The organism is uncultured Planktomarina sp. (genome assembly GCA_943788425.1).
Lineage (GTDB): Bacteria > Pseudomonadota > Alphaproteobacteria > Rhodobacterales > Rhodobacteraceae > Planktomarina.
On the sequence record CALSQF010000004.1, the window covers coordinates 1 to 224,569 of the forward strand.

The 224,569-nt window shown below is 50.1% G+C and carries 240 protein-coding genes, 2 tRNA genes, 1 other RNA gene, 1 pseudogene and 1 riboswitch (1 of these 245 cut by a window edge); of the genes and pseudogenes, 164 read left to right on the top strand and 80 right to left on the bottom strand.

Annotation, left to right across the window (positions count from 1 at the left end):
* Together ABLW18_RS03150 and ABLW18_RS03155 are read right to left on the bottom strand one after the other, a co-directional pair.
* A partial coding sequence (locus tag ABLW18_RS03150; RefSeq protein ID WP_347823420.1) for a CbtA family protein occupies positions 1-530 on the bottom strand: 530 nt, incomplete at its 3' end.
* 9 nt (positions 531-539) lie between these two features.
* Positions 540-677 (bottom strand): CbtB domain-containing protein, encoded by a 138-nt coding sequence (locus tag ABLW18_RS03155; RefSeq protein ID WP_347823811.1) that lies wholly within the window; start codon positions 675-677, stop codon positions 540-542.
* Between the two features lie 65 nt (positions 678-742).
* Positions 743-953, bottom strand: a riboswitch (cobalamin riboswitch).
* 145 nt (positions 954-1,098) lie between these two features.
* Here ABLW18_RS03155 and ABLW18_RS03160 point away from each other — a divergent pair.
* A complete protein-coding gene (locus tag ABLW18_RS03160; protein ID WP_347823421.1) occupies positions 1,099-2,436 on the top strand; it encodes a cytochrome c peroxidase in 1,338 nt (445 codons plus the stop codon).
* 144 nt (positions 2,437-2,580) lie between these two features.
* Here the strand turns inward: ABLW18_RS03160 and ABLW18_RS03165 are convergent, their stop codons facing one another.
* On the bottom strand, positions 2,581-4,047 hold the full coding sequence (locus ABLW18_RS03165; protein ID WP_347823422.1) for a CRTAC1 family protein: 1,467 nt from the start codon (positions 4,045-4,047) through the stop codon (positions 2,581-2,583).
* Positions 4,044-5,318 carry an ROK family protein gene (locus tag ABLW18_RS03170; protein WP_347823423.1) on the bottom strand — a complete coding sequence of 425 codons (1,275 nt, stop codon included), beginning with the start codon at positions 5,316-5,318 and terminating at the stop codon, positions 4,044-4,046. Before ABLW18_RS03170 ends, ABLW18_RS03165 begins: the two co-directional genes overlap by 4 nt.
* A gap of 218 nt (positions 5,319-5,536) precedes the next feature.
* On the opposite strand from ABLW18_RS03170, the gene ABLW18_RS03175 reads away from it, so the two are divergent.
* The 5 genes from ABLW18_RS03175 to xylA all read left to right on the top strand — a co-directional run bounded on the left by ABLW18_RS03175 (position 5,537) and on the right by xylA (position 11,649).
* Positions 5,537-6,565, top strand: coding sequence for a substrate-binding domain-containing protein (locus ABLW18_RS03175; protein WP_347823424.1), 1,029 nt, complete (start codon positions 5,537-5,539; stop codon positions 6,563-6,565).
* Between the two features lie 159 nt (positions 6,566-6,724).
* Entirely contained in the window at positions 6,725-8,038 is a 1,314-nt protein-coding gene (locus tag ABLW18_RS03180) for a sugar ABC transporter permease (protein ID WP_347823425.1), read from the top strand.
* An 11-nt stretch (positions 8,039-8,049) separates the two neighbouring features.
* Entirely contained in the window at positions 8,050-8,808 is a 759-nt protein-coding gene (locus tag ABLW18_RS03185) for an ATP-binding cassette domain-containing protein (RefSeq protein ID WP_347823426.1), read from the top strand.
* 3 nt (positions 8,809-8,811) lie between these two features.
* Positions 8,812-10,266, top strand: coding sequence for a xylulokinase (xylB, locus tag ABLW18_RS03190; protein WP_347823427.1), 1,455 nt, complete (start codon positions 8,812-8,814; stop codon positions 10,264-10,266).
* Positions 10,267-10,347: 81 nt separating this feature from the next.
* Entirely contained in the window at positions 10,348-11,649 is a 1,302-nt protein-coding gene (gene xylA, locus ABLW18_RS03195; RefSeq protein WP_347823428.1) for a xylose isomerase, read from the top strand.
* 7 nt (positions 11,650-11,656) lie between these two features.
* Here xylA and ABLW18_RS03200 read toward each other — a convergent pair.
* The 4 genes and pseudogenes from ABLW18_RS03200 to ABLW18_RS03215 form a co-directional block, all read right to left on the bottom strand.
* Positions 11,657-13,137: pseudogene (locus ABLW18_RS03200) on the bottom strand (malonyl-CoA synthase).
* Positions 13,041-14,426 carry a malonyl-CoA decarboxylase gene (locus ABLW18_RS03205; protein ID WP_347823429.1) on the bottom strand — a complete coding sequence of 462 codons (1,386 nt, stop codon included), beginning with the start codon at positions 14,424-14,426 and terminating at the stop codon, positions 13,041-13,043. Before ABLW18_RS03205 ends, ABLW18_RS03200 begins: the two are co-directional and overlap by 97 nt.
* On the bottom strand, positions 14,423-14,794 hold the full coding sequence (locus ABLW18_RS03210) for a hypothetical protein (protein ID WP_347823430.1): 372 nt from the start codon (positions 14,792-14,794) through the stop codon (positions 14,423-14,425). Before ABLW18_RS03210 ends, ABLW18_RS03205 begins: the two co-directional genes overlap by 4 nt.
* Positions 14,795-14,928: 134 nt before the next feature.
* Entirely contained in the window at positions 14,929-16,587 is a 1,659-nt protein-coding gene (locus ABLW18_RS03215) for an acyl-CoA dehydrogenase family protein (RefSeq protein WP_347823431.1), read from the bottom strand.
* Between the two features lie 162 nt (positions 16,588-16,749).
* Here ABLW18_RS03215 and ABLW18_RS03220 point away from each other — a divergent pair, with 162 nt between their 5' ends.
* On the top strand, positions 16,750-17,511 hold the full coding sequence (locus tag ABLW18_RS03220) for a sulfite exporter TauE/SafE family protein (protein ID WP_347823432.1): 762 nt from the start codon (positions 16,750-16,752) through the stop codon (positions 17,509-17,511).
* Positions 17,512-17,540: 29 nt separating this feature from the next.
* On the opposite strand, the gene ABLW18_RS03225 is transcribed toward ABLW18_RS03220, so the two are convergent.
* Positions 17,541-19,142, bottom strand: a complete 1,602-nt coding sequence (locus ABLW18_RS03225) for a phosphoenolpyruvate carboxykinase (RefSeq protein ID WP_347823433.1) — start codon at positions 19,140-19,142, stop codon at positions 17,541-17,543.
* 277 nt (positions 19,143-19,419) lie between these two features.
* Here ABLW18_RS03225 and ABLW18_RS03230 point away from each other — a divergent pair, with 277 nt between their 5' ends.
* Genes ABLW18_RS03230 through ABLW18_RS03255 form a run of 6 tightly spaced genes read left to right on the top strand, consistent with a single transcriptional unit; the run spans position 19,420 to position 23,829 of the window.
* Positions 19,420-20,121 (top strand): response regulator transcription factor, encoded by a 702-nt coding sequence (locus tag ABLW18_RS03230; RefSeq protein ID WP_347823434.1) that lies wholly within the window; start codon positions 19,420-19,422, stop codon positions 20,119-20,121.
* 32 nt (positions 20,122-20,153) lie between these two features.
* Positions 20,154-21,797 carry an ATP-binding protein gene (locus ABLW18_RS03235; protein WP_347823435.1) on the top strand — a complete coding sequence of 548 codons (1,644 nt, stop codon included), beginning with the start codon at positions 20,154-20,156 and terminating at the stop codon, positions 21,795-21,797.
* Between the two features lie 4 nt (positions 21,798-21,801).
* Positions 21,802-22,263, top strand: coding sequence for a serine kinase (locus ABLW18_RS03240; RefSeq protein ID WP_347823436.1), 462 nt, complete (start codon positions 21,802-21,804; stop codon positions 22,261-22,263).
* Positions 22,256-23,167, top strand: coding sequence for an RNase adapter RapZ (gene rapZ / locus ABLW18_RS03245; RefSeq protein WP_347823437.1), 912 nt, complete (start codon positions 22,256-22,258; stop codon positions 23,165-23,167). Before ABLW18_RS03240 ends, rapZ begins: the two co-directional genes overlap by 8 nt.
* The gene (locus ABLW18_RS03250; protein ID WP_347823438.1) at positions 23,164-23,553 is read left to right on the top strand and encodes a PTS fructose transporter subunit IIA; all 390 of its coding nucleotides are present in this window, start codon (positions 23,164-23,166) and stop codon (positions 23,551-23,553) included. The genes rapZ and ABLW18_RS03250 overlap by 4 nt, the downstream gene beginning before the upstream one ends.
* 9 nt (positions 23,554-23,562) lie before the next feature.
* Positions 23,563-23,829, top strand: a complete 267-nt coding sequence (locus ABLW18_RS03255; RefSeq protein ID WP_347823439.1) for an HPr family phosphocarrier protein — start codon at positions 23,563-23,565, stop codon at positions 23,827-23,829.
* 81 nt (positions 23,830-23,910) lie between these two features.
* Here the strand turns inward: ABLW18_RS03255 and ABLW18_RS03260 are convergent, their stop codons facing one another.
* The 5 genes from ABLW18_RS03260 to ABLW18_RS03280 all read right to left on the bottom strand — a co-directional run bounded on the left by ABLW18_RS03260 (position 23,911) and on the right by ABLW18_RS03280 (position 27,444).
* Complete coding sequence (locus ABLW18_RS03260; protein WP_347823440.1) at positions 23,911-24,840, bottom strand: FAD-binding protein; 930 nt, start codon at positions 24,838-24,840, stop codon at positions 23,911-23,913.
* Entirely contained in the window at positions 24,840-25,598 is a 759-nt protein-coding gene (locus tag ABLW18_RS03265; RefSeq protein WP_347823441.1) for an electron transfer flavoprotein subunit beta/FixA family protein, read from the bottom strand. The genes ABLW18_RS03260 and ABLW18_RS03265 overlap by 1 nt, the downstream gene beginning before the upstream one ends.
* Positions 25,599-25,770: 172 nt before the next feature.
* A complete protein-coding gene (locus ABLW18_RS03270) occupies positions 25,771-26,343 on the bottom strand; it encodes a cob(I)yrinic acid a,c-diamide adenosyltransferase (protein ID WP_347823442.1) in 573 nt (190 codons plus the stop codon).
* A gap of 2 nt (positions 26,344-26,345) precedes the next feature.
* Positions 26,346-26,546: a twin transmembrane helix small protein gene (locus ABLW18_RS03275; protein ID WP_271856668.1), complete on the bottom strand. Its 201-nt coding sequence runs from the start codon at positions 26,544-26,546 to the stop codon at positions 26,346-26,348.
* Positions 26,547-26,613: 67 nt separating this feature from the next.
* On the bottom strand, positions 26,614-27,444 hold the full coding sequence (locus ABLW18_RS03280) for an SDR family NAD(P)-dependent oxidoreductase (RefSeq protein WP_347823443.1): 831 nt from the start codon (positions 27,442-27,444) through the stop codon (positions 26,614-26,616).
* Positions 27,445-27,617: 173 nt separating this feature from the next.
* Here ABLW18_RS03280 and ABLW18_RS03285 point away from each other — a divergent pair, with 173 nt between their 5' ends.
* From ABLW18_RS03285 to ABLW18_RS03310, 6 genes are all read left to right on the top strand, one after another.
* Entirely contained in the window at positions 27,618-29,948 is a 2,331-nt protein-coding gene (locus ABLW18_RS03285; protein WP_347823812.1) for a DNA topoisomerase IV subunit A, read from the top strand.
* Between the two features lie 42 nt (positions 29,949-29,990).
* Positions 29,991-31,262 (top strand): DUF898 family protein, encoded by a 1,272-nt coding sequence (locus ABLW18_RS03290; RefSeq protein ID WP_347823444.1) that lies wholly within the window; start codon positions 29,991-29,993, stop codon positions 31,260-31,262.
* The gene (locus ABLW18_RS03295) at positions 31,234-32,379 is read left to right on the top strand and encodes a M48 family metallopeptidase (protein WP_347823445.1); all 1,146 of its coding nucleotides are present in this window, start codon (positions 31,234-31,236) and stop codon (positions 32,377-32,379) included. The genes ABLW18_RS03290 and ABLW18_RS03295 overlap by 29 nt, the downstream gene beginning before the upstream one ends.
* A gap of 78 nt (positions 32,380-32,457) precedes the next feature.
* Complete coding sequence (locus ABLW18_RS03300) at positions 32,458-33,048, top strand: hypothetical protein (protein ID WP_347823446.1); 591 nt, start codon at positions 32,458-32,460, stop codon at positions 33,046-33,048.
* Between the two features lie 119 nt (positions 33,049-33,167).
* On the top strand, positions 33,168-34,343 hold the full coding sequence (gene tuf / locus ABLW18_RS03305) for an elongation factor Tu (protein ID WP_347823447.1): 1,176 nt from the start codon (positions 33,168-33,170) through the stop codon (positions 34,341-34,343).
* A 160-nt stretch (positions 34,344-34,503) separates the two neighbouring features.
* Positions 34,504-34,579, top strand: a tRNA-Trp gene (locus ABLW18_RS03310).
* Between the two features lie 789 nt (positions 34,580-35,368).
* Here ABLW18_RS03310 and ABLW18_RS03315 read toward each other — a convergent pair.
* From ABLW18_RS03315 to ABLW18_RS03325, 3 genes are all read right to left on the bottom strand, one after another.
* Entirely contained in the window at positions 35,369-35,899 is a 531-nt protein-coding gene (locus tag ABLW18_RS03315; RefSeq protein ID WP_347823448.1) for a hypothetical protein, read from the bottom strand.
* Between the two features lie 214 nt (positions 35,900-36,113).
* The gene (locus ABLW18_RS03320) at positions 36,114-37,280 is read right to left on the bottom strand and encodes a M20 aminoacylase family protein (RefSeq protein ID WP_347823449.1); all 1,167 of its coding nucleotides are present in this window, start codon (positions 37,278-37,280) and stop codon (positions 36,114-36,116) included.
* 14 nt (positions 37,281-37,294) lie between these two features.
* Positions 37,295-39,106: an ABC transporter ATP-binding protein gene (locus tag ABLW18_RS03325; RefSeq protein WP_347823450.1), complete on the bottom strand. Its 1,812-nt coding sequence runs from the start codon at positions 39,104-39,106 to the stop codon at positions 37,295-37,297.
* Positions 39,107-39,396: 290 nt separating this feature from the next.
* On the opposite strand from ABLW18_RS03325, the gene ABLW18_RS03330 reads away from it, so the two are divergent.
* The 12 genes from ABLW18_RS03330 to ABLW18_RS03385 all read left to right on the top strand — a co-directional run bounded on the left by ABLW18_RS03330 (position 39,397) and on the right by ABLW18_RS03385 (position 51,359).
* Positions 39,397-41,106, top strand: coding sequence for a peptide ABC transporter substrate-binding protein (locus ABLW18_RS03330; RefSeq protein ID WP_347823451.1), 1,710 nt, complete (start codon positions 39,397-39,399; stop codon positions 41,104-41,106).
* Positions 41,107-41,179: 73 nt separating this feature from the next.
* The gene (locus ABLW18_RS03335; RefSeq protein ID WP_347823452.1) at positions 41,180-42,187 is read left to right on the top strand and encodes an ABC transporter permease; all 1,008 of its coding nucleotides are present in this window, start codon (positions 41,180-41,182) and stop codon (positions 42,185-42,187) included.
* Positions 42,180-43,145: an ABC transporter permease gene (locus ABLW18_RS03340; protein WP_347823453.1), complete on the top strand. Its 966-nt coding sequence runs from the start codon at positions 42,180-42,182 to the stop codon at positions 43,143-43,145. Before ABLW18_RS03335 ends, ABLW18_RS03340 begins: the two co-directional genes overlap by 8 nt.
* Positions 43,146-43,245: 100 nt before the next feature.
* Positions 43,246-44,175, top strand: a complete 930-nt coding sequence (locus ABLW18_RS03345; protein ID WP_347823454.1) for an ABC transporter ATP-binding protein — start codon at positions 43,246-43,248, stop codon at positions 44,173-44,175.
* A complete protein-coding gene (locus ABLW18_RS03350; protein WP_347823455.1) occupies positions 44,172-44,933 on the top strand; it encodes an ABC transporter permease in 762 nt (253 codons plus the stop codon). The genes ABLW18_RS03345 and ABLW18_RS03350 overlap by 4 nt, the downstream gene beginning before the upstream one ends.
* A gap of 50 nt (positions 44,934-44,983) precedes the next feature.
* Positions 44,984-45,769 carry a S49 family peptidase gene (locus ABLW18_RS03355; RefSeq protein ID WP_347823813.1) on the top strand — a complete coding sequence of 262 codons (786 nt, stop codon included), beginning with the start codon at positions 44,984-44,986 and terminating at the stop codon, positions 45,767-45,769.
* Positions 45,770-45,952: 183 nt separating this feature from the next.
* Positions 45,953-46,912 (top strand): calcium/sodium antiporter, encoded by a 960-nt coding sequence (locus ABLW18_RS03360; protein WP_347823456.1) that lies wholly within the window; start codon positions 45,953-45,955, stop codon positions 46,910-46,912.
* 11 nt (positions 46,913-46,923) lie between these two features.
* A complete protein-coding gene (locus tag ABLW18_RS03365; protein WP_347823457.1) occupies positions 46,924-47,700 on the top strand; it encodes an SDR family oxidoreductase in 777 nt (258 codons plus the stop codon).
* Positions 47,701-47,992: 292 nt separating this feature from the next.
* Entirely contained in the window at positions 47,993-49,849 is a 1,857-nt protein-coding gene (gene uvrC, locus ABLW18_RS03370; protein WP_347823458.1) for an excinuclease ABC subunit UvrC, read from the top strand.
* A gap of 127 nt (positions 49,850-49,976) precedes the next feature.
* Entirely contained in the window at positions 49,977-50,633 is a 657-nt protein-coding gene (gene pgsA / locus ABLW18_RS03375) for a CDP-diacylglycerol--glycerol-3-phosphate 3-phosphatidyltransferase (RefSeq protein ID WP_347823459.1), read from the top strand.
* Between the two features lie 11 nt (positions 50,634-50,644).
* A complete protein-coding gene (gene moaD, locus ABLW18_RS03380; RefSeq protein ID WP_347823814.1) occupies positions 50,645-50,890 on the top strand; it encodes a molybdopterin converting factor subunit 1 in 246 nt (81 codons plus the stop codon).
* A gap of 1 nt (position 50,891) precedes the next feature.
* Positions 50,892-51,359, top strand: coding sequence for a molybdenum cofactor biosynthesis protein MoaE (locus ABLW18_RS03385; protein WP_347823460.1), 468 nt, complete (start codon positions 50,892-50,894; stop codon positions 51,357-51,359).
* Between the two features lie 9 nt (positions 51,360-51,368).
* Here the strand turns inward: ABLW18_RS03385 and ABLW18_RS03390 are convergent, their stop codons facing one another.
* From ABLW18_RS03390 to ubiA, 3 genes are read right to left on the bottom strand one after another with little or no spacing between them, the layout of a single operon-like run.
* Entirely contained in the window at positions 51,369-51,698 is a 330-nt protein-coding gene (locus ABLW18_RS03390; RefSeq protein ID WP_347823461.1) for a hypothetical protein, read from the bottom strand.
* Entirely contained in the window at positions 51,691-53,577 is a 1,887-nt protein-coding gene (locus ABLW18_RS03395; RefSeq protein ID WP_347823462.1) for an OmpA family protein, read from the bottom strand. Before ABLW18_RS03395 ends, ABLW18_RS03390 begins: the two co-directional genes overlap by 8 nt.
* Before the next feature lie 53 nt (positions 53,578-53,630).
* The gene (gene ubiA / locus ABLW18_RS03400; RefSeq protein WP_347823463.1) at positions 53,631-54,590 is read right to left on the bottom strand and encodes a 4-hydroxybenzoate octaprenyltransferase; all 960 of its coding nucleotides are present in this window, start codon (positions 54,588-54,590) and stop codon (positions 53,631-53,633) included.
* Between the two features lie 12 nt (positions 54,591-54,602).
* On the opposite strand from ubiA, the gene ABLW18_RS03405 reads away from it, so the two are divergent.
* The 3 genes from ABLW18_RS03405 (at position 54,603) to ABLW18_RS03415 (ending at position 57,274) form a co-directional block, all read left to right on the top strand.
* Positions 54,603-55,322: a 16S rRNA (uracil(1498)-N(3))-methyltransferase gene (locus tag ABLW18_RS03405; protein ID WP_347823464.1), complete on the top strand. Its 720-nt coding sequence runs from the start codon at positions 54,603-54,605 to the stop codon at positions 55,320-55,322.
* Positions 55,319-55,831, top strand: a complete 513-nt coding sequence (locus ABLW18_RS03410) for a hypothetical protein (protein ID WP_347823465.1) — start codon at positions 55,319-55,321, stop codon at positions 55,829-55,831. Before ABLW18_RS03405 ends, ABLW18_RS03410 begins: the two co-directional genes overlap by 4 nt.
* A 72-nt stretch (positions 55,832-55,903) precedes the next feature.
* Positions 55,904-57,274 carry a glutamate--cysteine ligase gene (locus ABLW18_RS03415; RefSeq protein ID WP_347823466.1) on the top strand — a complete coding sequence of 457 codons (1,371 nt, stop codon included), beginning with the start codon at positions 55,904-55,906 and terminating at the stop codon, positions 57,272-57,274.
* A 44-nt stretch (positions 57,275-57,318) separates the two neighbouring features.
* On the opposite strand, the gene ABLW18_RS03420 is transcribed toward ABLW18_RS03415, so the two are convergent.
* The 4 genes from ABLW18_RS03420 to ABLW18_RS03435 form a co-directional block, all read right to left on the bottom strand.
* Positions 57,319-57,672, bottom strand: coding sequence for a DUF805 domain-containing protein (locus tag ABLW18_RS03420; protein ID WP_347823467.1), 354 nt, complete (start codon positions 57,670-57,672; stop codon positions 57,319-57,321).
* Between the two features lie 109 nt (positions 57,673-57,781).
* Positions 57,782-58,390, bottom strand: a complete 609-nt coding sequence (gene plsY / locus ABLW18_RS03425) for a glycerol-3-phosphate 1-O-acyltransferase PlsY (protein WP_347823468.1) — start codon at positions 58,388-58,390, stop codon at positions 57,782-57,784.
* Positions 58,387-59,646 (bottom strand): dihydroorotase, encoded by a 1,260-nt coding sequence (gene pyrC, locus ABLW18_RS03430; protein ID WP_347823469.1) that lies wholly within the window; start codon positions 59,644-59,646, stop codon positions 58,387-58,389. The genes plsY and pyrC overlap by 4 nt, the downstream gene beginning before the upstream one ends.
* A gap of 141 nt (positions 59,647-59,787) precedes the next feature.
* A complete protein-coding gene (locus ABLW18_RS03435) occupies positions 59,788-60,732 on the bottom strand; it encodes an aspartate carbamoyltransferase catalytic subunit (RefSeq protein WP_347823470.1) in 945 nt (314 codons plus the stop codon).
* Between the two features lie 159 nt (positions 60,733-60,891).
* Here ABLW18_RS03435 and ABLW18_RS03440 point away from each other — a divergent pair, with 159 nt between their 5' ends.
* The 4 genes from ABLW18_RS03440 to ABLW18_RS03455 all read left to right on the top strand — a co-directional run bounded on the left by ABLW18_RS03440 (position 60,892) and on the right by ABLW18_RS03455 (position 67,174).
* Positions 60,892-61,704, top strand: a complete 813-nt coding sequence (locus ABLW18_RS03440; RefSeq protein WP_347823471.1) for a uracil-DNA glycosylase — start codon at positions 60,892-60,894, stop codon at positions 61,702-61,704.
* Entirely contained in the window at positions 61,701-62,243 is a 543-nt protein-coding gene (gene moaB, locus ABLW18_RS03445; RefSeq protein WP_347823472.1) for a molybdenum cofactor biosynthesis protein B, read from the top strand. The genes ABLW18_RS03440 and moaB overlap by 4 nt, the downstream gene beginning before the upstream one ends.
* 77 nt (positions 62,244-62,320) lie before the next feature.
* The gene (locus ABLW18_RS03450) at positions 62,321-63,778 is read left to right on the top strand and encodes an efflux transporter periplasmic adaptor subunit (RefSeq protein ID WP_347823473.1); all 1,458 of its coding nucleotides are present in this window, start codon (positions 62,321-62,323) and stop codon (positions 63,776-63,778) included.
* A 3-nt stretch (positions 63,779-63,781) separates the two neighbouring features.
* Positions 63,782-67,174: an efflux RND transporter permease subunit gene (locus tag ABLW18_RS03455; RefSeq protein ID WP_347823474.1), complete on the top strand. Its 3,393-nt coding sequence runs from the start codon at positions 63,782-63,784 to the stop codon at positions 67,172-67,174.
* On the opposite strand, the gene ABLW18_RS03460 is transcribed toward ABLW18_RS03455, so the two are convergent.
* Complete coding sequence (locus ABLW18_RS03460; RefSeq protein ID WP_347823475.1) at positions 67,171-67,827, bottom strand: protein-disulfide reductase DsbD domain-containing protein; 657 nt, start codon at positions 67,825-67,827, stop codon at positions 67,171-67,173. The genes ABLW18_RS03455 and ABLW18_RS03460 overlap by 4 nt on opposite strands.
* 314 nt (positions 67,828-68,141) lie before the next feature.
* Between ABLW18_RS03460 and ABLW18_RS03465 the strand changes: the two genes are divergently transcribed.
* The 5 genes from ABLW18_RS03465 to ABLW18_RS03485 all read left to right on the top strand — a co-directional run bounded on the left by ABLW18_RS03465 (position 68,142) and on the right by ABLW18_RS03485 (position 72,402).
* The gene (locus ABLW18_RS03465) at positions 68,142-68,711 is read left to right on the top strand and encodes a YqgE/AlgH family protein (RefSeq protein ID WP_347823476.1); all 570 of its coding nucleotides are present in this window, start codon (positions 68,142-68,144) and stop codon (positions 68,709-68,711) included.
* An 87-nt stretch (positions 68,712-68,798) separates the two neighbouring features.
* The gene (locus ABLW18_RS03470; protein ID WP_347823477.1) at positions 68,799-70,499 is read left to right on the top strand and encodes an acyl-CoA dehydrogenase; all 1,701 of its coding nucleotides are present in this window, start codon (positions 68,799-68,801) and stop codon (positions 70,497-70,499) included.
* A gap of 9 nt (positions 70,500-70,508) precedes the next feature.
* Positions 70,509-71,537: an MBL fold metallo-hydrolase gene (locus ABLW18_RS03475; protein ID WP_347823478.1), complete on the top strand. Its 1,029-nt coding sequence runs from the start codon at positions 70,509-70,511 to the stop codon at positions 71,535-71,537.
* 102 nt (positions 71,538-71,639) lie between these two features.
* The gene (locus ABLW18_RS03480; protein WP_347817671.1) at positions 71,640-71,780 is read left to right on the top strand and encodes an aa3-type cytochrome c oxidase subunit IV; all 141 of its coding nucleotides are present in this window, start codon (positions 71,640-71,642) and stop codon (positions 71,778-71,780) included.
* Between the two features lie 4 nt (positions 71,781-71,784).
* Complete coding sequence (locus ABLW18_RS03485; protein ID WP_347823479.1) at positions 71,785-72,402, top strand: hypothetical protein; 618 nt, start codon at positions 71,785-71,787, stop codon at positions 72,400-72,402.
* Here the strand turns inward: ABLW18_RS03485 and ABLW18_RS03490 are convergent.
* Positions 72,375-72,704, bottom strand: coding sequence for an AzlD domain-containing protein (locus ABLW18_RS03490; RefSeq protein WP_347823480.1), 330 nt, complete (start codon positions 72,702-72,704; stop codon positions 72,375-72,377). The two genes, ABLW18_RS03485 and ABLW18_RS03490, sit on opposite strands and share 28 nt — an antisense overlap.
* Positions 72,701-73,402 (bottom strand): AzlC family ABC transporter permease, encoded by a 702-nt coding sequence (locus tag ABLW18_RS03495; protein WP_347823481.1) that lies wholly within the window; start codon positions 73,400-73,402, stop codon positions 72,701-72,703. Before ABLW18_RS03495 ends, ABLW18_RS03490 begins: the two co-directional genes overlap by 4 nt.
* Positions 73,403-73,456: 54 nt before the next feature.
* Between ABLW18_RS03495 and ABLW18_RS03500 the strand changes: the two genes are divergently transcribed.
* The 4 genes from ABLW18_RS03500 to glp are packed head-to-tail and all read left to right on the top strand — an operon-like array spanning position 73,457 to position 76,675.
* On the top strand, positions 73,457-74,326 hold the full coding sequence (locus tag ABLW18_RS03500) for a formate dehydrogenase accessory sulfurtransferase FdhD (protein WP_347823482.1): 870 nt from the start codon (positions 73,457-73,459) through the stop codon (positions 74,324-74,326).
* Positions 74,323-74,928 (top strand): molybdenum cofactor guanylyltransferase MobA, encoded by a 606-nt coding sequence (gene mobA / locus ABLW18_RS03505; RefSeq protein ID WP_347823483.1) that lies wholly within the window; start codon positions 74,323-74,325, stop codon positions 74,926-74,928. Before ABLW18_RS03500 ends, mobA begins: the two co-directional genes overlap by 4 nt.
* The gene (gene mobB / locus ABLW18_RS03510; protein WP_347823484.1) at positions 74,925-75,422 is read left to right on the top strand and encodes a molybdopterin-guanine dinucleotide biosynthesis protein B; all 498 of its coding nucleotides are present in this window, start codon (positions 74,925-74,927) and stop codon (positions 75,420-75,422) included. The genes mobA and mobB overlap by 4 nt, the downstream gene beginning before the upstream one ends.
* A complete protein-coding gene (glp, locus tag ABLW18_RS03515) occupies positions 75,419-76,675 on the top strand; it encodes a gephyrin-like molybdotransferase Glp (RefSeq protein WP_347823485.1) in 1,257 nt (418 codons plus the stop codon). Before mobB ends, glp begins: the two co-directional genes overlap by 4 nt.
* 36 nt (positions 76,676-76,711) lie before the next feature.
* Here glp and greA read toward each other — a convergent pair whose 3' ends face one another.
* Positions 76,712-77,182, bottom strand: coding sequence for a transcription elongation factor GreA (greA, locus tag ABLW18_RS03520; RefSeq protein WP_347823486.1), 471 nt, complete (start codon positions 77,180-77,182; stop codon positions 76,712-76,714).
* Positions 77,183-77,490: 308 nt separating this feature from the next.
* On the opposite strand from greA, the gene ABLW18_RS03525 reads away from it, so the two are divergent.
* From ABLW18_RS03525 to ABLW18_RS03535, 3 genes are all read left to right on the top strand, one after another.
* The gene (locus ABLW18_RS03525; protein WP_347823487.1) at positions 77,491-79,143 is read left to right on the top strand and encodes an electron transfer flavoprotein-ubiquinone oxidoreductase; all 1,653 of its coding nucleotides are present in this window, start codon (positions 77,491-77,493) and stop codon (positions 79,141-79,143) included.
* A 104-nt stretch (positions 79,144-79,247) separates the two neighbouring features.
* A complete protein-coding gene (locus ABLW18_RS03530; protein WP_347823488.1) occupies positions 79,248-80,957 on the top strand; it encodes a tetratricopeptide repeat protein in 1,710 nt (569 codons plus the stop codon).
* The gene (locus ABLW18_RS03535; RefSeq protein ID WP_347823489.1) at positions 80,947-81,774 is read left to right on the top strand and encodes a 4-(cytidine 5'-diphospho)-2-C-methyl-D-erythritol kinase; all 828 of its coding nucleotides are present in this window, start codon (positions 80,947-80,949) and stop codon (positions 81,772-81,774) included. Before ABLW18_RS03530 ends, ABLW18_RS03535 begins: the two co-directional genes overlap by 11 nt.
* Positions 81,775-81,789: 15 nt before the next feature.
* Here the strand turns inward: ABLW18_RS03535 and ABLW18_RS03540 are convergent, their stop codons facing one another.
* A complete protein-coding gene (locus tag ABLW18_RS03540; RefSeq protein ID WP_347823490.1) occupies positions 81,790-82,788 on the bottom strand; it encodes a polyprenyl synthetase family protein in 999 nt (332 codons plus the stop codon).
* A gap of 58 nt (positions 82,789-82,846) precedes the next feature.
* Here ABLW18_RS03540 and ABLW18_RS03545 point away from each other — a divergent pair, with 58 nt between their 5' ends.
* The 3 genes from ABLW18_RS03545 (at position 82,847) to ABLW18_RS03555 (ending at position 84,105) form a co-directional block, all read left to right on the top strand.
* Positions 82,847-83,062 carry a DUF2007 domain-containing protein gene (locus tag ABLW18_RS03545; protein WP_347816469.1) on the top strand — a complete coding sequence of 72 codons (216 nt, stop codon included), beginning with the start codon at positions 82,847-82,849 and terminating at the stop codon, positions 83,060-83,062.
* Positions 83,062-83,811, top strand: a complete 750-nt coding sequence (locus tag ABLW18_RS03550) for a methyltransferase (protein ID WP_347823491.1) — start codon at positions 83,062-83,064, stop codon at positions 83,809-83,811. Before ABLW18_RS03545 ends, ABLW18_RS03550 begins: the two co-directional genes overlap by 1 nt.
* Positions 83,812-83,928: 117 nt before the next feature.
* Positions 83,929-84,105 carry a DUF465 domain-containing protein gene (locus ABLW18_RS03555; protein ID WP_347823492.1) on the top strand — a complete coding sequence of 59 codons (177 nt, stop codon included), beginning with the start codon at positions 83,929-83,931 and terminating at the stop codon, positions 84,103-84,105.
* 114 nt (positions 84,106-84,219) lie between these two features.
* On the opposite strand, the gene phbB is transcribed toward ABLW18_RS03555, so the two are convergent.
* From phbB to ABLW18_RS03575, 4 genes are all read right to left on the bottom strand, one after another.
* A complete protein-coding gene (gene phbB, locus ABLW18_RS03560; RefSeq protein ID WP_347823493.1) occupies positions 84,220-84,942 on the bottom strand; it encodes an acetoacetyl-CoA reductase in 723 nt (240 codons plus the stop codon).
* A 107-nt stretch (positions 84,943-85,049) separates the two neighbouring features.
* Positions 85,050-86,228 (bottom strand): acetyl-CoA C-acetyltransferase, encoded by a 1,179-nt coding sequence (locus tag ABLW18_RS03565; RefSeq protein WP_347823494.1) that lies wholly within the window; start codon positions 86,226-86,228, stop codon positions 85,050-85,052.
* A gap of 194 nt (positions 86,229-86,422) precedes the next feature.
* Entirely contained in the window at positions 86,423-86,668 is a 246-nt protein-coding gene (locus ABLW18_RS03570; protein ID WP_347823495.1) for an EAL domain-containing protein, read from the bottom strand.
* A gap of 70 nt (positions 86,669-86,738) precedes the next feature.
* Positions 86,739-87,062 (bottom strand): EAL domain-containing protein, encoded by a 324-nt coding sequence (locus tag ABLW18_RS03575; protein ID WP_347823496.1) that lies wholly within the window; start codon positions 87,060-87,062, stop codon positions 86,739-86,741.
* A gap of 18 nt (positions 87,063-87,080) precedes the next feature.
* On the opposite strand from ABLW18_RS03575, the gene ABLW18_RS03580 reads away from it, so the two are divergent.
* Both ABLW18_RS03580 and ABLW18_RS03585 read left to right on the top strand, forming a co-directional pair.
* A complete protein-coding gene (locus tag ABLW18_RS03580; protein WP_347823497.1) occupies positions 87,081-87,230 on the top strand; it encodes a hypothetical protein in 150 nt (49 codons plus the stop codon).
* A 66-nt stretch (positions 87,231-87,296) separates the two neighbouring features.
* Positions 87,297-87,866 (top strand): DNA-3-methyladenine glycosylase I, encoded by a 570-nt coding sequence (locus tag ABLW18_RS03585; protein WP_347823498.1) that lies wholly within the window; start codon positions 87,297-87,299, stop codon positions 87,864-87,866.
* On the opposite strand, the gene ABLW18_RS03590 is transcribed toward ABLW18_RS03585, so the two are convergent.
* Entirely contained in the window at positions 87,847-88,398 is a 552-nt protein-coding gene (locus ABLW18_RS03590) for a TlpA disulfide reductase family protein (protein WP_347823499.1), read from the bottom strand. The genes ABLW18_RS03585 and ABLW18_RS03590 overlap by 20 nt on opposite strands.
* Positions 88,399-88,422: 24 nt before the next feature.
* Here ABLW18_RS03590 and argH point away from each other — a divergent pair, with 24 nt between their 5' ends.
* The 4 genes from argH (at position 88,423) to ABLW18_RS03610 (ending at position 94,097) form a co-directional block, all read left to right on the top strand.
* Positions 88,423-89,811, top strand: a complete 1,389-nt coding sequence (gene argH, locus ABLW18_RS03595) for an argininosuccinate lyase (protein ID WP_347823500.1) — start codon at positions 88,423-88,425, stop codon at positions 89,809-89,811.
* Between the two features lie 124 nt (positions 89,812-89,935).
* The gene (locus ABLW18_RS03600; RefSeq protein ID WP_347823501.1) at positions 89,936-90,271 is read left to right on the top strand and encodes a DUF2834 domain-containing protein; all 336 of its coding nucleotides are present in this window, start codon (positions 89,936-89,938) and stop codon (positions 90,269-90,271) included.
* Positions 90,272-90,338: 67 nt separating this feature from the next.
* Positions 90,339-91,604 (top strand): diaminopimelate decarboxylase, encoded by a 1,266-nt coding sequence (gene lysA / locus ABLW18_RS03605; RefSeq protein ID WP_347823502.1) that lies wholly within the window; start codon positions 90,339-90,341, stop codon positions 91,602-91,604.
* A 24-nt stretch (positions 91,605-91,628) separates the two neighbouring features.
* A complete protein-coding gene (locus tag ABLW18_RS03610) occupies positions 91,629-94,097 on the top strand; it encodes a DUF4175 family protein (RefSeq protein ID WP_347823503.1) in 2,469 nt (822 codons plus the stop codon).
* A gap of 30 nt (positions 94,098-94,127) precedes the next feature.
* Here ABLW18_RS03610 and ABLW18_RS03615 read toward each other — a convergent pair whose 3' ends face one another.
* Positions 94,128-94,790 (bottom strand): zinc-ribbon domain-containing protein, encoded by a 663-nt coding sequence (locus tag ABLW18_RS03615; RefSeq protein ID WP_347823504.1) that lies wholly within the window; start codon positions 94,788-94,790, stop codon positions 94,128-94,130.
* A gap of 217 nt (positions 94,791-95,007) precedes the next feature.
* Here ABLW18_RS03615 and ABLW18_RS03620 point away from each other — a divergent pair, with 217 nt between their 5' ends.
* The 3 genes from ABLW18_RS03620 to ABLW18_RS03630 all read left to right on the top strand — a co-directional run bounded on the left by ABLW18_RS03620 (position 95,008) and on the right by ABLW18_RS03630 (position 97,027).
* A complete protein-coding gene (locus tag ABLW18_RS03620) occupies positions 95,008-95,736 on the top strand; it encodes a lysophospholipid acyltransferase family protein (protein ID WP_347823505.1) in 729 nt (242 codons plus the stop codon).
* Positions 95,737-95,996: 260 nt separating this feature from the next.
* On the top strand, positions 95,997-96,221 hold the full coding sequence (locus ABLW18_RS03625; protein WP_347823506.1) for a hypothetical protein: 225 nt from the start codon (positions 95,997-95,999) through the stop codon (positions 96,219-96,221).
* Between the two features lie 203 nt (positions 96,222-96,424).
* A complete protein-coding gene (locus ABLW18_RS03630) occupies positions 96,425-97,027 on the top strand; it encodes an MSMEG_1061 family FMN-dependent PPOX-type flavoprotein (protein ID WP_347823507.1) in 603 nt (200 codons plus the stop codon).
* Between the two features lie 35 nt (positions 97,028-97,062).
* On the opposite strand, the gene ABLW18_RS03635 is transcribed toward ABLW18_RS03630, so the two are convergent.
* Both ABLW18_RS03635 and ABLW18_RS03640 read right to left on the bottom strand, forming a co-directional pair.
* Positions 97,063-98,025 carry an acetyl-CoA carboxylase carboxyltransferase subunit alpha gene (locus ABLW18_RS03635; RefSeq protein WP_347823508.1) on the bottom strand — a complete coding sequence of 321 codons (963 nt, stop codon included), beginning with the start codon at positions 98,023-98,025 and terminating at the stop codon, positions 97,063-97,065.
* A 101-nt stretch (positions 98,026-98,126) separates the two neighbouring features.
* A complete protein-coding gene (locus ABLW18_RS03640) occupies positions 98,127-99,086 on the bottom strand; it encodes an L-malyl-CoA/beta-methylmalyl-CoA lyase (RefSeq protein WP_347823509.1) in 960 nt (319 codons plus the stop codon).
* Positions 99,087-99,372: 286 nt separating this feature from the next.
* Here ABLW18_RS03640 and dgcN point away from each other — a divergent pair, with 286 nt between their 5' ends.
* The 5 genes from dgcN to ABLW18_RS03665 all read left to right on the top strand — a co-directional run bounded on the left by dgcN (position 99,373) and on the right by ABLW18_RS03665 (position 105,025).
* Entirely contained in the window at positions 99,373-100,374 is a 1,002-nt protein-coding gene (dgcN, locus tag ABLW18_RS03645) for an N-acetyltransferase DgcN (RefSeq protein ID WP_347823510.1), read from the top strand.
* A gap of 116 nt (positions 100,375-100,490) precedes the next feature.
* A complete protein-coding gene (gene dgcA / locus ABLW18_RS03650) occupies positions 100,491-101,453 on the top strand; it encodes an N-acetyl-D-Glu racemase DgcA (RefSeq protein WP_347823815.1) in 963 nt (320 codons plus the stop codon).
* 4 nt (positions 101,454-101,457) lie between these two features.
* On the top strand, positions 101,458-102,318 hold the full coding sequence (locus ABLW18_RS03655) for a D-amino-acid transaminase (protein WP_347823511.1): 861 nt from the start codon (positions 101,458-101,460) through the stop codon (positions 102,316-102,318).
* Positions 102,319-102,409: 91 nt separating this feature from the next.
* On the top strand, positions 102,410-104,557 hold the full coding sequence (locus ABLW18_RS03660; protein WP_347823512.1) for a BON domain-containing protein: 2,148 nt from the start codon (positions 102,410-102,412) through the stop codon (positions 104,555-104,557).
* Positions 104,558-104,581: 24 nt separating this feature from the next.
* Complete coding sequence (locus ABLW18_RS03665; protein WP_347823513.1) at positions 104,582-105,025, top strand: hypothetical protein; 444 nt, start codon at positions 104,582-104,584, stop codon at positions 105,023-105,025.
* On the opposite strand, the gene ABLW18_RS03670 is transcribed toward ABLW18_RS03665, so the two are convergent.
* Both ABLW18_RS03670 and ABLW18_RS03675 read right to left on the bottom strand, forming a co-directional pair.
* A complete protein-coding gene (locus ABLW18_RS03670) occupies positions 105,022-105,315 on the bottom strand; it encodes a DUF1244 domain-containing protein (protein ID WP_347823514.1) in 294 nt (97 codons plus the stop codon). The two genes, ABLW18_RS03665 and ABLW18_RS03670, sit on opposite strands and share 4 nt — an antisense overlap.
* A gap of 5 nt (positions 105,316-105,320) precedes the next feature.
* Positions 105,321-106,076 (bottom strand): N-formylglutamate amidohydrolase, encoded by a 756-nt coding sequence (locus ABLW18_RS03675; RefSeq protein ID WP_347823515.1) that lies wholly within the window; start codon positions 106,074-106,076, stop codon positions 105,321-105,323.
* Between the two features lie 86 nt (positions 106,077-106,162).
* On the opposite strand from ABLW18_RS03675, the gene pyk reads away from it, so the two are divergent.
* The 11 genes from pyk to ABLW18_RS03730 all read left to right on the top strand — a co-directional run bounded on the left by pyk (position 106,163) and on the right by ABLW18_RS03730 (position 115,496).
* A complete protein-coding gene (gene pyk / locus ABLW18_RS03680; protein ID WP_347823516.1) occupies positions 106,163-107,611 on the top strand; it encodes a pyruvate kinase in 1,449 nt (482 codons plus the stop codon).
* An 11-nt stretch (positions 107,612-107,622) separates the two neighbouring features.
* On the top strand, positions 107,623-107,841 hold the full coding sequence (locus ABLW18_RS03685) for a hypothetical protein (RefSeq protein ID WP_347823517.1): 219 nt from the start codon (positions 107,623-107,625) through the stop codon (positions 107,839-107,841).
* A gap of 113 nt (positions 107,842-107,954) precedes the next feature.
* Entirely contained in the window at positions 107,955-108,155 is a 201-nt protein-coding gene (gene rpmI, locus ABLW18_RS03690; protein ID WP_044049050.1) for a 50S ribosomal protein L35, read from the top strand.
* 14 nt (positions 108,156-108,169) lie between these two features.
* Positions 108,170-108,532: a 50S ribosomal protein L20 gene (rplT, locus tag ABLW18_RS03695; RefSeq protein WP_044049052.1), complete on the top strand. Its 363-nt coding sequence runs from the start codon at positions 108,170-108,172 to the stop codon at positions 108,530-108,532.
* 204 nt (positions 108,533-108,736) lie between these two features.
* Positions 108,737-109,060, top strand: a complete 324-nt coding sequence (locus ABLW18_RS03700; RefSeq protein WP_347823518.1) for a hypothetical protein — start codon at positions 108,737-108,739, stop codon at positions 109,058-109,060.
* Positions 109,061-109,071: 11 nt separating this feature from the next.
* Entirely contained in the window at positions 109,072-109,464 is a 393-nt protein-coding gene (locus ABLW18_RS03705) for a hypothetical protein (RefSeq protein WP_347823519.1), read from the top strand.
* A 175-nt stretch (positions 109,465-109,639) separates the two neighbouring features.
* Positions 109,640-110,515: a lysophospholipid acyltransferase family protein gene (locus tag ABLW18_RS03710; protein ID WP_347823520.1), complete on the top strand. Its 876-nt coding sequence runs from the start codon at positions 109,640-109,642 to the stop codon at positions 110,513-110,515.
* A 112-nt stretch (positions 110,516-110,627) separates the two neighbouring features.
* Positions 110,628-111,701, top strand: a complete 1,074-nt coding sequence (gene pheS, locus ABLW18_RS03715; RefSeq protein ID WP_347823521.1) for a phenylalanine--tRNA ligase subunit alpha — start codon at positions 110,628-110,630, stop codon at positions 111,699-111,701.
* A 33-nt stretch (positions 111,702-111,734) separates the two neighbouring features.
* Positions 111,735-112,460 carry a type 1 glutamine amidotransferase gene (locus ABLW18_RS03720; RefSeq protein ID WP_347823522.1) on the top strand — a complete coding sequence of 242 codons (726 nt, stop codon included), beginning with the start codon at positions 111,735-111,737 and terminating at the stop codon, positions 112,458-112,460.
* Positions 112,460-114,853: a phenylalanine--tRNA ligase subunit beta gene (gene pheT, locus ABLW18_RS03725; protein WP_347823523.1), complete on the top strand. Its 2,394-nt coding sequence runs from the start codon at positions 112,460-112,462 to the stop codon at positions 114,851-114,853. The genes ABLW18_RS03720 and pheT overlap by 1 nt, the downstream gene beginning before the upstream one ends.
* 184 nt (positions 114,854-115,037) lie before the next feature.
* Positions 115,038-115,496, top strand: coding sequence for an Lrp/AsnC family transcriptional regulator (locus ABLW18_RS03730; RefSeq protein WP_347823524.1), 459 nt, complete (start codon positions 115,038-115,040; stop codon positions 115,494-115,496).
* A gap of 78 nt (positions 115,497-115,574) precedes the next feature.
* Here the strand turns inward: ABLW18_RS03730 and rpsU are convergent, their stop codons facing one another.
* Positions 115,575-115,775: a 30S ribosomal protein S21 gene (rpsU, locus tag ABLW18_RS03735; protein ID WP_044049067.1), complete on the bottom strand. Its 201-nt coding sequence runs from the start codon at positions 115,773-115,775 to the stop codon at positions 115,575-115,577.
* 102 nt (positions 115,776-115,877) lie between these two features.
* Here rpsU and ABLW18_RS03740 point away from each other — a divergent pair, with 102 nt between their 5' ends.
* From ABLW18_RS03740 to ABLW18_RS03750, 3 genes are all read left to right on the top strand, one after another.
* Positions 115,878-116,558 (top strand): COQ9 family protein, encoded by a 681-nt coding sequence (locus ABLW18_RS03740; RefSeq protein ID WP_347823525.1) that lies wholly within the window; start codon positions 115,878-115,880, stop codon positions 116,556-116,558.
* Between the two features lie 36 nt (positions 116,559-116,594).
* Complete coding sequence (locus ABLW18_RS03745; RefSeq protein ID WP_347823816.1) at positions 116,595-117,563, top strand: NAD(P)H-quinone oxidoreductase; 969 nt, start codon at positions 116,595-116,597, stop codon at positions 117,561-117,563.
* 182 nt (positions 117,564-117,745) lie between these two features.
* Positions 117,746-118,504: a DUF1013 domain-containing protein gene (locus ABLW18_RS03750; protein WP_347823526.1), complete on the top strand. Its 759-nt coding sequence runs from the start codon at positions 117,746-117,748 to the stop codon at positions 118,502-118,504.
* A 73-nt stretch (positions 118,505-118,577) separates the two neighbouring features.
* Here ABLW18_RS03750 and recR read toward each other — a convergent pair whose 3' ends face one another.
* The 4 genes from recR to ffs all read right to left on the bottom strand — a co-directional run bounded on the left by recR (position 118,578) and on the right by ffs (position 121,586).
* Positions 118,578-119,171 (bottom strand): recombination mediator RecR, encoded by a 594-nt coding sequence (recR, locus tag ABLW18_RS03755; protein ID WP_347823527.1) that lies wholly within the window; start codon positions 119,169-119,171, stop codon positions 118,578-118,580.
* A gap of 16 nt (positions 119,172-119,187) precedes the next feature.
* A complete protein-coding gene (locus ABLW18_RS03760) occupies positions 119,188-119,532 on the bottom strand; it encodes a YbaB/EbfC family nucleoid-associated protein (protein WP_044049076.1) in 345 nt (114 codons plus the stop codon).
* Positions 119,533-119,600: 68 nt separating this feature from the next.
* A complete protein-coding gene (locus tag ABLW18_RS03765; RefSeq protein ID WP_347823528.1) occupies positions 119,601-121,388 on the bottom strand; it encodes a DNA polymerase III subunit gamma/tau in 1,788 nt (595 codons plus the stop codon).
* A gap of 99 nt (positions 121,389-121,487) precedes the next feature.
* Positions 121,488-121,586, bottom strand: an RNA gene (gene ffs, locus ABLW18_RS03770) — signal recognition particle sRNA small type.
* Between the two features lie 88 nt (positions 121,587-121,674).
* On the opposite strand from ffs, the gene nudC reads away from it, so the two are divergent.
* Together nudC and ABLW18_RS03780 are read left to right on the top strand one after the other, a co-directional pair.
* Positions 121,675-122,646 carry an NAD(+) diphosphatase gene (gene nudC / locus ABLW18_RS03775; RefSeq protein WP_347823529.1) on the top strand — a complete coding sequence of 324 codons (972 nt, stop codon included), beginning with the start codon at positions 121,675-121,677 and terminating at the stop codon, positions 122,644-122,646.
* 170 nt (positions 122,647-122,816) lie between these two features.
* On the top strand, positions 122,817-123,038 hold the full coding sequence (locus tag ABLW18_RS03780; protein WP_347823530.1) for a hypothetical protein: 222 nt from the start codon (positions 122,817-122,819) through the stop codon (positions 123,036-123,038).
* A 137-nt stretch (positions 123,039-123,175) separates the two neighbouring features.
* On the opposite strand, the gene ABLW18_RS03785 is transcribed toward ABLW18_RS03780, so the two are convergent.
* Positions 123,176-124,006: a prephenate dehydratase gene (locus ABLW18_RS03785; protein WP_347823531.1), complete on the bottom strand. Its 831-nt coding sequence runs from the start codon at positions 124,004-124,006 to the stop codon at positions 123,176-123,178.
* A gap of 119 nt (positions 124,007-124,125) precedes the next feature.
* Here ABLW18_RS03785 and ABLW18_RS03790 point away from each other — a divergent pair, with 119 nt between their 5' ends.
* The 5 genes from ABLW18_RS03790 (at position 124,126) to ABLW18_RS03810 (ending at position 130,484) form a co-directional block, all read left to right on the top strand.
* Positions 124,126-124,644, top strand: coding sequence for a cytochrome c family protein (locus ABLW18_RS03790; RefSeq protein ID WP_347823532.1), 519 nt, complete (start codon positions 124,126-124,128; stop codon positions 124,642-124,644).
* 204 nt (positions 124,645-124,848) lie between these two features.
* Complete coding sequence (locus ABLW18_RS03795) at positions 124,849-126,714, top strand: extracellular solute-binding protein (RefSeq protein ID WP_347823533.1); 1,866 nt, start codon at positions 124,849-124,851, stop codon at positions 126,712-126,714.
* A gap of 1 nt (position 126,715) precedes the next feature.
* The gene (yejB, locus tag ABLW18_RS03800) at positions 126,716-127,795 is read left to right on the top strand and encodes a microcin C ABC transporter permease YejB (RefSeq protein WP_347823534.1); all 1,080 of its coding nucleotides are present in this window, start codon (positions 126,716-126,718) and stop codon (positions 127,793-127,795) included.
* Entirely contained in the window at positions 127,795-128,907 is a 1,113-nt protein-coding gene (locus ABLW18_RS03805) for an ABC transporter permease (protein ID WP_347823817.1), read from the top strand. Before yejB ends, ABLW18_RS03805 begins: the two co-directional genes overlap by 1 nt.
* Positions 128,904-130,484: an ABC transporter ATP-binding protein gene (locus ABLW18_RS03810; protein ID WP_347823535.1), complete on the top strand. Its 1,581-nt coding sequence runs from the start codon at positions 128,904-128,906 to the stop codon at positions 130,482-130,484. The genes ABLW18_RS03805 and ABLW18_RS03810 overlap by 4 nt, the downstream gene beginning before the upstream one ends.
* On the opposite strand, the gene ABLW18_RS03815 is transcribed toward ABLW18_RS03810, so the two are convergent.
* The 3 genes from ABLW18_RS03815 to ABLW18_RS03825 all read right to left on the bottom strand — a co-directional run bounded on the left by ABLW18_RS03815 (position 130,481) and on the right by ABLW18_RS03825 (position 133,527).
* A complete protein-coding gene (locus ABLW18_RS03815; protein WP_347823536.1) occupies positions 130,481-131,161 on the bottom strand; it encodes a fumarylacetoacetate hydrolase family protein in 681 nt (226 codons plus the stop codon). The two genes, ABLW18_RS03810 and ABLW18_RS03815, sit on opposite strands and share 4 nt — an antisense overlap.
* Positions 131,162-131,230: 69 nt before the next feature.
* Positions 131,231-132,649: a D-alanyl-D-alanine carboxypeptidase family protein gene (locus tag ABLW18_RS03820; protein ID WP_347823537.1), complete on the bottom strand. Its 1,419-nt coding sequence runs from the start codon at positions 132,647-132,649 to the stop codon at positions 131,231-131,233.
* A 188-nt stretch (positions 132,650-132,837) separates the two neighbouring features.
* Positions 132,838-133,527, bottom strand: a complete 690-nt coding sequence (locus ABLW18_RS03825) for an HAD family hydrolase (RefSeq protein WP_347823538.1) — start codon at positions 133,525-133,527, stop codon at positions 132,838-132,840.
* Positions 133,528-133,629: 102 nt separating this feature from the next.
* Here ABLW18_RS03825 and clpS point away from each other — a divergent pair, with 102 nt between their 5' ends.
* Genes clpS through ABLW18_RS03860 form a run of 7 tightly spaced genes read left to right on the top strand, consistent with a single transcriptional unit; the run spans position 133,630 to position 137,747 of the window.
* Positions 133,630-133,950 (top strand): ATP-dependent Clp protease adapter ClpS, encoded by a 321-nt coding sequence (clpS, locus tag ABLW18_RS03830; protein ID WP_347823539.1) that lies wholly within the window; start codon positions 133,630-133,632, stop codon positions 133,948-133,950.
* A gap of 3 nt (positions 133,951-133,953) precedes the next feature.
* On the top strand, positions 133,954-134,904 hold the full coding sequence (locus tag ABLW18_RS03835; RefSeq protein WP_347823540.1) for a class I SAM-dependent methyltransferase: 951 nt from the start codon (positions 133,954-133,956) through the stop codon (positions 134,902-134,904).
* Positions 134,905-134,943: 39 nt separating this feature from the next.
* Positions 134,944-135,747 (top strand): SDR family oxidoreductase, encoded by an 804-nt coding sequence (locus ABLW18_RS03840; protein WP_347823541.1) that lies wholly within the window; start codon positions 134,944-134,946, stop codon positions 135,745-135,747.
* Positions 135,748-135,755: 8 nt separating this feature from the next.
* Complete coding sequence (gene hemF / locus ABLW18_RS03845; RefSeq protein ID WP_347823542.1) at positions 135,756-136,637, top strand: oxygen-dependent coproporphyrinogen oxidase; 882 nt, start codon at positions 135,756-135,758, stop codon at positions 136,635-136,637.
* Between the two features lie 34 nt (positions 136,638-136,671).
* The gene (locus tag ABLW18_RS03850; RefSeq protein ID WP_347823543.1) at positions 136,672-137,052 is read left to right on the top strand and encodes a hypothetical protein; all 381 of its coding nucleotides are present in this window, start codon (positions 136,672-136,674) and stop codon (positions 137,050-137,052) included.
* Positions 137,052-137,345: a hypothetical protein gene (locus ABLW18_RS03855; protein ID WP_347823544.1), complete on the top strand. Its 294-nt coding sequence runs from the start codon at positions 137,052-137,054 to the stop codon at positions 137,343-137,345. Before ABLW18_RS03850 ends, ABLW18_RS03855 begins: the two co-directional genes overlap by 1 nt.
* Before the next feature lie 18 nt (positions 137,346-137,363).
* The gene (locus tag ABLW18_RS03860; RefSeq protein WP_347823545.1) at positions 137,364-137,747 is read left to right on the top strand and encodes a hypothetical protein; all 384 of its coding nucleotides are present in this window, start codon (positions 137,364-137,366) and stop codon (positions 137,745-137,747) included.
* 58 nt (positions 137,748-137,805) lie between these two features.
* Here ABLW18_RS03860 and ABLW18_RS03865 read toward each other — a convergent pair whose 3' ends face one another.
* Entirely contained in the window at positions 137,806-139,227 is a 1,422-nt protein-coding gene (locus ABLW18_RS03865) for an FAD-binding oxidoreductase (protein ID WP_347823546.1), read from the bottom strand.
* Between the two features lie 88 nt (positions 139,228-139,315).
* Between ABLW18_RS03865 and ABLW18_RS03870 the strand changes: the two genes are divergently transcribed.
* Positions 139,316-139,392 (top strand) — tRNA-Met (locus ABLW18_RS03870).
* Between the two features lie 61 nt (positions 139,393-139,453).
* On the opposite strand, the gene htpG is transcribed toward ABLW18_RS03870, so the two are convergent.
* Both htpG and ABLW18_RS03880 read right to left on the bottom strand, forming a co-directional pair.
* Positions 139,454-141,295 (bottom strand): molecular chaperone HtpG, encoded by a 1,842-nt coding sequence (htpG, locus tag ABLW18_RS03875; RefSeq protein ID WP_347823547.1) that lies wholly within the window; start codon positions 141,293-141,295, stop codon positions 139,454-139,456.
* A gap of 345 nt (positions 141,296-141,640) precedes the next feature.
* On the bottom strand, positions 141,641-142,282 hold the full coding sequence (locus tag ABLW18_RS03880; RefSeq protein ID WP_347823548.1) for a hypothetical protein: 642 nt from the start codon (positions 142,280-142,282) through the stop codon (positions 141,641-141,643).
* A 156-nt stretch (positions 142,283-142,438) separates the two neighbouring features.
* Here ABLW18_RS03880 and ABLW18_RS03885 point away from each other — a divergent pair, with 156 nt between their 5' ends.
* Positions 142,439-142,831 (top strand): hypothetical protein, encoded by a 393-nt coding sequence (locus ABLW18_RS03885; RefSeq protein ID WP_347823549.1) that lies wholly within the window; start codon positions 142,439-142,441, stop codon positions 142,829-142,831.
* 120 nt (positions 142,832-142,951) lie between these two features.
* Here the strand turns inward: ABLW18_RS03885 and ABLW18_RS03890 are convergent, their stop codons facing one another.
* The gene (locus ABLW18_RS03890) at positions 142,952-143,389 is read right to left on the bottom strand and encodes a hypothetical protein (RefSeq protein ID WP_347823550.1); all 438 of its coding nucleotides are present in this window, start codon (positions 143,387-143,389) and stop codon (positions 142,952-142,954) included.
* A 359-nt stretch (positions 143,390-143,748) separates the two neighbouring features.
* Here ABLW18_RS03890 and ABLW18_RS03895 point away from each other — a divergent pair, with 359 nt between their 5' ends.
* The 3 genes from ABLW18_RS03895 (at position 143,749) to ABLW18_RS03905 (ending at position 145,153) form a co-directional block, all read left to right on the top strand.
* Complete coding sequence (locus ABLW18_RS03895) at positions 143,749-144,054, top strand: helix-turn-helix transcriptional regulator (RefSeq protein ID WP_347823818.1); 306 nt, start codon at positions 143,749-143,751, stop codon at positions 144,052-144,054.
* A 723-nt stretch (positions 144,055-144,777) separates the two neighbouring features.
* Positions 144,778-144,990, top strand: coding sequence for a hypothetical protein (locus ABLW18_RS03900; RefSeq protein ID WP_347823551.1), 213 nt, complete (start codon positions 144,778-144,780; stop codon positions 144,988-144,990).
* Positions 144,977-145,153 carry a hypothetical protein gene (locus ABLW18_RS03905; RefSeq protein ID WP_347823552.1) on the top strand — a complete coding sequence of 59 codons (177 nt, stop codon included), beginning with the start codon at positions 144,977-144,979 and terminating at the stop codon, positions 145,151-145,153. Before ABLW18_RS03900 ends, ABLW18_RS03905 begins: the two co-directional genes overlap by 14 nt.
* A 146-nt stretch (positions 145,154-145,299) precedes the next feature.
* Here ABLW18_RS03905 and ABLW18_RS03910 read toward each other — a convergent pair whose 3' ends face one another.
* The 5 genes from ABLW18_RS03910 to ABLW18_RS03930 form a co-directional block, all read right to left on the bottom strand.
* Positions 145,300-145,986 (bottom strand): DUF882 domain-containing protein, encoded by a 687-nt coding sequence (locus ABLW18_RS03910; RefSeq protein ID WP_347823553.1) that lies wholly within the window; start codon positions 145,984-145,986, stop codon positions 145,300-145,302.
* A 64-nt stretch (positions 145,987-146,050) separates the two neighbouring features.
* Positions 146,051-147,730 carry a chloride channel protein gene (locus ABLW18_RS03915; protein ID WP_347823554.1) on the bottom strand — a complete coding sequence of 560 codons (1,680 nt, stop codon included), beginning with the start codon at positions 147,728-147,730 and terminating at the stop codon, positions 146,051-146,053.
* A gap of 34 nt (positions 147,731-147,764) precedes the next feature.
* Positions 147,765-147,980, bottom strand: coding sequence for a hypothetical protein (locus ABLW18_RS03920; protein ID WP_347823555.1), 216 nt, complete (start codon positions 147,978-147,980; stop codon positions 147,765-147,767).
* A 318-nt stretch (positions 147,981-148,298) separates the two neighbouring features.
* Positions 148,299-149,006, bottom strand: coding sequence for a hypothetical protein (locus ABLW18_RS03925; RefSeq protein ID WP_347823556.1), 708 nt, complete (start codon positions 149,004-149,006; stop codon positions 148,299-148,301).
* An 86-nt stretch (positions 149,007-149,092) separates the two neighbouring features.
* Entirely contained in the window at positions 149,093-149,701 is a 609-nt protein-coding gene (locus ABLW18_RS03930; RefSeq protein WP_347823557.1) for a peptidoglycan-binding domain-containing protein, read from the bottom strand.
* Positions 149,702-149,860: 159 nt separating this feature from the next.
* Here ABLW18_RS03930 and ABLW18_RS03935 point away from each other — a divergent pair, with 159 nt between their 5' ends.
* The gene (locus tag ABLW18_RS03935; protein WP_347823558.1) at positions 149,861-150,115 is read left to right on the top strand and encodes a hypothetical protein; all 255 of its coding nucleotides are present in this window, start codon (positions 149,861-149,863) and stop codon (positions 150,113-150,115) included.
* Between the two features lie 64 nt (positions 150,116-150,179).
* The gene (locus tag ABLW18_RS03940; RefSeq protein WP_347823559.1) at positions 150,180-150,713 is read left to right on the top strand and encodes a hypothetical protein; all 534 of its coding nucleotides are present in this window, start codon (positions 150,180-150,182) and stop codon (positions 150,711-150,713) included.
* Between the two features lie 800 nt (positions 150,714-151,513).
* On the opposite strand, the gene ABLW18_RS03945 is transcribed toward ABLW18_RS03940, so the two are convergent.
* Positions 151,514-152,008, bottom strand: coding sequence for a hypothetical protein (locus ABLW18_RS03945; RefSeq protein ID WP_347823560.1), 495 nt, complete (start codon positions 152,006-152,008; stop codon positions 151,514-151,516).
* A gap of 15 nt (positions 152,009-152,023) precedes the next feature.
* Positions 152,024-152,404: a flagellar protein FliS gene (locus ABLW18_RS03950; RefSeq protein ID WP_347823561.1), complete on the bottom strand. Its 381-nt coding sequence runs from the start codon at positions 152,402-152,404 to the stop codon at positions 152,024-152,026.
* 198 nt (positions 152,405-152,602) lie between these two features.
* On the opposite strand from ABLW18_RS03950, the gene ABLW18_RS03955 reads away from it, so the two are divergent.
* From ABLW18_RS03955 to ABLW18_RS04055, 21 genes are all read left to right on the top strand, one after another.
* Positions 152,603-153,787: a sigma-54 dependent transcriptional regulator gene (locus ABLW18_RS03955; protein WP_347823562.1), complete on the top strand. Its 1,185-nt coding sequence runs from the start codon at positions 152,603-152,605 to the stop codon at positions 153,785-153,787.
* A 10-nt stretch (positions 153,788-153,797) separates the two neighbouring features.
* On the top strand, positions 153,798-154,127 hold the full coding sequence (gene fliE, locus ABLW18_RS03960) for a flagellar hook-basal body complex protein FliE (protein WP_347823563.1): 330 nt from the start codon (positions 153,798-153,800) through the stop codon (positions 154,125-154,127).
* Positions 154,128-154,146: 19 nt separating this feature from the next.
* A complete protein-coding gene (gene fliF / locus ABLW18_RS03965) occupies positions 154,147-155,925 on the top strand; it encodes a flagellar basal-body MS-ring/collar protein FliF (RefSeq protein ID WP_347823564.1) in 1,779 nt (592 codons plus the stop codon).
* Positions 155,926-155,937: 12 nt separating this feature from the next.
* Entirely contained in the window at positions 155,938-156,966 is a 1,029-nt protein-coding gene (fliG, locus tag ABLW18_RS03970) for a flagellar motor switch protein FliG (protein ID WP_347823565.1), read from the top strand.
* Positions 156,966-157,382 carry a hypothetical protein gene (locus tag ABLW18_RS03975; RefSeq protein ID WP_347823566.1) on the top strand — a complete coding sequence of 139 codons (417 nt, stop codon included), beginning with the start codon at positions 156,966-156,968 and terminating at the stop codon, positions 157,380-157,382. The genes fliG and ABLW18_RS03975 overlap by 1 nt, the downstream gene beginning before the upstream one ends.
* A complete protein-coding gene (locus ABLW18_RS03980; RefSeq protein WP_347823567.1) occupies positions 157,315-157,941 on the top strand; it encodes a FliH/SctL family protein in 627 nt (208 codons plus the stop codon). The genes ABLW18_RS03975 and ABLW18_RS03980 overlap by 68 nt, the downstream gene beginning before the upstream one ends.
* A gap of 6 nt (positions 157,942-157,947) precedes the next feature.
* Positions 157,948-159,312: a FliI/YscN family ATPase gene (locus ABLW18_RS03985; RefSeq protein ID WP_347823568.1), complete on the top strand. Its 1,365-nt coding sequence runs from the start codon at positions 157,948-157,950 to the stop codon at positions 159,310-159,312.
* A 7-nt stretch (positions 159,313-159,319) separates the two neighbouring features.
* Positions 159,320-159,727, top strand: a complete 408-nt coding sequence (locus tag ABLW18_RS03990; protein WP_347823569.1) for a hypothetical protein — start codon at positions 159,320-159,322, stop codon at positions 159,725-159,727.
* A gap of 50 nt (positions 159,728-159,777) precedes the next feature.
* A complete protein-coding gene (locus tag ABLW18_RS03995; RefSeq protein WP_347823570.1) occupies positions 159,778-160,080 on the top strand; it encodes a hypothetical protein in 303 nt (100 codons plus the stop codon).
* A 115-nt stretch (positions 160,081-160,195) separates the two neighbouring features.
* Positions 160,196-161,272, top strand: coding sequence for a hypothetical protein (locus ABLW18_RS04000; protein WP_347823571.1), 1,077 nt, complete (start codon positions 160,196-160,198; stop codon positions 161,270-161,272).
* A complete protein-coding gene (locus ABLW18_RS04005) occupies positions 161,214-162,146 on the top strand; it encodes a flagellar hook-length control protein FliK (protein ID WP_347823572.1) in 933 nt (310 codons plus the stop codon). The genes ABLW18_RS04000 and ABLW18_RS04005 overlap by 59 nt, the downstream gene beginning before the upstream one ends.
* 9 nt (positions 162,147-162,155) lie before the next feature.
* Positions 162,156-162,731, top strand: coding sequence for a flagellar basal body-associated FliL family protein (locus ABLW18_RS04010; RefSeq protein ID WP_347823573.1), 576 nt, complete (start codon positions 162,156-162,158; stop codon positions 162,729-162,731).
* Positions 162,732-162,745: 14 nt separating this feature from the next.
* Positions 162,746-163,744, top strand: a complete 999-nt coding sequence (gene fliM / locus ABLW18_RS04015; protein ID WP_347823574.1) for a flagellar motor switch protein FliM — start codon at positions 162,746-162,748, stop codon at positions 163,742-163,744.
* A complete protein-coding gene (gene fliN / locus ABLW18_RS04020) occupies positions 163,737-164,042 on the top strand; it encodes a flagellar motor switch protein FliN (RefSeq protein ID WP_347823575.1) in 306 nt (101 codons plus the stop codon). The genes fliM and fliN overlap by 8 nt, the downstream gene beginning before the upstream one ends.
* Before the next feature lie 115 nt (positions 164,043-164,157).
* Positions 164,158-164,466, top strand: coding sequence for a hypothetical protein (locus tag ABLW18_RS04025; RefSeq protein ID WP_347823576.1), 309 nt, complete (start codon positions 164,158-164,160; stop codon positions 164,464-164,466).
* 44 nt (positions 164,467-164,510) lie between these two features.
* Positions 164,511-165,227, top strand: a complete 717-nt coding sequence (fliP, locus tag ABLW18_RS04030; RefSeq protein WP_271509362.1) for a flagellar type III secretion system pore protein FliP — start codon at positions 164,511-164,513, stop codon at positions 165,225-165,227.
* A gap of 4 nt (positions 165,228-165,231) precedes the next feature.
* Positions 165,232-165,501 (top strand): flagellar biosynthetic protein FliQ, encoded by a 270-nt coding sequence (locus ABLW18_RS04035; RefSeq protein WP_271500052.1) that lies wholly within the window; start codon positions 165,232-165,234, stop codon positions 165,499-165,501.
* Positions 165,473-166,321 carry a flagellar biosynthetic protein FliR gene (fliR, locus tag ABLW18_RS04040; protein ID WP_347823577.1) on the top strand — a complete coding sequence of 283 codons (849 nt, stop codon included), beginning with the start codon at positions 165,473-165,475 and terminating at the stop codon, positions 166,319-166,321. Before ABLW18_RS04035 ends, fliR begins: the two co-directional genes overlap by 29 nt.
* Positions 166,314-167,459, top strand: coding sequence for an EscU/YscU/HrcU family type III secretion system export apparatus switch protein (locus ABLW18_RS04045; protein ID WP_347823578.1), 1,146 nt, complete (start codon positions 166,314-166,316; stop codon positions 167,457-167,459). Before fliR ends, ABLW18_RS04045 begins: the two co-directional genes overlap by 8 nt.
* 417 nt (positions 167,460-167,876) lie before the next feature.
* Positions 167,877-168,686 carry a hypothetical protein gene (locus tag ABLW18_RS04050; protein WP_347823579.1) on the top strand — a complete coding sequence of 270 codons (810 nt, stop codon included), beginning with the start codon at positions 167,877-167,879 and terminating at the stop codon, positions 168,684-168,686.
* Positions 168,683-169,495: a hypothetical protein gene (locus tag ABLW18_RS04055; protein ID WP_347823580.1), complete on the top strand. Its 813-nt coding sequence runs from the start codon at positions 168,683-168,685 to the stop codon at positions 169,493-169,495. Before ABLW18_RS04050 ends, ABLW18_RS04055 begins: the two co-directional genes overlap by 4 nt.
* A gap of 212 nt (positions 169,496-169,707) precedes the next feature.
* Here ABLW18_RS04055 and rpoN read toward each other — a convergent pair whose 3' ends face one another.
* Together rpoN and ABLW18_RS04065 are read right to left on the bottom strand one after the other, a co-directional pair.
* Positions 169,708-170,979 carry an RNA polymerase factor sigma-54 gene (rpoN, locus tag ABLW18_RS04060; RefSeq protein WP_347823581.1) on the bottom strand — a complete coding sequence of 424 codons (1,272 nt, stop codon included), beginning with the start codon at positions 170,977-170,979 and terminating at the stop codon, positions 169,708-169,710.
* Positions 170,879-171,172, bottom strand: a complete 294-nt coding sequence (locus ABLW18_RS04065) for a hypothetical protein (protein WP_347823582.1) — start codon at positions 171,170-171,172, stop codon at positions 170,879-170,881. The genes rpoN and ABLW18_RS04065 overlap by 101 nt, the downstream gene beginning before the upstream one ends.
* Before the next feature lie 194 nt (positions 171,173-171,366).
* Between ABLW18_RS04065 and ABLW18_RS04070 the strand changes: the two genes are divergently transcribed.
* From ABLW18_RS04070 to ABLW18_RS04105, 8 genes are all read left to right on the top strand, one after another.
* The gene (locus ABLW18_RS04070) at positions 171,367-171,966 is read left to right on the top strand and encodes a hypothetical protein (protein ID WP_347823583.1); all 600 of its coding nucleotides are present in this window, start codon (positions 171,367-171,369) and stop codon (positions 171,964-171,966) included.
* Positions 171,967-172,036: 70 nt separating this feature from the next.
* Positions 172,037-172,171: a hypothetical protein gene (locus tag ABLW18_RS04075; protein WP_347823584.1), complete on the top strand. Its 135-nt coding sequence runs from the start codon at positions 172,037-172,039 to the stop codon at positions 172,169-172,171.
* Between the two features lie 252 nt (positions 172,172-172,423).
* On the top strand, positions 172,424-172,882 hold the full coding sequence (locus ABLW18_RS04080; RefSeq protein WP_347823585.1) for a hypothetical protein: 459 nt from the start codon (positions 172,424-172,426) through the stop codon (positions 172,880-172,882).
* 613 nt (positions 172,883-173,495) lie between these two features.
* Positions 173,496-174,260 carry a MotA/TolQ/ExbB proton channel family protein gene (locus tag ABLW18_RS04085; protein WP_347823586.1) on the top strand — a complete coding sequence of 255 codons (765 nt, stop codon included), beginning with the start codon at positions 173,496-173,498 and terminating at the stop codon, positions 174,258-174,260.
* Positions 174,261-174,281: 21 nt separating this feature from the next.
* Positions 174,282-175,481, top strand: coding sequence for an OmpA family protein (locus ABLW18_RS04090; protein ID WP_347823587.1), 1,200 nt, complete (start codon positions 174,282-174,284; stop codon positions 175,479-175,481).
* A 47-nt stretch (positions 175,482-175,528) separates the two neighbouring features.
* Positions 175,529-175,900, top strand: a complete 372-nt coding sequence (locus ABLW18_RS04095; protein ID WP_347823588.1) for a flagellar cap protein FliD N-terminal domain-containing protein — start codon at positions 175,529-175,531, stop codon at positions 175,898-175,900.
* Between the two features lie 294 nt (positions 175,901-176,194).
* Positions 176,195-176,806 (top strand): flagellar filament capping protein FliD, encoded by a 612-nt coding sequence (fliD, locus tag ABLW18_RS04100; RefSeq protein ID WP_347823589.1) that lies wholly within the window; start codon positions 176,195-176,197, stop codon positions 176,804-176,806.
* A gap of 59 nt (positions 176,807-176,865) precedes the next feature.
* Positions 176,866-177,171, top strand: coding sequence for a hypothetical protein (locus tag ABLW18_RS04105; protein ID WP_347823590.1), 306 nt, complete (start codon positions 176,866-176,868; stop codon positions 177,169-177,171).
* A gap of 5 nt (positions 177,172-177,176) precedes the next feature.
* Here the strand turns inward: ABLW18_RS04105 and ABLW18_RS04110 are convergent, their stop codons facing one another.
* Together ABLW18_RS04110 and ABLW18_RS04115 are read right to left on the bottom strand one after the other, a co-directional pair.
* Positions 177,177-177,869 (bottom strand): sigma 54-interacting transcriptional regulator, encoded by a 693-nt coding sequence (locus ABLW18_RS04110; RefSeq protein WP_347823819.1) that lies wholly within the window; start codon positions 177,867-177,869, stop codon positions 177,177-177,179.
* Between the two features lie 62 nt (positions 177,870-177,931).
* Entirely contained in the window at positions 177,932-178,105 is a 174-nt protein-coding gene (locus ABLW18_RS04115; RefSeq protein ID WP_347823591.1) for a sigma 54-interacting transcriptional regulator, read from the bottom strand.
* Between the two features lie 405 nt (positions 178,106-178,510).
* On the opposite strand from ABLW18_RS04115, the gene ABLW18_RS04120 reads away from it, so the two are divergent.
* Both ABLW18_RS04120 and ABLW18_RS04125 read left to right on the top strand, forming a co-directional pair.
* Positions 178,511-178,738, top strand: a complete 228-nt coding sequence (locus tag ABLW18_RS04120) for a hypothetical protein (protein WP_347823592.1) — start codon at positions 178,511-178,513, stop codon at positions 178,736-178,738.
* Between the two features lie 91 nt (positions 178,739-178,829).
* The gene (locus ABLW18_RS04125) at positions 178,830-179,432 is read left to right on the top strand and encodes a tetratricopeptide repeat protein (RefSeq protein WP_347823593.1); all 603 of its coding nucleotides are present in this window, start codon (positions 178,830-178,832) and stop codon (positions 179,430-179,432) included.
* A gap of 128 nt (positions 179,433-179,560) precedes the next feature.
* On the opposite strand, the gene ABLW18_RS04130 is transcribed toward ABLW18_RS04125, so the two are convergent.
* From ABLW18_RS04130 to ABLW18_RS04150, 5 genes are all read right to left on the bottom strand, one after another.
* A complete protein-coding gene (locus ABLW18_RS04130; RefSeq protein WP_347823594.1) occupies positions 179,561-179,746 on the bottom strand; it encodes a hypothetical protein in 186 nt (61 codons plus the stop codon).
* 4 nt (positions 179,747-179,750) lie between these two features.
* Complete coding sequence (locus ABLW18_RS04135) at positions 179,751-180,050, bottom strand: flagellar biosynthesis anti-sigma factor FlgM (RefSeq protein WP_347823595.1); 300 nt, start codon at positions 180,048-180,050, stop codon at positions 179,751-179,753.
* A gap of 37 nt (positions 180,051-180,087) precedes the next feature.
* Positions 180,088-180,807 carry a flagellar basal body P-ring formation chaperone FlgA gene (gene flgA, locus ABLW18_RS04140; protein WP_347823596.1) on the bottom strand — a complete coding sequence of 240 codons (720 nt, stop codon included), beginning with the start codon at positions 180,805-180,807 and terminating at the stop codon, positions 180,088-180,090.
* Complete coding sequence (locus ABLW18_RS04145) at positions 180,807-181,784, bottom strand: hypothetical protein (RefSeq protein WP_347823597.1); 978 nt, start codon at positions 181,782-181,784, stop codon at positions 180,807-180,809. Before ABLW18_RS04145 ends, flgA begins: the two co-directional genes overlap by 1 nt.
* Positions 181,785-181,923: 139 nt before the next feature.
* Positions 181,924-182,466 carry an LPP20 family lipoprotein gene (locus ABLW18_RS04150; RefSeq protein WP_347823598.1) on the bottom strand — a complete coding sequence of 181 codons (543 nt, stop codon included), beginning with the start codon at positions 182,464-182,466 and terminating at the stop codon, positions 181,924-181,926.
* A 245-nt stretch (positions 182,467-182,711) separates the two neighbouring features.
* Here ABLW18_RS04150 and ABLW18_RS04155 point away from each other — a divergent pair, with 245 nt between their 5' ends.
* The 7 genes from ABLW18_RS04155 to ABLW18_RS04185 are packed head-to-tail and all read left to right on the top strand — an operon-like array spanning position 182,712 to position 188,031.
* Complete coding sequence (locus ABLW18_RS04155) at positions 182,712-183,716, top strand: FHIPEP family type III secretion protein (RefSeq protein WP_347823599.1); 1,005 nt, start codon at positions 182,712-182,714, stop codon at positions 183,714-183,716.
* Positions 183,658-184,521, top strand: a complete 864-nt coding sequence (locus ABLW18_RS04160; protein WP_347823820.1) for an FHIPEP family type III secretion protein — start codon at positions 183,658-183,660, stop codon at positions 184,519-184,521. Before ABLW18_RS04155 ends, ABLW18_RS04160 begins: the two co-directional genes overlap by 59 nt.
* 10 nt (positions 184,522-184,531) lie before the next feature.
* On the top strand, positions 184,532-184,813 hold the full coding sequence (locus ABLW18_RS04165; protein WP_347823600.1) for an FHIPEP family type III secretion protein: 282 nt from the start codon (positions 184,532-184,534) through the stop codon (positions 184,811-184,813).
* A gap of 30 nt (positions 184,814-184,843) precedes the next feature.
* Positions 184,844-186,112, top strand: coding sequence for a hypothetical protein (locus ABLW18_RS04170; RefSeq protein ID WP_347823601.1), 1,269 nt, complete (start codon positions 184,844-184,846; stop codon positions 186,110-186,112).
* 4 nt (positions 186,113-186,116) lie between these two features.
* A complete protein-coding gene (locus ABLW18_RS04175; protein ID WP_347823602.1) occupies positions 186,117-186,908 on the top strand; it encodes a P-loop NTPase in 792 nt (263 codons plus the stop codon).
* Between the two features lie 2 nt (positions 186,909-186,910).
* The gene (locus tag ABLW18_RS04180; RefSeq protein ID WP_347823603.1) at positions 186,911-187,615 is read left to right on the top strand and encodes a sigma-70 family RNA polymerase sigma factor; all 705 of its coding nucleotides are present in this window, start codon (positions 186,911-186,913) and stop codon (positions 187,613-187,615) included.
* Positions 187,612-188,031, top strand: coding sequence for a hypothetical protein (locus ABLW18_RS04185; protein WP_347823604.1), 420 nt, complete (start codon positions 187,612-187,614; stop codon positions 188,029-188,031). Before ABLW18_RS04180 ends, ABLW18_RS04185 begins: the two co-directional genes overlap by 4 nt.
* Here ABLW18_RS04185 and ABLW18_RS04190 read toward each other — a convergent pair whose 3' ends face one another.
* On the bottom strand, positions 188,032-188,379 hold the full coding sequence (locus ABLW18_RS04190; protein WP_347823605.1) for a hypothetical protein: 348 nt from the start codon (positions 188,377-188,379) through the stop codon (positions 188,032-188,034).
* Positions 188,379-188,864 carry a hypothetical protein gene (locus ABLW18_RS04195; RefSeq protein ID WP_347823606.1) on the bottom strand — a complete coding sequence of 162 codons (486 nt, stop codon included), beginning with the start codon at positions 188,862-188,864 and terminating at the stop codon, positions 188,379-188,381. Before ABLW18_RS04195 ends, ABLW18_RS04190 begins: the two co-directional genes overlap by 1 nt.
* Positions 188,865-188,943: 79 nt before the next feature.
* Here ABLW18_RS04195 and flgB point away from each other — a divergent pair, with 79 nt between their 5' ends.
* The 14 genes from flgB to ABLW18_RS04265 all read left to right on the top strand — a co-directional run bounded on the left by flgB (position 188,944) and on the right by ABLW18_RS04265 (position 205,282).
* Positions 188,944-189,330: a flagellar basal body rod protein FlgB gene (flgB, locus tag ABLW18_RS04200; RefSeq protein WP_347823607.1), complete on the top strand. Its 387-nt coding sequence runs from the start codon at positions 188,944-188,946 to the stop codon at positions 189,328-189,330.
* A 59-nt stretch (positions 189,331-189,389) separates the two neighbouring features.
* Positions 189,390-189,488: a hypothetical protein gene (locus ABLW18_RS04205; RefSeq protein WP_347823821.1), complete on the top strand. Its 99-nt coding sequence runs from the start codon at positions 189,390-189,392 to the stop codon at positions 189,486-189,488.
* On the top strand, positions 189,451-189,753 hold the full coding sequence (locus ABLW18_RS04210; RefSeq protein WP_347823608.1) for a flagellar basal body rod C-terminal domain-containing protein: 303 nt from the start codon (positions 189,451-189,453) through the stop codon (positions 189,751-189,753). The genes ABLW18_RS04205 and ABLW18_RS04210 overlap by 38 nt, the downstream gene beginning before the upstream one ends.
* 13 nt (positions 189,754-189,766) lie before the next feature.
* Entirely contained in the window at positions 189,767-190,459 is a 693-nt protein-coding gene (locus tag ABLW18_RS04215; RefSeq protein WP_347823609.1) for a flagellar hook capping FlgD N-terminal domain-containing protein, read from the top strand.
* Positions 190,460-190,574: 115 nt separating this feature from the next.
* A complete protein-coding gene (locus ABLW18_RS04220; protein ID WP_347823822.1) occupies positions 190,575-194,360 on the top strand; it encodes a flagellar hook-basal body complex protein in 3,786 nt (1,261 codons plus the stop codon).
* A gap of 16 nt (positions 194,361-194,376) precedes the next feature.
* On the top strand, positions 194,377-195,132 hold the full coding sequence (locus ABLW18_RS04225) for a flagellar basal body rod C-terminal domain-containing protein (protein WP_347823610.1): 756 nt from the start codon (positions 194,377-194,379) through the stop codon (positions 195,130-195,132).
* 57 nt (positions 195,133-195,189) lie between these two features.
* Complete coding sequence (gene flgG, locus ABLW18_RS04230) at positions 195,190-195,978, top strand: flagellar basal-body rod protein FlgG (protein WP_347823611.1); 789 nt, start codon at positions 195,190-195,192, stop codon at positions 195,976-195,978.
* Positions 195,979-195,986: 8 nt separating this feature from the next.
* Positions 195,987-196,643 (top strand): flagellar basal body L-ring protein FlgH, encoded by a 657-nt coding sequence (locus ABLW18_RS04235; protein ID WP_108865027.1) that lies wholly within the window; start codon positions 195,987-195,989, stop codon positions 196,641-196,643.
* A gap of 11 nt (positions 196,644-196,654) precedes the next feature.
* Complete coding sequence (locus ABLW18_RS04240) at positions 196,655-197,779, top strand: flagellar basal body P-ring protein FlgI (protein WP_347823612.1); 1,125 nt, start codon at positions 196,655-196,657, stop codon at positions 197,777-197,779.
* Between the two features lie 12 nt (positions 197,780-197,791).
* Complete coding sequence (locus ABLW18_RS04245) at positions 197,792-198,112, top strand: rod-binding protein (RefSeq protein WP_347823613.1); 321 nt, start codon at positions 197,792-197,794, stop codon at positions 198,110-198,112.
* 9 nt (positions 198,113-198,121) lie between these two features.
* Positions 198,122-202,459 carry a flagellar hook-associated protein FlgK gene (gene flgK, locus ABLW18_RS04250; protein WP_347823614.1) on the top strand — a complete coding sequence of 1,446 codons (4,338 nt, stop codon included), beginning with the start codon at positions 198,122-198,124 and terminating at the stop codon, positions 202,457-202,459.
* A gap of 15 nt (positions 202,460-202,474) precedes the next feature.
* Positions 202,475-203,743, top strand: a complete 1,269-nt coding sequence (gene flgL / locus ABLW18_RS04255; protein WP_347823615.1) for a flagellar hook-associated protein FlgL — start codon at positions 202,475-202,477, stop codon at positions 203,741-203,743.
* A gap of 95 nt (positions 203,744-203,838) precedes the next feature.
* Positions 203,839-204,681 carry a flagellar hook basal-body protein gene (locus tag ABLW18_RS04260; protein WP_347823616.1) on the top strand — a complete coding sequence of 281 codons (843 nt, stop codon included), beginning with the start codon at positions 203,839-203,841 and terminating at the stop codon, positions 204,679-204,681.
* A 235-nt stretch (positions 204,682-204,916) separates the two neighbouring features.
* Positions 204,917-205,282, top strand: a complete 366-nt coding sequence (locus ABLW18_RS04265) for a heavy metal-binding domain-containing protein (RefSeq protein ID WP_347823617.1) — start codon at positions 204,917-204,919, stop codon at positions 205,280-205,282.
* Positions 205,283-205,989: 707 nt separating this feature from the next.
* On the opposite strand, the gene pseC is transcribed toward ABLW18_RS04265, so the two are convergent.
* Genes pseC through ABLW18_RS04305 form a run of 8 tightly spaced genes read right to left on the bottom strand, consistent with a single transcriptional unit; the run spans position 205,990 to position 214,658 of the window.
* The gene (gene pseC / locus ABLW18_RS04270) at positions 205,990-207,150 is read right to left on the bottom strand and encodes a UDP-4-amino-4,6-dideoxy-N-acetyl-beta-L-altrosamine transaminase (RefSeq protein WP_347823618.1); all 1,161 of its coding nucleotides are present in this window, start codon (positions 207,148-207,150) and stop codon (positions 205,990-205,992) included.
* Positions 207,151-208,632 (bottom strand): hypothetical protein, encoded by a 1,482-nt coding sequence (locus tag ABLW18_RS04275; protein WP_347823619.1) that lies wholly within the window; start codon positions 208,630-208,632, stop codon positions 207,151-207,153. It lies immediately after the preceding gene.
* Complete coding sequence (gene pseB / locus ABLW18_RS04280) at positions 208,632-209,630, bottom strand: UDP-N-acetylglucosamine 4,6-dehydratase (inverting) (RefSeq protein ID WP_347823620.1); 999 nt, start codon at positions 209,628-209,630, stop codon at positions 208,632-208,634. Before pseB ends, ABLW18_RS04275 begins: the two co-directional genes overlap by 1 nt.
* 18 nt (positions 209,631-209,648) lie before the next feature.
* Positions 209,649-210,746 (bottom strand): hypothetical protein, encoded by a 1,098-nt coding sequence (locus tag ABLW18_RS04285; RefSeq protein WP_347823621.1) that lies wholly within the window; start codon positions 210,744-210,746, stop codon positions 209,649-209,651.
* Positions 210,739-212,058: a glycosyltransferase N-terminal domain-containing protein gene (locus tag ABLW18_RS04290; RefSeq protein ID WP_347823622.1), complete on the bottom strand. Its 1,320-nt coding sequence runs from the start codon at positions 212,056-212,058 to the stop codon at positions 210,739-210,741. The genes ABLW18_RS04285 and ABLW18_RS04290 overlap by 8 nt, the downstream gene beginning before the upstream one ends.
* A 2-nt stretch (positions 212,059-212,060) precedes the next feature.
* Complete coding sequence (gene pseF / locus ABLW18_RS04295) at positions 212,061-212,738, bottom strand: pseudaminic acid cytidylyltransferase (protein ID WP_347823623.1); 678 nt, start codon at positions 212,736-212,738, stop codon at positions 212,061-212,063.
* On the bottom strand, positions 212,735-213,580 hold the full coding sequence (locus tag ABLW18_RS04300) for a GNAT family N-acetyltransferase (protein ID WP_347823624.1): 846 nt from the start codon (positions 213,578-213,580) through the stop codon (positions 212,735-212,737). Before ABLW18_RS04300 ends, pseF begins: the two co-directional genes overlap by 4 nt.
* A gap of 25 nt (positions 213,581-213,605) precedes the next feature.
* Positions 213,606-214,658 (bottom strand): N-acetylneuraminate synthase family protein, encoded by a 1,053-nt coding sequence (locus ABLW18_RS04305; protein ID WP_347823625.1) that lies wholly within the window; start codon positions 214,656-214,658, stop codon positions 213,606-213,608.
* 322 nt (positions 214,659-214,980) lie between these two features.
* Here ABLW18_RS04305 and ABLW18_RS04310 point away from each other — a divergent pair, with 322 nt between their 5' ends.
* Complete coding sequence (locus tag ABLW18_RS04310; protein ID WP_347823626.1) at positions 214,981-215,688, top strand: DsbA family protein; 708 nt, start codon at positions 214,981-214,983, stop codon at positions 215,686-215,688.
* An 89-nt stretch (positions 215,689-215,777) separates the two neighbouring features.
* Complete coding sequence (betC, locus tag ABLW18_RS04315; protein WP_347823627.1) at positions 215,778-217,283, top strand: choline-sulfatase; 1,506 nt, start codon at positions 215,778-215,780, stop codon at positions 217,281-217,283.
* A 76-nt stretch (positions 217,284-217,359) separates the two neighbouring features.
* Here betC and ABLW18_RS04320 read toward each other — a convergent pair whose 3' ends face one another.
* Positions 217,360-218,670: a nucleobase:cation symporter-2 family protein gene (locus ABLW18_RS04320; protein ID WP_347823628.1), complete on the bottom strand. Its 1,311-nt coding sequence runs from the start codon at positions 218,668-218,670 to the stop codon at positions 217,360-217,362.
* A 337-nt stretch (positions 218,671-219,007) separates the two neighbouring features.
* On the opposite strand from ABLW18_RS04320, the gene ABLW18_RS04325 reads away from it, so the two are divergent.
* The 5 genes from ABLW18_RS04325 (at position 219,008) to ABLW18_RS04345 (ending at position 222,749) form a co-directional block, all read left to right on the top strand.
* Entirely contained in the window at positions 219,008-219,220 is a 213-nt protein-coding gene (locus ABLW18_RS04325; RefSeq protein ID WP_347823629.1) for a hypothetical protein, read from the top strand.
* A 51-nt stretch (positions 219,221-219,271) separates the two neighbouring features.
* On the top strand, positions 219,272-219,556 hold the full coding sequence (locus ABLW18_RS04330) for a hypothetical protein (protein WP_347823630.1): 285 nt from the start codon (positions 219,272-219,274) through the stop codon (positions 219,554-219,556).
* A gap of 84 nt (positions 219,557-219,640) precedes the next feature.
* On the top strand, positions 219,641-220,591 hold the full coding sequence (locus ABLW18_RS04335; RefSeq protein ID WP_347823631.1) for a membrane dipeptidase: 951 nt from the start codon (positions 219,641-219,643) through the stop codon (positions 220,589-220,591).
* Between the two features lie 14 nt (positions 220,592-220,605).
* Positions 220,606-222,243, top strand: a complete 1,638-nt coding sequence (locus tag ABLW18_RS04340) for a hypothetical protein (protein WP_347823632.1) — start codon at positions 220,606-220,608, stop codon at positions 222,241-222,243.
* Positions 222,244-222,266: 23 nt separating this feature from the next.
* The gene (locus ABLW18_RS04345; RefSeq protein ID WP_347823633.1) at positions 222,267-222,749 is read left to right on the top strand and encodes a hypothetical protein; all 483 of its coding nucleotides are present in this window, start codon (positions 222,267-222,269) and stop codon (positions 222,747-222,749) included.
* Here the strand turns inward: ABLW18_RS04345 and truA are convergent.
* The gene (gene truA, locus ABLW18_RS04350; protein WP_347823634.1) at positions 222,746-223,519 is read right to left on the bottom strand and encodes a tRNA pseudouridine(38-40) synthase TruA; all 774 of its coding nucleotides are present in this window, start codon (positions 223,517-223,519) and stop codon (positions 222,746-222,748) included. The two genes, ABLW18_RS04345 and truA, sit on opposite strands and share 4 nt — an antisense overlap.
* Before the next feature lie 29 nt (positions 223,520-223,548).
* Here truA and ABLW18_RS04355 point away from each other — a divergent pair, with 29 nt between their 5' ends.
* From ABLW18_RS04355 to ileS, 3 genes are all read left to right on the top strand, one after another.
* Positions 223,549-223,716 carry a hypothetical protein gene (locus tag ABLW18_RS04355; RefSeq protein WP_347823635.1) on the top strand — a complete coding sequence of 56 codons (168 nt, stop codon included), beginning with the start codon at positions 223,549-223,551 and terminating at the stop codon, positions 223,714-223,716.
* Positions 223,717-224,121, top strand: a complete 405-nt coding sequence (locus ABLW18_RS04360; RefSeq protein WP_347823636.1) for a YcjF family protein — start codon at positions 223,717-223,719, stop codon at positions 224,119-224,121.
* 204 nt (positions 224,122-224,325) lie between these two features.
* Positions 224,326-224,569 carry the 5' portion of an isoleucine--tRNA ligase gene (gene ileS, locus ABLW18_RS04365; RefSeq protein ID WP_347823637.1) on the top strand. Its footprint extends 2,663 nt past the window's final position, so the window shows 244 of its 2,907 coding nt (coding positions 1-244); it begins with the start codon at positions 224,326-224,328; the stop codon falls past the right edge of the window.

Genomic DNA, 224,569 nt, shown 5'->3' on the forward strand with positions numbered 1-224,569 from the left:
AGGTGTGGAATCGCCATCAAAACAACGCCTGCCAGCGGCAGATAGCTGCGTCCAAAGGCAATCATGCCAAGTCCCGCAGCGCTCGCTAGAATTGTGCTGATCCACCACAACTGCCGTTGTCCCACCTCAGCTGCAATGGTGCCGGGCAGCTCAGGAGGCAGGCCGATCGCCGGCGCCAACTGCACTGCGATATAGCCGCATAGCCCCCAGATTAAACCCTGTCTGGCGGTGGTTGTGATGCCCTTGAGAGTCGCGAAGCTGATCATCGCAGCCAGTAAAAGCCCGTAGCCCGTGTAGGTCACAATGTTGAACGCCACTGTCATGGAGTGGCGCAGCCAATCCCCCGCCAAAGTTGGCGCACCGCGATCGCTCTGCGGGGATCCGTCCGTGCCAAAATGCACGCGCGCTCCGGTCTCATAAAGCTCGCCTTCCAAAAGCACCGGAATCACGAATGTGAACTGAAGTGCTGAGGCCAATAACCCAGCAGCGATGCCCGCAAAGATCGCGCTGACAAACAGGTTTTTTGTCATGAATTTAGCTTAGTGGCAGGGAAATGCCATGGCATGACGCCCGTCATGGGCTGCATCATGCAGCGCATTGGCCTGCGCATAGCCAGAAGCCATCAGCAGGGCGAGCCCTGTAATAAAGGCCAAAGTGATGCCCGCTGTGGCCGGCATGGAAGCTGCAATTGCTTTGCTTTGTGTTGTCATTTTGTCTCTCCTAATCCTGTCACACCCGACAGGAGGTTACTGATCATGTAGGCCGGTCTCCTGGCTGGCGGCATGATGATCTGTCTCCTTCCCGGTTTCCCAGTGGCATATGACAGACCCAAACCGCTTACAGTCGCGGGGGCGGCTTTGGTTTTGGGTCCCGATATGGGTCACCCGCACCAAATTCCCGTTTCAGTTCCGAATGCTTTGCATCCAACGAACACCTTACACAGCCATCTGTGGCTTGCTTGATGGGAGTCGTCAAGATCGTTTGCGACGTCACAGCGTAGAGTATCGGCATTTGTGATCTTGGCCGAACTATGAACCGATGGGTTTTCATTTTGCTTGGACTGCTCCATTGTCCGCAATAAGAGCGGAAGAGGTTGGAATGCGCGGATTGGTTTTCAGGTTTGCCATGAGTATGGCTATGGGCATTGTTGTGGTGTCTGGAGCTCGGGCTGCGGATTTACCGCCGCCCCTTACGGACGCGGATTTTCGCCCTGTGCGCTTTGAAGAGGCGCAGTTGGGACAGCTCCTGTTTTACGATCCTCTGCTGTCTGGCAATAAAGAGGTGGCTTGCGCAACCTGCCACCATCCCGCCTTTGGAACGGGTGATGGCTTGTCTTTGTCTTTGGGAGATGGCGGCATGGGGCTTGGTCTAAACCGTGTGGTGGACCCGAAAAACCCGCCCGAGCAACGGGTGCCGCGCAATGCGCAGCCCTTATTCAACCTTGGCGCCGAGCAAATGACCGTATTGTTCCACGATGGGCGGGTGGAGGTTGACGCAACCCGGCCGTCGGGTCTGCGCACACCGCTCGAAGAGGAAATGGTGGGCGGCTTTGCGTCGATTATTTCAGCGCAAACCATGTTCCCCGTGCTTTCAGGTGACGAAATGGCGGGGCATTACTCGGAAAATGAAATCTCTCAAGCTGTGCGGCGCGGCACGCTTACGGGCGAGGGCGGAGCGTGGGACTTGATCGCCCAACGCGTGGCCGCCGTGCCGGACTATGCAGCGCGCTTTGTGGCGGTCTATCCCGATGTGACAGCGCCGGACGATATTGGTTTTACCGATATATCCAATGCCATTGCAGCCTTTATGGAATTTGAATGGCGCTCAGATACCGCGCCCTTTGATGGGCTGTTGGCGGGTGAAGGCAGCTTTTCGGGCGCGCAAGTGCGCGGGCTTGAGTTGTTTTATGGCGCAGCGGGATGCGCGGCCTGTCACAGTGGACCCCTTTTGACTGATTTTGATTTTCATGCCATGGGCCAACCGCAGCTTGGTCCGGGCAAGGCGGCGCGTTTTGAGCGTCACGCACGCGATGAGGGGCGGTTCCGCGTGACTGGGCAGGAAGCCGATCGGTTTGCCTTTCGCACGCCTTCGTTGCGCAATGTCGCGCTGACGGGCCCTTGGGGGCATTCCGGAGCCTTTGGGGATCTTGCCCGCTTTGTGGCGGCCCATGCGGATCCGCGCGCGGCCCTGCGGAGCTATGATCGCAGCGGCGTCGTGTTGCCAGAATTTGAAGCGGCCGATTGGCGGATCATGGATGATCCGTCCGAGGTAGCGGCGATCTCAGCCGCGGTTGAAGTGGAGCCTGTGACGCTTGAGGCGCAAGATGTGTCTGATATCATAGCCTTTTTGCACAGCTTAACCGACCCTGCGATGGCTGCGGGCCGGCTCGGAGTGCCCAAAGCGGTGCCAAGCGGCTTGCCAGTGCCAAGCCCTTAGGAAATATTGCAGTATAGAGCGATTGTTTGCGCCAAAGTTCTGTTGCGCAGAGATTTTTTATGGAGATATTGGACGCTTCGTTGACTCTTGTGCTGATCAAATCTTCGGCACTGCCGCTCACGCATCGCTTGCAGTCATAAGTTGTTATGGGCTTAGCGTGACAATTTGATCGGCCGTGGCTGTGTGATGGGTGATTTGCCCGCTCGGCCATTCGACGGTGATCTCTGCCTGTGTCGCGTCGCCGAGGCCGAAATGCAGCGGACTGGCTTGACCGCCTACATGTCCCCCACCGATGATTGCGCGCTGCATGTCTCCGTTGACGGTGACACTGGCGCCGATCGCATGACGATTGCCCCCCGGTTGAATCAGTGAGACCGCCAGCCAATGACCGGCATCTGGGGTTTCGTTGCGGTAAATTTGCAAGGGCGCGCGGCGGTTAAGCACCAGCACATCAAGCCGACCATCACCGTCAAAATCCACCAGCGCAGCCCCGCGACCGCGTTCTGTACTGGCCAACCCGGCAGATTGGCCCATCTCTTGGAAGGTTCCATCCGCTTGCTGCATCAAAAGATTATTGGGATCCATGATCGCATTGGACGGCATTTGATCGACATTGCCTTTGGAGATGAATAAATCGGCGCGCCCGTCATTGTTCAGATCGCCAAATTGCGCATGCCAGCCGGTTGAAGGGCGGCCGTCATCGCCAAAATAGGGGCGATGCGCATAGGTTCCGATGGAAAAGGGCGCGTTGGTATAGGTACCATCGGGCTGGGCTATTTGCAGCAGCTGGTCGCCCATGGAGGTGAGCATGACCTCTTCGCGCTGATCGCCGGTGATGTCGCGGCTGGCAATGCCCATGCCCCAGATAGAGATTTTTTCCCACCCGTCTGACGCATCCAGAAACCGGCGCTCTGCGAGATCCCACATTTGCTCATATCCGCCACGCACATAGTATTGTCGGTCATTTGAGATGCGCAGGCGCAGCGCGCCGGTGGCATCTTTGGTCGCCAGCATCGACAGGCTGCAAAACCCTGGCCCCAGCGGGGTAGAGTGATACCCATCGGCGTGCGGCGCCAGAAGTTCATGGGTGTCACATGCGAAAAACGGACCCTCGGGGTTTTTCAAATCCACATAATTGCCCACGGCCATATGCGGGCGGGCGTCATCGGCCCACCAGGCGCTAAAGGCCGTCGACCATTGATCGGCAGGCGGGAGGGCGAATTCGGCTGTGGCCTGCGTGAAGCTGCAATCTGGTCCCCCCTTCAGGATCATATTTTGACCAATGCGCAGCACGAATAGATCCATAAAACCATCGGCATCGATGTCTATAGGATAGGCGCCTGTACTGGCGTGGATATCGGGTAAGGCTCCGGCAGCAAACGTAAAATTGGCTTGATTGATAAACAGGCCGGCTGGCCCCGTGCCGCCGGCCGCAAAGATATCGGGCAGCGCATCATCATTGCAGTCCATGACTGACAGGCCGCCGCCGACAAAATGGTTCCACCCCCCCAAATAGCGGTGCTCAGGCAAGCGGTGCGAGAGCTCGCGAAACAGCGGCTCGGCCTGTCCGACTCCGGCGAGTAGACATAGAATGATCCAAAGCGATTTCATGGCTTTTGGCGCCCTTCGACAATGACAGTTCGGGTCAATTCGGTCAAAGCAAGGGCTGTTGCGCCGCGGGCCCAAACCATATCGCCCCAAGTTTGCACCTCGACCCGTGTCTCGTGGCGGCTGTGATAGAGCGCCAGCGCGCGCATTTCCGCCTGCATCTCTTTGGCATTCAGAAAATCATAGCGCATCAATTGGCCCGACAAAATAATCAGTTCAGGGTCGAACAGATGGATAATATTGGACAAAGCGACTGCCAGATACCGGCCTGCGCGTTTGAAAATGGTGCGAATTTGCGGATCACTGCTGGCGGCCTTCTCGTAGAGCGATTTGAGCGCATCTGGCAGGTTATGTGGCGTTTCTGGCGACAATCCAAATACTGTAGAGGCTTCGCGGGCGAGCGCGTAGTCGGCCAAATAGGCCTCCAAACATCCGCGTTGACCGCATCGGCAGAGTGCGCCATCGAGCTGCACTTTCATATGGCCAAGTTCTAACCCCATTCCATGGGCGCCGCGAAACAATTGGTTGTCGCTGACAAAGCCCATTCCAACGCCATTTTCAACCGTGACCACCACGAAGTTGCTCAACGCGCGTCCCGCGCCGAACCATAATTCGGCAAGGGTCAAAACATTGGCGTCATTATCGATGCGGACCGGGGTTTCAAAATGATCGGCAAGGATCTGACCCAGCGGCACATCGGCGTTTTGCAGCAGCGGTGACCAGGCGACCATGCCGGATTCGAAATCGACGATCCCAGAAATTCCAACGCCAATGGCAGAAATCGTATCCATGGGGATCTCTGCCGCGGTGCAAAGCTGGGCCATAAGGTTTTCGGTATCTTTCAGGAGGTCTGTTGCCGTTTTTTTGTCTGTTGTGCTGCCGAGGGCGGCGCTGGCCAATAGATTTCCCGCCAGATCGGTTAAGACCGCGGTGTGGGTTTCGTCAGAGAGTTTCACTCCAACCACGCGCAGCGCTTCGGGCACCACTTCCAGCGCGACCGGGGGACGGCCCCGGCTGGTTTCGCGAGCGGCGCCTTCGACCTCTCTCAGGAAACCATCAGCGATCAATTCAGCGGTGAGTGCAGTAACAGAACCCGGGCTGACATTGAGGCTTCGGGCGATGGTGGCACGGGCGATTCGGCCACTGGCACGGACCTGTTCAAAGATTTGTTGGCGCAGTGAGAACGCTTCGCGCCCCGAGTTGCGAAGAATCGGCCCATAGCCGGTTGCCAACGCAGCTGATTCGATTTCTGAGTGAAACCCATCTTCAAACATAAATTCACCCTTTGAACTATAGGCTACCAAATTCTTTCAGCAATGCCGCAAAACCTGTATTTATTTGCGATTGACCTAGCTGATATTTGCCATTTTACACATTTCCTCCGGTAAAAACAGTAAATTTTAATTTGACAACTGAATTTAATCGCGCAGTATGCCCAAGTGGCCCGCATCTGGCGACCGCTCGGTCGGGCTAAATTTTTGGGAGGACGACAATGAATAAGCTAATCATCGCAGCCGCAGTTGCGGCAGCTGGTTTTACAGGGTCCGCTGCTTTGGCAGACGGAATGGCCATCGGCGTGTCTTGGGCAAGTTTCCAAGAAGAGCGTTGGAAAATCGACGAGGCAGCCATGGTTGCAGCCATTGAAGCGGCTGGCAACACATATGTCTCCGCAGATGCGGAATCATCATCTGCCAAACAGTTGACCGATATTGAAGCGCTGATCACACAGGGCGTCGACGCTTTGGTTATCAACGCTTGGGATAAAGACGCTATTGCACCTGCTATTGAAGCGGCTGCAAACGAAGGCATCCCTGTGATCGGTTATGACCGTTTGATCGAAGACGACCGCACTTTCTACCTGACATTCGACAATATCGGCGTTGGCCGCATCATCGCGAAGTCTGTGCAAGCTGTTCAGCCAACTGGCAACTATGCGATCATCAAGGGTGATCCAGGCGATCCAAACGCGTTGTTCTTGCTGCAAGGTATGATGGAAGTCATCGGCGCAGATGTTGACGCGGGCAAGATCAAAATCGTTGGTGAATCTTTCTCCGACGGGTGGAAGCCAGAAAATGCTCAGAAAAACATGGAGCAGATCCTGACAGCCAATGACAATAACGTCGACGCGGTTCTGTCAGAAAATGACGGTATGGCCGGCGGTGTTGTCGCAGCGCTTTCCGCGCAGGGTCTTGTGATCCCAGTGGGTGGTCAAGACGGTGACTTGGCAGCGATCAACCGCGTTGCACGCGGCACGCAAACTGTGTCCGTTTGGAAAGATGCCCGCGATCTGGGTAAAGCGGCCGGTGAGATTGCCTCTGCTTTGGCTGCTGGCGCATCCATGGATTCCATCGAAGGTGCAACCAAGTTTTCTGGTGGCGAAAAAGGTATTGCAATCAATGCAATCTTGCTCGACCCAACACCTTTGACACGCGATAACCTTAGCGTTGCGATCAATGGCGGTCACATCAGCAAAGAGCAGGCCTGTGCCGGTGCTTTGCCAGGTGTAGACGGCTGTAACTAAGCTCTAAGATCTGTGGCGCCGATCCATATCTGGGTCGGCGCCCCTCCTTTTATTCTTTGGCCAATTGATTTGGACATGTTCGAGTAGCCTTGTGAGACGTCGTCTGCGCGCTGGCTCCATGTTGATCAGACCTGCGCCTATAGCCATTTTGGATCCCCCATGACTGATACTTCGACATCAAAGGCCGCAACCAAAAGCCCGCAGGGTTTGATTGCGCGCTTTTTGAGCGACACTGAGATAGATACCCGCCTACTGGGCATGCTGGGCGCACTGGCGCTGATTTGGGGAGGATTTCACCTTTATGGTGTGATCTTCAATAATTTTGGAGCGTTTTTGACGCCGCGCAACCTTTGGAATTTGTCGGTGCAAACCTCTTCCATTGGCATCATGGCCACCGGCATGGTGCTGGTGATTGTAACGCGCAACATTGACCTCTCGGTGGGATCGATGATTGGGGTGATCGCGATGTCTATGGGTCTGCTGCAGGTGGAGGTTTTGCCGCATCTTGTGGGGCTGGGTCATTGGTCGATCTGGATTATCGCGGTGATCTGCGGCCTGATCGTTGGCACGTTAATCGGGGCGCTGCATGGGTGGTTGATCGCCTATCGCGAAATTCCTGCCTTTATCGTGACGCTGGGCGGCTTGATGGTCTGGCGTGGCATGGCGTTTTTATCGGCTGGTGGCCGGACGATCTCGCCGGTGGACAGCAAGTTTGCACTTCTGGGCGGTGGTCCCTACGGCGCTGTTGGCGCGACCGGCAGTTGGCTTGTTGGGATACTGGCCTGTATCGGCGTGGCCTATATTATCTATTCGGGCCGCAAGGCGCGGGTGCTTCACAATTTCCGCCTACGCCCGCTTTGGGCTGAAGCCTTCTTAACGCTTGTCGGATGGGCTACGATCATCGGTGCTGTGATGCTGGTCAATTCTTATCCCTGGCCCAAGGGTATTGTGCGCCAATATGGCGCCAAGATCGGGCAAGACCTCGAAGGCACCTTTATCTCTCACGGCTTTGCCATTCCGGTTTTGATCCTGATTGCCGTTGGTGTTGCTATGACAATTTTGGTCACGCGCACCCGGTTTGGTCGCTATGTTTTTGCCATCGGCGGCAACCCGGAGGCAGCGGCCTTGGCAGGGATTGATACCCGCTGGGTGACGCTCAAGGTTTTCGCCTTGATGGGCACATTGACCGCTATTGCAGCGATCATCGCTTCGGCGCGCCTCAATTCCGCAACCAACGCATTGGGCACGCTTGACGAGCTTTACGTGATTGCCGCCGCGGTGATTGGCGGGACTTCGCTGGCCGGTGGGGTTGGTAAAATCTATGGTGCAATTTTGGGGGCTTTGGTCATGCAAAGCTTGCAATCAGGAATGGTGCTCATCGGATTTGACAGCGCTATTCAACGGATCGTGGTGGGGATGGTGCTCGTGTTCGCTGTCTATCTCGATATTCTCTACAATAAACGCGTGAAGTGAGGAGACAAATAATGAGCAATTCAGGCACTCCTCTGGTCGAGTTGAAGGATATCTCGATCGCATTCGGCGGCATCAAAGCGGTAGATCGGGTCAGCGTTGATCTCTATCCCGGTGAGGTGGTTGGGCTTTTGGGCCACAATGGCGCCGGCAAATCCACTTTGATTAAATGCCTCTCCGGCGCCTATAAGGCCGACGCCGGCGATGTATATATCAATGGCAAGAAAGTGGTGATCAACAATCCCCGTGACGCGCGTGGGCACAATATTGAAACTATCTACCAAACGCTGGCTTTGGCCGATAACCTTGATGCGGCGTCTAATCTGTTTTTGGGGCGTGAGATTATCGGTCCGGGTGGGTTTTTGGACGACAGCAAGATGGAAGCTGAGACACGCAAAATCATGAGCCGTCTCAATCCGAATTTCACCAAATTCGCCGAACCTGTGTCCGCCCTATCTGGTGGACAGCGGCAATCGGTTGCGATTGCGCGCGCGGTATATTTTGACGCCAAAATCTTGATTATGGATGAGCCCACGGCGGCGCTTGGCCCGCAAGAGAGTGAAATGGTGGCGGAGCTTATTCAAGAGTTGAAAAAGCAAGGTCTGGGCATCTTCTTAATTGAGCATGACATTCACAACGTCATGAAGCTCTGCGACCGGGCCAGCGTGATGAAGAATGGACAATTGGTCGGCACGAAGCGCGTTGCAGATGTGACTGAAGATGACATTTTATCGATGATCATTCTCGGCAAGAATCCGAGAGAGTCCCATTAACTGATGTATATCGGGTTAGATCTTGGCACTTCAGGTTTAAAGGGCATCGTCATTGACGATGCCCAAACTATTTGTGCCGAAGCCACTTCGCCCTTGCGTGTTAACCGGCCCCAGGCGGGCTGGTCAGAGCAGGCGCCGCAAGACTGGCTTGCGGGCGCGGAGGCGGTTTTTTCGTCCTTGGCCGCGCAGACCGATCTGAGCGCCGTTCGTGCCATTGGCCTATCTGGGCAAATGCACGGCGCAACGCTTCTGGATGCGCAAGATAAAGTGTTACGCCCGTGCATCCTGTGGAACGATACCCGGGCTGCGGCTGAGGCTGAAGAGATGGATCGCAATCCAATATTTCGTCGCCGGACTGGCAATATCGTCTTCCCTGGCTTTACCGCGCCCAAGTTGGCCTGGGTGCGGCGGTGGGAACCTGAGATTTTTGCAAAAGTGGCCAAGGTGCTTTTGCCCAAAGATTACCTGCGGCTTTGGTTGTCGTCTGAGCATGTGGCGGAGATGTCCGATGCAGCTGGGACCTCTTGGCTAGACGTGGGCGCGCGGGCTTGGTCCGATGACCTGCTTGCGGCGACGGGATTGCAGCGCGCACAGATGCCGCATCTTGTGGAGGGTTCTGAGGCTTCTGGAATGCTGCGCCGGGATCTTGCCGCGCGCTTTGGCATGCGGGGCGATGTGGTCATTGCCGGCGGCGGTGGGGACAATGCGGCCAGCGCAATCGGCGTAGGTGTGGTGCGCGGTGGTGAGGCTTTTGTCAGCTTGGGCACCTCTGGTGTCTTATTCGCTGCCAGTGATGCCTATCAGCCAGATCCGGCCAGCGCGGTCCATAGCTTTTGCCATGCGGTGCCGAAGACTTGGCACCAAATGGGGGTGATCTTGGCGGCCTCTGATGCTTTGAGTTGGTTTGGCCGCGTGCTGGGTGCGGCGCCTGCGGATATGACCTCGGGGCTTGGCCCGCTCCAAGCGCCATCCTCAACGCTGTTCCTGCCCTATCTCGGGGGTGAGCGCACACCGCATAATGATGCGGTGATCCGTGCCAGTTTTCTAAACCTTGACCACAGCACGGATCACATCGCCATGACGCGGGCGGTGATGGAGGGGGTCACCTATGCGGTGCGAGACAGTTTTGACGCGCTGACCTCAACGGGAACAAAGATTGAGCGTTTGCTCGCCGTAGGGGGTGGCTCAAAATCTGACTATTGGGTGCAGGCGATTGCGACCATTCTGGGGTTGCCGATAGAGCTGCCAGTCGCGGGCGATTTTGGCGGCGCCTTTGGGGCGGCGCGGCTGGCGATGATGGCGACAGGCGCCAAAGTGAGCGATGTGGCCTATGCGCCCAAAATCGCACGGGTGATTGAACCCGTCCCAGGGCTAACCGATGAGTTTATGGCAGGTCTGAGCGCCTACCGCGCGGCCTATCAGGCTTTGAAGGGGCTTGGTGGATCTGCGGCTGGCTAAGGATTGGGGTCTTTGCGTCCACCTAAAGATATGCAACTGTTGCACAATCTTGGGTATTAACTTGTCTAAAAAAGGTGTTCGATGACTGATTTCTTCCAAGGAGTTCCTCAAATTCAATATGAAGGCTTGCAGACGGACAATGAGTTTGCCTTTCGCCATTACAACCCCGATGAAATGGTCATGGGCAAAAGCCTCAAAGAGCATTTGCGCTTCGCCGTGGCCTATTGGCATTCCTTCGCATGGGAGGGCGGTGATCCCTTTGGTGGACGCACCTTTGATCGGCCTTGGTTCGGATCGCAGATGGCGTTTGCCAAGCTCAAGGCAGATGTGGCCTTTGAGATGTTTGATATACTTGGTGTACCATATTTTTGCTTTCATGATGCTGATATGCGTCCTGAGGGCAGCAATTTTGCCGAAAACACTCGCAATCTAGAAGAGATGGTGGAGTATTTCGCCCTGAAAATAGAGACTTCGCAAACCCGTTTGCTATGGGGCACTGCGAATTTGTTTTCCCACAGGCGTTTTATGGCTGGGGCGGCGACGAACCCGGATCCTGATGTTTTTGCCTATAGCGCCGCAACGATTAAGAGCTGCATGGATGCCACTGCACGGCTTGGCGGTGAAAACTATGTGCTTTGGGGTGGCCGTGAGGGCTATGAGACTTTGCTGAACACGGATTTGGCGCGTGAGCGAGCACAGGCTGGGCGCATGCTACAGATGGCGGTCGAGTATAAACATAAAATTGGCTTCAAAGGCGCTATTTTGATAGAGCCCAAGCCGCAAGAGCCAACGAAGCACCAATATGATTATGATGTTGCTACGGTCTATGGGTTTTTGAAGGACTTTGGTCTGGAACACGAGGTTAAGGTAAATATTGAGCAGGGACATGCGATCCTGGCGGGGCATTCCTTTGAGCATGAACTGGCTCTGGCGCGCGCTTTGGGGATTTTTGGCTCCATTGACATGAACCGCAATGATTACCAATCGGGTTGGGATACGGATCAATTTCCGAACAATGTGCCAGAAACCGCTTTGGCTTATTATGAGGTGTTAAAGGCCGGCGGATTCACCACAGGTGGCACCAATTTTGATGCTAAATTGCGACGCCAATCTATTGATCCCAAAGATTTAATTTTGTCTCATGTGGGTGCGATGGATATTTGCGCGGCGGGGCTAAAGGCAGCAGCGGCCATGCTCGAGGACGGCCGGCTTGAGGCCGCGCGCACAGAGCGCTATGCCGGCTGGGACAGCACGGCAGGTCAGGCGCTTTTGCGCAGCGATTTGGAGCAAATTTCTGCACGGGTGGTGGCTGATGATATCAATCCAGAGCCAAAATCGGGCCGGCAGGAGCGTTTGGAAAATCTGGTGAACCGCTTTTTGTAGATGCCGATCAAGATTTGGCGAACAAATCGCGAAACTGATCCCTTAGGGCATTTTTTTGAACTTTTCCCATCGTGTTACGCGGCAGTTGCGGCAAGACGATCAGTTTCTTGGGAAGTTTAAAGCGGGCCAGTTGTTCTGAGCTATGGCTTTGGATAGCTTCCAGATCGGGCGTGCGTTCGGAACTCGGCACGAGGAGCGCCAGCACGGTTTCGCCAAAATCTGGATGAGGGACACCGATCACGGCGCTTTCCAGAACGCCCTCTTGCGCGTCCAGCACCGTCTCGATTTCTTTGGGGTAGATGTTAAATCCGCCTGAGATAATCAAATCTTTATTGCGTCCGACAATATGGACATAACCATCGGCATCAACCATGCCCAGATCCCCGGTAATGAAAAATCCATCGCCGCGCAGCTCCTCCGCGGTTTTCTCGGGCATGTTCCAATAGCCTTTGAACACATTCGGTCCGCGGACTTCGATCTCACCGATGTCCCCTTGCGCCAGTGTCTTGCCTGTGGTGCTGTCGGTGATTTTCAGCTCAATGCCCGGCAGCGGAAATCCGACTGTGCCCGCGCGGCGCTCGCCCTTATAGGGGTTCGAGGTGCTCATATTGGTTTCTGTCATGCCGTAGCGCTCAAGGATGCGATGACCGCTGCGTTGTTCAAACAGCTCATGGGTCTCTGCCAAAAGCGGTGCGCTGCCAGAGATGAAGAGCCGCATGTGCTGAGAGAGCGCCCTGTCGAACCGTGGATCATCAAGCAATCTGGTATAAAAAGTCGGCACCCCCATCATGCAGGTTGCTTGTGGCATTAAAGCGATCATCGCCTCTTGGTCAAATTTTGGCACAAAGAGGATTTTGCAGCCCGACAATAGGGCAATATTGGTCGCCACAAACAGCCCATGCGTGTGAAAAATCGGCAAAGCATGCAAAAGCACATCGCTGGCGCTAAAGGCCCAGTGGCGGGTCAGGACCTCAGCATTGGACAAAAGGTTGTTTTGTGTCAGCATGGCGCCCTTGGATCGGCCCGTTGTGCCGGAGGTATAGAGGAAGGCAGCCAGATCTTCGGCGTCACGCGGAACGGTTGCAAACTGTAGAGGGGTGTGGCGCCGCCTTCTGCGCAAAACTGCCCTGTCCTGCGGCATCCATGGTTTCCAGCCGCGCCCCAGTTGGCCTGCGCGATCATGGCCAGAGACTCTTGGGATTTGGGATCACAAATGATCACTCGCGCGCCGCTGTCTTCAATAAAATAGGACAGTTCGCTGGCGGTATAGGCGGTGTTCAGTGGCAAGAATATCAGGCCGGCTTGCACACAGGCGGCATAGATTGCCAAGGATTGTGGAGATTTTTTGATCTGCACCGCCACCCGGTCACCGGGGCGCAGTCCAAAATCAGTTAAAACATGGGCATATTGTGCCGCTTGCTGCAAAAATTGGCCATGGGTGAACGTCGTGCCATCTTGCATTTGTAAAAAGACAGTTTCCTGCCCCAAGTGGCGTCCGAATAAACCGTCATAAAGTGGATTGGCCATGTTATTTCCCTAGTTATTTTGGTCCTCATCGCGGCGCAAAGCGTGCGCACGGGTGCAGAGGCCACCACAGTTTTATCTTTAACAAACTGTTCGTGATTGTGAGAAATTTTTGACAGATCGTAAAGATAATTGACCATTGTTCCGTTGGACTGTGCCAAGCCATTGGCCGAGGTGTCGGCACCTGTATGCACCGCATGAACGCGCGCGCCATTGCCCAGATGAAACCGTGCTACAGGGTCATAGGGGCTGCCATCCGCGGTCTTAGCTTCCAGCAAAAAATAGGCTGCAAGCGAAGCGCTTTGATTTTCGATGTCCTCAGGCATGTCGGCCTGTTTCATCCAGCGGTTTAGGCTTGGGATCGGCGATAGGGTGACAAAAGTGGATAGCCCCGGCAAATCCTGTGCCAAGTCGGCGGCCACTTGTTTGATTAAGGAATTGCCAAAGGAAATGCCGGCCAACCCGGCCTGGCAATTGGAAATGGAATAAAAAACGGCCGTATCAGCGTCTCCGGCGCTGATGGCTTCGCGTTCATCTGCCAGCAGGTCTTGGATAGAATTGGGAATGCCTTTCGTCAACGCAACCTCCACAAAAATCAGTGGTTCATTCGGCATGGATGGGTGGAAAAATCCAAAGCAACGCCGATCTTCAGGTTTCAACCGGCGGCGCAGGTCATCCCAACTGTCGATGGCATGTACGGCCTCATAGGCAATGATTTTTTCCAAAATATCTGCGGGGCTGCTCCAATTTATCGGACGCAAGACCAAGAAACCGCGGTTGAACCAGGAGGCGAACAGGTGTTTGAGATCCACATCTAAGGGCCCCAGATCGGGCCGGTCCTTGATAACCTGTAGCAGGTCTTTGCGCAGTTGCACCAATTGCCCCGTCGCACCAGGCACTTGATTGAGCCGCCGGGCCAGTTCTTGGCGTTTTGGTTCGCTGGCGATAGCAAAGCTTCGATAGGTGTCTTTGTTCGAATTGGTCTTATAGGCTTTGAGGCTGGCAATGACCTCTTCCGGGTCAATTTCCAGCTCATGGGTCATGAACTCAAAAAAGGCCAATTTTTCATCTGCATTCATCGCCGCGTAACGATCGAGAACGGTGTGGGCCATGGCCATGCCAGAGACCTCGCCAATACTGCCCAAAAGCGCACGGGCCAGATCCTTGGTGCTACGCCCCTCAGCCTCTTTCGACAGGAATTTTTGATAGCGGCGCTCAAAAAGCGTCGAGACCAGTTCGCTGAAGAAACTCATTGTGCCGGCCCGTACAGATGGCGGCGGCGGTCGAGAACATCAATACGGCGCTTTGGTATTTGTCGAGCCGTGCGCACAGTGGTCATTGACAGAACATTTAAGATCACAGTTTTTCCCAGACGTAGCTCGCCACGCAGCACTCTCGCAGCATCAAAACTAGTCCCATGCTTTGCAGTCTTGGTCAATAAATTTATATTAGATTGGCTCTCGCGTTGGCTTGAAATTTTGACGGTTTCTATGTGGAAAAACGCCTGTCGGAGGCTGTGCTGACCCGTTTTCAGGTTGCCAATCCGCACGAGAGTGACGTTGCGTTGAAAAAAGCTGGGGTAGCTTATTGCGCCGCGCGCGCCTGTTTCATCAAAGGACATTCGCGCCGCCGGCTGCGCGGCCGGCGCCCAAACTGAAAGGGGCCCCAAACCCCAATCGACGGGCACCTGGCCGAGGTCTCATGCGCGCGTGAGACGATAATTGAGGGCCAGTGAAGCCGAGAGAGTGAGCCGCTTTACCCTAAGAGCCGCCGCGCGATGACCTGCGCTTGAATTTCCCCTGCGCCTTCAAAGATGTTCAATATTCGCGCATCGCACAGAACACGGCTGATTTTATATTCCAAGGCAAACCCATTGCCGCCATGGATTTGCAGCGCGTTATCTGCGGCCGCCCAGGCGACACGTGCCCCCAGAAGTTTGGCCATGCCCGCCTCTATGTCACAGCGTCGACCTTCATCTTTTTCGAAGGCACTGAAATAGGTCAATTGCCGCGCCACAGTCAGCTCTACTGCCATCATTGCTAATTTATTGGCCACGCGGGGAAAGGCGATGAGGGGTTTGCCAAACTGTTTGCGATCCATGGCGTAACGATAGGCCAGATCAAGCGCTGACTGCGCCACACCAACGGCGCGTGCAGCGGTTTGGATACGGGCGCTTTCGAACGTTTCCATCAACTGCTTAAACCCTTTACCAGTTTCCCCGCCCAAAAGGTTTTCCCCTTTCACCTGGAACCCATCAAAGGCCAGCTCATATTCCTTCATGCCGCGATAGCCCAGAACCTCAATCTCACCGCCGGTCATGCCTTCACTTGGAAAAGGCACCTCATCGGTGCCGGGCGTTTTTTCGGCCAAAAACATCGAAAGGCCCTTATAATCCGTGGTCTCTGGGTCCGTGCGGGCCAATAAGGTCATGACATGGGTACGCGTGGCATGGGTGATCCAAGTTTTATTGCCCGTCACGCTCCAATCGCCACCTGATTTGACGGCGCGGGTGCGTAGGGCGCCAAGGTCGGATCCGGTATTGGGTTCGGTGAACACCGCTGTCGGCAGTTTTTCTCCACTGGCCAATGCGGGCAACCATTTTTCTTTCTGTGCTTGCGTGCCGCCGGCGATAATCAGCTCCGCCGCAATCTCGCTGCGGGTGCCGAGTGAGCCAACACCAATATAACCGCGGGACAATTCTTCGCTGACCACGCACATTGAGGCTTTTGAAAGGCCAAAACCGCCATATTCCTCAGGGATCGTCAGACCAAAGACGCCCATTTCAGCCAGTTCATCAATCACTTCCATTGGGATCAACTCATCTTTGAGGTGCCACTCATGGGCGTAGGGTTCGACTTTTTCGATCGCATAGCGCCGGAACTGTTCGCGGATCATTTCAAGTTCTTCGTCCAAGCCAGAGGCCTCGAGGATCGTATTGGCTTCCAATTCCTGCATGAGGGTCACCAGACGCAGACGTACCGCCTGGGTGTTACCCTCCTGGGCCAGCCGGGCTGCAGCGCCGATGGTGAGCGGGGCCGCGGCGTCAGAGGTGAGGCTCATATCTTGTAAGCGAATGACTTCTGTCTGGTTCATCAGAATACCGCCGGACAATTGACATAGATATTCTCCAAAGGCGATTTGGTGAATCAGCTGTTCGGTCTCACCGAATTTTTGCTGCGCGTGCAAAGCCTCGGCCCAGCGCTGCATTTGCTGGAGACTTTGCACATAGGTGGCCAACCAAGCGAAGCCATGCGCCGCGGTCTGGTGATCTTCAATCAGCGAGTTTTGGATCCGGCCATCGGCACTGACCATATCTCGCAGGCGCATGCGCGCCGCCTCGCAGACCGCTTCAGCCGCAGGCAGTGCCTCGGCGGTGAGAGAGAGCAAATTTGGGAGAAGTACCGAAGCCGTCATATTCACATCCTATTTCTGCAGTCACGCGTTAGCATTTGTGGAGTTATCTAGGTTGTTTGCAACCGCAGCACAACTTTCATTCAAAAGAAAATGTTATTTTGAAGTATTATGTCGCAGTCGAATTTTAGTGTAGTGGCAATTGCGTGCCGCTATGCTGCGCCTATGACCCAGACTTTGAGCCTATATACTGCTGATTTACTTCTTTTGATTGCGGCGACAGCCGTGATTGCAGGGATGGTGAAGGGTATTGTTGGATTTGCCATGCCAATGATATTTATCACCGGCATGACCATTTTTGTCGGACCAGATTTGGCGCTGGGTATTTTGATTCTTCCCACGCTTGTCACCAATGGTTGGCAGGCGGGCCGACAGGGTTTTACGGCCGCGCTCCGCTCGCTTTATGACCATCGTTGGTTTTTGGGGCTGGGCTACGGGGTGCTTTTGGCAACCACCCAGCTTGTCCCGCTTCTATCACAGGAATTGTTCTTTCTCTGCCTTGGATTCTTGGTTGTGGGCTTCGCCAGTTTGATGCTGAGTGGCTGGAAACCTCAAGGGCGCAGCGGTGCGGGCTTGTCCTTTGTCTGTGCGGTTATTGCCGGTATTGGCGGCGGGATTTCGGGTGTTTGGGGTCCCCCGACTGTGATGTATCTGTCGGCCTATCAATTGGAAAAGCAGGCCCAAATGCGGGCGCAGGGGGCGATTTATGGCCTTGGGGCCGTGTTGCTGTTATTTGGGCACCTGGGTTCGGGTATCGCCACGCCGCAGGCGTTGGGCCTTGGCGGCTTTGCGATTGTTCCTGCCTGTTTGGGCATATGGATCGGGTTTCAAATACAAGATCGTATCAACCAAAATATGTTTCGCATCGCGACGTTGAGCGTTTTAATCTTGGCTGGCCTCAATTTGATCCGCCGCGGGGTGATGTGATCCTTAGTTCCGCGGCGGAATGAGCCGATTTATGCGCCCAATGCAATCGCGCGTACGTCATCATCAATATGCGGCAAATATTGCTTGAAATTTTCGCTGAACATCGTGACGAGCTTTTCGGCTTGCGCGTCATAGGCCTCTTTGTCTTCCCATGTGCGTCTAGGTTCGAGCAAGAGATCTGCCACACCCGGCACAGAGGTTGGCACTTCAAAACCAAAATTTGGATCGCCTCGGAATGTGCCATTGGCCAGGGTGCCATCGAGCGCAGCGCTGAGCAACAGGCGGGTGGCACGTATCGGCATGCGGCTGCCTTTTCCATAGGCGCCGCCTGTCCAGCCGGTATTCACCAACCAGCAGGTTGCACCATGTTTGGCGATTTTTTCGCGCAGAAGGTTGCCATAAACTTCAGGACGGCGCGGCATGAAGGGGGCGCCGAAGCAGGTTGAGAAGGTCGGCTGCGGCTCTGTCACGCCGCGCTCTGTACCGGCCACTTTGGCGGTGAAACCTGACAGAAAGTGATACATGGCCTGCGCTGGCGTCAAACGGGCAATTGGTGGCAGAACGCCAAAGCTGTCACAGGTCAACATGATGATATTTTTGGGATGCCCGCCAAGCGCTGTTGGCGAGGCGTTTGAGATGTATTCCAGAGGATAGGCGCAGCGCATATTGGCTGTCAGGCTGTCATCATCGAAATCTAACTCTTTGGTTTCGGGATCATAGACCATATTTTCAATAACCGTGCCGAACTTCGCGGTTGTTGCGAAAATTTCTGGTTCGGCCTCTGCACTGAGGTTGATGGTTTTGGCGTAGCACCCACCTTCAAAATTGAAGGTGCCGCGATCAGACCAGCCATGCTCGTCATCGCCGATCAAGACGCGGGAGGGGTCCGCTGAAAGTGTGGTTTTACCCGTTCCCGAAAGCCCAAAGAAAACGGCGGTGTCCACTGGGTTGCCTGGGGCATGATTGGCCGAGCAATGCATTGGCATAATGCCTTTTTCGGGCAGCAAATAGTTGAGCAATGAGAAGACAGATTTCTTATTTTCACCTGCATATTCAGTGCCGCCAATAAGGATGATCCGACGGTCAAAATTCATCGCTATCACAGTCTCAGAGCGGCAATTGTGGCGCTCGGGGCTCGCTTGGAAGGAGGGGCAATTTATCACAGTCCAATCTGCAGTGAATTCTTCCAGCTCGTCAGCGTCAGGCCGGCGCAACATATGGCGAATGAATAGCCCATGCCAAGCCAGCTCTGTCACTATGCGCACATCGAGGCGGTTGGCGGGATCGGCGCCGCCAAAGAGGTCCTGTACAAAATAATCACGTCCCTGCATATGAGCGATCATATCTTCATAGAGCGCTTCAAAACCCGCTTCAGACATTGCGGCATTATTTTCCCACCAAATGCTATCGGCCACAGAGGCGGTTTTGACCACATGTTTGTCTTTTGGAGATCGGCCAGTGAATTTTCCGGTAGAAACTAAGAATGCGCCGCCCTTTCCAAGTTGGCCCTCTTTTCGGGCCAAAGCCTGCTCGATGAGCGTGGGTTCCAGCAGGTTGTAATAGACAGTCCCCAGCCCAGTGATACCTTGATCATAGAGGGTGAATTGGGGATTTACGCGTCCATTGGTCATGCCATTGCTCCTAGGGCTTGCATCTTACAAACAGCCTTTAACATGGCACGGTAGACCATCAACAGTATCGGGTCCTGTCGTTAGCGCAATCAGTGGCAGTTTGGCGCAATAATTTTTTTGACCTTGGCAAAATTAACGTCATCGAAGCGAATTGCAGATCATAGTGCTGTGAATTGCAGGCTGATTCGTGGTTACGTATTGCACAGATCGGCAAAACTACAGAAAGTGGTGAGAGATATCACTGTTAAAACGTTCAGCCGATCAGAGGACGATACCCATGCCAAGAATAATTCTTGTCGATGATGATCGCAGTCACATGATGTCCCTCTCTTTGATGCTTAAAGCTGAAGGGTTTGAAGTTGAATGCTATGGCGATGGGTGCTCCGCATGGGAGGCTTTGTCAAAGTCTCTGCCTGATATTTTGGTACTGGAAACGAAGTTGCCGGGTCTGGATGGCATGGATGTGTTGCAACGTCTGAGGCATGTGTCGACCATCCCTGTGATGTTTTGCACCACGAAAGACGATGAGATTGACGAAGTTTTAGGTCTGCGTATGGGGGCCGATGATTATGTTAAAAAACCATGTTCGCCACGGGTCTTGCTCGAACGTATCCGCGCGCTGGTGCGACGATGGGAGGTGTTGGGGGAAGATCAAGCGCCGGAGGGAGACGATACGACCATTATGGTGCGTGGCCATTTGTCGATGGACCCGATGCGCCACGGGGTGACTTGGCGTGGACTGGCCGTTGCCTTGACTGTTACGGAATTTGCTTTGCTGAAGACGCTGGCTGTCAGACCGGGCTTTGTCAAAAGCCGCGATCAACTGATGGATGTGGCCTATGACGATCAGGTCTATGTCGATGACCGGACAATAGACAGCCATCTCAAGCGACTGCGCAAAAAGATGCGACGGGTGGACGGGAACTTTGATGCAATTGAGACACTCTATGGGATCGGTTACCGATATAATGAAGCTTAAGTCTCGATCGTCGCGAGGATTGGATGGTCGCAATGAATGACCTCATCGTATACCGCCGAAACCGATGGTTTATGGGGGTTCTGAGATCGCCGATGACCCGCCGGCTGACCTTGTCCCATCTGTTGGTGCTATTGCTGCCGGCTGCGGTTGCGTTTTGGTTGCTGCAGTTCCACCTCGACAACCGCGATGTCAAGCGCGCGCAGTTGACGGCTGAGGCTCTTTTGTTGGCCCATGTGGTTGAGGGGCGGTTGCCATATCGCGCCCTGTTGGATTTTGTGCAAGCGGATGGTGTGGATTTCGAGGGAATTTTCAAAATCATCACTTTGCGTGATGGCATTGAGGTGATCGCCTTTGGCCCGCAGGGCGAACAGCGCACACTGACGCCGGGACACAGCCTTAAGGCGCAATCTGCCTTCACGTCCCTTGGCGCCTGGCCCGTCTGGCTCGGGCCGCAGTCGCCGGTCGAATTGGATCATTTGGCAGAGATTCACCGAAAAATCTTTTTGCAGAAGATGACTTCGCAGGATCAAACAGAAGGGGTAGAGTCTGTGATCGCAGCGGTGATCGACGCTCCTGCCTTACCGCGCGCGCCTCCGAATCAGAGTATTGGCGAACAGATTTGGGTCGCCATACCAATCCAACATCGTCAGGAGATGGTGGGTGGCCTGGCTGTTGGATATCCAGTCAAGGCCCAAGATCTGCTGGCGGGGCGAATGATCTTGGAATTGGCCCTGCGCTTACTTTTTGCGGCTGCGGCTCTTGCGATCATACTGTTGGTGGTGAGCGCCCGTGTGATGTTTGGACCGATCAACCGCATGGCAGAGTCGCTTGAACGGTTTTCCAATCAACTGCGCCGCAGGGTCAGGGCCAAGGACCTCCCAGAGCTGAGTTTGCCGCAGCGCAGAGATAGTATTGGTCGTCTGGCTGCGGAGCTGCACAATACGATCAGCGGGCTTTTCTTAAGCATTCGAGAGGCGGAGGCAGCTGTCGCGGAGATGGCGGGTGAAATTATCAACCTGATGGCCTCGATGAAATCTGCGATCAAGGCTTTGCGACTTCAACAAGACCCTTCTGCTTCAGCAAAACTGCTGGATGTGATTGATAATGATTTGCTGCGTTTGGAGCGTGCGGCAGCGCCACTGACGCAAACAGTGGCGCCTTGGCCCTCCGCGATCAAACAGATGCCCGAGCCCAAGATCGGCAAAAAGGAGAGGTTTGAATTAATTTCACTGATTACGGGCCGAGTGGCGGCGCTGCGCCCGGCAGCGGCGACGCGGGGTCTCGGTTTGACCCAGCTGACGCCAAAAGTGCCGGTGATCATTGAAGGCCTACCGGCGGGTGTGGGGGATATCTTGTCTGCGTTTTTGTCAAATGCTATTCAAAGATGCGCCTGGGGAGATGAAATTCGGATCTGCACGCGGATTCAAGATCGCATGGTTCTGGTCGTTGTCGAAGACACAGGCCCGCCGTTGCCGGAAGGTGTGAACCAATCCCTGTTTGGGGATGGAGATCCGGCCGCATTGCGCGAGCAAGAGGTCGAGGGTTTCACGACCGGTCTTGCTGAGGCTGCGAAGATTGTTGCGGCCCATTCAGGTGTCATTCGCGCAAAGCTGGTTCAGACCCCGGGCGCGGGCCCGGCTTTTGGCGCGCGCTTTTTGTTTGGTCTGCCGGTCTGACGTCATGGGTTATGATGCTTGGAGAAATTACGGCGATGACGATGATGCGTTGTTGGTGCATGGCACAGCCGTAGCGGTCGATGTTTGCGGGCTGTTGATCCTTGGACCTTCAGGTGCCGGTAAATCCAGCCTTGCGATTGATATGCTGGCTCTCGGGGCGCAGTTGGTTTCAGATGATCGCGTCTGGCTTCGCGCTTCACCAACGGGTTTGCGCCTGCAGGCGCCTCAGGCCGTTGCAGGGCGTATTGAGGCGCGCGGTCTTGGACTTTTATCTTGTGCACATACGCCCGAGGCGTCGCTAAAGTTTTGCCTAGATCTGTCACAAACCTGTGATCGCCGCTTGCCTTTTGTTCAGGAAGTCACGAGATTAGGCCAAAGCGTTTCGGTTATTCCCGGTGGGCCGCAGGTGCCGCGGGCTGCGGCGCTCCTGCTTTTGCTTCAAAATGGATTTGCAGCCGATGACTGACACAATTCAACCGGTGCATGTTGTGCTTGTGACTGGCCCATCTGGCGCCGGGCGAACCACTGCGATCAATGCTTTGGAAGATGCTGGCTTTGAATCCATTGATAACATGCCTTTGAGCCTCGCACCGAGATTGTTCGAAACACCTGGCTTAAGTCGGCCGATTGCTCTGGGCCTTGATACGCGAAATCGAGATTTCTCTACCGCTCAAATCATGGACACAATTGCGATATTATCTGCTAACCCGTCCTTAATGCTTGAGGTTCTTTATTTGGATTGCTCGGTGGATGTGCTGATCCGCCGGTTCTCAGAAACTCGGCGTCGGCATCATTTATCGCCAGATGGTGCGGCGCTTGCCGGGATACAGCTCGATTTGGATTTGATGCAGCCGGCGCGCTTCAGAGCCCATGTTTTGATTGATACGACGCAACTGTCGCCTCATGATCTGCGCGCGGAGGTCACCCGCTATTTTGCCCCGGACACCGGCAATCCAATGGCGATTTCTGTGCAGTCCTTTTCGTATAAGCGTGGCACGCCGCGTGGCATTGATATGATGTTTGACTGTCGCTTTTTGCGTAACCCCTATTGGGATGAAAACCTCAGAACAGAAGATGGCCGTAATCCGAAGGTGCAGGCCTATGTGGCGGAAGATGAGAATTTCCCGGCGTTCAAACAAAAAGTGCTTGATTTGATAGGTCTTGTGATCCCAGCCCATGTGGCCGAGGGGCGCGCGCATTTGGCCATTGGCTTTGGCTGTACGGGCGGCAAACATCGATCCGTTACCATGGTTGAAATGTTACAGAAAGAATTGCAATTGCGCGGCTGGCATGTGAGCATACGCCACAGAGAGCTGTTGGAACAGGCGGCTCCGTCAGACACTTCAGACTCTAAGGTTTTGAGCAGTTGATAGGTATTGTTATCGTAGCGCATGGCGGGCTGGCCACCGAATATAAGGCGGCGGTGGAGCATGTTGTGGGCTCGCAATGGGGCATTGCGGCGGTTGCGATCAGTGCAGATTGCGACCGTGAAGCCAAACGGATCGAAATTTGCCAAGCGGCTGATGGGGTGGATATTGGCGGTGGGGTGGTGATTGTGACCGATATGTTTGGCGGTTCGCCCTCCAACCTATCACTTTCTGCCTGCAATTGCGCCAATCGTCGAGTGCTTTACGGCGCCAATCTGCCGCTGCTGGTCAAACTCGCCAAGTCTCGCAGTCAATCCGTGCCAGAAGCGATTTCGCGGGCCATCGACGCGGGCCGGAAATACATGGATTGCCTCCCTGAGACTCAATAGGACGAAAACTTGCTGCAAATATTGGATATTATTAACGAAAAAGGCCTCCATGCGCGAGCCTCTGCGAAATTTGTGGAAACGGTTGAGCAGTTTGATGCGGGCGCTGTTGTGCGCAAAGATGGGCTGTCTGCCGAAGGAGACAGCATTATGGGATTGTTGATGCTGGCCGCGGCCAATGGCACCTCTATAGAGGTTGAAACGCGCGGTGCACAGGCGGTGGCCTTGGCGGAGGCTTTGCGCGATTTGGTGGCCAGTCGTTTTGGCGAAGCCGCCTAGGCCAGATTTTCCCATCACCAAATCACAAAGGCCCGCCATTGAGACGGGCCCGTGTTGCGGTGCTAAAAATTGCGTTTCGGCTTAGGCCAGCTTTGTTGTCAGCTGTGGCACAACATCAAACAAATCCCCCACGAGGCCGAAATCGGCCACTTGGAATATTGGTGCCTCTTCATCCTTGTTGATCGCAACGATGACTTTGGAATCTTTCATGCCAGCCAAATGTTGGATAGCACCCGAAATGCCAACGGCAACATAGAGATCTGGTGCTACAACCTTACCGGTTTGCCCCACTTGCCAGTCATTCGGCGCATAGCCAGAATCAACCGCTGCTCGAGAGGCGCCCACTGCGGCGCCCAATGTGTCGGCCAAATCTTCGATGATTTTGAAATCATCTTGTGAGCCAACCCCGCGGCCGCCAGAGACCACAACTCCTGCAGATGTGAGTTCAGGGCGGTCGCTTTCGGCAACCTTATCTTCCACCCAAGAGGACAAGCCGGGATCGCCGGCGGCATCAATGCTGGTGACCGAGGCTGCGCCGCCTTCACCTGTTGCATCGAAGGTTGAGGTGCGGATCGTCGCGACTTTGGTCGCATCGGTGGATTTTACCGTTTGGATCGCATTGCCGGCATAGACGGGTCGCTCGAATGTGTCTGCATCAATGACCGCGGTCACTTCGGAAATGACCATCACATCCAAAAGTGCCGCAACACGCGGCAGGATGTTCTTGGAGGCCGAGGTGGAAGGCGCGACGATGTGGCTGTAATCGCTGGCGAGCGATACAATCAAAGCAGCAACAGGTTCGGCAAGATCATGGCCATAGGCGTCATCTTGTGCGCAAAGCACTTTGGAGACACCTTCGAGCTTCGCGGCCGCTTCAGCTGCGGATGAGCAGCCAGAACCGACGCAGAGCACAGTCACTTCGCCCATTTGTTTTGCGGCGGTGAGCGCTTTTGCAGTTGAGTCAACGGATAATTCGTCGCCGTTCACTTCAGCAATCAAGAGTACAGCCATTATACAGCCCCCACTTCTTTAAGTTTCTCGACCAGCTCATCCACGGAGCCCACTTTTATACCCGCTGCTCTTGCGTCAGGTTCTCCGGTAGAGACAATGGTTAGGCGCGGTGCGATATCGACGCCAAAATCCGTGGGTGTTTTCTCATCCATTGGCTTTTTCTTCGCCTTCATGATGTTCGGCAATGAGGCGTAACGCGGTTCATTGAGACGCAAATCCACGGTGACAATCGTCGGCATAGAGACTTTGATTGTTTGCAGGCCACCGTCCACTTCACGCGTTACCAAAGCATGGTCTCCTTGGATCTCAAGCTCGGACACGAAAGTAGCCTGTGACCACCCTGTCAGTGCCGCCAGCATTTGGCCTGTGGCGTTCATATCGTTGTCAATCGCCTGTTTTCCGGCCAACACAATGCCAGGCTGCTCTTCGTCAATCACAGCCTTGAGGATTTTTGCAACCGCCAGAGGCTCAATATCAGTGTGCACGTCTTCGGTGGCGACAACCAAGATTGCGCGATCCGCGCCCATGGCCAGCGCCGTGCGGAGGGTCTCTTGGTTTTGTTTGATACCAATAGATACCGCGACCACCTCATCGGCCTGGCCTGCCTCTTTTAGACGGATCGCTTGCTCGACAGCAATTTCGTCGAAAGGGTTCATCGACATTTTTACATTGGCCAAATCGACGCCGCTGCCGTCCGCTTTAACACGGACTTTCACGTTATAATCGATTACACGTTTGACCGGCACTAAGACCTTCATGGTGTATATCTCCGTACATGGGCGAGCCGTAGGCGACTCTCAGTTCACATTTGCTGAAGTGTTACCTGCGTTTTTCTTCGGGAAACAGGGGAAAATCGACATTTCGGCGCATTGCCGCGGCCAAATTGGGATTAGGTGCCGTCAAAGTGTTATATGCGATCACCTACTGGGCCTAACGATTGGCGCCGGGGACCCAAAGAATATCGGCGCGCCCATCGTCATTTGCGATACGCCCAGCGACGAAAAACCAATCAGAGAGGCGGTTGAGGTACTGCAAGGCGGCGGCATTGATCGCCTCTTGCCCGGCCAATTCCACGGTCATTCTTTCTGCGCGGCGTGAGACGGTTCGGCACAGGTGAAGCTGTGCTGCAAGCGCTGATCCGCCTGGCAGAATGAACGAGCGCAGCGGCTCTAAAGCGTCATTCATCGCGTCGATTTCTGCTTCTAGGCGGGCCACTTGCGCCACGGTCATGCGCAGCGGTTGGTATTCTGCGTCCGCGTCCTTTGCCATATCTGGCCGGCAAAGATCAGCGCCAAGATCGAAGAGGTCGTTTTGTATCGCGGCTAATTGCCCATCCATGTCACCAGTCGCATGCTGCCGTGCCAGGCCAACTGTGGCGTTGGTTTCGTCTACTGTGCCGTAGGCGTTTACACGCAAGGCATGTTTCTCAATTCGCGCGCCATTGCCAAGCGCGGTGGTGCCGGCGTCTCCGGTTTTTGTGTAAATTTTATTGAGCACAACCATGGTTAGCCCTTTCCAAAGAAGACAGCGAGGAGAATCAAAATAACGGCCACGAATTGGGCTGCAATTCGGTAGCGCATGAGGCGGTTGGAATGTTTGCGCGCAAATTCGCCGCCCTTCGCGAAACTTCCGATACCCAACGCTAAAATGGCTAGAACCACAACGCAGGCGAGCGTGGCTATGATAAAGAGTGGATCGTTGCCCATTGAGAACCTCCGAACTAATTAGGCTTCACTTAGGGGAATTTCAGACAAAGACCAATCCCATGCGACATTACATCCGCACCAAGAGCCAATCGAGTGCGCGGGTCGGTAAGATGCGGCGCAAGAATCCCATGACGTAGGTGGGTGTGGTGACGTAGTATCGCGGCTTTGGGTTGGCACTGTGCAAAGCCTTCATAACCTTTGCTGTGACAGCAGAGGCTGGCAGTTCAAAGGTATCAGGCCCGTTTGATGGGCTATAAAGCCGCTTAATCAACCCCCGCTCATACTGCGCTTTACGTGGAGAATTTTCCCAATCAATCCATTTCTCAAAATGCGGAATAGAGTTTTCACGAATCTTTGTACCAATGGGGCCAGGTTCAATCAAAATCACCTTGATCCCCGTGCCTCGCATCTCAATGCGCAGAGTGTCACTCAATCCTTCGAGGGCGAATTTGGTTGAGTTATATGCGCCGCGAAAACGTAGAGTAATAAAGCCCAGGATCGATGAGCAATTGAGAATGCGCCCATGGCCTTGCGCGCGCATAATCGGCAGGACCTGCCGAATGACCTCGTGATAGCCGAAAACATTGGTTTCATAGATGGACCGCAAGGCGTCGGTTGGTAAATCCTCTACGGCGCCGGGCACCGCAAACGCCCCATTGTTAAACACCGCATCAAGCGTGCCGCCGGTTGCCTTTGTCACTTGGTCGATCGTATCACGAATAGAGGCGGCATCCGCGTGATCTAGGCGAGGCGAGGTCAGACCCATGGCTTCAAGCCGGTCACAATCAGCTTGCTTGCGGCAACTGGCAAAGACTTTCCAGCCCATCGCATGCAGCGTTTCGGCGCAGTCTAAGCCGATGCCCGAGGAACACCCTGTGATCAGAATTGATTTTCGCATATTTGCCCCCGTGTGTTTCTACCCCACTTGCCGGGATTCCAATAGGCGCGTCAACGGTTGTTTTGGCCTGTGAGGAGCCGGGCGGGATGGTTTTGATCGAGCATAGAGATTTTCGCGTAGATCCCCGCGGAGTAGGGCTGGACCTGCAAGTTTTCGGCGGATACACCCAAGCCATGTCAGAACCGATAAACGATACCGCGCCAACTGCAATTGAAACCACAGAGCCGCTCCGCCGGGCCATTGGCGAGCGTTATCTCACCTATGCGCTTTCGACGATTATGCACCGTGCTTTGCCGGATGCGCGCGATGGGTTGAAACCGGTTCACCGCCGAATTCTCTACGCGATGCGCGAATTGAAGCTCAATGCCAGTGGAGGATTTCGGAAATCTGCCAAAATTTCTGGCGATGTTATGGGCAATTATCACCCGCATGGGGATGCGGCGATCTATGATGCCATGGCCCGCTTGGCACAGGATTTTAATGTGCGCTATCCGCTGGTGGATGGTCAGGGCAATTTTGGCAATATTGATGGTGATAACCCCGCCGCAAGCCGCTACACAGAGGCGCGAATGACCGTTGTGGCCGAGGCGCTTTTGGAGGGTCTTTCGGAAAATGCAGTGGATTTCCGGGAAAACTATGACGGTACGCTCACCGAGCCTGTGGTGCTGCCCGCAACTTTCCCCAATCTTTTGGCGAATGGCAGCAGCGGTATCGCCGTGGGCATGGCCACCAATATCCCGCCGCATAATATTTCGGAGCTGATCGATGCCTGTTTGCATTTGATCAAAAGCCCTGATGCCCGTGACGACACATTGTTGCAATATGTGCCCGGTCCCGATTTTCCGACCGGCGGTATCCTGGTCGAGCCGCCAGAAAATATCGCGCATGCCTATCGCACTGGACGCGGTTCTTTTCGCTTGCGGTGTAAATGGGAGGTTGAGGATCTGGGCCGCGGACTTTGGCAAATGGTGGTCACGGAAATTCCTTATCAGGTGCAAAAATCAAAGCTGATTGAGAAATTGGCAGAGGTCATCCAAACTAAAAAAGTACCAATCTTGGGCGATGTGCGCGATGAATCAGCGGAAGATTTGCGGATTGTGTTGGAGCCGCGCAGCAAGAACGTAGAACCGGAATTGCTGATGAATATGCTCTATCGTAACAGCGATCTTGAGCTGCGGTTCAGTTTGAATATGAACGTGCTTATTGATGGGCTCACCCCAAAGGTTTGTAGTATGAAAGAGGTGCTCCGCGCCTTTCTTGACCACAGGCAAGAGGTTCTGGTTCGGCGTTCTGAGCATCGTTTGGCGAAAATTGATCACCGTCTGGAGGTTCTGGAAGGCTTTATTTTGGCATTTCTTAATCTCGATCGGGTGATTGATATTATCCGCTATGATGAGGATCCAAAAACCGCATTGATGTTTGAAGATTGGAGCCGGGATCATCCGCGCGCCATGTCTGAAAGCGATTACATCGGCCCGTTGAGCTATCGCAAGGCGGTGGCGGGGCAAGAGGAGCTGTCAGAAGTTCAGGCTGAGGCTATCTTGAATATGCGCCTGCGCAGTTTGCGGCGTTTGGAAGAGATGGAGTTGCGCCGTGAGCGCGATGCTTTGCAACAAGAACGGGCCACTCTGGATGATTTGATTGCCGATGAAGGTCTGCAATGGGCGAAAATCAGTGAGCAATTGCGCGCCACGCGTAAAACCTTCGGAAAAGACTATGCTGGTGGCGCGCGCCGCACCGCTTTTGCCATTGCGGGTGAGGTGGAAGAGGTGCCGCTTGAGGCAATGATTGAGCGTGAACCAGTGACTATTGTTTGCTCGAAAATGGGATGGATTAGGGCCATGTCTGGTCATGTGGCCTTAGACAAGCCTCTGAAATACAAAGATGGCGACGAAGGCCGTTTTGTATTCCATGCGCAAACGACAGATAAATTGATCGTATTTGGCAGCAACGGTCGGTTCTACACGCTGTTGGTGGACAATCTGCCGGGCGGACGCGGTATGGGTGAGCCACTGCGGTTGATGGTGGATTTGCCAAATGATGTCGAAATTGTGGATTTCTTCATCCATGATCCGTCGGTGAAGCGCCTGGTGGCCTCAACGGCCGGCGATGGGTTTGTGGTGCCTGAAACCGAGATTGTCGCACAAACGCGCAGCGGCCGGCAGGTGTTGAACGTCAAGGGTGATGTGAAGGCGCTTTTGTCTTGCCCTGTGTTGGGAGATCATGTGGCTTGCGTCGGTGAAAATCGGAAGGTTTTGGTCTTTGCGATTGATGAGCTGCCAGAAATGGGCCGAGGCAAAGGCGTGCGCTTGCAAAAATATAAAGACGGTGGCCTATCTGATGCCACGACATTCTACCACGAAGCGGGGCTGTCGTGGAAAGATCCGGCCGGGCGCAATCGTGTGGTTGAGGCTGCGGAACTGGTCGAATGGATGGGCAAACGCGCCAGTGCTGGCCGCATGGCACCGCGCGGATTTCCCCGTGATAATTGCTTCACCAAGTGATTAAGCTGTAGTATACTAATACGTAATTGCAGGGTTAAACTCATGACCGATACTCTAGCTTCGCAGGGGGAGGGCGCAGCTTTGGCGCCGGTGCCTCTTGATGGCGCTTTTTTGACTGAAAAGTCCAAACTTTTTTGGCTTGCCTTTTGGACAGGGCTTTTGACAGTCCTGACTTTGGGGATCTACCGATTTTGGGCCCGAACGCGCCTACGCCGATATATCTGGTCGGCTATTGATGCAGGGGGAGATTCCTTTGAATATACGGGCATGGGGCTGGAAAAATTCCTAGGCTTTCTGATCGCCTTGGTCGTTCTCGCGGTTTATTTGGGCCTGTTGCAAGTCGGGTTAAGTTTCATCGGATTTAATCTTTGGGGCGCGGTGACCTTGGAGCCGAGCGGCCCGAGGGATGTGCTGATACAGGTGGGCGCAACCTATGTCACCGGCTTGGCTGTGCTGCCCTTAATTTTTTACGCGCAATACCGTTCGCGGCGCTATATGCTATCGCGCACCCGGTGGCGTGGTCTGCGATTTGGTCTGGATGCCGCGGCTTGGGGGTATGTTTGGCGAGCGCTGCTTTATTTTGCGTTGTCGCTTGTGACCCTCGGGCTGCTCATACCCCTGTCGACATTCCGTCTGGAAAAATACATGACTGATCGCATGTGGTATGGCGATGCGGTCTTTGAGCAGCAGGGGCAGTGGTGGGGGTTGTACCCGGCAATGAAGCATCTGCTTATTGCCTTAGGTGTACTGGTGCTGGGCGGCGCAGTCGGTTATTTTGGCTTGGCCAGGGGTTTGGGCGCTGTTATACTCATTGCTGGCTCTATTTGGTTCCTCTGTGGGCTTGTCTACTACCAAGTGGAAAGTTTCAAATACCTAAGCGCACATAAAGTCCTCGACGGCACGGTGCGCTTCACCTCCAATGCCTCCAGCCACCGGGTGATCGGCATATTTGTATTGGGGATCATTCTCATTGCGATTTTGACCTTTGTTTTGAGTGTTGTTTTGGGGGTGTTGATTGGCATTGTTTTTGCGTCCGGCGGATCTGTCATGAACGGCGACGGCGCTGGGATCGGCCTCTTCGCAGGTGCCGGCGTGGCTGTCGCTCTGGCTGCGGTCTTAGGCTATATAGCCTTCCTCGTGCTCATCGGCGCGCTTGTGACCGTGTTTATTTCCGCACCCATTCTTGGCCATTACATTGACACGCTACGGGTTGAGAATGCGCAGCCGCTGGAGCAAATAAACCAGCGCGCTGGGGATCGTATGGCTGATGCGGATGGTTTCGCCGATGCGCTGGATATCGGAGGAGCATTCTAAAGTGGGTTTCACTTGGGTGGATGCGCGATATTTTGATGGGCTCTCAGCACAGCGTCGGCAGGTTTTTGTCTCGCTTGATGTTGAGAGCCAGCGTTTGACCATCCATGACCACTTGGGCGCAGATCTGGATATTTGGCCTTTGGAGACGCTGCGACAGTTGCGCGATGATGCAGGGGCCGGGATGGTTCTGTGCTCAGGCGCGGTGGATCCGGGTGAGGCGCGTGTTATTTTGGCCAATGCGCGTGCCATTGCGGCGATCAAAGCTGCTTGCCCGAACCTCACCAAAGCGACAGTCACACCTCGAACCTGGGGAAAAATTATGGCTTGGGTCGGGGCCAGCACAGCCGCTGTTGCGCTCATGGTTTTTGTAATTGTACCGGCCTTGGCTGGACAATTGGCCGTTTTTATCCCACCGGAGCGGGAAGCCAGAGTTGGCAGTGCCGTCTTGCGACAAATCGAGCGCCTTTTGTCAGACAAAGACGCTGGCGATTGGCGCTGCACCAACCCCAAGGGGCAAATGGCTTTGGAGCAGATGGCGCAGGCATTGCAGCAAGGGCAAGAATTTCCCTATGCCATTCAAGTGGGCGTGGTGGATCATAAGATGATCAATGCCTTTGCCCTCCCCGGTGGACATATCATCGTGATGCGCGGTTTGATCGAAATGGCCGAGACACCCGAACAATTGGCTGCGGTTATGGCCCATGAGCTGGGCCATGTGGCGCAAAAGGATCCAATTGAGCAAGCATTACGGGCGGCGGGGACGGCGGGCTTGCTGTCTTTGGTCCTTGGCGATGCCACAGGCGGGACCGTGCTGGCCCTTGTTGGGGAGCGCTTGATAACGGCTAAAAATTCACGCGATGTTGAGGCTCGGGCGGATGACTTTGCCCTGGCGCAATTGGCCAAGGCGGGCGTATCCCCCGAAGCATTGGCGGAATTTTTCGAACTGTTGCTTCAGGAAATGGGGGATCCTGCCTTTGACATGGGGTGGATCAGCTCGCATCCACCCAGTGTGGCAAGAGCGGTCCATGCCCGAGCCGCCGTTCAGACGGCGCAGAATTATAATAAAAGTGTGTCATCTGAAGAGTGGCAAGCCATTCAACAGATTTGTGCCAAATAGGGTGGGCTGCCGTCTTTGTGTTGTCATGCGGGGGCAGGTTTGGTAGCAGATCCGGCGATATAAGGAGCTGATATGTTGATGCGTTTTGTTTCAGTTGTTGTGTTGCTCTTGTCTGCGGCCTGTGCGGCGCCGACGCGGGATTTGACCGAAGAAATTGTGCCCATTGGAAATTTTAGGCTGGGGCAGTTGGTGCCGCGTGCTGAGGTGCAATTGGCCAAAGGCCCGCTTTCACGCAGTGCCAGCCGTGAGGAATGGATGCAGGCCATAGATGAGGCCTTCACAGAGCGTTTCTCCAGATTTGAAGGCGGATCTTACTACCACTTGGGTATCACGGTGGGCGGATATGTCCTGGCTAAGCCGGGCATCCCATTTTTTGCGGCACCAAAGTCTATCCTGATTTTCACGGTTATCGTGGTCGAGGATCATACGGGCAAAGTCCTGACAGAAAAGCCCCATCAAATCACTGTGATTGAACGACTCACTGGTGGATCTATTTTGGGTTCGGGCTTAACCCGCAGCCGCGCGCAGCAAATGCGAGATCTCTCCGAACAAGCGGCAAGAAAAACCGAAGATTGGCTGTGCAAACAACCTTGGTTTGACGGTCCCGATACCATTGTTATTTTGCCCGATGATGCGGATGCAAATTCTGGCCGCGCGGGGTCACAGTGAACGCGGGCTTGACGGCTTTTCAACAAGGGTCTTGATTTTCGCCGCACTCTCCAATATTTGCCCGGCCATATCACAATCGCGGGCCGCGTGCCCCCTTTAACATATAAGGCTGCCCACCCATGGCTAAGGAAAAGTTTGAACGTTCGAAACCCCACGTTAACATCGGCACGATTGGTCACGTTGACCATGGCAAGACAACCTTGACAGCTGCGATCACCAAGCAATTTGGTGACTTTAAAGCCTATGACGAGATTGACGGTGCGCCGGAAGAAAAAGCCCGTGGTATCACGATTTCAACAGCGCATGTTGAGTATGAAACAGAGACACGCCACTACGCGCATGTTGATTGCCCCGGCCACGCTGACTATGTGAAGAACATGATCACCGGTGCGGCGCAGATGGATGGCGCGATTTTGGTTGTGAACGCGGCCGATGGCCCGATGCCACAGACCCGTGAGCACATCTTGCTCGGCCGTCAGGTTGGCATTCCTTACATGGTTGTTTACATGAACAAAGTAGACCAAGTTGACGACGAAGAGTTGCTCGAATTGGTTGAAATGGAAATCCGTGAGCTGCTGTCCAGCTACGAATATCCTGGCGATGATATCCCTGTGATTGCCGGCTCTGCTTTGGCCGCTTTGGAAGATCGCGACGCGGCGATTGGCTCTGAGTCCATCGCTAAATTGATGGCGGCTGTGGATGAGTATATCCCAACACCGGCCCGTGCGGTTGACCAGCCGTTCTTGTTGCCAATCGAGGATGTGTTCTCAATTTCTGGCCGCGGTACAGTTGTGACTGGCCGTGTTGAGCGTGGTGTGATCAACGTGGGCGAAGAGATTGAAATCGTCGGCATCCGTGACACATCTAAAACCGTCTGCACAGGCGTTGAAATGTTCCGCAAACTGCTTGATCGCGGTGAAGCTGGCGACAACGTAGGTGTTTTGCTGCGCGGTATCGACCGCAATGGCGTTGAGCGTGGTCAGATCCTGTGTAAGCCGGGTTCTGTGAAGCCTCACACGAAGTTTGAAGCCGAAGCCTATATTCTGACCAAAGAAGAAGGTGGCCGTCACACGCCATTCTTCGCCAACTACCGTCCACAGTTTTACTTCCGGACCACCGATGTGACCGGCACAGTTGTTCTGCCTTCGGGCACTGAAATGGTGATGCCAGGTGATAACCTCAAATTCGACGTTGAGCTGATCGCCCCAATCGCCATGGAAACCGGCCTGCGCTTCGCGATCCGCGAAGGTGGCCGTACCGTTGGCGCCGGCGTTGTGTCCAAAATTAACGACTAATCCAGCTTTGGATTGATGGTATCAGGGCGGTCTTCGGGCCGCCTTTTTTCGTGGCAGCTTGCGCAGGCGATCCATTGGAGAAATCGACATTTCACAGTCAGATCACGCAATCGGCCCCTTGCAATGACCCGCATTTATGCGTAATCACCGGCTCAGTTGCAGGGGTTTAGCTCAGTTGGTAGAGCATCGGTCTCCAAAACCGAGGGTCGTGGGTTCGAGTCCCTCAGCCCCTGCCAGTTTTCCAACAGGTTTGTAAATGCCGCCCCACCTGGGCATGGATGCGATATGCTCTAGAATGCATTGGTCAGCCCAATGAACATATTATGATTGCGGACACGAAACATTTTGATATTGGCGCCGCGATCGAGAAATGATTAGTGTGCCGAGGGGGTCAGGCCCAAATAACTCAAATTAGGGTTGCTTAAGTTCACTGAAATTTTGCCTTCACGCACGCGCCTCTTTTCTGGGAAAGTGATCTCCAGATCTTTCCATTTTGCCAGGGACAGTGAGAAATTGAAATTCAGGACATAAGGGGATGTTTGAAAAATTGGCCGCCATCTAAGATCGATTTTAATTTCCTGATTGCCCACATCCGCAGCGTCAAAAAATCGATTTGTGTAGCTAAGTCCAAGATTAAACTGATTCGATGAGCTGGTGGGCCAATAGTGGCGCAAGCTGGTTTTCAGTACCCGGCTGTCTTTGCCATCTGGGCGCGTGATGATATCTTTGCCAAGGGACTATTCACGCAGGGCAATTTGTCGGGGGTTTTGGGGATCGCGAAGCGCATAGCGGCGCGACCAGCTCGAAGAAAATATCCGTGATTCGAGGGCGTTGAATTGGTGAACGGCAGTGAAGGTTTGCGTCAAAGTGGTTTGGTGTTGCGCGGCTGGAGTTAATACGAGCTTATGATTGATGCTCACGGAGCTGCGATTGAAACGCGGCTAATTATATACATCTGTGGATAGATTGAGGCTTGCAAGCTGCGTGCCCAATTGTGTCTTGGGCAGGGCATAGCTCAACCCACTTCAGAGCCGTAGGCCGGACTCGCTGCGTTGTGGTTCATTGGCTGTCCAAGGAATGGTTTGCAAAGTGCCGGTGAGCGGATTGATCGATGTATGAGTGGTCGAATAGGAAATCTTGTTGATATTTCTTGAGGGGGTGATGCTGAGGCCGCCAGATATTTTTACCGTCAAGCCCGCTTGTATCTGTTGCAATAGGCGGGTGGCCGTGATCGACTCATTTCGCTCTGTACTTAGATCCAGGATGCGGCGCAGGTAAAACATGGCCCGCCGCGGTTTGCCCGGGCCTTGCTGCGCGAGGGCCTTTAGGATGCGAGGAGCCGCCAGCTTTGGCGCCAAGGCCTGCGCGTGCGTGGTGGATGTCTGGGCTTTTTCGAACTGCCCCAGCTCCACGTGAGCCCGCGCAGCGATCATGGCGCTGTCGAAGGGATGGGTCGCGGCAAGGTTTTCCGCCTGTGCCAAGGCCAGCTCAAATTGTCTGGATTGAAGGGCAATGCGCGCTGTGGTCAAATCCGCGCGCAAAGGGGATGACAGCATGAAAAACAGCGTTGCAAAAGAGGTCAGGACGCAGACGCGCCGCGGAAAAAGAACAGCATTAAATGGCCTAAAATAAATAAATAATTTAAAGTGTTAGTTTATATAAATGTCAAAAAACCGTAACGGCATTTTTTAGAATTTGAAATAAATTTCCGTGCAAAGGCTGGAGTTTGCAGCCAATGCAAATTTTTTCGGACGGTAGGCTAATGCCACGCTATTGCGCCGAGCCAAGTCGGGTTTCAGCCATTTCCACCCACCATGAGCAGCCAGCAGGAATGGCCTCATCATTGAAGTTATATTCCGGATGATGCACACTGGCGCCGTCGCCGTTGCCCATAAGGATGTACGCGCCAGGACGTTCTTCAAGCATATAGGAAAAATCTTCACCGCCCATGACCAGCGGTGCAAAATCGCAATCCCCCGAGACAGTCGCGGCGGCCTCGGCGGCGAATTTGGTTTCCGCTTCATGATTGACTGTGGCAGGGTAGCCCTCCGTATAGGTGATATGCGCCACGCCGCCGAAGACAGCTGCCGTATGGGTACAAATATCATTTATCCGGTCGCGTCCGAGCGCTCGCATTTCGGGGATCAATGTGCGCACGGTGCCGCGCAATGTGACGGACTGCGGGATGACATTAAAGGCTTTTGATGAGCTTTCAAATGAGGTCACTGAGACGACGATTTGTTCCACTGGATCAGCGTTTCGGGAGGCAATGGTTTGCAAGGCGGTGACGCATTGAGCGGCCATGACAATAGAATCGACTGTTTCATTGGGTTTGGCCGCATGGCCGCCCTTGCCCTCTATGACAATTTCAAACGTATCCGTTGCGGCAAAGAACGGACCGGGGCGAATGGCGAAAGTTCCGATGGGTCGGCCTGGCCAATTGTGCATGCCGTAGACTTCGTCGATGCCAAACCGTTCGATCATGCCGTCTTTGCACATTTCGAGTCCGCCACCGCCGCCTTCTTCGGCTGGCTGAAAGATCACCGCCACGCTTCCATCAAAATTGCGGGTTTCGGCGAGATATTTTGCAGCCCCCAGCAGCATTGCTGTGTGGCCATCATGGCCGCAGGCATGCATCACACCGGGGGTTTTGGAGGCATAGGGCAACCCGGTAGCCTCTTCTATTGGCAGCGCGTCCATATCGGCCCGCAGTCCCACGACTTTACCCTTGCTATCGGAGCGCCCTTTAATGAGCGCCACAACGCCCGTACGGCCGATGCCTGTTACGATCTCATCACAGCCAAATTCGGCAAGCCGATCGGCGACAAATTGTGATGTGCGGTGGGTCTCGAACAAAAGCTCAGGATTTTCGTGAATGTCACGCCGCCAAGCGGTAATCTCGGGCAGCAGTTCTGCAAAGCGATTGCGTATGGCCATAGGGCACCTCTGGTTTATGAGTTAAGAATATAATGCTGGCCGCCTAAATGCGTGTATTCAGTTGGGCCGGGGTCATAATCGAGCGGATGAATAGGGGAAGGGATCGGTTTACTTTCAAAGTCTGCCTTCAAGGTTCTTTGGCGCGGGTCTGCTACGGGTACCGCTGACATAAGCGTTTTGGTGTAATGATGTCTGGGGTCCTCGAAAACTTCTTGGCGCGTGCCGATCTCGACGATCCGTCCCAAATACATGACTGCAACGTGATGGCTGACGCGTTCAACCACCGCCATATCGTGGCTGATGAACAGCATGGAGATACCAAGCTCGGCCTGCAGCTCTAACATAAGATTCAAGACCTGCGCTTGAACGGAGACATCCAGCGCGCTGACGGCCTCATCGGCAATCAGAAGTTTGGGGTTTAATGCCAAAGCGCGGGCGATGGCGATGCGTTGGCGTTGGCCGCCGGACAGCTCATGGGGAAAGCGGCGCATGAAGGCGCGGGGCAATTCGACCCTATCGAACAACCCTGCCACGCGATCCATTAATTCGGAGCCCTGAGCCATATTGTAATTCTTCATAGGCTCAGCGACCTGGTCGGCGAGGGTCATTTGGGGGTTCAAGGATGCAAAAGGGTCCTGAAACACCATTTGCATATCACGCCTCGCTTCGCGCAGGCCGGCCGTATCTAGCGCCAAAACATCTGTTTCACCCAACTTAATGGAGCCTGATTGCGGCTTCTCCAAACGTAGAATTGAGCGGCCACAGGTCGATTTTCCGGACCCGGACTCGCCAACCAAGCTGAGGGTGGCACCTTTCTTGATAGAAAACGAAACATTCTCTAAAGCATGCACCCGTGCAACGGTGCGGCGAAAAAAGCCCCCTTTTACGCTAAAGCGCGTGGTTAGATTGCGCACATCGAGCAGGACTTCCTCTGTGGGGGGAACCGAGCCTATGAGCGACTTTTCTGGCTGCCCAATTAAGCTGAGAGGCTTGGGGGTGGGTTGGCCACGCATTTCACCCAGCTTGGGCACAGCGGCGAGTAAGTTTTGTGTATATGGGTGCTGCGGGTTCTCAAAGATATCTTCTACGGGGCCTTCTTCGACTTTCTCACCGCGAAACATCACCACAACGCGATCGGCCATCTGTGCCACCACGGCCATGTCATGGGTGATGAACATTACAGCTGTGCCAGTGTCCTTTTGGAGCTTATTCATCAGCCCGAGAATTTCAGCCTGAATAGTGACATCCAGAGCGGTGGTTGGCTCATCTGCAATCAAGAGCCGGGGCTTGCAGGCGAGCGCCATTGCGATGACCACCCTTTGGCGCATGCCGCCGGATAATTCATGTGGATATTGACCCAGCCGGCGCTCCGGTTCGGGAATTCGCACTTGTCGCAACAGTTCAATTGCGTGGCTGCGGGCGGCTGCCTTGCTCAGGCCCATATGCAGCCGCAGACCTTCCGTAAGCTGCCTCCCTATCGAAAAGACCGGGTTGAGGGAGGTCATAGGTTCTTGGAAAATCATGCCAATCTCGCGGCCACGAATGGCGCGTATGTCTTTGGGGTCCACCGTGCGCAGATCAATCTGTCCGGCAGCGCCACGGTCGAACAATAACCGTCCATCTGAAATTTTCCCACCGCCATATTCCACGAGGCGCATGAGGCTGAGAGATGATACAGATTTGCCTGAACCGCTTTCGCCAACGATGGCTACAGTCTCGCCGGCTGCGATGTCAAAGCTCACCCCTTTTACAGCTTCGACTGGCCCATCTTGGGTTTGAAACTCCACTTTCAAGTTTTCAAAGCGCGCGATCGGATGATCTAACATCAAAACCTCATTGGGTAATCGTTTATATTTTCAGAGCATTAAACACAAATTTCCAAGCTGTGTATTTGCTCCCATAGGGGTTATTCTGCGTTTGGCACTGGTACTTGTCTAGTTAAATCTAGTTAAAAAATACTTGATTTTTTCGGTCAAGCCGGTTGTTGATGAGTTCATGACGGGAATGCGGACGGTATTTTTCATTTTTCTGAACAAATTCGAAAAGAAATTTGATCAAAATTGAAAATACTTTTTGAAATAAATTTCCATCAAGAATATTAATCAGGGAGAGAAACATGAAACATATTGCACTCATGTTCGGATCAGCAGCGCTGGTCGGGATGAGCACAATGGCGGTGGCCGATGGCCATGAAGCCCGCGGAAGAGACGGCGAAGTCAAGATCATTTATTGGCAAGCGCCGTCGATTCTAAATCCATTTTTGTCTGGTGGCACAAAGGATGTGGAAGCAGCATCTTTGGTTATTGAGCCATTGGCGCGCTATAATGAAAAAGGTGAATTGGTGCCTTGGCTCGTGGACAATGTTCCGACCGTGGCCAATGGTGGCGTTAGCGCAGATCTAACCTCCATAACCTGGAACATTACGCCTGGTATCACGTGGTCTGATGGCACGCCCTTCACCTCTGCAGATGTGAAGTTCACCTATGAATATTGCACCGATCCCGAAGGTGGCTGTGCGCAGGTGACAAAATTCAATGGTGTAAGCTCTGTGGAAACCCCGGATGCTCAGACCGTTGTGGTGAATTTTGAACAGCAAACACCCTTCCCGTATGGACCCTTTGTGGGTGGTGAAAGCCCGATTTTACAAGCGGCGCAATTTGCCAATTGTGTGGGGGCAAAGGCATCGGAATGCACCGAAGAAAACTTTAACCCCGTCGGCACAGGTGCATATGTAGTCGATGAATTCCGTCCGAATGACGTGATTGTTCTGTCGGCGAATGACAACTACCGTGAGGCGGGCAAGCCTGCCTTTGCCAAAGTAACCTTCAAAGGTGGCGGTGATGCTGCTGCTGCCGGGCGCTCGGTGATGGAAACTGGTGAATATGACTACGCTTGGAACCTTCAGTTGGCACCGGACGTAATTGCTCAAATGGAAGCTGCTGGCAAAGGTACGCCTGTAGCGGGCTTTGGTCCTTTGGTTGAACGCATCATGCTCAACCACACCAACCCAGATCCAGCGCTGGGCCCGGATGAGCGTGCGGTGATTCGTCCGCATCCTTACCTTCAAGATCCTGCGGTATACAAAGCCATGTCCTTGGCGATTGATCGGGAGCTTTTGGTGGAAATAGGCTATGGCAAGGCGGGCAAAGTGACTTGTAACTGGGTGCCTGCGCCAGCGGCGGTGAACTCAAACACATTCGATTGCTCGACCCAAGATATCGCTGGTGCTAATGCGATGCTTGATGCGGCTGGTATTGTGGACACCGATGGTGACGGGGTGCGTGAAAAAGACGGCGTGCCGCTGCGCATGACCTATCAAACCTCGACAAACGCGGTTCGTCAGGACTTCCAAGCTCTGATCAAACAGTGGTGGAGTGAGATTGGTATTGATACAGAATTGCGCAACATCAGTGCCTCTGTTTTCTTTGGTGGCGATCCTGGATCACCTGATACATTCCAAAAATTCTATGCAGATTTGGAAATGTACGCCAATACTTTCAACGGCACAGATCCACAGTCCTATCTCGCTAACCTTCTGTGTGACAAAGCGCCGTCGCCTGCTTCACAATGGCAGGGTGAGAATATCTCGCGCTTCTGTTCAGCGGAATATGACGCTTTGCATGAGCAATTGGCCACAACAGCCGATGCCGGTGAGCGCGCATCCATTGCCCGCCAGTTGAACGATATGGCCGTCTCCGAAGGCGCGATGATCCCACTTGTTCATCGGGGCAGATTGTCTGCCCATGCCAATACTCTGGGTGGTGTTGTCTTGAATGTTTGGGACAGCGAACTTTGGAATGCTGCCGATTGGCATCGTTTGAAATAAATTTTGCAGCGCCCTGCCTTGGGGTGGGGCGCCCATTTGCAAACTGTTTTTAAGAAAATGAGCTAAATCGCCGATGCTAACATTTACCATCCGTCGTCTTGTCCTCGCGGTTCCGACGCTTTTGTTCATTTCTCTTGTGATATTTTTATTGCTGCAATTGGCCCCAGGCGATCCTATGGCACAGGTGCCTTTGACCGTTCCGCCAGAGGTCAAGCAACAGATGCGCGAAGCGCTTGGCCTCGGCCAGCCGATCCATATTCAATATTTTAAATGGATCATTCAGTTTTTTTGGATAGAGCCGCTGAATGGCATTGATGCACTTTTTGGCACGGGCTTGGCAGAAGGAAAGCTCAGAGTTATCTCTTGGCAAACTCGCTCGCCGGTGATTGACATTGTGATCCAGCGCTTGCCGCAAACGCTTTGGGTTGTGGGTGTGGCCTATGTGGTGGGTATTCTTATCGCGTTGCCGATTGGAATAATATCTGCGTACCGGCAATATTCCATCTTCGACCAAGCCGGGACATTCATCACGATGATCGGGTTTTCCGTGCCTCCATTTTTTTCTGGGGTTTTGGTGATTGTGATTTTCTCGGTGCAGCTGGGTTGGTTCCCGTCGATCTACGATACGATGCATGTGGTCGATGATTGGGCCAGTTTTAAAGTGCAGATTTGGCAGATGTTCCTGCCCGTCATGGTTCTTGCTTTGCAGATCACCAGCCAAATCAGCCGCTTCATGCGCGCTTCGATGCTCGACAACCTTAGCCACGACTATGTGCGCACCGCCCGCGCCAAGGGGTTGAGCGAAGCCAGCGTGGTGTTGGTTCATGTTCTGCGCAATTCCATGATCCCAGTGGTGACGGTGATCGCCCTTGGGGTGCCGTCAATTTTTGGCGGCGCGATCATTACTGAGCAAGTCTTCAAGGTGAATGGCATTGGTCAATTGCTCATCACCGCCATTCAGGCCAATGATTTGCCGATGGTGCAAACCTTGACCTTCATTTTCGCAATTTTAATCGTGCTGTTCAATTTGATTGCCGATATGCTTTATGGCCTTTTAGACCCAAGGATCCGCTATGACTGAGCTATCCGATCCCCTCGATATCAACCGCCCGCCTTCCAATCGTTGGATGGAGGTTTGGCGGCAGTTTCGCGCTCACAAAGGTGCGATGGCCGGAGCTGTGGTCTTTGGGTTCATCATTTTGGGTGTATTTTTGGGGCCTTTCGCCTATCCACATGACGCCCAATACCTGCCGTCTGGACGGGATTTTATCACCTTACGGGACACGCGGCCGATCTATGTCGCGCTTTGGGATCCGAGCGCGAAGGTGAATTGGCACTATGTGCTGGGCACAGATAATTTGGGTCGGGATAATTTGGCGCGGTTTCTGTCCGGGGGGCGGGTGTCAATCTCTGTTGGTTTGACCGCGATGATCCTATCGATTGTTCTGGGCACCTTTGTCGGGCTGATCGCAGGTTTTTTCCGGCTCTGTGACGGCCCTCTTATGCGCCTGACAGATCTGTTTTTGGCCTTGCCTATTTTGCCTTTGATCTTGGTGGCCTCCGTATTGTTTCGCGAAAGCTTGGCCCTGTCGCTTGGGCCTGAGATGGGCACGTTTTTACTCATCGTGGGGCTGATTGGGTTGACCAGTTGGATGCAAACGGCGCGCATTGTGCGAGGGGATGTTTTGGCGCTTAAAGAGCGGGAGTTCATTCTTGCGGCCCGGTCAATTGGCACCACGCCGCGCAATCTGATTTTGAATCACATCCTGCCCAATGTCATGTCACCGATTTTAGTGTCAGCCACTTTGGGAATCGCCACGGCCATCATTACTGAGAGTGCCCTGTCGTTTCTAGGGTTTGGTTTCCCTCCAGATTTCCCGACCTGGGGTAAATTGCTCAATGACGCGGTAGACCGGATGACTCTCTATCCAGAGCGCGTTATCTGGCCGGGGACTTTAATTTCTTTGACGGTTCTTAGTGTGAACTATCTTGGAGACGGTCTCAGGGATGCACTGGATCCGCGCAGTCGCAGCCGCTAGAACAGAGAAGGCGACTGCCTGCGTGGCACGGTGAGGGGTTGTCATTCAGTGTCATTGGGTAAATGGGGTGTAGACCTGCGGAAGTCATAAGGGATCAAATATGTCTGTCATCGTCTCCGTTCAAAATGTTCGCAAAACATATGATGGTGGGTTTGAAGCCTTGAAGGGTGCGAGCCTGGATATCCAGGAGGGGGAAATCATTGCATTATTGGGACCGAATGGTGCGGGAAAGACAACCCTAATTTCCACGATTTGCGGCATTTCTAGCCTGACATCGGGCGCAATCACGGTCGCTGGAATGGATATTGCCTGCGACTACCGCAAGGTGCGCGCGATGATTGGCTTGGTGCCGCAGGAAATCGCACTTGAGCCGTTTGAGACGGTGATCAACTCGGTCCGCTTTTCGAGAGGTTTGTTTGGCAAGGCGAAAAATGAAGCATATCTTGATGAAATTCTCAAAACTCTTTCTTTGTTCGACAAGAAGGAGTCCAAAGTGATGGCGCTGTCTGGCGGGATGAAGCGCCGGGTCCTGATCGCAAAGGCCTTGGCGCATGAGCCAAAGGTTTTATTCTTGGATGAGCCAACAGCGGGCGTGGATGTGGAGCTGCGAAAAGATATGTGGAACACGGTGGCCAAGCTGAAGGGACAGGGCGTCACCATCATTTTGACCACCCATTACATCGAAGAGGCAGAGGCGATTGCTGACCGTATCGCAGTGATCAACGGCGGTGAAATTCTTTTGGTTGAAGACAAAGCCGCATTGATGGCGCGTATGGGCAAAAAACAAATTCGCATCGAATTGCTGGAGCCTGTGCCAGAGATCCCGACCAAGCTGGCCCCCTATGGGCTCGAGCTGGCACCCGATGGTGCAGGCCTCACCTATACCTACGATATCAATGCCGAGCGCACCGGCATAACTGGGCTGCTCAATGATTTGCAGGCCGCCGGTCTGCAAATGCGTGATGTACAAACCCAGCAATCGAGCCTGGAAGATATTTTCGTCGATTTGCTCCAGGAGGATGGAGTATGAATTTTCAAGCAATTGCGGCAATTTACACATTTGAGATGGCGCGTTTTTTCCGCACGCTTAAACAATCCTTCATCTCTCCCGTTCTGTCGACCAGTCTCTATTTCATCGTCTTCGGCACCGCCATTGGCAGCCGAATGGAGGCGGTGGATGGTGTGGCCTATGGCGCTTTTATTGTGCCGGGCTTGATCATGCTCTCGGTCATGACACAGTCTATCTCCAATGCCAGTTTCGGGATTTATTTTCCAAAATTCATTGGGACTATTTATGAACTGCTGTCAGCGCCGGTGAATTTCCTTGAGATTGTCATCGGTTATGTAGGCGCCGCGGCGACCAAGAGCCTGTTTATCGGGTTGGTCATTCTTGGCACAGCCTACCTATTTGTCGATTTGGATATTCAGCATCCGATCGCGATGATGAGCTTTTTGCTCCTGACTTGCCTGTCGTTCTCGCTCTTGGGCTTTATCATCGGGATTTGGGCGGGAAACTTTGAACAACTCAACCTCGTGCCCATGCTGGTGGTGACACCTTTGGTATTTTTAGGCGGATCCTTTTATTCGATTTCGATGCTCCCGGAATTTTGGCAAACCGTCACACTCTTTAACCCCGTGGTCTATCTCATCTCAGGGTTTCGATGGGCGTTTTTTGGAACAGCGGATGTGGCAATTGGCATCAGCCTTGGCGCAATTGGCCTGTTTACGCTCGCGTGTATGGGCTTCATTTGGTGGATTTTCAAAACAGGATGGCGCATTCGCAGCTAAATTTTGTCGCCTGCCTTGTTCCAGGGCGCGTGGTGTCTTATTTAGCACATATGAAACTGAAAAATCCCTTTCGCCGTGACGTCAATACGGTTTGTGTTGTGCGTTTGAACGGTATGATCTCCACGGGCCGCGGTCTCAACGATGCCAGTCTGGCTCCAGTGTTACAAAAAGCCTTCGCCAAGAAACCTGCCGCCGTGGCCTTGGTGATCAATTCGCCGGGAGGCAGCCCGGTGCAATCATCGCTGATCGGCGCGCGCATTCGGCGACTGGCCGAAGAGTTTGAAACGCCGGTCTATGCTTTTGTTGAAGATGTGGCAGCTTCTGGTGGCTATTGGCTGGCGTCCAGTGCGGATGAAATCTATATCGATGCCTCCTCGGTTGTCGGATCCATCGGTGTGATTTCCTCTGGATTTGGTTTGAACCAATTTATCGAAAGACATGGAGTTGAACGCCGCGTCCATACGGCGGGCAGCTCGAAATCTATGCTCGACCCGTTTCAACCGCAGAAGAAAGTGGACGTCACCCGGTTGAAATCCTTACTTGATGGGATCCATCAGACCTTCAAGGATCACATAAAAGATCGGCGCGGCGCAAAATTGGCGGAGCGTGATCTGTTCACCGGTGAGATATGGGTTGGACAAAAGGCAATCGATGATGGTCTGGCCGATGCCATTGGCCATTTGGTTCCGACCATGAAGGAAAAATTTGGCGAAAAAACCCGCTTTCGGGTTTTGGACCAAAAGAAGCACATACTGTCAAGATTTGGCATTTCTCTTTTGGGAGACATCACCCATAGCATTGAGGAACGCGCCGCCTTTGCCCGTTTTGGGATGTAGGGCATGTTGGTAAAAATTGTCACCTTCTTTCTGATCGGGATCGCCGTTTTGGCGATGTTTGGGCGTTTGCGGTTTCCCGGCCAAACGCGTTTGAAGAATGCGAAATGTGTCAAATGTGGGCGCTATAGTATCGGAAAAGGCCCCTGTTCTTGCGGCCATATTGGTCATCGCAAAGGATAAAAATTGGCTTGGATTTTTGTGGCTTTGGGTCTGGTCACCCTCTTGTTGGCTGGCGATTTTTTGGTGCGCGGTGCTGTCAATTTGGCGTTGCGGCTCGGTATTTCTGCGTTACTGGTGAGTTTGACGGTGGTGGCTTTTGGCACATCAGCGCCGGAGCTATTGATCGTTTTGTCCGCCATGGCCGATGGTGCATCTGGCTTGGCGATGGGCAATGTGATCGGCTCGAATACTGCAAATATTTTGCTGGTCTTGGGCCTACCGGCTCTGATTTTTGGACTGCACACGGCCGATTTTTTCCCTAAGAAATCATTTTCGCTTATGATTTTGGCCACGGTTTTGTTCATCGGACTTGCGTTTTTGGGGCCATTTACATGGTGGCACGGGAGCATTTTATTGGCGGTTTTACTGGGCATTTTATGGGACCAGGGGCGTAGCGCACAACGAGACAGACAAACGGTGAAAACTGCCGCTCTGTTGGCCGTTGATGAGGATGGGCTTGAAGGCGTGGATCCCACGATGCCGGGATGGAAGATTGTGCTGTATTTGGTGTTCGGCCTTGTGGGGCTTCCCATTGGGGCGCGAATTTTGGTGGTCAATGCGGAAATTATCGCCAAAGATTACGGTGTGCCGGAGACAGCCATCGGTTTGACATTGATTGCCGTTGGCACCTCTTTGCCCGAATTGGCGACCTCGACAATTGCGGCGCTTCGGCGGCAAGGTGATGTGACTTTGGGGAATGTCATCGGGTCAAATATGTTTAACTTGTTGGCCATCATTGGGATCGCAGCCTTTGTTGGTCCCATCCCGGTCGATGCGGCCTTTTTACGGTTTGACCTTTGGATCATGCTTGCTGCCGCGCTTCTTTTGGTTCCCATGGTGTTTTTCAAATTAAATTTCACTCGGATTTGGGGCGCGGGCTTGACCCTGCTTTATATGGCATATCTTTTTGTGGTACTGCTCTGAGGAGGGATCACATGCGTGCATTGGTAACAGGTGGAGCCATTCGATTGGGCCGTGAAATGGCCTTGTATTTGGCGGAGCAAGGCTACGACGTTGCGGTGCATTACGCCAAATCTGACGAAGCGGCCTTGCAGACCTGTGCGGAGATCACAGCCTTGGGACGTAAATCTGTTGCGCTACAGGCAGACTTATTGAGTGATACCGGTTCACAGCCCTTGGTTGCGCGCGCAGCCGAGGCACTCGGCGGTCCGTTGACCGTCTTGGTCAACAATGCCTCAATCTTTGAACATGACACGCTGGAGACAGCGAGCCGGTCCAGTTGGGACCGGCATATTGAGAGCAATCTGCGCGCGCCCTTTGTGCTGACGCAGGAATTTGCCAAGCAAGTGCCACAGGCGCAGGAAGATGCGGCAGGCGAGCCGATGGCTGCGGGTTTGGTCATTAATATGCTCGATCAAAGAGTGCGCAAACTGACGCCAGATTTTGCCAGCTATACAGTGGCAAAAATGGGTCTTTGGGCCTTAACTCAAACCGCCGCAAGGGGGCTGGCACCCCATGTGCGTGTCAATGCAATTGGACCTGGCCCTACAATGCAAGGGGTGCGGCAGTCGGCTGACCATTTTACGCGGCAACGCGCGGCCACCGTATTGGAGCGCGGCTCCAATCCGAGTGATATCACCGCGGCTTTAGGGTATTTTTTAAATGCGCCAGCGGTTTCTGGGCAACTGCTCTGCGTAGATGGTGGGCAGCATTTGGCCTGGCAAACGCCCGATGTTTTGGGCCTTGATTGAGCTATTTCGCGTAAAGTTGTACACTTTTGATTGGTTAAATGACCGAAAATCAAAAAAACTAATTAAATTCAAAAACTTGTCGACCGCACTTATTTTTTTACTTTATTACAGAGCTTTAGCAATCTGCATGGAAATTGCGCATTTTGAGGATTCACCATTGAAACATGGGTTTCACACATAAATTTCTAATTTACCCTCAGACTTATCCACAGAAAATGTGGATGGGTTATTTCTTGCAGTCAGCGTTATTTCGATGCAGCTGCTTCGCGAATCGCATAGATCTAAGGCTGTAATGACAGATAAAACACCGCCTTTGACAGGCCACGATCTGATTGCCGACTATCTGACCCGCCTAGATGGCTCGCCGGGGGTCTATCGCATGCTCGATCGGGAGAGCCGCGTGCTTTATGTCGGTAAGGCCAAAAACCTGAAAAATCGCGTTTCGAGTTATGCCAGACCCCAGGGACATTCGGTCCGCATCAGCCGCATGATCAGCGAAACCACTAGTATGATGTTTTTGACCACCAAGACCGAAACAGAAGCGCTCTTGTTGGAACAAAATCTGATCAAACAGCTCAAGCCGAAGTACAATGTGCTTTTGCGCGACGATAAATCTTTTCCAAATATTTTGGTCAGCCGGGAACATGTGTTCCCACAAATCAAAAAACATCGTGGTGCGAAGACGGAAAAAGGCACATTTTACGGCCCTTTCGCGAGCGCTGGGGCGGTCAACCGGACGTTGAACCAGCTGCAACGTTTCTTTTTACTGCGCGATTGTTCAGACAGTCAGTTTGACACCCGCACACGTCCCTGTTTGCAATATCAAATCAAACGCTGTTGCGCGCCCTGCGTCGGCTATGTGACCGCGGAGGACTATGCGGTTTTGGTCAGAGATGCAGAGCGTTTTTTGGGTGGGAAATCTACGCGTATTCAAGCAGAGCTTGCCCAAGAGATGCAGAGGGCCTCGGAGACGATGGAATTTGAACGGGCCGCCGCCCTGCGCGACCGGATCAAAGCGATGACCCAAGTGCAAACAGCGCAAGGGATCAATCCGCAAAGCGTGCCAGAGGCGGATATTATTGCTGTGCATATGGAGGGTGGGCAGGCCTGCGTTCAAGTTTTCTTCATCCGTGGCAATCAAAACTGGGGCAATCGCGATTACTATCCAATAGTGCGGGGCGATGTCTCGGTCACTGAGGTGATGCAGGCTTTTGTCGGTCAGTTTTATTCTGATCGTGAGCCGCCACGCATGATCTTGCTGTCAGACGCAATTGAAGACCCTGATTTGATGGCAGAGGCGCTGGGCGGAAAACTGGGCCGCAGGGTCCAGATTTCTGTGCCGCAGCGGGGAGAAAAACTGGATCTGGTGGCAGGAGCGCAACGCAACGCCCGTGAGAGCTTGACCCGACGTATGTCTGAGAAAGCCTCGCAGATGAAATTGCTCAAAGGATTGGCTGAGGCGTTTGAGCTGCCCGATGTGCCACGCCGCATTGAGGTTTATGACAACAGTCACATTCAAGGTGCCCACGCGGTTGGAGCGATGATTGTGGCAGGTGCGGAGGGTCTGCTCAAGTCACAGTACCGAAAATTCAACATCAAGGGCGATGACCTCACGCCTGGTGATGATTTTGGCATGATGAAGGAAGTTCTTGGCCGCCGCTTCAAACGGCTTTTGAAAGAAGATCCCGAGCGCAATTCTGAGGCTTGGCCGGATGTGCTGCTGATCGACGGTGGAGCCGGGCAGGTGAGCGCTGTGCGCGAGATTATGCGCGACTGGGGTCTAGAAGATATCGCCATGATCGGCGTGGCAAAGGGCGTAGATCGCGATGCGGGCAAAGAAGAATTCTATCGCACCGGCAAACCTGTGATGGCACTGCGGCACAATGATCCGGTGCTGTATTTTGTGCAACGTTTGCGCGATGAAGCCCATCGTTTTGCGATCGGCACGCATCGGGCCAAACGCGCGAAGGCCAATTTGAAAAATCCCTTGGATGATATCGATGGCATTGGTCCCAAGCGTAAAAAAGCGCTGCTGGCGCATTTTGGCTCGGCAAAGGCCGTCATGCGGGCCAATTTAGTGGATCTCAAAGCTGTAGATGGCGTGTCTGATGCGATGGCAGAGCAGATCTTTAATCATTTTCAATCCTAGGTTTGGGCGCAAAATTCGAGATTACAACGTCTTGGAAAGCGCCCAGCGGGAAAAAACTATGATGGAATACGCAAAATCCTTTCGATACCACTGGCACGCGGATTCGAACCCGGTTAGGTTTCCAGATATGTGGAGTTTGCCAAATATATTGACGGTGATCCGGTTGATCGCAGCGCCCATGGTCGCCGTGTTGTTTTTGTATTTCACGCGGCCCTATGCCGATTGGGCTGCGCTGATCTTATTTGTTGGTGCGGCGCTGACCGATTGGGTCGATGGCTATCTTGCGCGGGCTTGGAAACAAGAAAGCAAGATGGGCACCATGTTGGATCCGATTGCTGATAAAGCCATGGTTGTTATCGCTTTGGTGGTATTGGCCAGCGTCTTTGGCTTGGATTCTTTGTTCCTTCTGCCCGCTGCACTGATCGTGTTTCGGGAAGTTTTTGTCTCTGGTTTGCGTGAATTTTTGGGTGATGTCGCCGGTACCTTGCAGGTGACAAAACTCGCGAAATGGAAAACCACGGTGCAGATGGTGGCGATTGCCTTGCTTTTTGCCGTGGGGATTTTTGAGCATTATCTGGTTATGGGTACAGCTGGTATGGATCGCGATATTGTCTTGTCCGGTTTGGATGGAACAGTCGAAGATCCGTCTTATTTGCGGCTGATCTACCAAGGTATGTATGCCACTTGGTACAGCGGTCTGGCCCTGCTTTGGATTGCGGCTGCGCTTACGATCATCACCGGGGTGGATTATTTCCGCAAAGCCCTGCCGCATTTGCGAGATTGAGCGTCATGACGGTGGATATTCTCTATTTTGCTTGGGTGCGCGAACGCGTTGGTCTGAGCCAAGAGTCCTATCAGACTTCAGCGGCAACGGTCGCTGATCTGATCGCTGAGCTGGTGGCGCGGGATGAGGGCTACTCCGCGGCCTTTGCTGATTTATCGGCGATTTGTGTTGCGGTGGATCAAGAGCTCAGTGATCTTACGGCCCCGCTTGCAGATTGCCGCGAAGTTGCATTCTTTCCGCCTATGACAGGTGGTTGAGATGTCGGCACGGGTGCAAGAGGCGGCCTTTGATGTTGCGGCGGAGGTGGCCGCGTTTCAATCTGCCTTGACCCAGTCTGGGGCGGTGGTCAGCTTTACCGGTGTGGTGCGTGACGACACAGGCAGTCTCGATTATATGTTCATTGAGCACTACCCTGGTATGACACTGGCTGCACTTGAAAAATTCGCCAACCAAGCAACAGTTAAGTTCGGATTGGAAAAAGTTTTGGTTATCCACCGCTATGGGCGGTTGCAGCCCGGTGAGGAGATCATGATGGTGGTCACCGCTGCACGCCATCGCAAAGATGCTTTTGCCGGTGCCGACTATCTCATGGATTATCTAAAATCCCGTGCGCCGTTTTGGAAAAAGGAAGTCTCCCAAGATTCGGCCACTTGGGTGGCGGCCAAAGATCAAGATGAAGCGGCCCTTGCGGAATGGAGCCTTAAGAGCGCCGCAAAAGAGAGCTGACCGCGGAGCCTATCCGCCCGAATTTTGCCGTTCGATGTGACTGCGCAGTTCTTCAGTTTCCGTCCTTGCAACACGCAGCCCTTCCATGGCTGCTCCAAGCTCTGCTTCGGTTTGTGACAGTTTGTTGTTCATGTCGTTTTCACGCTGTTCCATGTAGGCAATGGCCTTGTCGCGCATTTCCTCGGCCTCATGCACCGCTTGGGCCAATTTATCCAATTCGCCAATATCAGATTGGCTGACGCGGCTAAAACGATGAACCAACCAATTTGCGAACCAGCCCAAGCAAAATGCTACAAAGAGGATCACGGCGATTGTGACGATAAACTCGGTTCTATTCATTGCTGGTCTCCTCAGCGGTGGCCGTATCGGGTGCATGGGGCTGCGTTTCTGGTGCTTCGAGAGTAGCTGGTGTCAGAAGGCGAAACTCGATGCGCCGGTTGGCTTCGCGGCCCTCTTCAGTGCTGTTATCGGCGATCGGTTGGGTTTCTCCATAGCCTTCCGCCGTCAAGGACTTGAGCTTAACACGAGCGCCGCGCAGGGCTGTCAGCACGGCTTCGGCGCGCGCCTTGCTGAGGTTGAGATTCATTTCTTCACGCCCTTGGCTATCCGTATGGCCACTGATCTTGATAGGAGCCTCGAGGCAGCGGTCAAACACCTCAGCTATGGCTTGCACAGTGTCGCGGCTGTTGGCGTCGAGCGTGGCAGAGCCAGGTTCGAATTGGATTTTATTTTTATTGGCCAGGTCAGTGATTTCTTCGATACATTCCTGACCGTCCAACATCCGGGCCAACGGGTCCAGCTCTTCTAGGTAAGTTACATCTAACTCAAATTCCGCACCATCGCCGAGCCGGTCAATTAAAATTTGTGCAACATCTGTTTTTGCTGCGCGGCGGCCCGTCAACCCAGTAATATTGATGGTATTGGGTGATACAGTGGCAAGGCCAGAGTTGAGTTGGCTTAGACCGGCCAAGCTCGCAAGGCTGCGGACCATCCAACCTTCGGGCAGGTTCTCTTGTAGCTTGGTAGACAGGTAAATATCGTCACTTCCAAACATCGCATAGGCAAAGGTCTGCAGAGTCCGCTGCGCGCGGGGGTTGATGACGGGGCCGCGAATTTGCACCTGGCCTTCTGGCGAAAGCGTGGCGAACATTTCTGGGATGGCCGTATTGTCCTCTGGGGTTTCAGGAGCGATCAACAGGATGGGGTTGAGCGCAAAGACTTCTGGCAAATCGCCATCCAGCCGGCTGGTGATTTTATCGAATAAGGTTGGGTCAGTTCCCGCGGGGGCGGTGAGTGTGACATCCGCATCGCTCAGGGTCACAGAGCCGCCGCCCAGTTGGGCTAGGGCAGCAATGGACTGTGTTGCCGCCTTGCTCCACAGAGGAGACGGAACGCCGAGACCCTCACGGCAGGTGGCCTCGCCGGTCAGCCCCGCCGCCTTGGCCGCGGCAAGAATTTGCGCGGCCGCCTGCGGGCTATCGACACTGCAGGCGTCAAAGGAGGCGCCATCGGCCGTTATACGAAACCGCAATGTGAAAGGGGTGATGACCGGACGCGGCGCGCTGATGTCAATTTGTGAGGTGATATTGGCAGGGGTGCGGCGGGTCAGCTCTCCCAAAATTTTGGATTTTTGCGCTTCGGACTCGCCGATGGCTTCAATCTCAACCTGAGTCTCGCCAATTGAAATCTTTGAGTGCTCCAAGCGCTCCAAAGCCAAAAGACCATAGGACATGACCGAGGACCAAGCATCTGGGACTGGATAATCTGCGGTCTCGAGGAAATCGGCCACAGGTGAATTTCCGGCGATGCGTGCGACGCGGTCTTTGAAATTAGCATTATCGGCACTGGCGGGAACCAATCCGATGAGAGAAATACTTTCGCCATTGCGCAATACTTCGATAGAAAATTTGGGTGCTACGGGGGGGCGGCTGTCTGTGATGGTAAAATTATCAATCACCCGTGCCGCCTCAACAATCTGCCCCGCTGCGGCCAGGGCTTTAAAACGCAGAGCCTCAGAGGCGGCCTCGCCTTCCAAAACAACCGTCAACCCATCGGTTTGCACGCTGGCCCAATCAAAGCCTTCCAGGGCCAAGCGGTTTTCAACGGCCGTGGCAGAGGTATCTTCAATCCATGAGACAGTTAGGCCCGCGGCAAAATACGCCCCCACGCCGGCAGTGGTGAAGGCAATTGCCGATAAAATAACTGGAATAATGCGCATCAAATCTTCCTAGTTTCCCGAAGTCTTCTAGAATGGGACTGCCGTGGGATCAATCACAGCATAACGGTGACGGCGAAAAATAGCACAGGGATCAGGCCGGCCTCCCGATTTGCCCGAAAAAGATGCAGCAACAATGGCACATTATCGATGTCGAGCTGACGCATTTGCCAGAGCATATGGGCGGCAAATCCCGCTGTGCCCAGTTGGGCAACCACCATCTGCGTCGGTGTGGCATTAGGCAAGGCACGATAGATTGCCACCGCCATCAAGCCAGTGGCCAGAACGGCAAAGGCGCGCAGCCATTGCGGGCTGCTTTGTCCAAACAGGCGCGCAGTGGATTTCACGCCAATCAGCGCGTCGTCCTCTGTGTCTTGATGCGCATAGATGGTGTCATAAAACAGGGTCCAAGCAATGCCCGCAAGATACAAGAGCACGGCGGGCCAATCTAAGCGACCACTATGGGCCACCCAACCCAGTAAAGCGCCCCAGTTAAATGCAAGGCCTAAAAACACCTGTGGCAACCATGTGAACCGCTTGGCAAAGGGGTAAATCGCAACAAAGCCAAGACTGGCAATGCCAATCAAAACTGCGGGCGTGCCAAAGCTGATCAAAATGCAAAATGCAATGAGCGCCTGGGCCACCATCCAAAACAGCGCGCCGCGCACCGTGACCTGCCCCGATGGAATCGGGCGTGACCGGGTGCGTGCGACCTGCGCATCAAATTTCCGGTCGGTGATATCATTCCATGTGCAACCCGCACCGCGCATCAACCAGGCGCCGGCGCCGCAGCCTAAAATAAGCCACAAATCCCAAGCTCGGAAATCTCCTGTTTGGAGCGCCGCCAAAAGGATGCCCCAAATACAGGGGATATAAAGCAGCCAAGTGCCGATCGGACGGTCGGCACGCGACAGGCGCAAATAGGGGCGGGTGGCCGCTGGAGCGTCGTGATCGACCCAATTATCTTTTACCGCATCGGCGACTTGTCCCTCTGGTGATTTGTCCGATTGCGTCATATCCTATGCTCCATGGTTTCAGTTATTCGACTACATGTAAATCACCCACTGGGGGCGGGGCAATCGGTTCCTTTGAACCGAGAGCAATCGCATTACCTCTTCGGGGTGATGCGCAAAGGCGTGGGGGAAGTTCTTGAACTGTTTAACGGTCAAGATGGCGAGTGGCTGGGGCGTGTGGTGCAGGCTGGCAAACGCAATGGCCTCTTAGTATGTGAACGCCAGTCCAAGCCGATGCAGCTGCCGCCCGATCTGTGGCTACTCTTCGCACCAATCAAGAAGGCGCGCACGGATTTCATTGTCGAAAAAGCCACAGAGATGGGCGTGGCGCAGATCCTTCCGGTACAGAGCGACTTTACCAATTCTGAGCGAATTCGCCAAGACCGCTTGCAAAATCACGCCGTAGAGGCTGCCGAACAATGCGGTGGCACCTATGTGCCTGTGGTGCATAAGCTGCAAAAGCTTTCAAAGCTGTTGGATGGTTGGGATCCGCAGCGCCAGATTATGTTTTGTGATGAAACCCGTCTGGGATCTGGCGCGGGTCTGCCCTCTTTGGCCGGACCATGGGCCGTTTTGATCGGACCGGAGGGGGGATTTAGCCCAGCCGAGCGGGGGCGGCTCAATGAGATGCCCCAAGCGCATGGTGTATCGCTGGGTCCTAGAGTTTTGCGTGCCGATACGGCCGCAGTGGCGGCGTTGACCCTTTGGCAGAGTGCTTTGGGGGATTGGCAATGAGCTTTATTCGTCCCGAGGCGCTCCGCAGTCTACGAAAACACCGGGGATTTATCTTTGCGGGTATGGTTGTGATCGCCGGGCTGCTGATTGTGCTTAGCAGCTTTGGCACGACCCGGCTTGCGGGCGGTGTGATCGCCGTGATGGGTGCGCTGATTGGCCATGACGCCTATCGCCGTTTCAAATTCCCTGTCGGCTATGGCGGCGCTGGGGTTGTGGAGGTCGATGAGCGGCAAGTGAGCTATTTTGCTGCGGGCAAGGGTCACTCCATTTCACTCGACAATTTAGAGCGAATTGAGTTGCACCGCAATATGCACGGTCGCACCACTTGGGTATTTTTTGGGCCAGAAGGCATGCTGTCTGTACCGGGTGATGCCGAGGGCACGGGCAATCTCTTTGATGCTTTGGTGGCATTGCCGGGGGTGAATTATGCGCAAGCTGAGGCTGCCAGTCAGGGGCGTGGCCCAGATTTATTTCTCATCTGGCAACGGAATCGCCGGAAACTTCATTAACCCTGTCTTGACTTGCCCTCATTGAGAGGCCACCTGTCAGAAGCAACGATTACGAAGAGCGGAGTCTCCTCTATGTCTATTCCACAATCTAGCGGAGGCCCGATCGAAAGCTTCGACCAATTGGCTTCCTTGCTTGAAAAAGGCAATAAACCGAAAAGCGATTGGCGCATTGGTACGGAACATGAAAAGTTCGGCTATTGCAAAGACACGCTGGCCCCCTTGCCCTATGACGGTGAGCGGTCTGTGCTCTCCATTTTGCAAGGGTTGCGCGATCAGTTTCATTGGGCGCCGGTCGAGGAAAATGGCTATCTTATCGGACTGACCAAAGACGGCGCGAATGTGAGCCTTGAGCCGGGCGGCGCTCTGGAACTTTCGGGTGCACCGCTTGAAACCATCCATGAAACCTGTGACGAGGTGAACCAGCACTTGCGCGAGGTGAAAGAAATTGCCGACAAAATAGGCGTCGGATTTATCGGTCTTGGGGCCGCACCCATCTGGAGGCACGAAGACGTGGAATTGATGCCCAAGGGGCGTTATAAGTTGATGGACGCCTATATGGGCAAGGTGGGCACAATGGGCCGCACGATGATGCGGCGCACTTGCACCGTACAGGTTAATCTCGATTTTTCTTCTGAAGCCGATATGGTGAAAAAATTTCGCGTGGCTCTGGCTTTGCAGCCGGTTGCAACCGCACTTTTCGCCAATTCGCCCTTCTTTGAAGGCCAAGTGAACGGCCATAAATCCTGGCGGTCGCGGGTCTGGCGGGATTTGGATGCGGACCGCACGGGGCTGCTGCCCTTTGTGTTTGAAGAGGGGATGGGGTTTCAGCGCTATGTGGACTATGCCTTAGATGTACCGATGTATTTTGTTTATCGTGATGACAAATATATCAATGCTTTGGGTCAATCTTTCCGCGATTTTCTCAAGGGCAAATTACCTGCATTACCTGGCGAAGTGCCGAAACTGAGCGATTGGGCCGATCACCTGACAACCATATTCCCGGAAGCGCGTATCAAGCAATTTATGGAAATGCGCGGCGCAGATGGCGGGCCGTGGCGCCGTCTTTGCGCTTTGCCAGCCTTTTGGGTTGGGCTTTTGTACGATCAAACGGCTCTGGATGCCGCTTGGGATTTGGTCAAAGGCATGGATGCGCAAACCCGTGATGAAATGCGGATTGGTGCGTCCGTCGATGGGCTGCAAGCCGAGGCGGGCGGGATCAAAATGATGGATTTGGCCCGGCAAACGGTGGCGATTTCACAGGTGGGGCTCACTGCGCGCAGGCGAAGCGGGGCAGGTGGGCTTGTGCCGGATGAAACCCACTTTCTAAACGCGCTGCAAGACAGCCTTGAGACTGGGCAAACCCCAGCGGACGAACTTTTGGCGTGTTACCATGGCGACTGGCAGGGAGATCTGACGCGAATTTATGAAGAATATTCTTACTAAGGAAGGAAAATGAGCGCCATATTGGCGGCGCTCACGGTTTCGGATCAAGCGTCAGTGGCAAGAGGGTTTGAGCCAAAGCGGTTATCACCCTCGGTGCCTTTTGTAACCAACCAAACCAGTAGCAAAACGAAGAAGGCAATCACGGCAATACCCCCAACAATCATAAAATTGCTCATTCCCGATCCATATCCGGCAACGAAAATAAATACAGGCGCCAGCCAGATCAATTGCCACCAGCCCCTACGATTGCCATCATGCAGCCGGCGGGTGGTTGCAAATATTGAGGTTAAAAACGTCACTAAGCCGAACACTGAGCTAGCTGGCTGTATGGAGCTCATTCCAAGGACTAAACTATCGAACAGAGATAAGATGGTATTTCCAAGGTGGCAAAACAACATAAAGTATCAAAACTCGGAACGGGACGCGCGTCCGGCATAGGTGAAATATTTTGAAAAACAAGTTTTAATGGATTCGATAAAAGTCATTATGAGGCTCCAACATATAAAGTTATTTTCGCCCGATTTTACTCTCCTGTGAACGGATCAGGCGTTGTATATTGGCTTTGTGACGCCAGAAGATCATGGATGCAAGGCAAAGGCTGAGTGAAAATAATGCCGTGTGATCAAAGAGAAACGACCAAAGTGGTGTCAACGTGGCTGCCATGAGCGCCGCGAGGCTGGAATAGCGGAAAATGGCGGCGGTGGCGAGCCATGTGGCCCCCGCAGCGAGGCCAATTGGCCAGGCCAGAGCAAACAGCAGGCCAAAGAAGGTGGCCACGCCCTTCCCGCCTTTGAACTTCAGCCAAATGGGATAGCAATGACCAAAAAAGGCCGCGAAGCCGGCAATTTGCGCCGCATCTTCGGCGGCCAAGGCGCGGGCCAATAGCACCGCGGCACCCGCTTTGCCCGCATCACCGATCAAGGTAAAAGCTGCACCGAGTTTCGAGCCTGTGCGCAGCACATTCGTGGCTCCGATATTGCCCGACCCAATTTGTCGTAAATCTCCAAGACCTAAGACGCGTGCCGTGACGATGCCAAAGGGGATTGCGCCCAGGAGATAGCCGGTAATTGCCCAAAAGGCCAAGAGTTCCGCTGTGCTGGTCAGTTCAACAATCATCTCGCGTAGACTTCCTGACCGCCGACGAATGTCGCCAAAACCCGGCCTTGCAGGCGTTGCCCGTCGAAAGGTGTGTTTTTGGATTTGGACTGGAGTGAAAAGCGATCCAGAACGAAGGGCACATCGGGGTCAAATAAGATAAGATCCGCCGGTGCCCCCAGGCTCAATCGACCGCTGTCCAGACCCAAGCGCCGCGATGGGTTGAGCGACAGGGCCCGGAACAACTGAGGCAAATCCAAATGCTCGGCATGATAAAGGCGCAGGGCAGCCGGCAAAAGTGTTTCCAATGCCACAGCCCCAGAAGCGGCTTGCTCATAAGGCAAACGTTTGGACTCTTCATCCTGCGGTGTATGCATGGAGCTGATGATATCAATCAACCCGCTAGCCAGCGCCGAGATCATCGCCAGCCGATCTTCTTCGGAGCGCAATGGGGGTTTGACTTTAAAAAAGCTGCGATAATCGGCGACATCCAATTCGTTGAGCGTGAGGTGATGAATGCTGACCCCGGCGGTCACATCTAGCCCTTGGCGTTTCGCCCGCTCTAAAGATGGAAGGGCCAGGGCGGTAGAGAGTTGGTCGGCATGGTATTTTGCGCCAGTCATCTCAACCATGGCCAAATCCCGCTCAAGCCCCAAACGTTCAGCCATGGGAGAGACCGCTGGGATCGCGCGCAGAGTTGCAAATTTTCCAGAAGTGGCCGCGGCCCCTTCTGACAGGCCTGGGTCTTGCGGGTGACCAATAATCAAAGCGCCCAATTGCCGTGCATAAGTGAGCGCGCGCGATAGCACTTTGGTATTGGTGATGACCGCATCGCAATCGCTAAAGGCAATTGCTCCGGCGTCTTGCAAAAACCCAATCTCAGTCATTTCTTTGCCCAAGCGCCCTTTTGTAAGCGCCGCCATTTGATAGCTGCGCACGGCGCAGGTGGCCTGGGCTCTGCGGCTCGCAAATTCAAGAGTTTCGGGGCTGTCAATCGCCGGGTCTGTGTCTGGCCGTGTGACCAAAGTGGTCACCCCGCCTGCGGCAGCGGACAGGCCCGCCGAGCGAAAGCTTTCCTTGTGCCGCTCACCGGGTTCGCAAACTTTGGCACCCATGTCGACAATGCCTGGCGCGAGATATTTTCTCTGGCCGTCAAAGCTCGGCAGCGCAGGATCATCGGCGGCAATCCGGCCATTTTTGATGCTCAAATTTCCAAACTCGACGGTCTGGTGCTCTGGATCAACAAGGTGAACATTTGTAATGCGCAAAGAGGTCATCCGGCCAGCCACACCATCAAGGCCACGAGAGCGGCACTGAAAATTAGCACATACATCGCAATTTTTCCCGACATGCGGGGATCTTTAGGTTCGTTCATTAGCACGGTCTCCTGCCAAGGGGGACGCATATGAAGCCTTGGGTCATAGCTTTGCCTCCGTTGCGGCTTGGCGCCTGTTGCGCATCAAGATATCCATGGCTGCCATACGCACTGATACACCCATCTCCACCTGTTCCTGTATGACGCTGCGGTTTAAATCGTCGGCGATCTCCCCGTCAATTTCAACGCCGCGGTTCATCGGGCCGGGGTGCATGACAATGGCATCTGGTTTGGCGTGGCTCAATTTTTCGGCGTTCAAACCATAGCGGTGATAATATTCGCGTTCGGAGGGGATAAACCCGCCATCCATGCGCTCGCGTTGCAGGCGCAGCATCATGACCACATCCACATCCTTCAGACCTTCTTCCATATCGTGAAAGACTTCCGCACCAAACGCACCAATTTCTGCCGGCATCAGCGTTTCTGGACCCACAAGGCGAATGCGATTTTCCATTTTTCCGAGTAAAATCAGATTAGATCGGGCCACGCGGCTGTGAGCAATATCGCCGCAGATGGCGATATTGAGGCGGTGTAAGCGGCCTTTTGAGCGTCGGATTGTGAGCGCATCCAGCAGGGCTTGGGTTGGGTGTTCATGCCGCCCGTCACCAGCATTGAGCACCGCGCAATTGACTTTCTGCGCCAAGAGATCCACGGCACCAGAATGCGGATGACGCACCACCAGAAGATCGGGATGCATGGCATTGAGTGTCAGTGCCGTGTCGATAAGGGTCTCCCCTTTTTTGATTGAACTGGCTTGCATGGCCATATTCATCACATCGGCTCCCAATCTCTTGCCTGCGATTTCAAAGCTGGCTTGAGTGCGGGTTGAGTTTTCGAAAAACATATTGATCTGCGTACAGCCAGCCAGAGCGTCGCTTTTGCGCACGCCGGATCTATTTTGATCGGCATAATGATCTGCCAAATCTAGTATTGCGGTGATGTTGTGGGGATGCAGGGGTTCTATCCCCAATAGATGCTGAAGCTGCATGTAGACCTCTCCGGTTGGCGTTTTATAGAAAGAGTGTCTGCCCACGGCAAGGGCAGGGCGCAAGGAAATGTCATTTGGACCTCAGACGGGTTATTTTTGCCGCGCTGCCTCTTTGATTGAGTGATTTACCTTCCTAGGAGAACAGCATAGTTTGAGTGTATGGATCATCTGGACTGGCATATGGCCCGCGCTGCTTTGCAGTGGCAGGCAGAGCTCGGAGTGAGAGATGCGGTGGGTGATGTGCCAATCGATCGCTATGACGCTCCGGCGCAAAGCCCAAAACCTGCCACTGCGGCTGCGACACAAGCAGGCGCGACACGGGACGCGGACCTGCCCGCGGCTGCGATGGCGGTTGCGCCGGCTGCCGATCCTGTTGCCGTGGCCGAAGCTGCTGCCGCTGCGGCGGAGGATTTGCCGGCGTTGAAACGTGCATTGCAAAATTTTTCGCATTGCGACTTACGCCGCGGGGCGCGTAATTTGGTATTTGGCAGGGGCACGGCCGGCGTTCGGGTGATGATATTGGAAGATGCGCCAGGGCGGGCGGAGGATATGGAGGGTTTGCCTTTCGCAGGCCCGGCCGGTCAATTGCTCGATAAAATGTGCGCCGCTATTGGTTTGCACTGGCTCGAGGAGGTTTACACAGCCTCGGTGATTCCTTGGCGTCCGCCGCAAGACCGCGAGGCCAGCGCGGCGGAACTCGCAATGATGCAGCCATTCTTGCGTCGTCATATCACCTTAGCCGCGCCAGAGGTTGTCATCTGCATGGGCAATATAAGTTGTCAGGCGATTTTAGGCAAAGGCGGCCTGAGCAAGCTGCGCGGCGCGTGGCAAGAAGGATTCGCGCTGCCGGTATTGCCGATGGTGCATCCGCAGGGCCTGTTGCGCCAGCCTGCGCGGAAGAAACAGGCATGGCAAGATTTGTTGACGCTCAAAGCTTGGCTCCGCAAGCAATCCGAAGGAGGCACAACATGACCGATGCACCAACAAAAAATGACTTCGTCGTGGTGCGCATTGCGGTTTTAACCGTGTCCGACAGCCGCAGCCTAAGCGATGATAAATCCGGCGATACTCTGGTGGCGCGCCTGCAAGCGGCCGGGCATATCTTGGCCGACCGCGATATTTTAACCGATGATCGCGCGGCGATTGCCGAGAAATTGCGCCAGTGGTCGCGCGACCCGTCAATTGATGTGGTTCTGAGCACCGGCGGCACGGGGCTTACGGGCCGTGATGTGAGCGTTGAAGCGCATCGGGATGTCTATGAAAAAGAAATTGACGCATTTTCAATCGTCTTTACCCATGTTTCCATGGAAAAAATTGGTACATCGGCGATCCAGAGCCGAGCAACGGGCGGTGTGGCCAATGGCACCTATATGTTTGCACTGCCGGGCAGTCCGGGCGCCTGCAGAGATGCTTGGGACGAAATACTCGTCAAGCAGTTGGATATAAGGCATAAACCCTGTAATTTTGTCGAAATTATGCCACGGCTGGATGAGCATCTGCGAAGAAAATAAACCGCACCGCTGAATCTTCGTGACGTGGCGACCTTTTGCACTAGAACATTCATAACGAAGAGCGAGAGGATTGTCGGATGCGGTTTCTGCGCAAAAGTTTAATGGGTTTATTTCTACTGGCGGCGACTTTGGCGCTGTTCACCTATGCAATGATGATGGTCCGGGGCGCGATTGAGAACAAAGGCGATGATCAGCGGCGCGGCGGCGGTGGTCGCGAGCGTATTTTTGCGGTGAACGCCGTGCCTTTTGATCCGGGCCAGCACGTTCCGGTCCTACAGGTTTTTGGCGAGGTTCAAAGCCAGCGCAGCCTTGATATTCGACCGGCAATCGGCGGAACCGTCACTGAGTTGCACCCCAATTTTCAAAATGGTGGTTCTGTAGTTGAGGGTGATGTGCTGTTGCGGATTGATCCGTCAAATGCACAAACAGCCTTGGCTTTGGTACATGCTGACATGGCCGATGCCCAAGCGGATCTGCGCGAGGCCATGCGGGCGCTGGACTTGGCCAAAGATGAGATCAGCGCCGCGCAAGAGCAAGCTGCGCTGCGTCAAAAAGCATTGGTCCGGCAACAAGATCTAGTGACCCGAGGGGTCGGCACCGCGGCCTCGGTGGAAGCTGCGGAACTGGCCGCGTCCACGGCGCGGCAATCAGTTCTGGCCCGGCGCCAAGCGTTGCAGGCCGCCGAGGCGCGCTTAGATCAAGCGCGTGCGCGGGTCATGCGGGTGGAGATTTCACTGGCGGAAGCGGAGCGCAATCTGCGCGACACAGTCGTCCGCGCGGCCTTTTCCGGGCTTTTGGCAAATGTCACTGTTTTGCAGGGTGGAACCGTAACCAACAATGAAAAAATTGGTCAATTGGTCGATCCTTTAGCGCTGGAAGTGGCCTTTCGGGTGAGCACTTCGCAGCATCGGCGTTTGCTCGATGATGTGGGCAAGTTGCGGGCCGCTGAGGTATCTGTGACGCTCGACTTGCTTGGCGCGGAGATGCGTTCAAGCGGTCAGATCACCCGCGAAGCCGCTGTCGTCGGCGAGGGTTTGACCGGGCGATTGCTCTTCGCCAGTCTTGCAACCTCCAAGGGTCTTCGGCCCGGCGACTTTGTGACGGTCAATATCACGGAACCGGCTTTGAACTGGGTTGCCCGCCTGCCAGCCACGGCAGTAAGCGGCAATAACCAGGTTCTAGTTATCGGCGAAGATGAGCGTCTGTCGGAGACTGATATTCTTTTAGTGCGCCGTCAGGGTGATGATGTTTTGGTCCGCTCTCGTGAGCTGAGTGGGACGCAGATTGTCGCGGAACGATCACCCTTGCTGGGTGCAGGCATCAAAGTGCGTGTGTTGCGGGCTGAGGGCGAGGCGCCACCGGCTGGGCCAGAAACCATCGCGCTGGATCCGGAGCGGCGGGCCAAGCTAATTGCTTTTGTCGAGGCCAATAAACGCATGCCCAAACAGGTAAAGGCGCGGCTCTTGGCGCAGTTGCAAGAGCCGGCGGTACGCAAAGAAGTGGTTGAGCGGCTCGAAGGCCGTATGGGGGGATAAAGGATGTCCGTGATACGCACCGCCACAGGCGGAATTTTATCTTATATGACCCGACACCGCACTGCGGCGAACTTATTTTTGCTTATCATGCTGGTTGCGGGGGCTGTCTCCTTTCCGCAAATGCGGGCGCAATTTTTCCCCGATGTGATTGTCGACAGGGTCACTGTTAGCGTGCGGTGGGATGGTGCTGGACCTGAGGATGTTGACCGGGCGATTGTACAGGTGGTCGAACCGGCCTTGCTTGGGATTGAAGGGGTGAACAGCACCGCCGCAACCTCCTCGGAAGGCACAGCGCGGATTACGATGGAGTTTGAGCCTGGCTGGGACATGGCCCGCGGTACTGATGATGCTCAAATAGCTGTAGATTCCGTTGCCAGCCAGTTTCCTGATGATGCCGATGATCCAAAAGTGACCCGTGGCGTTTGGCGTGACCGGGTCACGGATGTGGTGATTTCCGGTCCAGTTGGTGTGGCGCAATTGGGTCTATTTGCTGATGAGTTCGTCACGCGGCTTTTCGCCGTTGGCGTGACCCGCACCACCATTCGCGGCGTGGCTGCAGCCTCAACCATTGTGGAAGTCGACAGTTTGTCACTTATTCGTCATGACGTGAGCATGGCGCAGATCGCCAGTGCCATTGCCGAGGAAGCCGAGGCAGATCCCGCCGGCGATGTGGCCGGAAGCGCGCGTATTCGCACAGGCATCGCCAAGCGCAGTGCGCGGGATATCCGGCAGATTGTTTTGCGCTCCAATGCCGATGGCTCCTCGCTCACCGTGGGGGACGTGGCGCGGGTGACGGAGGAGGGGGTTGATCGAGACCGCGCCTATTTCGTGGGTGATGCCTCGGCCATTTCCATCCGCATTGACCGCTCTGATCAGGGGGATGCGATTGAAATTCAAGAGCAGGTGCAAACCACCGCTGGGGCGATGATGGAGTCCTTGCCTCCGGATGTGAATATCGACTTGATCCGCACCCGATCAGAAGCGATTTCAGCTCGGCTGGCGATGCTGTTGGAAAATGGTCTTCAGGGGCTGGGGCTTGTGCTTTTGCTACTATTTTTATTTTTGAATGTGCGAACGGCCTTTTGGGTGGCTGCGGGAATCCCGGCGGCCATGGCGGCGGCTTTGGCGCTGATGTATCTGTCAGGGCTGACGATCAATATGATCTCGCTCTTCGCTTTGATTATTACCCTCGGGATTGTGGTCGATGATGCCATTGTTGTGGGAGAACACGCAGATTTTCGCGCGCGCGTCTTGGGCGAAAGCCCCGTTGTCGCCGCGGAAAATGCCGCAAAGCGCATGTTCACCCCAGTGTTTTCGGCGACGCTGACGACAGTCATTGCCTTTTTTGGTTTGGTCGCGATTGGTGGACGGTTTGGGGATTTGATTGCCGATATTCCTTTTACCGTCATTGTGGTTTTGATTGCCTCGCTGGCGGAATGCTTTTTGGTTTTGCCCCATCACATGGCGAATTCAATTTCCAAGGGCGCGCGAATTCGGTGGTATGACATGCCGTCATATTTTATGAATTATTTGCTGGATCGGTTCAAAGATTACCTGTTCCGCCCTTTCATCCGATTTGTCATTTGGGCGCGATACCCGGTGTTTGCTGCTGTGGTGGTGGCCTTGGCCAGTCAAGTGGTGCTGTTCATCAATGGGGATGTCCAATGGCGGTTTTTCAATGCGCCAGAGCGCGGCTCGGTGACAGGCAATTTCGCTATGGCGCCCGGGGCTACGCGGGAAGACTCCCTAGAGCAAATGCGCGCGTTTCAAACGGCTGTAGAAACCGTTGGGACCCAATACGAAGAGAAATACGGGCGAAATCCGGTAGATTTCTCCATGGCCGAAATTGGCGGCAATACGGGCCGTGCTCTGGCGGGAGCAGATACCAAAGATGCCGACCAATTGGGCTCGATTGCCGTTGAGTTGATTGATGCGGATTTGCGATCTTATTCGTCCTTTGCCTTTGTCGCGGATTTGCAGGATGCGGTGATCCGGCACCCCCGGGTAGAGACGATTAGTTTCCGCGGCTGGCGATCTGGCCCGGGCGGTGATGCTTTGGATGTGCAATTTTCCGGCGCTGATGCGCGCCGACTTAAAGCCGCCTCTGAGGCTTTGCAAACCGCCCTGGCGCGATACCCAGAAGTGTCAGCGGTTGAGGATACCCTCTCCTACGACAAAGAAGAATTGGTGTTGGAGTTGACGCCACAGGGCCAATCTTTGGGGCTCACCATCGATACTTTGGGCCAGGTGTTGCGCAATCGTCTCAACGGTATTGAGGCGGCAAGCTTTCCCGATGGGCCGCGCTCTGCCACCATTCGTGTGGAGCTGCCGGCCGGTGAGCTGACGGCTGATTTTACCGATCGCATGCTGATCCGCACTCCGAATGGGGGGTATGTGCCACTGGCAGATATTGTCACTGTGCAACAGCGCACCGGCTTTTCGACGGTTCGACGTGAGAATGGCATCCAAGTGATTTCTGTGACAGGCGATATTTCTGAGGATGATCCAGCCCGCGCACAAGCGATTGTGGCGGAATTGGAAGAGACGGTTTTGCCAAAAATTGCTGAGGAAACTCAAGTAGCCTTTACGCTGGCTGGATTGGCGGAACAGGAAAATGATTTTCGCACTGACGCCACACGGGGTTTGGTTTTAACCTTAGCCGGGATCTTCATGACTTTGGCGTGGATTTTCTCCAGCTGGACACGCCCCTTGGTGGTGATGGCTATTATTCCTTTCGGCTTGATTGGCACGATTTATGGCCATTGGTGGTATGACATCCCGCTCTCGCTGTTTTCTGTCGTGGGGCTGATTGGCATGGTGGGGATTATTATCAACGACTCCATTGTTTTGGTGACGACAATTGATGAATATTCCAAAGAACGGGGTCTGTTCCCAGCGATTGTCGATGGGGTAACAGATCGGTTGAGGCCGGTGTTGCTGACGACATTGACCACGGTCCTTGGTCTGTCCCCTTTGCTGTATGAAACTTCGTCACAAGCGCAGTTTCTCAAGCCAACGGTGATAACGCTGGTCTTTGGTCTTGGGTTTGGGGTGATCTTAGTCTTAATCGTGGTGCCCGCTTTGATGGCTATGCAAGCGGATGTGGGCGCGCAAGTGGCGAGCGTTAAACGTGCCCTGCGTGGCCTCAGGCGTAGCCGCGGACCGCGGTTGCCCGTTGTTACGGCGGTCATCAGCCTAGCCGCTCTTTTTGCCGCGACCCTTGGGGCGGTGATCGTGAGCGGAGCGGTGCCGCAGTTTTGGATGGGGCTGCCCCTGGCGGCCTATCTGTCACCCTTGCCACTCGGGCTTGTGCTGTTTTTGAGCGGGTCGGCGCTGGTTGTCTTGCTGCTCTACGCCGTGTCAGCCTTGATCTTTGCCCGGCAGTTGCGGCGCTAGGCGCCCAAGCAGCCCCGGTATTCGAACGCCCCATTGGGCGCAAATAAGGTCGTTGTCACCCCGTCGCGCCCGATGGCCATGGGTTGACCTGTGGGGGTCATAATCTGAGCGGTGATCATCAGTCGCCCATCTCGCCGCTCAAGTTTCGGCGTATCGATCCACAGACGCTGGTTGTCCAGTTCGATTGCTGCATGATCAAAGGGGCGCTCGGAGGATGGCACGACAATTTCCAGCTTCATGCCCTCTTCCGCTGCCGAAAACGCGCAGGTGAGCTTGCCTGCGCCGGGTTTTGGCACTGCTGCTCGTGCGGTTTCAATGAGACGGTCAACAGGCGCCTGTGCGGACAGTCGCGCGGAAAGATTCAACGTAACGGGCATGCATAGCTCGCGGCACACACCGATCTCTATACGCCCGATCAAGGTTATGTCGGCGGTGTTGTCTACGGAGAGTTGCAACGGGAAAATGACCCGAGTGTCATATCCGATGTTGCGGCTCCCCCCCAGCCAAGAAATTCCTGGTGTCGGATAAATCACCTCGACCGTCTGCACGCCCTCAGATTGTGAAAAATCAAAGCGCGGCGCGAGGCCACTGTCGCCAGGTTGGCGCCAATAGGTTTTCCATCCCGGCGCCAGATCCAGCTGCAGCGCCGCCATGTGGATCCCTTTTGCTATACGCCACCCTGGCCGCAACTTGGACTGTATAATCTCGTCGAGATCCTGCGCGAGCGCGGGCGAAGTCAGGCAAAATGCGCAGAGGACAGATGTGATAATGCGGTGCATAGCGTGTTTCATGGGAATCCTTCTAACGCCTTTGGACAAAAATACGAACTCACTTTATTGTTCTCGCCCATCTTTGTAAGTGGTCGTCTTGGCCGCCAGGCGGCACAATTTGTCGCAGGCTGCCGTGATGTAATAAAATCCGGACGACAGCACTTGTTGTTTTGCATTTTCCTATTCATGGTCTTTGCATGACTGACGCGCAGACAACTCTTATAGGAAAGCTCTTGGTGGCCATGCCGGGCATGGGCGATCCGCGATTTGAGCATTCTGTCGTTTATATCAGCGCCCATTCTGAGGATGGCGCGATGGGCCTTATTGTGAATAAAGCCAATGCTGCCTTGGATCTAAAAGCGCTTCTTGTACACCTTGATATCCCCTTTGGCGCGTCAACACCGGAGGTTGCGGTGCATTTTGGCGGACCGGTCGAGCCCTCGCGCGGGTTTTTGCTGCATTCCGCAGAATATATTGGCGATCCTGATACTTTGCGGATTGACGAACGTTTTGCAGTTACGGCCACTGTGGATGCGATCAAAGATTTGTCGCGGGGCTTGGGGCCGAAGACAAGTTTGTTGGCGCTGGGGTATGCGGGCTGGGCGGCGGGGCAGCTGGAGGCCGAAATTCGCGCCAACGGTTGGTTGATTTGTGCCGCGGAGTTTGACTTGGTTTTCAATCCAGACAATGACGCCAAATGGGCGGCGGCTCTGGCCTCAATCGGGGTCGATCCAACCCTGTTGTCAGGGCAAGCAGGCCGGGCCTGACGCGGCGTTTCGGGCGATAGCTATTTCCTTGTGCCAGCGGCTTGGGTATGACGCTTCTAATCCATTACCCCATCTTCGGAGTTCCTCATGCCCTATCAAGCCCCTGTAAGCGAATATCAGTTCATTTTCGACCAAGTGGTGCCCTTGGCACCGGTGGTTGCGAATGCGTGCTTTTCTGAAGCTACGCGGGATTTGACGGATGCAGTTTTGAGCGAGTGTGGCAAGATTTGCGATACGGTGATGGCGCCGCTGCAAAGGCCAGGTGATTTGAATCCTGCCAGATTGGAAAACGGCGTTGTGCGTACCCCGCCGGGCTTTGCCGATGGCTATGCGGCGATTGCCGAAAGTGGATGGGTCGGCATTGCCGCAACCCCAGAACATGGCGGCATGGGCCTGCCGATGGCTTTGAACACAGCGATGCATGATATGATGTGTGGCGCCTGTATCTCTCTCAATCTCTGTCCGCTTTTGTCGCAGGGGCAGATTGAGGCGCTGGAATACCACGCCAATGCTGATTTGAAAGCGCTCTATTTGCCAAAGCTGATTTCCGGAGAATGGACCGGCACGATGAACCTGACAGAGCCCCATGCCGGCTCAGATGTCGGCGCATTGAGCAGTAAGGCCGAGCCGCAAGCCGATGGCGCCTATAAAATTTCGGGCCAGAAGATCTTTATCACCTGGGGTGAACACGATGTGGCAGAAAATATCTGCCATCTGGTATTGGCGCGGCTTCCGGGTGCCAAGCCCGGTCCAAAGGGGATCAGCCTATTTTTGGTGCCAAAATTTATCCCCAATGCCGATGGCAGTCTTGGCGCGCGCAATGATCTGCGCTGTGTCAGTCTTGAGCATAAGCTGGGCATTCACGGCAGTCCGACCGCCGTTATGGAATTTTCAGGCGCAACCGGTTGGCTGGTGGGCGAAGAACACAACGGCATGGCCTGTATGTTCACCATGATGAACAACGCCCGCTTGGCTGTGGGGATGCAGGGCGTCGGCGTGGCGGAGGGTGCCTATCAACACGCGCTGGCTTATGCGATGGATCGCAAACAGGGCCGCTCGCCCATCGCCGAGGGAACTGGAACAATTATTGATCACGCCGATGTGCGCCGGATGTTGGCGCAGATGAAAGCCGATATTTTTGCGGCGCGTTCCATTGGAGTGGCCTGTGCGGTTGCAATTGATATGGCTAAAGCGACGGGCGATGCCGATTGGCAGACACGCGCAGCGTTTTTGACACCCATTGCCAAATCTTTTGGCAGTGACACAGGCGTGGCCGTGGCCGATCTTGGGGTGCAAATTCACGGCGGCATGGGTTTTGTCGAGGAAACCGCAGCGGCGCAATATCTGCGCGATGCGCGGATCACGCCGATTTACGAAGGCACCAATGGTATTCAATCTATGGATCTTGTTGCGCGCAAGATGATGGATGGGGGGGTCGCAGCCTTTGCTTTGATGGATGACATGGCTGCGCTGGCCTCCGCTTCAAGCGGTGATTTGGCCGAAGCGGTTTTGGCCGCTATTGCACAATTGCGCGTGACCACGCAATGGGTGGTGTCCCAGGAGCTCAATGAGCGGTTTGCCGGCTCAGTGGCCTATCAAAAGGCTTTTGCGCGGGTGTTGGGCGGATATTTTCACCTGGCGGCGTCCATGTCGGGCCAATCCAAGCGCCAGCGCTTGGCGCGGGTCTATATCAACAGTCTTTTGCCGGAGACCTTCTCTTTATGCGCCCAGGCTCAGGCGGGAGCCGCAGATCTTTATGCGCTTGAGCTTGATGATTTTGCCGCGTAACCCCAGCGTATGGCAACGATAAGATACCCTTGGGAAACGCCCCCCGAAAATGGCGAGATGATCGAAATTGCGGAGGGGGTGCATTGGTTGCGGCTGCCTTTGCCGATGAAATTGGATCACGTCAACATCTATGTGCTGGATGACGGCGATGGTTGGACTTTGATCGACACGGGGATGAAATCGCGCCGGGTGCAGGCGATGTGGCAAGCGGTGCTTGAGGGGCCTTTGCGTGGCAAGCCAGTCAAGCGGGTTGTGGCAACTCATCACCATCCTGATCATATTGGGTTTCATGGTTGGTTTGTGGAAGAATTCGGCGCCGAATATGTCTCAACCCAAGTGGCCTATCTTACCGGGCGTATGCTGACATTGGATGCCCAAGAGCGCTATACGCCGGGTCAGATTGATTTTTATCGCCGCGCTGGAATGCGGTCGGATTTACTGGCAACCCGGCAGGATGAACGCCCATTTAATTTTTCTGACATGGTGCATCCCATTCCCATTGGCTTTACCCGCATTGAAGAGGGTGACGTGATTGAAATGGGCGGGCGCAGTTGGGATGTTCGCGTCGATGATGGGCATGCGCCCGATCATGCGACGTTCTGGAGCTGCGATGACAATTTGGTGCTCTGTGGCGATCAAGTCATCCCTTCTATTAGCTCAAATATCGGGGTTTACCCCACTGAGCCGGACGCCAATCCTTTGGCAGACTGGTTGCGCAGCTGTGCGCGATTGCAAAATTTTGCCCGCGCCGACCATCTCGCACTTCCGGGGCATAAATTGCCTTTTGTCGGCATACCCTTGCGGCTGCGGCAATTGGAAGAAAATCACCACGGCGCTTTGACGCGGCTGCGGGCTGATTTGAAAACCCCAAAAACCGCAGGAGAGGTCATGATGGCCGTCTTCAAGCGCCAGATCGGAGATGGAGAATATGGGCTTGGTCTGGTCGAGGCTTTGGCCCATTGCAATTATCTGTGGCATGCGGGGGAAGTGACCCGCAGCCTGCATCAAGATGGCGCCTATCGCTGGGTCATGAAGTAGCGAAGGTTGACACGCGCTTTTTTGCCGCTGGGCGTATCTTCGCGCGTGACAATTGCGACGTTGGAGGCTAGGCAGTGCGAAGCATACAACGGAGTTATCGCTATGGCTGACCAAAAACACGAACACGGTAAAATGAATACGGAAGTCCAAGAACAGACTTTTGCGGGTTTCATGAGCCTCGTGTCCAAAAGCACAGTTGTAATCCTCGTAGCCCTTGTGCTTTTGTATCTCGTAAACGGCTAAACCGGTGAGATGCGCTGTATTGATCTTGGCGCTATTTTGCCTTGTGGGATGCAGCGTGGCCTCTGGGGGCGATCCCACAGGCGAGGCTGATCTGCCTCGTTATCGCCACCCTGGCAGCGCAACAGTGACTTTGGTTACTGTACTCAGCACGAAAGACGGCAGCGGCGCGCATTCTGCTTTGATCGTGAATGGTGCGCAGAGGGTGATTTTTGATCCGGCAGGCAGCTTGTCCCATGCGAGTTTGGCTGAGCGCGGCGATGTTATCTACGGTGCCAACCCAGCGGTTGTGGATAGTTACATAGACTACCACACACGCAACACCCATGATACAGTCGCAAAAACGGTAGACGTCACAGCTGCGGTGGCCGGAGATCTTCTGACACGTGTTATGGGCCACGGGCCTGTGAGACAACCATTCTGCGCGAAAACGATCAGCGAGATCTTGCGGTCCACTCCGGGTTTTGGGGGCATACGCCCGACGTTTTTCCCTAAGACACTCATGGAGAGTTTTGCGGCGCAACCCGATCTGAGAATAGTGCGGTTTTCACAGCCAAATGACACTGATAAGCGCACAGATTTCTATGGCTGGATAGGTCAAAAGCCAAAGTTTAACATTGAATAAAGCGTAATCCCGCCCGCGGCGATGGCAAGCATCAGATTGCCTTTCCATACGCCCACTAAAAGCGTCACGAGCGCGGCTAAAAATCGCGGCAGATCAAATGCCCCATCCGTAGCGCGCGGCATGAAGACGAGGGGGGCGATAATCCCTGGCATGACGGCCACAAGGGTATAGCGAAGATGGCGTTTGACCCATTCGGGCAGGTCTTTTTTGCCAATGATGCCCAAAAATGAAAAGCGCAGAAGCCATGAGCCAAAGGCAAGCCCCGCAATTACAAGCCAAAGCGTTGCAGTCGAAATGCTCATGATGCCGCCCCCAAGCGCCGCTCCACTTCCGCGCCCAAGACGAGCGCGATCAATGCTGCAATGATCAAGCCCAGCCCATAGGGTACGGATGCGAAGAGCAAAGAGAGTGTCGCTGCGGTGAATCCGGCAACCACATGTGGCAAGCTGCGAAGCGCCGGCGCCACCAAGGCTATAAAGGCGATGGGCATGGCGAAATCCAAGGCCAGCCAATCGGGAATGCGCGCGCCCAGCCAGGCCCCAAAACCTGTGCCCACAATCCAGATCACCGCGACCAGGCTGGTGGCGCCGAAATAAAAGGCCAATTTGCGGGGCAGGCTCATGTCCGGCTCATTTAGGAACTTTTGATCGGCGAGGGCGAAACTGTGATCTAAAATTGCATAGGCGACGAAGGCGCGGGTCCAAAATGGGGCAGCGCCTAGGTGAGTGGCCAGCGTGGCCGAATAGAGCGCCATGCGCAGATTGACCGCAAGCCCGATAATGATCACGATCAAAACTGGCGCTTGATCTTGCAAGAGCGATAGGGCTGTGAATTGCGCCGCGCCAGCGATCACGGCCATGGAAAACGCCACTGCGGTGAAAATATCCAGGCCGGATTCGGCAGCTAAGACACCAAAAACCATCCCATAAGGGGCAACGACAATGCAAAATGGCAATGCGCCCCAGAGCCCCGCCCAAAAGTCATGTCTGGAAGATTGCATACGCTTGACCTATCTGCCCGGGGTGTCATTGTATGCGCTGTATAGGAGATTTTCATGATCCAAGCCAAGTCCTGTTTGATTGCTCCAAACCCGCAGGAAAAAGGGTTGACGCGGCAGGTCGCAGGTCTGGACCATCTGGGTGAGGAAGTTTCGTTGAATGTGGTCGAGGAGCGCCCGCTGACCATATGGCTCAATGGTCAGGAGATCGTCACCGCCATGACGATTGGCGATTATCCCGAGTATCTGGCGCAAGGCTTTTTAAGCAATCAGGGCATGCTGGCCAAAGAGGAGCTCGTTGAGGCGGTTGATTTTGACGCGGAGTTGGAGACCGTGGTGGTGCGCACCAATCGGCCAACCAACTATGAAGCCAAACTCAAGAAAAAAACTCGTACTTCGGGCTGCGCGGTGGGAACTGTTTTTGGTGATATCATGGAGGGGATAGAGGGGCTGTGCTTGCCTCCGGCGATGCTTCGAACCTCCTGGCTTTATAGCCTATCGCGCCAGATAAACCAAATGCCGAGCCTCTATTTAAGTGCGGGTGCGATCCATGGCACGGTACTTTCCGCGCGCGATGTGCCCTTGGTCTATATGGAAGACGTGGGGCGCCACAATGCGGTGGATAAAGTGGCCGGGTGGATGCGCGCGACGCAAACCTTGGGTACCGACAAAATTCTCTATACTACCGGGCGCTTGACTTCTGAAATGGTAATCAAATGTGCTGTGATGGGCATTCCGGTTTTGGCGAGCCGGTCGGGTTTTACCGCCTGGGGCGTCGAATTGGCGAGGCAAGTCGGCTTGACATTAATCGGGCGGCTGCGCGGGCAAAGGTTTCAATGCTTATCGGGCCAGGAGCGGCTTGTTTTTGACGCAGACCCATCCGGACAAGATGAGGCCCGTAAACACCGCCGGAAGTCTGGGCAATGACGGGGCCTTTCGGGGTGATTCTTGCCGGCGGGCAGGCCAGCCGTATGGGTGGGGGGGATAAAATTTTACGCCCCTTGGCCGGGCGGCGGGTGATTGATCATGTTTTGGAAAGATTGCGCCCTCAAGTGACTCAAATGGCGCTGAATGCCAATGGTGATCCGGCGCGTTTTGCTTCTTTTGACTTGCCTGTGATTGCTGACTCTATGGCAGATTTTCCGGGCCCTTTGGCAGGGGTCTTGGCTGGAATGGATTGGGCGGCCGCAGAGGGTGCCGAGCATATCCTTACTGTGGCCGCAGATACGCCGTTCTTTCCAGCAGATCTTCAGGCCCGCTTATCGGCAGCACGGGAGGCAGCCGGGTCGCCAATTGCTCTGGCCGCAACGCCCGGGCCGGATAAGATATACCGCCATCCCACTTTCGGCCTCTGGCCCGTGGCGCTGCGTGAGGATTTGCGGTGTGCTTTGACGGGCGGTCTGCGTAAAGTGGTTCTTTGGACCGATCAACATGGCTGTGCAGAGGCGCTGTTCCCGGTGGATCCTTTTGATCCCTTTTTCAATATCAATCGGCCAGAAGACCTGGCGCAGGCTGAGGCGATGGCATGAATATATTTGGCGTAACCGGCTGGAAAAACGCTGGTAAAACTGGCTTGATGGAACGATTGGTGGCGGAGTTTTGTCGCCGGGGGTTGCGGGTCTCAACCCTCAAACATGCCCATCATAGTTTTGACATTGATCACTCGGGAAAGGACAGCCACCGGCATCGCACAGCGGGGGCGTCTCAGGTGCTGCTGGCCTCAACGGAGCGCTGGGCTCTGATGAATGAGCATCGCGGCGCGCCGGAGCCGAGCTTGTCCGAGCTATTGGCCAAATTGGATCCGGTAGACCTGGTGCTGATCGAAGGCTGGAAGCGTGATAAACATCCAAAAGTTGAGGCATGGCGGGCAGAAACGGGCCATCCGCTGATTGCGCCGAATGATCCAACGATTTTAGCTGTCGCCAGTGACAGCGCCCTCGAGCTGGACCGCCCAGTGTTTGATCTCAATGACACGGCGGCAGTAGCAGATTTTATTCTAGCGAATTTGGAGATGGCCAAGTGAGCACACCATCGAAACTGAACAATGATTGTTTCGCACTCCCAGCCGGGGTGCATTGGACGCCGGTGAGTGAGGCGCTTCACCTTCTGGAACAGCGCTTGCAGTGCTGTGTGGCGGTCGAGCAATGTGCCGTTGAGGCCAGTGATGGGCGAATTTTGGCACATCCGGTCATCGCCGCAAGATCGCATCCGCCCTGTCCCAATTCAGCGGTGGATGGCTATGCTTTGTCGGGCGGTTTTGAGGCCGGAGCGCAGAGTTTGGAATTGCGGTCGGGGCGCTCAGCAGCGGGAGAGGCCTTCGCAGGGCGGCTTCTGCCTGGCCAAGCATTGCGCATCCTCACGGGCGCGGCGCTGCCCGATGGTGCCGATACGGTGGTGTTGCAAGAGGATGTCCGGATCAATGAAGGTTGGCTCCAAGTTATAGGCCCGCTCAGAGCCGGAGCCAATGCTCGCGCGGCTGGCGAAGATATGCAGCAAGGCGCAGAAATTTTTAAGGCAGGCCATCAGCTCAGTCCTAAAGATCTTGGGGTGATGGCCGCTGCGGGTCTGGGCGAAGTTTCTTTGTTTAAGCCTCTGAAAGTTGCAGTGATCTCGACTGGCGCAGAATTGCGCGCGCCTGGCCAGGCGGCGCGTGTGGATCAGATTTTTGATGCCAATCGCCCCATGTTGTGCTCGGTGCTGCGGCGCTGGGGCATGGAGGTGGTGGATATGGGTATTGTGCCCGATGATGCCGCCTCGGTGCGTGCGGCGTTGGACCGGGCCGCAGAGCGCGCGGATGTCATCATAACCTCTGGCGGGGCCAGCGTGGGAGATGAGGATCACATGTCTGCGGTATTGCGCGCCAGTGGCGGCATGGCGCTATGGCGGATTGCCGTGAAGCCGGGGCGACCTTTGGCTTTTGGCGTTTGGGGCGGCGTGCCGGTTTTTGGCCTGCCGGGCAATCCGGTGGCGGCCTTTGTGTGCACGTTGATTTTCGCGCGTCCTGCTTTGTTGCAACTGGCCGGTGCCGGGTTCCAATCGCCGCAAGCCCTGCATTTGCCGGCAGCATTTTCAAAATCGAAGAAAGCTGGGCGGCGCGAATATTTGCGGGCGCGCTTGCGTGATGGCGCGGCTGAGGTTTTTACTTCCGAAGGGTCGGGCCGGATTTCAGGCCTGTCATGGGCCGAAGGCTTGGTGGAATTACCAGATGCGGCGGCTGAGATTTCGCCCGGCCAAACCATATGCTTTCTGCCCTATGCCAGTTTTGGCCTGCCATAAAAGCTGGGGGTAGTTTTGCCAGCGCAGCCAGCAGTGCTAGATGAAGTCAACTTTTAAGATTTCATAGGAGCGTGCGCCGCCTGGGGTGCGGACCTCGATGCTGTCGCCTTCTTCCTTGCCAATTAAAGCACGTGCCAATGGTGAGCGCATGTTGAGCTTGCCGCTTTCAATATCCGCCTCAGGCTCGCCCACGACTTGATAGATCTTTTCTTCATCGGTGTCTTCATCGACCAAAGTCACCGTCGCACCGAACTTGACCGACCCAGACAATTTGGCTGGGTCAATGATATCGGCTAGGCCCAAGATAGCTTCAAGCTCTTTGATTCGTCCTTCAATGAATCCCTGCTTTTCGCGAGCGGAGTGATATTCGGCGTTTTCCTTCAAATCGCCCAACTCTCGCGCTTCGGCAATGGCCTTGATGATGTTTGGGCGTTCCACAGATTTCAAGGTCTTCATTTCACCCTCAAGTTGAACAGCACCTGATCTGGTTAGCGGGATTTTTTCCATTGAAACAACACTCATGATTGAAGGTAGATCTACCTGACCGAAGGCGATGGGGTTTGGCAAGGGGTTAGATTACGATTGCCATATTTTTTTTATGGTCGCGGGCAAATTGATCGTAATTTAAACAGCTCGTGTAGGGATAGAGGCGTTTTGCAGCTCGGTGCCCCGTGCGAAATGCGAAATAACGTCGCCTTTGGACTTTGACAGCTGCGTCACGATTGACCTGTGTTTGAATCGTGGCATAAACCATCCAACGGATTTGGAAATTCTGCCCATTTTTCACAAGACGGGCCGGCAGCAAGGGAAGTGACATGTCAGATATTCAACGTGAGACCATGGACTATGACGTGGTGATTGTGGGCGCCGGTCCTTCGGGATTATCTGCTGCGATCCGCTTAAAACAGTTGAATGCCGAACTTGAGGTTGTGGTGCTGGAAAAAGGCTCAGAAGTGGGTGCACATATTCTCTCTGGTGCTGTGCTTGACCCTTCGGCCCTCGACAAATTGATCCCAGATTGGAAGGCCAAGGGCGCGCCATTACATACTGAAGTGAAGGAAGACAATTTTTATGTCTTTGGTGAGGCGGGGCAAATACGTCTGCCGAATGCGATCATGCCACCTTTGATGAATAATCATGGCAATTACATCGTTTCCATGGGCAACGTTTGCCGTTGGCTTGCTGAACAGGCTGAGGCGCTGGGCGTTGAGATTTTCCCCGGCATGGCCTGTTCTGAACTGTTATTTCACGATGACGGCGCGGTTAAAGGTGTGGTGGCCGGTGAATTTGGCAAGAGCGCCGATGGCAGCCCGTCGGAGGCTTATGAGCCCGGTATGGAGCTCAATGGCAAATATGTGTTCCTCTCTGAAGGTGTGCGTGGTTCGCTGTCAAAACAGGTCATTGCCAAGTACAATTTGGATGCGGAATGCGATGTGCCAAAATTCGGCCTTGGTATGAAAGAGATCTGGGAAGTGAAGCCTGAACATCACAACCCAGGCGAAGTGACCCATTCCATGGGCTGGCCGATGGGCTTCAAACAATCTGGCGGCTCTTTTATGTATCACTTGGAAGATAATCAAGTATATGTCGGCTTTATTATTGATTTAAATTACAAAAATCCGTATCTCTTCCCCTATATGGAGTTCCAGCGCTACAAGCATCACCCGCGGATCGCGAAGGTTTTAGAGGGCGGTAAACGCGTGGCCTATGGCGCGCGCGCAGTCACCAAGGGTGGATTTCAATCTATGCCGCAAGCGGCCTTCCCGGGTGGCGCGATGCTGGGCTGCTCAGTTGGGCTGGTGAATTTGCCTCGTATTAAAGGCAATCACAATGCGATGTATTCTGGTATGGCGGCGGCAGAAGCGGCTTTTGCTGCAATCAGTGCGGGTCGCGCCGGCGATGTGCTCGCTAGCTATGACGCGGCTTTGCGCTCGGGTCCCGTTGGCAAAGATCTTAAGGTTGTGCGCAATGTGGCACCGCTTGCAGCGCGCTTTGGACCTTTGGGCGGATTGGCCTTGGGCGGCTTTGATATGTGGTTTCAGTCGATCTTCAAATTCAGCCTATTTGGCACGGTCAAACATGGCAAAACTGACGCGCAATCTACTGGAAAAGCGGCCAATTATGCACCGATTGACTATCCGAAGCCGGATGGAAAACTGTCTTTTGATCGGCTGACCAATGTGAGCTTCGCCATGACAAACCATGAGGAAAGCCAACCGCCACATTTGCAACTGACCGACCCTGATTTGCCCATCTTAGTCAATTTGCCGGACTATGCCGAGCCTGCCCAGCGCTATTGCCCGGCCGGGGTCTATGAGGTGGTGCAGGAAGAGGGGAAGGACGCCCGCTTTGTCGTCAACTTCCAAAACTGCGTGCATTGCAAGACTTGTGATATCAAAGACCCAAGTCAAAACATCACTTGGGTGACGCCGCAGGGCGGTGATGGGCCGAATTATCCCAATATGTGACCCAGAGACACAGAGATCGTAGAGGGCCGCCGGCAAAAAGCTGCGCGGTTCAATTGTCTTTGTCGAAGGCTCAGCCTAAGAATGGACTGTCAGGGAGGCCGGTTTTGAAACGATATGTGAAATTTATATTTGCTGCGCTATTGAGCATGACCTTTGGGGCCAGCGCGGTGGCGCAACAGGCTTCTGGTCCCTATATCGCCGCGCGCCAAGCGGCGCATGGGCATGATTACAAACCTGCCTCAAATTATTTCGCGCGTGCTTTGGCGCAATCTCCGCGCGACTCCGTTTTGATGTCGCAAACCATGACCGCATTTCTTGCCGCGGGTGATGTGAAAAAAGCCCATGCTTTGGCACGTCTCTTTGTGGCTGGTGAGGGCAGCTCTCCTTTGGCTGAGGTTTTGGTGCTGTCCGAGCATTTCAAGCGCAATGACTATCAGGCGGCGCTGGATCATTTAGAGGCGACAACCGTGGTCGGCCGCGCAATTGATGAGTTGCTCAAAGGCTGGGCGCTGGTGGGTTTGGGACAGATGACAGAGGCTGTACGGCACTTTGACGCCGTTATTCCCGTGGACGGTATGCGCAGCTTTGCGCTTTATCAAAAAGGTCTCGCGCTGACTTTGGCAGGAGATTTTGAAGGCGCAGCGGCGAGCTTTAGCGGCCAAGGGCAGGCCGCAGCTGTTTTGAACTATCGCGGCAGTTTGGCCTGGGCACAGATATTGGTACAGTTGGATCGGCCAGATGAGGCGTTGACGATTTTGCGCGATTTTCATGGATCTGGCGCAGATCACGCGGTCAATAGTTTGATGGCGCAAATTGAGGCAGGTGCGTTGGTCGAGTTTGACCTTCTGCGCAGCGCAAGCGAAGGCGCCGGCGAAGTTTTGCATCTCTTGGCGCAGGCTTTGCAAAATGGCGAAGGTCAAGACGGGTTGCTGCTCTATACGCGCCTGGCCAGCCATATGGCGCCGCGCAATATGCAAGCGCTTTTGCTGTCAGCTCGGCTGCTCGAACAACTTGGCAATCCGCAATTGGCGATTGAAACCTATGCGCAGGTGCCGCGCAGCCATCCGGCCTATGTACAAGCCGAATTGGGCCGGGCACAGGCTTTGCAAGAGATCGGCGAACGCACAACTGCGATTGAGGTTTTGATGAAATTGGCCGGATCTTTTGAGAGCCTGCGCGATATTCATATGACTTTGGGCGATTTTTTACGCCAAGATGAGCAATATGCGCGCGCGTTACGCAGCTATGACCGGGCGATTGAGCTGATTGATCAACCGGCGCGGGGGCAGTGGTACTTGCATTACGTCCGTGGCACAGCGCATGATCGGCTGGGAGATTGGGCCGCGGCTATGCGTGATTTTAACCGTGCCTTAGAGCTGTCTCCCAATCAATTTCAAGTGCTGAACTATGTGGGCTATACTCTGGTTGATCGCGGTGAACAGCTGGATGAAGCGCTTGACATGATCCAAAGGGCCGTCGCGGCACAGCCCGATGCGGGCTATATTATAGACAGTTTCGGATGGGCGCAGTATCGGCTTGGGTTTTACAACGAGGCTGTGGTGCATATGGAACGCGCGGTGGAATTGATGGCCACAGATCCAATCGTGAATGACCACCTTGGGGACGTATACTGGGCCGTTGGGCGCAAAACCGAGGCGCGTTTCCAGTGGCGACGGGCATTGAGCTTCGCCACTGATTACTCCGGTCCGGAGGCTGTGGATCCCAAGCGCATTCAGCGCAAGTTAGAGGTGGGTCTTGCGACCGTCTTGGCTGAGGAGGGGGCTGCGCCCCTGAAACTGGCTGATGGCGATTAGGCGCAGCGCTGCGGCAAAGATCAATCTTTGCTTGCATGTTGTGGGGCAGCGTGCTGATGGGTTGCATGACTTGCAAAGCGCTGTTGCTTTCCTCGAGTGCGGTGAATGGGTAGAGCTGCGAAAATCAGAGCGCACCGAGCTGAATATTCTTGGCCCAAAGGCCGCAGAGCTTCCGGTACAGGATGATAATTTGATCCTTAAGGCGGCGGCGCTCTTTCCGAGCAACTGTCAGACAGAGATATCTTTGCATAAAACCATGCCGGTTGCCTCTGGCATTGGTGGGGGCAGCGCCGATGCGGCAGCGACACTGCATGCGATGGCGGCGCTATGGGATCTGCCTCTGCCTGATGTGGCGGCACGCGTGTCATTGGGGGCAGATGTGCCGGTTTGCATGGGGCGTGCACCGGTTTTGATGCAGGGCATTGGTGCGCAGATTTCCCCCTTAGGCGCGCTGCCGCCGCTGTTTGCGTGTTTGGTCAATCCGGGGCGTGGGTTGTCGACTGCGCGGGTGTTTGAACAGTTGGGCTCCAAATTTAACCCGCCGCTTGATCCGCCGCCGCCTGTGGCCGCAGGGTTTTGCGCTTGGCTGAAACGGCAGCGCAATGATCTGCAAAGGCCAGCTGTGGCGGCGGAGCCGAGGATTGCGGATGTTCTTGAGGCATTGGATGCCCAGGCGCCACTTCTGGCGCGCATGTCCGGGTCTGGCGCCACGTGTTTTGCACTGTTTGAGACTCTGGCCGCTGCGCAAGACTGTGCCGCCGCCATTCAAGCCAGGCAGCGCAGCTGGTGGGTCGCCAGCGGCGCTCTTTTGACCTAAAATTTCTTTGAAGCTTTAGTTTAAGCGGGCAACGACATAATCGCTCAGGTCGGTCAGCGCCGGCTTGAGCGGATGGTCTGGTAAATCTCTGAGGGCGGACTTGGCTGCCTCTGCCCAATAGAGCGCTTGGGCCCGGGTGGCTTCAAGGGTGCCATGCCGTGTCATTAGGGCAATGGCATGGGATAGATCTCCTGCCTCCTGCTGGCCCTTGGCAATGCATTTGTGCCAAAATGCCCGCTCAGTGTCATCGGCGGCCGCGATTGCTTTGATCACAGGAAGGGTCAGTTTGCGCTCTCGAAAATCATCGCCAATGTTTTTGCCTGTAGCCATGCCGCCGGTGTAATCTAATAGGTCATCAACGATTTGAAAGGAAATGCCCAGAGCGTCGCCATAGGCTGCAAAGGCCCGCACCGTTTGCTCCTCTTGATCTGCAATCACCGTGCCCACTTCGCAGGCGGCTGCAAACAGCGCGGCGGTCTTTCCTCGGATGACTTTGAAATAGACATCTTCGCTTGTCGCAATGTCTTGCGCTGCTGTGAGCTGCAGCACCTCGCCCTCTGCAATGGTGGCAGAGGCATTGGCCAAAATGTCCAAAACGCGCAGGCTTCCCGTTTCCACCATCAGTTGAAAGGAACGAGAAAACAAATAATCGCCAACCAAAACGCTTGATTGATTGTCCCAAAGCAAATTTGCGGTGGGTCTGCCGCGGCGTTGGGCGCTATCGTCGACCACATCGTCGTGCAGCAGAGTGGCGGTATGGATGAATTCCACCGTAGCGGCCAGGTGGATGTGATAAGGTCCGCTATAGCCGCACATGCGCGCGGTGGCTAATGTCAGCATTGGGCGCAGTCGCTTGCCGCCGGCCTCAACCAAATGCGCGGTCACTTCAGGTATACGGGGGGCGTGCTCAGAGGCCATGCGTTGGCGGATCAAATGATTGACAGCAGTCAGATCATCGGCCAGGGTCTTTGCCAAGTGATCATGGGGTTTTGTTGTTGCATCGTCCAGCGACATGTTCGAATTTCCTCTAGGCTCTCGACAAACCCTCGTATCAGACCCTATGTGATAGGGCATGAAAGAATTGTTACGCACCACCGATCCGACGCTTATGGCCTTCGCGCAAATGCTGCTTCGCGGGGAAGACATAGCTTGCTTCGAATTTGACGTAAATACCAGCATTATCGAAGGCAGCATTGGCATTTTGCCGCGCCGTCTTATGGTGGCGGATAGAGATCATTTTGTCGCCACGGCTGTGATGCGTGACAACGATGTAGATTTGGGGCAATAGTGCAGGTCACCGTAGATGGGTTTTTGGGCGGTCGGCTGCGTTTGGCGCAGCCCGAAACCGGCTATCGCGCGGGCATTGATCCGGTGCTGCTGGCGGCGGCCTGTCCGGCGCAAACTGGGCAAGAGGTGCTGGAGCTGGGCTGTGGCGTTGGTGTGGCCAGCCTGTGTTTAGGATGGCGCGTGCCGGGCCTTGCGCTCTGTGGGGTGGAGTTTATGGGCGATTACGCGCAAATTGCCCGCGAAAATGCCGCTCGAAATGACGTCGAATTTGACGTGCAACAGGGAGATGTCTCGGCACGGCCGACGCCGTTTTATGACCGTAGTTTTCATCATGTGATTATGAATCCTCCCTATTTTGCGGCAGAATCTTCTTCTATGTCGCCAGATGCCGGGCGCGCTTCGGGGCGTTCGGAACATGTGGCCTTGTCCCATTGGGTGGCCATGGCCGCCAAACGACTGCGGCCAAAAGGATATTTGACCGTCATTCAAAGGGCGGAGCGTCTGCCGGATCTCTTGGTCGCGCTTGAGGGGCGCTTGGGATCAATTGTTGTGCAGCCGCTGGCACCGCGGGCCGGCCGGGTGGCGCATTTGATCCTGTTACGGGCGCGGAAATCTGGACGGGCCGCTTTCCAGCTCTTGCCGGCGCAGAACCTGCATTCGGGCGCCGAGCATGTAGAGGGGCAGCCAGATTATGCGCCAGAAATTTCGGCGATATTGCGCGAAGGCAAGGCTTTTTCTTGGCGAATTTAATCTTTGAGCAAGCTTTTGCGCATTTACTAGAGGTTCCGTACCCCGCGAAAAGCAATGCGTGACAGGCTGTCAGGAATATGCTCGAGTGATGGTACATAGATATTAAGAGGAGGAACCATGACCTTAAATTCCAGACTCGTCGAGTTAAAACGTAAGCATATGAGCCTATCTCAAGCCGTGGAGCTCGCACAAAAGTATCCGGCTCCAGATCAGTTCCGCGTTGCGGAATTAAAAAAGAAAAAACTCCTCCTAAAAGAAGAGATTTCTCGTTTGTCCGGTGGGGCCTTGGGGTAACGGCCGCAGCCGCAGCCTTAGGAATAAAAACCTGGGGAATAAATAAAAACCTGGGTAATAAAACGGCCACCCGATAGGATAGCCGTTTTCTAGAAAATTGTATGATCGTGGTGATCAGGTCATATATTGTCCGCCGTTGGCGGTCATTGTGGAGCCTGTGATGAAGCCCGCATCGTCAGAGGCGAGAAAGACCACACAGCGTGCGATTTCTGCGGCTTCACCGAGGCGACCTGCGGGGATTTGAGCGATGATACCATCGCGGACCTTCTCTGGCACCGCCATCACCATTTCTGTTGCGATATAGCCTGGGCAAATTGCATTCACCGTAATGCCGGCCCGCGCGCCCTCTTGGGCTAGGGCTTTGGTGAAGCCTATGTCGCCAGCTTTGGCAGCGGAATAGTTGGCCTGTGCGAACTGGCCTTTTTGACCATTGATAGAGGAGATATTGATAATACGCCCAAATTTGCGCTCGCGCATGCCATTCCAAAGCGGATGGGTCATGTTGAATACGCCGTCGAGATTGGTGCGCATCACATCAGTCCACTGATCGCGTGACATCTTGTGAAACGGCGCATCGCGGGTGATACCCGCATTATTGACCAAAATATCAACCGAACCTAGGTCAGCTTCCACAGCGGCGATGCCGGCGGCGCAAGCGTCATAGTCGGAGACATCCCATTTATAGGTTTTGATGCCGGTTTCGGCGGTGAATGCGGCAGCCTTTTCATCATTGCCTGCATATGTAGCCGCAACGGTGTAGCCTGCGGCTTGCAGGGCGGTGGAAATGGCGGCGCCGATCCCTCGGGAGCCTCCAGTGACGAGTGCGATACGGGACATTTTACTTCCTATGTGTTTTCAATGCGCAATCAAATTACAATACATGATCTTAAATGGCAACAATGTTTCGTGCGGAATTTGATGCTTTGATGTAAGTGGATCCAGATTTAGGGCCGTTCGAGGCACATAGCCACACCCATGCCGCCGCCGATACACAGCGTGGCCAGGCAGCGCTTTGCTTGGCGTCGCTGCATCTCAAACAGCAATGTGTTCAAGATCCGGCAACCGGACGCGCCGATCGGGTGACCGATTGCAATCGCGCCGCCGTTGACGTTCACAATTGCAGGATCCCAGCCCATGTCTTTATTCACCGCACAGGCTTGAGCGGCGAAGGCTTCATTGGCCTCCACTAAGTCCAGATCGCCGATTGACCAACCCGCTTTGTTCAAAGCTTTGCGGCTGGCGTAGATTGGACCGACCCCCATGACCGTCGGGTCAAGCCCGGCGGTGGCGTAGCTGGCGATACGGGCCAAAGGCTCAAGGCCGCGTTTTTCCGCCTCTTCTGCGGTCATCAGCAAGACAGCGGCGGCGCCATCATTGAGGCCGGACGCATTGGCCGCGGTGACCGTGCCGCCATCGCGTAGGAAGGCGGGTCGCATTTTTTGCATGGCTTCGAGGGTGGCGCCGTGGCGAATATACTCATCGGCGTCAACCGTGATGTCGCCCTTGCGGGTCGACAGTGTAAACGGCGTGATTTCGTCGGCAAATTTACCTGCCTTCTGCGCCGCTTCCGCTTTGTTTTGGCTGGCAACTGCGAATTCATCCTGTACATCGCGGCTGATTTGCCATTGGGCGGCGACGTTTTCGGCGGTTTGCCCCATGTGGTAGTTGTTAAAAGCATCCCACAAGCCGTCGCGGATCATGCTGTCGATGTATTTGATGTCACCCATTTTGGTGCCGCTGCGCAGATGCGCAACATGGGGAGAAAGGGTCATATTCTCTTGACCGCCGGCGGCCACGATATCGGCGTCACCCAGTTGGATGTGTTGTGCGGCCAAGGCAACTGCGCGCAATCCTGATCCGCAGACTTGGTTGATGCTCCATGCCGCCGATTCGATCGGCAGACCGGCATTGATGTGCGCTTGACGGGCGGGGTTTTGGCCTTGTCCGGCTGTGAGTACTTGACCGAGGATAGTTTCGCTGACCTCCGAAGGGTCGATACCTGCGCGTTCGACGATGGCTTTCAAAACGGATGTGCCAAGGGCATCGGCTGGTGTATTGGCGAAAGCGCCGCCAAAGCTGCCGACAGCGGTTCGGGCGGCGGATACGATTACTATATTTGTCACAAAGTCTCTCCTCGTTGATGAGGTCAACCTTCGGCACAGGACTCGTTCACAATGCGCGGTTTCAGCCTCATTTTTGCGAGGTTGTATGGATTTTCCAGCTCATTGACAATGCCATAGCGGTGAAAATTGCTGCAAACGCGAGAAAATTTGCTGCGATGCGGCGATATGGTCGCAAAAACTGGCGGCCTTTGCAGCTATTGTCGGCAGGGAGGGGTTAGCGTTGGGACGCCCAAATGGTAGCCTTGCAAACAGTCAACGCCGAAAGTGGTTAAGACCTCTGCATCCGAGGCAGTTTCAACATTTTGCGCCACGCAAAACATTTCAAAACTCGCGGCGATGCTGATCACAGCCTGAAATAACGCCTGATTGTCGGCCGATTGGGCTAGGTCTTTGGTGAATTGCCCATCCATTTTGACAATGTCAAAATAGAAATCACGCAACTGCACCAGCGAAGTTTGTCCAGTACCAAAGTTGTCTAGGGTGAAACACAGCCCTAATATTGCATGTCATTCATGAATATCGCGCCACTTCCGGCGTGGAGATGATGCTTTTCTTAGTCATTTCCAGAATGAGGTTTTTGGCCAGGTCTGGCGACTTGCTCAGACCATCCTCAAGTGTACGCACCCATTTGGGGTAACCAATCGATTGTGCCGAAATATTCACGGAAAGCCGCACGGCGGGCTGCTCGGTCAAAGTTGCCAGGCCCAGCTGCAATGTGGCGCAGTCGATGAGTCGTCCCAGCTCGGTATTGTCAACCTCTGCGATGAAATCGCGCGCCGGTATATGGCGTCCCGCGGGATCAATAATCCGGATCAGACCTTCATAAAACACCACATTTTAGGGCGCACCGCCTTGGATTGCCGGTTGGAAAGCCAAGGCGGTGCGCCCGTGCTTCAGCGCCTCACGGACGGTCTCAAGGACATTCGCGTCCCGCTTCGCCACCGCAGCACTCAATGGGTTGGAGAATTTCTGGTCTATCTGGATCTAGTCGCCCTTGTGTGAAGGTCTCGGTCATAGCGCTTGGCAGCATCGGCGTTGAGCCCTAACATGAGGTAAATTGGAGGTGAAATGGACCGCTGTACTTGGGTTGGAATAGATAAAATTTATCAAGATTATCATGACACGGAATGGGGCGTGCCGGAATATGACAGCCGCGCTTTGTGGGAGAAACTGATCTTAGATGGCTTCCAGGCGGGGCTGAGCTGGATCACGATTCTCAAAAAACGCGCGGCTTTCCGCTCCGCTTTTGCGGGATTTGATCCCAAAGAAATTGCAGGCTGGGGCGCGGCTGAGGTGGACGTATTGCTGCAAAACCCTGGCATTGTGCGTCATCGTGGAAAGATTGAAGCCACCATTGGCAACGCGCAGGCCTATTTGCATTTGGCCAAAGAGATGCCCTTCTCAGAAAGGATGTGGGCCTATGTGGATGGGCGTCCGATTGTTGGTGGCTATGAGACATTGGCGCAAGTCCCCACCCAATCCCCGCTCAGTCAGAAGATCTCGAAAGATCTCAAAGCGGCCAAGTTCAAATTTTGTGGCCCGACCATCGTTTATGCCTGGATGGAGGCTTGTGGTCTGTTTAACAATCACATTCTAAGCTGTCACCGTCACGATGCGGTCACGGCTCTTGCGCGATAACCGCTCGTAGAATCGCCAAGGCACTGTCGCTGTGCCAATTGGCATCGCCCAGCAGGCGCGCAATCTCCGCGCCGTCGCGATCCAAGATCGCAGTGACCGGCAGGCCCAAGACATTCATGGCGCGGGCCAGGTTTTGGCGCGGGTCGCGATGGGCCGGCAGGTTGCTGACGCCGATGGTTTCAAAAAATTTGGCGATTTTTGCTGGCGGGTTTGGGCCCGTGGCAACCGTAAGCACTATGAGGTCAGCGCCGCCCAAGGTCTGTTGCACGGCGGAAAGCTCGGGCATTTCCTTGCGGCAGGGTGCGCACCAGGTGGCCCAGAAATTCAGGACGACGACTTTGCCCTGATAATCAGACAGGCGCAGCTCGGAGCCGTCTGCATGTAGAAAAACTGTATCCGGTGCGGGACGCGCCGCGCTGTGGATCTGGAGTTTTCGCATATCGCCTTCGCGCAGAGCTTCAAGATTGCCCATGTCTGCATTTGCAGTGGCGGCGAGGGCCGTATAGAGAACAGCAGCAAGCAAATATCGCATATCACACTCCCAAAGGGTTCACTCATGACCAAATCCCAAAATCAAATGTGGGGCGGACGCTTCGCCGCCGGACAAGATGCCATCATGGAGGCAATCAACGCCTCGATCGGTTTTGACCAACGGATGGCGGCCCAAGATATCCAAGGCAGCCGCGCCCACGCCGCCATGTTGGGGGCAGCCGGTATAATTTCAAATAGCGACAGTGAGGCCATTCGGGAAGGGCTCCTCACGGTTTTGTCAGAAATTGACTCGGGGGATTTTCCATTTCGGGTGGATTTGGAAGATATTCATATGAATGTTGAGCAGCGTTTGAAGGAGGTCATTGGTGAGCCTGCGGGGCGTTTGCACACGGGCCGCAGCCGCAATGACCAAGTGGCGACTGACTTTCGCCTTTGGGTCCGCTATCAAACCGATGGGGCCATCGCAGGTATCGAAGCGCTGATGAAGGCATTTTTGCAGCAAGCGCGCGCGGGGGCTGATTGGGTGATGCCGGGCTTTACGCATCTGCAAACCGCGCAGCCAGTGACCTGGGGCCATCATATGATGGCCTATGTAGAGATGCTGGCCCGTGACAAGTCGCGCTTTGAAGATGCCCGGCGCCGTATGAATGAAAGCCCGCTGGGCGCGGCGGCGCTTGCAGGCACGTCTTTTCCGATTGACCGCGACATGACCGCGGCGGCTTTGGGGTTTGACCGGCCGGCGGCCAACTCGTTGGATGCGGTTTCAGACCGCGATTTCGCGTTGGAGTATCTCAGCTGCGCGAGTATCTGCGCCATGCACCTCAGTCGATTTGCCGAAGAGCTGGTGATTTGGTCGTCTGCGCAATTTCGCTTTGTAACCCTCTCGGATCGGTTTTCAACCGGCTCGTCGATCATGCCGCAAAAGAAAAACCCCGATGCTGCGGAATTAATCCGGGCGAAGATTGGCCGGATCTTTGGCGCCCATGTGGCTTTGATGATGGTGATGAAAGGCTTGCCGCTGACCTATTCCAAGGACATGCAAGAGGACAAAGAGCAGGTCTTTGATGCCGCAGATAATTTGATGCTGGCACTGGCGGCGATGAGCGGCATGGTTGCTGATATGACTGCAAATCGAGATAGTCTAAAAATTGCCGCTGCCTCCGGGTTCTCCACAGCCACAGATTTGGCCGATTGGCTGGTGCGTGCGCTGGGCATGCCATTTCGCGACGCCCATCATGTGACGGGCAGTTTGGTGGCTATGGCCGAAGGTCAAGGCTGCGACCTGCCGGATTTAACATTGGCGCAGATGCAATCTGTGCACGCGCAGATCACGTCAGATGTCTTTGATGTGCTGGGCGTTGAGAATTCAGTGGCCTCGCGCATGTCCTACGGCGGCACAGCCCCAGAACAGGTGCGCAGTCAAATCGCGCGCTGGGAGGCGATCTTGTCATGAAATATCTGCGCCTTTGTATCTTCGCATGTCTGTGTGCCTGCGGTGTCGATGGATCACCAGAGCGGCCAACACGGGCAGAGCCTGCTTCAGCCGATCAGGCCGCGACATAACAGGAGCAAACGCCATGCGACATATATTTTTGGGATTGGCCATTTGGGGTGCCATTCACCCTATGTACTATTTCTTGACTTGGTTTCGAGCTGAGGGATGGAGTTTGGGCGATATGGTACAGGCCTGGCATGTAAATGCAGCCAGTAGCGGGCTGGTTTGGGATCTGACCATTGCCGCCACGGCCCTGAGCCTGTGGATTATCGCAGAGGTCATTCGGAATCGAAGATTTTTCCATTTGATCGCCATTGCAGCTACGTTTTGCATTGGGGTGAGTTGCGGCTTGCCGCTTTACCTCTATCTGCGCAGCACGCCCGAAGGTGAAACGCGGTCCCGCGAGGGGCAAGAATAATGGGGCAGGGGTGTTGCCTGTCTTTTTGAGCGTGATATGCGCAAGCTTTATGCAGTGAGGCGAAACGATGGATCACTTTTCATATCGGGATGGGCATTTACATGCCGAAGATGTTGCGGTTTCACAGATTGCAGCACAGGTCGGCACGCCGTTTTACCTTTATTCATCCGCCACATTGCTGCGTCATTTTAAGCTGTTTGATGAAGCTTTGGCCAGGATGGATCATTTGATTTGCTACGCGATGAAGGCGGCCTCTAACCAAGCTATCATAACCCTTCTGGGTGCGGCGGGCGCTGGGATGGATGTGGTGTCAGGTGGTGAATACGCCCGCGCCCGTGCTGCGGGCATTCCTGGCGATCGCATTGTCTTTTCCGGTGTGGGCAAGACCCGCGCGGAAATGATCGAGGTTTTGACTGGCGGCGTGCGGCAATTCAATGTGGAAAGCGAGCCGGAAATGCGTGTGCTGTCGCAGGTGGCATCCATGCTGGGCAAAACTGCGCCTATTACAATTCGGGTCAATCCCGATGTGGATGCGAAAACGCATGCGAAAATTTCGACGGGTAAAAAAGAAGACAAATTTGGCATCCCGATTTCGCGCGCCCGCGAGGTGTATGCTATGGCGGCGCGTTTACCAGGGTTGGAGGTTGTGGGGATTGATGTGCACATCGGCTCGCAATTGACGGATTTGGCGCCCTATGGGGTGGCATATGAAAAGGTTGCCGAGCTCACAGAACTTCTGCGCGCCGATGGCCATGACATCCGCCGCCTAGACCTGGGTGGCGGGCTTGGCATCCCCTATGAGAGCAACAACCATCACCCGCCCAGCCCTGAGGACTATTGCGCCTTGATCGCCGAGAAGGTGGGCCATTTGGGCTGTGAAATCGAGATCGAACCGGGCCGTTTTATTGCCGGCAATGCCGGGGTGTTTGTCTCAGAAGTCATCTACGTCAAACAGGGTGAAGATCGTGAGTTTTTGATCGTGGATGGGGCAATGAACGATCTTATTCGTCCGGCCATGTATGATGCACATCATGACATCGTGCCGATCAAGGCGCCGGCTGCCGGGACCGAATATCAAGCCTATGATGTTGTGGGACCTGTTTGTGAAAGCGGGGATACTTTCGCCAAAGGGCGTGCTTTGGCGCCGCTGGAGGCTGGCGATCTTATCGCCTTTCGCAGCGCCGGGGCCTATGGGGCTGTGATGGCCAGCGAATACAACACCCGCCCTCTGGTGCCTGAGGTCATGGTGAAGGGGGATCAATTTGCGGTGATCCGCCCAAGACCGAGCTTGGAAGATATCATTAACCGCGATATAATCCCTCAGTGGCATTAAGAGGCCATGTCATGAGGGGCTTTGATGGCCAAACTGTTCTCGCGTAGGGTAATTTTTGCTCTTTGGTTGACCTTTGTCGGCCTTTGGGCGGAACGCATTATGCGCGCAGCCTGGCCGCTGCTCTCAACACTGGTTTTGGGGATTGGGGTGCTGCTTTTGGCCGCGCCAGATCTCTGGCCGCTTGTATTGCTTAAGCTGGCGGGGGGGATTTGGCTTCTCAGCGGGCTTTACGGGCTATGGTATTTTTTCCGGCGACTTGCAGCGCCGACCCTCGGCGCGGCGCGTGCGCGTCTGGATCAGAACCTACCGGACCGCCCCTTGGCCGCGCTGCGCGATATTCAGGCTCTCGGTCAAGGCGATCCAGCCTCGGCGGCGTTGTGGCAGGCGCATTTGGCGCAAATGCGCGCTACTGCCGCCAAGGCATCGGCTGTTGGGCCGCAGTTGGATTTGGCACCGCGAGATCCTTTCGCCCTTCGATATATCGCGCTTTTGGTGTTTGTCATTGGCGGGCTTTTCGGCTCTGTGCAGGCGATGCGCACAGGGCTGGGGGACGCCTCAGTGCTGATTGCGGCAGGCCCGCAATGGGAGGTCTGGTTGCAACCGCCTGCCAATACCCGCCGCCCGGTGATATATCTCAATGATGTGATGGGCGTTGAGTTAAGCGTGCCGCAAGATACGGTAGTTTTGGTGCGCCTTTACGGAGATGCGGGCTTGCACGCGATTGAGGAAACGCTGTCCGGCCGACCCGCTGACACGTTTGATGCGGCAGACCCCAGTCAGAAATTTCTCGTGACCCGGTCGGGTCGATTGGCCATTTCTGGGCCTGATGGCGCCGAGTGGCGGGTGTCCATGTTGCCTGATGCGCCGCCAGAAGTGGAGGTCATAGGCGAGGTTGAACGTTATGCGGAGGGCAGTTTTTCCCTGAGCTTCACCGCGCGGGACGATGTCGCGGTCACAGCGGGCCGGGCGTGGGTGTATCTGAATATAGACGAGGTAGATCGCCGCTATGGGCTGGCGGCTGAACCTGCGCCGCAGCCCGATATTGAATTGACCCTGCCATTGACCATTTCGGGTGATCGCGCGGAGTTCACTGAGGTCTTAACCGAGGATCTGTCCAAACATGTCTGGGCGCATTTGCCGGTCTCGCTCCGTCTCGAAGTGGAAGACATGCGCGGGCAATTGGGACAATCGGCGGCGTTGGAATTGGCTTTGCCAGCCCGCAATTTCTTTGACCCCCTTGCCAAGGCTTTGGTTGAGCAGCGCCGCGATTTGCTGTGGTCTCCCGATAACCGCAGACGCGTGTCGCAACTGTTGCGCGCGATATCACAGGCACCTGAAACGCTGTTCCGCGACGCGCAGGATGCTGAAATCCTGTCCAAAATTATCTGGGATCTGGAGGCGGGTACGGATCTTGAGCCCGCAGCCGAGCTGCTTTGGATATTGGCGCTTGAGGTCGAGGACGGCGATTTGGAGCAGGCAGCACAAAAGCTCGCTCGCGCGCAAGATAAACTGGCCGAAGCGATTAAAAACGGTGCCACGCCAGAAGAAATTGCCCGGCTGATGGATGAATTGCATCAGGCACAGCGGGAATATTTCAAAGAATTCGCTGAACGCAACCCGCCCTCAGAGCAACCCGAGCGCCTGCCGGATGATGAGGCCGTGTCAGAGGATCAATTGCAAGAGATGATGGACCGTTTGCAGCAGCTAATGGAAGAGGGCCGCATGGCCGAGGCGCAAGAGCTGTTGGAAGAGATTAACCGTTTGATGCAGAATCTTCAAATGACACCCGGGCAATCGGGTGGAGAAGGGCAGGAGGGCCAAGAGGGCGGCGGGCAACAGATGGAAGATCTCGCCGATAGTCTGCGCCAGCAGCAGGAGCTCTCGGACCAAACCTTCCGTAATTTGCAAGGCCAAACCCCCGGCGATCAGCTCGGCGGCGGTGGAGCCGAGGCAGGCAATGACGCTGGCAAAGAGGGGCGATCCTCCCAAGACAGTTTAGCCGAGCAGCAAAAAAAATTGGAACGTGAAGTTGAACGGCAAAGGGGCAATTTGCCCGGCGCGGGCACCGAAGCGGGGCAAGCGGCCCGCCGGGCGCTGGATGAGGCCGCTGAGGCGATGGATCAGGCCGCGGAAGATCTGCGTGAGGGATATATGCCCGGGGCATTGGACAATCAATCGGACGCCATCGACGCGCTGCGTGAAGGCATGCGCCGTTTGGGCGAAACGCTGGATGAGCAGGCCGCGCCCGGACAGGGGGCCACCCCCAATGACCGCCGCGCCGAGGGGCAATCGCAAAGCCCATCCACGCGTGATCCTCTGGGTCGGGATGTTGGGGGCAATGGCCAATTGGGTGCTGGCGAGCAGATGGTGCCGCAAGAAGAATTGCGTCTGCGCTCACAAGAATTGATGGAAGAAATTCGTCGCCGGGCCGGGTCGCTCGAACGTCCCAAAGAGGAGCGCAATTATCTCCAACGGCTGCTGGATCGCTTTTAATTGGCGGCTGCCCAAAAGGCGGTGCCGCTCTTAAAGGCTGAAACTCATGCGATAGTCCAAAATGGCCTGCAAGCCATGCTGAAGCCACTGGCGCATATCATCGACCCAAAACACATAGGCGTTAATCCGATCTGTTTGGCTGGGAAAATTTTCGGTGATTTGCGGCGCAAAGATATAAATCGCGGTCAACACGGCCAGAATCAAAAACGCCGCGACTGTGCCGCGTTGCCGGCTGTCGAGCGGTGCAACTTCCTCTGGTGCTTTGCTTGGCATCACAGGTTTTGTCAGGGCTGGTGCATCGTCAGTTGCGCTGACGAGTGAGGAAATTTTGACCGTATCAATCGGCGGCAAATTCTTGGAGGTCGGCGCGGCGGTTGGTTGTGGGCGCGGCTCTAAGGACGGCGTGGCTGGGGGTGGCGGTCTGTCCAGCCCTCGTGCCACAGGGGCTTGCTCAGGCTCTGTTTCGTGGGCCACGCGCTTTTCAGCCTTGCGTGCCTCCATCTCACGCTGCACCTCTTGTTGTAGGATGCTGCTGACCTTGGGATCAATCGTGGTACGCTCGAATGGCGGCGTGTTGGCTGGAACAAACCAAGTCTCTTGGCAACCAGAGCATTGCACGTCCCGTCCCTCTGCGGGAATTACATCGTCGGGGATTTCATATTCCGCATCGCATTTTGGGCAGAGTAAACGCACCGAGGCCTCGATTCTATTTCGTGTCCAGGATGTAGACGATATCGATACGATAACGCTACAGCTGACGTGCTTAAAATACCACCGCTTATGCGTCACCTGCAGATTCCTGCCGATGTCATGAGACGGGTTTTCACATGGCGGTAAATACGCCCAATGACGCTGGTTTTGCAACGCGTTTGCTCCTATACCAAGTACAAGAAACCGATAAGGAGCCGTTATGGCCTATGCAGCGCAATGGATTCGCTCTTTGCTGTTCAACATTCAGATGTATGTGGCAATGGTCATCGTGGCCATCGTCTTTCTGATTCCCATGATCTTCAGCCAAAAAGGCGCCTCGCTTGCGGCCAATGCCTATTGCTGGTGGGTGGTATGGTCAGCCCGTTGGATGATCGGACTCAAAGTCCAGGTGCGCGGCACTGTTCCAAAAGGTGAAGTTTTGATTGCCGCCAAACACCAATCCTTTTTCGATATCATTGTGATTTTCAATTGCCTGGATCGGTCGAAATTCATTATGAAGCGACAACTGCTGTTTACGCCCATTGTTGGCCAATACGCCTATCGTTTGGGATGCATTCCGGTGAATCGTGGCAAGGGAGCGGCTGCCATCCGCAAAATGCTTGCCGATGTTGCCTCCGGTCGCGTGGCGCCAGGGCAATTGGTGATCTACCCGCAAGGCACGCGCGTCGCGCCAGGCGACAAGAAAGTCTATAAGATGGGCTCGGGTGTTTTGTATCGCGAATTGCAGCAAGATTGCGTGCCGGTGGCTTTAAATACCGGGATTTTCTGGCCAAAACGCAGTATTTACCGCAAGCCGGGCATCGCCACCGTCGAGTTTATGGAGCCGATCCCTAAGGGCAGACCTGTGGCGGATTTCATGGAATTGATGGAAGCCGCTGTGGAAGGGCGCTCACGCGAATTGATGGCCGAAGTGGGGTTTTACGAGTAAGGCTACGCCACGGGCTGGCGATGAACCTGTGGCTGAACTCCAAGACATAGAAGGTTCAAATTGGACATGGCGTAGCATCGCTGCGCCCGCCTCAGATGCAGTTCATGGTGTGAAAATCAACGTCGCGGATGATGTGTGAAAGGCGGGGCAAGCTGGCTCTGCGTGACGGGTTTTGCGGAAGTTCGTTGATGTGAGTTTTGCCTTGAAATCGCGTTTCTTGGCTTCTACGGTCTCACGTAATACATCACACGGAGCGTAAAATGCACCTTGGATACAGCATTATATATGTTGCAAGTGTTCCTGAAACCCTGGCCTTCTATGACAAGGTGTTTGGATTGCAAACGGGTTTCCTCCATGAAAGTGAACTTTATGGAGAGCTTAAGACCGGTGCCACAACCCTGGCTTTTGCGGCCGATGAAATGGCAAAGTTAAATGGCTTGTCTATGCGCCCCAATCGCGCTGATGAGAGACCAGCGGGCTATTAGATTGCCTTGGTCACGAATGACCCGGAAAGCGCTTTTGACAAGGCAGTGAGTGCCGGCGCTGTGGCTGTAACCGCACCGCAAACAAAGCCTGGGGCAAATTGTAGGTTACCTGCGCGATAATAATGGCTGTCCTGTCGAAATTTGTTCGCCGGTCGGGGGATGACAGATGCTGCCTTCGAAATTTCAAAGCAATTGGGGACGCCATGAGTGATCGGATTTCAAATTTGGCGCAGCTTGAGGCGCTTTATGAACAGCCTTCGCGCAACAGCTTGGTCAAAGTCGCGCGACATATCACGCCGGAATATGGCGCTTGGATTGGGGCCGCGCGGTTTTGTGTATTGAGCACAGTGGGCCCTGACGACACCGATGCCAGCCCGCGCGGGGATGAGGATCTAGTCGTGCATATCCAAGATCCGCAGACCCTCCTTATGCCCGATTGGCGGGGCAATAACCGTTTGGATTCCCTGCGTAATCTCGTCGAAGATGGCCGGGTGTCTTTCATGTTCATAGTGCCCGGAAATTCGAATGTGGTACGCGTCAATGGCGCTGCGCATTTTTCGGTATCGGCGGCGCATCTTGCAAGGTTTGAGCGCAATGGCCAGCAACCACGCAGCCTGGTCGTGATATCCGTATCGGAGGTTTACAGCCAATGCGCCCGGGCGATCTTACGGTCGGGGCTTTGGCAGGGGCAGGCTGCGCCTGATTTGCTGAGCGTGGGCGATATCTTGCAGTCTCAAACTGCCGCAGAGGCCGAGCAATCGGTACGGATCGACAGTGCGACCTATGAAAAAGACTGGCAGGCCTGAGTGACAAAATCCATGTGGTGAGCTGGGGTCGGCCCTTAGTTTGCCAAACCCTTGGTGCCCATATCGAGGAATTTTTGCCGCCGATCTTTCATCAAACTGTCTGGTTTTTTCTTGCCAAGCTCGTCGAGCAATTTGGCCAAAGTCTGTCCAACCGCTTGCATGGTGGATTTCGGGTCGCGATGCGCGCCGCCCTTTGGCTCTGCAATGATTTGATCGCAAATGCCTAATGTCGTGAGGTCCTGCGCCGTGAGACGCAGCGCCTCAGCCGCTTCGCGCATTTTTTCCGCGTCTTTCCAAAGGATTGAAGCGCAGCCCTCTGGGCTGATGACCGAGTAAATCGAATGTTCAAGCATCACCAAACGGTTGGCCGTAGCAAAGGCGACCGCCCCACCTGATCCGCCTTCGCCAATAATCACAGAGATCAGAGGCACTGTCAGCTGCAAGCATTTTTCTGTTGATCGGGCAATAGCTTCGGATTGACCGCGCTCTTCTGCGCCCTTGCCGGGAAAGGCGCCGGGGGTATCGACCAGGGAGATGACGGGCAGGCCAAACCGGTTGGCCAGATCCATCAAGCGGATGGCTTTGCGATAGCCTTCTGGCCGCGCCATGCCAAAATTGCGGGCGATGCGCGATTTGGTATCATGCCCTTTTTCATGACCAATGACCACAACAGGTTGGTCACCCAAACGGGCCAACCCGCCCATGATGGAATGATCATCGGCAAAATTACGATCCCCGGCCAGCGGGGTGTATTCTTGGAACAGCTCTTGAATATAATCTTTACAATGGGGCCGATCAGGATGGCGTGCCACCTGGCATTTACGCCAAGGGGTGAGCTTGGCATAAAGCTCATCGAGCAAGGCACGCGCTTTTTTGTCCAGTGCTTTGGCCTCAGCTTCAATGTCCATATCCTCATTATCACGGCCCATCGCGCGCAGCTCTTCTGCCTTGCCTTCGATTTCTGCTAAGGGGCGTTCAAATTCAAGATAGTTGGTCATGTCTGGCCTCAAAATGACGATTTAAAACCTATATGAACCCGGTGGCACCAAAGTGCAACAAAACTGCGTCAGATCGGCAAGTTTTGCCCGACCGCGTCCCTTTAGGCGCTGTTGATCATTTTATATTGTCGAACAATCACTTCAGCTTGTTTAATGGAAGCGATATCGACCAAACGGCCTTTATAGACCGTGGCGCCTTCGCCGTTTTCTTTGGCCTTTTGCATGGCAGCGAGAATGTCGCGGGCCTCGGCAACAGCGTCTTCAGAGGGGGTGAAAACCTCATTGGCCAGTGCGATTTGCTTGGGATGGATCGCCCATTTGCCAACCATGCCAAGGGTGGCGGAACGGCGGGCCTGGGCGTGGAAACCCGCATCATCGCTGAAATCGCCAAAGGGTCCATCAACCGGCAACACCCCATGGGTGCGACAGGCCGCGACGATAGCCGCCTGGGCCCAGTGCCAAGGATCTGACCAATGTTTGCTCTCGCCATGCTGCATATAGTAATTCTCTTGCGTGCCACCGATGCCAGTGGTCTGCATGCCCATAGAGGCCGCAAAATCAGCCGCGCCCAAGGACATGGCCACAAGCCGCGGTGAGCTGGCGGCAATCTCTTCGACATGGGCCAGACCTGCGGCGCTTTCGATAATGACTTCAAAGGTGATGGGCTTGCGGCGTCCCTTGGCTGTTTCAACGGCAGTGGCCAAGGCATCGACGGCGTAGACATCAGCGGCACAGCCAACCTTTGGGATCATGATTTGATCAAGCCGGTCTGAGGCGCGCTCCAGAAGATCCACAACGTCGCGGTACCAATAGGGGGTGTCGAGACCGTTAATTCGTACCGAGAGGGTCTTGCTGCCCCAATCAACGTCATGGGTCGCTTGAATGATGTTTTCGCGTGCGCTGTCTTTGTCGCTGGGCGCCACGCTGTCTTCGAGATCAAGATTGATCACATCTGCTGCACTGGCTGCCATTTTTACAAACAGCGCGACGCGCGAACCGGGGCCGAACAATTGGCAGCGGTTGGGGCGCGCGACAGGGGTGGGTTGCAAACGAAATGACATGTTGGACCTCGAGTAAGGAAATTTCAAGATTGGTTGTCTTTGCAATATAATCTTGCGCAAGCAGTCGCAAGCGCAATTCTGTCACCCGGACCACGGGGATGATTCTGCGACGAATGCTGGCTGGATCGTGAGGAAGAACCAGTAATAATTATAATCCGCATTAAAATTCTAATAATATACCAATTTATCGAATATAAATCCATCAAAAAGTAATATCCTGCCCAACAATGGGTGAAATTTCGCGATATGTGACGTAGATTGCGCGTAACAGCACTAGGAGATTGCCATGATCAAGACCCCCTATCTATTGTTTCTCGGCGATGCGCCAGATCAGCTCGCCGCCAAAGTTGCCATCGGCATTAAAGATTGGCGCCCTGAGAATGCTGTGGCGCAGTTCCGCATGTCGGGATGCGGCGCGGATCTTGGGATTGCTGATATGTCGTTGCAAGAGGCAAAGGACGCGGGGGCCAAGACTTTGGTCATTGGCGTGGCCAATCGTGGCGGGGTGATTTCTGAGGCATGGAAAACCGTTCTGAAAGAGGCTCTGGCGATGGGCTATGATCTTGCGTCGGGTCTGCATAATTTGCTGCGCGATGAAGCCGATTTGGTGGCAACAGCCGCGAAATATGGCGGTCAGCTGCATGATGTGCGCGTGCCCTCTGTGCAATATCCCATCGCCAATGGCAAAAAGCGAAGCGGCAAGCGGTGCTTGACCGTGGGGACGGATTGCTCTGTGGGCAAGATGTATACGGCGATGGCAATGGATGCGGAGATGCGTCAGCGGGGGTTGAAATCCACTTTCCGCGCAACGGGACAGACGGGGATTTTGATCACCGGTGGCGGTGTGCCTTTGGATGCGGTGATTGCCGATTTTATGGCGGGCTCCGTGGAGTATTTAACACCAGATAATGACGCCGATCATTGGGATCACATCGAAGGGCAGGGCAGCCTGTTTCACGTGTCCTACTCAGGCGTGACCATGGCACTCATTCATGGCGGTCAGCCTGACGCGCTGATTTTGGGCCATGAGCCCACGCGCAGCCATATGCGCGGCTTGCCGGATTATCAGCAGCCCAGCTTGGAAGAGCTGCGCGATATGGCTTTGGCCCTGGCGCGGGTGGCCAATCCCGCGTGCCAAGTTTTGGGGATATCGGTCAATACCCAGCATATGTCTGAGGCCGAAGCCAAAAGTTACTTGGCGGAAGTGGAAGAGCGTATGGGGCTTCCAACTGTGGATCCCATTCGCATCGGGTCCGGCCGCCTGGTCGATGCGTTGATGGCGCTTTGATCCAAAGGAGCGGCGCCTGTCGGCGCCGCACAACTCTATGCCTGTCGCGCGGCGTCGCCGCTTGACAGGCCCGGGCTGCCGCGACAGCCTACGTGGCAAAGGACATAAGGATGGGTATGCGGATCACGGTTCAGCCAGAGACGTTTCAATTGGCGCAGGTTTTTACAATTTCGCGGGGCTCGCGCAGTCAGGCAGAGGTCTTGACCGTTCGGATTGAGAAGGATGGGGTCATTGGCTGGGGCGAATGTGTGCCCTATGCGCGCTATGGGGAGAGCCTGGCTTCGGTGACTGCGCAGATCGACGCGCTGGGCAATATTTCGCATGAGGAGCTGGGCGAGGCCCTGCCTGCGGGTGCGGCGCGCAACGCGGTGGATTGTGCTTTTTGGGATTTAGAGGCCAAGACCAGCGGTGTTTCGGTGGCACAGCGCGTTGGCTTGCAAGATCTTCAGCCGCAAATTACCGCCTATACCCTGTCTTTGGACAGTCCGGAGGCAATGGAGCGTCAAGCCAGGCTCAATGCGCATCGGCCTTTGCTGAAAATCAAGCTGGGAACGCCTGATGATATGCCTCGGCTTGAAGCGGTGCGGCGCGGCGCGCCCAAGGCACGGATCATTGTGGACGCCAATGAAGGATGGAGCGCTGAGGTGTACTCAGATCTCGCGCCACATTTGCTGCGCCTTGGGGTCGAATTGATCGAACAGCCTTTGCCAGCATCAGAAGATGACGCGCTTTTGGGCCTTGAGCGCCCATTGCCGATTTGTGCCGATGAGAGCTGTCATGATCGGAGCTCTTTGCCGCATATGCGCGGGAAGTATGATTATGCCAATATCAAATTGGATAAGACAGGCGGCTTGACCGAAGCCCTTGCCCTTCGCGATGCGGCGTTGGAGGCGGGTTTTGGTTTGATGGTGGGGTGTATGGTCGGCAGTTCGCTGGCGATGGCTCCAGCAGTGCTTTTGGCGCAGGCCGCGCAGTTCACCGATCTTGACGGGCCGCTGCTTTTGGCCGAAGACCGAGATCACGCTTTGAAATTTGACGCAGACGGTGTGCATCCGCCCGTCGCAGCCTTGTGGGGATAGACCAATGACACGCACCGTATATGTAAACGGCAAGTATTTGCCGGAAAATGAAGCGACGGTTTCAATTTTCGATCGAGGCTTTCTTTTCGCCGATGGCGTCTATGAGGTGACGTCGGTTTTGGATGGGAAGCTTATTGATTTTGATGGCCATGCGCGGCGTTTGGCGCGTTCACTGGGCGAGCTGGGCATGCGCAATCCGATTGCGACCGAAGATTTGCTTGAGGTGCACCGGGAGTTGGTCCGAGCGAACAGCATCGTTGAGGGCCTGATCTATTTGCAGATCACCCGCGGCGCGGCTGCTGATCGCGATTTTGCCTATCCCTGTGAAGACACGCCGCCGACCATCGTGTTGTTCACACAAAATAAACCAGGTCTTGCGGACAGTCCGATGGCGAAGACAGGCATTAAGGTGATCTCTATTGAGGATCAGCGCTGGGCCCGCCGGGACATCAAGACCGTGCAATTACTATATCCTTCCATGGGCAAGATGATGGCCAAGGCCGCCGGCTGTGATGATGCTTGGATGGTTGAGGATGGTGCTGTCACAGAAGGCACCTCGAATAACGCCTATATCGTTAAAGGTGGCAAGATCATCACTCGGCATTTGTCGAATGACATTTTGCATGGCATCACCCGTGCCGCCGTGTTGCGCTTTGCCCGTGAAGCGCAAATGGAAGTGGAAGAGCGCGCCTTCACAGTGGCAGAAGCGCAGGATGCAGATGAGGCCTTTTTTACATCGGCTTCGGCCTTTGTGATGCCTGTGGTTGAGCTGGATGGCGCGGCGATTGGGACCGGTGCACCGGGGCCTGTGGCCACACGGTTGCGGGAAATCTATCTTGATGAGTCGCGCCAAGTGGCAATTTAATCGAATATCCTAGATGCCCGATGGTGGTGCGCCCGCTTTCTCTTGCTCGAATCTATGAAATACAGTTTGTTAGCCGTGCAAGGGTATTGTTGTGGCTTTCAGAACGAAAATTGGATTAATCGCGTTTTGCGTGGGATTGAGCGCTTTGGGATGGTTGGCCTACTCCAGTTGGCTGAACCGCATTGAGGCGCGCATTGCTCAACGGGTCACGCTAGACGGGCTTGAGCTGGACCACCCGTTGCAAATTTCGGTGAATGGTCGCGTGGTTACAGTTTCAGGATGGGTCAATTCTGAAGCAGAACGTGCCCGGGTGTTGCGCCATTTGCACCCCCATGGGCCGGATATCACTGTGGCAGATCGCATGTCGCTGTTGGCGGAGGCCCGCCCCTATGTGACACAAATCATCCGCGATGCGCAGGGGCTGCGAGTATCAGGCTATGCCCCCAGCCAAGCGGCGCTTGCAGCGGTCGCGGCGCAGGTTGGGGCAGGCGCCGCCGATTTGCAATTGGCCTCTGGCATATCACAAGCGCGGTGGCGGGAGGCCATGGAAAGCGCCATCAAAAGCCTTTCGCATTTGCAATATGCCAGATTACGGCTTGAAGACAGCCAGCTGCATTTGACCGCAACGGCGCGATTGCCCGATGATGCGCAAGCGGCGCGTGCGGCTTTGCTGGCGGGATATGACAGCCAAGTGGAGATTGAGGTTCTTGACGACGGACAGCCCTTTGCGCTGTCGGTGCAGCTCTCAAAGGGGCAGCTCACGGCCATGGGAAAATTTCCGACGGGCGTATTGCCGCAAATTGTACCGGAAGACATGGGCAGGCCAGCGCGGGCGTTGCACGTTGAACAGGCGAGAATTGACGACGCTGACGGTCAGTTTACCCAAGCTCTGCGGGCCGCTTTGAGGGCCATGGCACAGGTGCAATCAGGCCAGCTTGAGGTGTCAAAGGAAAGAATTGAGATCACGGGCCTGGTCAACCGTGCGGGGCTATTGCGCGCTGAACGCGCTTTGCGGAAAAGACCTGCGAAAACTGAGCTGGTGCGCCGCCTGGAGATTTACGATGACGGCCAGCCGTTCTACCTCTTGGTGGAATTTGATGGCGCCGAAGTTCAGTTTCGCGGTAAGATCCCCTATGGGGTGAAGCTCTCTGCTTCAGCCACCCGCTTTGAGGCACAGCGCTCCGAAAATTTGGTGCAGGCGGAGATCACGGACGGCGCGCGTGATTGGACAGGCGCCTTGGTTGCGGGTCTGGCTGGTCTGCGTGAGATGCAACATGGCCGTTTGATGGTGGCGCCGGGATCGCTTCACCTGTCGGGCACCGTAACCACGCCTGAAATACAGGCAAAAATCGAGGCGCATTTGGCGCAAAAGCCAGCGGAATTTTTGCTCACGCGCCGGTTTGATCTGGTGGATGATGGCACGCCGCCGGATTTCACACTTGCCTATGAGGCCCAAAGCGGGGCACGCCTGTCCGGGAAATTGCCCAAGGGTTTGGATGCCGCGAAGATTACTCAGATTTTGCAGCTGCCCTATATTGAGGATACGGCTCAGGTGGGTTTGATCGGCCGGGCGGATTTTACGCGGCAGGTCTTAAGGGTTTTGGCGGATTGGCTGCGGCACTTTGAGCAGTTTGAGTTCCAGTATTCTGCAGGGCAGCTGGCCCTAAAGGGTGTGGCTGCGCCGGGTGTGGCAGCTAAGGACTTGGCTGCAGCTTTGTCGTCGCGTTTTGTAATTGCCACTGAAATCTCGGAGGCTGGGCTCAGCGCGGATATCGGCGCAGAGCGCATTCATGCCCGAAGCGGGCTCTTAGAGCGCCGAGTGCCTGGGGCCTGGGTGCCGGTCTATAGTTTTGAGCCGACAGCCGCGCGGTGCAGCGCTGCCACATCGACTATTTTGGAGCAGGAATACCTCAGGTTCGGGGAGGGTCTTGCGCGCTTTGATGTCAGCGCGGCGCCCGCATTGGCGCATTTGGCCGGATTGATTGGTCATTGTTTGCGAAACTCTGCGCTGCGTGTCGACGCGGTCGATCATAGTTTTTCGATGCAAAACGAGGCGGAGAATGACCAACTCAGCCGTTCACGGGCCGCGGCTTTGGTCGCGGCATTAACCGCGCTCGGCCTGACCAAAGAGCGCATTCATCCCAAGGGATTCGGAGATCGCAGGCCGCATGATACGCAACAGCTGTCCTTTGCGCAGGCTGCGGACCGCATTGAATTCATTTGGGACGAGCAGCCATGAAACGATCACAGGGGACGCGCGCGCATGTTTGAAGGTTGGATGTTTCTTGTGACCGAAATTTGGGTCCTGCTTGTGTTGGCGGGTCTGTTGGGGTTGTTTTGTGGCTGGATCATCTGGGGATTTGGCAAAAAGGGCAGGGCGTTTGATCCAGAGGATGCTGCCGTCGCAGGTAAAACCCTCCCGCCTTTGGAGCCCGAAGCGGAGCCGGGCCCGCCTGCCTTACCGCCGGGCTTTAATTTAGACAATACACCCGATGATCTGCGGCGGATTAGAGGTATTGGTCCAAAAATCGAGGCGCAATGTCATCGGCTCGGCATTTATTCCTACGCGCAAATTGCCGCTTGGACTGCTGAAGATATTGCCCATATTGATGCACAGCTGCGTGGATTTGAAGGCCGGGCCAGCCGAGACGATTGGGTGTCTGAGGCAAAAGCTTTGATGGTTGAGAAACGCCAGTCCCAGTCCTAGTCGTGGCTCTTGGCAAATTTTGCCTGGGCTTCTGGGCTGGCTTCGGTTTGGTGCGCGTCTTTCCAGCGCTCAAACGGCATACCGTAGAAAGTTTCGCGCGCCTCTGCTTTACTCATTTCAACACTAGCCTCTTGTGCCGCTTCCTGATACCAACGTGACAGGCAATTGCGGCAAAATCCTGTAAGATTCATCATATCAATGTTCTGCACATCCGGGCGGTCTTGGATGAGATGTTGCTGCAGGCGGCGGAAGGCGGCGGCTTCAAGTTCTAGTTTTAATTGCGCGTCCATAGGGGTCATCCTTGTGATGGGGGGTGCGATTGTACCTCTGCCAGGGCCGATTGTAGTAGGGGCGCCAAAAGCGCGGCCCAAACTTCTTGGTCCTTGGAAGTTTCTATTAAATCATTTCTGACTTCAATCAAGATATTGAGCCGTCCCTGACGCAGGGCGTGGCGATCGATGCTGTCGCCGGGCAAATGCCCATCATAGGGTTCATTGATGCCAACGGTCAGATCTCCACGCGCTTGCAATCGTGCGATAACCGGATCGGCCAGGCGGCGGTCGGCGGCAAAGAGGATGCCGATGTCCCAAGGCCGTTTTGGCCGGCCGAGAAGCTGCGGAGTGAAGGAGTGAATGGCAACAATGGCAGGGTCGGATGCAGCGAGCTTGGCATAGGCCGCATGATAGGGGCGGTGATAGGCCTCGAGCCGGCGCGTAATTTCAACCGCATCGGCGTTGCCATTTGCAGGAATTAGGCTGCCGTCATAGAGCTTCATGAGCAATGTAGGATCATCTTCTCCACGGTTGGGATCAATCACCAAGCGGGAGAAATTGCTGCATAAGATGGGCGCTTTTAGGTGCCTTCCCAGCGCAAGGCTAAGCCCTTTGGCCCCGACGTCGTAAGCAATATGGCGGTTCATATCTTCGGCCGGCAATCCCAGGCTGCCGTTGTTTATCTCCGGTGGCACGCGATTGGTCGCGTGATCACATGTAATAAGCCATGGCCCTTTATGTTCGGGTCCTGTAATGGAAAATGGGTACTCGTCGCTCATGTCCCCTCTTAGCTGAGTTGCACAGGGATGTGAATTGGGGCATTAGGAGCTCAACATGATAGCGGTAACATAAAAGAGTTCTTTGCATGAAACGTGATAGAAACGTAAAAATCGTCGCCACACTGGGTCCGGCGTCAAACGATTATGACATGATCCGGGCTTTACACGAGGCGGGTGCAGATGTGTTTCGTCTGAATATGTCCCATGGGGATCATTCGGAAATTGCCGCACGCCATGCGATCATTCGGCAGGTTGAGAAAGATCTGAACAGTCCAATCGCGATCTTGGCTGATCTGCAAGGACCAAAGCTGCGGGTTGGAACCTTTGAAAAGGGCGAAGAAGACTTGCTCACCGGCGCAGCTTTTCGTTTAGACTTGCAAGATCTTCCGGGTGATATCAATCGCGTGACCCTCCCGCATCCTGAGATTTTTCAGGCGTTGGAGCCGGGTGCACGGCTCTTGGTCAATGATGGCAAGATTCGCCTGAAGGTGCAAAGCTGTGGCCCTGATTTTGCGGAATGTGTGGTCGAAGCTGGCGGCATGATTTCAAACCGCAAGGGCGTGAACGTGCCGGATGTGGTTTTGCCGCTCAAAGCCCTTTCTGCCAAGGATAGGGCAGATCTGGAGTTTGCCTGCAATTTGGGCGTCGATTGGTTGGCGCTGTCCTTTGTGCAGCGCCCTGAAGATGTCTATGAGGCGCGTGCTTTGGCCAATGGTCGGGCTGCTGTTTTGTCAAAGATTGAAAAACCTGCGGCTGTGACGGCCTTTGATGAGATTTTGCGCGTTAGCGACGGGATCATGGTAGCGCGCGGCGATCTGGGGGTCGAGCTTCCGGTGCAGGCGGTTCCGCCTATTCAAAAACAATTGGTGCGCAAATGCCGGGCGGCTGCAAAGCCCGTGATTGTAGCCACGCAGATGCTGGAAAGTATGATCGAAAGCCCCATGCCGACCCGCGCTGAGGTCAGCGATGTTGCCAATTCGATCTATGAAGGCACAGACGCGATCATGCTTTCGGCGGAATCGGCTGCCGGTCTATTTCCCATTGAAGCGGTCACCACGATGAACAATGTGGCCACCGAGGTCGAGCGTGACCCAACCTATACGGCGATTTTAGAGGCCAGCCGGAGTGTGCAGGGCAAATCTGTGGCCGATAGCATTGTGGCGGCTGCGCGGGAAATTGCTGAAACTACGGATGTTAAAGCGATTGCATGCTTTACCTCGTCAGGCACAACTGCCAGTTTGACCGCGCGGGAACGTCCACGGGTGCCGATCATCGCTTTAACGGCAAATATCAGTACAGCGCGGCGTTTGAGCCTGACCTGGGGCACGAATTGCGTGATCACTGGGCCGGTAGATCGCTTTAAGACGGCGGTTGTGGCGGCCGTACGGGCCGCAGTCAGCCAAGGTTTTGCCGAAGAGAGCGATCAAATTACCGTGACAGCTGGGGTTCCGTTTAACCAAGCTGGCACAACGAATATTCTGCGCGTTGCGCCTTGTGAGGAGCGGTTGATCTTCCGATCTGAACCGGACAGCTAATGGATTCAAATTTGGCTTTAATGATCGCCGGTGGCATTATTTTATCCATATTTGGTGTCATTAGTGCGCTCAATGCGTCGATTGAGGACCGCTCGGCACGTTTGGGGCAAGGTCTATTTATCCTGGGGATTGGGATGGTGGCTTGGTCATGGATCATGGCGCCCGATGGGCTGACAATTTCTGATATTCCGCAGGCCTTTTTGATCGCTTTGGTGGCTTTGGTGAAATAGCATTTACCGCTTGCTCTTGCAGGCATTCGCGCCTAAAAGCCAAGCTCTAACGCGAGACCGGCCAAAAGTGGCATGCCGAGTCGCGCGCTCACGTTCTAAAATAGGAGATCGAAATGCCCAAAATGAAGACCAAGTCGAGCGCAAAAAAGCGCTTCAAGGTGTCAGCGACCGGTAAGGTCATGGCGGCACAAGCTGGCAAACGACACGGTATGATCAAACGTACTCGTAAATTCATTCGTGACGCCCGCGGCACGACCACTCTGTCTGCTCCTGACGCGAAGATCGTCAAGAGCTACATGCCCTACGACCGTTAAGGAGGTTCACAGAGATGTCACGTGTTAAAGGTGGGACAGTAACCCACGCCCGTCACAAGAAAATCATTAAAGCTGCCAAAGGCTATTCCGGTCGCCGGAAGAATCTTTTCAAAACAGCGACCCAGGCAGTCGATAAGGCCAACCAATACGCCACGCGCGACCGGAAGGCCCGCAAGCGTAATTTTCGTAGCCTGTGGATCCAGCGTATTAATGCAGCATGCCGGAGCCATGATGAGACTTTGTCTTACAGCCGTTTCATCAACGGTCTGTCCTTGGCAGGTATCGAAGTGGATCGCAAAGTTTTGGCTGATCTGGCCGTACACGAACCTGACGCTTTTGGCGCAATCGTGACCAAAGCGCAGGCTGCGCTGGCTTAAACCAGCCTTCAGAAGAATTTGGATGCAGCCTCGGAGTGACTCCGGGGCTGTTTTCGTTTTACCCCGTCGTCATCAGACGTTGTCTCATTTGCTTAAAATTTTTGACAATTTAATTTAGGCTGTTTGACCTCTTTTACATTTCAGAGACTTATTTTGTCGCCGGTCAGACGGTGACTGAAATATTATTTAAGCGTTGGATTTTTGATGGTTCGTTTTGTATCCACCAATATTTTCGCCCTCATTGCCTCTACGGCGATTGTTCCTCTCGGCGCAGCGGCTCAAGGCCTTGAACCTGTCGTCAGGGTACAAACCGCGCCGGGGTTTAAGGCGCGACAGGCGCCGGTGACTGTGTCTCTTGCCCCTGGCGTTACCAATGTGATGGGTATTGTCAGACGAATGAGAACTCGCATCAGATTGCTGGCGCAGCCTGATATATACGCGGGAAAGTTAAATTTTGGGGCAAGTTTTGGCTCGTGGGATAGGTCAGATTTGGAGGCAATCAATTTAAGTTTTTCGCGTCAATTTTAGCTTCTGCCTTTGTGCTCAACTGCAGCGCAGATCCGCAGCCCACTGGATTCGGCTTTGTGGAATGGACCATAACATCTGATTTTCTGCCAGAAGGACAGCGTTTGACCGCAGAGCAGATGCGCGATCTGCACGAGCGCCTAGATTTGCACATCGCGGCACGCTCTATGGTCTACATCAGCGATATTCTTGGGAACGCCGCTTGGGAAGGCGAATTGACGATCAAGGGCTTGGACGCCGTGGGCGCCGAGTTGATTCTGACCTACAAGCGGGGCTCGCGAGCGGGGGCCGCGGTGCTCAACCAACGTTTGATCCTGTTAAACGTGCCAACGGATGTAGCGCTGAAAAGTTTCAAAATCATCTATGATCAACCGGCCACTGCCAAAAAATCCGTTCGAAGAGAATGACTCAAAAGTCGCGTTGAGCGATCATAATAACAATGCATTCAACGCTTAACATACTGCCTCCTACCGCCGAACCTGTCCTCAGGAGGTAGGGGCGCCCTCGGGTGATGATCTTGGCGCCCGCCTTTTCGGTATTTTTGCGCTTGGCGGGTCGCCCGAATTCCATCATACGATTACGATGATTTCACGTTTGCTCAAAATTCTGTGGCAACATGTCCGCTACATCCCGCTGCTGTCAGCCTTAACCATCTCGCGTGGTCGCGCTTTTGACCGCAGAGCTCAGGCGTTTGGCGGATTGGTTGGCCTCCTGGTCCGTTTCTTTCCCTTGGCACGTCGGCGCGTTGAATCTGAATTGCGGCGCATCTATCCGAATATGCCGCGCCGTGAGCGGCTGGATCTATGTCGCAACATGGGCCGCAATATGGGGCGCACGCTGTATGAAATTTTGCATTGCAGTGAATTCCAAAACCTGCACCACCGCAACACGGTGTCCGGCCCCGGGCTTGCCGCCTTGCAAAAGGCTCATGCTGAGGGAAAGGGTGCGATCATCGTCTCGGGCCATTTCGGCCAATGGGAGGCCGTGCGTTCAACACTCAAATCACTGGGTTTGGAAACGGGCGCCGTTTATAAACCGCAAACCAATCGCCACTATGAGCGACGCCTTTATTCGGGCATTGCAGCTGGCGGCAAACCTATTTTGGCCACCGGGAAAATCGGCACCCGCGCGCTGGTGCGCCATCTGCAATCTGGCGGTTTCATAGCAATTTTGCTGGATGAAAAATACCCCGACGGGGTGCGGTTGCCATTTTTGGGGCAGCCGGCGCTCACGGCTTTGGTAGCGGCGCAATTGGCTATAAAATATGATCTGCCGCTGGTGCCCGCTTTCGGCACCCGCACGGAAGACGGCACGAAATTCGCTGTGGACTTTGATGCCCCTATTCCCGCCACTGATAGCATCACGATGACCAAGGCCTTCAATGACAACCTATCAGCACGCATTTTGGCCAACCCGGATCAATGGTATTGGTTGCTTGGCCGGTGGAAGGACGCTTAGCTACGCTGGCAAAGGCTCGAACCTCCAGTGAGGCGAGCAGTTTTACGCAAGCGCCCTTGCTCGCGCCGCATAATCTCGCTAGCACGGGGCGCAGAATAATTTGGAGACTCTAATGGATGATCTGCGCGAAAAATATCTAACTCTCATTTCAGCGGCGGCGGATGAAGCTGCTCTGGAAGAGCTGCGCGTTAAAGCTGTTGGGAAGAAGGGCGAGATCAGCCTGCATATGCGATCATTGGGCAAAATGTTGCCCGAGGAACGGCAGATCGCTGGTCCGGCACTCAATGCGTTGAAAGATGAGGTGAATTTGGCCCTCAATGCGCGCAAATCCGCCATGGCAGATGCGGCTTTGGAGGAGCGTTTAAAGTCCGAATGGTTGGATGTCACATTGCCGGGGCGGCAGAGGCTGGCTGGCACCATCCACCCCATTTCCCAAGTTTGGGAGGAAGTCACCGCGATTTTTGCAGATATGGGATTTTCAGTGGCTGAAGGGCCGCAGATCGAAACCGATTGGTATAATTTTGACGCGCTCAACATGCCCGGTCACCATCCCGCGCGCGCCGAGATGGATACATTCTATACCCATCGCGCTGGGGGCGATGATCGCCCGCCGCATGTTCTGCGCACACATACCAGCCCGGTGCAAATCCGCTCCATGGAAAAAACAGGTGCGCCAATGCGGGTTATCTGCCCCGGTCGGGTGTATCGGGCCGACTATGATCAGACCCATACGCCGATGTTTCACCAGGTGGAAGGTTTGGCGCTGGACACCAATATTTCCATGGCCAATTTGAAGTGGTGCCTAGAAGAATTCGTGAAAGCCTTCTTCGAAGTGGATGATGTCGAGCTGCGGTTCCGCGCCTCGCACTTCCCCTTTACGGAACCTTCTGCGGAGGTGGATATTCGCTGCTCTTGGACAGATGGGCAGCTGAAAGTGGGCGAGGGGGATGATTGGCTCGAGATTTTGGGCTCTGGCATGGTCCATCCCAAAGTATTGGCCGCGGGTGGAATTGATGCCGCAAAATACCAGGGCTTTGCGTTCGGCATGGGGATTGATCGGATTGCTATGCTGAAATACGGCATTCCAGATTTGCGGGCCTTTTTTGATAGCGACTTACGCTGGCTGCGCCATTATGGATTTGCGGCGCTGGATAAGCCGGGGTTGGTCAGCGGGCTGAGCCGATGATACCACTACAAGGGGTGTCATGGGTGTGACCACATGACCCGGATTTTGATTGTCGATTGCAATGGGCCGGGAATGCCGGCTTTGGGGCCTGGATTTGCTGCGGTCTTGCAGGCACTTTCGCGGCAGATTACTTGCAGCTTTTGCGCGCCCTATGTGGGGCAGGCTCTGCCTGACGGCGCGTTTGATGGGGTGGTGTTCACCGGGTCAGCTGTGAGTTGGTGCGTAGACGCACCTGAGGGATGGGTTTTGCGAGACTTCTGGCGGCAAGTGACCCACTGGAAGGTGCCGATTTGGGGGTCTTGCAACGGCATGCAGCTGGCAGCTTTTATGCTGGGTGGCCAATGCGCCGCCTCGCTTCATGGCGATGAATTCGGGCTGGCGGAAGCCGTCACTCTGACCGATGTTGGGCGTGGGCACGCTATGATGCAGGGTCGAGCAAGCCAGTTTCGCGTGCCCACGGTGCACCGCGATGAGGTGCAGCGCCTACCGTCTGGGGCCTGTATTTTGGCGCGTAACGCCCATTCCCCGGTGCAGGCCTTTGCTTACGAAACCTCAGATATCAGCTTTTGGGGCACGCAGTATCATCCTGAATTTTCACAAGCAGACGTCGCGGCTTGGCTTGCGAACAGTGGAAAATCAATGCCGGAGACCGAACAACGGGACGGGCAGGGCGATCTATCTGTTGCAACTCGGACGTTGGAATTGCAAAACTGGCTGGCACATGTCACATCGCGCCACAGAACCACAGGGGCAAAGTAATGAAATTCACACTGTCTTGGTTGAAAGACCATTTAGAGACCCAAGCGAGCTTAGATGAGATCACCTATGTTTTGACCGACCTTGGTCTGGAAGTGGAGGGGGTTGATAACCCAGCGGCTAAGCTGGCGGCTTTCACGATTGGCAAAATCATTCAGGTGGAAAAACACCCGGATGCGGATAAGCTGCGTGTCTGCCAGGTGGAGACCGCGAGCGGTGTGACGCAAATCATCTGCGGTGCCCCGAATGCGCGTGAAGGCATTACGGTCGTGGTGGCGCCGCCGGGGGTCTATGTTCCGGGTATTGATACCACGATTGGTGTTGGCAAAATTCGTGGTATTGAGAGCTATGGCATGATGTGCTCCGAACGTGAGATGGAGCTGAGCGACGAGCATGATGGGATCATTGAGCTGGAGTCTGGTGAGGTGGGACAAAGCTATGCCGAGTGGCTCGCGCAGAATGATCTGGAGCGCGTGGATCCGGTCATTGAGATCGCGATTACACCAAACCGTCCTGATGCCCTGGGCGTGCGGGGCATTGCCCGCGACTTGGCCGCGCGTGGATTGGGCAAATTGAAAGATCGCGATGTGGCGCCCGTGCCGACCTCGTTCACCAGTGATTTCGCAGTTTTGATTGATGAGGACACATTAGATGGGTGTCCGATATTCTGTGGCCGCGTCATTCGTGGGGTCAAAAACGATCCGAGTCCAGATTGGTTGCAACAGGCATTGCGGGCGATCGGTCTGAGGCCTATCAGTTTTTTGGTGGATGTCACCAATTTCTTCACCATGGATCGCAACCGGCCGTTGCATGTGTTTGATGCCGACAAACTCTCTGGAAATTTAAGGGTGCACCGTGCCCAAGGCGGCGAAGAAATCGCGGCGCTGGACGAGAAAACCTATCAGTTTTCTGGAGGTCAAATGGTAATCAGCGATGACACGGGCGCGCAAAGTATCGCTGGCATTATGGGCGGTGCTGACACAGGATGCACCGACGATACGGTCAATGTGTTCGTCGAATCGGCCTATTGGAACCCAGTGCAGATTGCCTATGCTGGCCGTGCGTTGCAGATTAATTCTGATGCTCGCTACAGGTTTGAGCGCGGAGTGGATCCAGCCTTCACTCTTGAAGGGTTGGAACATGCGGTGCGGATGATCGTGGATCACGCCGGTGGCGAGGCCTCCCAGATTATTCAAGCGGGCGCTGTGCCCAATACCGAACGGGCTTTCAAGTTGGATGTGGAGCGGGTTAAGTCGCTCGTGGGTATGGACATTCCAGAGCGGATGCAGCGCTCAACATTAACCGATCTTGGATTCCGTCTTGAGGGTGATATGGCGCATGTGCCAAGCTGGCGGCCCGACGTGATGGGCGAGGCGGATTTGGTGGAAGAAGTGGCGCGCATGGCCTCCTTGACCAAACTTGTGGGCAAGCCCTTGGCGCGAGTGGATTTGGGCGTGCCGAAGCCAATGTTGTCTCTGTCACAGACCCGCGAGCAAACCGCTCGGCGCATGATTGCCGCGTTAGGGTATAATGAATGCGTGACCTATAGCTTTATTGACCGTAAATCGGCGGACATGTTCGGCGGGGGTGCGGATGCAACGATGCTTTCAAATCCGATCAGCTCTGAGATGAGCCATATGCGCCCGTCACTTTTGCCCGGTCTGCTACAGGCAGCGGCGCGCAACCAAGCGCGCGGTATTTCGGATATGGCTTTGTTCGAAGTGGGCCCCGTGTGGCATGGTGGCGAGCCGGAGGATCAAGAGACATTGGCTTGTGGCATTTTAGTTGGCCACACCGGCCCGAAAGATGTGCATGGCACGCGCCGCGCGGTCGATATCTATGACGCAAAGGCGGATGTTGAAGCGGTGCTACAGGCTCTTGGCGCCCCCGCGAAGGTGCAGTTTCAGCGCGGACTTTCCGAATGGTGGCATCCGGGCCGATCCGCCCGCATGGCATTGGGCAAGACCTCTCTGGCCGGCTTTGGTGAAATTCATCCGAAGGTTCTTGCGGCTTTGGATTTAAAGGGTCCGGTCGTGGCCTTTGCGGTGCATACAAAAAATGTTCCAGTGCCAAAATCCAAATCGGCGACACGCCCGGCATTGAACATCTCTGATTTGCAAGTGGTGGAGCGAGATTTTGCCTTTGTGGTGGATCAATCGGTGGAGGCGATCACCTTGGTGAATGCTGCCAAAGGGGCAGATAAGGTCCTGATTGACGAGGTGCGCGTCTTTGACGAGTTTTCCGGTGGCTCTTTGGCGCCTGGGTTGAAGTCTCTAGCGGTGACAGTTCGTTTGCAGCCTAAGGGCGCGACATTGAAAGATGCGGATATTGAGGCGGTTGCCGAAAAAATTGTCGCGAAAGTGACTAAAGCCACCGGCGGCAGCCTGCGCGGGTGACACTTGCCAAAGCCTGGCCTTTAGCGTCAGGTTTGGGATTTTTGCATATTTGTGATGTTCCTAGTCCTCGAGCCCAAGGTGTTGCGCCTTGGGCCTTATTGAACTGTTGTGATCACGGATATTTGGGCCTAGGGTTGTCGAAACATCCCGCATTTGGCGACAGTTTAGGACATTTGGCGAAGTTATGAAACTAGACGCTACAGATCGTCGATTATTATCGGTTTTACAGGTCAAAGGCCGCATATCGAATTCGGACTTAGCCGATCAGGTTAATATGTCGGCTTCCGCCTGTCATCGGCGGGTCGGCCGTTTGGAGTCGGAAGGCTATATCCGCGACTATGTGGCGCTGGTGGATCCGCGGAAAGTGGATCGCCGAACGACAGTATTTGTGGAGATTACCTTGAGCGGACAGACGGACGATGTCTTAGTCGCCTTCGAAAAAGCGGTGGCGCTGATTCCCGATGTCTTGGAATGTCATTTGATGGCTGGCAGCGCAGATTATTTGCTCAAAGTCGTGGCGAAAGACACGGATGATTTTGCTAAAATCCACCGGACCTTTCTGGCGAAGTTGCCCGGTGTCGCACAAATGCAGTCGAGCTTTGCACTGCGCACCGTGTTCAAAACCACCGCACTACCGCTATAGGCAATAAAAAACCCCCACGTAACGCGGGGGTTTTCATGTGTTTTGGGGCGCGTAGCCCAGAGCAATGATTTACATCATTTACCCCTCACGTTCAGCTTTCTTACGCGCCAGTTTACGGGTGCGACGGATGGACTCGGCCTTCTCGCGCGCATTTTTTTCGGAGGGTTTCTCGAAATGTTGCTTGAGCTTCATTTCACGAAATACACCTTCTCGTTGTAGTTTTTTCTTCAAAGCCCGAAGGGCCTGATCGACATTATTGTCGCGAACACTAACCTGCATGTGGTTTTCACCACCTTTCTAGTTTAAATTGCAAAATTGCAGGAGGCTGTTCACTAGCGCAGGCTTGTTGCTTTGTCTAGCGGCGAGATATTTGGGGGATCCATGAAAGTCGAACAACATTTATCAGAACTTCTTGCAGCGATCCTGCCTCATGTGGTGTTTGATGGCTGGTCGCAAACCAGTTTTGACTGCGCCGTGGCGGATTTGAAAATGGACCCGGCCTTTGCAGCCATGATCGCGCCGCGCGGTGCGCTCGATTTGGCCGTCGCATATCATCGCCAGGGTGATGCGGACATGCGCGCAGCCTATAAGAATTCATCTACTGTGTCTTTGAGAATTAGAGAAAAAATTACATTGGCGGTGCGGCTGCGACTTGAAGCTATTGCGGATAAAGAGGCGGTGAGGCGCGCCACCGCGCTCTTTGCTTTGCCGCATCATGCGGGCGAAGGTGCCAGCTTGATTTGGGGGACGGCTGATCACATCTGGGATTTTTTGGGCGATAGCTCACGCGATGTGAATTGGTATTCAAAGCGCGCGACCTTAAGTGCTGTTTATGGCGCGACGGTTTTGTTTTGGCTGGGGGATGAGAGCCCGGATCATGTGGCGACCTGGTCGTTTTTGGATCGGCGCATTGAGAATGTCATGCAAATCGAAATCGCCAAAGCCAAGATTCGCGACAACAAACCTCTGAGCGCCGCTTTGGCGGGGCCGCTTTGGCTTCTGGGGAAAATCAAAGCCCCCCAGATGCGCGATGATTTGCCAGGGCGCGCGTCGAAGTTTTAGTCTGGAAATTTATGAAGGAGGGCCACGATGTCCCAAATGACGGCTGTTGAAATAACGGCGCCCGGCGCCCCAGATGTGTTGCAAGCCACCACGCGCCCCCGCCCGCGCGCAGGCCATGGGCAGGTGATGATTGCCTTGTCCTATGCTGGGGTCAATCGGCCGGATGCGCTACAGCGTGCAGGCCTTTACAACCCACCCGCAGGTGCCAGCGATTTGCCCGGGCTAGAGGGGGCTGGGCATATTGCCGAAGTTGGCGCAGGCGTGACCGAATGGGCCGTTGGCGATGAGGTCTGTGCGCTATTGCCCGGTGGCGGATATGCGGAATTTGTCACCACCTCGGCACGCCATTGCTTGCCTGTTCCGCGGGGGATGGGCTTGAAGCAAGCCGCATGTCTGCCGGAGACTTATTTCACCGTCTATTCCAATGTCTTTCAGCGCGGTGCATTGCAGGCAGGTGAAAAATTTTTGGTGCATGGCGGCTCATCGGGTATCGGAACAACGGCCATTCAATTGGCGCATTTATTTGGGGCAAGGGTTTTTGCGACCGCAGGATCTGAGGCGAAATGCCAAGCGTGTAAGGATCTCGGGGCAGAGCGTGCGATAAATTACCGCCATCAGGTCTTTGAGGAGGTGCTCAAAGCCTATGGAGGTATGAACCTCATTCTTGATATGGTTGGCGGATCGTATATTCAACGCAATCTCAAAGCCTTGGCGGATGATGGGCGGTTGGTACAAATTGCCTTTTTGGAGGGTCCGAAGGTGGACCTCAATATGGTGCAAATGATGACCCGCCGATTGACTTTAACAGGCTCGACTCTGCGACCGCAAAGTGATTTGGCCAAGGCTAAAATTGCTCAGGCCTTGCGCGATGAGGTTTGGCCGCATCTCGCCGCAGGACGCATCGCCCCTGTGCTCGACAGCACATTTCCACTGGTCGAGGCCCGTGAGGCTCACATGCATATGGAAGCCAGCCAGCATATTGGCAAAATCGTTTTGGAAATTTGAACTTTGGGACTTGGATCAGAAATAAGTGCTGAGGGTCTTGCGGGGGCTTTCCCTTTCTTGCGCAAGTGATTATAAAGCTCGCAAGTTCCCCAAACATGGTAACTCGTCCCGGCAAAACCTGGGACCGCCGCGAGGCGTTGAGCAAGCTATGTCTGGAATTAAAGTTTAAGATGGAGGCCGAAATGGCGAAACCAATTATGGCAAAAGCCACCGCAGTGTGGCTGGTGGACAATACAATCCTCAGCTTCAAACAGATTGCTGATTTTGTTGACATGCATGAGCTTGAAATTCAAGGCATTGCCGATGGGGATGTGGCTGCGGGCGTGAAAGGCTTCGATCCAATTGCCAACAATCAGTTGACCCAAGAAGAACTGGATAAAGCCCAGGCCGATGCAACGCATAAGCTGACGTTGAAGTATTATGCCGCTGCGGTCGGCGAAGAAAAACGCCGTGGTCCGCGCTATACGCCGCTGTCCAAGCGTCAAGACCGCCCGGCGTCAATCCTTTGGCTGGTTAAGTTTCACCCGGAGCTGTCTGATGGTCAAATTTCGAAACTGGTCGGGACAACCAAGCCAACCATTCAGGCGATTCGTGAGCGAACCCATTGGAACATTACCAACATCAATCCGATTGATCCGGTGGCCTTGGGCCTGTGCAAGCAGTCAGAGTTGGATGCTTTGGTGCAAAAGGCAAATGCCAAGAAATTGCGTGACGGTGAGGCGATGTCTGACGACGAGCGCCGCCGCTTGGTCAGCACCGAGCAAAGCCTTGGCATGCCCGAAGAGCCGCGCATCCCAGCTGCTATCTCTGGTCTGGAAACCTTCACCCTGGCCGATGCGCCAGAGGAAGAGGATGAGAACGAGCGCCAGCATGGTGACCTATTGGATGCTGACAGTTTTTTCAATCTGCCAAGCGGCGACGGCGAAGAACAGCCCGGTTGAACTCAGTGACTTTAGCATAAGAACGGTCAAGGCGGCTTCGGCCGCCTTTATTTTGCCCGATGCGCATCTGCACTTAAAGTGATTTGCGTGCCTTGAGGGCCGCTGTGATCGTTCCGTCGTCCAAATAGTCCAGCTCGCCGCCGATCGGCACACCCTGCGCCAGGGTTGAGACGCGCACATCGCCCAATTGATCGGCGATATAATGGGCGGTGGTTTGCCCGTCGATGGTGGCATTGAGTGCTAAAATCACCTCAGAGACATTCTCGTCACGGAGCCTTTGTAAGAGCCGAGGAATGCGCAGTTCATCAGGACCAATGGCATCAAGTGCCGAAAGGGTTCCGCCCAGCACATGGTAGCGGCCTTTGAACATATGGCTGCGCTCCATGGCCCAAAGGTCAGAGACTTCCTCCACCACACAAATCTCACCATTCTCGCGTTTGGGATTTTGGCAAATGTCGCAGGTATCGGCGGTGCCGATATTGCCGCAATTCAAACATTCACGGACGGTGACGGCCACTTCAGCCAAAACATCCGCCAGAGGCGTCATCAACAGGGCACGTTTTTTGATCATATGCAAAACCGCGCGCCGCGCAGAACGTGGCCCAAGCCCCGGCAGCTTAGCCATCAATTCGATCAAATGTTCGAGGTCTTTGCTGCTGTTGCTCATTGATATGGCCTAAGGGTCAAAAGGGGAGTTTCATATCCGTTGGCAGGCCAAGGCTTTGCTGCAGGGCCTTCATTTCGGATGCGGATCGGTCTGCTGCTTTGGCCTGTGCGTCCTTAATGGCGGCAAGGATTAGATCTTCGACCACTTCTTTTTCATTAGGGTCGAAAATGCTGGCATCAATGTTCAAACCGGTCAATACGCCCTTGGCATTGGCCGTCGCGGTCACCAGCCCGGCGCCGCTTTCACCTGTGACGGAGATATTGGCCAGGTCGTCCTGCAATTGGGTCATTTTCCCTTGCATCTCCTGAGCTGTTTTCATCATCTTGGCCATGTCGCCAAGGCCGCCGAGACCGTTTAGCATTGTGTCACCTCTTGTTGCGCGTGTTGTAAAAGCGGCCCGCAGCGCAGCGCTGGGGCATTGGCAGTGGATTAATCGTCGTCAAAGGGGTCCCATTCATCTTCGACCTCCGGCAGGGCTTCAATCTGTGCCTCTGCCTCAATCGCTTTTGCGGTCCGAATGTCGCTGATCTGTGCCTTGGGAAAAGCGACAAGGACCGCTTGTACCAAAGGGTGACCCTTGGCTTGCTCTTTGAGCTCAAGGGCGGCCGCATCGCGTATCTCAGCGATGGTGCTGGCGCCATTTGTGCCAATGGACACGGCCCATCTCTGCGCAGTCCAGGTTTGCAGCCGGGTGCCGAGCCGTTGGGCCAGATCGCGCGCGGCAGTTTCGGTTGGCTCGAATTCAATCCGGCCTGGGCTATAGCTCACCAATCTTAAGCTGGTTTCCACATCAACCAAGAGTTTTACGTCTCGGTGATGGCGGATCAGATCCAATACATCCTCAAATCGAGCAAAGCGCGCGAGTGTTTGCTCTAAAGCTGGCTGGCTATGGGCGGCGGTCGCTGTCGCGCCGCTGGACCCTTGCGCCCTCGGGGGCGTGCCTGTGGCATAGGCAGATGGGGTGGCCGCTTGCGGGGGAGAGGCCGGACCACTTTGGCGCGTGCCCCCGCCCACTCCTTCAGCAGTGCCGGCAATTTGGGGCTCTGGTGACGGCACGGGTGTGTTTTGCAGCTTTCGGATCAATTCATCTGGCGTGGGCAAATCGGCTACATGGGTAAGGCGGATCAACGCCATTTCTGCAGCCATCATCGCATTGGGCGCCCGCCCGGCCTCTTCGAGGGCCGTGAGCAGCATTTGCCACATCCGGCTCAACACGCGCATGGGCAGACGCTCTGCCATGACCAGCCCTCGGTTTCGTTCATCGGGCGAAACCGTCGGATCCTCGGCAGCAACCGGTGTGATCTTAATGACGCTGACCCAATGGCTGACCTCCGCTAGGTCGCGCAGCACCGCCATCGGATCGGCCCCGGCGCCATATTGCGCAGAGAGTTCGCCCAAGGCGCCTTCCGCATCACCGCGCAAAATTAGATCAAACAGATCCAAAACCCGCCCCCGATCCGCCAGACCCAGCATCGCGCGGACTTGATCTGCAGTGGTTTGCCCGGCACCGTGGGAAATGGCTTGATCGAGCAGCGATTGCGCATCACGCGCCGATCCTTCGGCGGCGCGTGTGATGAGACCGAGCGCGTCTTGTGTGATCTCAGCACGCTCTGCCGTCGCAATTCTTTGCAGCATCGCGATCATGACATCCGGCTCAATACGCCGCAGATCAAATCGCTGGCAGCGCGACAGTACAGTCACAGGGACTTTACGAATTTCTGTGGTGGCGAAGATAAATTTCACATGCGCAGGTGGCTCTTCTAAGGTTTTGAGCAACGCATTGAAAGCGTTGCTCGACAGCATGTGCACCTCATCAATGATATAGATCTTGTAGCGGGCTGAGGCGGCACGATAGGCAACCGAGTCAATAATTTCACGAATGTCGCCAACGCCAGTGCGGCTGGCGGCATCCATCTCCATAACATCCACATGGCGACCCTTCATAATGGCCGTGCAATGCTCGCAGCTGCCACAGGGGTTGACGGTCGGGCCGCTGGTGCCATCGGGGCCGATGCAATTCATGCCCTTGGCAATGATGCGCGCAGTGGTGGTTTTTCCGGTTCCGCGAATGCCGGTCATGACAAAGGCCTGGGCGATGCGATCGGCTTCAAAAGCATTACGCAGGGTTTGGACCATCGTCTCCTGCCCAACCAAATCGGCAAAGGTCTCTGGTCGGTATTTGCGCGCTAAAACTTGATATGCAGCGGTGTCGGTCATGATGTACCTCGAATCCTGCTCAGATGTTATAGGCAGCGCCGGCATTGGTCCAGCAAACCCCGAATGGGATATTGGAACTTGTTGCGGGCCAGATGGGAAGGGTGAGAGGTTGGACATCGACCCAAGTGGGGCTCGTTGTGGCTGCTTCCTTCCGGATCTGACCAGGTTGGCGAGGCACTTGCCCGCGCCAACCTCTCTTGGGCTGTATAGGGGTTTGGAATTGACATTGCAATTCATCGCTGGTGCGAATTGAATGCAGCAGAGATAAAAAGTTGGGATCGAGCACATGCGCCATGCGGAAAACGTTATTTTTGGGGGGTCTGCGCTCAACCGCGCTGCAGAATTGCGCGGCCTCGAAGCGCAGGCGGTGCTTCAGGCGCATCCTGCGGCCAAGACCACATTGTTTTGGCGTGGAAAGCCTCTGGTGCAGGATCAAGCGGAAGGCCTGCTCGGATTGGCTTGGGTGGATTTGGATCATCCAGCCTTGGGCAGCGCCGCCGAATCTCTGGTCTTTTTGGGGCTGAATGAGGCGAAAGAGCCTTTGTTTTTGGCGGATATCTCCATTTGGGAGCCAGAAGAGCTGGCCGAAACGCTGAATGCCTTTCTTGATCCGTCGCAGCAGGAGCATCCGGCTTTGACAGATGGCGAGTATTTTGCCGAATTGCGGGCGGTTATGACGCAATTATCCGCGCGCCATGCGGAATTGGCCGCCACCGGGCGTGGGCTTTTGGAATGGCACCGAACCCATGGGTTTTGCGGCACATGTGGCGCGCCCTCCAACTTGGCGATGGCCGGCTGGCAGCGCAACTGCCCGGCGTGCAACCGCTCACATTTTCCGCGAACAGATCCGGTCGTTATCATGTTGATTACGCGTGGAAATAGCGTATTGATGGGGCGCTCGCACGCCTGGCCAGTCGGGATGTATTCGCTGTTGGCTGGGTTTGTGGAACCCGGTGAGACATTGGAGGCTGCTGTGCGTCGTGAGGTGTTTGAAGAATCTGGCATTCGCGTCGGGCGGGTGCGTTACCTGGCCAGCCAACCCTGGCCCTTTCCTGCGTCTTTGATGTTTGGCTGCGCCGGTGAGGCGTTGAATGCGGACATAATAATTGATCCGAAAGAGATCGAAGACGCTCTTTGGGTTAGCCGTGAAGAGATGTTGGATGTGTTTGAGGGGGTGCACCCTGAGATTAAACCAGCTCGAAAAGGTGCGATTGCGCATTTTTTACTGGAACATTGGCTTGCTGATCATTTAGACTAACGGGAGGTTTAAGTGAATCGAATTGATAACATGTGTGAAAATTATTAACGCCAAGGCAGCTGATGAAGTTCTCAAGCCATTAAGATATATAAGCACCTGCGCCGGTGGTCTTTGCCGCTCTCTGCGATCATGGGCACTTATAACACACGGTGCAGCAACGCGGCGTTGAAATGCGGCGGGTGGATGATCGACCAGTGGTGGGGCCGGGCATGGCTTGGGAGATTGATTTCAAATTCCGCGGCCGTGCGCGAAAACTGAGCTGTTTGGTGACGGAGGTGCAAGCGCCGGAGCGTCTCTGCCTGTTAAACGAATCGGATGGTCTGACGGGGGATGTGGTGATTTCGGTTCTGACCTTGGCACCAAACCGCTCCCGATTGTTGGTTTCCGTTTAAATGAAGCCAAAAAACCTCTTGGCGCAGCTTTTGCTACAATCCATGCGTTTTGCAAAAGGCTCATTTGACCGGAAATTTAAATCCCGGCTTCGTGATCGCGCCGCAAAAATATGCGGCCCCGTTCAGGTCAGCAGCGCTTAAGGCCGGCCCGGATCGGCCGGATATGTGCCCAAGACGCGAATCATATCGGTAAAAAATGCCAGCTCATCGAAGGCGCGTTTCACCTCGGGATCATCGGGATGGCCTTCAATATCGGCATAAAACTGCGTTGCGCGAAAGGCGCCACCCAGCATGTAGCTTTCCAATTTGATCATGTTCACCCCGTTGGTCGCAAAGCCGCCCATGGCTTTGTAAAGTGCCGCGGGGATGTTGCGCACTTGAAAAACGAAGCTGGTCAGCATCTTATCTGTGCGCCGCTCTGGCCGGTCTTGCGCAGACATCACCAAAAAGCGTGTTGTATTATAAGATTGATCTTCAACGTCTTTTTGGACGACTTCCAGGCCGTGAATGCTGCCGGCCAATTCAGAGGCCAGCGCTGCGGCGGTGCGTTCATCGCGCGCGGCAATATCAGCGGCGGCCCCGGCGTTATCGGCCGCGGCTTCACCACGGATGCCATGGGCATCCAAAAATTTCCGACATTGCGGTAAGATCACCAAATGTCCGCGCGCCACTTTGATGTCGCTAAGCGCCACGCCGGGCAGAGCCAAGAGGCTGATCCGCACGCGCACAAAGACTTCGTCGTTGATGAATAGGCCGCTTTCGGGCAGCAACCGGTGCATATCGGCAACGCGTCCGTAGGTGGTATTTTCCACCGGAAGCATGGCAAATTCCGCCGCTCCAGTTTTCACCGCTGCGATAACATCTTCAAATGTTGCGCAGGGGAGGGGCTCATGATCGGGCCGAGAGGCGACACAGGCTTCATGAGAATAGGCGCCGAGTTCTCCTTGGAAGGCGATTTTTTGGGTCATTTAGCGTCTCCTGAGCAAATTCCGCGAAAAAGGTCGTTTCGTCGCGCCAACTACACCTTGCACGACAGGGGGGGAAGGGACTAGAGGGATACAACCCAATTGTAATGATGGATCGCGACATGTTTGACACGATGATTTTGACCAAAATTGCAGCCGCCCTGTGTTCGGCTTTGCTTGTTCTGGTTCTTGGCGGCTGGATTGCTGACAAAATTTATAGCCCTGCGCACCATGGAGAATACCATGGGGTTGCTTGGATTGAGACCGATAGCGGTGATGAAGAAGAAGTGGCGGAAGCCGATGATGGTCCCATGTTGGAAGATCTCCTGGCCTCAGCTGACCTTGAGAAAGGCGCTAAAGTCTTTAAGAAATGCGCCGCTTGCCACAAATTAGAGGCTGGCGCCAATGGTGTTGGGCCGCATCTTTATGCTGTTGTTGATCGGGTTGTGGGCTCGGTTGACGGCTTCGGGTATTCTGGAAGCCTCGTGGCCGTGGCAGAGACTTGGAGCGCTGAAAACCTTGATGGTTTCTTGACCAAGCCGTCCAAATACGCACCAGGCACAAAAATGAGTTTCAATGGCTTGTCTAAGCCAGAAGATCGCGCGAATTTAATCGCCTATCTTGAGACTATCAGCGATTAATTGCAAAGATATCACAGGTGCAGCGCTGCGCACCTGAGCGGGTTAGGGCTGCCTTTGGGCGGCCCTTTGAGCGCTTGAGCGGCTAGACGCGCCCGCACCGGCATAGGTTTGCTAAAAATAATGCGCGACCCCCCTTCGCAATTGAGAAAAAACCTCTAAGTTAAGCTGTGTTCGTGGGTTTGGTAAAGGCAGTGAGGTAGGCAGATGGCTTTGGGGTTTTGTAACAGTCTTGTATTGGGCGCAGCTCTGGTTGTGACGAGCGCTGGCGGGCTTGCCGCTGAGGCGCATGATCCGGTCATTGTCAGTCACGGCTATTCTTATTTTGGTGATTTGAAATATCCGGCGGATTTTGCGCATTTGGATTATGTGAACCCGGAGGCGCCCAAGGGCGGAGAAATTTCGCAATGGTTTTTTGGAACCTTTGACAGTTTCAACCCCTATGCCCGCAAGGGCAATCAGGCCGCGCTTTCGTCGATCCCGTTTGAAACCGTCATGACCTCTTTTGCCGATGATGCAACCGCGAGCTATTGTTTCCTCTGTACAACCGTTGAATACCCCAAAAGTCTCGATTGGGCCATTTTTACCCTGCGCGACGATGTGCAGTTTTCTGATGGCTCGGCTTTGACGGCAGCGGATGTGAAATTTACCTTTAATTTGTTTATGGAGCAGGGCTTGCCCTCCTACCGCGCGGCTGTGTCTGGCATGGTGGCAGACATTGAGATCCTATCCCCGTTGCGACTCAAATTCATCTTCACAGAAGATGCGCCACGCCGGGATGTGGTTAATTTGGCTGGCAGCATTCCCGTGTTCTCAAAGGATTGGTTCGAAAGCAATGACGCGCGGTTGGACGAGTCCTCTCTGACGCCTTTCATCGGCACCGGCCCCTATGTGCTGGACAGCTATGAGGTGAACCAGCGTATGGTATATGCCCGCCGCGATGACTATTGGGGCGAAGCTATTCCAATTAATATTGGCCGGAATAATTTTGACCGTATTCGAGTGGAGTATTTTGCAGATTCCGCCGCGGCCTTCGAAGGGTTCAAGGGTGGTTTGTATACATTCCGATCTGAAAATAGCTCAAAGCAATGGGCCACCTCCTATGATTTTGCCTCCATTGACGAGGGGCATGTGGTGAAAGCTGAATTGCCCGATGGCAATCTGGCCAGGGCGCAGGCCTATGTGTTCAACCTGCGCCGCGAAAAATTCCAAGATCGGCGGGTGCGTGAGGCCTTGGGAATGATGTTTAATTTCGAATGGTCCAATGCGCAGTTATTCTATGCTCTATATGATCGGGTGCAGTCTTTTTGGGGCAACTCTGAGCTTGAGGCGACAGGCGCGCCCAGTGAGGGTGAGCGGGCTGTGCTGCAACCTTTGGTGGATCAGGGCCTGTTGAGCGCCGATATCCTCATGGATGAGGCGGTCATGGCACCGGTTTCAGGCGCGCGGCAATTGGATCGCAAAAACCTGCGCCGTGCGTCGAAGCTGATGGATCAGGCGGGCTGGCGCGTCAACAGTGGTGGGATGCGCGAAAAAGATGGGCAGGTTTTCACTCTTGAGGTACTCGACAGCTCGCCGGCTTTTGACCGCATCACCAATCCCATGATCGAAAATATGAAAGCTCTCGGCATTGATGCGCGCCTCAACCGTGTGGATACGGCGCAGGAAAGTGAACGCACCCGTGCCTATGATTTTGATGTCACAACCCACTCGATGCGTATGAGTTTTGAGCCTTCTTCGGGTTTGGAGCAATATTTTGGCACTAAGGCAATGGATCAAAGCAGCCGTAATTTGATGGGCCTTTCTGACCCCGCGGTCGATGCTCTGATTGAAAAAGTTGTGCGGGCGAAAAGCAAAGCAGAGCTGAACACCAATATACGCGCGCTTGACCGCGTATTGCGCGCCAAACGCTTCTGGATCCCGCAATGGTTCAAAGCGGTGCATACGGTCGCCTATTACGATCAATATGCCTATCCCGAACCGCTGCCGCCCTTCGCTCGTGGCGAGCTGGATTTTTGGTGGTTTGATGCAGAAAAAGCCGCCAAGTTGGAAGCCGCAGGTGTGTTAAACTAATATGGTTGCATATATTATCCGCAGGCTATTGCTGGTCATCCCCACCCTTCTGGGGGTGATGGTCGTCAATTTCGCCCTAATCCAATTTGTCCCAGGTGGACCTGTGGAGCAGGTCTTGGCGCAGCTGGAAGGTGAAGGGGACGTCTTCGCCGCCATCACTGGCGGAGATGACGCAGGCATTGGCGAAAGCGTGGGCAATGATCAATATGCCGGCGCGCGCGGTTTGCCGCAGGAATATATTGAACAATTGGAGCGAGAATTCGGTCTCGATCGACCGCCTTTAGAGCGCTTCACCCGCATGATGTGGAAATATATGCAGTTTGATTTTGGTGAAAGCTATTTCCGCTCCATCAAGGTGGTGGATTTGGTGCTGGAAAAAATGCCTGTGTCGATCTCTTTGGGCCTATGGTCTACCCTGGTCATCTATTTGGTGAGCATCCCCCTGGGGGTCCGCAAGGCCATGCGTGATGGCAGTACATTTGACACGGTGACAAGTGCTTTGGTGATCGTGGGCTATGGCATCCCGTCGTTTCTCTTCGCCATCATACTTTTGGTACTCTTTGCTGGTGGCTCATATTGGCAGATCTTCCCGCTGCGCGGTCTGACCTCAAATGGTTTTGAGGATTTGAGCCTTTTGGCAAAGATTGGCGATTATTTTTGGCATATGGCCCTGCCGATTTTCGCCTCTGTGATTTCTGGCTTTGCTACGCTGACGCTTTTAACCAAAAATTCATTCCTTGACGAAATTCGGAAGCAATACGTCGTGACCGCCCGTGCGAAAGGTTTGACTGAGAACCGCGTTTTGTTTGGCCATATCTTTCGCAATGCAATGTTGATCGTGATCGCCGGATTTCCAAGCTTGTTTATTGGCGTATTCTTCGGGGGCTCTTTGTTCATCGAGACCATTTTCTCTCTGGATGGCCTTGGCCGTCTTGGTTTTGAGGCGGCAATATCGCGCGATTATCCGGTAATGTTTGGCACTTTATTCGCCTTTGGCCTGCTTGGGCTAATCGTTGGAATATTGTCGGATCTGATGTATGTCATCATTGATCCGCGGATTGATTTTGAGGCCCGTGGATGATCAAACTTTCCCCTCTTAACCGCCGCCGCCTCAATAATTTTAAGAAAAACCGTCGGGCAGTTTGGTCTTTTTGGATTTTCTCGCTGCTTTTTGGCCTCAGCTTATGCGCGGAATTTATCGCCAATGACAAACCGATATTGGTCAGTTATCGCGGCGAGCTGTTCATGCCTGTGACACAGTTTTACCCTGAAACGGCCTTTGGGGGTGATTTCCAAACCGAAGCAACCTATCGCGACCCAGAGGTGCAATGCCTGATCCGTTCTGGCGGTTTAGAGATCTGTTTTGACGATCCCGAGGGGACCATTGCGGCCATAGATGCGGGAGAATTTGGGGCTAAGGTGGTGGAATTTTACCAAGGCTGGATGCTCTGGCCGCCTGTGCCTTATAGCTATGATACACCGAATGATCTGGGGCGCGCTGCCCCGTCACCGCCAGATTCTTCCCATTGGCTGGGTACAGATGACACCACCCGAGACGTGCTGGCGCGAGTCATTTATGGCTTCCGCCTTTCGATCGTATTCGCGCTGGTGGTAACTGTTTTCGCCTCTATCATCGGCATAATTGCCGGGGCGGTCCAGGGATACTTTGGGGGCTGGACGGATCTTTTGTTCCAAAGGTTCCTCGAAATTTTCTCTGCCCTGCCTTCGCTATACGTTATCATTATTATGACTGCCATATTGGGGCGCAGCTTTTGGCTTTTGGCGACCTTGTCCATTATCTTTGGCTGGCCGGCGCTTACGGGTTTAATCCGGGCAGAGTTTTTTCGCGCGCGTAATTTTGAATATGTGCGCGCAGCAGAAGCGCTCGGGGTGAGCGATTGGACCATCATGATGCGCCATATCTTGCCAAATGCGATGGTGGCCACGCTGACGTTCCTGCCTTTCATTGTCACAGGTGCCATTTCAACTCTGGCAGGTCTTGATTTTCTGGGCTTCGGCCTGCCATCCTCTTCGCCCTCCCTGGGGGAACTGACACAGCAGGCAAAGCTGAATTTGCAATCTCCGCACCTCGGCTTTACCGCCTTTTTTGTTTTCACCATCATGTTGTCGCTTTTGGTTTTTATTTTTGAAGGGGTGCGCGATGCTTTTGATCCGCGCAAAGTGTTCCAATGAGTCTGCTCGAAATTCGTGGCCTTTCGGTTGATTTCCACCAAGACGGTCGCGCGATATCCGCGGTGCGCAATACGTCTTTTCACGTCGGCACGGGGGAGACTGTCGCTGTGGTGGGCGAATCTGGGTCTGGCAAATCTGTGACCGCTTTGGCCACGGTCGATCTTCTGCCGGAAAGTGCCGTTGCGCGCGGCTCTGTGCTTTATCGAGGCGAAGAGATGATTGGCGCGCCAGAGGACAGTCTCCAACGCATTCGCGGCAATGATATCAGCTTTATTTTTCAAGAGCCGATGACCTCTTTGAACCCGCTGCACACAATAGAAAAACAGCTTGGTGAGAGCCTTTCGGTGCATCAAGGTCTGCGCGGGAATCCCTTGCAGGACCGCATTGTTGAGCTTCTCGACAAGGTCGGCATCCCCGATCCGATGATCCGGCTCAAATCCTATCCACATCAGCTGTCTGGTGGGCAAAGGCAGCGGGTGATGATCGCAATGGCCTTGGCCAATGAACCGCAATTGCTGATCGCCGATGAGCCAACCACCGCCCTTGATGTGACGATTGAGGCACAGATTTTGGAGCTCTTGGCCGATTTGCAGCGCAGTGAGGGGCTGAGCCTTTTGTTCATCACTCATGACTTGGGCGTCGTGCGTAAAATCGCTGATCGTGTGGTCGTGATGCGCCAGGGGGAAGTGGTGGAAACTGGACCCTGCGCTCAAATTTTTGATGCGCCGAGCCACGCTTATACCAAAATGCTGCTTGATGCAGAGACCATAGGAGCGCCCACGCCGGTTGCGGACGATGCCCCAGAGTTGCTTTGCACCGATCAGCTGCGTGTCTGGTTTCCTATTCAACGCGGGATTTTGCGCCGTACGGTCGGGCATGTGAAGGCGGTCAATGCGGCAAGCCTGTCGGTGCGGGCGGGGGAGACCTTGGGGGTAGTAGGAGAGTCTGGCTCTGGGAAAACCTCGCTAGCCCTTGCGGTGATGCGACTTATCGTGTCAGAAAATAGGATTTCCTTTCTGGGTCAGGACATCGATGGCCTCAATCGGCGACAAATGCGCCCGTTGCGCAGTGATATGCAGATCGTATTTCAAGACCCTTTTGGCAGCCTCAGCCCGCGTATGTCGGTGATGGAGATTATCTCAGAGGGTCTTGAGATTCACAGCCGTACCACCCGCAGTCACCATCGCGAGGCGGTGGCATCTGTGCTGCGCGAAGTGGGGTTGGATCCGGACACGATGGACCGGTATCCCCATGAATTTTCTGGTGGGCAGCGTCAGCGTATCGCCATTGCCCGCGCGATGATTTTAAAGCCGAAATTTGTTGTACTCGACGAGCCGACTTCGGCGCTCGACCGGACCGTTCAGGTGCAGATTGTCAATCTATTGCGCGATTTGCAGCAAAAATATCAGCTTGGGTATCTCTTCATCAGCCATGACCTGAAGGTTGTGCGCGCGCTGTCGCATCGAATGTTGGTGATGAAGGATGGCGATATCTTAGAACATGGCGCGGCGCAGGACATCTTTGATTCCCCAAAACATCCCTATACCCAAACGCTGTTGGCGGCGGCCTTGGGTTAAACTGTGTAGCAAAATTTTGCGTCGGGTAGCCCATCAATTTCAACGCAGCAAGTCTGACCCTTGGCCACGGGTCCAACCCCGGCTGGCGTGCCTGTCATAATTAAATCGCCCGCTGCGAGGGTTACATGGCTTGACAGGGCCGCGATAACATCTGTGACGGGCCAGGTCATATCTCCAATTTTTGCATTTTGGCGCAGCTGATCATCGACGCGGCAGCGGATTGCGGCATCTGGGGAGAAGCTCTGCCCGGGGACAATCTCGCCGATTACGGCGCTCTCATCAAACGCTTTGGACATATCCCAAGGGCGGCGCTGAGATTTTGCAACTGCTTGTAAATCGCGGCGTGTCAAATCATTGCCACATGCAAAGCCAAAGATATGGGATGCGGCGTTCTTGGCGATGATATCCCGCCCTCCCGTGCCTATGGCGACCACCAGTTCCGCCTCATGATGTAGGTCTTGCGTTAAGCTTGGATAGGTCAAAGCGGCGCCGCCTGGGACAACCGCATCAGCTGGCTTGGTGAAAAAGAACGGCGGATCGCGCTCATCATTGCCAAATTCCCTGGCATGTTCGGCGTAATTGCGGCCCACGCAGAAAATGCGCCGCACCGCAAAGCGCTCGGGTCGTCCTGAGACTTTGATGCTGGGCGTCGGGATCGGAAATATAAGATCTGTCATGTGCCATGGATGCGGCAAATTTGGGAGAAGAGCAAGACGCACGGTGCGGGGGCGCAGGGGGCGCGCGGTTTAGCTTGGGTCCACCAACGTGCAGGAAATTTCCTGGGCATGGAGCCTGCGGCAGGCGAGATCTGCGCTGTGTTGTGTCAGACCGGTGAACAGGGCGTCATAGCCGCTGGCGCGGGCTTTGACTTTGCGTTCGGCGCCATCCAATGTGGTCATCTCTGCCAAAGCCATGCGGAGCAAAACCCGTTCAGCCTCATAGCGGGAGCTGAATTTTCCAATATTGATACCCCAGCTGCGGCTGCCGGAGGCATCGCGGCGGGCTACTGTCTCGGTCTCTTGCTCTGCTACGGGTGCGGCCACAAAGGAAAATTGAGGCGGCCGGGCGCGCGGCGCGGTGGTAGACATATCCGGGTCATAGGTCGAGGTCGAGACCTGTACCGCCACGGCGCCGGATGTGGCGGATTGAACGGCTGTTAGTATGTCATCAGGCTGCACCTGCAGTTCGGGCAGCGTCGCCACAACAACATCTTCTGGCGCGCTGGCTTCACCAAAGGGGCGCATTTTGGGCCGGAGTGAGCGCTTCACCGCTGTCACCAGACGCAGGGTTTTCCCACCATGCTCGTTTTCGTTTTGATTGTAGGGTGGCAGGCTGGGGCGTTGTAGCTTGGCGGTGGAGGGCGCGCGGTCAAAGCCCATATCCAGGAGCTGTGCGACACGTTTGTTGCGCGCCGCTGTGGAGGATCCACCGAACATTGTAGCGACGATGCGCTCCCCGCCGCGCTCGGCGGAGGCAACCAAATTAAAGCCAGCGGCGCGGGTGTAACCGGTCTTTATTCCGTCGGCACCCCTATAGGCTGCGAGAAAGCGGCGGTTGGTATTGTTCACCTTGCGAACCTTCGCATTGGCACTGCGTCGCGAAAATAGGTTATAATATTGCGGGTAATCATAAATCATATGACGGCCCAAAATGGACATATCGCGGGCCGTAGAGAGATGGCCGGATCGTGTGAGACCATGGGCATTTTTAAACGTTGTGCGCGACATTCCCATGGCGCGGGCCGTGCGGGTCATACGTTTGGCAAATGCCACCTCTGTGCCTGAAATGGCCTCACCAATTGCGGTGGCCGCGTCATTGGCCGATTTTATGGCCGCAGCGCGGATGAGATAGCGCAGTTTGATTTTCTGGCCGCGTTTGAGCCAGAGTTTTGAGGGCGGCTCGGCCGCAGCATTGCGCGACACGGTCACATAGCTGTCCAGTGAGATTTCGTTTTTCTCAATAGCTTGAAACGCGACATAGAGCGTCATCATTTTGGTTAAGGATGCCGGATGCAGGCGGGTATCTGCGTTGCGGGAGTGGTAAATTTTACCATTGCGCGCATCCATAACCACCGCAGCATAGGGCGCGGCCTGAAGCGCTACGGACGGAGAAAGGGACACCGCAAAAAAGGCTGCGATGATATAGGATATGAGCCGGTGTTTCACGCCTGCTGCCTCACTTTTTATGCGCCGGAATTTTTACCGTGCTTTGCTCGTAGATAGTCTAGCACAAACGAATCAGTGAAAGAATAGCTAAAATGAGGCTATTTTAAGGACTGACGATCGCCTATTTACGCGAATTTATATTTCCCCCACTAGATCTTGTGTGCAGCGCAGAGCTTGCCTTGAAATCGTCATATTTCCAACAAGAGCGCGCTGACCTTATTAAACGAGGAAGCTTTAAAAAATCTTGGGCTGTCGGGCGGTGCGCTTGCTTTTTCCATCTCCCATTCATAGCGCCCCGGAATATGGATCGCGGCGGCACCGGCCGCAAGCGCCGGTAGAATGTCAGATTTTATGGAATTGCCAATCATGGCGGTTTCCGGCAGCTGCGCTCCGAAAATTCTTTGATAGGTTGTGATTTGTTTTTCACTGACGATATGGACGTCGTCAAATAGATCTCCCAAGCCAGATTGCGCCAATTTTTGCTCCTGGTGCAAAAGATCGCCCTTGGTCACGAGCACCAGCGCATAATCTTCTGCTAGTTTTGGCAGGCATTCGGCCACGCCCGGCAAGAGATGAATGGGATGGTTCAACATATCGCGCCCCATCACCAATATGTCGTGGATCACATGGGCAGGGAGCTGGCCTTTGGACACGTCAATCGCCGTTTCCACCATCGATAGCACAAACCCCTTTATCCCATAGCCATAGCGTCTCAAGTTGCGTCGCTCGGCGGCCAATAGCTCTTCGTGTAGAGGGGCGGGCGGCATATAGGCGCTGAGCATATCAGCAAAACGGTCCTGGGTGAGGCGAAAGAACTCTTCATTCTGCCACAGCGTGTCGTCGGCATCGAGGCCCAAAATTTTGATACTGCTCGGCAAGCTGGCCCTTTCCATTAACGTCTATAGTTTTATATAGAGGTTCAGACAGAGATTTTGCAAACCGGCGATCAGAGGGTGAACATTGTGACGGCGCATTGGACCATGGCAGCAGACACTCCCGAAGATGAGGGCGATTTCGGTGTGACCTTGGAAAGCCGCCCGAAAACCAAACGCCCGCCGCTATATAAAGTTCTCATCCTCAATGATGATTATACGCCTATGGAATTTGTAATCATGGTTTTGGAGCGATTTTTTGGTCTGACTCACCAAGAAAGTTTTGAACTCATGCTTACAGTGCACAAAAAAGGTCTTGCAGTTGTTGGGGTGTATAGCCGTGAGATTGCGGAAACCAAAGTTGCGCAGGTTCTGGATATGGCGCAGCGCCATGAACACCCCCTTCAATGCACCATGGAAAAAGAATAGCCCGTGGCGCGTCTTTCCCTTGCGTTTGACACAGGGCTCGCGCGCAGCGATGGGCCGGTTGCTCTGTTGCATCCACCGGTGGGATTCGATGCTGCCAGACTTTCGGCCCCTTTGATCATTCAGCCGCATGTCGCGCTAAATGCCGCTTGGCGGAATCAAGGGTTTGCCTGTGATGTCGCCCTGCCAGATCGGCGGTTTGCGCTCGCGGTGGTCTGTTGCACACGTTCGAAGCAACAGACCGCAGATCTTATTGCACAAGCTGCTGCTTGCGCTGATATTGTGGTTGTGGACGGGCAAAAAACAGATGGGATAGACAGCCACTACAAGACGCTGCGCAAGTTGACCAACGTTCAAGGCACGATCACCAAGGCTCATGGGCGCCTTTTTTGGTTTGTCGGAACGCTATTGCCAAGCCTGCGTGCGGTGGATCAGAATTTCGGCGAATTCGTCACGCAATCGGGGGTGTTTTCTGCTGGTACGGTCGATCCTGCATCGGCCTTGTTGGCGGAGGCTTTGCCAGAGCATTTGGCGGGTGATGTGCTGGATCTTGGTGCTGGTTGGGGCTATTTGTCAGCGCAGGTTGTAAAGCGAAGCTCGGTCACGCGGCTTGATTTGGTTGAGGCCGATCACTTCGCTTTGGACTGTGCCAAACGCAATGTTGATGATCCGCGCGCTGAGCTTCACTGGGCGGATGCGCGCGACTGGAACGGGTTTTATGATGCGGTGGTGATGAACCCGCCATTTCACACTGGGCGAGAGGGCGATCCTGAATTGGGCCGTGCGTTTATCACCGCAGCCCGGCGTTGTTTACGGCCAAACGGGACAGTCTATATGGTCGCCAATCGTCATCTTCCATATGAAACGACGCTAGAACAGTGCTTTGCGAAGGTGCTGGAGCTTCCGGGCAACGGTCGATTTAAGCTGTTCCAGGCATCTCGCCCAAAGCGGAAATAACCGCTAGACTGCCTAAGATTCGCAACTTCTGGAGCGCCCATGTCTTTTTCAGTCACTGGTAAAACGGCCATCGTCACGGGCGCTGCTAATGGTGTGGGCTTAGCGATCGCAAGGCATTTGGCTGATGCGGGCGCAAATGTCATGTTTGCCGATAAAGATGAGGCGCGTTTGCGCGCTGAAGTAGGTGATATGGCCGATGAGGCCAGCAATATCGGCTATTTTGCCGGAGATCTGCGGGAGAAATTGACCATTGCCAATTTGCTTTCGGCCACTTTGGATGCTTTCGATCAAGTCGATATTTTGGTCAATGGGGCGCGGCAAATTTTGCGCACGGCGCCTCTGGAGCAAGAGGATGAAACTATAGAAACCATGCTGGACCAAAATCTCATGGCGGGATTTAAACTCTCGCAATTGGTGGCCCGGCGGATGATCAAACAGGGCAAGGACAGCACGCGTCCCTGTATCGGCACAATCATCAATCTTTCGTCTATCGCGGCTCAAAGAACGCAATCGGACTTGATGGGATTTTCAGTCAGCTGCGCCGCGCTTGATCAAATGACCCGATGCCTGGCGGTAAGCCTGGCGCCAGAGCGCGTGCGCGTGAATGCAGTGGCTTTTGGATCTGTAATGTCGGCATCCTTGCAAGGTCATCTCCGCGAACATCCCGATCACCGGGAAGCTATTTTAGCGGCGACGCCGCAAGGGCGCATTGCGGGTCCGACGGAGGTCGCGGAAGCTGTGCAATTTTTAGCATCAGACAGCTCGTCATTTGTCACGGGTGAAATATTAACCGTAGATGGAGGCCGCAGCCTGGTTGACGCGGTGAACACATCGCTGCATTGAAGAGATCCATGACAGAGACATTTGATTCCGAAAAAGCCGCTGCAAGCGCATGGTTTCGCCAACTGCGTGACGATATTGTTGACCGTTTTGAAGCGATAGAAGCGCAGCATGAGATAGATGCGCCCTGCGGTGCATTTACCGTCACCCCAACGCAGCGCACAGCGGAAGATGGCTCAGATGCCGGTGGTGGTTTGATGAGCGTGATGCGCGGTGGCCGGGTGTTTGAGAAAGTAGGGGTCAATGTCTCTACAGTTTTCGGTACTTTGGGTGCGCGTGCGCAGGAGGCTATGGCCGCGCGCAAAGGGATTCCCGGCATGCGCGATGATCCAAGATTTTGGGCAGCGGGAATTTCGCTTGTGGCGCATATGCAAAATCCGCATTGCCCGGCTGTCCATATGAATACCCGTATGTTTTGGACGACGCATGCCTGGTGGTTTGGCGGTGGGTCTGATCTCAATCCTTGTATTGAATATGCGCAAGACACTGCGCAGTTTCATGGGGTTTTAGAGTCCTATTGCGCAGCGCATGGGGCAGATATCTATCCGCGCTACAAAGCTTGGGCGGATGAATATTTCTACATTCCCCACCGCAAGCGCGCGCGCGGCGTGGGTGGTATTTTCTATGATGACCACTGCACCGGCGATTGGGAGAAAGACTTTGCGCTCACGCAAGATGTCGGACGGGCATTTTTACCCGCCTATGCGCCATTGGTCGAAGCGCGGCTTAATCAGCCGTGGGGCGCGGCAGAGCGCGACGCGCAATTGATCCACCGCGGTTTATATGCCGAGTATAATTTGCTGTATGACCGCGGTACGAAATTCGGTCTCGAAACGGGCCACGATCCAGATGCTGTTTTGATGAGCTTGCCGCCTTTGGCAAAATGGACTTAACCCTCTTTGGCCGGCTGATCTTTGGGTTGGTCAGGTGGCCTCGCCCTTCGGATTGGGCATTTTGCCGGAGTTGGCAGGACGCGGCAGCACTGCGGGTCTAATAGCAATAATTGGACTGAGTGTTTTGACACTTGTGGCCATGTTGCGGGTGATCCCATATCGCATCTGGAAAGCGAGCCATATTTTGATGGGGCCCTTATCCCTCTTGGCGGCTTTTCATACCTTTTTAGTCGCCAGCCCTTTGGCCGTGGGCGCTGCCCCTTGGGCATTGATGGCGGGTGTTTCAATCGTGGGTGTCATCGCATGGTGCCAGACGTTGCTGCGTAAATTGGTTCCAGCACGTTTGGTTGAGGTTGAGCGCGTCATCCCATTTGACGGCGGTGTGGATGTCACATTCCGCTCGAAAAAAAACTGATGTCGAAGTTTCAACCTGTACAACTCGCGATGGCTTCTCACAAGAGCCTGCGCGCCGAAGCCCATCCGTTTACCATTGCTGGCGGAGATGAAATGACCCGGCGTTTTGTCATCCGTGCCGCTGGGGATTGTACCGATAATTTTGTCTCCACGGTTAAAGTTGGTGATCGTTTTCGGATTGGCCGCGCAGTGGGACGGTTCTTGCCGCAGATTGACAGCCAGCCAAAAGAACAATTTTGGGTCGCTGGTGGTGTTGGTATCACGCCGTTTCTTTCCGCACTTGAGCGTATTTAGCCAGATGTTGGGGCCCGTGTGACTTTGATTTTTGGCATTCGGTCCCGTGAATCTGCTGGAGCGATCCGGGATTTAGAGCGCCACGCAAGACGCCTGCCGCAGCTCAATTTGATTGTCCTGTCTGATGATCGCAATGAAGGGCTGACACTGCCGCGATTGTTACAGATTATTGGTGATATGAGCGAAGATACGCAGGTTTATCTGTGCGGGCCGCAGGGATTAAAGAACATGATCGGTCGTGCCTGGGCCATGGCTAATATGAGTGGACTGATCTACAGCGAACACTTTGATTTCCGAGGTACCTATGGGATGGAGCATTTGAATTATATTTTCAGACCGATCCTAGATGCCGTGCGAAATATCAAGCTGACGTTCACAGGATCTGTGGTTGCGAGCTCTTAATGAGGCCAGCCATTACAGCCGATATATCTGCGCCCGGCGGAAACGCCGGGCTGCGCCGTTAACGCATCTCTTGATCCGGGTAGACCTTTCCAGGGTTCATCAGATTTTTCGGATCTAAAGCAGTTTTGATGGCCCGCATCATCTCCAAAGCCACAGGATCTTTGCGCCGCGCCATTGAATTGCGTTTGGACAGGCCGATGCCGTGTTCGGCTGAAAAGCTGCCTTGCAACTTAAGGACCACATCCTCAACTGCCTCCGTAATGGGCTCTTTGAACCGGCCGCTCGTATCTGAGGGGTAGAATGTATAATGCAAATTCCCATCGCCCAAGTGTGACAGGTAGAATTCTTGACCCTCTGGATCAATCTTCTGGACTCGGGCTGTGATCTTCTTCAAAAAATTTGGAACCGCTTCGAGCGGAACGGCGACATCCGTGTCCACCGCGCCGGGAAAGCCGACGGTGATTTCGGCGGCGGCCTCTCTGCGCGCCCACATGCTCCGTCTCTGGGCTTCATTTTGTGCAATGACTGCGTCCTGCGCCTTGTCGCTGGTAATCATATCCATGAGAGCCGTTTCTAAAATTGCTTGCAGTTTAGGGGTGCCGCTCTCGTCATACTGCAAATCAGATACGCGCGTGCTGGCCACTTCGACCAAAATATTCACCTCATGGACGTCCTCAAAAGGCTCTTCAGCACCAGAAATTCTTTCAATATGCCGCTCGATATACCGCCTTGGCATGAATTCGAAGGCTTCGACCCCGCCTCCGGTTTCATTTTGCAAGCGGTTGAGCAGCGGTAGCGCATCTTCCAATTGGCGCAATCCGACCATTGCCGTGACATAGGCGAGAGGCTTTCGGTGAAGGCGCAAAACCGCAGCTGTGATAATGCCCAAAGTTCCCTCTGCACCAATGAACATATGCTTGAGATTGAGCCCGGTATTGTCCTTGCGCAGTTCCGACATCAAATTCATCACCTGACCATCGGCCAGAACCACCTCCAAACCAAGGCAGAGATCGCGCGTGTTGCCATAGCGCAGCACATTAGAGCCGCCTGCGTTCGTCGATAGGTTACCGCCGATCATCGCCGATCCACGAGCGCCAAAAACGAGTGGAAAAATTAAATCATGGGCATCAACCGCTTTGTGTATACTGTCCAACACCGCGCCGCTTTCTACGATGGCGACTTGCGCATTGGGTTTGATTTCCCTGATAGCATTCATCCGATCTAGGCTGATCATAATCGCATCCTGCGCCTTGGTCGCTCCAGTCAGGCCGGTATTGCCCCCGACGGGTACCATAGCGATATTTCGGGCGAAACAGGCGCGGGCAATCGCTTGCACCTCTTGGGTATTGGCCGGGCGGGTCACAGCCAAGGGCTGCCAGTGATAGGCATCCGTCCAATCGTGGGTCCAAGCCTGTGCATCCTGCCCTGTTACCACATATTTTTCGCCAATATTGGCACGAATTTGATCTAAAAGTTCCATAAGCGATGCTAGGGCAAAAAAATAGGAAATAGCAAGTCAGATAAGTGCTTGACGAGCGCCGCCGCATTGCCTATCTCCCGCTTCCAGAGGCGGTATAGCTCAGTTGGTTAGAGCAGCGGAATCATAATCCGCGTGTCCGGGGTTCAAGTCCCTGTGCCGCTACCAAACTTTCAACACCCTCAAAACGGTAGCAGCTAAAGAAGTTCAATAACGACTACTATTTAGCTTAAAGTGCATTCCCTATAGCAATTAGATCTTTTGAAAATTGCTGTGGGTCTGATGGCATTTCACCGTCTAGGACCCGTGCTTGTTCAAATAAAACCCTGCTTACGGCTTTTTGCAAATCAGCCGAAAGTGATGGTATCTTTTTTACGAGGTCATGATTGCAATTGACCTCCAATACCTTCTTTCCGCCTTCAAAGTCGGGATTTTGTGCTTTGAGAATTCGTTCGAGGTTGAAGTCTAATCCACCCTCACCTGCTACTAGCCTCACAGGGCTATCCACCAGTGCGGATGTTGGTTTAACATCTTCTACCAAGTCAGTGATGTACTCTTTGATCAATGCAGCAATGATATTGGTTTCTTCGACATCCAATTTTTCTGCTGCAGCTTCGTCATCCAACTCTGATAGGTCATACTTATCACGTGAGATAGATAAAAACGCCTTCTCTTTGTATGAAACCATCTGGGACATCCAAAATGCATCGATGGGATCTGTCATGAGAAGGACATCAACTCCCTTGGCCTGGAAGCCCTCTAGGTGCGGACTCGACTTCGCCTGCTTTAGGGAGTCGGCTGCTAGATAGTAAATCTTGTCCTGTTTTTCGCCTATTTCTTCGATGTAATCATCGAGATTGATAAGTTTTTCGTGTTTAAGCGAATAAACTCGGGTGATTTCTGCAATTTTTTCACGATTTTCAAAATCCTCGTAAAGACCTTCTTTGATAACCTTGCCGAATTGTTCCCAAAATGCATCGTATTCAGCCTCGTCCTTTTTCCGCTTCTTTTTCAGTTCGGACAGCACTTTTTTAGTGACAGACTTTGAGATCTTTCTGATGACAGGACTGTTCTGTACCATCTCCCTGCTAACGTTCAGATCGAGGCTTGTCGTATCTAGAATACCTTTTACAAAACGTAACCATGTTGGAACCATTCCATTGACATCCTGGCTGATAAACACACGATTGATGTAAAGGCTGACTTTTGTTTTCCGCTCTGGTTCAAACAGATCAAAGGGCGCAGTCTTTGGGACGAACAACAAATTAGTGAAATCTATGGATCCCTCAGTCTTATTATGTAGAGTGATGAATGGTTCATCGAAGACGCCCAAGCTACTTTTGTAAAATTCTGAATATTCTTCCGCAGATATTTCAGAAGGTGATTTTGTCCAAAGCGCTTGTCCACTGTTAGCCTGTTCTTTTTCTAAATCCTTCGCACTTACAAAAATAGGTACAAGAATATGATCTGAATATTTCTTAATGAGTGCCTTGAGCCTCTGACTGTCAGCATACTCTTTGGCATCTTTGCGCAAGAAGAGTTTTATCGAGGTACCAGTTTCATGTGCATCACTTGATGAACTGATGGTGTAACCTGTTTTGCCGTCACTTTCCCAAATGTGAGCTTCATCTTCGCCAGCCTTTTTCGTTCTGGCAACAACCTTTTCAGCGACCATAAAGGCAGAATAGAAACCCACACCAAACTTACCAATAAGTGTTTTTGCTGTGTCTTTGTTATCAGAATTTTCACCGATAGCTTCTAAAAACGATGAGGTTCCAGAACGTGCGATTGTTCCAAATGTTTCTGTCAGATCATCCGCACTCAATCCAATGCCCGTATCTATAATTTCAATCGTTTTCTTCTTTGCATCTAGGTGAACGCAGATCTCATCTGCACCATCATTGAGTAGTTGCGGTTGGGTCTGGCCCAGAAATTTGCGCCTTTGGATCGCATCCGAAGCATTCGAAAGCAGTTCACGCAAAAATATGTTTCTGTCGGAGTAGAGTGAATTAATAACAATATTTAGAATTTTGCCTGTATCTGCTTCAAAATTATGAGTCTGTACCGTCATATTTACCTCCACTGCTTGCACCGATAGATAGTGACGTTATTAAATTTTGCAATATGTTCCTTTGCACAGTAGCTGGTCCAAACTGAATGCTTGCATCAGTTACAGTTTAAATTGCACTGTCAGATAAAATGAGCTTGAAACGGGCAGGGTGAGCTTGCAGGTACCTATCGAAACAAAAATTCTGGAATCTATACAGATTTGGAGACAGATTGTGTGTTGCAGCGAGAGGTTTTGCAATGTTCGCGTTTAAATTTAACACATTGAGTAGGACATCACGATCGTTTTATTTTAAGTATCTGTATTTACGATATTTAAATCATAAGATATTTCATTCTCAAAATTTGATTATTCTCTCTTGATAATAAAAGTCGTGTCATGAGGTAGTTGGCTAATGTGTAGTTGACTAGTATTGCCAAACAAAGAGTTACATCGGTTTGCAATAACTTGCCTATCTCCATAAAAAATTGATCCTTTGGAAACATGAGGAGTGTCGCTTGTTTGCAGATTAAACACAAGCGCTATATCCGTTTTTTGCCAACAATCAGAAAGCGTTCTAAAAATATGATCCTCCCATTCAGAATATATTTTGGTAGCGCTGAGGTTAAACGCGCCGGAAATTACACAAAAATCTAAGTCGTTGACCGGTCTTGATCCTCTAAAAAATTTTACCCAATTTTGGTGATAATTTCCCTTACAGTAGTCAATCAATTCTTTTGAAATATCGTATCCCGAGTAGTTTATTTTTTCGCCACAATACTTATTTTCAATATATGGCAGTAATGCGCCGTAGCCACAGCCGATGTCGCCAATAGAAAAGCCTTCCTTATTTCTATATTTTATCACTTGTTCAAAGATAACGTCGAAGCGCAAGTCCTGCCGGTGAGCGCTAAGCCAATAGCTACCCTCGGGGTTGGGGCCATACTTCTTGAAGCGTTTATTGTATTTAACTTGTAGGTTCGCGTTGAATATTTTCTGAGTACTTAACAAAATTTTCTCCCGCCAAATTGTAATTGATGGTTTGCTGATATTTTAACGATATTTGATAGGAATTGAATAAATATGTAATATAATAATATCGATAGGGCTAGCCAAATGCGTTATTGGCCATGTTTCACCAAACGATAAATAGGAATGTGATTGCGTATGAAAAATATGTTTTTGATTATCGTTCTAATTTTGCTGACCAATTTTGTTACTTTTCGAGTTGCTATAGAAAAAAATCTACGGTTAATCAGATCGGAAGATGAAATAATTGCCGAAATACAACTTGTAACTAATTGCGAGTTATCCCATGACTCATTTGTTGTGGTCGACTTAGAGACAAAAAAAAATGTGGGTTTTAATTTTAGCAAAGCTTACCTTCGAACAGTTGAAGGTAACCCATTGCAAATCCAGTTGGATCCAAAATTCAGGAACGTAACTTCAGATTTTGAATCGCATCCGGCTCAAAAACAAATGATAATTGAAGTAGATTGCAATATTTCCGATCGATTAAAAAATACATTCGATTCCTTAAGAGATACATTCAAAAATTAAGCTCGGTTATGGTGGCTACTTGCATGCAACCATTAAACGTCTGAACTAATTTGCATGATGTTATTTTCTTAACATGTGTTAGTGTTGTGTTGCATAATGAAAATATTGGAGACATTGTTCTCAATAAGAAAAGCCAAGAATTTCACATTTTTTAACAGCGTTCAACTTCTCTAATTGTGTATTAACTATCTCAGTCCACTTTTCACTTCCAAAAGCGTTCATAAATGCGCCATCTACCTTTTGCAGCACGCCTGTACAGCTACCATAACTTCCTGGACTAACTTCGTTTTTTAGTCCATTTGAACAAATGAGCATGGCATTACCGAGCTGGTAATTATTCGCATCGCCATACAATACCGACGCACCAATCACTTGCCGACCAGTAGTATTTTTCAATTGTAATGAGAGTACGTAGTTTGCGACTGAACCCTTTGAGTTACTGTCGAACTCCAACTGCACATTGCATGGAACCTCGGCGCTCAGCGCTGATGTCGACATAATAGCCAAATTGAATGGAATTAGAGTTAAAGAGATTACTTTATGTTTCAATTTTCGCATAATTTCACTTCTTATCTTTTTAATTATTCTACATGATTAATGGATTACTGGGAATATCTTTGTGTATTTCCGGTTATCTATTTATTTTATTAATACATTTTAACTTATTAAACTCAATTGATTTTAAGACTAAAAATCAGAGATATTTGCATTATTTACCCTCTTGAATTCTACTGGAAGAGTATTTGTGACTATTTTTTGTGGCTGCGTTGACTTGCTGATTGCTGCTCTGACATGATATTCTTGCATCCAGGGCGAAGCTTTTGAAATCGATTTCAGAAATCCTAGAAACAAGAAAATGGGTTAAATTCGAAATGTTGCAACAGTTTGATAAATGTGAGGTAACACTGGGTGACATTATGCGAGGTGAGCGTGCGACGCTAGGTAAGACCATTACTGACGTGAGGTTGGAATTACGGCTATCAAAGAAGTATATTTTAGCGATAGAAAGTGGGGATATATCCGCGTTCCGATGTTTGAAATTTGTTCCCGGTTATGTCCGTTCGTACGCGCACTATCTCGGTTTAAATCCCGATCAGGCATTCGCTACTTTCTGTATTGAGACTGGATTTTCGTTGGGCTCTGAACAACAGCGTAATATGAGGGCTTGGCTTTTAAATTACATTCATCTTCTGAATGGAAGATTTTCTATTAAGGTTTCTTAGCCTATATCTCTTAGGCATCTTTTTTAGTGAGAGTGACTTTGGTAAGCTGACTTTTTTCAGAAATAAGCCGGTCGTGTCGTTGTTATTTCTCAAGTTGGAGATTTTGGTTGGCTCTGCCATGTTGCTTATTTGCAACTTATTTTGCCACATGTTGTGTGTCTTTTCTGGAATCGTTCAATTGGTTGTTTGTTCACATAAGTTAGTTTTTAGGTAATATTTTACTATAGATTTATTGATTTATTCTCTTAGATTCAAAGTTATAAAAAAAGAGGGCAGTAAAATGAGCGACAATTCACACACAAATAGTTATTTTTTGTGGCACGCAGCACGGATCTTATTATCATTGATAATAATAGGTTTACCGATACTCGGTGCCGTTTATGCGGTATCTGCTTTAACGTGAAATTATCTGGAGGAAAGTAAATTGAGTTGGCAAATACACCGCTAAAAAAGAAATTTTACTTATGGCTTTGGTACTTTAGATAGGTAGGCGTTTTGTGACTGTCAGGGCCATATCGTCACAAGTTATAAGCGTCTCTAGACAATGTAATTGAACTAATGAGCCAAATGTTAACAGAATGTTAGTAGAATGATCGCGCAGACATAGAATTCTCACGAGAATCTTGATCCACTATTGCATCATGACAGGGTCTTTGAACGTATTCGAATGATTAGGGTTATAAATTTGATTTTCGTAAGTTATTGTTTTTTGGAAATTCGCTAATGAAATTTTTTCTTATTGCAGCGCATATCCTTTTTTTAACTGCCCAAAATGCGTTTTCACAAAGTTTTGACAAAGGTTTTGCAGCGTATATGTTAGGCAAGTACTCCCAGGCTATTATTGAGTGGCGCCACAAGGCCAGTTTAGGAAGTGCAACTGCGATGGCTAACTTAGGTAATATGTATGAGGTTGGAGCTGGTGTTGAAACAAGATAAAGTTTTAGCGCATCAGTGGTACAATTTGGCAGCATCAAATGGGGATGTAGTCGCCAGAAAGAATAAACAAAATTTAGAGAAAAATATGACAGTGTTACAAATTTCCAGTGCGCGCATTCGGGCAAAAAAATGTATGATCAGTGGATATTTAGATTGTGACTAATATACGATTTTAAGATTTGTTTATGTTTAAATTTTGACCTATGCACAACATTAATTTGTATTGTAAAAGGCCTGCGGTTGGATCCAATAGCGTATTTTCTCGTATTATATAACCGGTCGAATTTAGTTGTCGTCAATAGACACTAATTATGACCATGACCGCTGGGGGCCACTGTCTAGGTGCACAAAAGTTGGATAGCTTCCGACCCCGCCTTTAGTGTTAGCTTTAACTATTTTGGTTAGGTGCTGAACGCTCATACCCGGAATAGAAAAATCTATGGCTTTTCCCAAAATGTGCATTGAATTCCTAGCAACCTTATGGCTCTTTCGTCTTAAGTATTCATTAGTTTCTTTAGATCTGAATCCAGAATGTACGCTTACCTTTACGGCATCACCTCTTCCAGAACACAAAGAGCAAATTTTTAAAAAATCATTTAATACCATTGTGTCAAATTTCTTAATTTCATTAGTTCGCCAATCTTTTAGAAAATGATTTAACTTGGAAATTTCCTGGCTGCGAAGACGATGGTTTTTGCCAAACTGAAAGGTAACCGCATCTTTAGTATTAGCGTTTATGAGTTTTAAATTAAATTTTTTCTCTATTACGATACGCGAGAAATCGTTTGATTTAAGTTGATTAAAATTGTCAAGCTCAGGTTCTGGATCATTGTGTAACGCGAGGCCATTGAAATTATTTCTGCTGATAGGATTTTCTTGATTTGAAAATAAGCCAAGACCTTGTCCAAAATCTATCAGTGGCTTGGCCTCCGATAAAGCTGGCAAAAGTGTTATAGCAAAGAACGCACGTCGCGATATTTTTTTTTGGACCGCCATCCTGAAAGCTAGCAAATATCGTACCACTATGGATGAACGAATTTACGCTGCGCGGAGCTTTTGATTACCGTTTCTCTAAATCGATGGTCTGCCCCTGTAGGTCGAGGTACATTTTAAGTAAATCACCCTCGTTAATTGTGCCTATTAAGGTTCCAGTTTTTCTATCAACTATTGGTATTGTTTCACCTATAAAGTTTGCAGCCGCCTCAATGGCTTGTTGCAACGAGGCATCTGATTTTATGTTTAATGCCTCTGTATCAGTATATTTTATGATGGCATCACTTGGCTTTGCAAATATCAATGATTTCAGGTGAAGTTTTCCAATATATTTCCCGTCATGCGTGTTAACATAAGCTTCGTTCACGCGCATTTTCACCATTTTGGCTTTTGCTAGTTCTACAATTACTTCAGGCTTGAATTTTAAAATTTTCGACGATGTGATCTTTGTAATATTTTCTTCCATTAGCCTTATACCCATACGGCCCTGTGAAAGATCAATACCACGACTTAAAAGTTGCTTGTCGAAAATGGAATGCTCAAATAATTGACCGCTGATCATCGTCGCTGTAACGATCCCAATTGTTGATGCTAATGCCAGACTATAAGAGCCTGTGAGTTCCAGTACGATCATGATCATGGATATCGGAGCGCCAATAACGGATCCAGCAACAGCTGCCATCCCACATATTATAAGTTCTGGCCCCTGAAACGATTGTATCCCCATCCAACTTAAGACTGATGTCGCAATGGACCCTGCTGCGGCGCCTACCAATAAAGCGGGCGAAAAAACTCCGCCAAAAAAGCCAAATCCCAAGGATAACGCTGTTGCGATAATTTTTCCAAATAGGATTGCGACTGCCATTAAAAATAAAGTACTTCCGGTAGTAAGGTTTATTATTGCAGAAGTACCTAGTCCCATAACCTCGGGATAAAAAGTTCCAATTATGCTTAATCCTGTAATGGCTATTAAAAATGATTGGAATTGATTCAAGCCCATTTGCGTTGGGAGTTTTGCAAATGTTAGAATTGTGAACATGAAAAGAATTGCGACAAAGCCAAAGAACGGGCCTGCTGCAATTGAAATTAATATCATTGGTCCAACGTCTGTCGCTGAATAAAGCCCCATTATGAATGTTGATGAATTCCATAAGTAATTGTTGACCACAATTGCGGTACCGGATGCTAATGCGATTGGCGCTAATGCCTTAAACGAAAAATGTCGTAATATAGCCTCGTGGGCGAAAATTATTCCTGTTAAAGGAGCACTGAAACCGGCGGATATTGCGGCAGCAACGCCCCCACCGAGGACAATATCTGTACTAATACGCAGTTTGAGTATTGCTTTAAGCCATGAGCCCAGTGTTGCCCCAAAATGTACTAATGGCCCATATTGACCAACTGATGCTCCACCTGCGGCTGAGAAGAATGCCGCTAAAGTGCTTGCAATACCAGATTTTATATCAAGTTCATTGTCCACCCTGTGTGCAGCAAAGATAGTATCTGCCGGCCCATGCCATCTGATTACACTTAATTTTGCCTTGATTAAGCTTATTATAAATGCAGCAGTACTGAGACTACAAAAAAATAAAACAAAACGATTTGCATTATCAAAACGATTACTAACAAATTGTTCGATGAAATGAATTCCGGCCCTAAAATAGTGAGCCGCAGTTGCTCCAAAAATACCCAAAAGAATTCCAACCAAAATGGAGACAAGCACGAGCTTCAAGGTTTTTTGCCACATACGATATTCCACTTAATCTCGTCTGAGTTGCGGATTAATTTAAATTCTTGATCTGCTCTACATACTTCACTTCTAAAAGTTCCAGAATTAGCTTTCTGTATGAACCATTTTGTACAGTAGAAAGTAACTCATCATACAGGGCAGCTTGTACAGGGACATCACTTCTAATCAAGTATGAAAGTTTTGTGTGAGATTCGCCGTTCGGTATGATTTTTTGTTGAATTATGAAGTCATGAGCTAGATCGGACATGCTAATAAACCTTAAACGTACTTTGGCGAGTACGATAGTATTTTTTGTAAGATTAGTTATTGATGGCATGATCCGAAAAGCATTTACGAACCTCGAGATTTTTTTTCGTTCGAGTCTTGGGAGTGATAAAATTATGTCTGGATTAGGGTCTGGTATATTTGTGCATAAATACTTTTCTAGCCTGTCTTGTGTGCAATTGAATAAAATTTGTTCGTGGTTTTGCGAAGTAGGGTTAGCCTCAGCGGGAAGACTAAAAATCCACAGAAAAACTGCGAATAGAATGCCTGTACGTTGTATATTTTTGACAACATTCATATCCTATACTTCGATACTACCATTTTTCTTTATTTTTTTGTTAACTGTTGACCAAATATCCTTAGCTTCAACACTGTCGAATTCAAATCTGCGGCCGCTAAGTTTCTTTTCATTCTCTAGCCTAAAATAAGTCAGCATTGCAGCCATTTGTTGTTCTACTTTTTCTATATTGGAAATTGCAAACTTGACATCTTTGGCCTCTAAATATTCGTTTTTTAGAGCAGCTTGTAACCTTTGAATTGTATCGGCTTTTACCTGGGAAAGTGACGATCTTGCCGTATTAGCGAGTACCTTGACTTTTTGCACTGCTATTTCGATATCCTGATCGCTTGGTTTTGGAGTGTGACATTCCATAACGTTGTTAGCAATCGACTTAACTCGAATTTTATGATCCCTCAGCACTTCTTTAATATGCGGAATATATTCATCCGCGCTGTAACGGACGCTTATTGTTGTATCCGTAGTACGCTCCTTCATAACCTCAACATAAGTCCCAAGTTTGCGAGGTCTGAATTTAATCCAAACAGTGACGGTTTTAAAGATTTGAGAGAAATCATTTAACGAAATGGAATTTTCCGCGTTGGTAACGAATAAGTTGACCACGTCGTACATGCGCTCTTTTGAACTATTTATGTAAGTATTTTCGTCTTCTTTGACCCTCAAGACATCGATACTGACCTTAGCCTCTTCATTTTGATTTGTTTCAGACATTTTGAACTCCTAGTACCGAATAAACATCGCGATCCGTAATTACTTTAAAATCGTATATTTTTGACCGTTTATTTGGAAGTAAAAAATTATATTTTGAAATCTTTGCTAACTAATTCATAGCAAGATTTTTTTCTGGAAAATAAATTCTTAATTTTGGCGATTACACTAATGTCCCCATTTCCGTTATCTCTATCGGTATCGTTACTTGAATTTATCTGAAAATTCTTTATCGCCCGGAAGGTTTCATTTCCCCAGATGCCGTCGACTTTTCCTGTGTAGGAGCCGTAACGCAGGCATTTTTGAACATTTTTTCTTTCAACGACAGATAATGCTCCAAATTTACGCTTAATTTCATCATATACGGGTTTTGGGTTCTCTGTAGTAGTGGGTTGAGCTTTTGGAATTAAATTTGAATTTTTGGTATTTTCTTGAATTGAGGGGTCTTGTTGCTCAGTGAGTGTGTTAACTTTGTTGAGTGTTGGATCATTGTGTAAAATGCCTCCAGAATAATATAATAGTGTTTCATCCACATTCGGGTATTTGTTTAAGTAGATTAATTTCTTATCCATTTTGTCGTCTAAGCAAAGGTTGAAATTTTTTGCCGCTTTCGTGCAGGCAGAATTAGCGTCTGACAATGTTGGAACGAATGCAAAGAACATAGCTGCGCAAAGGCTCGTGTGTTTTTGAAACACCATAAGAATAGTTTCCTCAAAATAACATACCCTGATGGACCGCAAATTATGTGCCAAAGTTATTTAAAATTTTTGATAAAGGTTTTGCAAAATTCCTATTTTGTCATAATCTGATAGAAAGTTTGGTGGTTGTCTGGGATATCGTATAGGAAAATTTACACAATGGATGTAATTGCAACAGTAAATATTTCGAATGGTGATTTTGGGGATTGGTTGGAATTTTTTAAGAGTTATGAAATACTACGTCATAAATATGTTGAAAACGAAATTATAACACAAATTTCGAGCTCACAGGCGGTGGTTTCGTTTACGATAGTTGATTTTGACGGTTTGACTGATCTTTCCGGTTCTCAATTACTTCGTGATGGTGAAGACCGTTTAGGCATCAGCGTCGAAATTAAAGAAAAAACTGAATAAAAAGCTGGTATAACCAAAAAACAATGTGGCATGTTTTTTGCTCCAACTTAATTGGAGGTGCGCTGTGTTCTATTTGCAAATATTTTTACCAGCTGGACTGGTCTTATTGTTGTTTAGTTTCGGGCATACGTTAGTGGAGGCTGATTACTCTGGCGTCTATTTTGAAGAGCAGCTCGAAGAGCTTCTGGAAGCTGAAAGCGTTCAAGCGTCAAGCGCGTCAGAATTGAATTCTGAAGATGTGCCGGGTGATGGTAATCCTATATTAGCCGATAAGTATAATTACTTGAAAATCGAGAACGTGTTTCAAGGACGATTAAATGACACCAAAGAACTATTTAGTTTTGAAGTGGCTATCGCGACATATCAGACTAACGTAACCGCTGATTTTTTTATAAAAGCTATTTATGAGATTGAAGCTGAATTAGTTTCCGAGATTTCTACTATGGTTGTAGATACTATTAGCAACGAGCTTTTAACGCCTGAAGGGCGAAAAATAATGACCAACAGAATAATGGATGGATTGAATGAATATTTGGTTGAGAAGGATTTTAATCCAGATATCCACTACGTGTACATAATAAACTATAACATCGTTTAGCTCATGGCACGAAATATGCTCATCTTCGAAAGGAGGACCGATTATGCAGTTTAATGAAAAAAACACCAATTCACATACAGAGATGAAATTTGTTATTTCGTGCAGCTATTATAACAGTGCGGACGAATTTACGCACAAGGCTAATTTAGTAGTAAAATTAGACGAACAGAGCCCTGTTAAACAGACATTAGTCACTACTGCAGCGTAAGCCTTAATTCATAATTATTTGTTTCGTTTCAAAAATTTTACTAAAAATGCAAGTAGACAAAACACAAGGGGTATTTTTAGTATTTCGAATACAGTTAGGGTGTCGCGATGGTATATTAAATTTGAAACTGCATTGATTAGAATTGCTAATGCAATAAGCCAAACAAACGTTAGCCGTGATTTTTCGCAAAAAGTGCATTTTCGCTTCATAGCCCTAACCTTTTTCGCAAAACTTGAAATAGTAAATTAAAAGTGTATAAAATTCAGCTATGCTGAATTTAGATCTATACATGCCACACGCTTCTAACATTAAGTTGTTGGATCAACCAACAGTCTCGGGGATTTTTAACAGAAATTCATTTAGTTCGGCAGGGCAGACTGTAACGCCGGTGCATCGTACAGATAAAGGTCAAGGTAACGCTGAGTATACTTCTAGAATATTTAGCCCTTATCTTACGCCTTCTGCTATTCATGCCGAAAATAGGCAGCTGTCCCAGAGTAGCCTTTCGCCCGCTTACCAACAAAACGTAGCGGCGACAAAATATTTCAACGTATCCACGACGCCTAAACTTAGGCCTCATTTGCACACTAGCCTAATCGCCTGATGTGATTATATCAAAAGCACTAACTTCTAGGTTTGCCATATCTTTTAGGAAACTGCTTGATTTTTGATTACTGAGTGACCAACCAGTTGGGCAATTATAAGATCCACTTTGCTTTGCCCTGTAAACAAAAGCTTTGAAATCTCTGTTTACCGCTGTTGGTGTGTAGAGCCTCTTTTTCACGCTTTGCAAAGGATCTCCAAAGATGGGGGACCAATTTCTAGGTTTTCCATTACTGCGTTGTAAAGTTTTTTCATATTGATAATTCTGTAGAATTACATCTGCATTACCAATTTCCGCTTCCAACATGCTATGCATAAATGCTTCTGCTGTGGTTCTAATATTTTCTGCATTCTCATTGACATAACGGGTTTGTAAGAACGTAGCGAATTTGTATGCAACTGTCCCAATTTCTAAATTTGAGCTGATATAGCGTTCGGCGACGATTGCTGAGGTTATTGAGAAAACAAATTCTGGTGCATACATGATATTGCCTGGTAGTTATTTGTCTCTGACGATATCCCAGCTTACCCGAATTTCATTTATAAAGGAATGGCACTTTTTTATTTCATAATTATTTGAGCTGCCGTCTATGCCAACTTCGAGAAGCTTAATCCGGCAGAATTCATATAGACGATACAAATTGATTGCTAAATCTCCCTGGGCTTTAAAGTCTAAACTCTTTTGCAAAAAATATAAGGTGAGTATGGATGTTTCAAACGCTTTTTTACGCTCCTGCGTGTCTGTGGACGAGACTAATGATTTTAAACTTACTTCAAGTTTGACTAAAGCGGTGCCAACGACGTTGTATCCAAGACTTTCCTGAGAGAGCGTTTGGCTTTTGATTTCTGTGTAACCACTGATAGCCGCTTGTGTGTTCATTATAAGCTCCTCGTAATCAATATTAACTCTTCATTAGTATTAACGTCGCACGCATGGATTATGTTAGCTGGCTGTCAAAAATATGACCACCGATCGTTTTGAGTGCAATTCAAGAATAAAGATACTCTTATCTAATTGTTATTTATTGATATATTTTTTTTGGCACAAAGCGTGCAATACGCTCATTGGAGGTTGATGATGACAAATTATTTAATAGATGCTGGGGACGCTGACTTCACCCAAACCATCTGTAGCGCTTTAGATAAAAGGGGCGTGGAGTGGTCCATTTTAGCTGACGAGGGCTCTGTCCAGACAATCTCGAAAGAGAGGCATCTAATTATTTCAGAAACATCCAAAGCTTGTGACGTACATTCTGATACATTCGAGACATATCTTCGGTCACACAAAATTACAAAAGTGTTTGTGCTAGTAGCGAATTCTGAAACTTTTGGTATCAAAGTTAAGCGTAACGGTGCAATTAAGTATTTTCACATGCCCGTAAACTTCTCAGAATCGTCGCATGTGAACTCCTTCTATTTAAATTTGTTTTTAGAACAATTCCTTGCCAAGCATGTCAATTTACCGTGTGACGATCCAGAAACCGCTGATTTGGTAGATTTGCTTTGTAAGCTCGCCGGATCTAATGCGAGCGTTCTCATAAATGGTCCCACTGGTACAGGAAAAGAGGTTGTAGCAAAAATTTTGCACGCCAAGTCAGCACGAAAAGATGAAGCTTTCATAGCAGTGAACTGTGCGGCAATTCCTGAGAATATGTTGGAATCAATGCTCTTTGGACATGAAAAAGGAGCGTTTACTGGAGCCCTACAAGCCAATGTAGGGCTTTTTAGGGCAGCACATTCTGGCACTATTTTACTTGATGAAATTTCAGAAATGCCTTTGACGCTTCAATCTAAGCTTTTAAGAGTTTTGCAAGAAAAAGTAGTGACTCCAGTTGGAAGTACAAAAGAGATTGCGATAGATATCAGAGTATTGGCGACTACAAATAGAAATATGCTACAAGAAATTCAAGCAAACAAATTTAGAGAAGACCTATTTTACCGCCTAAACGTTTTTCCAGTTTCAACATGTGCACTGAAATCACGACCGCTTGATATACCTGCTATAGCTGCCCACTTATTAACTCGGAATGTTACTGAAAATGGTACCCCTAAAGTTTTATCAGCTGAGGCCTTAAATAAGCTCGTACAACACGAATGGCCTGGCAATGTAAGGGAGTTAGACAATGTTATTCAGCGCGCAGAAATACTGAGTTGTGCCGATGAAATTGGGCACACCGACATCGTTTTCGATAATGAACTAACTTTAAGGCCAAGAAATACCATTGAGGCGCTCAATTCAAAGCTTGACGTAAAGGTTGGATGAGGAACGTACAATGAAAATTCAAAGTTCAAATATAACCGCCGTTAATACAAACATGTCATCGGTCCAGCAGAAGGCTCAGCTTTCAGCCGAGGCTTTACAGTCAAAATCTGTTGAATCTGGCCCATCATTTTCACAGAGAATTTCTGATGGTTTGAATGGAGTTTCTCAGGCGCAAAACACCGCTTCACAACTGGCGCGAGACTATGAACTTGGGACTGAAAATGATTTATCTAAGGTTATGATTAATCAACAAATTTCGTCAGTTGGCTTTCAACTAACGCTTAATATCCGTAACAAAGCGTTAAGCGCTTATAAAGACATAATGAATATGCCGGTATAAGGCAGACAGGGTAAGAATCATGGCAAATACAGATCAAATGGTTAGCATTGAAACTACCGAAGTCGGTTCAAGAAATATGCTGACCTCGTCCAAGAATGCTATGGTCAATATTCGTGAGGCTATAGATCAACCTAGTTTTCGACGCGCATTTCCAACAATTTTGGCGGCTCTGACTGCCGTGGCTGCTGCAATAGTATTTGTATCCATGCGTGAACCGAATATGACCACATTGTACGCCTCTGTATCCGACGCGGACAAATCAAAGATTTATGAATCTTTGAAAAATATGGGAATGGATGTAGAGCTTGATCCAGCCACCGGTGAGGTTTTAATACCAACTAATGATTATCACCAAGCCCGAATATCATTAGCTGCTCAAGGTCTTCCAGAATATTCAGCCAATGGCTTTGAAGATATTGATAATCTACCGCTGGGTGTCTCCCGGTCTGTTGAAACGATGAAGTTGAAAAAAGTTCAAGAAAACGAACTTTCAAGATCTATAGCTGAGATTAGTAGCGTTCAGGCTGCGCGCGTCCATTTGGCCTTGCCGGAAAAATCTGTATTCATTCGCAATCAAACAGCGCCTACAGCTTCGGTGTTTGTTACTCTAAAAAATGGACGGCAGCTTGACCAAACTCAGGTCAGGGCGATCACTAACTTGGTCGCGTCGTCGATTCCAGGAATGGGACAAAGTGGTGTATCCATAATTGATCAATCTGGCCGCTTATTGTCTTATTCTCCTGATAATCCGGATGAAATTATGGCTGACAGTCAGCTCGCATACAGGATGAGACTTGAAGGCATTTATAGGTCTCGGATACAAAGCTTGGTTGCGCCAATCGTTGGCGCGTCGAATGTTAATGCGCAAGTAAATTTAGAAATTGATTTTACGCGCCGTGAAACTTCGCAAGAATTAGTTGATCCAAAGGACTCTGCCATCTTGAGTGAACAGAGCTCTTTGAATGTGACAGCAAAAAAAGATGCGGTAGGTATTCCTGGCGCAATTTCTAATCAGCCTCCAGCAGAGGCTGAAATAGAGACTGCAGCCGGGCGTGCTAGCAAGGGTGCGGATGGCGAGGTAGCGAATAATGAATTTGAAACTAAATCTTCAACCGAATTAAAAAATTATGAGGTTAGTCGTAAGTTTGAAACTGTGACAACACCTTCCAACACTATTTCTAGGATTGATGCTGCGGTGTTGGTTAGAGACCGAAAAGTGATCGACCCAGATACAGGAGAGATTACATATGAACCTATTTCAGAAAAAATTAAAAATGAAATGGAGCAATTAATTGCCAGTGCCATCGGAATAAAAACTGAGCGCGGTGATAGTCTAACAATTACATCGCAGCTGTTTAATGAAGAAATTTTTGGTGAGCAAATTGACTGGTATGAAACTACTTGGTTTAAATCAACAATTGAAAAAACTTTGATTGTATTACTGCTAGGGTTTGTGTCTCTCGGTGTCGTACGTCCCATGCTATCAAGAATTTTAGTCCCTACTTCAAGTACTAACTCGGTTATGGAATTATATGCTGAGGCGGAGACAATGGCGGATTTAGCTACGCAACGCGTAGAAGCCACTAAAGCCGTTGAGGTGGATGAGGGAGAAACCCTGGAGGGTATAAAAGCAAAACTGAAGCCTAAAAAGAAGAGTGGGATTTCAGCTGACCTTCTAGATACAGCTAATACATATGATGATAAGGTTGCGTTAGTTCGAATGATTGTAGCCGATGAAGCCGGGCGCGTAGCTAACGTCTTTAAGCAGTTGATGCGGAATGATCTTAATTTGCTTTAATAGGAGTGGAAAATGGCTGAAGAAGTATCAGACATCGAAAAATTAGCAGAACTCTCTGGTACTGAGAAATCTGCCATCCTCATGATGCTTCTTGGCGAAGAGGAAGCGGCGCAAGTTTTGCAAAACTTGACTCCTAAAGAGGTTCAGCACTTGGGTACTGCGATGTATTCCGTGGCTGGGGTCGATCAAACTACTGTTAATATGGTTCTGGATGAATTTCTCGAAACTATTAAAAAGCAAACAGGCTTGGGTTTAGGTGCCGGACGTTACATTGAAAATGTTATGGTTCGTGCGTTGGGTGAAGATAAAGCTCAGTCTGTATTAGGACGCATTACTCCAGCAAGTTCAGAGTCAGCGATTGATATTTTAGATTGGATGGATGCTCGTGCAATTTCTGAGTTGATAATAGATGAGCATCCCCAAATTAAGGCCCTGATTATTTCTTACTTAGATTTTGGTTTAGGAGCAGATGTCCTAACTCTGTTGCCGGACGAAATCCAAGCGGATATCGTTAGGCGCATTGCAACAATTGAGACAGTTGAACCTGGCGCTGTAAAAGAATTAGAGCGAGTTATGAAAGAAAAATTTGCTGCAAACACCTCTCTTCGAGCGTCCAAAATTGGTGGCGTAAAAGCTGCTGCCAAAATTATGAACTTTACAAAAACAGAAATGGAAACACGTATTCTTACCTCTATCAAGAAAGAGGACAAAGACCTCATGGCTGAGATCCAGGATAATATGTTTGTGTTTGAGAACCTCTCAGGCTCTGATGATAGGTCTCTACAAACGCTTCTTAGATCTGTTGATCAAGATGTCTTGATTATTGCTATGAAGGGAGCAGAAACTGCGCTTCAAGATAAATTGTTGGGCTGTATGTCTACGCGTGCTGCTGCAAATATTCGTGATGAAATGGAGGCGTTGGGCCCTGTCCGACTAACTGAGGTACAAGAGGCTCAGAAACAAATTATCAACGTGGCTAGAAAACTTTCAGATGATGGCACAATTGTTCTTGCTGGTCGTGGCGGTGAGGAGATGGTTTAATGGAAATACCATCTAATACACCTGACGATGACGAGGGAGTTTTGAAAAATTCTGATTTAGTGGGTTTGCTTAGAGCAGCTAGCCTTACTGAGTTTCGACCTGATAATATTGCAGAGGAAAATGAGGAAAGGTTATTTAAGTCTAGCAGTCTTTTTGACTTGGTTCGTTCAAATCTTTTAGACAGCGACACAAATAATGAGTTTTTTAAACAGGAAAAGCACACCAACAGTCAAAATGATCTGTTGGATGATATCGAAAAACAACATCTTCACGAAACTTCCAACGCACAGGTTTCGGTTGGGGAAAAGAACTTTGCAACGGTTTCCGAAGGTGCTTTGGATGCGATAGATGATGCTATTGATCAAAAAATACATGGCCAGCATGCACGAAGATATTGTGCCTGGAAATTCTCATAAAATAAAGACTAAAGATTTTGATGACGAAACTGATCTGCAAGCTTCTAAAGAGGCTCTTTCAAACTTAGAATTAGTAGGTGAGGCGGAGGATACCTCTACTCAGATGCATTCTCGAGATGAAGACACCTATTTTGAAAAAAAAATTGAGGAATTTAAAGCAGATTTTACGAGCCAATTTGCCGAAAGAGAAGAAGAGCTCTCGAACGCCCTTCAGGCAATAATTGGTGCGTCCAATTTCATTGCTGATGAATTAGAAAAACAAATATCTGAATTTGTTTTGTCGTTGGCGTCAGGTCTTGCAGGTATGAGGATTGATGAAATTCCGGCTCCATTTAGCAAAAAAATTTCAGAGGCAGCAAAACAAATAGCTGGAAATGATGATGAGGTGAAAGTGTATTTGAATTCTAAAGATTTTGAGATTTTGACTGCAATAAACTTTGATGATGGCTTGCAATATACATTTCATGCAAAAGAAAATTTGAAACGGGGAGAGTTCGAAGTCTTAAGTGCCAAATCATCGGCACGTGTTTCATTGTTCGATCTCGCGGTTGGAGATTAATCTAAAATGCCGAGTAATAATGAAAAATATCAAACTCATGGCCAGAAATCTATGCTTGAAAGGACGTTTATTGGCGTGAAGAAACGCGTTTCTGTGACTGACAACATTGAATTTAGTGGTACGGTGGTCTCCTTTGACGGACAGGTGATCGAAAGTAGTCAATTTCCAGCTTCAATTGGCTCGGAATGCATTATTGAATCAAAATTTGGAGCCTCATCAAAGGGAGCTATTGTCGGCTTTAGGGATAATAAAAACATAATTTTCCAATACGAAAAATCTTCAGAAATTTTAAGCGGTGACAAAGTTACTGCTTCTTTTGGACTGAAAGAAATTGAAGTTGGGCCGAACCTTTTGGGTCGTGTAATTGACGGGCTGGGTCACCCACTTGATGGGCAAGGATCAATTGATGCGGAGGAGCGTTATCCAGTAGAAGGAAAAGTTGTAAATCCATTCGATCGAGGGGAAATCACAGAAGTTTTTGATGTTGGAATTAAAAGTATAAATGCTGTGACATCCATTGGCCGTGGACAAAGAATGGGCATTGTCGCTGGCTCTGGCGTTGGTAAGTCGGTTCTTTTGAGTATGATTACCCGATGTGCAGAAGCGGACGTTATTGTAGTTGGTCTAATTGGAGAGAGAGGAAGAGAATTAGCTTCGTTTTCTAAAGAAATTACAAGCTCGCATTCAAAGCACAAGGTTATCATTGTTGCAGTGCCTGCAGACCGATCCGCGCTTCTCCGGCTACAGGGCGCTAAGAGGGCTACAAGCATTGCAGAGTACTTTCGCGACCAAGGTAAAAATGTTTTGCTGATTTTAGATTCTCTAACCCGCGTAGCTCATGCACAAAGAGAAATCGGATTGTCTTTGGGAGAGCAACCGACGGCTAGAGGGTATCCTCCATCTGTAATTTCATTAATACCTGAACTAATTGAGCGAACTGGAGCTGGCATATATTCAGTGGGCTCAATCACGTCTATCTATACTATTCTCGCTGATGGCGATGATACTGTTTCAGACCCAATCGTTGATAATGCTAGAGCAATTTTGGACGGTCATATAGTTTTGTCAAGAAAACTTGCCCAGCAGGGAGTTTATCCAGCGATTGATGTTGGTAATTCTGTGAGTAGATTGATGGATGAATTGTGTAGTGAAAAACATTTACAAAATGCACGTAAGTTAAGGAAATTGGTATCTATATATCAAGAAAACCAAGATCTTCTCTTAATGGGGGGATACGTCCAAGGTCAGGATTCAGACCTTGATTTGGCAGTCCAATTATGGCCGAAAATCGTTGGCTTTTTGCAACAAAACCAAGCTGAAAATTTTTCATTCGTACAAACTGAGCGCTTGCTCTCAACGTTATTCGAGTAATTGTGGCATGGCTAAGTATAAGATTTTTGACCTAATGTACCGGCACGGTAAAACTAAAAAATTAAAAACTCAGTTTGAATTGAGTAGTATGAACGAAAATATAGAGAAAATTCGTAAACTAGAAACTGATTTAACCTTTAATATCGAGGAGACAGTAGAGCCGGGTGTCGTGCAAACTAGTCATCGAGTTTTGATTAATAGTAAACTTCGTGAAAAAATGATTAGTCAGAAAGAAATCGTGGGAAACAAAATTGAATTTCTTATAACTGAAAAAATACATTTGCAAAAATTAGTATCTTCACACGAACGTAAAAATAGAAAAATTTTAGAAAAATTGAATGAATTGAACGCAGAAGAGCGTAGAGAAAAAGAATTAAAAGAGTTTGATCGAGATATACTCTTTCAAAAAAAGTAATTGGTACAAAATTTGCAATTCCGTCTGTGAAGAGGTTTGGAGTATTTCGGATGAGTATTGCTTTTAGTGGTGGTGTTGGGTCAGCCCATGGCGATTTACAATTAGGGTCGAAAAATGCTTCAGGTGGGCAGGGCGAGGGTCTCTTTGAAGTTTTCTCTATGATGCTAGATTCTTTAAATGATGAGCAGTCCGAAGGGTTGTTTGACAATAAACAGATTAATATCAGCCTTGGTGAACTAGGCGGGAAGCTTGGCAGCGAACTGTCACCACAAGATCTTCTCTCTCAAGTAATCGATAATGAGTTCATAAAATTTGATAATACTGTGGAAAGCTTGTTGAGGAACATGGATTAGACGGACTTATTGGCCATCTAGAAAACGGTGGGAATATATTAGCTAACCTTGATTTAAGCGCGACAGCCTCGTTTGTAGATTCTAGACTCAATTTGGTTACTAATGATATTGTACTATGATATTAAGCATCCCCCAAAACTATTCTGGGTTCAATTTATCATCTTTGGAAAAACTCTTAGTTGCGATTGATCTGGCCGATGGAGAGACAACTGGTGTGGAATTGAGTGGTGATACATTTAAAGACTATAAAATCGAGCCAGCTCTTAACGAGATGATACCCGGAGCTGCCATATCATCAGAAGAGAGCTTGACAGCTTTGACCGATCTACCGCTGGGTGCGGCTGTCCCACCTGAGCTAGATAATTCCCAGACCAAGAGTTTGATGGCGTTGACGGATCCACTGCAGGGTGCAGCTGTTCCACTTGAGTTGGATAGTTCCCAGGACAAGAGTTTGATGGCGTTGACGGATCTACTGCAGGGTGCAGCTGTTCCACTTGAGCTAGATGTTTCCCAAGCGTCTTCGATATTTTTTGATATCAGAGACTTGAAGGCAAGTTTACAGGGCGATGATTTAAACGGCACCTTAAAAAATTCTGAAGCAATAGCTTCTGGCGAAATTCTTGTACCACAAGTGGTGCCTATTGAGATTGAGAATACGCAGGTGCGGCCAGAGACTTTTGATAAGTTTATTTCTGTAAAAGTTGATTTGTTGGATGCTCAAGGCGGTTTAGGGCCCGTTGAAGTATACGATTTTAATTTACAAAAAGACGAATTTTCCTCACAGGGTTTGATTGGTGTTACACGTGCTGTTGAGATCGACCCTAGCGTTGATTCACGATCCAAATTGCTTGTAGTTTTGGCCATACCTGAAGAAACTACTCTAGAAAATTTGCCAGACTTTGTAAGGTTCCAAATTAGTTTAGCTAGAGAAAACTACAGTGGCGTTGTGCAAGATCACGGTATGGCCCTACAGCAGCAAGCGTTAATGCCGGATGCTTCGATCAACGAAGTAGATGACACTGTCCAGTCCATTAGGGAGCTCGTTCGAACACTGAGCGAAATGTCGACAGCCTCCTCCCATACCACTCAAATAGTTTTGCAAACTAATGCTGTTGGAAGGGAAGCAGCGAGTTATGTATCTAATGTTGGGGCAGCTCAGCAAGATAACTTTGTGGAACTGCAATCAATCTGATATCCAGAATAAGTTTAATAATTTGACTCAAAATAAGTTAATTTTAGATCAAGAAGTCCAACATATTTCTGGGATGGTTGATAGAAAATATGACAATATGGCCGCTAGTATTTTCGCGATAGAACGTGAAGTAAAATCGTTTTTAGATTCTAAAAATGACAAAATAGTTTTTTTAAATGAGGGAGTGGATGAAAATCTAATCGAATTTAAAAATACGTCTAAGCCTTTTAATCCGAAATCTTTTCTTGAAGCCGCAGAGGCTCTGAGAATGACATCTGTTGCAAGGGTACAGTTCGAAGCGCCTACTGGTTCATCGGCCAGAGTGGGTTTGATTTCTGGAGAAGGTATCAACCTAACCACTCCCTCAAATGAAAAACTTAGCTATCAGATTGCGTCTCAAACTGGATCGTTAGCCCGTTCAAGCGGATCAGCGCCAAACCTAACTAATAATATTTCATTGTATGATGCCCAATATGCGTCCAAAATAAGTATGCTGGTCGTTGACAAGGTTCTGAGTGGAAATGAAAATTTTGAAATTAACCTTGAGCCGGAGAGCTTCGGAAAAATTAAGGTCAATATTTCAATGGATAAGCAGTCAATTGATATTCGAATGTTTGCTGAAACCCAGGCTGCGGCAAGTATTTTACGCGCGAACGAAGACTCTTTGTTACAAATTACAAGTCAAAATGGTATGAAACTTGCGGGGTTCTCAGTCGGAATGCAAAGCGGCGCTGACCAGCAAAAACAGAATGCAAATCAAAGCCGAAACAAGGCTGCAGGCATAGAAAAAAGCGCTTTAGAGCGTTCCACAACACTAAACACCCAGACTGCTAGTTCTTATAGAACACCAACCGGTTTGAACCTGATTGCTTAGGATGAGATAATGGCTGAAGAAGCTCCAAAACGAAAAATTAACTTCACAAAAATTGCCATGTTTGGATTAGGCCCAGTTTTATTACTGGGAATAGGTGTTGGTGCGGGCGCTTTTTTATTCATGCCCACTCAAACGCCAATTGAACAGGTGGAAGAGCTGATTGAGAAAAAACTTAAGCAGGCGGGACAATTGCCCAGTGCTGATGGGCTTGATGAAGAAAATCTAGAGCCTCAAAAGGTTTCAAAAGAGACGCCCGTGAATGAGACATTTGTGACCAGTTACTATACTTTTGCTGATAACTTTACGACTAACTTAAATAAATCAAAGCAATTTTTGCAAGTTAGTGTAGGAGTATCTACACAATATGATGAAACAGTAATTGAAAATGTTGAAAAACACCAAATGGCTCTTCGGTCTGAAGTTCTGGGTGTTATAGGTACTTATTCCGTCGATGATATTGATGGTAAAATTGGTAGGGATAATCTTGCCAATAGCATTAAGGACGCAATCAATGTAAAGTTGCTGGATCTTGAGGGCTTTGGCGGTGTCGAAGGAGTTCACTTCACGTCCTTTGTGCTCCAATAAGAGGCCAAATTTAAATGGTTGGTTCTAGAAAACTTTCAAATGATGAAGTTGAGGCTCTCCTTGGCGGGCTTGATGCCGCTGCCAAACAGGAAGATACGAGTGCGGTTTTTGATACAACTGCGGTTAGAGAATTTGATTTTGGTTCAGAAGATCTTTCGCTTCTTGGTGACTATTACGCACTTAGAATGGTCAACGAAAAAATCTGCAGATTTACACGGTCAGTATTTTTGCCAATGTTGCGAATTATGCCTCGGATCTCGTCGTTTCCTCCGGAAGTGAAATCGTTTGATGAGTATGTTGAAAGCTGTGACAACTTTGTAAGTGTGACAACTAATAGACTAGACGAGTTGAGAGGTAATTCTCTTTTGGTAGTGCAGTCTTCATTTATCTCAATTTTGACTAATTCATATTATGGTGGTTCAAAAATTAAAGCTTTGCACCAAAATAAAGGAGAATTTACGGCGACTGAACAGCGTATTATCCAAATAATTACTGATGGAATGAACCGGGCCATGGAGAACGCATGGAAGGACCTGTTTGTCACGAGTTTTGAGCCATTGTCTCGAGAAGAAAATATCCAATTTGTCTCGTTTGTTGATGGTGTAGATACTGTTATTGTGTGTTCATTTATGGTACAAATGCCAGACGCAGAACCGGCGAGCTTTGACGTTTTATATCCTCTACAAACTTTAAAACCAATATCTTCGCAATTAAGATCACGAGTTCAAAATGAATTTGCACAAGACGATCGCACTTGGAAAGAAAAATTAGAGCAGGCAGTTTTATCCATAAACCTGCCTTTGTCAGCTGAATTGACTAATAGTAAAGCGAATTTAGGACGTCTCCTGAAAAGTACTGTGGGTGATGAGTTTCCTATTTCCATGCCCGAAAACATTACGATCAAGGTATCTGGCGAGCCCGTCTACAAAGCAGAAATTGGGAAACTGGGCGCCAATGCTGCTGTTTCAATGACTAAAAGAATTTCACTGAAAAAGGACAAGGAAAATGGCTGAAGATATAAAGGCTGATGACGCTAATAAAAAACACGTTGGTATCGAAAACTTAAAGGTATTAGAAAATATTGATGTAGAATTGACTGTAGAGGTCGGACGTACTGAAATTACGATCCGTGACTTGCTGAGATTAAATGAAGGTTCTGTTGTTGAATTGGACAGATTAGCCGGAGATCCTCTCGATATATTGGTAAATAATACCAAAATTGCGAAGGGTGAAGTCGTTATGATTGGAGAACGGTTTGGTATCCGTTTTGGTGAAATTGTGGATCCGGAAAAAAGAATGGAAAGTATTTAACACTCTTCTAGATTCAAAGAAATGACAATCAAAGTTTTATATTTTAAGTATATGATATAATTATATATTATCAGAATGGTATCTATTTTGCTACGCTTGGGTAGGGAGTAGGTAAATGCCAGATTTTGACTTAAGTAAAATTGCTGTGGTACTGATATTTTTGTCCATACTTGTAGCTACACAAGTTGTGGTGAAGCGCTCAAAATTCTTCCGAGTAAAATTGGATAAGTCTAACAACAGCGCAATTAAAATAGTTAACACTGTAGCGGTATCAAAATTTTCTTCAGCTACAGTTATAGAGTGCGCAGGTTCATTGTTCCTTGTGGTTTCGAATAGAAATGGATCCCCGGCGATAGCCGAATTACCCAAGATACAACAAAATACGCTTACTTCTGAGCTTCAACCGGAGCTCATGGGTAAATGAAACTTTTTTCCCTCAAGATCATTCTCCATCTCGTTTTTAGCTTAATGGCATCATCTGCATTTGGGCAGGATGGTAGCGTGTTAGGTATGCCAGCTTTGACTTCGAGTATTGGCGAAAATGGTGAATCGACTTATTCTCTTTCTCTGCAAATTCTTGTTTTAATGACTGTACTGACTGTTGTTCCGTCAATTGTTTTGGGAATGACTGCGTTTACCAGGGTAATAATAGTGTTATCTATTTTACGGCAGGCGTTGGGTACTCAACAAACGCCACCGAACCAAGTTCTAATTGCGATTGCACTTTTCATTACTTTTTACGTCATGAGCCCAATTTTTGAGGTAATTTATGAGACTGCGTTGAACCCCTACCTAGAGGGTACAAAATCTGCCCAGTTAGCTTTGGCTTCGGCCACTGACCTATTAAAAGAATTCATGGTTGCTAATACTCGCTCAGATACTATGAATATGTTTGCCGAGATGGCGGGTGAGGGGCCTTTTGAAAACACTCAAGCCATTCCGCTTTCTATTGTTTTACCGTCATTCATTACATCTGAGTTGAAAACGGCTTTTGAGATTGGGTTTTTAATTTTCTTACCATTTCTGGTAATCGATATCGTTATTGCATCCATTCTTATGTCCCTAGGTATGATGATGTTGTCGCCTATGTTGATTTCTTTGCCATTCAAGTTGTTGCTGTTTGTATTGGTTGACGGGTGGGCCATGACGATTGGATCACTTTCATCAACATTTGTTGTGGGCTAGCGATATGGTTTTTGATCAAAATGTTCAGTATCTTAGTATGGCTTTTTGGCAAATTGTTGTGGTTGCTGGTCCTATCTTGCTCGTGGCGCTATCGGTTGGTCTATTCATAGGCTTAATTCAAGCAGCTACGTCCATTAATGAAATGACTCTCAGCTTTGTGCCTAAACTTTTCATCGTGTTAATGGCTATGTCTTTAATGGCTACTTTCACAATTACTCAAATGACCGATTATTTTAGTTATATTTTTGACGAAATATCCAGGAAAGGTCTCTAGTTTGTTACCAATAGTTAATGAATTAGGGGCTCTTCCTGGACTGGAGTTACAAGAGCTTTTTACCTTTTTGGTTTTAATACTGATAGCGTCGTTACGAGTTGGTGCGTTCTTGGTTTCAGCGCCGTTTTTTGGGGGTAGGATGGTGCCACTGCAAATCAGAATTGTGTTTTCATTTTGTTTGGGCTTTTGGATACTAGGGACTCTTCAATTTCCGCAGCAGAGTGTTTTAGTGGGTCCCAAATTAATTTTGATTGTAATGCAGGAGATATTCATTGGCCTTACAGTCGGCTTAGTTCTCAATATCTGCTTTGCTGCTGTGAGCTTGGCTGGTGAAAAAATTGCTGCAACTTCTGGTTTGGCTTTTGCGTCTCAAGTTGATCCAACTGGCGGTGGTCAGTCTCCAGTAATAAGCCAAATTTTTATGTTATTTCTCATAGTAGTGTTTTTCTCAGTTAATGGGCATTTGATAGTTTTAGGATTAATATATAAAAGCTTCACGCTTTATCCATTGGGCCAATTAGTAAATTATGGTGACTTGATCGCTGCTGGTCTGTCGGCAAGCGATATATTGTTTCGGTCGGCTGCAATCATTGTCTTGCCCATTGTCATCGTCTTGCTGTTTGTGAACATAGCAATTGGTTTTATTACAAAATCTGCACCGCAGCTTAACCTATTTTCCTTTGGGTTTCCAATGACCCTCATTGGCGCTTTTTTGATATTATTCTATTCAGTTGATGCGATTTCTTTCGCGTTTAAGGATTTAATTCAGTTAATCATTGATCTTTTGATGTCATTTCTTCTCGAGAAAACTGATGGCTGAACAAAATAATAGCCAAGAAAAGACGTTAGATCCAACTCAAAAGCGTTTGGAAAAAGCTAGGGAGGATGGTGACATCCTCTCATCGAAAGAAATGTTTGTCTTTGGTTCAAGTTTTATGGGTTTAATTATTTTATTTTGTTTGGGAATGGTGGCTAGGAACGTTCTTTCGAATTGGGCGTCTTTATTTCGCTGGAACCATTCCGAACACTTGAGTGTTCTGCGCATATTTAACTCTGAAGCTGCATTTGGTCTAGCATTAGGTGGTGCAGCTATTTTTGCCTTTCCCATCTTTACTGCCGTAATACTCACTCAATTTTTTGTTGCTGGATCCATCAATTTTTCTAGTAAGGCAATGTCGTTTAAGCCGAGTCGAATTAATCCCCTTAGTGGATTGAAACGGATTTTTTCAGTCAAAGGCCTAGTCGAGCTCACTAAGTCAATAATGAAGATTATATTTCTGATATCAGTGACGGGGGCTATAATTTGGGTGTCTTTGCCAAAATTATTATACTTGAGTAGTTCATCCTTAAGCGATGGTCTTACTGTATTTCATCAAACTTTGATGTCTTTAGTTGGTGGTTTGGTCGTAGTGTTGGCTTTTATTGCCTTGGGCGATTTCCTCTGGAGTCGTCATGAGTGGATGCAGAAGTTGCGTATGAACCGTCAAGATATGAAGGATGAATCAAAAGATAGTGAAGGGTCACCGGAAGTTAAATCTCGAATAAGGCGACTTCAGATGGAGGCTAGCCAAAAAGCGTCTGAGAGAGCTCAGGCAATTGAAAATGTAAGTGATGCTACGGTAATTATTACGAACCCTACTCATTTCGCAGTTGCATTAAAATATCAGCCAGAAAACCGGGACACTCCCTATATAATTGCGATGGGTAAAGGGCCGATGGCGCTACGCATTATAGATGAAGCTGACAAAGCGAATATCAGCCGTGTGCGTAGCCCATTATTGGCTAGAGCTCTCTTTTTTACTGGTGATATTGGGGTAGATGTAGCGGAAGATCTGTTCTCAGCTGTTGCCTCCGTTTTAGCTTATGTGCTTCAGTTGGAGCGTGGTACAAACCCATCCTTCGAAGATCCAAATATACCTGCCGATCTTCTGTTTGATGAATTTGGTTCGAAAATTTGAAGTCGAGGAAAAAATTATGGCGCAGCGTAAAAGATCTACCGGTGAATTAATATCCTCAATCACTTTTTTTGGAGCATCTATTTGGTTGGTTTTTGAGGCGAAGCTGTTCTTAGAGGGAGGCGAGACCCTCAAAGGCATAATTGTATACGTTGGAGCCTTTTTATCGTTTTTGGCAGCTTTTAGATTTAAGATACAAAGATTAATACTTCGACTGCGAGATGCGATATGGCCAAAATAACATGTTCCAACTGCTTTTACTTTTTTGTAACCCACGACAAAAAACGGCCGTGGGGTTGTAAAAAGTTCAATTTTAAGTCGAAATCCCTACCCAGCCAGTCAGTTCTCATAACTACTGGCACAGATTGTGCTTACCATAGTCTGAAATCCAGTGCAGCACTGACCAAAAGGTTTTGAGAGATGGCAGCTAAAACAACAGAAAAAGATAATATTCAGGATAGTATTCAAGTTGCATTGGACGCTGCGGATACTGCGGCTGGAGTAACTGAAGAGTTTCATAACCTCAGAGAGCAATTTGAAGTTGTAAATATCCAAGCCAAAAGAATCTACAATTCAGTAATGATTGTTTTTATAAGTTCAATTGTAGCTGGGCTTGTGTCTCTGGGCGCGGCCTCATTGATGTACTATAAGGCCCTCGGAACATTGAAAACTAATTCCAATGTTTCTATAGAAGCGCTAGCTATTTTTACTGAAAATGTCGCCAAATTGGACAAATCCATCCAGCTAATTGAATCCAATACTGAAAATCAAGAACTGATTAAGTCGACTCTTGTTGACCTAGAGGCAGCCGCGAAGCAATCCATAGATGACATTACAGGTGCTGAAGTGAAATATTCCAAGGCGGTGAAGCTCACCATTCAGGAAGTTCAGGGACTGATACAGCAATTTGCGACGACCACATTGGAGAGTATTGAATCACGAACCCAGCAAACCCAAGGCCAGCTAGCGCAACAGATGTCAAACATGGAGAAATTTTTTGTTCAGGCAGATACTTCAAAAGAGGGCGATGATAAGAGGGGTGATAGTATTGTAACTTACAAACAGTTTCAGGCTCTTGAAAACAAAGTTGATCAATTGATCATGTTACAAAAAGACCTCGTAGCCAAAATTTTTGAGATGAACCAAGCCGCGAAAGTTGCAGCTAAGAAAAAAGCAGTTGCTAAAAAAGTGACGCGGAAGCCTGCTCCTAATCCACTTAAATTCCCATGAGTGAGGAGGTAAATAGAGACGGTGAGCAGATTGATGACACTGAGGAGGTTGTAGTAAACGAGGCAGATAAGCAGGGCTTCCTGCTCAAGATTGCAACTGGTGGAATAACTGTCCAAGATTATGTCAAACGTCTAGAAGAAAATGATATTCTAATTGCGATTGATGGCAAGCCATACTTGGATGGTCCGCAGCGATTGAGAAGTACTTTTCTTCAAGAGCATGATGAAGAATCTAAGTGGCTTTTGACGTTCTATCGTGACGGCATAGTGTTCGATATTCTTATTGATCACCCTATTAAGAGTGCATTTGGATACGCCACTGAAAAAGAAACAGAATTTGTTCTGGATGCGTTCAAAAAACATACCTTTGGTGATTTTCAGAGCTACGAAAACTACGAAATTTACAGAGATAAAAATGGGAAATGTGATATTTTAAGTTTCTCTCCAGACCCGTTGGCTTGGATGATCCCACCATTATGGTTACTTAAGTACAGACTTTTCCCACCACTTGCTGCGGTGGCCGTAGTATATTTAATAACTTTTGTTATTAATATCTACTTGTTCATTGCCACTGCGATAGTTCTAGCAATCTATATTAACCGTGCCCAAAATAATTTGATGCGTTCATTTACTATGTTTGATGATAAATACCATTATATGACTATTGCTGGCACCAATGAGCAAGAAGTCAGTTTGTTGGTGAAAAGAATAGACCCGAAAAACAAGATTAGGTATGAAAAGAACGTCATAAAAAAACGTGTCGAAGTTAAGAAAACTATTGCAAAAGAAATTGAAGATTCAAGTTCTTAAAATATTAAACATGAAACATTAAGGTGTGCAGAGCGTATCTTTTTCACTATTTCATTCCAAATTTTTTGCAACAGCATGCTTGGTAAATTTTAGGGAGTCAGTGCACCTAATAGTGGCGCGATCCTTAAAAACATGAACACTTATGAATGCCGGTTCATTGAAGCCAGTTAATATATATTAAATCTTTGCTAAGCGATTTTTTAGTGAATTTATTACAGCATTCCGGATAATGTGTTCTGACGTTTGCGCATGAATGAAGCTGGAATATTTTGTACTTTTCTATATTTTGCAACTGTGCGGCGGGCCACGTTTATGCCGCTGGACTTTAGGGTTTCTACGATTTCATCGTCGCTTATCGGGCTCTGTGGTTGTTCGTTTTCAATTAATTTTCTAATTTTGAACTTTACTGCGGCCGAAGATTGTGAGCTCTGGTCGTCATTCAACTGCAAACTTACGCTGAAAAAAGATTTCAGTTCTAGAGTGCCCTGTGGGGTTTCCATGAGAGACCCTGTGGTCACCCGACTAATTGTGCTCTCATGCATGTCGACCGCTTCAGCAACATCACGTAGGATCATGGGCTGAATATAGCTTGGCCCTTTCTCTAGAAATGCTGTTTGTCTCTTAGCAATCTCAGCGCCTACGCGAAGCATCGTGTCGTTTCGCTTTTGCAAAGCATTTTTTAACCAATTTGCCTCAGCTATTTTTTCTTTGATGAATTCTTTTTGTTCAGCGTCCATTTTGGATTTTCGAACAGTTTTTGCATATGTCTTGTCAATGACAACGCTTGGAAGTGTGGACTTGTTGAGTGTCACAAGCCAGCCGTCATCCTTTTTTGTAATTTTTAAGTCTGGCTCTCGTATGTTGATTGCCTCCGAAGAAAATTGAAGGCCGGGCTTGGGATCGAAGCTTTTTATCACTCTTAATTTTTCGGCAAGTTCTTCGTCATTACAGCCGCAGCGACGTTTAAGTAAATCAAACTTACCACTACCCAGTAGATGTAAATTGTCTAAAATACTTTCGAGCATCTCGTCCAGCAGTGCTTTATCTTTGGCTTGTAACTTCAGGCATTCTGCCAAAGTTCTCGCAAACAAACCAGCAGGCTCGATCATCTGTAAGGTGTCTAGCACATCTTCAACGACGTTCAGGTCTACCAAAGTTTGGATGGCCACATTTTTCGCAGTCACATCCACCCAGCCAGTGGGCTCCAATTCCTCTAAGAATTTGTAGGCTACAATTTGCTCTTGCTGAGTGAAACCCAGGCTCTCTATGTAGTCCCCGCAGTGTACATAAAGTGATTTATCATGTGATTTTAGTAACTGCACAGGATCAAAATCGCTTTGTTCTTTTGACACAGTGCTCTTAGTTTTAAAGCTGTCGCCAGTTTCAAATTGGTTTTCTATTTCGGTTTTTGTTTTTTGTTTTTCTGTGCCAAATGGGGTATCTTCTAAGGTCTTTTGCTGTTGAGAGAGTTTCAGCTCTTGCATCACTTGCACTTGTGTTTTTTTCGCGAGCAATTTTATCATTCAATTCGACAAAGGGATTAACAGCGAAGTTCTCTTCTATGTATTCGTTGACCTCTAGGTTCGTCATTTGTAGCAACTTAATCGCTTGCTGTACTTGAGCCGTTAGCGTCAGTCCCTGACGCTGTCCCATGTTAATGCTGAAATCAAGTTTCATTGCTCATCTCCTTTGGTAACTAAGATTAGCAGCGTCTTGCCGAGATGCCAAAAAATCAATTTGACACCTTTCAAGTGTCGATATTTTGACAAGCAGTGAAGTAGATTAAGAAATAAGCTCCTAAACATATATCAACGCCCGTCGTTACTTTCCCTGAGGGCTTTGCAGCCCAGTTCGTAACTAGGAGAATTGCTATGACAAGTATTAATGCAGGTGGAGCCTTTTACCGAGTTCAAAACTCGCTCAATGAAAATTCGGAAAATGTTTCGAAAAGTATGCAGCGTCTTGCGAGCGGCAGGCAAAATATTGCTCCGGGTGACCGCTCTGCGTCAGTTGCCGTAGCCTATGGCATGCAGGCCGAAATGGCATCGATAAAAGTAGGCTTACAAAACGCTACAGAAGTTCTTCAGGTTATGGAGATGGCTAATAACGATCTTGGTATTTTGAATGATTTGATGGTGCGTCTCGAGGAACTGCATGCACTGGGAACGAATGGGCTTAATTCGACTCAAGACACTGCTGCTATTTTAGCGGAAGCAACCGATATTCTCACGGAATACGCTGCAGTAACAACAAGGGCCACTTGGAAAGGGAATACTGTATTTGGGGGTGCTAAAACTGTTGCATTTGGACGAAACACTGGTACTGCTACCACAGTGAATGCTGGTACAGCTCCCGCTACTGACCGTTACCGCGGCCCACATATCGACTGGACACGCTACTGGTACTTCCGCTCATGGCGACTGACAAAGGCAGCTGGATGCTGCCATTGTAGAAAGTGGCAACGTATATAACCAAGTCTCTAATAAAATTTCGCATTTATCTAGCCTAAACGCTGGTTACGCCTTGGATGTGGCTTCTAAAATGGATGTAGACTTTGCTGGTGAAACCACTGAGTTGGCGAAGGGGCAAATTCTTGGCTCAAGCTGGTACAGCAATGCTTGCTCAGGCGAATGCGCAGGGTCAGGGAATGCTGGCATTGATCCAATCCTAGATTAAGAGCTGTCTCAGATTCTGGTAAAAATTGAATAATTTTAGGCGGCCGAAACACAATTCCGGCCGCTTTTTCTTGCCTTAAATTCAATATAGATTAGTCTGTCTCGGGGGGGGGCGGAATTATGGCTGAAGAAGCGGAACAAACTTCGGATCCTGCTGAAGACGATGCGGCTCCAGAGGAAGAGTTGCTGAGGCGAGGTTGAAATTCGGTCCGAGCAGGAGCAACAAAAATTTGAATCGGACTTTGCCCTAAAGATGGTAGACACTTTAGTGGCCATCAACGAACAACAGATTTCTAGTTATGAATTGCCAAATAGATTTTTCACGACTGACGAGTTAAATTGTTTTGGCTTTTTCTCGAACTCAGTGCCAGTTAACCCTTTACCGGCAGTTTATCCTGAAAATGGGTTTCTCTTGTTTAGAGGAGTTCCAGTGCCTAAATCTGTGAATCTCACGTCTGCAAGTTTGGAAGAAATTGAAAAAAGTATTAAGTCGTCCATATCCGAAGAGGCGCTAGGTCAGCAGTTGTCAGACTTAGGCTCAGACATGATAAATGCGTATCAAATTGCAACTCAAATATATAATGATCGTGTGGAAAAAATTCGAATTTCGTATTTGGCAAATGTTAAAAATGCTAAGTCACAAGTGATGGAAATATCAGCGGCAGTTGTCTGTGCCTTTGTAATTATTTTGACTTTATTAAACCTTTCATAAAAACAATCAAAAGGCCGTAATTAGTCTGCTGATACCAGCAGAACTGGCAGTGATTGGTATGGGAAAAATCTTGAGTATGAGTGGCCCGTCATAAAATTTACTGACCAGAACATTTTGGGGTTGAGTGTATTTTTATCGCTAGTCCAGTAAGCTTCAGGAGAAATTTTCGGGAAATATTTTGAATTTATTTTGGGTGTAGTGCACTCTTCGCATATGAGGCTCTCCAGCTCTTGACGGGTTGGCAGCCTCCAGTTGCCTCCAAGTTGTCGTTTTGCTTCGCTTGTGGCATACTCGACTTGAGCATGGTCAAGTTTAACGATGTCGCCAGTACAGGTGTCGAGTGCTGGATCCCATGCTTGCCCAACCGAGCAGCGAAGCCACGTTGTGCCTGATTGCAGATCTTTTACAGTGTGTTGCCTCGCCATGAATTGAGCTGAAGCTTGGCTGGTGAGGTAAATTGCAAAAACAACGAACCCAATAAAACCTCTGTACATGGCTATACTTTCTAATCTGAATTGGAGAACCCAACAGGTGACTGGTGATTTATTTTCATAAGACTTATATAGAATGGTACAAATCTTGTATACTCGTATGAGCATGGGGAGACATTAACATGGATATTGCAGCATTACTTGGCTTTGTCGGTGCCGTTGGGATGATACTTGCCGCGATGATTGCAGGTGGAGGTGTAGCACCTTTTGTGGACAATCAATCTATTTTGATCGTGTTTGGTGGCTCGTTCTTCGCTGTCATGTACACCGCCCCGATGCCAACCTTTTTAGCTAGTTTTAAAGCCATGGGGAAATGCTTCAAACCCGGCTTGCCCAAGCTCGATGAGACGGTCGAGCGCATGGTTGAGCTTGCAGGTATGGCGAGAAAGGACGGAATGATGGCTCTAGAAGGTCAACCAGTCCCGGATAAATTTTTCGAAAAAGGAATGCAAATGTTGGTGGATGGGGCCGACGAGCAGAAACTGATTAAACAAATGAATTCCGAGATCGCATCCATGAAGGGCAGGCACGCCGAAACTACCGGATGCATAACAAGCTGGGTTGATATCGCGCCAGCGATGGGCATGATCGGTACGCTTATTGGCCTAGTTTTGATGTTGGGGAATATGGGGGATCCAAAATCGATTGGTCCAGCTATGGCTGTTGCTCTTTTGACAACACTCTATGGAGCCTTTGTTGCTAACGTAATGTTTATGCCAATGGCAAAAAAATTAGAGGGTTTTACCGAATTCGAAATTAATTATCGTAAGTTTGTATTGGAGGGTTTGCGTGGAATTGCTCGGAGCGATAGCCCTAGAAATATTCAAGATCAAATGGCCGCAACATTACCACCTAAACTTCAAGCTAAATTTGAAATTGCGGCATAGTTGAAGGCGGATTAACGAATCATGGCTGAAGAAGCTCTCAACGAAGAAGATCAGGACGAACCGGATTGTCCTAAGTGCCCTCCACCCGGTGCACCTGCGTGGATGGCAACATTTGCTGATATGGCAACATTGTTGATGGCTTTCTTCGTTCTTATCCTATCATTCGCCGAATTTAACGTTCCAAAATTTAAACAAATTTCAGGTTCACTTCGTGAAGCATTTGGTGTTCAGAAAGTGGTTCCTGTTGTGGAACAACCAAAAGGGACCACAGTAATTTCACTGAACTTTAGCCCCAACCCCACTCCAGCTGTAACTGAAACTCTCCGCCAACAGACGACTGAACTTCAAAAGCCTGAATTGGAGTTGCAAACTAAATTAGAAGATTCTCCTGAGGGTGGCGAGGCAGATAAGAAAAAAGACTCTGACTTTGATGGCGCTGGCGGTGAAAGTGATGCGTCCCTTGATGCTACAGAATTGGCCAAGCAGTTACAGAAAGCTATTGATAGCGGGGAGGTGCAAATAGAAACTCTCGGCGAAAATGTTGTGATTAATTTTCCGAAGGAAGAGTTGGATCCAGAAGAAATTAAAAGCATGATCCAGGAGACGATGAACGCGCTTGCTGAAGCCCGGCAGGCTGCCGGGGCCTCAGAAAGTGAAGTTCTTTTTGGCGGCTTAGAAGCCGAACTCCAAGAATTAGCGGCATCTCTCGAGGAGAGTTTTCCCGAGAATGGAACTGATCAGGGTGGATCATCTCAGCAAGAGAGCGAAAAACTGCAGAATGCCTCTAAGGCTACAGAAGAGTTGACCGTGGCTCTGCAAGAGCAAATCGACCAGGGATTGATCGACATTGAACAGCGCGAGGGCAGCGTCTTTATATCCGTCGGCGCTGGTGGTGCATTCCCATCTGGGACTGCAGACTTAACTGGCGACGCGCAGGCAATTCTAGACCGCATTGCGCTTACGGCAATGAGCCCTGAAAGTAAGATTACTGTTACGGGCCACACGGATGACGTACCAATTTCGAATGGGAAGTTTAGGGACAATTGGGATCTTGCTGCGGCGCGGGCTGCAAGCGTAGTCCAGACGATTGAGGAAACAGGTTTAGTGTCAGGTGGTCGGATGTCGGCAGTCAGTAAAGGAGAAACAGATCCTGTTGCGGATAATGTGACTGCTGAGGGCCGTGAAGAAAATCGTAGAATTGAAATTGAAATTTCGTATTGATCTAAGTTTTTTGCTGAGTTGGTCGTTTATTACTAGGAGAGTCTTTTATGAGCCAGACGATTAGCAACGACTACGTGAGCATGATTAACAAGAGTGGCTCAGGATATAATATTCCTGAAATTGTTGATGCGATTGTTGATGCTGCGATTGTGCCGGTAAAAGAAGTTGTAACTGCCCAGAAAGAGAAGGTAGAAACTTCGATTTCAGGTATGGGCACACTTAAATCCAGCATGTCTGCGACGCAGACGCTCGTAAATTCGATGAGTTCAGGTTCCCACTTCACTCTCAAACAATCACCAAATTCCAATTTTATGCGTTCCACTGTTGTGGACCAAGCATTGCTTACAGAAGGCCTTAATACATTCGAAAACGTTGAGATTGCTAAGCCACAGATATGGCGAGCAGGATGGCGAAACTGATTTAAATAGAACTGTCACTGATCAAACTATAACAATAGAATTTGGAACGAATGGTGCAAATGACAATGGATGGTCGGCATCAAGCCCCGCACGTTCCGAGCAGGTTGTTTTGTCTGGAGACACTTTATCCTCCGCGGTCACTAAATTAAACAATGTCACAGGATTAAAGGCTGAATTTGTGCAGCTTTCCTCCAACTCAAGTAATTATTCAGTGGTTTTGACTAGTGAGACTGGAGTAAAAAATGGTTTTCAAGATGACGAATAACGCATCTACAGGATGGAAGACTGCAGCCGGTGGCACAGGTGACTTCTTTCAAGCAGGCTGTAGACGCTACCTTTGATTTAAACGGTCAAAGCTATTCGCGTTCGAGTAACAAAATTTCAGATATTATTGCAGGTGTGGAAGTAGAGCTTTTATCCAGAAGGCCGCAAGCCCAGTCCACTACCATAACAAAGTCTTCAGAAAACATTCAGAAAACTGTAGAAACATTGATTGCAGACCTTAACGCCTATAAATCTGATCTAAATAAACTTGGCTTTATTGATGAAGTTGGTGACGAAAATGGTGAGTTAGCTCACAGTTCGTTTCTTAGGAATGCAAAAAGAAAACTTACCAATTTTATGACGGCACCCATTGCAGGTTTCGGTGATAACAATATCTATTTCGTAGATTTCGGAATAAAGACGGCAAAGGATGGATCGTATGTATTCGATCAAACCAGTTTTGATCGCACGTTTACTAATTCACCTGAAAAATTTGATGCACTGACAGAAGATAAGGCCTATGCGAGTGACCCGGATGTCTTTGTATATGCAACTGCAGACTCAGCTGTTCCAGCAGGCAAGCACACTTTCACAGATTCTAACGATAGGCTTAGTTATGGAGCTAGCTCGGTAAAGATCTAACTTTTACTGGTCCTAGCTCTGGTAAATATAACTTTTCTACATCTGATTACCCTGGTTTTTTGTTCCAAGCCTCAAGTTCGACTCCTGGCGATCTGGCGATCTATGTTGGCCGAAGTGCGAAAACAAAATTACTTAATTTCTTTTCAGATGCGCTCGCGACTGCAGGAAACCTTGATGCTACTGTCGATCTTTACAAAGAGCGGGCGTCCTCGCTAGACGCAAGATTAGCAAAAATTGATCAACGGGAAGCGCTCCTTCAGGCGCAGTATACAAAACAATTTTCTGAAATGGAGAAAGTGGTCAACACGTCGACATCATCATCAGACTATGTCACCCAACTGGTAGACGGCTGGAATAAATCTTAAGTAAATTAAAGGCCATATTTCTTTATTTTTTCTATTAAAGTCGTGCGCTGTAAGTGGAGATCTTTAGCAGCTTCACTCGTGTTACCCGCGTTTCTTTCGAGCGCTTTTTCAATTAGAACGATCTCCACATCTCTGAGAAGTCTCCTAACATCAACACTGTTGGAGCTGTCAAACAGCCTTGAGAAATCTTTTGCTGTTGGTGGCGCACGTTCGTCAGCTTCATGGCCGCGTTCCGCGCCACCCAACTCGTCAAGTACGCTCCAAATATTTTCATTTTCTTCAACATGGTCAAAAAATGCATTTTGATTAAACCCAAGTAGGGTCTGGGTAACTTGTTCTCGATTGATGCTTTGACCAGGAAAAAACACTTTCGCCCGCTCCAGAATATTTCGTAGCTCTCTAATATTGCCTGGCCATTCATATGTGGTGAGCGCTTCAAATCCACTCTTGTCAAAGCCAAACGGGGCTTCGTTTGCACTGACATATGAATTGTCTTTGAGAAAGTGGGTAACTATTTCTGGTATGTCATCCAAGCGTTCTCGCAGGGTTGGCACTTGGATTGGAAAGACATTTAGCCGAAATAGCAAATCCTCACGGAATTTATTTTGTTTTACTAATTCTTCCAGGTCTTTATGCGTCGCGCATACCACTCTTACGTCTAATTGTATGTCTGCTCGTCCACCCACTCTTGTAACAATGGAATTTTCTAAGCACCCGGAGCAATTTTGATTGCAAGTCGAGGTTCATGTCTCCTATCTCGTCAAGAAACAGTGTTCCCTTTATTTGCTTGTTCAAATTTTCCAGGCGTTGTTTTGACTGCTCCAGTAAACGCACCTTTTTCATAGCCAAATAATTCGGCTTCCATCAAATCACGAGGTATGGCAGCGCAGTTGACGGCTACAAATTTGCCCTTTCGGCGACTTACGTCGTGCACAGCTTTCTGCTACCAGCTTCTTTCCTACACCTGTTTCGCCTTGAATTATGACGGCAGCATGTCAGATGGTGCTACCAGCGATATTAGTTTTTTGAGGCGCATTGCCGCCTCTGAGCTACCAACTAATTTCGAATACATTGCAGACATTCAGTACACCGCGAATTTGGGCAATTCCTATGGTCATGCATAACATCATTACTGCATTCGTTGTAATACCTACAACTATTAACACAAGTTCTATCGTATTTACAAAACACTTTATTCATAAATGCTAATGAGATACAGTATAGGTGAGGTAAATTGCGTGTGGTTTGTAATAAGTAGAGGGCTGTCAATTGAAACGATTATTGGCCTCTATTGCACCTGCAAAAATTAAGCGGGCACTTTTCGAAGAAAAAGAAAAGTATGCCATTGCTTGATTATGATTTAACACGGTTCGATGAGCAGGATATAATTTTAGAGAGCGAAGCGCAAATTCAAGAATTTTTACCGGATATTCTGGGACAGGCACTGGCGCGTACTTGGGTTGATAAGAGGTTTTTAGATGCGTTTTATGATCAGCCCAAGGAGATCCTAGAGCGGGCAGGCGTCTTTCCTTCCCAAATCGATTTCCGTGGAGTTTATCAAGAATAGATAAAGAAAGGCCTAAGGTGATAGTTTATCAAAAAAAGGGATCGAAAAGTACACGGCTTCTAGAATTAAAATTAGTTATGGTTGCAGCGACATGATACGTATGGTTTGTGGTTTAGCCTTTCTGGTGATGATTGTTGTGACTACTGCGCGTGCGCAAACAGAAACAATTGAAGCCAATCCTGATATCTTTGTGAATGCAATCAATGCAATTGAAAAGAAAGACTTTCAAACTGCGGTAGAACTTTTCACCATTCTTGCTAACGAAGGCGAACCTACGTCTCAACATAATTTATCTATATTATATTTTAAGGGTCTTGGCAGCCCGGTAAGTTATAAGCGGGCGCTATATTGGGCGTGGCGTGCATCCTTAGGTGGTAGTGAACCGGCAATGGCTGTAGTTGATGATGTGCGAGATATAGTGACTGAGGACTTGATAGGGGTTGTAGCTCAAGAAATAGTTAGCGAGTTGACTGCTAAGGCAATGGATGGTGACACGGATGCCGCAGAAAGATTAGGCAAGACTTATTATAATCTATTTGTGGAGCCGGATCTAAAAATGGCTTACACGTGGCTGTTGATCTCGCAGGCCTTTGGTAATGAAAGTGTGAGCGACATGATATCGGAGTTAGAAGATTTAATAGCAATTGAAGATAAAATTACATATCAGGAAGAAGCGACCGAAACTTTTTATTAAAATACCTAAATAATTAATTTTTCGGGGTTATCTTGGATAGAAAGCTAAGTTTATCCGTTTCTTGGTTAATATGCTGTTCAATAATATCTATTTTTGATGTTAATTGAGTTAAAATAGATTTTATTTTTTCAGGATCTTCTAGCTGCAGCATTTTCAGGAATTTGAGCCATAGCATACTCATCTATAAGCGAATAAAAATCTTTAATTATTTGAGTCAAAAATGCTTCGTTAGCCCGAGACTCTATGTCTGGACTTGATAGTAACTCTCTCATTTGTTCCAGCTTATCTAGGAACAAATGGCTGTCGATATTCATGCTATCAGCTTCCAGCTTCCTGGAAGCTTTCAAACATTTTGGCTGTCACGATATCCAGGTCGATCGGATAACGTCCCTGTTCGACTTTAGTCTTTATTTCGTTTACTAATGAGCGGTCTACGGGGGGCCCATCGGCAAGTTTAGCAACCTGATCCTTAATTTTAAGATCTTGGCTGTCCAACTTATTTACTATTTCCTTAGGCGCCAAATCCGAGACTTTTTTGTCGGGTTGGATAGTCACTTTGTTACTATCGCCTAACTGAACGCCGGCGGCATTAACGTTATTACCTACAGAATTAATCATGGTAAGCACTCCTCTCGAGTCTCTTAACGACAAGGCATTAATTTATGTTAGCTAGCGGCGAAACTTTTTTTTCTGCGGTCACTATGGCTTTAAATTCTTTTAATGAAGATGAATTTCTAACCAAGACCATGTCACCTACTTTTCCGTCAGAAAGCGCCTCTCCATAGGTTACAATTCTTATTGCAGCTGATCCAGATATTATCAGAACCGCATCATTTTTATTGACTGCGTTCTTCGCCAATATGTGTCGAGCCTTTATAACGGTATCCCTAGACAAATTCCGTTTTGCTTTTTGACCAACGATATTATCGAGCGTCACGTATGCGCCCCGCGCAGTTTGAGAGTCAGCCCATTTCATCACGACATCAGCTGGTTCAATCACCTTACCTTTTGGGATATTAAGTTTTGTAAACACAATCTGCGCACTGTTTGAAAGATTATTATGCCTTAATTGTTCACTTTTTATTGCCCTGTCTTGCGTTCTAAAGGAAATAGACCAGCGAGCCGGCTCGCCGCATGACGCTTTGAGCGTGTGCCAGCTACTAGGGTTTTTTTGCGTTATCAATATTTTTTCATTACACGGAAAATAGGCGCGCTTTTCAGAAACCAAAATTTCATTGTATACGTCATTCTCAGCCAAATAGCTTTGGGCAATTTTTTTGATGTCTGCACCAAAAATCAACCTTTCCTCAGCGCAAAGCATTTGAGTATTCGTAGTAATCAGAAAAACGGTAAATATCTTGATAAATATTTGCATTAGTAACGTTCCAGCAATTTAATGCTTAATCCGTCAAAAGACTTTCCAGTTTTACCCTGTGTAAGTGCGTGCAGAGTTGTTGAAGTATTATTCATCTGCTTAACGGTGAAGTAGTATTGTTGAGTGCCAGACTGTAGAGAGCTAAAAATATCATCTGGCGACAACCCATCTTGCAGGCCATAATCGATCTCCAAATTTTTATTTTTAAGTTTTATTTTCCCACTAAAATCTATGCATTCTAAGTGCTGCAAAGTTTGAGTGATTGACTCCAATGCCAATTCAAAGACCGCCGCCTGAATACTTTCCGAGTCTCGTCGCCTAGAATTAGAGCCACTAACAAACATACCGCTTTTCTCAATCTCAATCTCTGTTTTAGATTCCGCTCCATTCAAAGCTTGAGATTTTCGGAATAATTCAGATTGAGCTTTCACTGACAAAACCTTTTTCCGTTGGAGAAGGTTAGTTGTCTTGACGTCTAGATCCAGTGAAAGTGTAAGCAAATAGTTTGGTGTCGACCTTACGGGTGCATTTTCATTTTCATATAGTGAATAGCTCGATGAGGTCGTGGAACGGTAAGGATTATTTTCTTGGAAGTTGAATTTGCTGTTGGTAGCCATCATCGCTTCTATTGTCTGCGTTAGTGACAGTTCATCAAATTGCACCCAGAATGGCAGTGATTTCTTTATGGAGAACCCCTGCCATTTAAAAGCTAGGTCAAGGTTATTTGGCTGACGACAGCTAATTTGGGTTTCATTTTGATTTTCTGGCAGGAGCAATATCTCAAGGCGCGCTGAAACTTTATCTCCATGGTCCTTTGTTGATAGCACTCGATAGCCAGCAATTTGTACATTCGATTGTGCAGAAATCTGATCAAATAACACCTTACCATTTTCTACTAGAGAAAAACTATCCAAAGACTGAGCACCGGTTTGCAGGACTAACTGCAGTGCGTTGGAAATGGCACGAGCTTCGTACACGCTATATGGGAAGCTCTGCAGTCTTGAGCGCAGTTCCCTCCGACTCTACGACGAAACGCTCGGCATGCGCCGAAGTCGAAAGTGCCATTAACACAAAACAAAAAAGTATTGGAAGGTTCTTCATCAAATGTTCATACCACTACAGTACACCACGTTTGTACAGTTTGATGAGGCGATCCACATGAGTTTGGCTAATTGATAGTTCGACAGAGTAAGTGTCTTGACCTGAGGGTTCAATCTTAACGGTTTCTGCTCCCATTATAGTGCCTCGAACTGCTGCGCTCATAACGTCCGAGGTTAGAATTGCTTCTGCAACGGTTGTCTGGCCATCTAATTGCACGCCATGTATCTGTTCGGTTAGGACACGATAAGCATCTAGTCTGGCCGCACGAATTGCCATTAGCCTGCGTTGGTTTAAATTTTTTGATTGTTGAACCGCTATTGATGAAAAGCCAACCGCTTTGATTGTCGGGGCAACGTAAGTTGGAGCGCTTGCAAGTGTGCTCTCTGCAAGGATCATTTGGGTGTTTTGAAGGCCAATCCGTTTTGACTTCAAAGTAGCCCTGGAGTGTTGAGAGTTATCTGTTGATGGTAAAAACGGAATTCCTGTGGTATCACAAGCTGATACGAAAATGCTAGTAGCTAAAATGCCAATAGTCATTGGAATAGTTGTTGAGCGCATTGTACATTCCTTTCAAAATATTCATCGTGCAAATCGTAGCAACAACTGTGCCAAAAAAAAAATCAAAAATTTTACCTTCAATTAAAGATAATCAAACGCATGATATTACGCGAAGAATCGCGGTATGGCACGTTTTATGCATATAGATAAACATCAAGCGCTGTTGGTGCCCGTTAATTAATAATTAACTCGTATTATCAGCGATTTAGTTTGTCATTAATTTGACGGTATTGAGGACGTTACACATGCAGCAGAGCCAGGCCATAGGGTTTTCAATGGGCGACATCAAAAAAATGTCAGGTTCATTGCTGCCCGTTGGCATTCTCGCTTTGGTTGGAATGCTTGTATTGCCATTGCCGGTCGCTTTGCTAGACATATTTTTTGTTTTTAACATCACGATTTCTCTACTCATCTTAATGGTTGCACTGCACACCCATCGCCCACTTGATTTTTCTTCTTTTCCAAATTTATTACTATTAGCAACTGTGTTGAGGCTAGGTTTAAACGTGGCCTCAACTAGGATAGTTTTGTCAGAGGGCCATAATGGGGCTGATGCGGCCGGTAAAGTTATCCAGGCTTTTGGAGAATTCATTGTGGCGGGCAATTATGCTGTCGGCCTGTTTGTATTTGCTATTCTGGTTATTATTAACCTAGTCGTGATCACAAAAGGTGCTGGGAGGGTGTCTGAAGTTTCAGCGAGATTCACGCTGGATGCTATGCCTGGAAAACAAATGGCGATTGATGCTGATCTCAATGCTGGAGTTCTGACCCCAGAAGAAGCGACAGATCGTCGAGCTGAGGTATCTAAAGAGGCAGATTTTTACGGCTCAATGGACGGTGCTTCCAAGTTTGTAAAAGGGGATGCAATTGCCGGCATACTGATCTTAGCAATTAATGTGGTTGGTGGCCTGATAATTGGAATTGCTCAACATGACTTAAACGTTGCCCAAGCAGCGGAATTTTACATTCTGCTTTCAATAGGAGACGGACTGGTAGCACAAATCCCGTCATTGTTACTTTCGATAGCGACAGCAATTATAGTCACTCGTGTGTCTTCGTCAGAAAACATGTCTGAACACATAACCCGTCAGGTGAACCTTTCAGCGGCTTGGCTGCCGACTTCTTTGGTGATGCTAGCATTAGGTTTGGTACCAGGCATGCCTAATATCTCTTTTTATTGGCTTTGCCGTAATCAGTGGGGTTCTTGCGTGGAATTCTCGAAGAACGGAAGTTTCTGCATTATCTGGTGAAGTGATTAGTGAAGACGATGAGGATTCAACCGAAAAGGTGGAATTTGGACTAGCAGACGTAAAAGATGCGGCAAAGATTTCTGTCAATATTGGTTATGGGCTGGTACCGCTCGTGGATGAAAGCAAAGCAGATAATTTGGTCCCTAAAGTTACTCGCTTGAGGAAAGAAATTTCTAAGGCACTGGGATTCATCGTTCCGGGGGTGAGAATTCGTGATGATCTAAACTTAGAGGGGTCTCAGTATCAGATAAAGATTGGCCAAAAAATTGTGGCGGATGACCTTATTTATGCGGATAAAAAATTAGCGATAGCCGGCGACAGTACTAATCTTGAGCTATCTGGTCTAAAGGTTAAGGAACCAGCTTTTGGTGTAGATGCATATTGGATTGATAAAGAACTTCAGGCTGATGCCGAAGCCAAAGGCTATGTGATTGTTGAGCCTGAAGATGTTTTAACAACTCACCTGAACCAGATTATTAATAGTTATGCATCAGATTTATTGGGCCAGGAAGAAGTCCAAGAGTTGTTGGATAATTTGAAAGTATCATATCCTAATTTAGTGGATACAGTAGTTCCCAAAGTGATGCCCCTTAATCAGGTTACGTCAGTCATGAAGTGCATACTTGAGGAAGGGGTGCCAATATCTGATTTGAGATTAATTCTTGAAAGTTTAAGCTCAATGAATATCCAAAAGATGGATAGTGATGACATAGCTGAGCGCATCCGCCCCAAATTAGTGCCGTTATTAATTCAAAAACTCTCTGAAATTCAGGGATACTATTCCGTTAATTACATTTTCTCCTGAACTTGAACAAATGATTTTGACCACTGTAAGGCAAAATCCTGACGAAAAAATGCTTTTGATTGAGGGAACTCTTGCTAAAAAAATACTTTCGAACCTTAATGATGCATCGGAAAAATTTAACAGCGAAGGAAAGCCCGTGTTTCTTATTGTTGCGCCGCAAATTCGTAAGCATGTGGCAAGGTTTGTTAGATCTCAATTGCCGTCGATAAATGTTTTGAGTTTCTTAGAATTACCTGAAGACCGAAGTGTAGAAATAGCATTCACAGTTGGAGGTTTTGATGCAATTGAGTAAGAGAGATAATATTATGTTGGAGTGTTCCTCATGCCAGAATTGAAAATTACCGCCGTGGATACTTCACTAGCAATGGATGAAGTGGAAAAAAAGCTCGGGCCTGATGCCCTTATTTTGTCTACTACACGCCGTGATGGAATGATAGAGATATTGGCGACAAATGAGCCAGACCAAATAGATGCGGCAAACTTAAAAGCCAAAGAAAAGGCGAAGGCTCGTCTGGAAAATAGGTTATTATCTGAAGAGCAAATCGAGGCTGCAAACTTAAAAGCAAAAGAAAAGGCTATGGCGCGTCAGGAAAGTAAGTTATTATCTGAGCCGCCCTATAGTAACACTACTGAAAAGTTTTCTGAACTCGTTGATGCTGAAGTATCTAAATATGAGAATAAATCAGATAACCAAGAGCCAATTGATTATAATGAACCAAACCGGTCTGCACTTGGTGAAAACAGGTCTGAAAAATCAGATCTTGCTATTGCATTCCAACAAAAGCTTAGTGAACTACAGTTTTTGGTGGACGAAACGATCGCTCTTGGTCAGCAAAGAGATACATCATTATCAATTAATGCAAAAATGAAAATGCTTGGCTTCAGCAATAGAACTGCAACTACCCTGATAGATAAAAACGAGCCAAATCTTGAATTACATGACCTGATGCGTCAATTCACTAGGCAAGTTGTCCAAGGGAAAAGTAAAGATTTTGATGCGAGCCAAATTATTTTAGTTTGCGGTGCTGAGCGATCTGGAAAAACGTTATTGTCTAAAAAACTCGCTAAATTTCTGCCAACGCATACAGCTGCACAGAATAGTACTCTTATTTTGCAAAATAATAGGGTCATCTCTGATCCTCTTTCAGGTGACCTAAATTCATTGTTCAAGTCTAGTTCGGATGCAAACGTAACTTCACTGTTTAGAAAAAGGCAAGATATTGCCTTAGATGGTAGCAGGCTAATAGTGGATTATGAGGGTCCGATGGATCTTTTGAATTCAGTTTTAATGAGGTTAGAAGCGCTGGAGCATAAGCCGCAGGTGAGCGTGATATACACACTTGAAGTGGGCAAAAGTTACGATGCAGTACGACAAGCTTTAGAAATATTGCAAATACCTAATTTGAGTGTCGCGCTCACAAAAATGGATTTGCTTGAAGTTTCAATTTCTGAATTGTCGGCGGTCTTTGATTTGGGAAGAAAAATTCAATTTTTTTCTGGTTTGAAGATTTTGGAAGATGGCCTTGATTTCGCGAAAATTTCTGTTGTCGAGGATTTTTTGCTGGATATTGTCAGACAGGACGGTTTGTAATCCAATGGTGAAGTCATTAGCTTTTGTCAGTGGTAAAGGAGGGGTGGGTAAGACCTGTCTTGCAGTAAATTCTGCTATAAATTTAGCTCTCATGGGGTTTAAGGTGGCGGTTTTGGACACCGACTTTGGATTATCAAATGCCAACATTATGATGGGTGTAAAGGCGGATAATACCATTTCTGACTTTTTATCAGGTAGTAATTCATTTGATGATATAATTTGTAATTCACATGGTGGCGTGAAACTTATTCCAGGTGGTTCTGGTACACTTGAGACATTAAACCTTGATACAGAGCAGCGTTGGAAAATTATTAGATCTCTTGATGTGCTGGAAAATGATCTTGATTATTTGATTGTGGATACGCCTGCTGGCGCGTCAAATTCTAGCATTGAATTTGCTGCAGCAGTAGACCAGGTCGTGATAACCGTGGTTGGTGAGCCAACCAGTTTTATGGATGCATATGCCTTTTTGAAAGCGCTACATATTGAGAAAGGGGTCAGCCGCTTTTCAATAATTATTAATATGGCAAAAAATGAAACATCTGCATTCAGAGATTTTAAAAGTTTTGAGAAAATAGTACTTAAATTTTTCCCGGTGCAATTAGCTTTCGCAGGTTGGATGCCTGGATCAAACGACGTTGTGCAGTCCATTATTGCGCGCAAACCGTTCATTCTTGATAAGAAGACCAAAAAACAAGTTGGAACATGCTTAGATGTAATTACAAATAATCTTAATAAGGTCCCAAAGCAAAAGAAGTCTGGCATTCATTTTTTTAGTTCAGAAACTGGATATTAAAAATGTCAAACCCGTATAATACCAAAGTTCCAGCTGACCGCCTGATTGAAAAAAATACTGGGCTAGTCAAAAAATACGCCTATTTTTATGCTGGACGGGTTCAAAAGGCTGCTGAAGTTGAGGATCTTTTGCAAGTGGGAATGATGGGTCTAATTGAGGCTGCTCACAAGTACGAGAATAGAGAAGGCGTTGCCTTTGAAAGCTACGCTCGAATGCGTATTAAAGGTTCGATAGTGGATTATCTTCGTAAGATATCTAACCTTTGCCGAACGACGGTCAAGCAAAAGCAAAATACTGATAAAGCGAAACGCATATTGGAACTAAAACTTGGCCGTATTCCTGATGCAGACGAAGTTGCTAAAGAACTAAAAATTACATCGGTTGAGTTGTCACGGTGGGAGCAAAATTTTGCAGCAAACCAGAACCAGAGTATTGATGAGGTAACAGAATTATACGGTGACTTTATTTTTTCTGTGGAGCCAAATGTTGAGGATAAAATATTCAATGGAGAGCTTAAGAAATATTTGCGACAAGCTATTGGACAGTTAACTAAACAACAGATTTTAGTTATCGAGCTTTATTATGTTAAAGAGTTAAATGTCTATGAAATTGCGGAAATCCTGTCTGTCAGTACCGGCCGAGTTTCTCAGATTAAATCGGCGGCTATAGCCGCACTGCGTGAAAAAATAGAATTGGAAATAGCTTGATGGAGGTCCTCCCGCTGACATCAATTTTTGAAAAATTGCAATTAACTGTCACAAGCGCTGAGATAGTTTTAACAAGCCTGAAAAATGATGCCGAAATAGTGCTTTCAAGCGAAATATCATCACTACCGACATATAATTGTAATATGGTCTTTAGGAAATCGGACTCAAACGACCCTATAATTGGACAAATGTGTTTTCGTTCTGTTCGACCTTTGGTTACGGCGGAAATATTTGTACATTATAAAAATTTTGAAAAATTAGAAAAAATATGCAGTGGTGGGGAACCCGTTCGGCCGATTTCTTTATACTTGAAAATTGCAAAAAGAAGAGAAATTAAGAATGGAGAGATTAAAATCGGAAACGAAGACTTTACCGTAGATATTTTTGACATTTCTTGGCGACGTCCACTATTTTAGTCACATTTTGAAGCTTTCCAATGCACATTTGTAGATTAATTTTTCTCCACTGCGGGTTTCGATCGCAGTTTGTTCATCTAAGTTAATTTTAAATTTTGATAGCTGGTGCTCAAAGTGAAAATTCTCACCGTCTAAATTTGTTATTTTAAATGTCGTAATTTCTTCATCAGGTTTTTCAAAATTTACAAACATATCGCTTTTTAATTTTTTATAAGTAATCTGGAAACTAACCTGCCCGTTTGCGCAGCTAATCAAATTACTTTCGAAGCGCGTATTTTTCGTCATAGAAATGAAGATATAAGCCAGCCCAACTAAGGTCAATAATATTAAGATGAAGTCTTTGCGCATTATTCAAAATACTTTGCTTTTTTATCTGAAACTAATTTATCGGCATCATCCTTGCTAACCGAAACGACCATGTCTTTTAGTAATTTTACACCATTATGAGTTGTTGTTTTGGTTATTGTTACCTGAACATCGCCATCGCCATCGCCATCGCCATCGCCATCGCCATCGCCATCGTCATCGTCATCAAACAGACCGTTAAGACCACTTGAATCATCGGCTTCGAAGTCGGAAAAAATATTTGTATTTTCTAATTCATTTAGTGAATACACGAATGGTTCGTGCATCATTGCGTAAACCTTGTTTCGAATAATCCAGCTTTTAGCAGATAATAGTGTCAGCCGCTTGGCACGATCTTTTTCCGTAGCTAGAGAATTTTTGATTTCATCTAGAGCTTGGTCAAAGGAGTAGTCTCCAAATTCAATTAAAATTTTATTGCGTGCCTTTAGCATTACCGCTGAGAGTGATTTATCGTTGTCCTCATTCATCTCTAGATCTCCACTGATTAGTTGGCACACTCCTTGCAACATCCACACCAAACGTAACATTGCAAGTGATGATCGTAAAATGAAGTCGATAGCAAATCATATACAGACGCATGCGGACGCATTAAATCTGCGATCCAAACGAAATGAAATTTTGGCATCCAATATTGTGAACTCTGCGACACCGAACTTTAAGGCTAGGGATATTGATTTTAATGAGGCTCTGCGGGCTCGAATGGATGTTGGGCCTGTAAATGTTTCTAATGAACGTCATTTTAAATTCTATACTGGAAGTGGTGATGAGGCGGCTCAATTTCGACAATCAGTAAACCCGTCTGTTGATGGTAACACTGTAGAGCTCCACGTTGAGCAGATGCAGTTTTCTGAAAATGTAATGCGATACCAAACCTCTTTGGAATTTTTAAACAGAAAATTCAGCGGCTTAATGTCGGCCATTAAAGGAGAATAAGCTTGTCGGATATTAAAAACATTTTCGACGTATCGCCGAGTAGGGGCATGTCCGCCCAGATGGTGCGTCTTAACACAGTCGCGAGTAATTTAGCCAACGCAAGAACTGTCGCGTCTTCTGATGCCGAAGCCTACAAAGCCAGTAAAGGCAGTGTTTAAATCAGTTTATGCAGATGATGTTCAAAAGACTGGTGTGTCTTCCGTTGACGTTGATGAAATTATTACAGTCGATCGGCCCGCTGAAAAGTCATATCAGCCTGGACATCCAAAGGCCGACAAAGATGGGTTCATATATACTGCAGCGGTGAACGTAGATGAAGAATTAGTAGAGATGCTAGAGGCGTCTCGGCAATACGAAAACAACGTAGAAATGGTCACAACGTTGCGTGGCTTGATGATGCGTACAATTAGCATGGGTAAGTGAGGTTAGAAACATTATGTCGTCAATTGATCCGTCTGCAGCTCAAACTGCGCTTTTCGAAAAATTAGGAATATCTAAAAACACAGACGCTAAACAAGGCAGCTCTGATACATTAGGGCAGTCAGATTTTTTAAAGCTGATGACCACTCAGTTGCAAAATCAGGACCCGTTTGCTCCAATGGATAATGGCGATTTTATTGCCCAAATGGCGCAATTCTCCACAGTGACAGGCATTGAAGAAGTTAATTCGTCATTGAAAACTCTTGTGGATAAGTTTGATCAGGGCCGTATTGCAACTGCTACAAACCTGTTAGGCCACTCAGTCTTGGTTCCAGGGAATGTATCCAGGCCCGACGAGAATGGTGAAGTGCATGGTGTATTAGATTTACCTCAGGCAACAAGCATAGCCAGGGTTGTGATAAGTGACGCTGACAGTGGGGAAGAACTCAATGTCATGGATTTAGGACCACAGGCTGCTGGTTTAGTTGGTTTTTCGTGGAAAAATATTCCTGAAGAAATCCAAAACTCTAATCGCCGCATTCAAATTAACGCCACCATAAACTTCGGTGAAGGTCCGCAGGAATTGAACCCATCTGTTTATGCACGAGTGTTGTCCGCTTCTATAGGGTCTGGGAATTCTGAAAGTGTTCTTATCGATGTTGAAGACTTCGGTGAAATGGACGTCAGCAACGCCGTCAACTTTAGATAAGTTAACTACCAAGGAGCATCTGGCTCCAAAAATAATTAGTTGGTTAGTTTTGGCATGTATATTGCATCGACTTATCCAACAAGAATTGAACTAAGTTTCTGCAAGGAGTGACTTGATGTCGTTTTATACCGCACTTACCGGCCTCAAAGGCGCACAGACCGATATTTCCACAACCTCAAACAATATCGCTAACGTTGGCTCAAATGGCTTTAAAAAAAGCCGGGCAGAATTTGGTGATATTTATGGGTCTACTCCCCTGCAGGCTAAGTCAGTTGGTGTTGGTACACTAACAAAGTCTATTACCCAACAATTTTCGCAAGGTAATATAGCTACGTCTTCCAATTCATTGGACATGGCAATTTCGGGGCAAGGATTTTTTGCATTGCAAGCTGGCGGTAACGCGCAGCAAACTGTCTACACAAGAAATGGTGCATTCAACGTCGATGACAATGGCTTCATAGTCGACAGTAACGGCCAATTTTTGTTGGGTTATCCAGTGGATGACGATGGTGCTGTGTCTGACAAAACGTTGTCCGGGTCAAATAAGCTACAATTGAAGTCTGAGTATGGTGAGCCGAAGCAAACTACCACGATGTCAATGGGCGTAAATCTTTCGTCTGACTCTCCAGTATTGCCTGCGGATAATATTTTTGATCCAGACGATCCTGAAACATACACATCCAACTCATCGGTGACTATTTTTGATCGTTCAGGGAATCCTCAATCCGCTACTGTATTTTATTTGAAAACGCAAAGTTCTACAGATGCGGATCCAACGTTTAAGTATGATACTAAATTAATGGTGGATGGCCTGGAGATAACTCCTAGACTTACACGTGCTGTTGATCCGCAAGAGGCCGCTTTATATATTGATAAATTTGGGCAACAAACTAACCTCCCGCAGGATCCCGCCTACATTTTAGAGGGTAAGGGGTTTCCTCTTTATAAGGCTGATGCCCTTGGAGCTGCCACTGATTCAACGCCTGCGACCCTTAAGTCGAATGGGATTGAAACATTCTTGGGTGATGGCCGAACTGTCACGATTGTAACTGATCCACTTCAATTTAAGGCCACTCGTGAATATCAAAGTCTTAACGGTACAGCAAATCCAACTGGATCAACTTTTTGGGGCAAAGATTTTCTTTTAGTTGACGTAGATGCAAGCGGTCCAGTCTCAATTGACATCCCTCCTGGGACATATAACGGCACTCAATTGGCTGCGGCGGTTGAAGTGGCTACTAAAAATGCGTTTGGAGACGATAAAAAAATTCAGCTAACTGACGATGTCGATAATAAATTTAGTATTGATTTGAAGGTTACGACTGGTGACGGATTGTCTACTGGGCTTGCAACGCCGATTGTAGTAGACTTGCATGAGGCATCTATAGTCAACACCGCAGCGGAAGCTAAGGCTGGCATGACTCAAACAAATTTTTTAAGCCACGCACAGGTTCGGATAAATGATGAATTGAATGCGTATATTCATGAAGTTGGCGGGGCGGGCGCCGCTGGCGTAAATGCAGCAAATGTTGCAGCCCTTAATGCTGATGGTAGATTGTTCAAAAAACTCGTATCTGGTGTAATTCCCAACACCGCTATCCCTGCTGCGGGTATTCCTGTGGCAAGAATTACAGGTAATGATATTGCAACTGTAACTCACAAAACCAATGATGCTGGTGGCAATGTAGTGACTACTTCAAGGTATTTAGCTTACTCGAATGACGCGACAGGCGCTGCTGCTAATATACCTACCGTAAAAGCATATGATAACAATGTCGCAGCAAGACTGGCTGGTGGATTTGGTGTTCACGCCGCTGGCACACCACATGCCGGAAAACCATATTTTGAGGTTCCGACGTCTGGGTTCACACTTACGCCTGAAACGGTTCGGTTTATGCAATTTCCTGCTGGTGGTAAAACTACAAGTGCGATGACAGCCATGTTTGGTGACAAAGATATTGCAGTCACAGAAGTGACAACAACTGGGGCGTCTTCTAACCATTACAGAGTAACATTAGATTATGCTATGAATGGTGCGACCTTCCCGGCCATTAACGCATCTACCGAGCGTCCAATCCAAGTTCTAGCAAAACCGTCAGATCACATTGTCGCATATTTTGAGGATACTGAGGGCCTAGTGGATGGTGTAAATGAAGCTTTTTATACCAATAAGATTGTTGTCCAAGAAATCGGCGCATCGGCTAAAAGAACAGCGGCCCAAACCACAACAACAAATGCTGGTGGAGCTGCGCTGGCTTTTACCGGGACACTAGCGTCTGGCCAAGCGTTGTCTACTTTGGGACTCAATACAAATACGTTGAGCACTAATTGGGTTGATGATCGAAATCCTGCAATAAAAATTAATTATGATGATAAAGAACAACGATTAACATTTGATGCTGATAACGCGCAGTTGGGACTGGGCACTGGCCTTGGGATGAATAACTTTACTGTCTATAGTCAGGTTCTTTCAGCAGGCACGAACGGTATAGGTATTCAGGCCTACGGCAATAATAAAGACGTTAGCCTTGCGGGCGACGATAAAGCGATTGGCAACTCATTTATAAATGATGGTCCTGCTGTGCAGGCTCAAAACCAGCGCTTCGGCATGGATGTTTATTTTGATACCGTCAATAATGCATTTGAATTTAAGAGTGGGTCTACTGGTGAGGCGCTAGCAGCCAACAGCGTGCAAGGTGTTTCTGCGAACCAATCTAAGTCTGACATTAGCATTGGGCGCTATAAATTAACCATCTTGGGGGAAAAAGACCCCACTGATGCAGCAGCATACACGGCGCACAAGATTGGTGCGGGTACAAACCAGGTCCTTGGCTTTCCACGTGAGGGTGAGGTTGGCTATACTGCTGCTACTGGTATCAGATCTACTCCAGCGGTTGCGACGGGAGCTGAGGCACTTATTGACATGCAAAATGCCTTCACACTTACGACTGTGGGCGACGAGAATAGATTTAATGTTGTTGTCAATGGAGTAAGTGCGTTCATTGAACTGCCAGAGAAAAACTATACTGGCATAACGATGGCTACCGCTTTGGAAGCAAGGATTAATCAAATGCAGCATCCGATTACGGGGCAGCCAGTCGGTGGTGTGGATGTTAGCTACAATGCTGCGAACAATAATTTTGTGTTCACAACAGGTACAATGGGTGACACATCGACTTTTAAAATTGATGGCGCTCTGCGATTTGGTTTGCAAGATATTCCATTGGGAATAGGAAACACCACTGAAATAAAGACACCGACGCAAGCTACAGATAATTTGGGGCGTCCATTGTTTGTGTCACCTACCGGTGAGATCACTACGCGCACAGATGACTTTGCTGATAACATCGTTGAAGATTTTTATCCTTTATATTTGGATGATGGAGAGCTTACCTTTAACAAGGCTGGAGAATTAATTAGTCCAATAACTAAAGTAAGTTATGACGGATTACCAAACGCTAGCATCACGGTTGATTTTTCTGAAGCCACTCAATTTGCACAACCATTTTCTGCGCAAAACGTTAGCCAAGATGGAGCTGCGTCTGGTCGGTTAACGAATCTGGAAATTGATAACTATGGAAATGTTCTGGCAGGATACTCGAATGGTGAAAATGTAAGCTTGGGTAAAATAATCATCGCTAACTTTAGTAACAATAGTGGGCTCAAGCAAATTGGTAATTCTACGTTTACGTCGACGGCTGCGAGTGGTGATCCAGAACTAGGTGAAGCTGCTGAGGATGGGTTTGGAAATATTCTTTCGGGTTCTCTGGAGCGTTCCAATGTGGACATTACGGAAGAACTGGTAAACTTAATAACCGCCCAACGGAATTACCAAGCTGCGGCAAAGGCAATGGAAACTACAACTAGCATGACGCAGACTATTATTAACATTAGGCTATAATTAAAGGTTCTACGCTATGGATAGAATGGTTCAAACGGCATTAAGCTCAATTACGGGTCTAAAAGATCTTAAATTTGATTTGGCCAATAACTTGGCAAATGCTAATGTGCCAGGCTTTCGTCGAGATTTACCTAACGAGGGTAACGCTGGGTTTTTGTCGTCTTTGAACCAAGCCACAGCGAGAATATTCCCGCTGGAAACGGGAGATCGAATTTTCTCTAGTGAGGTAGGACAACTTCAAAATACTGGTGTAGAAACTGATGTTGCCTTGTTGAATGGTGCGTATTTATTCATCCAACCACCGGATGGCGAAGTTGCACTATCTCGACGTGGTGACTTTGGTGTTGATACTGAAAATCGTCTCGTCGATGGTGTTGGTAACCTTGTATTGTCTGATGGCCTGCAGCCCATAGTCTTGCCTCCGTTTACGGCTATGAAGTTCAGTGATAACGGCGAGGTATTAGTACATCAGCCTGGAGCTTTGCCGGGTGACTTCACCAGTATTGGATTTTTGGGTTCTGCATCCCCACCGTCCAACAGCTTGACTAAGAGTTTAGATGGCAAAATTCGTAACTTGGATGGTTCTGTGCCTGACGTAGATCAGTCTGGTTTATTTGCCCAGGGGGTTTTGGAGGGTTCCAACGTTAATGCAATTGAAGAGATGGTATTCAACATGGATATGCAGCGACAATTTGAAATAAATGTTAAATTGATTAAGCAGGCTGAAGAGATTGATAAATCAGGTACAAAATTGATGGGATTACCAACATAATTTGTTTGGCACGATCCTTGCTTTTCTACTGCGTAAGTCAGTTGAAAGGTCGAAGAAATGTCAACAACCGCAATGCACGTGGCAAAAACTGGGCTAAATGCCCAACAATTCAAAATGCAGGTAATTGCGAACAATTTGGCCAACGTTAATACCACTGGCTTTAAACGTGACCGGGCAAATTTTGAAACCCTTTTTTACCAAGTAATAAAAGAAGCTGGAGCACAGACTGCTGATGATACGTCACTGACGTCTCCACTTGCGGTGGGTACTGGTGTGAAGGTGGTGAGTACTCAAAAACTTTTCACCCAGGGTGGCCTAGTCGCTACGGATAATTCGCTTGATCTTGCAATTGATGGTGAAGGCTTTTTCCAAGCGTTATTGCCAGATGGTAGGGTTGGTTATACGCGGGACGGTGCGTTTTCGCGTAATGCAGAGGGTTTGCTGACTACAGCTAGCGGTTATGTCGTTCAGCCACAGGTCGAAATCCCAGAGGACGCAACAAATATTAATATTGCAGCGAATGGGGCCGTTAATGTTACTGTGGCTGGAAACGCTTTTGCGCAAGAGGTGGGCCAGATTTCTCTTGTGAATTTTGGAAATCCGCGTGGTCTGCTTCCAATTGGACAGAACTTTTTGGTTGAATCATCAGAGAGCGGTCAGCCACAGGAGGGCGCGCCCTTAGATGGTGGTTTTGGCTCCGTCATCCAGGGATTTGTAGAGGGCTCAAATGTAAATGTGGTGCAGCAATTAGTAGATATGATTGAAACACAGCGTGCTTATGAAGTTAGCTCAAAATCCATAACCGCTGTGGACGAAATGATGCGTTACATTTCAAATAATTTATAGGCAAAATTATGCATAAAATAGTTCCAGTTTTAGTGATTATGCTTTCTGGCTGCGCCCAGCATAATGCAGATCGTGTAAGCATCGACTTTGAACCAATGTATCCTCAAGAAATGCCTCTCGTGGAAACAAATAATCGTTCGGGTACAATCTTTAATGCGACCAGGGGTAATCTATTTTCTATGGAAAGTAGAGCTCAAATGGTTGGCGACATTATTACGGTCCAATTTGCAGAAAGTTTTCAAGCGACAAAATCACAAAATGCAGCCACGGCGAAATCAAACGACAGTTCGATTTCTTTGCCGACTGCACTAGGCACTCCCGAGTTATCCACAAAATTGGGTTCTAGTTTGGCAAATACTTTTTCTGGTAGTGGCTCGTCAGCGCAATCAAATTCTTTGAATGGACAAGTTTCAGTACACGTAGTGCGCGTTTTCCAGAATGGAAATCTCGAAATTTTAGGTCAAAAAAAGCTCACTTTGAATAACGGTGATGAGTATATTCGGGTTCATGGCATTGTAAGGCCAAAAGACATTAATGAAAAAAATATTGTGTCGTCTGACCGTATAGCAAACGCAAATATTCAATACATTGGCGCTGGCGACATCGCTGCATCAGGTAAAAAGGGTTGGTACAGCAAGATCCTTGATACAATTAATCCTTTATAAGAGTTGTCCCAATGAAAAAATTAATCAGCCTTCTTCTGTTTTGTGGACTTTTCCAGTCTTTTATTTTGCCTGCACAGGCCGATAGAATAAAAGACATTACCTCACTTGCGGGCATACGCTCAAACCAGCTTGTGGGCTATGGGATCGTAGTGGGACTAGCTGGATCTGGGGATGGTAATACCGGGATTACATTGCAATCTATGCAGTCCCTCGTAGCTCGATTTGGGATTACAAGTACATTAGATGGATTTAACGGTGACAATGCGGCAGCAGTTATGTTGACGGCGGAGTTGCCGCCTTTCTCTAAACCTGGGCAAACTATCGATGTTACAGTTTCCACAATCGGCGGATCGGAATCATTAAAAGGCGGTACACTTTTGATGTCGCCTTTGCTGGGTTCTGATGGAGAGACATACGCTATTGCTCAGGGAAATGTGGTGGTTGGCGGATTGGGAGTTGAGGGTGCGGATAATTCATCTTTAACAGTTAATATACCAACAGTTGGACGCATACCTGGGGGTGCATCGGTTGAGCGAATGGTGGAAACAGCGTTTCTTGATACTGATTTCGTAATTTTAAATTTACATCAAGGTGATTTCTCAACTGCATTGAATATTTCGCAAGTTATAAATGAAACGTTTGGCGATGAAATGGCTATGCCGTTGGATAAAAACAGTATTCGCGTTCGGGCTCCAAATGATCCAAGTCAAAAGGTCGGCTTTGTTTCAATGTTAGAAAATTTAGAAGTTGAGAAAGCTTCACCGCCTGCAAAAATAATTATCAACTCTAGAACTGGTACTATAGTTATAAGTGGTGATGTTAAAGTTATGGCGGCGGCTGTTGCGCACGGATCCCTAAAGGTTACGGTAAATGAAGATGTAAATGTTGATCAAGCAGATGCTTTGGCCGTTGGTGCAGGCGCCAACGCAAATGCAGGCCCTGCAGTGGAAAATCCAGATACTGAAATAGAAGTTGAAGAAGAAGTGGCCAAAGCGTTTCTATTCGGTCAGGGAGTTTCATTAAGCGACATCGTTGATTCAATCAACGCAGTGGGAGCAACATCATCAGATTTGGTCGCAATACTTGAAGCATTGAGAGAGGCTGGAGCTCTCAATGCTGAATTGATTGTGATATAGGAGTGTAGTTAAGTGACTAATATTCCCAACCAAGCGGAAATGTTGACCAAGTTTACAACGTCAAAATTAAATATGGATCCCGCGGGTGGAGCCAAACTGCAAAATTTAACAGAATTAGAGGAGGCAGCCAGCCAGTTTGAAGCAATATTTCTTAAAATGTTTCTCGATCAGGCTCGTCAAAGCAAATTGAGCGATGACCTTCTAGGTTCTACCGCAAGTGATAACTTTCAAGAGATGTTTGATAGTGAACTGTCTCAGGCTGGAAGCACATCTTTTAACTTAGGCTTAAGAGATGTGATCGTCCGTCAGTTGCGAACTGATTTGGTTAAATAGGGCGCCAAAATGGGAGACTTATTTGATATTGGTAAGGCCGGCATTAGCGCATACAAAAGTAGCCTAGCAGCTACAGGTCAAAATATTGCAAACGTTGGCACGGAGGGCTACGCGAGGCGAGATGCTTCAATTGAGGAAATTACTGTAGCTAGTGCTGATGTTTTGACAATTTCCAAAACAAGTGGCTTGGGTGTGCGAATGGGAGGCATCACTAGAGCATTCGACCAGTTTCTAGATCTACAATTACAAAATGCGTCCTCGTCGTTCTCATTTTCGAAATCAAAGTCTGAAATTTTAAACCGCCTTGAAAATGTACTGATACCTAAAGGTGCCACAGTTGGTACCCGCATAGGTGAATTTTTTGACGGTATTAATAGCCTTGCTCAAGACCCTTCTGATATGAACCTCAGAACATTAGCGCTTACTGGAGCGAAGGCTGTTTCGAGAGAGATTTCGCAATTACATTCTGGACTTAGTGATCTTCGAACGCTCACGCACGACACCCTGTCCCTTGCGGCAGGAGAGTTCAATACTAACTTACGCAACCTTTCGAACATACAGAATGAAATATTAGGGAATGCGAATAAAAGTGGGCCCCCAAACTCTCTTTTAGATAAGCGGGATAGCCTACTTTCAAACATAAGCCAGCTCGCTGACATTAGTGTTGAATATCATAAAAATGGTGGTGTTACGGTATCTCTGGGTAAATTTGGTGAGGTCGCAACGCTTTTGGAGGGTAATTCCTTTAACGAAATTTCCTTTAAAACAGATGATCATGGGATCAAGTCGTATCTAAATGGTCCGAATGGAAATCTCTCCAGCATCCATTTCTCTTCAGGGCAATTGGCTGGATTGGTGTCTGCCGATAATTTAACTGGAAAAACTATTTCTGAAGTAAATGCTCTAGCTCAAAAATTTGTAGTGGAGATGAATTCAATACATCGTATGGGTTTGGATTTAAATGGAGACCGGGGAACTGATTTGTTCAGTTTAGATTCCGTATCTGTACAAAAAGCTGCTGCAAATAGAGGGGATAGTTCGTTAAGGGTAGAGGGTTTTAACGACAGTTTAGTCGGGTCAAAATTACAATTGATTTTTAATGCGGAAGGTGGCTCCTGGAGCGTCTCCAGCAGTAATGGTGAATCCATACCAAATTTTGTCTCCCGATTAGAACTTGGAGAGTTAAGTATTTTGGCTGAGGGACAGCCAAAAAATGGAGATAAATTTTTCATAGAAGTGACTGATACTTCTGGCGCTGACATGGCAGTTTTAATTTCTGATGCAAGTAAATTAGCGGCAGCAGGTCTTCATTTTGTTGAGCCAGACATTAAAAACTCTGGCTCGTCTAATTTAAATATTGGATATTTCAATGAGAGTACGCCTCTCGGTATTTCCAACCTACAAAGCTTATTTTCAGAAACACGAAATGCAGCAAATCCAGTAAGTTTTAACTCTTTAGGTGTTTTGGGCGTAATTGAAAATGTCGGCTCTATTGAAGAGCTCTCAATGTTAAAATCACAGTCAAGTTTACGGATTTTTACTGACATAACTCAATTAAGCTCATCTGACCAATTAAGCGTAACCCTCAATTCAACTAACTATACTTTTAACATTTCGTCTGTATTTGACGACTTAGATACAACGAATGATCTGGCCGAAATTTTAAATAATGGGGCGATAGTCTCAAATAGTTCCTTAAAGTCGTTCAGGGACCTTGGACTTCATGCAGTTGCATCGGGGTCAAGTTTCGTAATTTCTTCGGCAGCGCAGGCGTCAAATTCTAATTTTCCGGCGTTAGAATCTGGTTCATTAGGTGGAGTTTCTGGTATCTTGGCCAGGGAGGATACTGGCCTGTCTGATTTGAGCGTATTTACCAAAGAAGGCATACAAATTTCAGGAAAGACATTAAGCCAGGATGAAGTAACAAGTTACCTGACACGAGAAAATGGATTTTCAAGCGAAGCAATTTATAGAGCGAATTATTTGCCAACATCATCGAATGAAGGCTTTTCAGGTGCTAATGTCACTAGAAAGACAACTGAAGGTCTAGATGTCATTTCTTTATCTGGCGCAGGTTTTCCTGACAGTATTAATAATAATGTTTCCGTATATGCGTCTAATGCCTTTCCAACAAATCGAACACAATTGGTTGGTCCTGTTTCGGTAACAACCGCTAGTGGCCGAAGTGCTAGCGTTACCTTTGAAAGCGGTATGATGGCGGGGCAAATTGCTAAAAACCTATCAACGGGTCTTAGCAGTTTGGGAATAAGTGCCACTGCTTCAAATTTGGTTGAATTATCTGGGATTGCAAACGGCTTAGTGGAATTTGAGTTGGTTGGAAACAACTTATCTACAGTGCAAATTAGTACAACTGTATCAAATGGTTCACATGCTGGCTTAATAAGTCAAATCAACTCGTTTTCAGATGCGACTGGGGTGAAAGCCTATTCGAGCGGAAATTCTGGTGTTATCTTAGAGCATGTTGACGCTGGCGATATCGCATTGAAAACTGTAAATTTAGACAGTGGTGTTGGAATTTCAGTAAATCAATTAGATCGATTTGGTGATAGAATGCTAACAAATTCTAAGACACTTTCTGATGGGCAGCACCTTGTCATTGGTGGCAATGTGCAGATGAAAAGCACCTCTGACTTCACGGCTAGCTACAATGGTAACAATTTAAACAGCACTAACTCAGCCTTTGATATGGGGTTTTCCAGTAAAAGTTTTGACATCGAAAATGACCATACTGATATCAGTTTTTATGCAAATTATAAATTGGACAGCGGGTATGCGGATGCAAGTAATATTAATGTTGTATCATCAGCATCAAAATACAGTTTAACTCTTTCTGATCCAGTGTTTGGAAATTTAGAAAGTAGTTTTGTGCCCCAGAAAGCTGATGAATTTTCTACCGGTGTTATCTCTAGTAATTTGGCTTCAAATTTACGAGATCTGGCAACATCTACTGTATTTTTTGGAGACACATTTGACTTGACGGATGGTTTTCCTAGCGATGGATCGCAGATCCAATTTTCTATAGGTGAACAGACATATACCGCCACGTTAAACATAGATGACGACGTCCAAGTTCAAGGTACTAACGTTATTGTTGGCACTAATACTTATTCAGGTTCAGCTGGCCTTTCGGAGCTCATTTCGAGTTCCAAATTTGTTGTGACTGGACCTGAAGCAGATCGTTTAACAGTGAATTTTGAATCGGATAGCTCTGGAATCCGGCTAACTGCAACGGCTAATAATGGTGTTGTCAGTGGGCACGGCATTACCTATTCGTCTTCTAATACCAGCCAAACGGCCGCTGATTTTCATATCTCAAATACATCTAAAACTGAGATATATTCTAAGTATTTTGCACAAAATATTTCCAGTAACAATGACATCGGTTCCCTCATGATTGGAGATACAGAATATGATTTATCCTTTAATACATCAAACAATACTGTAGTTTTAAAGACTGGTTCTCTACCGTCCTGGATGTCTTTTTCGACGGAAGTAAACCCAAATGTGGCAACACAAATTCGTGTGAAAGTGGTGGTAAATGACGACCCTGCCAGGGATAAGAACATAAGAATAAAATCTAATGCGGTCTCTAAGAATTATGGCATTTCCACGATATCGGCACAGGTCATAGCTTCTAATGATGGCTTGAGAATTTCAAATATTGGGGATCAAAGGGTTAGGTCTAGTGTGGCGGTGAATTCGTTGGCCAGTGAAGTTTTGTCTATTGATGGAATGCGTGGTGAAGATTTAATTTTTATTTCGAGCGGCACTCGCAATCCATTGGCTATTGGAGAAATAAAGACTGCGACGACGAGCGAGACAAGAGAATATTCTATCGAGGTTAACAAAGCGGACCCAACAAGTATCGATATTTATGATTTTCAATCCGGGCATATTGTGGGGACGCGTTCAATTGCTAGCGATAATAATACTACGTTTCAGGGATTGTCGTTGGACTTCGATGGTGCAGTAGCGGGTGGTGACGCGTTTAAGGTATTAGTATCAACTAATGCTGATGATGCGAGCAATCTAAACAATATGTTAGATACGTCGTTAAGCAATAATCAGACTGGTGTTGGTGGATATGCCGAAATTTTTGGTAATATTGTGTCTAGTACAGGCGCAGAAATTCAGGCTAATCAACAAACGTTAGAAAGTAATCAAGTAGCTTATCAATTGGCCGTGGATATTAAAAATGAATTCACAGGTGTTGACCTCGATACTGAAGCTGCACGCTTAATGGAGCAACAGCAGGCCTATCAGGCGCTCGCTCGGGTGCTAACTACAGCTCGTGAATTACTAGACACCTTATTGCGATCAATGTAGCGGGAGTTGAATAATATGACGATATCTACTTCTGGATTTTATCAAAAAAATATAGATCTTTTTTCACGCTTGAATAATGAGGTTAGTGATCTACAAGTTCAGGTAAGTACGGGAAAAAAATCTTTATCATTAAAGCATGATATTCAAGACATATCGCTCTTAAATGCATCGGAAGAACACAAACTCGAGATCACTCAGTTCAAGAGTAATGCCGAACAGATAGTTTCTGATCTTGAGAGAATTGATATAAGTTTTGAACAATTGCAGAATGCTTCGGTGCGTTTGAAAGAAATGCATATTGAGAGTTCAAATGGTTTTCTAACTTCTGAAGAACGAAAATTGTTTCAAATTGAAATTGCTGGCATCAAAGAAGAAATCCTGAGCATTGCAAATGGACAAGATGCTCTTGGAAACGGGTATTTTTCTGGTACGTCAGTGGTAGCTAAACCTTTTGAGATTAATAATTTAGGTGAAGTTAACTACGTAGGTTCAGCTGTTAACAAAACTTTGCAAGTTTCGCGTAGTAGCGATTTAAGACAAAATTTTTCTGGCAGAGAAGTTTTTCTATCTGCAGGTTCCGGAAATGAAAAATTCTCTATATTTGAAGCTCTTGATGAATTTTCTAGAAGCCTCGACCATAACATGCCATCAGGAGTATCTTCAAATTTGCTTTCAAACGGAGCAGCTGTGGACGTAGTACTGCCTGCTTCAGGACAAATGAACGAATATAAATTTGATCTTTCAGCTAATGGCGCATTATATAATATTAAAGCCCATGTTTATGGTAACGATTTTAATGGGCTGGTTGCTGCGATAAACGCACATACTTCTGCGTCAGGTATAACTGCAGTGGTGTCTTCAGCTAATAAAATCAGACTTTCGGGAAATGGTATCGACCTAAAAATCTCAAATTTTGTTACTGATTTGCCTAATACAACAGATCAATCGATTGGGGTACAAAAGACAGTTGGCTCAAATACAAATGATGAAATAATTTTGCCAGTTTCACTATCGAATTTAGCCGTTCAAAATAAACTGCACAATGTTTTTGAACATTTCATATCAAAGCGTACAGAGTTGGGTGTGGCTTCTAGTACAGCTCAAAATTTTGTTAATAGCACGCAAAATACCCTGGTTGACTTAAGTGAAGATATTTCCAAAATTGAAGATGCAGATATGGCAGAGTTACTTACTAAGCTTCAGGAATTGTTGACCAACAAAGAGGCCGCGCAAGCAACATTTTCCCGACTAAGCAGTAAGAATTTGTTCGACTTCATGGGATAGACCTTCATACATATACTGCGTAATTGATGTGTCTAATATTTTCCTTAGCTCTGGCACAAAAATTGCTCTCACATACCAGAAGAGGAGCTTAAGTAATGTTTTCTATAATTAAATCTGGCATGGATACTGCGATGCAGGAGTTGTCAATGATTTCAAATAATATTTCCAATTCAAATTCTATAGGCTACAAAAAAAGTTCCGTTTCGTTTTCCGAATTCTACATTGGTAGAACTGTAGGGGGCGTCGAGAGAGCGCTTGTTGGTAATGGTGCAAATGCTGAACATACAAGGCGCAGTGATGCGCAAGGTGCCTTAATCGAAATGGGCGGCGCGTTAGATACCGCGATTGTGGGCAACGGATATTTTATGACAGAGCGCCCTGCAGACGCAGACGTTGAGCTAGCAGATGGTGAGTTAGGTTTTCAGTTAACACGAAATGGAGCCTTTTCTCTCGATTCCGAAGGTTTCTTGGTCTCTGAAGATGGAGATTTTGTTCTGGGCTTGCCTGCTGTGGGCGGTGTCACTGCGGATCTGGAAGAATTGGATGCGACTGCACTGGAAAAAATTCAGGTTCCGATTGAAGAAAACGAGGAGCCACTTTCAAGCATTAGAATTGAAAGCAATGGCAATATTCTAGCTGCATTCGGGCGGGGTGACGATACGGTCGTAGGAACCATTCCACTTTCTATCTTTTCAAATCCAAACAGTTTGAAACAATTAGGTGATGGTAAATATTTGCCTGCGGCTCTCGCAGGTAAATTTTTTATTGGTATTCCTAACTCGTCAGGTTTTGGCAATTTAGAGACCGGCTATGTTGAGGGTTCTAATGTTGATATCACAACGGAAATGACAAACATGATCCGGGCACAACAACAATTTAACGGATCAGCAAGGATGATGCAAACTAACTCTGATATGATAGAAAAAATGACCCGATAGATTTATACTGCTTCTAGAGGATGAAATCTTTTGTTAAACACATGAATATTGTCTATTAAAGTCTACATCCTTAAATGCTCTGGAGAGGATAAAGAATTTGGCAAAGTGTCGTGAGTGCTCTATTTCGATGGGTTATGCTGAAAGTCAGGCTGCTTCTCAGTACAATGGGTTATGCATTACTTGCCATGTGAAACAACGAGTGCAAACTAAAATAATAACCTCCAAAGATCCGGGCATGTCCACAACTCAACGATCTACTGAAAATGTGTTCAATAAGTTTCAGGACATGTTGGTTACAACGGAAAACACCACAAACATAAGGATAAAGGCGCGCTGCGGGGTAATAACAACTGATTTTCACTATGAATTCAAAAGAACTCCAGTCACAAAACGTGTATGGAATTTTTTGCGTAAAAAGCCGGAACAAAAATCTGATTTTCTTCAACATGCAATCGAAATGGCCATGCTCGAGCTTAAGGCTAAGGCAATTAGGTTGGACGCCAATGCTATCATTGGCCTTAGTGTGGACTATATAGTTCTTGGTGATTTCAAAAAAAATGGATTAATTGTTTCGTTGGTGGGCACAGGAATTAAGATTTGAAACGCGCCTATTTTTTTATTAGATACGACATTATAAGGGTAACGTCAGATTAAATTTAGCTCAAGCAATGCAATCGGATCAGACCCTATTACGCATTAGGTATGCGCCCCAATGGGCCTAATCATATGTGTGCCATCGATTTCCGACACGACAAGTTGAGTAATAACCGGCCTTATAAAATGCTGACCGTGGTAGATGAATATACCCGTTAGGCACTCTCGCTGTTCATGTGGCGCATAAATGAGCGCCGCTGACGTCCTGGAGGCTTTATAGCCGGCCTTTATCACACATGGGAGGACTTGCTTACAACGGGCTTGACTTCGCAGCCTGCAAAGTGATCGAAGAACAAGGACCACCTCTTACCGATCTGGTGGACGGTGAGTGGTACACATTTCAAACGCACAGCCAGTCTCTTGGAAAATTTTTCAATAAGAATGGCTGAAGTTAGGCATCCACTTTCATTATTTTAACGACTACAGTACAGTTAAAGTTATGAGTTACATAATTTAAACCAAAGTGTTACACTGTTAGCGTAGCCACGCTTTCTATTGACTTTGGGGGCATTCATATAACTTTATAGAGGCCATCTATAAGTTGGTATGCGTCAATGCCTATTTTAATAGGAAAGTGGTTGGTGGGCCTATTGAACACATCAAACCTGGGAATAAAACAACTTGTGATATTGTGCGTAAAATCATGTTTGTTCACTACGTAATTCTTAATAAGGATTGCTCTAGAGTAGCACAGACTCGATCTTGGTCTTTCTCCTCCAGGCCAAAATATAATGGGATTGATATACTTTTTCTGTAATATGACTCTGCATTTGGAAATTGTCCCAATTTGAATCCCATGCTGCGGTAATACGGGTGTGTGTGGATCGGGATGTAATGCAAATTCACACCAATACCAGCTGTTTTTAGGTCATCAAATATCTGCGAATGATAATTTTGAGGGACTTGTATTACGTAGAGATGCCAGCTGGAGCCTGTGGATGGAGCTTGTATTGGCCGTTGCACTGGAAAATTGGCTAGTATTTGGTCATAGCGAGCAGCAATCGCGGTGCGGCGGTCTACAATTTTTGTAAGTCGCTGCATTTGCGTCAGGCCAAGCGCAGCCTGCAATTCAGTCATGCGGTAATTAAAGCCCAATCTGATCTGTTCATAATACCACGATCCCAGATTTGGGTTTTCGTAGAGTGTGGGATCACGTGTGATACCATGACTTCTAGCCAAATCCATAGCTTCAGCGATTTTTTGATTTTGTGTCGTTGCCAGACCACCTTCAGCTGTAGTTATTATTTTTACGGGGTGGAATGAAAAAACAGTGATCTCGCTGTAGCGGCAATCCCCTACAGGTTCACCTTCATATGTTGCGCCAATCGCATGGCTAGCATCCTCAATGATAGAAATACCGTAGTTGCGCGCGATCTCAGAGATAGCTTTCATATCTGCCGATTGGCCACAGAGGTGTACGGGTATTATAGCCTTTGGTAACTGGGACGCAGTTTCTAACTTTGCTTGCAATGCTTTTGGACACATTGTGTAGCGTGTTGGATCAATATCAACAAAATCCACTGATGCGCCACAATAAAGCGCACAATTTGCTGAGGCTACAAAGGTTGTTGGAACTGTCCAAACGACATCCCCAGTCCCAACGCCTAAAGCCAAGCAGGCAATATGGAGAGCGGATGTCGCAGAATTTACTGCAACGGCATAAGCAGCGCCCGTGTGTGCAGCTACGGCGGCTTCAAAAGCTGGAACTTGCGGCCCCTGAGTTAAAAAATCAGAACGCAATACAGATACTACTGCATCGATGTCATCTTGGCATATGTCTTGCCGTCCGTAGGGTATATAAGGGTCGTTTGTCACTTACTTTCCGTTCACTTTTAGTGATTGTTTCTGATTATTTTCTATGACTTGTTGTAGCAATGCTTTTTTTAAGATATTGAATATGCAATCAAATTCCTCAGTTCTAAATGTGTCGTTGGTATACCAATTAGAGAAATAACTTTCGTTACTTGGATTTATTGTGCCGGGAACCACATGCGAGGTCAGTGTTGCAACTAACCACTCACGAATATGTTCCAAGCTCGAACTCGAAGATTGCAAAATGTCTTTCCATGTCAGTTTTTGATCATACCGAAGTGTATTGGGACAATCTTGATACCATGGATTGCCAAAGTAGAGCGCCGGTTTGCCCAATATAGCGCCCTCTAACGCTGCAGTACCAGTGATTGTTGCCACTGCAACACAGCCGGACAGTAGCTGGTTTGAAGGAGTAGTATGTGGCAAAAGGCATAAACCTGCAATTCGAGTGAGTGCTTTGTAATGGCGCGGGTGGCGTCCCAAGTGCCCCAGCATTCTCTGGTTATGGGTTGAAGGATGTTCTTTAACAATGATCTCCACCTCATCTGGCACAATTGAACGCAGTAGGGCTAGCGCCTGCAGTTGGTCACGGTACATAGCACCGTCTGGTGTTGTTGTTCGCTCGGGTTCATAATGCAGCGGAAAATAAACGTACGGCTTAGCTCCAACAGTCTTCGACTGTCCTATCACTGATTGGGCATGAATTAGAGCTTTACGGGCGGTTGCCCATTTTCGATGTTTACCAGATAGCAAACGCAATGTTGAAAAAAATTTACGTATTAGAGATGATAACAGCCTACCCTCGCCTGCATGAGCTGCATCAGATTGGAGCTTCATATATCTGGGCTCAAAACCATAGTCGCCATCCTTAAACTTCTTTATATACGCATCTACTTCTGCAAAAGCAGAAACCAAAAATGATGTCCTTTCACCCGCAACCTGGTCAGCGAACTCACGTGGTCCTTCACCCGATGTTCGCAATTCTAACCCGGGTAAAATTGGCCAGGACACGAAGTGTAATACTTTGACGCCCATCACGCGCGCGACTGCCTGCAAGACATACTGTTGCGTTGAGTGTGCGGCTTCAGCCAATACAATGGCTTCAGGTCTTAGGTTTTCTATTTCACTCACTGCCCAAAATATCAGTTCGTGTAGATAAGCCTCGCGTTCTAGTGGACTAAGCCGCCCTTCTTTGTCATCACGGTCTATAAGTTTTGTTGCGATATCGCGTATCGGATACCAGTCATTGGCCAGCCACAATTGCGACTTACGACATTGCGCTGATGAAGTCTGGGGCACTGTCTGATTTTGCCAACGTGTAGCATCCAGTGATAATACTTTGGCGCCTGGAAATTGCGTTATAGCCTTTTTTTCGTGCCGATCATCTCCTAACCACATTACAATTTCGGCAAGGCTTTCGCTCTGCATTTTGACGGCCAAATCAAACCAAAGATCGCGACCCGTCGGACACCAAATGATACGCATTAGATAGATCCAATTTTGGACTCGTTGCAAGCAATCCAAGCTTCTAATTCTTCGCGCTGCATCCATTCTGGGTTATTATCAGATGAATAAGTAAATCCGTCAGGTACTTTAATGCCATCTTTGATGCGATCCGCACTTGACGACCAATTGTTGATCGCAGGTAGAATTTTAAAGTGTTCAGGGTATTCGTAGGTGTGCGGAGCGTCTTCCTCGCCAATCATCTGCTCATGTAATTTTTCCCCTGGTCGGATACCAACAATTTTTTGGACCGTGGTTTGCGAAATTGATGTCGCAATATCTGTAATTTTCATGGATGGGATTTTTTTCACATAAATTTCTCCACCTTCCATATCTGCAAATGCTTGCCATACCAGCTTAACCCCTTCGTCCAGGGAAATCATGAATCTAGTCATGCGTGCATCGGTGATTGGAAATTCACCCTTATCTTTGATTGAAATAAAGAATGGGATGACGGAACCGCGCGATCCCATCACGTTACCGTATCTGACTACCGCAAAGCGCGTGCCGTGTTCACCGCCATATGAGTTTGAGGCCACGAACAATTTATCAGAAGCCAATTTTGTTGCGCCATACAAGTTTATTGGTGACGATGCTTTGTCAGTAGAAAGCGCAACAACCCGCTTTACACCGCAATCTATCGCTGCATCAATAACGTTCATTGCTCCGTTAATATTAGTTTTCACACACTCAAACGGATTGTATTCGGCAGTGGGTACAATTTTGGTAGCCGCTGCATGCACCACATAATCAACACCGTGAAAGGCGCGGTACAGCCGCTCGCGATCTCGAACATCACCAATGAAAAAACGTACGCGTGGATCGCCGCCATAGAGTTTGGCCATTTCCCACTGTTTCATTTCATCACGACTAAAGATGATGATCTTTCTAGGGTTGTATTTTTCGAGTGTTTTAGGCACGAAAGCATGGCCAAAAGATCCAGTGCCACCAGTCACCACGATGTTTGAATTTTCGAACATGGCGCTATCCTCTCACACTTAAATTCTTGTTTTATTCATCTGTTGTTCTACGATCTTTGCAGCTTTGTCGAGGTTATCTGACACATTGCCATAAATTTTTCGCAAAGTTTTGTTTTGCTCGCGTGCGGTGTCATCCTCAATGAATTTGGTAAAGTCGTCCAGGTTATCAACATTGGGAAGACATTCAAACATAGGCTGAAAGCTATTCATTACAGCTACAGGCTTGCCTTCATAAACTGCATCCAAAATAGTGGTAGAAGGATGAGAGATCACGCAATCCGCTAATGCGATAACATCGTTAATTGTTGCCATAGCCATAATGCCATAGTGACGCTCTGATCGAATTATGTTCGGACAATCGATGCACACCTTGGCAATTTTTTGTTCAATATTGTTGCGCCGTTTCCCACGGTGACTTCGCAGTATGAAAGCAATATCGGGGCGTGATTGCGCGGCTGCTGTCCAAACCCTCAAAGCCTTTTCAAACATGTGATCCGAGTAACGTTCCGCCTCAAAGCCAAAATTATGACATATTAAAACTCGGCGAGAAAATTTTGACAGCTCTGCGGCAAGTTTATCCTGGTTTGGCCAAGTGCCAAGTAAATTGGTTTTTGTAATGCCGGTCACATGCAATCGATCTGCCACATCTGGGGCAAGAAAATCTGTCGCTGTATTTGGTAAGTCTGCCCATATTAGGAGAGTTTGTGAATAATAATCCCAAACATCGCGCAATTCTCCCTTTGTTTGGAGACCCTGCTGCACCATGCCATGTTGAATAAAAATAACATTTTTTTTCAACCTTTTTATGAATGTATCTCTAGGACGAAACTTGCCGCCGTAAGCAATTGGGTCGGAATGGGTTAATATAAAATCTGAACGTGCAATTTGTAGCCAGCTAAAAATCTCTATCTGGAGGAAAGATTTGACCACATAAGAAACTCCCGATGCTTCTAGTATTTGTTTAATTCTTGAGTCAATTTTTATAAGTCTGTGGTTGATGATAATTTTCACATCAACCTTGCCTCGTTTATGAAGGCGGATAATTAAAGGCACGCATGAATCAAACGCTGGCATGTGTGGCACGATCAGAAGTATTTTTTTTCTATCATCAACCATTAGTATGATTATTCCGCTTATTGATATTTTTGACGATGAGCTTAGCCGTATTACTATTTAGTGACGCAAATGCTTTAGCCTTTTTTTGCTTCATCTGAACGCTTGGCAGATCTTTGTTTAAAGCCAGAAGGTGAGTGTACATGGCGTGTGGAGTTTTAAAGGTTTCAAACACCCCTGCTTGTTGTGCAGGCCTTGCAACAAAGTCGACTCCATAGGTAGAGGGCCCCATAATAACTGGGCATCCAGCAGACAAAGGCTCAATAATGTTATGTCCGCCCATATCGGTAAAACTTGCACCCACAAAAACCACATCCGCAAGTCCCAGGTACAAGTCAATTTCACCAAGTGTGTCCCCTATGAGTACCTTACTTTCAGAATTTAGACTATCGATTAGTTGGCTGCGGCGCGTGCAGGGAATTTCACAAAATTTCAATAATTTGGCAATAGCGTCAAATCGCTGTGGGCTGCGCGGCACCCATATTACACGTGCTTGCGGTGCTGCTTGAAGAAAATCTGTGACAATTTTTAGTAAAATAGCTTCTTCACTTTTTACGGAAGACGCAATCATGAAAGTAAAGTTTGCATTCCAAGTGCGACGTAGATCGCGACCATAATCCAGAAGAGCTGAATCCGGTTGCGTATCAAAGCGTAATTCGCCGGTAGTAGAAACGGCCTCAGGACGCACCCCGGTAGCAATATAGCGCTCTACATAATCTTGCGATCGTGTAAATATATGATCGAATAGACGGTACAGATATAGTCCGTGTCGCCGCCAGGTTTGCAAACGTTTCATGCGATTCATTAAAAGATTGCCATTCGCCATGAACATTGGAATGGACAATCTGTCCGCTTCGATCAGCATTGCTGGCCAAATTTCAATTTCCAAAACAATACCAAAGGCTGGCTTAGCGCGTCGTAAAAACAACTGCACTGTCCAGAAACAATCGAATGGAGCGTAAAGGTGGGTTACCCGCGGGTCATTCCCAAACTGCTGCACGCCTCGATCAAACCCCGCTGGTGACAGGTGTGTTAGGAGGACATGATGTCCATCGTTTAGAAACTCCTGCACTAAAGGACGTGCAGCGTTCATTTCTCCTAGCGATGCTGCATAAATCCATACCCCGCCCTTAACACCAACGGGCCCTAGTCCCCAACGATGACTCATGTGATACAGATGCCCTGGTTCTTTTCGCGCGCGCCATAAAGCAAAAAGACCTGATAGAGGCAGTGCTAAATGATAGGCTATTTGATATATGAAATAGGCAATCCGTGTTGTGATCGGGAGTTCACGGCGTTTGGAATGGGTCCGCATAGTTAGCCTAAACCTAGTGAGCGAAACATTGCCTCAGCAAGCTCCCAATCTTCGGGCGTATCGATGTCCTGCACCCGTGACCGTGGAAGCGGTATACCTGCTACTTTGCCTTCGAAAATAGATTTCCCAGCTGACCATGCGCTAGCCTTTGCCCAATAGAATTGACCCGCATCATGAAAACACTCCTCTAAATCTTGACTGCGCGTTGAGAACTGCTCCGGATTTATCATCTCTATCTGATCCAACGACTTAGCACGCAAAGCCCGTTGGATAGGAAAGGCATAACTTGTCACCGACATCGCAAAGTCTGCATGATTTAACTTGTCTGGACCAATAGCCACTTTTTCTGGCTGTAAAAATGGGGCGGTGGCATAGAGGCAACATACGGCGCAATCATTATCCAAACCCAAAGTGTTGACTGCATGCGCCATTACATCAATGGTTGTTGCAAAATCATCTGACAGGTGCTGGGGCCTTTGGAACGGCGCCTCAACACCCATCGGGATTACAGTCTCCGTGATTTCAACATCATCCGTCGATACAATTATACGTTCAAATATGCCAACAGATTGCGCAGCAGCTACGGTCCATTCGATAATTGGCTTTCCGCAAAAGAGTTTAACGTTTTTGCGTGGGATACGCTTTGATCCACCGCGTGCGGGGATAATACAAATACTCATATTTGCTCCTTTTGAAGAGTGTAAGTGATTTGCAAAGGCGTATGTCCATTGGCATTCATTTGAGCCTGCCGAGTATGATCTCCGACAGGCACATGCAAAACAAAATTTGCGTTACGCATAGATTTAATCTCGGGCAAGGGATTATATTCATACAAAATTTGTTTAAGCAAAACAGGCAGTATATGGTCAAAACCTGGGAGTAAATGTACACCGATCGAATTATCGTTTTGCAAATAAAAATTACCAACACACTCAGTTGCTACGAAAACAAAATTCCAGCTTCTGTAAGGGTGTGTTTTAATAAACTCCTGATGATCTTCCAAGGTGGGTAAGTTGATGTGGCTAATTGTATGTCTGCGCAATTTAAGGGCTTCATAAAGTGCGCTTATATGATCGTCCTTCGGAACGATGCTTTCAAATGTCAAACGAAAATAATTGTAACAAAAAAAATCTTTATCCTGGCCGGTTTCCACAAAACCGCAAGCTGCAAAACAAGCGCGGCTTGCTACATTATCACTGCGAATGCGCGCACGAATGGGCATAGACCCTATTTGAGCTATACCTAAAGTTAACAAAGATTTACCGAAACCTTTCCCTTGCGCAGCAGGGGCAACAGCAAGTGATACCACGGCATGATCACTTTCAACATTGAAGCGCACGACGCCGATTGGAAGCCCTTCGTGTTCTCCAATAAATACATGCTCGGTGGTACTTTGCAATGTGTGAGTTAACCAACTAATGTGATCCTCCCAAATTAGTGGCTTCGTTCGTTCCGAAGCTGCCCGGACATGGGGATCATTTCTCCAAGAAAATAAGCTCTTAGCGTCACTTAGTTTTGCCAATCGTATTGTAATTATCCCACGCATATTAACTGATATCGTCGTATCGGATGGGTGTGCCCTTGGGGATGTAATGCAATGCGTGCTTTTCGTTTAGTGCGGTTGGATCACTCGCCGGTATCCCTGCGTTGGGACGAATAAAACGAAATAGATCTGACGTGATTTTTTGCCCTTTTTGAATGTCTGCTGTTGCAAATGCAGAACGTCTGCCAATAGATTTATTTACCATTTCAGCCTTCGTCGTTTGTTTGATTGGCGATCCACGAAGTGTCATGATGTCACTTACACCGTTTGCTATATCCCTCATAATTGGTGGAGTGGCTGAAAAGCGGTGATCAGGCCCTGCACGGGTAGGGTCATTAGTGTAATGCTTTTCAATAGCAACGGCTCCCATAGCAGCTGCAGTCAAAGGAGCAATAGATCCAATTGTATGATCCGAAAAACCTACCAATCTATTGAACTGATTTCCGATTTCTGCCATCGCACTTAAATTAATGCTGTCGAGTGGTGCTGGATATGATGAGCAGCAATGCAATAAGATAATCGTTGCTGCATTATTTTTATCTAACACCTCGAGAGCGTGGTTAATTTCTGGTAACGTCGCCATTCCAGTTGAGAGAATAATAGGTTTACCAGTTTGCGCAGTCGTGGCCAGAAGATCATCAAATGTCATTTCGAAACTGGCTATCTTATACATTGGACAATCTAGTGTTTCGATAAAATCTAAATCACGTGGATCGTAAATCGAAGTGAACGGAATCAGACCGCGTTCACGGGCACGTTCAAACAATGGCTGATGAAATTCCATAGGCATTCCGGCAGCTTTATAAAGGTCATAAAGGGTAGGACTGCCCCAAATTGGATCAATTTTCATGGTATGATGACTTGATCGCATGGTTAAAGTATCAGCAGTATAAGTTTGTAATTTTAAACAGTCCCAGCCCGCATCTGCCGCAATGTCGACTAAAGCCAAGGCCTGATCCAGATCGCGGTCATGGTTTGCACTGATTTCAGCTATAAGTAATGGCCGTTCTTGTGGACCAATTGTTCGATTTTCAATTGTCAAAGTTTGTAGTCGCATATCATTGGTCCAATGAATAGGTAGCGTGGGATACGCTGTGGCACGTTTAATTCTTAGACGAGTGTTTGGCAATCGGATTATAGATAAGCCCTCTACGTATCTTCAATACGATACCCGCTAAACCATATGTTTTACGGTAGGCACATTTTATTAATAAATCCCGAAGTCATCGCACTAGCTGGCGGAAAAAGACCATCGATTACGAATGGATGGTGGCTAAAACGCGCAATAAACAGATTTTAATTGTTCTGGATCACTAATCGCTAGTGTTTTGGACGGACTTCTGTCAAACTAGTCCGTATAAAAAAGGAGGAATTAAAGTATGCGTTTGGTTCTATCAATTATTTTATTTTTTACTTTTTATCAGAACGTTACAGCTCAGGACGTAACGGAAGACCAGATCAAACAACTGGCGCTTGAGGCGATTTTGGAAAATCCAGAAATTATCATGCAGGCGGTCGCTATTTTGCAGCAGCGTGAGAAGGAACGGGCGGCATCTGGCGCCAACACTGTGCGTTTGCAGCTTGAATCCGACCCCAACGCCCCCAATATTGGCAACCCCGAGGGCGATGTTACAGTGGTGGAGTTTTTCGACTATAATTGTCCCTATTGTCGGAGTGCGGGTCAGACGGTGCAGGCGCTCCTCGCGGCCGATGCAAATGTACGGGTCATCTATCGTGAATGGCCAATTTTGGGCGATGATAGTGTAATTGCGGCCCGTGCTGCTTTGGCTGCACGCGAGCAGGGCAAATATGAAGCCTTCCATTGGGCTTTGATGAATGGGGAAGGCCGTGTCACGGAGGCTCTTATTTTCAAAGTGGCGCGAGATTTGGGCATGGATGTGGCCCAACTTGAAGCGGATATGGTGAGACCGGCTGTGGAAGCGCATATCGCTTTGAGCAATGCTTTGGCGCAACAATTGGGCTTTACTGGGACGCCGGCCTTTATTGTGGGTGATAAAACAGCGCCGGGCATGTTGAGCTTTGACGAAATCACCCGGTTGGTTGCTGATGCACGCAAAAATCCATAATACCGGCGGTCTACCGGTGCCGTTTTTGGGATTGCTTCAAGGCTGAAACTGCGCGACATCAAACAAAATTGACTTGATGGAGCACAGCAATGACATCGCCGAATATTCTAGTCATAATGGCCGATCAACTGGCGCCACATTTCACCGGTGCCTATGGTCACGAGGTGGTGAAAACTCCACATTTGGATGCTTTGGCCACACGCGGGATGCGATTTGATGCGGCCTATTGCAACAGTCCGCTTTGCGCTCCATCGCGCTTTTCCTTGATGGCGGGACAATTGATTAGCAAGATTGGCGCCTACGACAACGCATCTGAATTCGCCGCCTCCATCCCGACCTTTGCCCATTACCTCAAATCTCTTGGCTACAGCACATGCCTGTCTGGAAAGATGCATTTTGTTGGACCAGATCAGATGCATGGTTTTGAAAGCCGGGTGACCACAGATATCTACCCGTCTGATTTTGCCTGGACCCCCAATTGGCAGCAGGCTGATGAGCGGATTGATAAATGGTATCACAACATGCAGACCGTGAAAGAAAGCGGTCAAGCCATGGCCAGTTTTCAGATTGACTATGATGACGAGGTAGAATTTGCCGCCAAGCGCAAGCTATTTGATTACGCCCGCGATGGGGCGAAGCCTTGGTGTATGGTGGCCTCTTTCATTCATCCGCATGATCCTTATGTCGCGCGGCCCGAGTGGTGGGATCTCTATGACGATGAAGAAATTGATCTGCCGCGTCATCCCGAATATGCAACCGATGCCTTTGGTCAACGGGTGTTAGAGGGAATCGAGGCCTATTCCAAGCCTTTGACGCCGGAAGAAGTCCGGCGTGCGCGCCGGGCCTATTACGCCAATGTCAGTTATTTTGATAGCAAGATCGGCGCTCTGGTTCAAACAGTTGAGGAGATGGGGCAGCTGGACAACACCATCATCATCGTCACCGCAGATCACGGCGATATGTTGGGTGAAAAAGGCCTTTGGTATAAGATGAACTTCTTTGAGCACTCTGCGCGCGTGCCCTTGATTATGGCCGGCCCTGGCGTCGCACAGGGGCAGACCGCAAATGCATGTTCTCTAGTGGATCTGTTGCCGACTATGGTCGAGATCGGAGGCGGAAGCGCAGATATGTTTGGCATGCCTGTGGATGGGCGTTCGTTGATGCCTTTGGCGCGGGGAGAGGATGATGAGATCTCGGAGGCCATTAGCGAATATTGTGCTGAGATGACCGGTCACCCCGTGTTTATGATCCGCCGTGGCGATATGAAATATATTCATTGCGACAGTGATCCGGCGCAGCTGTATGATCTGGCCAATGACCCTTGGGAGCTTGAAAACTTGGCCGACCATCCAGCCTATGCGGTTATAGCAGATGGCTTTGCACAAGAGGTTGCCCAGCGGTGGGACAGTGCAGCACTGCGCGACAAGGTGATGGCCACTCAGAAAAATCGTTTTGCGCTGAATGCGGCGATGCAGGCTGGAGCATCGGAGCATTGGGATTACAACCCGCCGTCTGAGGCGTCGCAGCAATTCGTGCGTAACCACATGGATTGGACCGTGGTGGCTGAGCGCTTCCGCTTCCCGCCCGTTACCTGACACTTCAAATTGATCCATAAAAATACCCCCGCATCTTTTGATGCAGGGGCTGTGGTGTCGCGTTTCACGCTGTTAATCAGTCGTCTTGTGGCAGCATCAAGTTTAAGACCACTGCCAGCAAAGCTGTTGGCGCTACGGCAGAGGTTGCCAAAGTTTTCCAGATGCCAGGCAAATATTGCACAGCACTTGGCACCAAGTTGAGCCCCAGACCGACAGCAAGTGACACAGAGATAATGATCATGTTGCGACGCGACATCTTCACTTCGGTCAACATATTCATACCGGCCGCAGCTACCATTCCAAACATCACGATCACGCCGCCGCCGAGAACAGGCAGAGGCATGGAGGAGATGACGGCCCCGATTTTTGGGATCAATCCGCAGACGATCAAGAAAATTCCTGCAATTGTCACCACATGACGCGACATAATGCCAGTCATGCCCACAATGCCAACGTTTTGGCTGAAGGATGTATTTGGCAAGCCGCCAAAGACGGCGGCGACAGCTGTGCCCAGACCATCTGCATAGGTCGCGCCGGCGATTTCATCATCGGTTGCATCGCGGCCTGCGCCGGCTTTGGTTGTCGCTGAAGCATCACCCACAGTTTCAATGGCTGAGACCACAGATACCAATGTGACACCGATCACTGCGCCGAGGCTGAATTCGAACCCATAGGGCATGACAGTCGGCACTTGGAACCAAACGGCTTTTGTAACGCCGCCGAAGCTAACCATACCAGCGAGAATGGCGACAATGTAGCCGGCAATCAGGCCGATCAAAACCGCTGCATTGGAAATTAGGCCTTTGGTCAGGAACTTACAAGCCAATGAGACGACGACGACAGTCAAGGCCACAGTCCAATGTTTTAAAGATCCAAAGCTTTCAGCAGCCATTTGAAAATCTGCCGCGCCACCTGCTGCGTATTTAATCGCAACGGGGATGAGGTAGAGGCCAATCGCTAAGATCACCAGACCGGTGACAAGAGGTGGGAACATGAAGCGTAGCTTCTGGATCACACTACCCAGAGCGAAGTGTATGATACCAGCAATTAAACAGGCGGTCAGGGCGACGCTCAAGCCTTGTGTTGCGGCCACACCGGCTAAAACACCGACAAAAGCAAAGCTGGTGCCCTGCATGATTGGCAAACGCGCGCCAATGGGGCCCATGCCAACAGTTTGAAACAGAGTTGCCACACCGGCAAAGAGCATGGCCATCTGGATGAGGTAGACCTGCTCTGCACCACCAAAGGCCAGACCTGCGGCCCCGGCGACGATGATAGATGGGGTTACGTTTGAGGCAAACATCGCTAGAACGTGTTGCAATCCCAATGGGATAGCCTGCCCCATTGGAGGCGTGGCGTTTGGATCACCATAGTTGATATCAGACATTTCTTTTCCCTTCGTTATGAGTATTGGCACCTGCCAATTATTGACCCTTATTTTTAATTTTCCGTGTCATTGATTGAACGACAGGCCGCGCCCCTGGACCTTTAGAACGCGATAGCGGCAGTTTATCCATGTTTTTTCCCTTAGGTCAAAACAACTTTGGTGAAATCACAGTATTCCTTGGATGCTTGGTGGCGAATCCTCGGGTCAGCGCAATTTAATGGTCAAATCTATATGTGCGCTGGACGCCCTTAATCAATTGTTAGGATTTTTCGGGTCAAAGAGGTTTTATTAAATTTGGGGCGATACCATGAGCAGTTTATAACAGAATGCCTCCTTTTTGACATTTTCAGGTGAATTGGCCTCTTCTGGCGCGGTGCGACTGCTTTCGGTGATGCTGCAAGCGCCGGGACATAGTTTGATGCTGGAAGCCAATGGTCGTGGCGATTGGCTGCGCGAGGACCTTGCCCAATTGGGCCAGGAGCTGTTGCGTGCCGCCCAGCGGCGGCCGGTCCGGCGCGATTGGTTTCTCTATAACCTGCCAGGTTTGTGACTTGAAGATTTCGAACCGGATTCGGGCGCCGCGTCTCATCCGAAGGTCATCGTGCGTCTCACCCGCGGTGGGGTTCAGCAATTGGTGGCCAAACCCAACCCAGAGGGCGCGGTTCCAGTTTTGGAAAATGTTGTCCTGCCATTGCGCAACCTTTCGGCCTATCTGCACGCGACGGGGGATCGGGCGGTGCCCCAACTTGGTGCTCAGGCCTCTAAAATGACAGCGCGTCAGATTGATGGATTCTATTGGCCTTCGGCGGGCGCATTTTGGAAGGTGATCAAGAGGAGATGTTGCCGTTGCACGGCCATTGGCGACATGGTTAGGTGCTACATGTGATCCCTTTTGGGGTGATGGCGCAATTGCAAAGGTTGATGTCGCACAAGACCTTGCCAATTTTCTGCGATAAATTACCCTTAGCGCATGCTTATAGATGCCCTCCAATATATTTCCCCAAGCCGCGCTGTTTTTGAGCAAATGCGGGCCGGGCGCCTGTCGGCTGTCCATGTGACTGTTGGATACCATGAAGACTTTCTTGGGGTGGTGCAAAACCTTCAAGTTTGGAATCGTTGGTTCGAGGATTGCAGCGATGTAATTGCTCGCGCAGTGACTTGCGAAGAGATCCGGGCGGCCAATGCTGCGGGGAAAACTGCTATTTTGTTCGGCCTACAAAATCCTTTGGCGATTGGGGCGGATATTGGCCGGGTTGAGATCCTCGCGCAATTGGGCATTCGCTTTTGCCAAATCACCTATAATCAGCAATCCCTCCTTGGCGCTGGTTGTTTCGAGCCAAATGACAGCGGCCTTACCGCTTTTGGCCGTGAAGTGGTCAACGAAATGAACCGGGTGGGCATGGTCATTGATTTGTCACATGCGGGTCACCAAACCGCGATGGATGTGGTAGATTATTCTTTGCGTCCCGTCACCGTGACCCACGCTAATCCAGATGCATGGCATCCCGCGCCGCGAAATCTGCACCATGATTTGCTGCAAGCCTTGTCTGAGCGCAGCGGCATGGTTGGCTTTTCACTCTACCCGCATCACCTGCGTGGTGGCAGCGACTGTAGCTTGACTGACTTCGCAGAAATGGCGCAGGAAATGATGCAACGATATGGGGCTGGAATGTTTGGAATTGGGTCAGATCTGTGCCAAGATCAACCCGACAGCGTGGTGAATTGGATGCGGAATGGCCATTGGCGCAAGCATCCTGCACCGCCCGCGGTCTTTCCCGCTTGCCCAAGTTGGTTTGGCGACAACCGCGATTTCCCTGGCTTGGCGCCGGGGCTACTGGCGGCGGGCATGACAGAGGTAGACGTCGCGGGCCTGATGGGGGACAATTGGATGAATTTTTGGCAAGAGGCCTTTGTAATATAATGAAAGATTTTGCGATGGATCAGAGTGATTTGCGCCCAGCCGATGAGGTGATGCGGTTGAGCCGTATGGGGTCTATGTTTCCCTCGCGCCTGTCCTTTTTACGCACATTGACCCGCCGTCTGATTGCGGATGGCAGCCAGGTAAGCCGACCGCATTGGCAGATTGATGGCGATGGCTATGGCACGGCAGTTTACACGGTGACACTGGGCCGGCACCGCTACTCGCTCTTTGCCATCACTCAGCCGCTAGACCCTGATATGCGCACTGACCGGGTGATTGCTGAGGCATGGGATGCCGCCTTTGTGCTATACGATGGCGTGCCGGATGCTGCGGAGATTGCCCGTCTGTCGAGCCAAGCTCCCCTGCAAGAGGCGGGCAGGTTCACACAAAAAGATCTGTGCCTGTCGCGTGCCAATAAATCTGTCCGCTTGTTTGAGCAAATTGTCAGCGCCCTGCGTGCTGGCAGTGCTTTGCCGATGGGGATGATCCATCAGATCGGCTATTTGATGCGCACCACAGCAGTTTATGGCAATGGCAAGTTTGGCATTGCTGATCGGCGCGACGTCGCGCAGAGGCCGGGGCTTGAAGGGCCCTTTATGGCCGAAATGCTCACAGTTTGGCTAATTCGCACGTTCACCCACGATTTGATCGAGCACATGGGGGGGGCGCCTCTTCCGGCGCGGGTGAAACGGCAACTTGGTATTGGTAATTCAACAGGCTTGGGCATGGCGCCGTTTTTGGTGTCTCATCCGCTCTTGCTGCACTCTTGGATGATGTGCCGTGAGACCGCTTTGGCGCGGGTCCGCGCCGCGCAGATCGATGCAGATGCGGCACAGAGGTTGATGACCTTGGCGCGCCGGGCCGCGCAACACTTGCTTGAGTGGAATATCCCAGACCCGATGCATCAAGCGCGGATTGTCACGCTGCGGCAGGAATGGGCTTGCCTTACGCAGGGGCTGACAGAGTTCGGGCTATGCCAGGACGGCGCCGCTGATGCGATTTTGGAGCGCAGCCGCGCCGGCAGCTGCGATTTGCAAGAATTGACCGTCAGCTGGCTGATCGAGCCGTTTAGCGATTTGGTGGATGGGCTGACCGAGTGCATGGCCAATCCGTTTGACCCTGTTTTGCAGGTACAGATGAGCTGTGAAGAGCTCTGCGCGCTTTTGCAGGCCCATTGCGAATTTGCAACCGAGATTGATTTCACAGATCCACAAGCCAGCGCGCAATTTTGGTACGTATCTGAAACTAAGTTGGAGCCGCGCATCGGGCAGCGTCAATCGGAGCCGGGCGCTGATCGGGAAAGCCCACTTGATATCGCAAGGCGCATCCACGCCCTCGCTAAGGACTTATCGGGTCATAGCGGTCCAATTTGGCAGTTTTTGACTCAATTTCCTGAGCATCGCTATGCCGTGCAGCGGGTGCAGGCTTTGGCTCAAAACCAATACTCGGAAATTCGCGATAATCTTGTGGACGCAGATATGGCGCCAATTGATATGCTACGCTGTAAATTGTCGTTTTTTGGGGCCAGTAAATTTGACCCGAAATCACAGCTCTGGACGCGGATAACATTGGCGCAAGGGGCGCCTCTGGCAGCAGATTTGGCCGATGGGCATGCTTGCGACGATTGGTGGCTTCCGGTGTCTGCGCCGTGATTGCTTCGTCCAATGAGCTGCAAATGCTCGTGCTCAAAGCGTGCCGGGGCGTCGGTATTCCAATGGCACAGGCGCAAGAGGTGGCTGTGGCGCTGGTCAAAACTCCGGATGCTTTGGAAGCTTTGCTGCCACATTTGGCCCAGCCGATCAAAACCGCGCAATTTGATTTTTCCGAAGGCTTGACTGTGCATGCGGCATCACTGCTCCGTGATTTTTCGGCCTGTGCGGATGCGGCGGCTCTCGGAGTGAAGCCGGTTCGTATGTGCGGCATGGCGGCCTGTGATCTGGCTAATGCGCTCGCGCGGTCCCGCGGCCTGTCGATTGCGGCTGACGGGGCGGATGTGGTGTTCATCGGACCAGAGGTGTTGCGTCCAGAGGTGTCGCGTGGTGTTGTGGCGCCGGAAATTTGGCAGCAGGTCTCCAGTTTCGCCGCATTGACCTATGTGCCCGAAACCGATGCCTCCCGCCTTGGAGGGGCTGGGGCTGGTTTGAATGATAATGACTAGGACGGGCTGAATACGTCCTCGTCATAACGCACATGTTCCAGATAGAGCCCATCGGGCGGGCAAACTGGTCCGCAGGCTCCGCGTTTGCGGGCCGCCAATGCCTCTGCAACCCGCTCGGGAGGCCAAGCGCCAGCGCCAACGCGTTCTAGTGTGCCGACCAGGCTGCGCACCTGATTGTGCAAGAAGCTGCGGGCTTTGACGTGGAAGCGAATCTCTTGGCCCTGCGGGTAATCGTGGGTGGTGATATCCAAGACATCCAAGGCTTTGATCGGGCTTTTTGCTTGGCACATGGTTGAGCGGAACGTGGTGAAGTCATGGGACCCCACAAGAAATGCGGCGCCCGCTCGCATGGCTTCTGCATCCAGCGGGTGTCTGGATTGCCAGACTAAACCGGCATCATGTGTCACCGGAGCAGAACGGCAGACGAGCCGAAACAGGTAATCGCGGCCAATGGCGGAAAACCGGGCATGCCAATCTGGATCCACTTGCCGGCAATCGAGCACGGCAATGCGATTGGGTTTCAGATGATAGTTCAGTGCGCCTTTCAGCTTTACTGGATCCCAAGGCTTGCGCATGTCGCAATGGGCGACCTGTCCCAGCCCATGCACGCCGGTGTCGGTGCGGCCAGCAGCGGCAATGCTTGGCAGATCGGGCTCCAGCTGTGCCAAGGCTTGTTCCAGCGCATTTTGCACGGTGGGCAGGTCATTTTGCCGTTGCCAGCCATAGAACCCCTGGCCATTATATTCAATTTTCAAAGCATATCGAGGCATGGGGTTGCCATTACCCCGCCGATGCGAATTTGGCAATTGCAGCAAAGCTCGACAGTTATCGTTTGGATGCGGCACGGTTTGCAGAGCAAAAAGCAGAACTATTTGATGCCGATGCAATGATGGAAGCGGCAGAGCGCGCGTTCTGGTCCCCGTTGGACCGTTTAGCCAAACAAAATATCGAGGCGGCGGCTTGGTAGGTGACAACCCTCACCGCCTTGATGCCGCTGGCTTTGGTGGATGTGATCGTAACATTGATCACGAATCTGCGGATGATCCGCAAAATTGCAGAAATATATGGTGGTCGATCAGGATTTTTCGGCAGTTGGCGTTTGACGCGTCTTGTCTTGGCGCATGTGATGGCAACGGGGGCCGTGGCCATTGGTGATGATCTCATCAGTTCGCTTGCAGGCGGGTCTATTTTGGCCAAATTCTCCAGAAAATTCGGCGAAGGAGTTATCAATGGTGCTTTGACCGCGCGCGTCGGCATCGCGGCCATTCAGCTGTGCCGTCCCCTCGCCTTTCAAGCCGGTGCATCACTCAGCGTGACTGGCATCATGAAGCGGGCGCTTTTGGGCGTTTTCGTGTCGGATCGGACGCGCTGAAGTGTTTTTCAGCCCTGTGGCAAACTCTCTGCGTCAAGCCAGTTGTGCAGCGGCACAGAGGGGCCTATAATCTGGGCAAGATGGAACGGATATTGATCATTCTACGAATTATATCCCCGGCACTGTGACAATGCAGCTGCCGGGCCATAGGCGTTGGAGCCCACCGCGCCGCCTTTCCCCAGTTTATAAAAGATGAGACGAGATATGTCCGAGCAAGCAACTGACTACAAAGATACGCTCAATCTGCCTAAGACAGATTTTCCCATGCGCGCCGGCCTGCCAAAGCGCGAACCCGAATGGCTGGCCCGTTGGGAAGAGATCGGCATTTATGACCGGTTGCGGGAAAAAACCGGTCGTGAAAGTTTTACCCTGCATGACGGGCCGCCCTATGCCAATGGCAACCTGCATATTGGCCACGCACTAAATAAAATACTCAAAGATATGGTGG

Bases quoted from the DNA above. Each gene is read 5' to 3' on its own strand.
- ABLW18_RS03345 (WP_347823454.1), top strand. From the start codon at position 43,246: ATGTCTGTCATCGTCTCCGTTCAAAATGTTCGCAAAACATATGATGGT.
- ABLW18_RS03955 (WP_347823562.1), top strand. From the start codon at position 152,603: ATGACAAATTATTTAATAGATGCTGGGGACGCTGACTTCACCCAAACC.
- ABLW18_RS03610 (WP_347823503.1), top strand. From the start codon at position 91,629: ATGGCCAAACTGTTCTCGCGTAGGGTAATTTTTGCTCTTTGGTTGACC.
- ABLW18_RS04005 (WP_347823572.1), top strand. From the start codon at position 161,214: ATGTATCTAATGTTGGGGCAGCTCAGCAAGATAACTTTGTGGAACTGC.
- ABLW18_RS04305 (WP_347823625.1), bottom strand. From the start codon at position 214,658: ATGCGACTACAAACTTTGACAATTGAAAATCGAACAATTGGTCCACAA.
- rpoN (WP_347823581.1), bottom strand. From the start codon at position 170,979: ATGCAAGAGCTGAAACTCTCTCAACAGCAAAAGACCTTAGAAGATACC.
- ABLW18_RS03295 (WP_347823445.1), top strand. From the start codon at position 31,234: ATGCGCTGGATATCGGAGGAGCATTCTAAAGTGGGTTTCACTTGGGTG.
- ABLW18_RS03315 (WP_347823448.1), bottom strand. From the start codon at position 35,899: ATGCTGTCATCCCCTTTGCGCGCGGATTTGACCACAGCGCGCATTGCC.
- fliM (WP_347823574.1), top strand. From the start codon at position 162,746: ATGGTTGGTTCTAGAAAACTTTCAAATGATGAAGTTGAGGCTCTCCTT.
- ABLW18_RS03325 (WP_347823450.1), bottom strand. From the start codon at position 39,106: ATGTTAGATCATCCGATCGCGCGCTTTGAAAACTTGAAAGTGGAGTTT.
- ABLW18_RS03405 (WP_347823464.1), top strand. From the start codon at position 54,603: ATGGTTTCAGTTATTCGACTACATGTAAATCACCCACTGGGGGCGGGG.
- ABLW18_RS04345 (WP_347823633.1), top strand. From the start codon at position 222,267: ATGCTCGTGCTCAAAGCGTGCCGGGGCGTCGGTATTCCAATGGCACAG.
- ABLW18_RS04165 (WP_347823600.1), top strand. From the start codon at position 184,532: ATGATTTTGACCACTGTAAGGCAAAATCCTGACGAAAAAATGCTTTTG.
- ABLW18_RS03950 (WP_347823561.1), bottom strand. From the start codon at position 152,404: ATGAACACACAAGCGGCTATCAGTGGTTACACAGAAATCAAAAGCCAA.
- ABLW18_RS03635 (WP_347823508.1), bottom strand. From the start codon at position 98,025: ATGACCAACTATCTTGAATTTGAACGCCCCTTAGCAGAAATCGAAGGC.
- ABLW18_RS04155 (WP_347823599.1), top strand. From the start codon at position 182,712: ATGCAGCAGAGCCAGGCCATAGGGTTTTCAATGGGCGACATCAAAAAA.
- ABLW18_RS03935 (WP_347823558.1), top strand. From the start codon at position 149,861: ATGGATGTAATTGCAACAGTAAATATTTCGAATGGTGATTTTGGGGAT.
- ABLW18_RS03435 (WP_347823470.1), bottom strand. From the start codon at position 60,732: ATGCAGCTTCAGCATCTATTGGGGATAGAACCCCTGCATCCCCACAAC.
- ABLW18_RS03885 (WP_347823549.1), top strand. From the start codon at position 142,439: ATGAAAAATATGTTTTTGATTATCGTTCTAATTTTGCTGACCAATTTT.
- ABLW18_RS04045 (WP_347823578.1), top strand. From the start codon at position 166,314: ATGGCTGAACAAAATAATAGCCAAGAAAAGACGTTAGATCCAACTCAA.
- pyk (WP_347823516.1), top strand. From the start codon at position 106,163: ATGAAACGTGATAGAAACGTAAAAATCGTCGCCACACTGGGTCCGGCG.
- pseB (WP_347823620.1), bottom strand. From the start codon at position 209,630: ATGTTCGAAAATTCAAACATCGTGGTGACTGGTGGCACTGGATCTTTT.
- ABLW18_RS04120 (WP_347823592.1), top strand. From the start codon at position 178,511: ATGCCATTGCTTGATTATGATTTAACACGGTTCGATGAGCAGGATATA.
- ABLW18_RS03995 (WP_347823570.1), top strand. From the start codon at position 159,778: ATGAGTATTGCTTTTAGTGGTGGTGTTGGGTCAGCCCATGGCGATTTA.
- ABLW18_RS03795 (WP_347823533.1), top strand. From the start codon at position 124,849: ATGGCTTTGGGGTTTTGTAACAGTCTTGTATTGGGCGCAGCTCTGGTT.
- ABLW18_RS03815 (WP_347823536.1), bottom strand. From the start codon at position 131,161: ATGACAGATCTTATATTTCCGATCCCGACGCCCAGCATCAAAGTCTCA.
- ABLW18_RS04050 (WP_347823579.1), top strand. From the start codon at position 167,877: ATGGCAGCTAAAACAACAGAAAAAGATAATATTCAGGATAGTATTCAA.
- ABLW18_RS03235 (WP_347823435.1), top strand. From the start codon at position 20,154: ATGAATGACCTCATCGTATACCGCCGAAACCGATGGTTTATGGGGGTT.
- ABLW18_RS03210 (WP_347823430.1), bottom strand. From the start codon at position 14,794: ATGTCCTTTGATGAAACAGGCGCGCGCGGCGCAATAAGCTACCCCAGC.
- ABLW18_RS03500 (WP_347823482.1), top strand. From the start codon at position 73,457: ATGATCCAAGCCAAGTCCTGTTTGATTGCTCCAAACCCGCAGGAAAAA.
- rpmI (WP_044049050.1), top strand. From the start codon at position 107,955: ATGCCCAAAATGAAGACCAAGTCGAGCGCAAAAAAGCGCTTCAAGGTG.
- ABLW18_RS04075 (WP_347823584.1), top strand. From the start codon at position 172,037: ATGGATGTAGACTTTGCTGGTGAAACCACTGAGTTGGCGAAGGGGCAA.
- ABLW18_RS03495 (WP_347823481.1), bottom strand. From the start codon at position 73,402: ATGCAATCTTCCAGACATGACTTTTGGGCGGGGCTCTGGGGCGCATTG.
- ABLW18_RS03810 (WP_347823535.1), top strand. From the start codon at position 128,904: ATGAGTCTGCTCGAAATTCGTGGCCTTTCGGTTGATTTCCACCAAGAC.
- ABLW18_RS03465 (WP_347823476.1), top strand. From the start codon at position 68,142: ATGACTGACGCGCAGACAACTCTTATAGGAAAGCTCTTGGTGGCCATG.
- flgK (WP_347823614.1), top strand. From the start codon at position 198,122: ATGGGAGACTTATTTGATATTGGTAAGGCCGGCATTAGCGCATACAAA.
- ABLW18_RS04010 (WP_347823573.1), top strand. From the start codon at position 162,156: ATGGCTGAAGAAGCTCCAAAACGAAAAATTAACTTCACAAAAATTGCC.
- ABLW18_RS04035 (WP_271500052.1), top strand. From the start codon at position 165,232: ATGGTTTTTGATCAAAATGTTCAGTATCTTAGTATGGCTTTTTGGCAA.
- rapZ (WP_347823437.1), top strand. From the start codon at position 22,256: ATGACTGACACAATTCAACCGGTGCATGTTGTGCTTGTGACTGGCCCA.
- ABLW18_RS03865 (WP_347823546.1), bottom strand. From the start codon at position 139,227: ATGGAACTTTTAGATCAAATTCGTGCCAATATTGGCGAAAAATATGTG.
- ABLW18_RS04285 (WP_347823621.1), bottom strand. From the start codon at position 210,746: ATGGTTGATGATAGAAAAAAAATACTTCTGATCGTGCCACACATGCCA.
- tuf (WP_347823447.1), top strand. From the start codon at position 33,168: ATGGCTAAGGAAAAGTTTGAACGTTCGAAACCCCACGTTAACATCGGC.
- pgsA (WP_347823459.1), top strand. From the start codon at position 49,977: ATGTGGAGTTTGCCAAATATATTGACGGTGATCCGGTTGATCGCAGCG.
- ABLW18_RS03440 (WP_347823471.1), top strand. From the start codon at position 60,892: ATGGATCATCTGGACTGGCATATGGCCCGCGCTGCTTTGCAGTGGCAG.
- ABLW18_RS03585 (WP_347823498.1), top strand. From the start codon at position 87,297: ATGGACCGCTGTACTTGGGTTGGAATAGATAAAATTTATCAAGATTAT.
- ABLW18_RS03985 (WP_347823568.1), top strand. From the start codon at position 157,948: ATGCCGAGTAATAATGAAAAATATCAAACTCATGGCCAGAAATCTATG.
- ABLW18_RS03720 (WP_347823522.1), top strand. From the start codon at position 111,735: ATGACCCGGATTTTGATTGTCGATTGCAATGGGCCGGGAATGCCGGCT.
- ABLW18_RS03590 (WP_347823499.1), bottom strand. From the start codon at position 88,398: ATGCGATATTTGCTTGCTGCTGTTCTCTATACGGCCCTCGCCGCCACT.
- ABLW18_RS03475 (WP_347823478.1), top strand. From the start codon at position 70,509: ATGGCAACGATAAGATACCCTTGGGAAACGCCCCCCGAAAATGGCGAG.
- ABLW18_RS03670 (WP_347823514.1), bottom strand. From the start codon at position 105,315: ATGGACGCGCAATTAAAACTAGAACTTGAAGCCGCCGCCTTCCGCCGC.
- fliP (WP_271509362.1), top strand. From the start codon at position 164,511: ATGGCATCATCTGCATTTGGGCAGGATGGTAGCGTGTTAGGTATGCCA.
- ABLW18_RS03455 (WP_347823474.1), top strand. From the start codon at position 63,782: ATGTCCGTGATACGCACCGCCACAGGCGGAATTTTATCTTATATGACC.
- ABLW18_RS04240 (WP_347823612.1), top strand. From the start codon at position 196,655: ATGAAAAAATTAATCAGCCTTCTTCTGTTTTGTGGACTTTTCCAGTCT.
- ABLW18_RS03280 (WP_347823443.1), bottom strand. From the start codon at position 27,444: ATGCGAAAATCAATTCTGATCACAGGGTGTTCCTCGGGCATCGGCTTA.
- ubiA (WP_347823463.1), bottom strand. From the start codon at position 54,590: ATGACGCAATCGGACAAATCACCAGAGGGACAAGTCGCCGATGCGGTA.
- ABLW18_RS03480 (WP_347817671.1), top strand. From the start codon at position 71,640: ATGGCTGACCAAAAACACGAACACGGTAAAATGAATACGGAAGTCCAA.
- plsY (WP_347823468.1), bottom strand. From the start codon at position 58,390: ATGATTGTTGAACTGACCAGCACAGCGGAACTCTTGGCCTTTTGGGCA.
- ABLW18_RS03205 (WP_347823429.1), bottom strand. From the start codon at position 14,426: ATGAGTTTCTTCAGCGAACTGGTCTCGACGCTTTTTGAGCGCCGCTAT.
- ABLW18_RS03900 (WP_347823551.1), top strand. From the start codon at position 144,778: ATGAAATTTTTTCTTATTGCAGCGCATATCCTTTTTTTAACTGCCCAA.
- ABLW18_RS03265 (WP_347823441.1), bottom strand. From the start codon at position 25,598: ATGAAGGTCTTAGTGCCGGTCAAACGTGTAATCGATTATAACGTGAAA.
- xylB (WP_347823427.1), top strand. From the start codon at position 8,812: ATGTATATCGGGTTAGATCTTGGCACTTCAGGTTTAAAGGGCATCGTC.
- fliN (WP_347823575.1), top strand. From the start codon at position 163,737: ATGGCTGAAGATATAAAGGCTGATGACGCTAATAAAAAACACGTTGGT.
- ABLW18_RS04065 (WP_347823582.1), bottom strand. From the start codon at position 171,172: ATGAAACTTGATTTCAGCATTAACATGGGACAGCGTCAGGGACTGACG.
- ABLW18_RS03925 (WP_347823556.1), bottom strand. From the start codon at position 149,006: ATGTCTGAAACAAATCAAAATGAAGAGGCTAAGGTCAGTATCGATGTC.
- ABLW18_RS03180 (WP_347823425.1), top strand. From the start codon at position 6,725: ATGACTGATACTTCGACATCAAAGGCCGCAACCAAAAGCCCGCAGGGT.
- ABLW18_RS03395 (WP_347823462.1), bottom strand. From the start codon at position 53,577: ATGCGCATTATTCCAGTTATTTTATCGGCAATTGCCTTCACCACTGCC.
- ABLW18_RS04320 (WP_347823628.1), bottom strand. From the start codon at position 218,670: ATGTCTGATATCAACTATGGTGATCCAAACGCCACGCCTCCAATGGGG.
- ABLW18_RS03225 (WP_347823433.1), bottom strand. From the start codon at position 19,142: ATGACCAATGGACGCGTAAATCCCCAATTCACCCTCTATGATCAAGGT.
- ABLW18_RS03285 (WP_347823812.1), top strand. From the start codon at position 27,618: ATGTCAGAACCGATAAACGATACCGCGCCAACTGCAATTGAAACCACA.
- ABLW18_RS03525 (WP_347823487.1), top strand. From the start codon at position 77,491: ATGTCAGATATTCAACGTGAGACCATGGACTATGACGTGGTGATTGTG.
- pheS (WP_347823521.1), top strand. From the start codon at position 110,628: ATGGATGATCTGCGCGAAAAATATCTAACTCTCATTTCAGCGGCGGCG.
- ABLW18_RS03745 (WP_347823816.1), top strand. From the start codon at position 116,595: ATGACGGCTGTTGAAATAACGGCGCCCGGCGCCCCAGATGTGTTGCAA.
- ABLW18_RS03730 (WP_347823524.1), top strand. From the start codon at position 115,038: ATGAAACTAGACGCTACAGATCGTCGATTATTATCGGTTTTACAGGTC.
- fliG (WP_347823565.1), top strand. From the start codon at position 155,938: ATGGCTGAAGAAGTATCAGACATCGAAAAATTAGCAGAACTCTCTGGT.
- ABLW18_RS03385 (WP_347823460.1), top strand. From the start codon at position 50,892: ATGTCGGCACGGGTGCAAGAGGCGGCCTTTGATGTTGCGGCGGAGGTG.
- ABLW18_RS04095 (WP_347823588.1), top strand. From the start codon at position 175,529: ATGAGCCAGACGATTAGCAACGACTACGTGAGCATGATTAACAAGAGT.
- ABLW18_RS03840 (WP_347823541.1), top strand. From the start codon at position 134,944: ATGTCTTTTTCAGTCACTGGTAAAACGGCCATCGTCACGGGCGCTGCT.
- flgG (WP_347823611.1), top strand. From the start codon at position 195,190: ATGTCAACAACCGCAATGCACGTGGCAAAAACTGGGCTAAATGCCCAA.
- ABLW18_RS03160 (WP_347823421.1), top strand. From the start codon at position 1,099: ATGCGCGGATTGGTTTTCAGGTTTGCCATGAGTATGGCTATGGGCATT.
- ABLW18_RS04150 (WP_347823598.1), bottom strand. From the start codon at position 182,466: ATGCGCTCAACAACTATTCCAATGACTATTGGCATTTTAGCTACTAGC.
- nudC (WP_347823529.1), top strand. From the start codon at position 121,675: ATGCGCCATGCGGAAAACGTTATTTTTGGGGGGTCTGCGCTCAACCGC.
- clpS (WP_347823539.1), top strand. From the start codon at position 133,630: ATGGCAGCAGACACTCCCGAAGATGAGGGCGATTTCGGTGTGACCTTG.
- rplT (WP_044049052.1), top strand. From the start codon at position 108,170: ATGTCACGTGTTAAAGGTGGGACAGTAACCCACGCCCGTCACAAGAAA.
- ABLW18_RS04290 (WP_347823622.1), bottom strand. From the start codon at position 212,058: ATGCGGACCCATTCCAAACGCCGTGAACTCCCGATCACAACACGGATT.
- ABLW18_RS04085 (WP_347823586.1), top strand. From the start codon at position 173,496: ATGGATATTGCAGCATTACTTGGCTTTGTCGGTGCCGTTGGGATGATA.
- ABLW18_RS04340 (WP_347823632.1), top strand. From the start codon at position 220,606: ATGGATCAGAGTGATTTGCGCCCAGCCGATGAGGTGATGCGGTTGAGC.
- ABLW18_RS03640 (WP_347823509.1), bottom strand. From the start codon at position 99,086: ATGTCATTTCGTTTGCAACCCACCCCTGTCGCGCGCCCCAACCGCTGC.
- pseF (WP_347823623.1), bottom strand. From the start codon at position 212,738: ATGAGTATTTGTATTATCCCCGCACGCGGTGGATCAAAGCGTATCCCA.
- ABLW18_RS03490 (WP_347823480.1), bottom strand. From the start codon at position 72,704: ATGAGCATTTCGACTGCAACGCTTTGGCTTGTAATTGCGGGGCTTGCC.
- ABLW18_RS04215 (WP_347823609.1), top strand. From the start codon at position 189,767: ATGTCGTCAATTGATCCGTCTGCAGCTCAAACTGCGCTTTTCGAAAAA.
- mobA (WP_347823483.1), top strand. From the start codon at position 74,323: ATGACGGGGCCTTTCGGGGTGATTCTTGCCGGCGGGCAGGCCAGCCGT.
- ABLW18_RS04070 (WP_347823583.1), top strand. From the start codon at position 171,367: ATGACAAGTATTAATGCAGGTGGAGCCTTTTACCGAGTTCAAAACTCG.
- ABLW18_RS03920 (WP_347823555.1), bottom strand. From the start codon at position 147,980: ATGTCCGATCTAGCTCATGACTTCATAATTCAACAAAAAATCATACCG.
- ABLW18_RS03700 (WP_347823518.1), top strand. From the start codon at position 108,737: ATGGTTCGTTTTGTATCCACCAATATTTTCGCCCTCATTGCCTCTACG.
- ABLW18_RS03470 (WP_347823477.1), top strand. From the start codon at position 68,799: ATGCCCTATCAAGCCCCTGTAAGCGAATATCAGTTCATTTTCGACCAA.
- ABLW18_RS03740 (WP_347823525.1), top strand. From the start codon at position 115,878: ATGAAAGTCGAACAACATTTATCAGAACTTCTTGCAGCGATCCTGCCT.
- ABLW18_RS03625 (WP_347823506.1), top strand. From the start codon at position 95,997: ATGCACCTTGGATACAGCATTATATATGTTGCAAGTGTTCCTGAAACC.
- ABLW18_RS04055 (WP_347823580.1), top strand. From the start codon at position 168,683: ATGAGTGAGGAGGTAAATAGAGACGGTGAGCAGATTGATGACACTGAG.
- ABLW18_RS04025 (WP_347823576.1), top strand. From the start codon at position 164,158: ATGCCAGATTTTGACTTAAGTAAAATTGCTGTGGTACTGATATTTTTG.
- ABLW18_RS04235 (WP_108865027.1), top strand. From the start codon at position 195,987: ATGCATAAAATAGTTCCAGTTTTAGTGATTATGCTTTCTGGCTGCGCC.
- ABLW18_RS03340 (WP_347823453.1), top strand. From the start codon at position 42,180: ATGACTGAGCTATCCGATCCCCTCGATATCAACCGCCCGCCTTCCAAT.
- ABLW18_RS03165 (WP_347823422.1), bottom strand. From the start codon at position 4,047: ATGAAATCGCTTTGGATCATTCTATGTCTACTCGCCGGAGTCGGACAG.
- ABLW18_RS03535 (WP_347823489.1), top strand. From the start codon at position 80,947: ATGGCGATTAGGCGCAGCGCTGCGGCAAAGATCAATCTTTGCTTGCAT.
- uvrC (WP_347823458.1), top strand. From the start codon at position 47,993: ATGACAGATAAAACACCGCCTTTGACAGGCCACGATCTGATTGCCGAC.
- ABLW18_RS03620 (WP_347823505.1), top strand. From the start codon at position 95,008: ATGGCCTATGCAGCGCAATGGATTCGCTCTTTGCTGTTCAACATTCAG.
- greA (WP_347823486.1), bottom strand. From the start codon at position 77,182: ATGGAAAAAATCCCGCTAACCAGATCAGGTGCTGTTCAACTTGAGGGT.
- ABLW18_RS04125 (WP_347823593.1), top strand. From the start codon at position 178,830: ATGATACGTATGGTTTGTGGTTTAGCCTTTCTGGTGATGATTGTTGTG.
- ABLW18_RS03545 (WP_347816469.1), top strand. From the start codon at position 82,847: ATGAAAGAATTGTTACGCACCACCGATCCGACGCTTATGGCCTTCGCG.
- ABLW18_RS03450 (WP_347823473.1), top strand. From the start codon at position 62,321: ATGCGGTTTCTGCGCAAAAGTTTAATGGGTTTATTTCTACTGGCGGCG.
- ABLW18_RS03270 (WP_347823442.1), bottom strand. From the start codon at position 26,343: ATGGTTGTGCTCAATAAAATTTACACAAAAACCGGAGACGCCGGCACC.
- moaB (WP_347823472.1), top strand. From the start codon at position 61,701: ATGACCGATGCACCAACAAAAAATGACTTCGTCGTGGTGCGCATTGCG.
- ABLW18_RS04080 (WP_347823585.1), top strand. From the start codon at position 172,424: ATGGTAGACACTTTAGTGGCCATCAACGAACAACAGATTTCTAGTTAT.
- ABLW18_RS03240 (WP_347823436.1), top strand. From the start codon at position 21,802: ATGGGTTATGATGCTTGGAGAAATTACGGCGATGACGATGATGCGTTG.
- ABLW18_RS03765 (WP_347823528.1), bottom strand. From the start codon at position 121,388: ATGACCGACACCGCTGCATATCAAGTTTTAGCGCGCAAATACCGACCA.
- dgcN (WP_347823510.1), top strand. From the start codon at position 99,373: ATGATCAAGACCCCCTATCTATTGTTTCTCGGCGATGCGCCAGATCAG.
- argH (WP_347823500.1), top strand. From the start codon at position 88,423: ATGACCAAATCCCAAAATCAAATGTGGGGCGGACGCTTCGCCGCCGGA.
- ABLW18_RS03415 (WP_347823466.1), top strand. From the start codon at position 55,904: ATGTCTATTCCACAATCTAGCGGAGGCCCGATCGAAAGCTTCGACCAA.
- ABLW18_RS03335 (WP_347823452.1), top strand. From the start codon at position 41,180: ATGCTAACATTTACCATCCGTCGTCTTGTCCTCGCGGTTCCGACGCTT.
- ABLW18_RS03890 (WP_347823550.1), bottom strand. From the start codon at position 143,389: ATGCGAAAATTGAAACATAAAGTAATCTCTTTAACTCTAATTCCATTC.
- dgcA (WP_347823815.1), top strand. From the start codon at position 100,491: ATGCGGATCACGGTTCAGCCAGAGACGTTTCAATTGGCGCAGGTTTTT.
- ABLW18_RS03915 (WP_347823554.1), bottom strand. From the start codon at position 147,730: ATGTGGCAAAAAACCTTGAAGCTCGTGCTTGTCTCCATTTTGGTTGGA.
- ABLW18_RS03990 (WP_347823569.1), top strand. From the start codon at position 159,320: ATGGCTAAGTATAAGATTTTTGACCTAATGTACCGGCACGGTAAAACT.
- ABLW18_RS04335 (WP_347823631.1), top strand. From the start codon at position 219,641: ATGCTTATAGATGCCCTCCAATATATTTCCCCAAGCCGCGCTGTTTTT.
- ABLW18_RS03910 (WP_347823553.1), bottom strand. From the start codon at position 145,986: ATGGCGGTCCAAAAAAAAATATCGCGACGTGCGTTCTTTGCTATAACA.
- ABLW18_RS03600 (WP_347823501.1), top strand. From the start codon at position 89,936: ATGCGACATATATTTTTGGGATTGGCCATTTGGGGTGCCATTCACCCT.
- ABLW18_RS03655 (WP_347823511.1), top strand. From the start codon at position 101,458: ATGACACGCACCGTATATGTAAACGGCAAGTATTTGCCGGAAAATGAA.
- ABLW18_RS04090 (WP_347823587.1), top strand. From the start codon at position 174,282: ATGGCTGAAGAAGCTCTCAACGAAGAAGATCAGGACGAACCGGATTGT.
- ABLW18_RS03260 (WP_347823440.1), bottom strand. From the start codon at position 24,840: ATGGCTGTACTCTTGATTGCTGAAGTGAACGGCGACGAATTATCCGTT.
- lysA (WP_347823502.1), top strand. From the start codon at position 90,339: ATGGATCACTTTTCATATCGGGATGGGCATTTACATGCCGAAGATGTT.
- ABLW18_RS04205 (WP_347823821.1), top strand. From the start codon at position 189,390: ATGGTGCGTCTTAACACAGTCGCGAGTAATTTAGCCAACGCAAGAACT.
- ABLW18_RS04265 (WP_347823617.1), top strand. From the start codon at position 204,917: ATGTCCACAACTCAACGATCTACTGAAAATGTGTTCAATAAGTTTCAG.
- ABLW18_RS03300 (WP_347823446.1), top strand. From the start codon at position 32,458: ATGCGTTTTGTTTCAGTTGTTGTGTTGCTCTTGTCTGCGGCCTGTGCG.
- ABLW18_RS03155 (WP_347823811.1), bottom strand. From the start codon at position 677: ATGCCGGCCACAGCGGGCATCACTTTGGCCTTTATTACAGGGCTCGCC.
- phbB (WP_347823493.1), bottom strand. From the start codon at position 84,942: ATGTCCCGTATCGCACTCGTCACTGGAGGCTCCCGAGGGATCGGCGCC.
- ABLW18_RS03555 (WP_347823492.1), top strand. From the start codon at position 83,929: ATGACCTTAAATTCCAGACTCGTCGAGTTAAAACGTAAGCATATGAGC.
- ABLW18_RS03750 (WP_347823526.1), top strand. From the start codon at position 117,746: ATGGCGAAACCAATTATGGCAAAAGCCACCGCAGTGTGGCTGGTGGAC.
- ABLW18_RS03275 (WP_271856668.1), bottom strand. From the start codon at position 26,546: ATGGGCAACGATCCACTCTTTATCATAGCCACGCTCGCCTGCGTTGTG.
- flgA (WP_347823596.1), bottom strand. From the start codon at position 180,807: ATGCAAATATTTATCAAGATATTTACCGTTTTTCTGATTACTACGAAT.
- ABLW18_RS03975 (WP_347823566.1), top strand. From the start codon at position 156,966: ATGGAAATACCATCTAATACACCTGACGATGACGAGGGAGTTTTGAAA.
- ABLW18_RS03980 (WP_347823567.1), top strand. From the start codon at position 157,315: ATGATGCTATTGATCAAAAAATACATGGCCAGCATGCACGAAGATATT.
- ABLW18_RS04195 (WP_347823606.1), bottom strand. From the start codon at position 188,864: ATGAATGAGGACAACGATAAATCACTCTCAGCGGTAATGCTAAAGGCA.
- ABLW18_RS03630 (WP_347823507.1), top strand. From the start codon at position 96,425: ATGAGTGATCGGATTTCAAATTTGGCGCAGCTTGAGGCGCTTTATGAA.
- flgB (WP_347823607.1), top strand. From the start codon at position 188,944: ATGAAGTCGATAGCAAATCATATACAGACGCATGCGGACGCATTAAAT.
- ABLW18_RS03185 (WP_347823426.1), top strand. From the start codon at position 8,050: ATGAGCAATTCAGGCACTCCTCTGGTCGAGTTGAAGGATATCTCGATC.
- ABLW18_RS03675 (WP_347823515.1), bottom strand. From the start codon at position 106,076: ATGAGCGACGAGTACCCATTTTCCATTACAGGACCCGAACATAAAGGG.
- ABLW18_RS03460 (WP_347823475.1), bottom strand. From the start codon at position 67,827: ATGGCGGCGCTGCAGCTGGATCTGGCGCCGGGATGGAAAACCTATTGG.
- ABLW18_RS03930 (WP_347823557.1), bottom strand. From the start codon at position 149,701: ATGGTGTTTCAAAAACACACGAGCCTTTGCGCAGCTATGTTCTTTGCA.
- mobB (WP_347823484.1), top strand. From the start codon at position 74,925: ATGAATATATTTGGCGTAACCGGCTGGAAAAACGCTGGTAAAACTGGC.
- fliF (WP_347823564.1), top strand. From the start codon at position 154,147: ATGGCAAATACAGATCAAATGGTTAGCATTGAAACTACCGAAGTCGGT.
- yejB (WP_347823534.1), top strand. From the start codon at position 126,716: ATGGTTGCATATATTATCCGCAGGCTATTGCTGGTCATCCCCACCCTT.
- hemF (WP_347823542.1), top strand. From the start codon at position 135,756: ATGACAGAGACATTTGATTCCGAAAAAGCCGCTGCAAGCGCATGGTTT.
- ABLW18_RS04225 (WP_347823610.1), top strand. From the start codon at position 194,377: ATGGATAGAATGGTTCAAACGGCATTAAGCTCAATTACGGGTCTAAAA.
- recR (WP_347823527.1), bottom strand. From the start codon at position 119,171: ATGAGCAACAGCAGCAAAGACCTCGAACATTTGATCGAATTGATGGCT.
- ABLW18_RS03710 (WP_347823520.1), top strand. From the start codon at position 109,640: ATGATTTCACGTTTGCTCAAAATTCTGTGGCAACATGTCCGCTACATC.
- ABLW18_RS03290 (WP_347823444.1), top strand. From the start codon at position 29,991: ATGACCGATACTCTAGCTTCGCAGGGGGAGGGCGCAGCTTTGGCGCCG.
- ABLW18_RS04220 (WP_347823822.1), top strand. From the start codon at position 190,575: ATGTCGTTTTATACCGCACTTACCGGCCTCAAAGGCGCACAGACCGAT.
- ABLW18_RS03220 (WP_347823432.1), top strand. From the start codon at position 16,750: ATGACCCAGACTTTGAGCCTATATACTGCTGATTTACTTCTTTTGATT.
- htpG (WP_347823547.1), bottom strand. From the start codon at position 141,295: ATGACGGTACAGACTCATAATTTTGAAGCAGATACAGGCAAAATTCTA.
- ABLW18_RS04000 (WP_347823571.1), top strand. From the start codon at position 160,196: ATGATATTAAGCATCCCCCAAAACTATTCTGGGTTCAATTTATCATCT.
- ABLW18_RS03175 (WP_347823424.1), top strand. From the start codon at position 5,537: ATGAATAAGCTAATCATCGCAGCCGCAGTTGCGGCAGCTGGTTTTACA.
- ABLW18_RS03855 (WP_347823544.1), top strand. From the start codon at position 137,052: ATGTCGAAGTTTCAACCTGTACAACTCGCGATGGCTTCTCACAAGAGC.
- ABLW18_RS04275 (WP_347823619.1), bottom strand. From the start codon at position 208,632: ATGCGTATCATTTGGTGTCCGACGGGTCGCGATCTTTGGTTTGATTTG.
- ABLW18_RS04170 (WP_347823601.1), top strand. From the start codon at position 184,844: ATGCCAGAATTGAAAATTACCGCCGTGGATACTTCACTAGCAATGGAT.
- ABLW18_RS04210 (WP_347823608.1), top strand. From the start codon at position 189,451: ATGCCGAAGCCTACAAAGCCAGTAAAGGCAGTGTTTAAATCAGTTTAT.
- ABLW18_RS03895 (WP_347823818.1), top strand. From the start codon at position 143,749: ATGCGAGGTGAGCGTGCGACGCTAGGTAAGACCATTACTGACGTGAGG.
- ABLW18_RS04175 (WP_347823602.1), top strand. From the start codon at position 186,117: ATGGTGAAGTCATTAGCTTTTGTCAGTGGTAAAGGAGGGGTGGGTAAG.
- ABLW18_RS03785 (WP_347823531.1), bottom strand. From the start codon at position 124,006: ATGACCCAAAAAATCGCCTTCCAAGGAGAACTCGGCGCCTATTCTCAT.
- ABLW18_RS03215 (WP_347823431.1), bottom strand. From the start codon at position 16,587: ATGACGGCTTCGGTACTTCTCCCAAATTTGCTCTCTCTCACCGCCGAG.
- ABLW18_RS03540 (WP_347823490.1), bottom strand. From the start codon at position 82,788: ATGTCGCTGGACGATGCAACAACAAAACCCCATGATCACTTGGCAAAG.
- ABLW18_RS03945 (WP_347823560.1), bottom strand. From the start codon at position 152,008: ATGTATGCACCAGAATTTGTTTTCTCAATAACCTCAGCAATCGTCGCC.
- xylA (WP_347823428.1), top strand. From the start codon at position 10,348: ATGACTGATTTCTTCCAAGGAGTTCCTCAAATTCAATATGAAGGCTTG.
- truA (WP_347823634.1), bottom strand. From the start codon at position 223,519: ATGCCTCGATATGCTTTGAAAATTGAATATAATGGCCAGGGGTTCTAT.
- ABLW18_RS04190 (WP_347823605.1), bottom strand. From the start codon at position 188,379: ATGCGCAAAGACTTCATCTTAATATTATTGACCTTAGTTGGGCTGGCT.
- ABLW18_RS04310 (WP_347823626.1), top strand. From the start codon at position 214,981: ATGCGTTTGGTTCTATCAATTATTTTATTTTTTACTTTTTATCAGAAC.
- ABLW18_RS03410 (WP_347823465.1), top strand. From the start codon at position 55,319: ATGAGCTTTATTCGTCCCGAGGCGCTCCGCAGTCTACGAAAACACCGG.
- ABLW18_RS04130 (WP_347823594.1), bottom strand. From the start codon at position 179,746: ATGAATATCGACAGCCATTTGTTCCTAGATAAGCTGGAACAAATGAGA.
- ABLW18_RS03420 (WP_347823467.1), bottom strand. From the start codon at position 57,672: ATGTTGTTTTGCCACCTTGGAAATACCATCTTATCTCTGTTCGATAGT.
- ABLW18_RS03365 (WP_347823457.1), top strand. From the start codon at position 46,924: ATGCGTGCATTGGTAACAGGTGGAGCCATTCGATTGGGCCGTGAAATG.
- pheT (WP_347823523.1), top strand. From the start codon at position 112,460: ATGAAATTCACACTGTCTTGGTTGAAAGACCATTTAGAGACCCAAGCG.
- ABLW18_RS03665 (WP_347823513.1), top strand. From the start codon at position 104,582: ATGTTTGAAGGTTGGATGTTTCTTGTGACCGAAATTTGGGTCCTGCTT.
- fliE (WP_347823563.1), top strand. From the start codon at position 153,798: ATGAAAATTCAAAGTTCAAATATAACCGCCGTTAATACAAACATGTCA.
- ABLW18_RS04135 (WP_347823595.1), bottom strand. From the start codon at position 180,050: ATGATTAATTCTGTAGGTAATAACGTTAATGCCGCCGGCGTTCAGTTA.
- ABLW18_RS03330 (WP_347823451.1), top strand. From the start codon at position 39,397: ATGAAACATATTGCACTCATGTTCGGATCAGCAGCGCTGGTCGGGATG.
- ABLW18_RS04180 (WP_347823603.1), top strand. From the start codon at position 186,911: ATGTCAAACCCGTATAATACCAAAGTTCCAGCTGACCGCCTGATTGAA.
- ABLW18_RS03230 (WP_347823434.1), top strand. From the start codon at position 19,420: ATGCCAAGAATAATTCTTGTCGATGATGATCGCAGTCACATGATGTCC.
- ABLW18_RS03390 (WP_347823461.1), bottom strand. From the start codon at position 51,698: ATGAATAGAACCGAGTTTATCGTCACAATCGCCGTGATCCTCTTTGTA.
- ABLW18_RS03355 (WP_347823813.1), top strand. From the start codon at position 44,984: ATGAAACTGAAAAATCCCTTTCGCCGTGACGTCAATACGGTTTGTGTT.
- flgL (WP_347823615.1), top strand. From the start codon at position 202,475: ATGACGATATCTACTTCTGGATTTTATCAAAAAAATATAGATCTTTTT.
- rpsU (WP_044049067.1), bottom strand. From the start codon at position 115,775: ATGCAGGTTAGTGTTCGCGACAATAATGTCGATCAGGCCCTTCGGGCT.
- ABLW18_RS03170 (WP_347823423.1), bottom strand. From the start codon at position 5,318: ATGTTTGAAGATGGGTTTCACTCAGAAATCGAATCAGCTGCGTTGGCA.
- ABLW18_RS03780 (WP_347823530.1), top strand. From the start codon at position 122,817: ATGCGGCGGGTGGATGATCGACCAGTGGTGGGGCCGGGCATGGCTTGG.
- ABLW18_RS04260 (WP_347823616.1), top strand. From the start codon at position 203,839: ATGTTTTCTATAATTAAATCTGGCATGGATACTGCGATGCAGGAGTTG.
- pyrC (WP_347823469.1), bottom strand. From the start codon at position 59,646: ATGACCTCTTTGCGCATTACAAATGTTCACCTTGTTGATCCAGAGCAC.
- ABLW18_RS03790 (WP_347823532.1), top strand. From the start codon at position 124,126: ATGTTTGACACGATGATTTTGACCAAAATTGCAGCCGCCCTGTGTTCG.
- ABLW18_RS03760 (WP_044049076.1), bottom strand. From the start codon at position 119,532: ATGCTAAACGGTCTCGGCGGCCTTGGCGACATGGCCAAGATGATGAAA.
- betC (WP_347823627.1), top strand. From the start codon at position 215,778: ATGACATCGCCGAATATTCTAGTCATAATGGCCGATCAACTGGCGCCA.
- ABLW18_RS03350 (WP_347823455.1), top strand. From the start codon at position 44,172: ATGAATTTTCAAGCAATTGCGGCAATTTACACATTTGAGATGGCGCGT.
- ABLW18_RS03320 (WP_347823449.1), bottom strand. From the start codon at position 37,280: ATGGCCATACGCAATCGCTTTGCAGAACTGCTGCCCGAGATTACCGCT.